The following is a 225,655-nucleotide window of genomic DNA, read 5'->3' as shown; positions in this document are numbered from 1 at the left end:
CAGGAGGCGCGTATTGCCGAACTCGTCGCGCAGGCGCTCCTCGGTGGGATCCACCACCAGGCCGTCGTGCAGATCGAAGACCAGCTCGCCCACTTCGGTGAAGCCCCACAGGCTGCTCGCGCCGACATGGCCCGCGTACAGCTCGTAGACCTTGTTGTGGTTGAGGAAGGTGACCTTGTAGAGCTTCTTTGCCATGGGCGGGGAGGAGGAAACCGATGCGATGGGGGGAAAGTGAGGCCGCCCCGCCGCCGCTTCAATAGCCCTGGCGCTTGCGCAGGCGCCGGGCGATCGCCGCGCGGACGAACAGCGCGAACACCACCCCGAACAGGAAGCCGGCGATGTGCGCCGACCACGCCACCGCGCCGAAGGCCGGACCGGTGTAGGCGAACACCACCTGCAGTAGCGCCCAGATGCCGATCAGCAACGAGGCCGGCGCCTTGACGAATTCCAGGAACAGCCCGAGCGGCAGCACCACGCCGAGCTTGGCGGTCGGGAACAGCGCCAGGTAGGCGCCGATCACCGCCGAGACCGCGCCGCTGGCGCCGATTACCACCCGATCCGGCGCGCCGATGGTGAGCACCGCGGCCAGATTGGCGACCGCGCCGCCCAACAGGAACAGGATCAGGAACCGCCACGGACCCATGGTCCGCTCGGCCGGCATCCCGAAGATCAGCAGGAACACCAGGTTGCCCAGCAGATGCGCCCAGTCCGCATGCAGGAACAAGGCGGTGAACAGACGGAGCACACTGCCGTCCTGGAGGTCGGCCAGCCATGCCGGCAACGAGGTCAGTCCGCCGGACAATGCGCCCCATTCCTGCAGCAGCAGCGCGCGATCCGGCTGCATAGCCGCCCACAGGAACGCCAGCCACAACAGGCCCAGCAGCGCGGGCGTGGCCCAGCGCAGCGAAGGCTTCCGGCGGGAGGGCAGGGAGACGAACATGCCGCCTCACTTTAACTCGCGGCGCCTGTCACCCGTGTCTTTTCCCTGTTCAGGAAAACCGCTTGGACCGTGCCAAGAGTTTGTTAGCTTTCGGTTAGAAGACATGGGTATACTGCATACGGCGTCGTATGTCGGGAGGGGCTTCCGGCGGACGAACCGGCGGGCATAACGCCGGTCGAACCAGCGGCGCATTGACCGTAAACCCACGTCCTCCGGAGAGAGACACCATGCATTCCGTCAACAGTTTTGCCCGTATTTCCGCGCTGGCCTTCGGCATTGCCGGCGTTCTGGCTTTCGGTCAGGCGCACGGCGCCGCGTTCCAGCTGAAGGAAAACAGCGCCAAGGGTCTCGGTCGCGCGTTCGCCGGCTCCGGCAGTGCTCCCGGCGACGCCTCGGTGATCGCGACCAACCCGGCCGCGATGCGCCACATGAAGGAAACCCAGTTCCAGGCCGACGTCAGCGCCATCAGCTTCTCGGCTGACTTCGAAGGCGGCGGCCGCCTCGCCGGTCCGACCGGCGCGGGCACCGGCATGCCGATCTCCGGCGGCAACGGCGGCGACGCCGGCACCATCGCGCCGGTTCCGGCCGCGTACTTCCACACCATGATTGGTGAAAAGGCCCACCTGGGCGCGTCGCTGACCGTGCCGTTCGGCTTCAAGACCGAATACGACCGCAACTGGGTCGGCCGCTACCACGGCGTCAAGACCGACCTGAAGACCGCCGACCTCGGCCTGGCGCTTTCCTATGACGTGAACCCGTATGTGTCCTTCGGCGCGTCGGTGTTCGTCGAGCGCCTGGAAGTGGACCTGAGCAACGCCGTCGATCTGGGCGCGGTGATGTTCTCGCAGGGTGGCGGCGCGCTCGGCTTCCTGCCGGGCAACGCCGACCTGTACAGCCAGCTCGAAGGCAGCAGCAATGACTGGGGCTTCACCGTCGGCGGCCTGTTCAGCGTCAATGACCAGACCCACATCGGCCTGAGCTACCGCTCCAAGGTCAAGCACGAGATCACCAACGGCAAGGCCACCTTCACCGCGACCAATGCGCGGGCCACCCAGGGCCAGGCGGTGCTGGCCGCGCGCGGCCTGTTCGTGAACACCGGTGGCCGCGCGACCATCGAACTGCCGGCCTCGGCGACCCTGAGCTTCACCCGCCAGGTCAACGACAAGCTGACCATCATGGCCGACGTGTCGCGCACCTTCTGGGCGCCCTCGTTCGACGCCGTCACGGTCGACTTCGCCTCCAACCAGCCGAACAACGTGCTGCCGTTCCACTACCGCGACACGACCTTCAGTGCGATCGGTGCGGACTATCGCCTGAGCGACACGCTGACCCTGCGCGGCGGCGTGGCTTACGACCAGACCCCGACCACCGCCGAGCATCGCGACGTGCGCGTGCCGGATACCAGCCGCAAGTGGCTGTCGCTCGGCCTGACCTGGGCCCCGTCGGAAAAGGCGGAGTACAGCTTCGGCTACACCCATCTGTTCACCAAGGACCCGACCGTCGATCAGGTCTCGGCGACCGGCAGCACCCTGTCCGGTTCCTACGACGTGGCGGGCGACGTGCTGGCGGCTTCGATCAACTACAAGTTCTGATCGAAACCCGGCATTGCCGACGCGACACCGGAAAACCCCGCTTCGGCGGGGTTTTTCTTTTCAACGGGGAGAAGTTGCCGTATTGCGTGCCAGCCGCCGGCCTAGAGCACCGGCGCGGGGTGCATCCGCAGTTCCACCCGGTTCCGGCCGTTGCGCTTGGCCGCATAGAGGGCTTCGTCCGCCAGTCGCACCAGATCGTTGAACCCGGTGTGGCGATAGCGGGTGTGGGCGATGCCCAGGCTGACGGTGACCCGGAAGGCGGGCGCCGGGAATTCCAGCGACATCACCTGCGTGCGGATGCGTTCGGCCAGCCGATGTGCCACTTCCGGCGAAGTCTCGCGCAGCACCAGCATGAATTCCTCCCCGCCCAGCCGCACGAACAGGTCGTTGCTGCGGATGCATCCGCGCACCACGTCGGAAAACCGCTGCAGGACCTGGTCGCCGGTTTCGTGGCCGTGGTGATCGTTGACCGCCTTGAAGTGATCCAGATCCAGCGCGATCACCGCGAGGCCGCCTTCCAGGGTGACGAAGCGGGCGCTGGAACGCAGTTCGCTGTCCAGGCCCCGGCGGTTCAATGCGCCCGTGAGCGGATCCAGCAGCGCGCTCTGGCGCAGCGCTTCGGCGGCGCGGAAGCTGGCCAGCATCAGCATGCAGAAATTGAGCATGAACCAGATCGACAGATCCGCGTTCACCCATGACGGATTCGGGCCGTAACGCCCGGTCAATGCATGCGCGAGATCGCGGCCATAGAGATACAGGAGTGCCACGCACGCGGCCATCATCAGCCGGGCGGGCACATGATCCGGACCGGCCCGCAACAGGCGCAGCTGCCAGATCACCACCGCCAGTGCGAACACCTCCACCGCGCTCATCGCGGCGCCTTGTGCGTCCTGGATATCCCCATGGCCGTAGAGCAGCCAGCCGCCCAGCGGCAACGCCAGCGCCAGCGGCATGAGCGCGCGTTCACCGGGGCGCAGCGCGCGCTGGTGCACGAACTGGATCACGGACCAGGCCAGGCCGACCAGGCCGGCGCAGGCCAGCAGCCCGCCCAGCCCGGCGATGGCATGGGCCAGACCCGGTGCGCCGGAACGCGAGGCCACCTGCGAGGTGCCGTCGAGCAGGGCCGCGCCCAGCGAGTAGACGAAATGGGCCACGCCCCAGGCGGTGATGCCGCGCACGCCGCGCGACACCCGCGACACGTAGAAGAAAAGTCCCAGCAGCACCGCCGCCAGTGCGCAGTCGCTAATCAGCAGGTGGTAGAAATCGGTGGTCATCAAGCCGGTCTTGCCTTTGGCGGTGCAACGTCCTGTTCCCCGTACCAACGCAGAACGCGGCCCATTCCGGCTATCGGCGGGAAGGCGGCGCGACGGAGCGCCACGGCCGCATTCAGGGTTGCATCTCGACCCGGTTGCGGCCCTTGCGCTTGGCCGCGTACAACGCATCGTCCGCGCGTCGCATCAGCTCCACGAACGGCTCTCCGTCGCTTCCACCGAAAGCGATGCCCAGGCTGATCGTCACCCGGAACGGGCGCCCCTCGGGAGGACTGAACTCCAGCCGCATCATCTGGTTGCGCAGGCGCTCGGCCAGGTGCCGCGTGGTTTCGCGGTCGGTCCCCGGCATGACCACCGCGAATTCCTCGCCGCCCATGCGTGCGAACAGTTGATCGCTGCGCAGGCCGCTGCGCACGGTTTCGCTGAAGCGCTGCAGGACCCGATCGCCGGTGTCGTGGCCATGGCGATCATTGATCGCCTTGAAGTGATCCAGATCGATGGCGATGACGCTGAGTCCGGGCTGGTCGCGATCCGGCCAACTGCTGAGTTCGCCGTGCAGGCCGCGCCGGTTCAGCGCACCGGTCAGTGGATCGAACATGGCGCTGAGCTTGAGCGATTCGGCGGCGCGGAAGCTGCACAGCATCAGCATGCAGAAATTGAGCATGAACCAGATCGACAGATCCGCGCTGACCCAGATCTCGTCGAAGCCGAAATGGCTGAGCGACCACCCGGGAACCACGCTGCCGTACAGCACCGCCAGCAATCCACATCCCAGCATCATCATGCGCGCCGGCAGCCGGTAGGGATCGTCGCGCAGGACATGCAAGTGCCAGATCATCCACACCAGGACCAGCAATTCCACGCAATTGAGGGCGACGCTCTGCGCCTCCCAGCCGCCACCCAGGCCCCAGACCAGCAGTGGCAGCGCGACCGCCGCGGGTACGGCCGCGATTTCCAGCCGATGCAGCGGACGCCGGCGGGCGAACTGCACGACTGCCCAGCCCAGCGCCGCCATCCCGCCGCACAGGACGGCCGAACCCAGGTGGGTGGACAGCGCTGCGCCGGTCGCCAGACCGGCGCCCGCGAAGGTGGCGGTGCCGGCGTCGAACAGGGTCGCTCCGACCGTGTAGACCAGATGCGCCACGCCCCACGTGAAGACGCCCTGGATGTTGCGCGACACCCGCGCCACGTACCAGAACAGGACGAACAGCACGACCGCCAGCAGGCAGTCGCTCAACAGCGTCAGCAAAACCGCCCAACTCATCCGACCGCCGGCCCCTGGATCCCCATGGGCATGTTATCGGCACTACGTCACAAAACAACAGGGCCGCGCGAGGCGGCCCTGTGGGAGGACGATGGCCTGGCGGCCTCAGCCGGAACTCAGTCGCCCAGGGTCAGCAGCGAGGCGTTGCCGCCGGCGGCCGTGGTATTGACGGTCACGGTCTTCTCCGTGGCGAAGCGCGGCAGGTAGTGCGGGCCACCGGCCTTGGGGCCGGTGCCGGACAGGCCCTGGCCGCCGAACGGTTGCACGCCGACGACGGCGCCGATCTGGTTGCGGTTGACGTAGACGTTGCCGACCTTCACCCGCGCGGCGATGCGATCGACCGTCTCGTCGATGCGCGAATGCACGCCCAGGGTCAGGCCGAAGCCGGTGGCGTTGATGGCGTCGATCACCTGGTCCAGCTGATCGGCCTTCCAGCGGACCACGTGCAGGGCGGGGCCGAAGATCTCGCGATGCAGTTGGTCCAGCGACTTCAGTTCCCAGGCGCGCGGGGCGAAGAAGGTGCCGTGGGCGGCATCCTCGCCCAGGTTGGCCTGCTTGATCAGGCGGGCCTCGGTGGCCATGCGGGCGGCGTGGTCTTCCAGGATCTTCAGCGCGTCGGCATCGATCACCGGGCCGACGTCGGTGGACAGCAGGCCGGGATCGCCAACCTTCAGCTCTTCCATCGCCCCGGCCAGCATGGTCATCACCTTGTCGGCGATGTCGTCCTGCACGAACAGCACGCGCGCGGCCGAGCAGCGCTGGCCGGCGGAGGTGAAGGCCGAACCGATGGCGTCCTTGACCAGTTGTTCCGGCAGCGCCGAGGAATCGGCGATGAAGGCATTCTGGCCGCCGGTCTCGGCGATCAGCACGCCGATGGCGGCATCGCGCGCGGCCAGCGAGCGGTTGATCGCGCGGGCGGTCTCGGTGGAACCGGTGAAAGCCACGCCGGCCACGCGTGGATCCTTGGTGAGCGCTGCGCCGACGGTGGCGCCGTCGCCGGGCAGGAACTGCAGCACGCCTTCCGGAATGCCGGCTTCGTGCAGCAGTTTCACCGCCGCGTGGCCGATCAGGTTGGTCTGTTCGGCAGGCTTGGCGATGACGCTGTTGCCGGCGGCCAGCGCGGCGCTGACCTGGCCCAGGAAGATGGCCAGCGGGAAGTTCCACGGGCTGATGCAGACGAACACACCGCGGCCATGCAGCTGCAGCTCGTTGGATTCGCCGGTCGGGCCGGGCAGGCGCTCGGCGGCGCCGAACTGCGCGCGCGCCTGGGCGCCGTAGTAGCGCAGGAAATCGACCGCTTCGCGCACTTCGGCGACGCTGTCGGGCAGGGTCTTGCCGGCTTCCTTGACGCACAGCGCGATGTACTCGGGCATGCGCTGTTCCAGCAGGTCGGCGGCATGCTCCAGGATTGCGGCGCGGCTGGCGGCCGGGGTGCGATCCCAGGCCGGCTGCGCGGCCACCGCGTTCTGCAGCGCCTTTTCCACGGCCGCGCTGTCGGCCGGCTGCCATTCGCCGACGGTCTGGCGGCGATCGGCCGGGTTGGTGACCGGCAACGCCGCGCCCGCGACCACTGCGCCCGGCACCAGCGGCGCGGCGCGCCACGGCTTGACCGCGGCATTGACGCGCTCGGCCAGCGCGCGCAGGTCGTTGTCGTTGGCGAGGTTGGCGCCCATGGAGTTGTTCCTGTCAGAAGTCGGGATGGGAGCTGCCTGGTTGCGGAAGAGATCGCGCGGCAGCGGGATGCGGGGATGCGGGATCGAGTCGAACGCGGACACGGTTTCGACCGGATCGCGAATCAGATCCTCGATGGCCACGTCCTCGTCGGTGATGCGGTTGACGAAGCTGGAATTGGCGCCGTTCTCCAGCAGGCGGCGGACCAGGTACGGCAGCAGATCCTCGTGCGAGCCGACCGGCGCGTAGACGCGGCAGGGCACGCCCAGGCGATCGGCGGGAATCACTTCGGCGTACAGATCGTCGCCCATGCCGTGCAGCTTCTGGTGCTCGTACGGGCGGCCCTGCGCGATCGAGCGGATCGCGGCGATGGTCTGCGCGTTGTGGGTGGCGAACATCGGGTACAGCGCGTCGCCGTGGTCGAACATGCGGCGCGCGTTGGCGAGGTAGGACACGTCGGTGTTCGGCTTGCGGGTGAACACCGGATAGCCCGGATGGCCGTCAATCTGCGCACGCTTGACCTCGGCATCCCAGTAGGCGCCCTTGACCAGCCGCACCGGCATGCGCCGGCCGACCCGGCGGGCCAGATCGGCGAGGAAGTCGATCACGTAGGGCGTGCGCTTCTGGTACGCCTGCACCGCCAGGCCGTAACCTTCCCAGCCGTCCAGCGACTTGTCGGAGAAGGTGGCCTCGATCAGGTCCAGCGACAGTTCCAGCCGGTCGGCTTCCTCGGCATCGATGGTGAAGCCGATGCCGTACGACTTGGCGAGCTGCGCCAGTTCCAGGATGCCCGGCGCCAGTTCCCGCATGACCCGCGCGCGCTTGGCGTGCTCGTAGCGTGGGTGCAGGGCCGAGAGCTTGATGGAGATGCTGGGAGCGGCGAAGACGTCGGGGAAGGGGCCCGTCTTGCCGATTGAATGGATGGCCTTCCGATAGGCCTCCAGATAGCGCGCGGCGTCCTTCGAGGTCAGCGCGCCCTCGCCCAGCATGTCGAACGAGTAGCGATAGTTCGCGTTGTCGCCCTTGCGCGAGCGGCCCAGCGCTTCCTCGATGGTCCGGCCCATCACGAACTGGTGGCCCATGATGCGCATGGCCTGGCGCACCGCCAGCCGGATGACCGGCTCGCCGACCCGGCCGACCAGGCGCTTGAAGGCGCCGGGCACGTCGTGGCGGGTCAGATCGTTGAGGTTGACCAGCCGGCCGGTCAGCATCAGGCCCCAGGTGGAAGCGTTCACCAGCACCGAATCGCTCTGGCCCAGGTGCTTTTCCCAGTCCGCGTCGCCCAGCTTGTCGCGGATCAGCTTGTCGGCGGTTTCCTGGTCCGGGATGCGCAGCAGCGCCTCGGCCACGCACATCAGCAGCACGCCTTCCTCGCTGCCCAGGTCGTACTGGCGCATGAAGGCCTCGATGGCGCCCTGATCCTGGGCGCGGGCGCGGACCCGCGCGACCAGATCGGCGGCCAGCGCCTGCGCGCGGGCCTGCTCGTCGGCCGGCAGGCGGGCCTGGGCCAGCAGTTCGCGCACGTGCTCGGCTTCGTCGCGCAGCCAGGCCGCGGTGATGGCGGCCCGCAGGGGCGACGGCGGGGCGGGGATTTCGGGGGAAACGATGCCGGCGGACGCCGGCGGCGGGGCCGCCTCGGTGCCGGACTGGGGCTGGGAGCTCATGAGCGTGATCGGAAGCGGGCGATGGAGCCCGATAGTGTAGTGAGCCCAGCCACCGTTCGCGAATGGATGGAACCGCGGGGCGCGGGTTTCCTCCCGTCCGGGGCCGCCGGAAAATGGCGTGCGCGGGGTCCGGCCGATTGACCGAGATCATTGCAACTTGCCGCAACAGGGGGGTGAGGCTAACATTTAGGGGTTTTCCGCGGCCTCGTTGCGCGGTTGGCAGCATGATCGAAGTGCTTCCGTCATTGCCGGGTATCCACGGCGCGCGGCTCCGGCTGCGACCGCCCCGGGCATTGACGGCCCGCCAGTTCGTGGCCTTGTTCGCCGCGCTGGCCGGGGCGATGTGGCTGGTGGCCCTGCTGGGCTGGCTGGCCGGCAACGCCTTCGCACCGGCCTTCGCCCTGCTGCACAGCGCATTCGTGGGCGCGGCGTTGCGTTGGCTATGGCGCAGCGGCGAGCGGGGTGAGGACATCACCATCGGTCCGGAGGTCGTGGAAGTCAGCCGCACCCCCGAGGCCGGACCGGTGTTCCGGGCGCATCCTTATTGGGTGCGGCTCCGTATCGAGGCGGATGGCGAAAGGATTTCGCTGGCTTCCAGTGGTCGCCGGGTCGAGGTGGGCAATTTCCTCGGTCCGGGCGAACGCCGGCAGCTGGCGGACAAGTTGCAGGATTTACTGGCGGCCGCGAGCGGTCGCAACCGATGACGCATTTGGGGTCTAGGCAATGACGCAAGTGAATGGGTATTGGAAGCGTTTGATGACGGCCTGCGCGCTGCTGGCTTCGCCGGCGCTGGCATGGGCACAGTCGGCGGACCCGAAGCCATGGCAGCTGAACATGGGCAAGGGCGTCACCGCCTCGTCCCAGCACGCCTACGACGCGCACATGGTGGCGCTGATCGTGTGCATCGTGATCGGCATCATCGTGTTCGGCGCGATGGCCTATGCGATGTTCAAGTTCCGCAAGTCCAAGGGTGCGGTGGCCGCGCAGTTCAGCCACAACACCACCGCGGAAATCATCTGGACCGTCATCCCGGTGCTGATCCTGGTGGTCATGGCCTGGCCGGCGACCGCCAAGCTGATCGCCATGTACGACACCCGCGACTCCGAGATGACCGTCAAGGTCACCGGCTACCAGTGGATGTGGAAGTACGAGTACCTGGGCGAGGACGTCTCCTTCACCAGCCGCCTGGACCGTGAGTCCGATCGCATCCGCCAGAGCGGCGAGAAGCCGGACCTGGCCAAGAACCCGCACTACCTGCTGGACGTGGACAACGAGCTTGTCCTGCCGGTCAACACCAAGATCCGCTTCGTGATCACCGCCGACGACGTCATCCACGCCTGGTGGGTGCCGGCGCTGGGCTGGAAGCAGGACGCGATCCCGGGCATCGTCAACGAGGCCTGGACCGACATCAAGGAACCGGGCGTGTACCGCGGCCAGTGCGCCGAGCTGTGCGGCAAGGACCACGGCTTCATGCCGATTGTCGTGCGCGCGGTGCCGAAGGAAGAATTCCAGAAGTGGCTGGCCGGGAAAAAGCCGGCCCCGGCGCCCGCTCCGGCGGTCCCGGCTGCTCCCGCCGCGCCGGCGGAAGCCGTGCCCGCCGATGGCCAGGCCGCTCCGGCCCCGGCCACCGACGCCGCCCCCACCAGCGAGCCGGCCGCGCCCCAGGCGCAGGCTTAATCGTCCGCTTCAGCTGCAAGAGATCACGAACATGGCCCACACCGCCGTCGATCACCACGACGATCACCACGGTCACCAGCAGAGCTTCATCGAGCGTTGGTTCTTTTCGACCAACCACAAGGACATCGGTACGCTCTACCTGATTTTCAGCTTCATCATGTTCATCATCGGCGCGGGCATGTCGGTGATCATCCGTGCCGAGCTGATGACCCCGGGCCTGCAGTTCGTCAAGCCCGAGTTCTTCAACCAGATGACCACCGTGCACGCGCTGGTCATGATCTTCGGCGGCGTGATGCCGGCTTTCGTCGGCCTCGCCAACTGGATGATCCCGCTGCAGATCGGCGCGCCGGACATGGCGCTGCCGCGCATGAACAACTGGTCCTTCTGGATCATGCCGTTCGCGTTCACCCTGCTGCTGCTGACCCTGTTCCTGCCGGGCGGCGCGCCGGCCGGTGGCTGGACCCTGTATCCGCCGCTGTCGCTGCAGGGCGGCGCCAACGTGGCCTTCAGCATCTTCGCCATCCACATGATGGGCGTGAGCTCGATCATGGGCGCGATCAACATCATCGCGACCGTGCTGAACATGCGCGCCCCGGGCATCGACCTGCTGAAGATGCCGATCTTCTGCTGGACCTGGCTGATCACCGCGTTCCTGCTGATCGCCGTGATGCCGGTGCTGGCCGGCGCGGTCACCATGCTGCTGACCGACAAGTTCTTCGGCACCAGCTTCTTCAACGCCGCCGGCGGCGGCGACCCGGTGATGTACCAGCACATCTTCTGGTTCTTCGGCCACCCCGAGGTCTACATCATGATCCTGCCGGCGTTTGGCGTGGTGTCGGAAATCATCCCGACCTTCAGCCGCAAGCCGCTGTTCGGCTACCAGGCCATGGTGTACGCGACCGCCTCGATCGCGTTCCTGTCGTTCATCGTGTGGGCGCACCACATGTTCACGGTGGGCATGCCGCTGGGCGGCGAAATCTACTTCATGTTCGCCACCATGCTGATCGCCATCCCGACCGGCGTGAAGGTGTTCAACTGGGTCAGCACGATGTGGAAGGGCTCGCTGAGCTTCGAAACCCCGATGCTGTGGGCGGTGGGCTTCGTCATCCTGTTCACCATCGGCGGCTTCTCCGGCCTGATGCTGGCCATCGTGCCGGCGGACTTCCAGTACCACGACACCTATTTCGTGGTCGCGCACTTCCACTACGTGCTGGTGACCGGCGCGCTGTTCTCCATCATCGCCGCCACCTACTACTGGTGGCCGAAGTGGACCGGCCGCATGTACAACGAGACCGCCGGCAAGTTCCACTTCTGGTGGACGGTGATCTTCGTCAACCTGCTGTTCTTCCCGCAGCACTTCCTGGGCCTGGCCGGCATGCCGCGCCGCATCCCGGACTACAACCCGGTGTTCGCGGACTGGAACCTGGTCAGCTCGATCGGCGCGTTCGGCATGTTCCTGACGCCCTTCATGATGGCCTTCATCCTGTGGAGCTCGCTGCGCAACGGTGCCAAGGCCGATGCGCGCGCCTGGGAAAACGCCCGTGGCCTGGAGTGGACCGTGCCGTCGCCGGCGCCGCACCACACCTTCAGCACCCCGCCGGTCATCAAGGATGGCGACCTGGCGCACGGCGACGTGACCCACTGAGCCGGGTGACGGGTGGCTGAGTCCATGAACGCTCCGATGCTCTCGCCGGAAGAAACCGCACGCCGCCGCAAGGCGGTGCTGCGCACGGCGTGGATCGTCGGCGGGCTGGCCTTCGCCATCTTCGTGCTGTTCATCCTACGCGCGGTACTCAGCGCATGAGTGGCAAGGCGTCCAATTCGGCGGGCCTGCTCAAGCTGGTGGGCGTGGCGCTGGGCGTGTTCGTGCTGACGTTCTCGCTGGTGCCGCTGTACCGGATCGCCTGCGAGAAGGTGTTCGGCGTGCGCCTGGAAAAGGGGCCCGGCCAGGCGCAGGTGGCCGAGGTCAAGGCCAAGCGCGTCGTCACCGTGCAGTTCGACGGCGGCGTGAACTCCAAGCTGCCGTGGGCGTTCCATCCCGAGCAACTGACCATGCAGGTGGTGCCGGGCGAGCTGTACGAGGCCAAGTACTTCGCGCGCAACGATGGCCAGCGGCCGATCGTGGGCAGCGCGGTGCCGTCGGTGGCCCCGGCGCGCGCCTCGGGCTACTTCACCAAGACCGAATGCTTCTGCTTCACCGCCCAGACCTTGCAGGCCGGTGAAGTGCGCGACATGCCGGTGCGTTTCATCGTCGATCCCAACCTGCCGGCCGACGTGAAGACCATCACCCTGTCGTATACCTTCTACAAGAACGATGCCATGACCGCGCAACTGGGCGCGGGCAATGCGTCCAATTCGCCGCACGCGGCACCCTGATCGAGCCTTAGGAACCGGAAGACACGCCATGGCACAAGCTCATTCGCCAGACGCCAACATCTACTTCGTGCCGCACAGCAGCAAGTGGCCGTTCGTGGGCTCCATCTCCATGTTCGTCACCATGGTCGGCGTGGCCAGCTGGCTCAACGACGCCGCATGGGGCAAGTGGACCTTCTTCGCCGGCGTGTTCCTGCTCTGCGCGACCCTGTTCATGTGGTTCGGCGACGTGATCCGCGAGTCGGTCAGCGGCAACTACAACAAGCAGGTGGACGTGTCCTTCCGCATGGGCATGGTCTGGTTCATCTTCTCCGAAGTGATGTTCTTCGGCGCCTTCTTCGGCGCGCTGTTCTATGCCCGCCAGTTCGCGCTGCCGTGGCTGGGCGGCGAAGGCGACGGCGTCATGACCAACGCGCTGCTGTGGGACGGCTTCTCCTCGGCCTGGCCGAGCGCCGGCCCGGGCCAGGTCGGTGGCCAGTTCCAGACCATCCCGGCCTGGGGCCTGCCGCTGCTCAACACCCTGATCCTGCTGACCTCGGGCGTGACGATCACCATCGCCCACCATGCGCTGAAGGCGGGCCACCGCAAGCAGCTGCTGGTGTTCCTGGGCCTGACGGTGCTGCTGGGCTGCACCTTCCTGTTCTTCCAGGCGGAGGAGTACATCCACGCCTACAAGGAGCTGAACCTTACCCTGGGTTCGGGCATCTACGGTTCGACCTTCTTCATGTTGACCGGCTTCCACGGCGCGCACGTGACGCTGGGAACGATCATGCTGGCAATCATCTGGCTGCGCTGCGCGCGCGGCCACTTCACCAAGGACGACCACTTCGGCTTCGAAGCCGTGGCCTGGTACTGGCACTTCGTCGACGTGGTGTGGCTGGGCCTGTTCCTGTTCGTGTACGTGCTGTAACGGGAATAGGGAATCGAGAATCGGGAGTCGAAACGGCAAAAGCCGCGTGCTCCAGGTTGGAGACCGATTCAAAAACAAAGGCGACGGCATTGCCGTCGCCTTTGTCGTTCGAGAGGGGCATGTGCCGGGATCACGCCATTCCCGATTCCCCATTCACCATTCCCGTCTTCAGGCTCCCACCCCATGCGGCTTGATCCATCCCATGTAGATCGCGAGGATGACCAGCAGGATGAGGGCCACGGACAGGCCGATGCGGCGGGTCAGGGCGTTGACGGTGCGTTTGCTCTGGCCCTTGTCCACAAGCAGGTAATACAGCCCGGCGCCGAGGTTCCAGATGATGAGGATCAGGAACGCGACGACCAGCAGGGTTTTCAACGAATCATTCATGGGTGCCTCGAAGGGCGTGCAGCGGGCATGAACACATTATTGCAGCCGATGGGAAATCGCGCGTGAGCCGCCGCCGGATGCCGCTGGCGGTCGGCTGGACGCTGGCGCTGGTCGTCATCGCGCTGTTCTGCGGCCTGGGGACCTGGCAGCTGGGACGGGCCAAGCAGAAGGAAGCCATGCTGGCCGCTTCGCACCGGATCCTGGCCGAGCGCAAGCCGGTTCCGCTGGCCCAGGCCGGCCAGCCCGGACGCGAGGCCGAATACGCCTGGACCGCCGGTCATGGCCGTTTCCTGCCGGGCCCCGCCGTGCTGCTGGACAACCAGAACCACGGCGGACGCGCCGGCATCCGCGCCTATCGGGTGTTCCAGGCGGAGGACGCGCCACCGGTGCTGGTGGAACTGGGCTGGTTGCCGTTGCCTGGCGACCGGACACTGCCCGCAATCGCCCTGCCTCAAGGCGAGCAGGCGCTGGGCGGCCTGCTTGCGCCGCCGCCCTCCGCCGGCCTGGTCAAGGCAGTGGGCACGCGCCAGCCGGACGGGAACCTGCTGGTGACCGCTCTGGACCTGCGCACCCTGGCGCGGGATCTGGCGTTGCCGACGCTGGCGCCACGCGTGTTCCGCCCCGATCCCGCGTTGCCGCTGGGCTACGCGCGCGATCTCGACATCCTGCCCAACACGCTGCCGCCCGAGCGCCACCTGGGCTATGCGGTGCAATGGTTCGGGCTGGCGCTGGCGGTGCTGATCACCGCGCTGGTGGTGAGTCGTCGTGGCCGCCGCCGACAGCAGGAGCGCTGAGCCGCCGTGCATGAGAAAATAGCCGGATGACTTCGATGCCCCCTGATGCCGGCCGCGCCCGCGGACGCTGGATGCTGGTCGCGCTGTTTGCCCTGTTCTTCGGCACCGTGTTCGGTGCCGGTGTCCTGCGCTTCGCCGGCTGGCAGCCCGCCGGCCACAAGAACAACGGCGAAATGCTGCAGCCGCCGTCCGACGCCCGCCAGATCGTGCCTCGCCTGGCCGATGGCCAGCCCTACGCCTGGCAGCCGGGTGAACGGATCTGGCGCATCGTGGTGGCGCCGCCAGCCGATTGCGCCGCCGACTGCCTGAAGCTGGCGCAGGACCTGGACAAGGTCTGGCGCCTGTTCGGGCACAACGCCGACAAGGTGGAGATTCTCTGGATCGGCCCGCTGCCGGCGGGAGCGCCGGTGACCGAAGCACGCCGCCAGTTGCAGGCTTCGCCGGAACTGCTGGCGGCATTGCCGCGCCTGCAGGATCCCAAGGGCGTGCCCGTCTATGTCATCGATCCCCATGGTTTCGTGATCCTGCGCTATCCGCCCGGCTTCGACGCCGGCGGCCTGTACAAGGACGTCGCGAAACTGCTGAAACTGATTTGAGGGTGCGCCCGAGATGAATGCCGTCGCCCGACCCGTGCTGTATCGCCATTTCCATCGCATCGCCTGGCTGGCCGTCGGCCTGGCGCTGTGCGTGATCATCTTCGGCGCCTTCGTGCGCCTGTCCAATGCCGGCCTGAGCTGCCCGGACTGGCCGACCTGCTATGGCCGCGCCAGCTGGCCGCAGAGCTCGCATGAAGTCGTGGATCACGCGGCCAGCGCGATCCGTCCGTTCGAAACGCACAAGGCCTGGCGCGAACAGGTCCACCGCCACATCGCCGCGACCCTGGGCATGCTGGTGCTGATCCTGTCACTGCTGGCCGCGCGCCGACGCCGCTTCGGCATCGCCACCATCCTGCTGGCCTCGGCCTTCGTCGCCACCGCGATCCCGCTGTACATGCATGGCGAACACGTCGCCGCATCGGTGCTGGCGATCATCGGCGAGGCGATCCTGCTGTTCGCCGCGCTGCGCTGGTCGAACCTGGATCTGGCGCGGGTCAGCGTGCTGACCCTGGCGGTGATCATCTTCCAGGCGCTGCTGGGCATGTGGACGGTGACCTGGCTGCTCAAGCCGATCGTGGTGATGGGACACCTGCTCGGTGGCCTGACCACGTTCGCACTGCTGCTGTGGATGGCCTGGCGCGCCACCGATCAGCCCATCAAGCTGGCCGATGCGGTGTCGCTGCGCCGCTGGGTGATCGGCGGGCTGGTGCTGCTGGGCATCCAGATCGCGCTGGGCGGCTGGGTGAGCGCCAACTACGCCGCGGTTGCCTGCGGCCTGGATTTCCCCAAGTGCGTGGGACGCTGGTGGCCGCCGGCCGACTTCAGCGAAGGCTTCGTCCTGTGGCGCGGCATCGGCGTGGATTATGAAGGCGGCGTACTCGATGGCGCATCGCGCATCGCCATCCAGATGACCCACCGGATCATGGCGGTCATCGTCGCGCTGTACGTGCTGGGCCTGGGCGCACGCCTGTTCCGCACGCCGGGCATGCGTGGCTGGGCCACCCTGCTGGTGCTGCTGATCATTGCCCAGTTCACCCTCGGCATCCTCAACGTCAAGCTGAACCTGCCGCTGCACGTCGCGGTCGCGCACAACGCCGGCGCGGTGCTGCTGCTGTTCACCCTGGTCTCGCTGATCGCGCGCCTGCGCAAGCCCGAATGAACATCGCATTGCGCCAGTACTGGGACCTGACCAAGCCGCGCGTGGTTGCGCTGATCGTGTTCACCGCGATCGTGGGCATGTTCCTGGCCATCGACGGCCTGCCGGATCTGGATCAGCTGCGCCGTGGCGCGCTGGGCTTCCTCGGCATCTGGCTGGCGGCGTCCAGCGCGGCGGCGATCAACCAGCTGCTCGACACCCGCATCGACGCCAAGATGGCACGCACGTCCTGGCGTCCGCTGGTGGTGGGGCAGGTCAAGCCGTGGCAGGCGCTGGTGTTCGCGCTGTGCCTGGCGGCACTGTCGATGGCGATCCTGGTGCTGTGGGTCAACGTCATCACCGCCATCCTGACCTTCGCCTCGCTGATCGGCTACGCGGTGATCTACACCGTGTTCCTGAAGCGGGCGACGCCGCAGAACATCGTCATCGGCGGTATCGCCGGCGCCGCGCCGCCGTTGCTGGGCTGGGCCACCATGACCGGCATGCGCGGCGAGTGGGACTGGGCGCATGCGCTGCTGCTGGTGCTGATCATCTTCGTGTGGACGCCGCCGCATTTCTGGGCGCTGGCCATCTTCCGCCGCGAGGACTACGCGCGCGCGCTGGTGCCGATGCTGCCGGTCACCCACGGCGTCACCTATACGCGCTGGCAGATCCTGTTCTACACGGTGCTGCTGGTGGAGGTGACCGTGTTGCCGGTGGTGTTCGGCATGAGCGGCCTGTTCTATCTGGGCGGCGCGCTGGTGCTGGGGCTGGTGTTCCTGTGGTACGCGTGGCGCCTGCTGGATCCGCCGGACGAGTTCTTCGCGATGCGGATGTTCAACTACTCCATCGTCTACCTGATGGCGCTGTTCGCCTTCCTGCTGGTGGACCACTGGCTGTAGTCGCGGTGCGCGTCCGCCGCAATGAAGAAAGGCCCGCGCGAGCGGGCCTTTCCGTTTTCCGGACGCGTGGCGGGTGCGTCACTCCAGCAGGTGGCGCTGCCAGAACAGCATCGAGGCGGCACTGAAGTAGTCGCTGTTGGATTTCTTCTGGAAGCCGTGGCCTTCGTCCGAGAATTCCAGGTACCAGACCGGCTGGCCATTGCCGCGTACCGCCTTCACGATCTGCTCGGCCTCGGTATAGGGCACGCGCGGGTCATTGCGCCCCTGTGCGACGAACAGCGGCGAGGTGATGCGGTTGGCGTGGTTGAGCGGGGAGATCTTCTCGAAATGCTCGGCCATCGCCGGATCACGTTCGTCGCCGTATTCGGCCCGGCGCAGATCGCGGCGGTAGCTTTCCGTGTTCTTCAGGAACGTGCCGAAGTGGGAAATGCCGACCACGTCGATGCCGGCGCGGATGCGGTCGCTGTAGTGCATCAGCGATGCCAGCACCATGTAGCCGCCATAGCTGCCGCCGTAAACGCCCACGCGCCTGGCATCCAGTTCCGGCTGCTGGCCAATCCAGTCCAGCAGCGCGCCGATGTCCTTGACCGAGTCCTCGCGCTTGAAACCGTTGTCCAGTTGCACGTAGGTCTTGCCGTAGCCGGTGGACCCACGCACGTTGGGCACCAGCACGGCGATGCCCATCTCGTTGACCAGGTACTGGATGATGGCATTGAAGGCCGGCAGCGATTGTCCTTCCGGGCCCCCGTGGATGTCGATCAGCACCGGATGGCGACCATTCTTCGCCGGCTTGGCCGGCTTGTAGTAGAACGCCGGGATGGTGCGCGGCTTGCCATCCACCTGATCGAAGGTGGGATAGCGCACCAGCGTGGGCGCGACGAAGCCGCCGGCATCCAGTCCGCCGACTTCGCTCCGCGTCCAGCGGGCCAGCTTCGCCGCCGCCAGATCGATCACGTAGACATCGCTGGGCGAGGTGGCGGTGTTGAGGGTCAACGCCAGTTTGCCGCCGTCGGGCGAGAAGCCCATGCGTCCGATGATGCCGATGGGCAGTTCCGGCAATGTGACCGGCTGGAACGACGGCCAGGCGAACACATGCAGGCGATCGATGCCGTCCTCGTTGCTCACGTAGGCGACATGGCGGCCGTCGTCGGAAACGTCCAGCTGATCCACGTCCCAGGGAATGTCCGCGCTGACCACCTTGAATTCGCCGGTGGCGGGATTGTGGTACCGCAGGGTGCTGAACTCCTGCGGCTTGCCTTCGAGGTTCTCGTCGGAGACGTAGAACACCCCGCGGCCATCGCCCGCGTAGCGGAATCCGCCGGACGCCGCCTTGCCACCCTCGATCGGGAAAAGGGTGAGCTTGCCGCTGGCCAGATCCACCTTGCCCGGATGCGTTTCATTGACCGATACATATTGGTTCACCAGCAGCGTCCTGCCATCCGGCGAGAAATCCATCGCACTCCATTGGCCGCCTTCGGTGACCACCGTGCGCGCCTTGCGGGTGGCGAGATCCATCACCCAGACGTCGGTGTCCTTGCCGTTGCGGGCGGTGCTGCTCCATGCAAGTTGTTTGCCGTCATGCGAGAACAGGGGCCCCTGGTTGCGTGCCTTGCCGTCGGTGAGCAGGGTGCTTTCGCGGGTCGCCAGGTCGAACCAGTGCAACTGCCAGAACTCGTTGCCGCCCACGTCCTTGCCGAACACGAAGCCATCGCGACCGGACTTCGCCGGCGCGGTGCCGACGCTGTTGATGGGCTCGCGGTAGAAGGTCAGCTGCTCGCGCATGCCCATCGGCTGGCAGACGCGATGGGCCTGGTTCGTCTCGGCGAAACGGGTGGTGATCAGCACGCAGCCTTCGCGGGTCCAGCCGGCGAAGCCGGCGCCGCGCGTGTTCTGGTAGCGGTTGAGGCGCTCGGTCAGTTCGGCGGGAATCGCCGGCACGTATTCGGTGGTGCGAGTGCCGATTTGTTCGCGTGCCTGCGCCTGGGAGGGCGTCGCGGTGGTCTGGGCCAGCGCCGGAAGCGCGAGCGCGGCCAGCAGCAACGGCAGGCATCTGCCGGGATGACGGGTCATGCGAAGGTTCTCCCCGGGATGTAAGAGCCCGAGGTTAACCACGTTCCGTCACCCCAGCCAGTGTCGGAGGTTGGCCACGGTGCGGGAACGACCGGAGCGCGTCCGGTCGTCCCGTGAATGCTTACGGTGCCTGCAGCTTCTGCTCGACCACCGGCGCGAGTGATTTCAGGCCAGCCTGGCGCCCCAGTTCCAGCGCCTTCTCGTTGCTGGCGCCTTCTTCCTGTTTGGCCATCAGCGCCAGCAAGGCACCGACCCGGTTGCCGGACGCGCAGTGCAACAGCACGTTGTCGCCACCTTCCTGCAGCAGTTTCTTCAGTGCCGCGGCGTTGGCGGCGGTGAGGTCGTCGGCGCCGGCGATGGGCAGGCGCTCGTAGCGCATGCCGTTCTGTTCGGCGGCCGCGGCTTCGTCGAAGCCGCGATCCTCGCCCGGAGCGCGCAGATCGATGACGGTGCGCACGCCCTGCCTGGAAAAATCGGCGAGCTGATCGGCGGTGGGCTGGCCACCGGTATGCAGGCCCGGGCGTGGCTGGGTGAAGTCGCCAGCCTGGGCCTGAAGCGCGAACAGCAGCAGGGCGCTTCCCAGCAGGTGACGGAACGATGCGGCGGTACGGCGGGATCCACGTTTCATGGGAATCTCCTCGTTCAGCGGGCCACGCGCGCCTGCAGCAGGGCGCGCAATTCGTATTTGTCGGCTTCGTCCAGGCCGATGTTGCGCTGTTTCACCTGAAGTTCGTCGATACGTTGCTGCAGCAATTGCCTTTCCATCTGGTGCGCGGCGTCCAGCAGCTCTGCCTGCCAGATGGTCTCGTCGCCGGGCAGCTCCTGCATCGCCAGCTTCTGCAGCGCGGGCAGTTCCTCGCGCTCGGCGAAATGTTCCAGCAACACGCCGGTGGTGATGTCCGGGCGCGCGTGCACGATGTCCAGCAGTTCCAGCAGCAGTTCGACGCCGGGCAGGCGCAGGCCGGCGAACGCATGCGGCGGTTGCAGCGCCAATGCCAGCGACGGCTTGTGCAGCAGGCAGACGATGGCGCTGCGCACCAGGCTGGGTTTGTTGCCGGAGGAACGATGCGCGGCGGCGCGCGGAACGGGTTTGGCGGGCGGTGGCGCGGACGCGGTGGCGGCGCCGACGCCGGTGATCTCGCCCAGCCGCTGCCGCATCAGATCGCCGAAAGCGCCGTCCGGAATCTGCGCGAGCAGCGGACGCGCGCGCTCGGCCAGGCGCGCCTTGCCGTCCAGGGTGGACAGGCGGATATCCTTGCCCAGTTCCTGGAAGAAGAATTCCGACAGCGGCATCGCCTGCTGCAGACGCGCGTCGAACGCGGCGGCGCCTTCCTGGCGCACGATGGTGTCCGGATCCTCGCCATCGGGCAGGAACAGGAAGAATGCCTGGCGGCCGTCCTTCATGCGCGGCAGCACGGATTCCAGCGCGCGCCACGCGGCGCGCTGGCCGGCGGCATCGCCATCGAAACAGAAGTACACGTCCGGGGCGTTGCGGAACAGCAGTTCGGCATGATCCGGCGTGGTCGCGGTGCCGAGCGTGGCGACCGCTTGCTTGACCCCGAACTGGAACAGCGAGACCACGTCCATGTAGCCCTCGACCACGATCAGCCGCGTGATCTTCTGGTTGGCCTGGCGGACCTGCCACAGGCCGTACAGTTCACGGCCCTTGTGGAACAGCGCGGTCTCCGGCGAATTGAGGTACTTGGGACCGTCGTCCTTCTGCAATACGCGGCCACCGAAGGCGATGACCCGCCCGCGGCGGTCGTAGATCGGGAACATCACCCGATCCCGGAACTTGTCGTAGGTGTGGCCGCGATCGTTCTTGGAGAACAGGCCGGCGCGGTCCAGCAGCTTCATCCGCCGCTCGTCGGTGCCGAGCGCGTCCTTCAGCGCGGAGAAGCCGTCCGGCGCGTAGCCGATGGCGAACTGCGCGCGGGTGGCCGCGTCCACGCCGCGTCCGTCCAGGTAGGCGCGCGCCTTGTCGCTGCCTTCCAGCTGGCGCTGGAAGAAGCGCGCGGCCGCTTCCAGCGCGCCGAACAGATCACGGGTGTCGTTGTCCTGGTTGCGCTGCTGGGTTTCGCGCGGCACTTCCATGCCGTTGCGCCGGGCCAGTTCCTCGACCGCGTCGAGGAACTCCAGGCGGTCGTAATTCATCAGGAACGACAGCGCGGTGCCGTGCGCGCCGCAGCCGAAGCAGTGGTAGAACTGCTTGGTCGGCGAGACCGTGAACGAGGGCGAGCGCTCGTCGTGGAACGGGCAGCAGGCCGAGTACTCCTTGCCCTGCCGCTTCAGCGGCACGCGCGTGCTGATCACCTCGACGATATCCGTCCGGGCGAGCAGTTCGTCGATGAAGGCGTCGGGGATGCGGGCCATGGACTGTGTAGTATTCCACGCCCGGCCGGTGACGTCAGGACGCCCGGTGGGCGCCTGCCTGCCGGCGCCGGGCCAGCCGTTCGTCGATCAGCGCGGTCAGCAGGGCGCCCACCAGGAACACCACCGTGGCGTAGTACATCCAGACCAGCAGGATGACCAGCGTGCCCATCGAGCCGTAGGCGCTGCCGGGCGCCGCCTGCGCGAGATACAGGCCAATCGCCCAGCGGCCGGCGATGAACAGCACCGAGGTGAGCGCGCCGCCGAGAAAGGCGCGTCGCCACGCCACCCGCCGATCCGGCAGGTAGTGGTAGAGCAGCGCGAAGGCGAACACGTACAGCGCAAGCGAGGCCAGGTCGCCGAGCGCGGGCAGCAGCGATGGCACGCGCGCGAACAGCACCTGCAGCAGGGTATTGAGCGTCATCGACACCAGCAGCAGGAAACCCAGCGCGAGCACCACGCCGAACGAGAAGATCCGCTTGCGCAGCCATGCCCACGGGCCTTCCAGGCGCTGGGCGTCGGTGCGGAAGATCAGGTTCAGCGCCTGCTGCAACTGGCCGAACACGGCGGTGGCGCCGATGAACAGCAGCACCGTGCTCCAGCCTCCGGCCAGCGAGCCGACACTGGGGCGGTTGCGCGCGTTGCGCAGGACGGTGGTGGCGATGTCGGCGGCGTCACGGCCGGCCAGATCGCCAATCTGCCGCAACAGCGCCTCCTGCGCGCTGGGATACAGCGCGGTGGTCAGCCACAGCAGCAGCACCAGCAACGGTGCCAGCGACAACAGCGCATAGAACGCCAACGATGCCGCCTGCGCCATCACGTCGATTTCGATGAATCGCCGCGCCAGCGCGACCGGCAGGCTGCCGTGGAACCGCTTCAGGAAGAGCAGCAGCTGATCGCGCAGGCCCCGCATCGGATTCGGCGTTCGTCCAGACACCGGGGCAGCATGACAGGCCAGTGTCGTCGCGCCGTGAGAGCCGAAGCGCCGTGCTCAATCCGCCGGGGTCGCCGCCAGCCGCTGCAGGGCCTCGCCGCTCACGCGTTGCACGGTCCATTCGTCCTGGCCGAGCGCACCGAGGCTGCGATAGAAGCGGATGGCCGGTTCGTTCCAGTCCAGCACCGACCATTCGAAGCGGCCGTAGCCGCGTTCCACCGCCCGCCGCGCGAGATCGATCATCAGGCGCTTGCCCACGCCGAGCCCACGGAACCGGGGCCGCACGAACAGATCTTCCAGGTACAGGCCGGGCAGGCCGACGAAGGTCGAGAAACTGGTGAAGAACAGGGCGAAGCCAGCCGGTTCGCCGTCGACTTCGGCGATCACGACCTCGGCGGCCGGGCGCGGGCCGAACAGGTGTTCGGCCAGCTGCGCTTCGGTGGCGACCGCTTCATGCGCCAGTCGTTCGTATTCGGCGAGTTCGCCGATGAACGCCAGGATGTGCGGGATGTCGTCGCGAACGGCCGCGCGCAGGGTGGGGGTCTGGGACATCGCGGTGTGGACTCGCTCGGCGGGGACGAGGGAACGAGGATACTGGGCGGCGGCACGCAGGGCGCCGCGTCCGGCATCCGCCTGGCGAAGCGGGCTCAGCCCGCGAACTTCTTCTTCACCAGCGCCGAGACCTGGCCCATGTCGGCCTGGCCGGCCAGGCGCGGCTTGAGCACGCCCATCAGCTTGCCCATGTCGGCCGGGCCGCTGGCGCCGGTTTCGGCGATGGCCGCGTCGATGGCGGCCAGGATCTCGGCCTCGCCCAGCTTGGCGGGCAGGTAGCGCTCGATGACGACGATTTCCGCGCGCTCGACCGCGGCCAGGTCCTCGCGGCCGGCGGCCTCGTACTGGTTCACCGAGTCCTTGCGCTGCTTGACCATCTTCTCCAGCACGGCGAGCACGGCGGCGTCATCCAGTTCGATGCGCTCGTCCACCTCGCGCTGCTTGATCGCGGCGTTGACCAGGCGGATGACGCCCAGGGTGTCCTTGTCGCCGCCCTTCATGGCGGCCTTCATGTCGTCGGTGAGCTGTTGCTTCAGGGGCATGGGAGTTCTCCGGTGCCTGCCGGGGGCAGGAAGTGGGATGGGGAATACGGGGGATCCAGAAACGCAAAAAGCCGGCCACGCTCGCGCGTGCCGGCTTCTGGCGAAACGCCGTCGCTCAGTACAGGCGCTGGCGCTTGGTGACGTCGCGCGAGGAGCGACGCAGCTGGCGCTTCACCGCGGCAGCGGCCTTGCGCTTGCGTTCCTGGGTCGGCTTCTCGTAGAACTCGCGCTTGCGGGTTTCAGCCAGCACGCCGGCCTTCTCGCAGGTGCGCTTGAAGCGACGGAGCGCAAACTCAAACGGCTCGTTTTCGCGGACTTTGACGCTGGGCATACGTAATCTCGTTGATGGAAACGACCCGGGCATACCGGGTGAGCCGCGCATTATAGCGGCGGCCCGCGGAAAAGTGCAACATAGCGCCCATGAAGGTCCTAGGCATCGAAACCAGCTGCGACGAGACCGGCGTGGCGGTCTACGACACCGGCCGGGCCGGGGCGGACGGCCTGCTGGCCCATGCGGTCTACAGCCAGATCGCCCTGCACGCGGAGTATGGCGGGGTGGTGCCCGAGCTGGCCAGCCGCGATCACGTCCGCAAGCTGCTGCCCCTGATCCGCCAGACCCTGGCCGAGGCCGGTCTGGACACCCGCGATCTGGATGGAGTCGCCTATACCGCGGGTCCCGGGCTGGTGGGTGCCCTGCTGGTGGGCGCCGGCGTGGCGCGGGCGCTGGCCTGGGCACTGGACCTGCCGGCGGTGGCGGTGCATCACATGGAAGGCCACCTGCTGGCCCCGTTGATCGAGCATGACCCGCCGGAACCGCCGTTCGTGGCCCTGCTGGTGTCCGGTGGACATACCCAACTGGTGGCGGTGGACGCCATCGGCCGCTACCGGCTGCTGGGCGAGACCCTGGACGACGCGGCCGGCGAGGCCTTCGACAAGACCGCCAAGCTGATGGGCCTGCCGTATCCCGGCGGTCCCCAACTGGCGCGGTTGGCCGAGGAGGGCACGCCCGGACGGTTCCGGTTCGCCCGCCCGATGACCGACCGGCCCGGCCTGGATTTCAGTTTCTCGGGCCTGAAGACGCAGGTGCTGCTGGCCTGGCGCGACAGCGATCAGCAGCCGCAGACCAAGGCCGACATCGCACGTGGTTTCGAGGATGCGGTGGTCGACACGCTGGCGATCAAGTGCGGGCGCGCGCTCGATGAGGCCGGTTGCGACACATTGATCGTCGCTGGCGGCGTGGGGGCCAACAAGCGCCTGCGCGCGCGCTTGCAGGAGATGGCCGCGCGGCGCGCGGGTGGGCGGGTGTGTTTCCCGCGACTGGATCTGTGCACCGACAATGGTGCCATGATCGCCTTCGCCGGCGCGCTGCGACTGGAAGCCGGCCAGCACGAGAGCGCGGAAGTGAAGGTGACGCCGCGCTGGGACATGGCGACACTGTCGCCGGTGGTGGCGATGGAACCGGCGGAGATAGCCCGGGAATAAGTGCGGCACAGGGAAGGTTCGGCCACGGGCGGGTACCATGCCGGTTCCGCATTCTCGATTTCCGCTGCACATGGACAAGGTTTTCATCGACGGCCTGCAGGCCGACGCGGTGATCGGCATCTACGACTGGGAGCGGCGCATCCGCCAGACCCTGCGCCTGGATCTCGAACTCGGGTTCGACAACCGCAAGCCCGCCGCCAGCGACGACGTCGCCGACACGCTCGACTACGACGCGATCAGCCGCCGCCTCACCGCCTTCATCCAGGCCTCCGAATTCGGCCTGGTCGAAACCCTGGCCGAACGCTGCGCCGCGCTGGTGATCGACGAATTCGGAGTGGCCTGGCTGCGCCTGCGCCTGACCAAGCCCGGCGCGGTGGCCAATGCCGCGGGCGTGGGCGTGATCATCGAGCGTGGTTCGGTGGGACCGGCATGAACCAGCGGCTGGAACAACTGCGCGCCTGGCTGGAACCCTATCCCTGGGCCTACACCACGCTGACCATCTGCGCGCTGGTGCTGGCCGCCTGGCTGGCCAACTGGGTGACCAAGCGCGTCCTGCTGCGCGGACTGCGGCGGATGATCAACTCGCTGCCTCTGGGCGAACCGCACGAGATCCGCCTGCGGGTGATTCCACGCCTGGCCAACGTCATCCCGGCCATCGTGCTCTCGGCCGGCGTGGTGGCGGTGCCGGATCTGCCGGAACACCTGGTCACGGTGGTCCGCAACGTCTGCACCGCCTTCATCATCCTGACCCTGGCGCTGGCCTTCTCCGGCGCGATGGATCTGGTCAACCAGATCTACCAGCGCCGTCCGGATGCCCACAACAAGCCGATCAAGGGCTACCTGCAGCTGCTGAAAATCGTGGTGTTCACGCTCGCGGCGGTACTGATGGTGGCGACGCTGATCGACCGCTCGCCGCTGATCCTGTTGTCGGGGCTGGGCGCGATGATGGCGGTGCTGATCCTGGTGTTCCAGGACACCATCCTGTCGCTCGTCGCCAGCCTGCAGATTAGTTCCAACGACATGGTGCGGGTGGGTGACTGGATCGAGATGCCGCAGCTCAACGCGGATGGCGAAGTGATCGATATCGCCCTGCACACGGTGAAGGTGCAGAACTGGGACAAGACCATCACCAACGTCCCGACCAAGAAGCTGATCAACGATTCATTCAAGAACTGGCGCGGCATGAGCGACGCCGGTGGACGCCGGATCAAGCGCGCGCTGTACCTGGACCAGCACAGCGTGCGCTTCCTCACCGACGAGGAACTCGGCCGCATGCACGGCTTCACCGTGCTGGATCGCTATCTCAACGAGAAAGGCCGGGAAATCTCCGCCTGGAACACCGATCTGGAACAGCGCGGCATCCATCCTGTGAACGCGCGACGGGTGACCAACCTCGGTACGTTCCGCGCCTACGTGGAGAACTACCTGCGCAACCATCCCGGCATCCACCAGGACATGACCCTGCTGGTGCGCCAGCAGCAGCCCGAGTCCACCGGCCTGCCGCTGGAAATCTACTGTTTTACCCGCGACATCCGCTGGGGCGTCTACGAGAACATCCAGTCGGACATCTTCGATCACCTGCTGGCGATCCTGCCGGAGTTCGGACTGCGGGTGTTCCAGGAATCCTCCGACGCGGGCATCACCGCCGCGTTGATGGCGACCGCCGCATTGAAGCAGGCGGACGAGCGGACCACGCCTTCGGCATGAGCGCGCATCGCTACCTGCTGATCCTGGGCAGCGGAACCGATGGCGAAGCGCAATTGGCGCGCGCGTGCGCGGCATTGGCCGGCGAGGGCAGGATCCTGGCGCTGTCGCCGGTGGTGAGCGGCGCCAGCGTGGTGGCCGGGGATCCGCACCGTTACGCCAACCAGGCGATGCTGCTGGAAACCCCGCTGGAGCGGGCCGCGTTCAACGCGAGGCTGAAGTCGCTGGAAATCGAGCTGGGACGGCATCCGGGCGATGCCGCGTGCGCCATCGATCTGGATCTGGCGCGCGAATACGCGGCAGATGGCGAGATGCGCTGGGAAAACCCGGCCAAGCTCGAACATCCCGTGTTCGTGGATCTTGCCGGGCAGGTCGCCCCGATCAGATGAACAGCGAGCGCCCGCCGTCGATGGCCAGCACCTGCCCGGTGATGTAGCCGTTGCCGCCCAGCAGCCAGCGCACCGCCGAGACGATGTCGTCCGGCGCCCCCTGGCGTTTGAGTGCGGTGCGTGCATGCACCAGCTCCAGGGTTTCCGCCTTGACCGGATTCTCCGACCACAGCACGTTGCCCGGCGCTACCGCGTTCACCCGCACTTCCGACCCGAGTTCGCGGGCCAGCGACTTGGTCATCATCACCAGCGCGGCCTTGGCCATGCAGTAGACCGTGTGTCCGCCCAGCGGGCGTTCGGCGTAGATGTCGGCGATGCTGACGATCGCGCCGCGACTGGCCTTCAGGTGCGGCGCCGCCGCCTGCGAGAGGAAGAACGGCGCGCGCGCGTTGGAGGCGAACAACTCGTCCCACTGTTGTGGCGTGGCCTGGCCGATCGGCGTGGCGTAGTAGGCCGAGGCGTTGTTGATCAGGGCGTCCAGCCGTCCGAAATGGCCGACCGCGCGAGCGATCAGTTCCGGCAGCCGATCGAACTCGGCCAGATCCGCGTGCAGGGTGAGCACGCTGCCGGGGCGCGCGGCCTCCAGTTCGCCCGCCAGCGCCTGCATCGCCTCGCCGGAATGCCGGTAGTGCAGGGCCAGATCGTAACCGTCGGCGTGTAGCCCGCGCGCGATGGCCGCGCCCACCCGCTTGGCGCTGCCGGTGATCAGGGCGACTTTGCGTTGCGTGTCCATGCGTGGGCTCCCGGGCGAATCGTCTGCCGGCATTGTGCCGCGTCCGCGCGTGGCGCGCGCGTACAATGCCGATCCGCACCACCCCAGGAACGATCATGCGCAGCGAATTGCCACCGCCCGACGCCGACGCGCTTGCCCACAGCGAGCGGTTGGCGGCCCTGCTGCGCGAGGAAATCCGCGCCAATGGCGGCTTCCTGCCGTTTTCGCGCTTCATGGAGCGTTGCCTGTACGCACCCGGCCTGGGCTACTACAGCGCCGGCAGCGCCAAGTTCGGCGGCGCCGGTGACTTCGTCACGGCGCCCGAGCTGGGGCCGCTGTTCGCCGCCTGCGTCGCCAGCGCGGTCGCGCCGGTGCTGCAGGCGCTGGGGCCGGACGCCGAGTTTCTCGAACTGGGCGGCGGCAGCGGCGCCTTCGCCGAGGTAATGCTCAAGCGCCTGCTGGAACTGGATGCGCTGCCGGCGCGTTACGCCATCCTGGAACCCAGCGCCGACCTGCGTGAACGCCAGCGCGAGCGCCTTTCACAACGTCTGATTCCGCCGGTGTTCGCGCTGGTCGAATGGCTGGATGGGCCGCCGGGCGAAGCCTGGAACGGCGTGCTGTTCGCCAACGAGGTGATCGACGCGTTGCCGACGCCGCGTTTCACCCTGCGCGATGGCGAGGTGTTCGAGGAATACGTGGCGCTGGGCGAAGACGAGCGCTTCATCCGCACCGACCGTCCCGCCGACGCGTTGCTGGCGGCCGCGGTCCGCCACGTCGAGCGCTATCTCGAACAGCCCTTTCCCGACGGCTACCGCTCCGAGTTGCTGCCGCAATTGCCTTACTGGATCCAGGCGGTGATGGGCGGACTGCGGACCGGCGCGATGCTGTTCGTCGACTACGGCTATCCGCGCCGCGAGTACTACCTGCCGGATCGCGACCAGGGTACCCTGCGCGCGTTCTACCGCCAGCACATGCACGCCGATCCCTATCTGTGGCCGGGCCTGCAGGACCTGACTGCGTCGGTGGACTTCACCGCGCTGGCCGAGGCCGGCACCCAGGCCGGCTTCGAACTGGCCGGTTACAGCGACCAGGCCGGTTTCCTGCTCGGCAACGGCCTGCCCGAGCGCCTGCAGGAGATCGAGGAAAGGGCCGATGACGTCGCCAAACTGCGTTTCCGCAACGAGGCGAAGAAATTGACCTTGCCCAGCGAGATGGGCGAGCGGTTCCAGGTGATGGGATTCGCGCGCGATGTCGAGTTCGGCCCGGCCTTCCTTGCCAACGACCTGACCTGGCGCCTGTGAAATGACCCTGCTCAAACCGTTCCGCCATCCCCGGCTGTGGCTGTGCCTGTGGCTGCTGGCCATCGCGACCGTGGTCGCGCTGTCGCTGGGGCCGCCGCCGCCGTTCCCGGACCTGCCCTCGGGCACCGACAAGCTGGAGCACGGCTTGGCCTATTTCCTGCTGGCGGCCGGCGCGGTGCAGTTGTTTCGCGGCCGCGGCAGCTGGATGCTGGGCGGACTCCTGCTGGTGATGGTAGGCATCGGCGTGGAATTCGCCCAGGGCGCCTACACCACCGATCGCATGCGCGATCCCTTCGACGCCATCGCCAACACCGTCGGCGTGCTGCTTGGCCTGTCCACCGCGTTGACACCGCTGCGGGACCTGTTGCTGCGGCTTGAGGGCAGGGTCCGCAAGCCGGCCTAGGCGGAAGTCCGGCACGGACAGGAAAACCCCCGTCCGCGTAGCGAACGGGGGCGGGGTGAGGGGCGGAGGGTTCCCTCACCAACGCATGGCGAGCCCGCCCGCCGTGTCAGCGCGGTACCAGTCGTACCTCGTCCAGTACCCACATCTCCGGGCGCGTGTCGCCGGTGAACACCAGGCACAGGTCCTGCTTGCCGCTCATTCCGGCCGGCAGTGCCGCATCCAGCGTCACGAAGCCATCGGCGCCGGGCCGGGCCGGCAGCGGCACCGTGGCGAACGGCTCGGCCTTGCAACTGCCGGCGCGGACCAGCAGTTCGCCATGCGCCGAATGCGCCGGCTCGAACTTGCGGTTGACCTCGTCGTGCGCCAGCTGGAAGTAGTACGGAATGCGCCCGGCGCGCACCTGCAGTTTCGCGATGCCGGCCAGATCCGCCTGCGGCCATTGCCAGCATGGATTGAAGATGGTGACGTTGAACATCGCGCGCGCGCCGTCGCGCGGGCCGTCATCCTCCAGCCGCAGCAGCAGGCGGCCGCCTTCCGGACAGGTGGTCAGCGCGTCACTGGTCCGGCGCAGCAGCCAGTCGCGATCCACCAACTGTCCGGTTGCATCGGCCAGCGGCTTGCCGTCGAAGAAGGCGGCGGCGCGTACCTGCGCGGGCGGCGTCACCACGAACGGTTGCGTGTAGCGCGCTGAGGTCGAGGCAGGCGTGCTGCCATCCACGGTGTAGCGGATCTCATAGCCCAGCGGATTGGCCAGCGTGACCTGCGCCTGGCCGGCCGCGCGCTGTTCCTGCGCGGTGACCACCACCTCGAACGGCGTCTGCGCGTAGGCGATGCCGAGTGACCGGTAGCGCTGCAACTGCGTGGGCAGACGCTTGAGGAAGTCGTCGTAGTCCTTGCGTGCCGCCGGCGTCCAGCCCACTTCGGCCAGGGCGGCCAGGCGCGGATACAGATGATGCTGCAGGCGCGCGTAGTAGCGGGTGTGTTCGGTCCACACGTTGGCCTGCAGGCCGAGGATGTGGTGGCGCAGCGCCGGCGCGAGCGCTTCCGGCACCGGCTCGAAACCGTAGACCTTGTCCAGCGGCACTTGGGTCGGTCGGCCTGGTGGCTCGTTCGGCGAGGTGGTCTGGTGGTAGTCCAGGTACAGGTGCGACTTGGGCGTCATCACCACGTCGTGGCCCTGGGTGGCGGCTTCCAGCCCGCCTTCGGTGCCGCGCCAGGACATCACCGTGGCTTCCGGCGGCAGGCCGCCTTCGAGGATTTCGTCCCAGCCGATCAGGCGGCGATCGTGGGCTTCCAGGAATTTCTCCAGCCGCTTGATGATGTGGCTCTGCATCTCGAACTCGTTCTTCAGGCCGAGTTCGCGGATGCGTGCCTGCGTGCGCGCCGAGTTCTCCCACTGGATCTTAACCGCCTCGTCCGCACCGACGTGCACGTAGCGCCCGGGGAACAGCGCGATCACCTCGGTCAGCACATCCTCCAGGAAAGTGATTGTGCTTTCCTCGGTATTGAACAGATAGCTGTGCACGCCCCACTGGTTGGAGACCGGTGGAGTGGATCCGAGTACGCCGAGCTCCGGATAGGCGGCGATGGCGGCCTGCGCGTGGCCGGGCACATCGATTTCCGGCAGCACGGTGATGTGGCGGTCCGCCGCGTACTTCACGATCTCGCGGATCTGGTCCTGGGTGTAGAAGCCGCAATAGGGTTTCGGCTGGCCATCCGCGCCGACCCCCGCGTCGCCTGCCGCGACCCGGCAGCCGCCGACCTCGGTCAGTTTCGGATACTTCTTTATCTCGATGCGCCAGCCCTGGTCGTCGGTCAGGTGCCAGTGGAAGGTGTTGAGCTTGTGCAGCGCCATGGTGTCGAGGATCTGCTTGATCTCGTCGAGCGACTGGAAATGCCGCGCGGAGTCGAGCATGAAGCCGCGCCAGGGGAAGCGGGGGGCGTCCTGGATGTCGACGGCAGGTATCGACTTGCCATCGCCCTGGCTGGCCAGCTGCCACAGGGTGACCGCGCCATAGAACAGACCACGTGCGTCTGCGGCCAGGATCGTCGCGCCGTCCTGGTTCACGGACAGGCGATAGCGTTCCGGAGAGTCGCCCGGCAAATCGGTGGTGATGGCGAAGCGGATGCCGCCGCTGGCGGCCGCGCCTGCCGGCATGAGTTCGGGCGCACGCAGGCCGCTCGCCGCCAGCATCGCCGCGAACTGCCGGGCCACGATACGGGCAGTGTCGTCCTGCGCGTGCAGCATCGTCCTGGCGCCAAGCGGATAGTTGCCCTCCCCGGCATCGACCCGCGCGGGCAGGGGGATCAGCGACAGACCCGGCGTGGCCGTCACCGGTCCCTGCGCCATGGCGGGCAATGCGACTGCGAGAAGACCCGCGAGCAGGCCGGCCCGGTGAATCATCTTGGTACTCATCGTCGATTCGTTCCTCGTCGGGAATGAATGTCCATTCCCCCAAAAAAATCGGGCTCAATCAGGATTGAGCCCGTGGAGAGACAAATAGCTGTCAAAGGCAGAAAGTGCAAATCATCAGAAGTCGTAGCGCATCGTCAGCAGGAAGCGCCTGCCGGTCTTGTAGGCGCCGTTGGTCAGCTTTTCCGTGCCGATGTAGCTATGGTAGGTTTCGTCCAGCAGATTCATGCCATTGATCTGCAGCGACAGCGACTCGTTGACCCGATAGCCCACCGAGGCGTCGAGCGAGGCGTATTCCTTGGTCCAGGTGTCCACGCCGCCGATCGCGCGGGTGAAGTACTTGTCACGCCAGCCGTAGGTCACGCGCGCCGACCAGTCGCCGCGTTCGAAGTACGGACTGATGTTGAACTGGTGCTCGGAGTTGAACGGCAGCGGGCGGCCGCCGTCGGCCTCGCCGTCGGAGAACGTGTAGTTGGCCAGGATGCCGAAACCGGCGCCGATATCCTGCTGATAGGCCAGGCCAACGCCCTTCACCTTGGCGTTGCCCGCGTTCTGCGGGCGCGCGACCAGGAAGGTGTCCATGCGGTCGAGGTTCTGGTTGTAGTGGACTTCCGGCTTGGTGACCTGAAGGACGTAGTCCTCGATGTCGCGGTAGAACACCGACGCCGCCAGAATCGCGTTCTCCGCGAAGTACCATTCGGCGGAGAGGTCGAGGTTGGTCGACTTGTATGGATCCAGATCCGGATTGCCGCCGCCGCCGGTCAGGCTCTGATCCGACAGCCAGATGTAGCTCGACAGATCGGTGTAGTTGGGACGGGCCATGGTCTTGGCCGCCGAGAAGCGCAGGACCATCTCGTCGTTGAGGTCGTAGATCAGGTTCAGGTTGGGCAGGACGTTGTTGAACTTGTTCTTGCGACTCACCGCGGTGTAGGCGCTGGCATATTGCTCCGGCGCCAGGTTGACGACGCAGTTCGCGTTGCCCGTATTGCACTCGAAGGCGCCCGAGGTCACTTCGGTACGGACATAGCGCACGCCGATGTTGCCGCGCAGGCGGTCGAAGCTGAAATCGGCCTGCACGTACGCGGCCTGGGTGTCCTCGTCGATGGACCAGGTATTGCGGGCGAACTCGTTGGAACTGAAGGGGGAGAGTTCGGGCATCGGTGAACCGGCGGGCAGCCAGGCGCCGCTCATCGCCCAGTCGTAGAGTGCCCAGCCATCGATGGTGAAGCGGTCCTTCAGCGCGCCATAGCCGCTGAAACCACTCAGGAAGTTGCCGGGAAGCTTGCGCGGGTTGAACATGGCCGCACTCGGCGAAAGCGCTGTATTGAGGCCGACACCACGTTGGATCTGGCTGGTGTGGTGATCGCGCTGCTTGTAGCCGAAACGCAGCAGGTAGATTGGCGAGTTGAGCTTGATGCCGAAATCCAGCTGACCATACTTTTCCTTGTCGACCGTCGGCTTCTCGACCACGTTGCCGCCCCAGCCCTGGATGGTGAACAGTTCAGGCGTATTGAACGGGTTGGCGCCGTGGAAGGTCACGCTGCCGGGGCGGCTTGGCGACCCGGAGATGTCCCAGCTGTAGTCCACGCGCGACAGGAATTCGCCGAATACCTGCTTTGGGCCGGCGTCGGCCTTGGTCGAACCGAGCTGGGTGCTGGCGAACCAGCGCTCGTCGTTCCAGGTGGCTTTCAGATCGTAGGTCTTGGACTTGGTGGTGGCGCGGCGGTTCTGGATGTCGAAAATCGCCAGGCCGTTGCGCATGGTGCCGCGGGTGATGACGCCGTTCTCGATGGTCAGGTCGGTCAGCTTGTCCAGGCTGTTGCCGGCATTGCCCTGGTTGAGGAACATCGGCTGCGCCATGTGATCGTAGCTGGCATCGATCTTGAAGGCGTTGAACTCGATGTCCAGCTGCTCGACCGGACGCGCCTGCACGCTCAATGTGTAGGTCTTGCGCTGGCGCTCCTGCTCGAAGAAATGCGCGGCGGTCGAGTTCGGGCCGATCGCATTGGGGTTCGCGTTGATGGTGTCGGCGCAGGTGCCGGTGCAGTTGCCGTTGGCGATCGAGGGCCGGTAGGCGCTGGCGCGGACGATGTTGTAGGACTCGATGCCATCGCGGCGGATGTTCTCGTCATCCTTCTGCACGGACACGATCACGCCGAAATTGTCGGCCTTGTTCTTCCAGCCGAACAGCAGCGAGGCCGAAGGATCGGTATGCTCGACGCGATCATTGCGGTTGAAGCCGACCTGGCCGGCGATCACGATGTCGCGATCGAGATCCAGCGGCTTGCGGGTGCTGACCATCACGGTGCCGCCGATCGAGCCTTCCTCCAGGCGCGCTTCCGGCGACTTGAACACCTCCACCTTGCCCACCAGCTGCGGTGCCAGCAGCGAGTAGTTGAAGGTGCGGGTCGGGAATTCGGACATGTTCCAGTCGCCGGACGCGACCGACTGGCCGTTGAGCAGGGTGCGGTTGAGCGCGGGATCCGTGCCGAGGATGCTGACCTTCTCGCCTTGGCCGAACGCGCGGTCGATCGCCACGCCGGGAATGATCGTCATCGCCTCGGCCACGTTGGTGGCGGGGAACTTGCCGACGTCCTCGGCGGTGATCACGTCGACAATGGCATCGGCGTTGCGCTTGGTTTCCAGCGACTTCTGCAGGCTGGCACGGATGCCGGTGACGACGACCTTGTCCAGTTCGACGGCTTCGCCGGTGTCGGCGGCGGCCTGCGCCGGGGCGGCATCCTGCGCGTGCGCGCTGATGCTCAGGCACATCACGATTGCGGCGGATAGTGCGGTCTTGCGGTGGCTCATGCTGTCTCTCCCATCATGATTTTTTGTGATCGGCCCGTCTTGCTGACGGGTCGTGCGGTTGCCTGACTCCCACGGCGGGCAACTCGCCGTTGTCTTACCGAGGTGCGATCCGGCCGGGCTGCCAACAGAGGGCGTCGGCGACGTCCCGTTGCCCCTGCACGGCCAGCGTCGCGGGAATGCGTTCAAACGGTTTGCGTTGCGGTGCTTCGCGGGCGGAGATCCGGCCACCCATGGCGATGGCCGGCCGGAAAAAGGCGTTGGTGGTACGCATCACGCCCGCGCGGACGGGGACGCAGGTCATCGCGGTGGCCGGGGACATGGACTGTTCCCGCAGTCGCGTTTCCGCCTTGGGCGCTGGATTGGTGATGGCAGCCACACGTCTCCCCACATGTCCCGCAGACGGGAGCCCCCTCAGGCTCCCTTCGAAGCCGAGTGTGGGAGAGCGCTGACAACGTTGTCAAGCAAATTGCAAAAAATTTTCACAAAATATGTGCTGCGCCGCACCAAGAAAATGGTTGATTTAACTGGGTTTTTGTTACTTCCTGCACTGATGTGTCCGGAAATGCCCCTATGAATCCCCGGAAATTGTCGTTTCTGCGCGCTTGCTTGTAAAAAATTATCTGGCACGAAATCCTCTGTGAGCCACTCGGAAGCAGCCGCCCCTTCCAAGTGGCGCGTATGAAGACAGGGCGTCCCAGGCGCGGTGCCGCCGGTGAATCGATGGCATCGGTCGGTATGTCCCGTCCCGCAGGTTGACCGGTGCGATTCGGCACGAGGTGCGGGCTGTTGAAACCGCGCCAGGTGCCGGCATGCAACAGGGAAGGTGGGGTACGTCTTTCAAGGTCGTCGGGTCCATCAACAGCGCATTCCTGCCGGCCCGGTGGAAGCGCCTTTGTCCACGCGAATCGCCAGCACGCTCGACATGCGCGGGATTGGTGCTTCGCGTACAGCGCGGCCGCGCGGCGGCTGCGCGGCTATCCGCCGACGAATACGCAGGGTGTATTCGCATCGGCTGGATGGGGCCACGGTGCCGCCGTCTTCAGTCCGCGCGGTCGTCATCGCCCGTCGGTGCGGACTGCCGCCATGCCCGGGGATTGGAGCGCGTGCCCCGCACATCGCAGGTCGCGTCTTGAGTGGTTCCGCAGGCGATCTCGAACCGGGTGTGTCAGGGCCAATCGAGGCCCGGCCGGCTTTCCGTCGCCCGTAGTCCGGAATGGCGAGCAAAAAAAAGGGCCTGGACGAATCCAGGCCCTGCAGAGGGAGCGCTCTGTCAGATTGTCGCGATCAGAACTTCAGGCGGACATTGAAGTAGTACTGGCGGCCATTGCTGTAGAACGAGGTCGGGATCGCCGCGCTCTGGTAGTACTTGATGGTCGGGTCGTTGAGGTTCAGCGCATCCAGCGAGAAGCTCAGGTGGTCGTTGAACTTGTAGCTCAGCGCCGCCGACAGGGTGCCGAAGTCATCCTGGTAGTACGGATTGGCGCCGGACAGGCCGATCAGGAACGAGGAACGGCGGGTGTAGCTGACGCGTGCGCCGAAGGTTTCGTTCTCGAAGTAGGCACCCACGTTGTAGGTATTCTTCGAGGTGCCCAGCAGGTTGTCGCTGCCGTCGGCCCAGGTGTGCGAGGTGCTGCCATTGGCGTAGGTGTAGTTGGCGACCACGCCGAAGTTGTCACCGATCGGCTGCTCGTAGGCCACTTCCACGCCGGTGACCTTGCCGTCGGAGTTGACCGGCACGGACACCAGGTATTCCTCGAGCTGGTTGGTCAGTTCGCTGAACAGCATCTGCTTTTCGGTGCCGAAGGCGACGTAGTCCTTCATGTTCATCGAGTAGGCGCCGACGGACAGCAGGCCGCGCGGCATGAAGTACCACTCGATGTTGGCATCGAAGTTGGTGGAGACCACCGGATCCAGGTTCGGATTGCCGCCGCCACCGGTGCGGTTCAGATCCGAGCCCCAGGACGAAGCACCCAGCGCGGAGAAGTCGGGCAGGGTCTGCGTCTGCGAGGCGGCGAAGCGGAACACCAGGTTCTCGCCCATGTCGAACTTGATGTTCGCGCTGGGCAGGACACGGCTGTGCTTGTTGTTGGTGAACTTGCGGATCCACTGGCCGAACAGGCTGGAGACATCGGCATTGGCCGCGTTGGCGACGGCCTGGTAGGAACTGATGTCCTGGTCGACGTTGACGTAGCGCAGGCCGATGTTGCCGCTCCAGTTGTCGCCGACGAAGTTGGCCTGGATATAGGCGGCGAGGTTCTTCTCCTCCACCTTCCACTCGGCGCCGTAGTTGTGGCGACCGGTCGGACCATCGTTGTTGTACAGCCACGTCGAGTTGTTGATGATCGCGTCCTTCAGCGCACCGGGCGTGAAGTACCACAGGTTGCGCGGGAAGCTGCCGCCGATGCTGCTGGCGAAGCCGCCCGGATACGGCGCGGTAGCGCCATTCTGCAATGCGTCCCAGATACCTGCCCCGGGGCTGGCGCCTTCCGGCGACAGCGCCTCGCGGGTGTGGTCGGCGTAACGCGCACCGAAGTCGAGCGAGGAGAGCACACCGCCATTGAAGTAATGGGTGAAGTCGGCGGTGAACCAGTCTTCATCATCCTTCGCGGTGACCTCCTGGTTACCCCAGGTGCCGCCCCACGTCGCGCTGGCGGGGCTCAGATCGCCGCCCACGTTCCAGTCCACCGGCGAGCCGGCGCCATGGCTGGTCCAGCTGGCGCCGCCGCCATTGGCCATGTTCAGTTCGGCGATGAACTGGCGCGGCGTGGAGCCTTCGCCGCTGGTGGTGCCGACCTGGAATTTGGAGCTCAGGTTGTCGTTGATCTGCCAGTCGATGTCGAAGGTGACGTATTCGCTCTTGGCCGACGCCTCGCGGTAGATCATGTCGTACACCGCGTAGTTCTGCCCGGCCTGGCCGGTGTAGGTGGCGTTGGTCAGCACGCCGTCCTTGACCACGTAGCCGGGATCCGGAGCCCACGCGCGGGCGAAATTGCCGCCCCACATCATGAAGTTGCGGTTGTAGTTGTTGGCGTCCATGTCCGAGCGGAAACCGCTCAGGCCCAAGGTCAGGTCGTCGTTGGGCTTGAACTGCAATTCGATCAGGCCGCCCTTGCGCTCGCGGGTCTGTTCGAACAGGGTCGAGCCGAGCAGGCCGGGCGCCCAGACGCCGACCAGATCCGGATTGCTGATGCCCGCCGGATCGGTGGCCGAGATCTGGAAGAAGCCGCCCGGGACTTCCTGCGCTTCGCGGCGCAGTTCGCGCTTCTGGCTGAATGCCTGAACCATCACGCCGAAGGTGCCGGCGTCGTTCTTGTAGTTGAACAGGCCGGAGATCTGCGGGTCGGTGGAATCGGCCTGTTCCGCGTTGACCACGCCCAGCGAGGCTTCGGCGGTGATCTTGTCGGCGAACTGCAGCGGCTTGCGGGTGATGATGTTGACCGAGCCGGTGGTGCCGCCGTCGGGCAGCTTGGCCTGCGAGGACTTGTGCACTTCCACCGAGCTGACCAGTTCGGAGGGCAGCAGGGTGTAGCTGACGCTGCGGCCGACGTTGTTGCCCTGGCTGAGCACGAACCAGTCGGCCGAGCCGACCGTGTGGCCGTTGATCAGGGTCTGGGTCAGGCTGGGGCTGGTGCCGCGCAGGCTGACGCGGTCGGCCTCGTCGAAGCCGCCTTCATCGGAGGAGGACGAACTGATGTTCACGCCCGGCAGGCGCTGCAGGGTGTCGGCCACGTTGTGGGCCGGCAGCTTGCCGACGTCTTCGGCCGTGACCACTTCCACGCGGGAATTGGCCTCGCGCTTGGTGTCCAGCGACTTTTCCATCGAGCCGCGGATGCCGGTGACGATCACGGTGTCTAGATCGGTGGCCTGCTGCTGCGCGGCCGGCTGGGCCTGTTGCTGGGTGGCCGCATCCTGCGCCTGGGCGTGCATGGAGACCGCGAGGCCCGTCGCGACGGCGACGGCGAGTAGCGATTTACGGTGATTCATGGTGTCTCTCCCATCATGATTTTTGGTTGTCGGCCGGGGCGTGATCCGGAGCCGTATTGCTGCCTTTGCTGCCAGGGAATCGGCTGACCGCTCCGACCCGTTTCTTTTTGCGGGCGCCTGTCCCGACGCCTTCGTTTCTTTTTTTGCTTCAGTTGCTTTCGGTTTGATCGAGGTACCAGCTGGCGGCGCCGATGACGCCCAGTTGCCCGTGCTCGACCAGCTTCACGGGAATGCGTTCGAGCGCCTCGCGCATCGTTCCCTTGTTGAGGAAACGCGGCACGAAGCTGCTCCGAAGAAGGAATTCGCGGATGTTCGGCAGGATGCCGCCGGCCAGGTACACACCACCCTGCACGCCGTACAGCAGCGCCATGTCGCCGACCACGCTGCCGAGCAGGCCGCAGAACACCTCCAGCGTTTCGCGGGCCAGCGCGTCTTCACCCGCGAGCGCGGCGGCGGTGATATCGCCGGGGCGGGAGTAGGCGGGTGTCACCCCGCCACGCACCGCGCACAGCGCGGTGTAGAGGTTCATCAGGCCAGGACCGGACAGCGCCTGCTCGATCGGCACGTGCGGACGCGTCTTCAGCATTTCCGTCAGCACCGCCATTTCCAGTGCGTTGCCGGCGGTGAGCGCGGCCTGGCCGGCTTCGGTCGCCAGCACCACCGAGCGCTTGCCCGACGGAATCCACACCGCAGCGCCCAGGCCGGTGCCCGGACCCAGGATCAGGATGGGACCGCGCGGCGGCGCGCCGACCGGGCCGGCGAGCTGCAGCACCTGGCTGGCATCGACCTGCGCGGCGGCGTGGGCGACCGCTTCGAAGTCGTTGACCAGACGGAAATCATCGAAGCCCAGGCGAGCACGGAGCTCGGCCAGCGAGAGGCGCCAGGGCAGGTTGTTGGTGATGACGGTGCCGTCTTCCAGCGCGTAGCCGGCGCTGGCGATCACGCCCCGGTTGACAGGCGGGGCGCCCAGTCCGGCCAGGAAGTCCTGCAGGATGTCGGCCAGCCCCGGGTAATCGGCGCAGGCGTACTTGCGGTACTCCAGCACGCTGATCGGGCTGGCGGGTTCGTTACCCCCGCGCACCAGTCCGACGCGGACGTGGGTGCCGCCGACATCCGCGGCAATGAAGGCGTCGCCCGCCCGGCTCATGGGATCCACCGGCAATGGATTGGCGATTGCGACCACACGTCTCCCCACATGTCCGCGAAGGGGCGAAAACGAACAGCCCCGATGGCGCCGGAGTGTGGGAGGGGTTTGACAACGTTGTCAACACTCTGTCATCAAATGCGGGCGGGGCGGGTGGTCATCGGATCAAATTTGCGCGTGATCCGATGCAGGCTCTCCTGTTCAGTTTCAAAACTGAAGAAATACATTCAGATTTAAGGGTTTGAGACGTCCTTCGGGCCGTGCCCGTTGTTGCGGCGCCACAAATCCGGAAACCCAAGCATGCTGTACGCGTGCAAGGAGAAACCGGTCGCGGGTGGCTTCGCGGACGATTCTGTGACAACGTTGTTTCCAGAGGGAGCCACGCAGCGGCAGGGCGTGGACGCCGGTCGCGGACCGGCCATCACAATCAGAGAGAGGGGAGTTCGCCAGACATGACTGCGGTACAAGGCTCGCGACAGTACACATCCATCGCCATCATCGGCCTGCTGTTTTTCATCTTCGGTTTCGTCACCTGGCTCAACGGGCCGCTGATCACGTTCGCCAAGCTGGCGTTCAATGTCAGCGAGACCTACGCCTTCCTGATTCCCAGCGCGTTCTACATTTCCTATTTCTGCCTGGCGTTGCCGTCCTCGGTGATCCTGCGCAGGACCGGCATGAAGAAGGGCATGGCGCTGGGGCTGTTCGTGATGGCGATTGGTGCGCTGGTGTTCGGCCAGTTCACCACCCATCGCTGGTATCCCGGCGCGCTCGGTGGCGTGTTCACCATCGGCGCCGGCCTGGCGATCCTGCAGACCGCGGCCAATCCCTACATCAGCATCCTTGGCCCGATCGAGGGCGCGGCGCAGCGCATCGCGGTGATGGGTATCTGCAACAAGATCGCCGGCATCCTCGCGCCGATCGCGCTGGCAGCCTTCGTGATGCACGGCATGGGCGACCTCGCCGCGCAGGTCGAAGCCGCCGCCCCGGAGGCGAAGGAACTCCTGCTCAACGAGTTCGCCGCGCGCGTCTACGGGCCCTACATGGTGATGGCTGGACTGCTGGTGTTGCTGGCGGTCGGCATCCTGTTCTCGCCGCTGCCGGAAGTGAATACGGCCGAAGCCAACGCCAACGAGGCCGGCACGGAGTCGAACCGTCGCAGCGTATTCCAGTTCCCGCACCTGCTGCTGGGCGTGATCTGCCTGTTCGTCTACGTCGGCGTGGAGGTGCTGGCCGGTGACGCCATCGGCATCTACGGCGAAGGTTTCGGCCTGCCGCTCGACAAGACCAAGGTGTTCACCTCCTACACCCTGGGCGCGATGCTGATCGGCTACCTGTTCGGCCTGGTCGCCATCCCACGCTTCATCTCGCAGGAACGCTACCTCAGCGTGTCGGCGGTGCTGGGCATCGTGTTCGCGATCGGCGCGCTCCTGACCCATGGCTATGTCTCGGTCGGCTTCGTCGCTGCGCTCGGCTTTGCCAACGCGATGATGTGGCCGGCGATCTTCCCGCTGGCGATCCAGGGCCTGGGCCGCTTCACCGAAACCGGTTCGGCGCTGCTGATCATGGGCATCGCCGGCGGTGCGGTGATTCCGCAGCTGTTCGCGGTGTTCAAGCAGACCCATGATTTCCAACTGGTGTTCACCGCGCTGGCGGTGCCCTGCTACCTGTACATCCTGTTCTTCGCCCTGCGCGGCCACAATGTCGGCCGCGTGAAGGCGGGTTGAGCGGCCATGGACCGCGTGGAGATTCCCCATGGCTGAGAACGGCATGCGCAGGCCCACCATCAAGGATGTCGCCGAGCGGGCCAAGGTTTCGCTGAAGACGGTCTCGCGGGTCATCAACAACGAGCCGTCGGTGATGCAGGGCACGCGCGCGCGCGTCCTGCATGCCATCGCCGAACTGGACTACGAGCCGGATCAGTCCGCGCGCAACCTGCGCAGCGGCACGCCGTTCGTGATCGGGCTGGTCTACGACAACCCCAACCCGTACCACATCATCGGCGTGCAGAATGGTGTGTTGGCGGCGTGCCGGGAAACCGGATTCGGCCTGCAGATCCATCCCTGCGATTCGACCTCGCCGCTGCTGGCCGAGGAACTGGCCGAGTTCGTGCAGCGATCGCGCCTGGCGGGACTGGTGCTGACCGCGCCAATGTCCGAGCGGATGGAACTGGTGAACGCGCTGGCCGCGCGCGGCGTCAAGATGGTGCGGATCATCGCCGCCACCGAGGATCCGCAGGATGGCCAGCCGTGCGTGTACGTGGATGATCACGACGCCGCCTATGAAATCACCGAGCACCTGATCCAGCTGGGCCACCAGCGCATCGGTTTCCTCTGGGGCGGGCTTGCGCACCGCTCCTCGATCGAGCGCTACAACGGCTACGAGAAGGCGCTGAAGGACTACGGCATCCCGCTGGACAAACACCTGGTGGTGCCCGGCGACTACACCTTCGATGACGGATTCCGTGGCGCACGCCGGCTGCTGGCGCTGCGCGAACCGCCGACCGCGATCTTCGGCTCCAACGACGAAATCGCCGCCGGCGTGCTGGCGGCGGCCAAGTCGGCGGGCATGAACGTGCCCTACGACCTGTCCATCGCCGGTTTCGAGGACAGCCCGTTCTCGCGCCAGTCCTGGCCGCCGCTGACCACCGCCAAGCAGGCCACCGAGGACATCGCCAAGCAGGCCGCGCGCCTGCTGATCGCCACGCTGCGGCAGGACGCCTACGACGACAACCCCACCCCCGTGCATAACCAGGGCTTCGTGCCGCAACTGGTGGTGCGCGGATCCACCGCGCCGGTCCGCCTGCGCGCCGAACGCCCCGACCCCACGACATGACCGACGTTTCCTCCCCACTTCCCGCGCCCGCCGACACCCTGATGTTCCGGGAGGCGCAGCAGACCGCCGACGTGATCGCCGCGCAGTATCAGCGCAACGAATCCCTCATCCGCCGGCTTGCCGCCGACTTGCGCGCCAACCCGCCGCCGTTCGTGGTGACCTGCGCGCGCGGCAGTTCCGATCACGCCGCGACCTACGCCAAGTATCTGTTCGAAACCCAGCTGGGTTTCGTCACCGCTTCCGCTTCGCCCTCGGTGGGTTCGGTGTATGAAGCGAAGCAGAAGCTGAAGGATGCGCTCTACATCGTCATCTCGCAGTCGGGCAAGAGTCCGGATCTGCTCCACAACGCGCGCGCGGCCGCCGAAGCGGGCGCGCGGGTGGTGGCGATCGTCAATGTCGAGGATTCGCCGCTGGCCGGCCTGGCCGACACGGTGATCCCGCTGCACGCCGGTCCCGAGCGCAGCGTCGCGGCAACCAAGAGCTACCTGAGTTCGCTGGCGGCGATCCTGCAGTTGGGTGCGTACTGGAAGGACGAGGCGACCCTGCGCGATGCGCTGCCGTTGCTGCCGGACGCGCTGCGCCAGGCCTGGGCGGCGGATTGGTCGCCGGTCACCGACGGCCTGGTCGATGCGCACAATCTGTTCGTGCTGGGTCGTGGCCTGGGCCTGGCCGCCGCGCAGGAAGCGGCGCTGAAGTTCAAGGAAACCTGCGGCCTGCACGCCGAAGCCTACAGTTCCGCCGAAGTGAAGCACGGTCCGATGGCACTGGTCGGCCCGGGTTTCCCGGTGCTGTGCTTCGCCCAGCCGGACGAAACCGGCACCGGCACGCTGGCGCTGGCGCGCGAGTTCCGTGGCCGTGGCGCGCAGGTGTGGGTCGCTTCCGAGGAAGCCGACCCAACCGCCGGTCCCGGCGAGTCGCTGCCGCTGGTGCATGCCCCGCATCCGGTCTGCTCGCCGCTGCTGACCATCCAGAGCTACTACCGCGCGATCAACGCGCTGGCGCTGCGCCGCGGCTACAACCCCGACGTGCCGCCGCACCTGAACAAGGTCACCGAAACCGTATGAGCACCGCGCTGGTCCAGGGGCGCGTGCTGACCGCGCAGGGTTTCGTCGAAGGCATGGCCGTCGTCATCGACGGGCGCGACATCGTTTCAATATTGCCGGAAGCGGATCTGCCCGCCGATTTGCCGCGCCACGATCTGCGCGGTGCATGGCTGGTGCCGGGCTTCATCGATGCCCAGGTCAACGGCGGCGGTGGCGTGCTGTTCAACAACACGCCGACGGTGGAGGCGATCCGCCGCATTGGCGAAGCGCACCGCCGGTTCGGTACCACCGGTTTCCTGCCGACCCTGATCAGCGATGATCTCGACGTGATGCGCGAAGCCGTCGCCGCGACTCGCCAGGCGATCGCCGAGGGCGTGCCCGGGGTGCTCGGCATCCACCTGGAAGGGCCGTACCTGGCTCCGGCGCGCAAGGGCACCCACGATGCGGGCAAGTTCCGCGTGCCGGACGCGGCGGAGATCGCACTCGCCTCGTCGCTGGACAACGGCGTCACCCTGATCACGCTCGCGCCCGAACGCCTGCCGACCGAAACCATCCATGCACTGGTGGCGCGCGGCGCGGTCGTCGCCGCCGGCCATACCGCCGGCAGCTACGAGGAAATCCGCGCCGGCCTGGCCGCGGGCATCCGCGGTTTCACCCATCTGTACAACGCGATGTCGCCGCTGCAGGGACGCGAGCCCGGCGCGGTCGGCGCCGCGCTGGAGGATCCGCACAGTTGGGTCGGCATCATCGCCGACGGCCACCACGTGCACCCGGGCAGCCTGCGGGTCGCGCTGGCGGCCAAGCCGCGCGGCAAGGTGTTCCTGGTGACTGACGCGATGCCGCCGGTGGGTTCCGACGATCCCAGCTACGAACTGTATGGCGAGACCATCACCGCCGTGGACGGCGTGGTCCGCAACGCGGCCGGGTCGCTCGCCGGTTCCGCGCTGGACATGGCGATGGCGGTGCGCAACGCGGTGAACCTGCTGGGACTGCCGCTGGCCGAAGCCGCGCGCATGGCCTCGACCTATCCGGCCGAGTTCCTCGGACTGTCCGCCACCCACGGCCGCATCGCCACTGGCTTCCGCGCGAACCTGGTCGCGCTGGACGGTCAGTTGCAGGTGGCGGCGACCTGGATTGACGGCCAGCACGCCGCGCACGCGGGCTGATATCGCGGTCGCCGACGGAGCGCATTGGAGATGAGCACGAAAGCGCCGCAGCGCTTCTCTTCGGTGGACGCGCTGCGTGGCCTCACCGTGGCGGCGATGCTGCTGGTCAATGATCCTGGCGACTGGGGGCATGTGTATGCGCCGCTGATGCACGCCGAGTGGCATGGCTGCACGCCGACCGATCTGATCTTCCCGTTCTTCCTGTTCATCGTCGGCGTGTCGATTTCGCTGGGTGTCTCGCCGCGGCTGGAAGCCGGCGGCGATCGCGGTGCCTTGCTGCGCGCGGTGCTCTGGCGCGGCGCGAAGATCGTCGCCATCGGCCTGCTGTTGCACCTGCTGGCATTCTGGTGGCTGGACAAACCGTGGTTCCGTCCCTGGGGCGTGCTGCAGCGGATCGGCCTGTGCTTCATCGCCGCCGGTGCGATGGCGCTGTACCTGCGTCCGCGCAGCCAGTGGCTGATGGCGGTCGTCCTGTTGCTGGGGTACTGGGCCTTGCTGGTGATCGGCGGCTCCTACGCGCCGCTGGACAATCTGACCAGCCGTGCCGACACCGCGTTGTTCGGACACCTGTTGTACCAGTTCGATCCGGCCACCGGTCGGGGGCACGATCCCGAAGGACTGCTCAGCACGTTGCCGGCCATCGCCACGACCCTGCTGGGCGTGCGCGCCGGCGACTGGCTGCGGCGACAACAGACCCGCAGCCTGCTGCCGGCCGCCGCACTGGCGCTGGCGGTTGGTGGACTGTGGTCGTTGTGGCTGCCGTTGAACAAGAACCTATGGACGTCCTCCTACGTGGTGTGGACGGCGGGCTGGGCGCTGCTGGCACTGTGGCTCGCGCACGTACTGATCGATCGGAAAGGACTGCGTCCCTGGGGCCGCAGCTTCGGTGTCAATGCGATCGCGGCCTATGCCGGCTCGGCGGTGATGGTCTATGCGTTCTCCGCGCTGGGCTGGATGCAGGCGATCTACCGGCACGGTTTCGCCGACTGGATGACCCCCCGGTTCGGCCCGTACCTGCCTTCGCTGGCCTTCGCCGTGGTGTTCGTGCTGGTCTGGTGGGCAATCGTATGGCTGATGGATCGCCGGCGCTGGTACCTGAAAGTCTGAAGCCACGACGCGGGTCGCGCACCGGATCACGACTTCCTTCGCCGGACCGGAGTAAAAGGAGCCATCCCCGACTGGAATCCGGCCATGAACCTGTCCGCCTGGAATGTCACCTGCCTGGCCCTGTCGCTGGTCGCCTGCGACGGCAATGCGGTCGCCGTGACGGGAAACGATGACGACCGGGGTGAACCCGCGTCGACACCGGTCGTGCTTGCGGGCCACGTGCCGTCCCAGCCGGTCGCGACTGCCGCCCAGGCTGCGCCGGCGGCACCACAGGTGACCGGCGGGACGCAGCCCGCATTGCGGATTCCCGATCCGCCCTTCGTCAGCACCGAAGTCGCGCGCTTCGACCAGCCGTGGGCGATGACCTTCCTGCCGGATGGGCGCCTGCTGGTGACCGAGAAGCCCGGCCGCCTGCGCCTGTTGAATCCCGCCACCGGGCAAAGTGGCGAGATCAGCGGGGTGCCCACCGTGGCCTATGGCGGCCAGGGGGGCTTCGGCGACGTGATCCTGCATCCGCGGTTCGCCGACAACGGGATGATCTACGTGAGCTTTGCCGAGCCCGGCACCAGTAGCACGCGCGGCGCGGCGGTGGCGCGGGCGCGGCTGGTGATCGATGCCGGCGCCAACACCGGACGGCTGGAAGGATTGCAGGTGATCTGGCGGCAGGTACCCAGGGTCACCGGCGATGCCCACTACAGTCACCGCATGCTGTTCGATGCGCAGGGCAAGCTGTGGATCAGTTCCGGCGAGCGCCAGAAGGCGTCGCCCGCGCAGGACATGCAGAGCAATCTCGGCAAGATCATCCGGCTCAATGACGATGGCAGCGTGCCGCCCGACAATCCCTTCGCCAACCAGGGTGGGGTAGCGGCGCAGGTCTGGTCACTGGGCCATCGCAATGTACTGGGACTGGCGTTCGACCCGGCGGGCAGGCTGTGGGCGCACGAGATGGGACCGGCCGGCGGCGACGAACTGAACCTGATCGAGCGCGGCTCCAACTATGGCTGGCCGATCGTTTCCAACGGTGACAATTACGACGGCAGCCCGATTCCGGATCATCCGACCCGACCCGAATTCAACGCGCCGGAGATTTCATGGACGCCGGTGATCGCGCCGGCCGGATTCATCATTTACCAGGCGGATCTGTTTCCGTACTTCCGTGGGCGTGGTTTCATCGGCGGTCTCGCGTCGCAGGCGTTGATCCAGGTTGAATTCGGTGATGCGCCGCGCGAAGTGAAACGCTATCCGATGGGACGCCGCATCCGCGAAGTGGAGCAAGGGCCCGACGGTGCGATCTGGTTGCTGGAAGACGGCGCGGATGCGCGCCTGCTGAAGCTCACGCCCAATCGCGGCTGACGTCCGCCGGTCCAACACCGGCGGACGCGCCGCAAGGCAAATCAGTCGACGACCACCAGACGCACGTCGATGTTGCCGCGGGTGGCGTTGGAGTATGGGCACACCTGGTGCGCCTGCTGCACCAGCGCCTCGGCCTCTTCGCGCGGCAGGCCCGGCAGGTGGATGCGCAGTTCGGCCTCGATGCCGAAGCCGCCGGGGATCTGGCCGATGCCGACGCTGCCGTCGATGCGGGTCTCGGCCGGCAGCTTGGCCTTGGCCTGACCGGCGACGAACTTCAGCGCGCCGAGGAAGCAGGCCGAGTAGCCGGCGGCGAACAGCTGTTCCGGATTGGTGCCGTCACCACCCGCGCCACCGAGCTCGCGCGGGGTGGTGAGCTTCACGTCCAGCACGTTGTCCGAGGACACGGCGCGGCCGTCGCGGCCGCCGGTGGCGGTGGCATGGGCGGTATAGAGGACTTTCTCGATCGACATGGGAATCTCCGTGGAGGAAAGTGGCGGCGGAGCCGGGCGCCACGACCGGTTATTTGCTAGCTATTTAATAGCGCGCTATTTATGTCGGGAAAAAAGCGGTTCACGTGTTCGCCCCCAGGTTGTCGCGCAGGGCTTCCAACTGGGACTTCAGCCCCATGACTTCGCGGGGATTGCAGCCGGATGCGCATAGCAGCGCCTCCGGAATGCCGCGAGCCTTCTGTTTCAACGCGCGGCCCCGCGCGGTCAGACTGATGATGACCTGGCGCTCGTCCTCGCGCGCGCGCTCCCGGATGATCAGACCACCAGCCTCCAGCCGCTTGAGCAGGGGAGTCAGGGTCGCCGAATCCAGGAACAGGCGCTCGCCGATCTGCGAGACGGTCAGCCCATCGCCCTCCCACAGCACCAGCATCACCAGGTACTGCGGATAGGTCAGCCCGAGCTTGCCCAGCAACTGCCGGTACACCTTGTTGAGCGCCAACTGCGCCGAATAGAGCGCGAAGCATAGCTGGTTGTCCAGCGCCAGTGGGTTGGCGGGGGATGCTTTGGCGGCGGCGGGCTTGTTCATGGCTCCGCAATTTACATAGCGCGCTATTTAATTGCAAGCATCTGGTGGAACACTGCGTCGCTCCTTCCGGAGGCTAGCCTTCCGGCAACCGGTAGTCGAAGCCGTAGAAATGGCGGCCTTCCTCGATGCGGATGGTCATCTGTCCGCTCAGCCCGGCCAACTCATCGGTGCCGGAGTCCGGCACCACCCGCACGCTCAGCTCCGGCTGGCCGCGATCCATGAAGGCGAAGTGCTGCAACACGAAGGAGCCCCGGCGCCCGTGCAGGCGGCCATCCACGCGCTCCATCGCGACATAGCCGGCCGAACCGCGCACCTCCGTCATCACCGCCAGCATCTCGCCCAGGCTGGTCGCCTCCAGATCGCCCCGGAAGGTCTTGCCGATGGTCTGCCGGCCCAATCGTGCGGCCTCGATGCCGGGCATGGCACCTTGCGGCGCCAGCTTCACTTCGAATTCGCCCTGCGCGTGTCGGGTCATGACGGTGTCCTCGGAGATGGCGTTGGAAAGGGTGGTGGCGGCGGGCTTTCCGGCGACCGCCGTGCCCAGTGTGGAGGCCATGATGGAGCCCTGGATGAAGTGTCGCCACATGGTCTGGTCCGCATGCCGTGCTCGCTGCCGGCACGCGTATTGCAGTACATTCCCGCGCCGGAGAATTGGACAAACGCGACAGCATGAAGGCCACCGGCATGTCCCCCGATCCGCTTGATCCCGGCAAGCCGCGCGGAGTGCTCCGGCAGCGGCTGGAGGCGGGGGCGTTCCAGCACCGGCGCCAACTGCCCGCAGCTGCCTTGAGCGACTGGATCGAGCACTTCTGGCAAGTGGACTGGCACCTGGAAGGCGTTTCGCCACAGCAGCAGGAAACCCTGCCGCATCCCAGCGTGCATCTGGTGATCGAGCCGGCCGAAGCCGGCATCCACGGTGTGCATACCGGTCGCTACACGCGCTGGCTGAGCGGGAACAGTTACGCCTTCGGCATCAAGTTCCGGCCCGGTGGATTCCAGCCCTTCCTGCGTGCGGATGTATCGACGCTCACCAATCGCAGTCTGCCGGTGGCGTCCATTCTGGGCGAGGCGGGCCATGCCTGGGTGGATGCGATCCGCGCAGCCGTGGACTTTCAAGCACGCGTGGCGCTGGCCGAGCAGTTCCTGGCCGAGCGTCGGCCAACGGCGGATCCGAAGGTGGCGCAGGCGGCCGCGTGCATCGCGCGTATTGCCGCGGACCCCGCAATCATCTCGGTCGAACAGCTCGTCGCGCAGGGCGAACCCGGCAAGCGCGCCCTGCAACGCCTGTTCAAGCACTACGTGGGCGTGGGGCCGAAATGGATCATCAACCGCTATCGCCTGCACGAGGCGGTCGCGCGCATCCAGGCTGGAGTAGCGGTGGACTGGGCGCAACTGGCGCTGGAACTCGGCTACTTCGACCAGGCCCATTTCATCCGCGATTTCCACACCCTGATCGGCATGACGCCGGGCGACTTCGCGCGACGCGAGGCCGTCGGCTAGCCCTGCGCGGGCATCACCCGCCGGGCCGCGCCGATCGCGGCGATGCGCGCACGCTTCAGGGCTTCCCCCACTTCCGGGCCGCTGAGCCCCGAAGCCGCCAGTTCGCGCGCGTTGATCGCCATCGCCGCCGCATGCAGCCGCACCAGTGCCGGTCCCTGTGGATAATCCGCGTCCTCGTTGCCGAGCCGGCCGCGCTTGTCGGCCTCGCAAACCAGCGCCAGCCTCGTGATGCGTTCGGGCCGGCGGAACGCATCGCAGCGCGACAGAAGTTCGAAGACGGTGGCGTCGCGCAGTTCGTCCAGGCGATGCACGTTGAGATGCTCGCGGCAGGCAATCACTGCCAGGTCGCGGTGTTCCAGCGGCACCTTCAGCCTTTCGCACAATGCCAGCACCGGCGCGACGCCGCGCTGTTCGTGCATGACGTGGCGCGGCAGCTCTTCCTCCGGCGTGAGCGCCTTGCCCAGGTCGTGGCAGAGCGCGGCGAAGCCGATCAGATCGTCACCCGGCGCCAGCCGCGCGGCCATGTCGCTGACCATCTGCTGGTGCACGCCGGTATCGACTTCGGGATGGTATTCGGCGCGCTGCGGTACGCCGTAGAGCGCGTCCACCTCGGGCAATACGCTGGCCAGCGCGCCGGCTTCGTGCAGGGTGCGCAGGAATGCGGAGGGACGCGCGCAGGCCAATGCGCGGCGCAGTTCCTGCCAGACCCGCTCCGGCACCAGCGTGTCGAGTTCGCCACTGGCCGACATCTCGCGCATCAGCGCCATCGTCTCCGCCGCGACCGCGAAACCCAGCGGCGCGAAGCGGGCCATGAAGCGGGCCGCGCGCAGCACCCGCAGCGGATCCTCGATGAAGGCCGGGCCGACATGCCGCAGCACGCGTGCCTCCAGATCCTTCGCGCCGCCATAGGGATCGACGATGCGGCCGTCCTCATCCTCGGCGATGGCATTGATGGTGAAATCGCGCCGCTGCAGGTCCTCTTCCAGGGTGACCGAGGGATCGGCATCGACCTCGAATCCCCGATATCCACGCCCGCGCTTGCGCTCGGTGCGCGCCAGCGCGTATTCCTCGCCGCTGTCCGGGTGCAGGAACACCGGGAAATCCTGGCCCACCTGCTTGTAGCCCAACGCCAACATCTGCACGGGCGTGGCGCCGACCACGACATGGTCGCGGTCGCCAGCCTCGATGCCCAGCAATCGATCACGTACCGCGCCGCCGACGAGATAGGTCTTCATGCGGGCATGATGCCGGATCGTGGCGAGGGGATCAGCTCTTCGGCATCCGCGCATCCGGGCAGGTGAACTCGCGGCGCTTGCCGTCGAGCTTGCCGAGCATGCGGTCGCTGATCGGCAGGGCATTACCGTTGAGGCGCCAGTCGTAGATCACGCTGAAGGCGAGGATGCGGGCGACGTACTCGCGGGTTTCCTTGTAGCTGATGGTCTCGATCCAGATGTCCGGATCGTAGCCGGGCCGCTGCGACTGCCAGCGTGCGGTCGGGGTGGGGCCGGCGTTGTAGGCGGCGATGGCGACATAGGGAACGCCGTACTTGTTTTCCATTTCGCGCAGGTAGGCGGTGCCCAGCGCGATGTTGGTGTCCGAATCGTACAGGCTGGCGGCACCGCCCCAGGGCAGGCCCAGGCGCCTGGCGGTGGCCGCGCCGGTGGCCGGCACCACCTGCATCAGGCCCATCGCGTTGGCGCCGGAGCGCGCACGCGGATTGAACACGCTTTCGGCGCGGATCTCGGCGGCCACCCAGGCGGGGTCCAGCGCGTGGCGGGCGGATTCGCGGCGGATGGTCTCGCCGTGGTGCAGCGGAAAGCGCAACTGGTACAGGCGCTGTTCGTCCGGACGCTTGCCCAGCGAGAACACCGCGCGGTCGAACCAGCCGTTGTCCTGCGCCACTTCCACTGCGATGCGGCGCTGGGTGTCGTCGAAGCGCGCCAGCGCGCTGTTCCATTCGGCAACCGCCCAGCCGGAGCGATCCAGCTTCCACAATTCCATCGCGCGGACGATGGCGGGATCGCGGGCGATGGCGTCCTTGGCCGCCTTGTCGTCGTCGGGTATCCACGGGCACAGCGCGTAGGGCTGCTTGAGCCGGTCGGCGGCGAGGAAGCCGTGGAAGGTCGGCGCGCGCGCGGCCTCGCGCAGCAAGGGTTGCGCGGCGGCGGCGTCACCGGTCTTCTCGGCCATCCGGGCCTCGAAATAGCGCCAGCGCGAATCCTCGCGCTGCTTGGCCGGCATCTTGCGCAACGCGACCAGCGCGGCGCGCCAGTCGCCACGCGCCATCGCCTCGCGCACGCGCCATTCGTGCAGGCGTTCGTCGTAGGCCGACTCGGGAACGGCGTTTAGGCGGCGCGCCGAATCGGGCTCGTAGGACGCCACCGTCCACAGGGCGATCTGGTAGAGCACGCGGCCGCGATCGGCTTCGGTCATGCCCAGCGCGCTGGCGTACTGCGGCAGTTGGGTCTCGGCGGCGCCGGGATCGCGGCTGGCCAGCCGCGCCAGGCCATAGCTGGCCATGCGCCGGCTGCGATCGGTCTTCGGCCAGTTCAAGGCGCGCGGGTGCACGGCGTCGATGAAGGCGGCGTAGTCGTTGGCCAGCACGGCTTCGTCTCCCGGCAGGCCGCGCGCGGCGGTGCGCATCACCGCGGTCTGGCTCTCGGCGGCGGCCGCGTCGATGCGCTCCCAGCGCAGCGCGGGTGGCAGGCCGCCCTTGTTGGCGAGGATCGCGAACACCGGATCGCAACCGTCCGGCAGCGACTTGGCCGCGCCGCGCCACAACGCCTGCGCGTCCTTGACCCACTGCGCGTCGGCACGGCCGGTGGCCTGGCGCGCATCCAGTTCGGCGCAGCGCAGGGTGGTGTTTTCGGTGGGCTTCCACGCGCCGAGGAAGGTCGGCCAGTCCTGCCGGCGGGCCAGCGACGCCAGCCACAGGGCGCGGAAGTTCTCCGCCACCGCCTGGCCTTCGTAGCGCTTGAGGAAAGCCTGCGCCTGCGAGGTCGGCAGCTTGTCGACGTCGCGGCGCAGCGCGGCCAGTTCGATCCAGCCATAGATCGGGTGCGAGGCGAGGCTTGCATACTGCGCGGCGTTGAACTGCCCACGCTCGGCGGCTTCCAGCGCCGCGCGCAGTTGTGGCCGTTGCGCATCCAGGTTCTGCGCGCGGACGGCGGCCAGGGGCAGGAGCGCGAGCGCCGCAGCGAGTACGATGAGTGGGGTGGGACGGGTCATGGCCGGAATATACCGGAGCCGGCTGAACGGTCGCGTGCGTATCGCGTGGAAGGAGATTGCGTTTGGATCATTTCTGGATATTCCCGTTGCTGGGCGTGGTGGCCGGCGTATTGGCCGGCCTGCTCGGCATCGGCGGCGGCCTGGTGCTGGTGGCCGCGCTGGTCTGGGTGCTGCCGTTGTTCGGCATCCCGAAGGAAGCGGCCATGCACGCGGCGCTGGCCAGCTCGCTGGCGAGCATCGTGCTGACCGCGACTTCGTCGGCGTACGCGCATCATCGGCGCGGCAGCGTGATGTGGCCGACGGTGGTCTGGATGGTGCCGGGATTGCTGCTGGGCGGCTGGCTCGGCAGCGGGCTGGCGGTGTATCTGGACGACAACGTGCTGCGCTGGGTAGTGGCGATCTACTGCCTGATCGCCGGCGCGCAGATGGCGTTCGGGAAAACACGCAACGGTGCCGGCAACGGGGACGCCGCGCCGCCGCGTGGCTGGCCGATGACCGCGATCGGCTCCGGCATCGGCGCGGTGTCGGCGGTGGTCGGCATCGGCGGCGGCAGCATGACCGTGCCGGTGCTGGTCTGGCATGGAATCGCACCGGTCCGCGCGGTGGGCACCTCGAGCGCCTGCGGCGTGGCGATCGCGATCGGCAGTGCGCTGGGCTATGCCTTGCACGCACCGCCCGGCGCCCTGCCGGAACACGCGGTGGGCTACGTCTACCTGCCGGCGGCGATCGGCGTGGCGGTGGCGTCGGTGCTGGCGGCGCCGTGGGGCACCCGGCTCGCGCACGCCATCGGTGGCACCGCGCTGAAGCGGGTGTTCGCGATCTTCATGGTGGTGATGGGGATCAGCATCCTGGTCGCGGGCTGACCGCGGCCGGGAATCCGTTGCTCAGCGCAGGGCTTCGGCGGGCACGTCGATGCTCATCGCCAGGGCAAGATGATCCGAGTTGGCGGCGGGCATTGCGCGCGCACCGTCGGCGACCAGCGCTTCGCTGATCAGGATGTGATCGATGGCGCGCTGCGGGCGCCAGCTGGGAAAGGTCGGAATCCGGTGCTGCGGCGGACGCAGCCGGGTGTTCCGGTACAGCACGTCCATTTCCGGCGTGTCGGGCATGCAGTTGAAGTCGCCCATCAGCACGGCGTGCGGATGATCCGACAGCAGTTCGGCGATGAACGACAACTGCGCGCGTCGCGAGTTGGCGCCCAGCGACAGGTGCGCGACGGCGACGGTGAGACCTTCGTCGCCATCGCCGAACCGCGCCACCAGCACGCCGCGGCCGCTGATGCGGCCGGGCAGCGCGTGGTCGCTGACTTCCACCGGTTCCAGCCGGCTCAACAGGCCGTTGGCGCTGGACGCCACCCGCCCGACGTTGCGGTTGGGCTGGTGGGTCCAGTAGTCGAAGCCCGCGCGCTCGGCCAGGTAATGGGTCTGGTTGGTGAATCCCGAGCGCAGGCTGCCCGGATCCGCCTCCTGCAGGCCGACGATGTCGTGTTCGCCGGCGAGCTGCGCGATGGCGTCCAGGCTGCCCCGCTTGTTGCCGGCCGGCAGCGCATGCGACCAGCTGCGGGTCACGTAGTCGCTGTAGCGGCGGGTGCTGGAGCCGGCCTGGATGTTGGCGCTGAGCACCCGCAACCGGCGCTTGCCGGGCATCGTCGTCATGGGGGGCGGGGAAACCTGGGGGGTGCGGCTTACTTGGCGGCGCGTTCCTGCGCGATCAAGTGATCGGTGATGCGCAGCATGTCCTCGAAGCTGCGGCCCTTCACCTTGTATTTGCCGTTGACGACCAGGCTGGGCGTGCTGTTGACGCCGGACTGGATCGCGAACTGCTTGGCGCGGTTGACCTTGGCATTGATGCCGAAGCTGTTCATCAGGCCCAGGAATTCCTTGGCGTTGACGCCATAACCGGCGTAGAACTCGGCGACCTTGGCCGGATCCGGCTTCCTGCCTTCGCCCGGCAGGCTGCGCTCGGCGTGGATCTTGGTGAACACCGTGTCATGGGTGCGCTCGACCAGGCCCTTGCTCTCGGCGGCGTAGAAGGCCTGCGCGTACGGCAGCCATTCCGGGCCGAAGGCGACCGGGACGTAGGTCAGGCGGACGTCGGCCGGCAGCGTCTTGCGCCACGGCATGACCTGGGTCTGGAAGCTGGCGCAGGCCGGGCAGACATAGCCGAACACTTCCACCACTTCGATCTTGCCGTTGAGCGGCGCGTAGGGCTGGCCGTTCGGAATCAGCTCGTAGTCGACACCGGCGACCGGGGCGGGACCGGACGGTGCGGTCGGCGCGGGTGCGTTTGCCGGTGCCGGGGCCTCGGTGGCGGCCGGTGCGGCACCCTCGGCGGGCGCGGCGGAGGAGTCCGCCGGCGCGGCGGCGTCGGTGCCCGGTGCCGGGGTTTCCGCCGCCGGCGCGGTGGCGGGAGCCGCCTCGGTGGCCGGCGTGGTCGCGCCGGGCGCGTTGGTCTGGCCACAGGCCGCCAACAGCGGCAGCAGGGCGAGCGTCATCAGGAGCGGACGAAGTTTCATGGCACTGACTCCAGCATGGGAAAGGTTCGGGGGCGGGCGCCGAGGCCCGCCAAGGGACCGCACATTCTGTGCCGCGGGCGAAGCGGTGTCACCCGCATTACGTTACTTGCGGGCGCCGCGCTCGCGTGCGACCAGCCAATCGGTGATGCGCAGCACGTCGTCGTAGGTGCTGCCACCGGTGACGCGGTACTTGCCGTTGACGACCAGCGTGGGCGTGCCGCGCACGCCGCTGGCAATGGCGAAAGCACGCGCCTTTTCCAGCCGCGCATCCACTTCCGGACCGCGCAGCAGTGTGTTGAAGCGGGCGCGGTCCACGCCGTAGCCGGCATAGAAGGTGACCAGCTCATCGGCCGAGGGATTGTTCATCGGCAGTGCGCCGTTTTCGTGCAGGGCGGCGAATACCGCCGCGTGGGTCTTGCCCAGCACGCCGCTCATTTCGGCGGCGTAGTAGGCGCGCGCATACGGTACCCAGGAAGAGGACAGCGCCGCCGGTACCTGCACCAGTTGCACCGCCGGGCCCTGTTGGCGCTTCCAGGCCTGCAGCTTGGGTTCGAAATGGGCGCAATGGATGCAGGCGTAGGAGAACACCTCCGCCACTTCGACCTTGCCCTTGACCGGCGCGAACGGCTTGCCGTCGGGAATGACCTCGTAGTCCACGCCTTCCTTCGGGGCCGGCGCGTCGGCGGCCAGCGCCAGCATCGGCAGCAGCGAGAACAGCGCCGACAACACGAGGCGCAGGGTCAGGCGGGTCTTCATGGGGTTTCCTCCACGGGCGCTGGAAAAAGAAACGCCGGCCATGGTGGGGCCGGCGCAATGAACAGGAGCTGTGAATCAGGACCGCGGCGAAGCGGCGAAGTTCACGACTTCTTGGCAGTCGCGGTCTTCGCGGCGGCTTCGTCGTCGGCACGGTCGTGCAGACCCTGCAGATAGCTGCCCAGCGCCTGGATTTCCTGCTCGGTCAGCGAGTGGACGACCTGCGCCATGGTGTTGAAGTGGGTCGGATCCTTCTCGGTGGTCGTGCCGGCCTGGTACTCCTGCAGGCGGCGGACCACGTAGGCCTGCTGCTGGCCGCCGACGTGCGGATAGGCCGGGCCCGGATTGCCGGCACCGGTGGGGCCGTGGCAGGCCATGCAGGCCGGAACGCCGCGGCTGGCGTCGCCGGTGCGGTAGAGCTTCTGGCCGATCTCGTAGAACTTCATGTCCTTGTAGACGCCGTCGGCGACGACCGAATCGTCGGCCAGGCCGGCACCGGCCTTCTGGGTGGCGAAGTAGGCACCGACGTCACGCATGTCCTGCGCGCTCAGGGTCTGGGCGAACGGCACCATCACCGCGGCCAGGCCGCCGGTGCGCTGGCCATCGGCGAACAGCGCCAGCTGGCGGGAGATGTAGCGTTCGCTCTGGCCGGCGATGCGCGGGTACTGCGGATCGGTCGGGTTGCCGTCGGCGCCATGGCAGGCGGCGCAGGCGGCGGCCTTGGTCTGGCCGGCCTTGGCGTCACCCCAGGTGGTCTTGGTCAGGTCGATATCCAGCGACGCGGTCTCCACCGGCGCATTGTCCGGCACCGGTACGACCGTGGTCTGTGCATAGGCAACCGCCCCAACGGCCGCAATGGCCAGTCCTGCAAGTCCCCAAACGCGAGCGTGGCGCATGCTAAAGCTCCGAAAAACCTCAAGAAGCGGTGCCCCATGGCAGCCGCGAAACCCCGGAATTATCCCTGCGGGGGGGCTCCGCGGTCAATTCTGGCCCGCCAGCGGGGCGAACCCTGCCGCCATCGGCGTCCGCGCATGCCATCCTAATGGCATGTCGAACCTGCTCAATTCCGCCCGATACCTGCTGTCGGCGCACAATTTCCGCCAGCTTCCGGCCGATGCCGGCCGTGAAGTGGCCTTCGCCGGCCGTTCCAATGCCGGCAAGTCCAGCGCGCTGAACGCGTTGACCCGCCACAACGCGCTGGCCCGGGTCTCCAAGACGCCCGGCCGGACCCAGCAACTGGTGTTTTTCGAAGTCCAGCCGGGCCGCCACCTGGTTGACCTGCCCGGCTACGGCTACGCCAAGGTGCCGCAGGAACTGCAGGCGCACTGGCAGGCCTTCATCCAGGACTACTTCCAGCGCCGCGAGGCGCTCAAGGGCCTGGTGGTGGTGATGGACATCCGCCACCCGCTCAAGGACTACGACCGGCAGATGCTGGGTTACGCGGTGCAGTGCGGGCTGCCGGCGCACGCGCTGCTGACCAAGGCAGACAAGCTCGGCCGCGGCCAGCAGTCGCAGACCCTGCAGGCGGTGAAGAAGGAACTGTTCTCCGCCTTCGGCGACAGCGTCGGCGTGCAGGTGTTCTCCTCCGAGTCCAAGCAGGGCGTGGACGAGGCGCGCCAGGTGGTCATGGACTGGCTGGAACTGGCCTAGCGCGCGCTGGCCCGGCAACCACCGGGCCTTCGCCGATCACGGTTCGCCGGGCAGCGGCGAGAACTCCGCCGGCACCCAGGCAAAGGCGTCGTCGTCACGACGGACATGGCCCAGTCCCGGGAATGGCAGGTGCGCGCCGGCCAGCCACCAGCCGCCATCGGCGGTCCGGGCCATGAGCGTGCGGCGGCTGGCGATCGCCTGGCCGCGATCCAGATCCGCCTCGAAGGAAGCGTCCGGGCGGGCGAACTGCACCGCGTGGTAGTGGACGATATCGCCCCAGACGAGCAATTGCTGGCCTGCGCCGGCCTTGAACAGGAACGAGGTGTGGCCGGGCGTGTGGCCGCGCGAATCCAGGCCGTCCACGCCATCGGGCAGCCGTTCGCCCTGCGCGAACAGCTGCAGCCGGCCGGCGGCGCGATAGGGCGCCACCGCATCGCGCGCCATCTTGAACAACGGGCGATACATGGCCGGCGTGCCGGCGCGGGTTTCGGTCGCCGGATCCAGCCAGTAGTCGGCGTCGGCGCGCGCCAGCCAGACCGTGGCGCTCGGGAACGCCTCGCGTCCCTGCGCATCGAGCAGTCCGCACAGGTGATCCGGATGCGCATGGGTGATCAGCACCTGATCGACCTGCTCCGGTGAATAGCCGGCATGGCGCAGGTTTTCCAGCACATGGCCCAGGCCCGGTCCGAAGCATTGCGCGGTGCCTGCATCCACCAGGGTCAGCACGTCGCCGCGCTGGACCAGATAGGCGTTGACCGCGGTCTGCAATCCCTGCGGGCCTTCGGGGACATGGCGCGAGGACAGCAGCGCCTGCTTGCCGGCCTCGTCGATGCCGGACAGTTCGCTGCGTGCCAGTGGCACCACGCCGTCGAACAGCGCGGTGACGTGCAGGTCGCCGATGACCTGGTGGTAGACGCCGGGTATCTGCCGGTTGGGCGCGGTCTGTGCGTCGGCGGGCAGGGCGAGGGTGGCCGACACGGCCAGTGAAGCCAGCGGGAAAAGGCGGGGATGCAACCGGATGGAAGCCATGGAGTGGGAGGAATCGAAGCGGCGGCGTCGCGGAGACGCCATCCTAGGCAGGCGCCCGCGAGCGCAACGCTCAATCCGTGGCGTCAAACGCTCAATGCGGTTCAGGCATTGCCGATGCGCGCGGGATCCAGGCCGTAGCGTTCGCCGAAGCGACGGCTGAAGCTGGCGACCGAACGATAGCCGACCCGCGCGGCCACCGTCTTCACCGGCCAGTCGGTGGTGTAGAGCAGATCCATCGCACAGGCCAGGCGCGCGGCGGCGATGATCTCGCGCAGCCCGGTACCTTCGCCGGCCAGCCGCCGGCGCAGGGTCGCGCCGCTCAGGCCGAGCGCGGTTTCGATGTGCTGCGATTGCCAGTCGCGGGCGGGTTCGGCGCGGATCAGATCGCGGATCCGCATCGCCAGGCTGGGTGGTGGCGGCACCAGCATCGCGGTGTGTCCGCGCCGGCACAGCGCCACGGTCAGCGCGGCCAGCGCCAGCCGTGCCTCGGTGTACTGGCCGGCCTGCAAAGACGCCAGCCAATGCTGCAGCTCCGGTGCGAAATCGGCGCTGTCCAGGCGCGCGAGATCGTCGCCCCGGCCGGTGATCGGTTCGGACCACAGCAGGCGCGCAGCGGCAAGCACTTCCTCGCACAGCGGAATCGTGACCGTCAGGTAGAGGCCGCTGTCCGGATCGGGGATATTGACCACGTCCATCCGGCAACGGCGCGCGATCAGGAACAGATCGCCAGGGGCGAATTCCAGTGCCTGCGCATGCGTGCGCACCTGCTTGCGACCGCGCAGCACGATCGCGATGCAGGGATGATCGATGTCCACCGCATGCGCGCCGTGCTCGTGGCGCGCGGTGATGCAGGCGTAGCCTTCCGCGCGGGCGCAGTCGACCAGCATGCCGAGACGCGCGAGCAGGGAGGGATCGGGTTCGACGACCGCGTTCATCGGCAAGGCGATGGATTACACGGCGACATTGAACAGCCGGCCCACCAGCGCCGCCGCCGCCATCGCCACCGCGCCCCAGAAGCCGACCCGCCATGCACCGCGCAGCACCGGCGCGCCGCCGATGCGCGCGGCGAGGCCGCCGGACACCAGCAGGCCAACGAGCGTGACGGCGGTGGTCACCGCCGCGACCCGATCCGCCGGTGCCAGCACCGACGCGGCGATCGGCACCGCGGCGCCCGCGGTGAAGGCGGCGGCCGAAGCCAGCGCCGCCTGCAATGGACGCGCGCGCAGTTCCTCGGTGATGCCCAGTTCGTCGCGCGCGTGCGCAGCCAGCGCATCATGCGCGGTCAGCTGTTCGGCAACCTGGCGGGCCAGCGCTGGCTCGAGTCCGCGCTGCACGTAGATCTGGGTGAGTTCTGCAAGCTCGAGGCCGGGCTCGGCATGCAATTCGCGTTTCTCGATGGCGAGATCCGCTGCTTCGGTGTCGGCTTGCGACTGAACCGACACATATTCGCCGGCCGCCATCGACATCGCGCCGGCGACCACGCCGGCGACGCCGGTCATCAGCACGGTTTCGGCTGCCGCGCCGCTGGCGGCGACGCCGACCACGATGCCGGCCACCGAGACGATGCCGTCGTTGGCGCCCAGGACCGCCGCGCGCAGCCAGCCGACCCGGTTGGTGCGGTGGAGTTCGGGATGGCGGCTGGTGGGGAGCGGACGATGGCGGGGCATGGCGGCAGGGTAGCCGCAGCGCCACGCGGGGTCGAGCCGGGGGCGGCCAGCACAGGCGCGGAACACTGCGATGTGGGCGATGGCGATGATGCCGGGACGGGCGGCACGCTATATTGCCGCCCTTGTGGCGCGTGCGCCGCAGCCCCACATCGTCGTTCCCTGCCGTGCGAGCCCGCCTTTGTCCAGCCCCAGCCACGTTGCCGATACGCTGATCACCGATCGCACGCAGCTCGTGCAGTACATCGCCGGCGGCGAGAAACCACGCGCGGACTGGCGCATCGGCACCGAACACGAGAAGTTCGGTTTCCGCCTGGACGATCTGCGTCCGCCGGAATTCGACGGCGAGCGCGGCATCGAGGCGCTGCTGAAGGGCCTGACCCGGTTCGGCTGGGACGCGGTCGAGGAAAAGGGCCGGGTGATCGCGCTGACCCGCGACGGCGCCTCGGTCACCCTGGAACCGGCCGGCCAGCTGGAGCTATCCGGCGCCGCGCTGGAAACCATCCACCAGACCTGCGTGGAAGTCGGCACCCACCTGAAGGAAGTCAAGGAAGTCGCCGACGAACTGCGGCTGGGTTTCCTCGGCATGGGCTTCCAGCCCAAGTGGCGGCGCGACGAAATGCCGTGGATGCCCAAAGGACGCTACAAGATCATGAAGTCGTACATGCCCAAGGTCGGTTCGCTCGGCCTGGACATGATGACCCGCACCTGCACCGTGCAGGTGAACCTTGACTACGCCAGCGAAGCGGACATGGTGAAGAAGTTCCGCGTGTCGCTGGCGTTGCAGCCGATCGCCACCGCGCTGTTCGCCGATTCGCCGTTCACCGAGGGCAAGCCGAACGGTTACCAGAGCTATCGCTCGCACATCTGGACCGACACCGATCCGGATCGCACCGGCATGCTCGACTTCGTGTTCGAGGACGGCTTCGGCTACGAACGCTACGTCGACTACCTGCTCGACGTGCCGATGTATTTCAGCTACCGCGACGGCATCTACCACGATGCCAGCGGGCAGAGCTTCCGCGACTTCCTCAAGGGCGAGCTGCCGGTGCTGCCGGGCGAGCTGCCGACGCTGCGCGACTGGTCGGATCACATGACCACCGCGTTCCCGGAAGTGCGGCTGAAGAAGTTCCTGGAAATGCGCGGCGCCGATGGCGGTCCATGGAACCGCCTGTGCGCGCTGCCGGCGTTCTGGGTGGGCCTGCTGTACGACGACGCGGCGCTGGATGCCGCCTGGGATCTGGTCAAGGACTTTACCCTGGCCGAGCGGCACGCCCTGCGCGACGGCGTGCCGCGTGACGCGCTGAAGCTGCCGTTCCGCGGTGGCACGGTGCGCGACGTCGCCGCCGAGGCGTTGAAGATCGCGGTCGCCGGCCTGCGTCGGCGCGCGCGCGTGAACAGCAAGGGCGTGGATGAAAGCGGCTTCCTCGACGCGCTGATCGAGATCGTGGAATCCAACGAGACGCCCGCCGAACGCAAGCTCAAGCTGTTCGCCGGCGAATGGAACGGCAGCGTCGATCCGGTGTTCCGCGAATTCGCCTACTGAGCCGTCGCCGCCGGCATCCTGGTTCGGCCAGCGGCACGCATGTTGGCGCGACTCAGCGAGCGGCGACCCGCTCGAAAACGATGTTCTCCGCGACCGGCCCTGACAGCAGGAAGCCGGTGACACGTCCGTCGCCATCCCGCTGGAAGGCCATTTTCTGCAGAAACCACGCCGAGCTGCGGAACTGATCGCGCTGGTAGGGTTGCAGCATCGCGTCCGGCCAGCGCGGATGCCGCACCCATAGTTTTCCGTCCCGGGCGACCAGTTCGTATTCCGTGTCCAGTTCATCGCTGCGGTAGCGGCCAGCGAATTCCTGCGCGCGCACGCCGGCGGGATCGAAGCCGGCCAGCGTCACCCGTGGCGCCGGGATCCTGCCGTACAGGCCGATGACATAGTCCAGCCGAACGGACGGACCGCGCGCGTCTTCGGGGAACTCGAGCGACTGGTGGAATTTCTCGCTCAACAGGAAGCGGCGCGCCGACAGCGCGGGCAGCTCCGCCGGCTCGCCGCCGTCGGGCGTCGACAGCAGCAGGTGCCGGCCATCGCTGCGCAGGCTGAAGATGTAGCCGGGAAACAGTTCGTAGTCGCCGGCATAGGCGGCTAGCTGGCGACGGCCTGGCCTGCCGGTCTCCGGTGCCGGTGCGCGCCAGGCGGGACGATGCGAGAGGTAACGCTCGGCGATGCCGTAGGCGAGGATCGAGGTGTCGATGTCGTTGGCGTTGGCCACCACCGCCACGCTGAAGCGTTCGCCGGGCACGCGCAGCAGGAAAGCGCGGTAGCCCGCGTCGCGGCCGCCGTGACTCCAGGTATCCAGGCCGTTCCAGGCATGGCGCTCCTGGCCGAGCGCATAGAAGTTGACGGTGCCATCCGACAGCACGCCCTGCTCCTGCATGCGCGCGAACAGCGCGGCGTCGCCGACGGCATGGGTCTCGAAATTCAGCGCCCAGCGGCTGAGATCGGCGGCGGTGGTCAGCAGCCCGGTGGAACCGGTGGTGGTGGTGCTCAGCACGTCGCGGACGTAGCCGCCCTTGGATGATTGCCAGGACGGCACCCGATGCGGCACCCGGTCGTCGATGTCGTCGCCGAAGCGGGTATGGCGCATGCCCAGCGGCTGGAAGATGCGCTCGTCGCAGAACGCCCGCAACGATTTGCCCGAGACCCGCCGCACCACTTCGCCCAGCAGCGCATAGCCGGTGTTGTTGTACTGATACCGGCGGCCGGGCGCGAAGTTGCCGCCGCGCTGGCGCAGCACCATCCGCAGGACCTGCTCGTCGGTGAGCAGATCCTCGTCGCGCCAGCCGGCCGCGGGCATCAGGGTGCCGAAGTCGCGCAGGCCGGCGGTGTGGTTGAGCAGTTGCCGCAGGGTCATCGGCGCCCAGCCGGCGGTTTCCGGCAGATGGCGCGGGAGTGGATCGTCGATGGACAGCTTGCCGTCCTGTTCCAGCAGCAGGATCGCGAAGGCGGTGAACTGCTTGGAGACCGAGGCGACGTGGAAGACCGAATCCGGGGTGACCGGCGTGCCCTGCTCCAGATCGGCGGCACCGGCCTCGGCGTGCTGGGCGATTGCGCCGTCCAGGGTGACCGAGACCGCCACGCCGGGCATGCCGGGACGATCCCAGGGAGCCAGCAGGGCGCGCACGGCGGCGGCCGGCGAGACCAGTTCCACCGAGGCGGACTGCGCGCGCGCGGCGGGCCAGGCCAGGGCCAGCGAGGCCAGTAGCGGCAGGAGGAAAAGACGACGCATCGCGTGCTCCTTGGACGAGGGGAGCCGCAGGATGTGGCGTCGCGGCACGGGCCATCGACCGATTTCGCGAAGTCGGACGCGGATTGGTTCCTACCCGTCCGCCCGGGACAGGGTATCGCGGCCGGGCCGCGCACCCGCGTCGTCCCGTCGGCGGTAGGCGCTCGGGGTGGTGCCCTGGTGGCGATGGAAGGCGGTGTTGAAAGAGGACTTGGTGTTGAAGCCTGAGCGGTGGGCGATTTCCAGCACGGTCAGATCGCCCAGGGCCGGGTCGCGCAGCAGCACGGACGCCTTCTGCACCCGGTAGCGGTTCACGAAGTCGAAGAAGTGCATGCCCAGCGCCTGGTTGAGGAGCTGCGACAGCTCGCGCTGGCCCCAGCCCAGCCGGCGGGACAGGCTGCGGATGGTCAGGGACGGATCGAGGAAGGGTTCGTGTTCGGCCATGAAGGCGTCGAGCCGGGCGAGCGCGGCCGGTTGGTGGGCGGGCGGCGCCTGCGCGCGATCCGGACACGCGGCATCGGTATCGACGGGCGGCGACGTGGCATCGGCGGGGGACGCCGTTTCCTTCGGAGACGCCGTGTCGGCTTCGGTGACGACGCCCAGGAACAGGTGCTGGCGGGTGAGCGCGGTCAGGGTCAGGGCCGCCGTGATGAGCGCGGCAAGCGCGGCCACCAGCGGGTCCAGCATCCGGTACAGCGCGACCTGCCCGCTCCACCAGGCCAGTGATTTCAGCAGGACGAAGGTGCTTGCGAGCAATGAGACCGACAGCAGCGTGACCAGCCATGCGAACGTGGCGCTGTCCGGATTGGAGCAATAGTCGCGGTAGGCGCGGCGGTAGGCCAGCAATACTCCCGCCATCAGCGCCATGTAGGCGTAGTACTGCAGGTGGAGCAGCGCGCTCTCGATGCGCCGGAACACCAGGAAGGCGGCATCACCCGTCGCGAGCGCCAGCACTCCGGCGTGCGCGGCCAATGCGATCAGGAGGGTGAGCGCACCCGCCAGCAGATGTCCCCGGGTCCGCCGGGCGGGGAAGCACAGGGCCACGACATAGGCGTGCAGCAGCGGCATCTGCAGGAACGCCAGCGGTGTCCGCCAGGGCAGGAGGGCCAGCAGCCGGTCGGGCAGCAGCGGGGATGCCCAGCCGACCACGTCCACCGCGGTCAGCAGCAGGAAACCGGCCAGATAGCGGTTGGCCCGCGCCAGCGACCCCGGGGTGAACCACAGGAATACGGCCATCAGCACGCACAGGCAGGTGGTCAACAGGCCAAGCGCGGGAAGGAACTGCGATTCCATCGGGACGTGGGAGCGGAGCGGGAACGGGCCTGCATAGACAAACACGGGAGGCATCGTCGATGGAAGCGGCGACCGTCATGTGCGGGCAATCCGGCGCGGCGCGGTTTCTCACTCGCGCCAGCGCAGCGCATCGGCGGCCGACTCGGCGGCGCGGTAGGCGGCCGAGTCGGCGCCGTGCGTCAGGAACGCGCGCAGCATGCCGGTGGCATGTCCCTGCCGATTCATCGCCTCGAACACATGGGTGTCGTCGGCGATGAAAAGAAGCCCATGCGGGTAATGCGCGGACAACGCGATTAACGCGCGATAGTCGGCGGTGTGGTCATGCCGGCCCGCGAGCACCAATACTTCGGTGTCGAGACGATGCAGGCGCGCGGAATCGAACCGGACCGGCGTGATGAGCCCTTGCTCCGCCAGGAGGCGCAGGGGACGTACCGCATCGCGGAAGGTTTCCTCGCCCGGGTGGATGCCGTCATCGCGCGGTCGCGCGCGGTCGATGAACGGGGCCTCGAATTCATACAGCCGGACGAGGATCGCCACGCCTTCCGGCGCGGCCATCATCCGCGCGACCTCGTCGACCTGGTAGGCCTTGCCGGCGGCCTCGATCATGGCGGTGTCATCGGCGGCCATCGCGCGGATCAGCCGGGCGCGCTCTTCATCGCGCCGCGCCAGCGGCACGAAGAAGTTCTGCCGTTGCAGGATCCGCAGCCATCGCGCGCGTTCGCCGGGCGCCCGCGCCAACGCCTGCCGCAGCAGCGTCTGCAGACCCGGATCGTATGCACCAATCTCGTCCCAGAAATGATCCGTGCGCAGGCCCAGTCCGGCAGCGATGTACGGATTGAGGGGAGTCTGGGTCCAGGCGCGTTCCACATGATCGCCGTGGACGGCCAGATACTGGTGGATCAGGAACGCGCCGCCGGAGCGGCCATACAGCAGCACCTTGCCGTGTTCGCCCAGCAGGTGCCGCCGTACCGCTTCGATGTCCTCCACCCATTGCGCGCTGTTGAAGACACGCCAGGCGGCGCGCCAGTCCGTGCGTCCGCCGGCGTCCTGGCTGGCGCGGACGAACGAGCGACCCGTGGCGCGTCCCAGGATCCCCACGACGTTGAAGCCGTCGCCGAACAGCGAGGCCTGCAGCGCCGGCATCGCGCCGGCGCGCACATAGAACTGCTGCGCGTCGGCGATGACGAACACGGTCGGCTTGGCGGCGTCGAACGCCGCGCCCAGCTCATAGCGCAGGGACGCGGAAGGTCCCGCGGGTGACCGGTGGTCCAGCGGCACCGTCACTTCGCCGCCGGAAGCATGGGCGGGTGGAACCTGCGCGCGGGGCGCGCCGAACGGTGCCGACGACAGGCAGGCGATGATCGCGAGGCAGGGAAGCACGCGGCGCAGGGTGCTTGAAAGGATGGTTCGACAACGCATGGGCGGGCCTTTCATCTGTTGCTGTCGGCAGAGACGACGCCTGGTGCTCCGTTCGGGAACGTCGACCCCTGATCATCAAGGATGCGATGGCGAGGGAAATCGTCGCGCGGAGGCGGGCTCGACCGGCGTGGAAGGTCCGGCGGACCAGGCAGGACGGAAGCACACGCTGGACCCGGGCCCTGGCTCCAGGATCGGATCGATTTGCAGCGGTATTCGCGGCGCGGTTCATGCACGCGTGCCGCGATTCGTGCGGTACGCTTGCCGGCATGTCGCTTGCCACTCTGCTGATGCGGTGTCTGCTGTGCGTGGCGCTGGTGCTCAACGGTGCCAGCGCGGCAGCGGCGTCCGTGCGGATGCTGGACATGGGGAGCGGCGCGCAAGCCGCATCCGGCGAGCGTGGCGATGCGCATGATCTCGACTGCGCGGGCCACGCTTCCGAACCGGAGGACAAGGGTTCACCATCCGGGCGGGACTGCTGCAAATCCGCCAGCTGCCCCTGCGCCTGCGTCCAGGGTTGCGCGACCGCGATGGACACGCCGACGGATACGCCGGTCATCATCGTGCACGCGGGCGTCGTGCCTACGCCGGTGCTGGAACATCCCGCGCCCGCGCTGCCGCATCTGATCCGGCCTCCCATCGGCTGATCGCCAGCGGATGCGCCGCGACCGCCGGAGCGAATACCGGCGCACGCGGTCCCTGTGCATGGCGCAATCCGCCGCGCACAGCGGCAGACAACATGCCTGAACCCGGAATGGCACCCGCGCGCTGACCACGCGGGCAGTCGTTTCCGACGCGGTGCATCCGCACGAACGCGCCTTCCCCTTCATTCCGCCCCGGCGGCGCCCGAGCGCCGTCGCGGCCACGCGTTTCGAATCCAGGAAAAAACCACATGAAGAAGAACCACACCATTTTGCTCTTTCTTGCCGTCATGCTCGGCACCGTCGTGGTGGCCGGCGCCGCCGTGGTGTACTCGGGCGGGTACAACGTTGCCGCCGATGCACCGCACACCCGCCCGGTCTACGCGTTGCTGGAAACCGCACGCAAGCGTTCGATCGCGGTCCGCGCCGCCGACCTCCAGCCACCGGCGGACCTGTCGGATCCCGCGCGCATCCGCCAGGGCGCAGGCAACTACGACGCGATGTGCACCGGCTGCCATCTGTCCCCTGGATCCGGACCGACCGAGCTGAGTCGTGGCCTGTATCCCGCGCCGCCGGATCTGACCCGTGCCGCGCCGCCGTCCGCCGAAGCGTTCTGGGTGATCAAGCACGGCATCAAGGCCAGCGGCATGCCTGCCTGGGGCACCAGCATGGGCGATGAGTACATCTGGAACATGGCCGCGTTCCTGCAGGAACTGCCAAAGCTGGACAGGGCGCAATACCAGGCACTGGTCGCCAGCAGCGGCGGTCATTCCCACGGCGGCGGTGAAACCGGTGGCCACGCGCATGCCGATGGCGAGGGCCATCACGACGATGCCTCCGGCGCGAAGGGAGGCATGGCGCATGGGGAAACCGGCGACGGGCACGCATCTTCCCACGCGGCCGAAGGCGATGCGGGAACAACCCATGTCCACGCCGATGGCAAGGCGCATACCCATGCAGCGCCGGACGCGGCCGGGAAGAAGGACACCCCGCCCGCCGACGATGGCCACGCCCACCAGCACTGAGGCGATGGTGCGCGATCGCGGCAACGAGGGCGTGGACGGCGCGTCGCCGGAAGCGGGATCCGGTGGCGCGCCGACGGGTGGCGATCCGTGTACCGGATCACCGGCGCCGGAACGTCACAGGGACAGACGTCCCGCATCGATGGCCGGAGAACGAGCAACGGTGAGCCCTTCCCTAGACGACTGGTTCATTGAGCAGGTCCTGCCGCTGGAAGGCTTGATCCAGGCCTTCCTGCGGCGGCACTGGCCCGACCCGGGCGAGGTCCAGGATCTGCGCCAGGAAGCCTACGCGCGCATCTACGAAGCGGCGCGGCGCGGGCTTCCCGCGCAGGTCAAGCCGTTCGTGATGACCACCGTGCGCAACCTGATGATCGATCGGATCCGCCGATCGCGCATCGTGTCGATCGAGGCCATGGCGGATGTCGAATCGGCGGGCCACCGGGTCGACGACATCACCCCGGAGCGCCACCTCGGCGCGCGTGACGAGCTGCGTCGGTTGCAACAGGGATTGGCGCGGCTGCCCGCGCGCTGCCGCCAGGTGGTGGAGCTGCGCAAGATTCACGGGTTCTCGCAGCGGGAGGTGGCTGCGCGCATGGGCATTGGCGAGGACGCGGTCGAAAGGCAGACCCTGCTGGGGATGCGGGCCCTGGCCGATTTCATGCTGGGCGGTGCCGGCCATGTGCGCCGGCCGGGAAAACGGGTGAAAAGGGAAGTGGGCAAACCATGAAGCCTTACGAGAACGTCGAACAGGAAGCGGCGCGCTGGGTATCGCGCGCGGAGGCGCCGGAATGGAGCGATGCCGACGAACGCGGGTTGCAGGCGTGGCTGATGCAGGACACCGCGCATCGGGTGGCCTGGCTGCGCCTGAAATCGGTCTGGAACAGGGCGGATCGGTTGGCCGCCCTGCGGCCCGGCGCCGCGATGGCGACGCGCCGATCCCGGCATCGGGGATGGGCCATTGCGGCGGGCGTCGTCGCGGCGGCCCTGCTCGCCAGCCTGCCCTGGATCGAATCCGATGCCGGGTACAGCACCGGGGTGGGCGGGCACGAATCGGTGGCGCTCGCCGATGGTTCGAAGCTGGAACTCAACACATCGACGCGCGTGCGCGCACAGGTGGAGGCGGGACGAAGGGAAGTCTGGCTGCTGCGGGGAGAAGCGTATTTCGACGTCAAGCCGGATCCGGCGCACCCGTTCGTTATCCATGCCGGCGATCATCGGATCGTGGTGCTGGGCACGCGGTTCTCGGTTCGCCGCGAACGCGAGCGTTTCGAGGTCGCGGTGCTGGAGGGACGGGTTCGGGTCGAACCGGTGAATCCCGTGCCCGGCAAGCCACCGGTCATCGTGGGGGGCGGCGACCTGCTCTACGGAAAGCCGGCCGGCATGGTGGTCGCCAGTCATGCCGCGGATCGGGTACGGCGCACGTTGAGTTGGCGTCACGGCACGCTGGAATTCGACCAGTCCACGCTGCAGGACGCGGCGGAGCAGTTCAATCGCTACAACCGCAAGCAACTCGTACTGGTCGACGACGCCACCGCGCGCATGCGCATCGGCGGCAGCTTCGACGCCAACGGCGTGGAGGCGTTCTCGCGCCTGCTCGCCCAGGCGTTCAACCTGAAAGTGGAAGAACGCGGCGACGAGATTCGCGTGTCGCAGCCGCATTGACCCGGCGACGGGTTCCGGAAATTCGCATACCGGAACCGCCGCGCGGGGTCGTCAGGGTAAGCACGGCCAATGTGCGCTGTAACCGGGGAGAGGGGAATGGCTCGTGCCAAACGAGTGAAGACGATGTTGTCGGTGTTCTGCGGGCTGGCGCTGGCGGTATCCGCCGCGGCCCAGACGCGTACGTTCGATATCGCGGAAGGAGAACTGAAGAACGCGCTGGAGACCTACGCCGCGCAATCGGGCGTGCGGCTGGTGTACCTGAGCGAGGATGTGCGCGGGCTGAGGACCGCGGGTGCGCGCGGCGAGATGTCGCACGACGCGGCGCTGGCGCGCCTGCTGGCTGGCACCGGACTGGTGGTCCGGCGCGATCACACCGGCGCGCTGGCCATCGTGCGCGAACGGTCGCGACCGGAACCGCCATCGCCCGTCGCGATGCCGGTCAACCATGGCGCCGCGACGGCTCCGGACCCGATCACGCCGGGACAGGACGAAACGGCAATCGCCACCGCGCCGCCGGCGGCCACCACCTTCGACACCGTGCAGGTGACCGGCAGCCACATCAAGCGCGCGCAGATGTCGGGACTCGGGCCGACCACCGTCATCGACGCCGAGACCATCCAGAGTTCCGGCGCGGTCTCGGTGGAAACCCTGTTGCAACGCCTGCCCGCATCCGCCGGCGCGGCGGGGTCCCAGTCCAACAACTTCTGGACCGGCAACGGCAATGGTGCCACCCAGATCAACCTGCGCGGACTGGGCGTGAACCGCACCCTGGTGCTGTTGAACGGACGTCGCGTGGTCAACGGCGGCACCGGCGCCAACAATTCAGTGGATCTGAATGTCGTCCCGCTGGCGCTGATCGAACGCATCGAGATTCTCAAGGACGGCGCCTCGGCGATCTACGGTGCCGACGCGGTCGCGGGCGTGGTCAACATCATCACCCGCAAGGATGTGGAAGGGGTGGAGTTTTCCAGCCGCTACGGCGAAACCTTCCGTGGTGACGGCGACATCACCTCGGTCAACCTGGCCTGGGGCACGCGGGGCGAGCGCGGCGCGATGGCAGGTGCCGTCACCTATGCCGAGAGCGGCACCATTCCGATGGTGTCACGGGCGCCTTGTCCCCTGGGCGTGGTGAACGGGCGGCTGGAATGCGTGGGCAATTCGTCCACCATCGGCGGCCGCGCGCGGCTGGCGGATGGACGCATCGTCAACTTCAATCAGGATCCCAACGGCGATCCACGTTCCTATGAAACCTACTCACCCGCCAGGCACAACTACAACTACAACCACACCCTCAACGCGGTCAGCCCGATCAAGCGCATCGGCCTGAGCGCCTTCGGCCACTATGATCTGACCAACGACACGCGCCTGTTCACCGAACTGATGTCGACCAACCGGCGCTCGCACCAGCGGGCTTCGCCCAACACCCTGGGCGTGTACCGGACCATCCGCATCGGTGCGGGCCATCCGACCAATCCGACCGGCCAGAACCTGACCCTGGAACGCAGGCGGCTGGAAGAAGCCGGTGCGCGCATCACCGCGCAGGAAATCGACACGTTCCGCGCGGTGGTCGGCCTGGATGGACGCTGGGGGGATGACTGGGACTGGTCGGTGGCGGTGAACTGGGGCCGCAACAGCGGTACCGACACGTCCACCAACATCGCCAATCTGGATCGGGTCGAAAACACGCTCAACACCAGCCTGTGCAGCAACGCGCCCGGCGCCGCCATTCCGTGCGGCAACTACCTGGGCTACGGCAACCTGTCGCCCGCGGTCCTGGACTACATCCTGTTTACCCAGCGCGGTTCCGGCGGCAACAGCCAGCAGAGTGTCAGCGGCACGGTGTCCGGAACGCTGTTCGATCTTCCGGCCGGCAGCGTCGCATTCGCGTCCGGCGTGGAGTGGCGTCGGGAAAAGGGCTGGCTGTATCCGGACCCGCTGGTGGTCAACGGCAGCGCCAACATCGTCCGCCAGGATCCCATCGAAGGTGATTACACCGCCAAGGAAGCGTTCGTCGAACTGGCGGTTCCGCTGTTGCAGGGCGTGCCGATGGTCGACTACCTGACCTTCAATCTTGCCGGTCGCTATTCCCGCTACGACCTGTTCGGCAGCGACACCAACTACAAGCTCGGGTTGGACTGGCAGATTGCCGAGGCACTGAAGGTCCGCCTGAACTACGCCACCGCCTTCCGCATCCCGAGTATCCCGGAACTGTTCGGCGGCATCGGCCAGGGCAGCCTGACCACGCTGGATCCATGCAGCAACTGGAGCGCATTGCCGGCCGATTCGGTGGTCCGCGCCAACTGCCAGCGCGCCGGGGTGCCGGCGAACTTCCAGCAGCTGGGCAACACCATCCTGACCACCACTGGCGGCAATCCGGCGCTGGAACCGGAGGACGCGCGCACCTTCACCGCCGGATTCGTCTGGACGCCGGGCTTCGTGCCCGGACTGACCCTGACCGCGGACTATTTCCGCATCCGCATCGAGAACGCGATCCGCAGCATCGAGGGTTCGGTGAAACTGCGCGCCTGCTACAACACGCCCAATCTGTCGCACCCGTTCTGCTCGGCCACCCACTTCACCCGCAACGCGGCCACCGGCGAGATCGACTATCTGTCCTCGCAGCAGGTCAACGCGGCCAGCGAGCAGGCCGAAGGCGTCGATCTCGGCGCGCTGTACCAGTTCGACTGGGCGGGCTGGGCGAGCACCGTCAGCCTGGATGCGTCGTACCTGGAACGCTATGACGTCGCGCCGTTTCCCGGCGCGGCGACCATCGAGTACGCCGGCCGGATCACCAGCGGGCTGGGCAGCTATACCCAGTGGCGCGGACTGGCGTCGTGGCGGATGGCGCGCGAGCGCTGGTCGGGAGTCTACAGCGTGCAGTACATCGGTTCGGCCGACGACATCGTGGCCAGGCCCGGCACGCTGGGATCGCGCGCCCCGGCCGTGCTGTACCACAACCTGCAGGTCGGCTACGGCGTGAAGGAGCGTTGGGATGTCTCTGCCGGGGTGGAGAACCTGTTCGATCGCAAGGCGCCCTTCATCCAGAACAACCCCAACGCCAACACCGACACCATGACCTACGACCTGCTCGGCCGCCGCTGGAACGTGCGCGTGAGCTATCGCTGGTAATCCCCTTCATTCAGGACCGGACATCATGATCAAACACGTTCTCCAGGCATGCCTGGCGCTGGCCATCGTCGGCGCGGGGCCCGTCCATTCCCACGATCTGTTCGTGGCCTTTCCCGATTCCCCGGTGAAACCCGGCGAAGCGGTGTCCGCGCACGTCAACAATGGAACCTTCGAGGAAAGCGCCGGCCCGGTGACACCATCGCGCCTGCGTGACGTCACCTTCCTGCAGGCCGGCCAGCGCAGCCATCCGGACGCGGCGCGGTGGAAGGCCGAAGGCAAGCAGAGCCGGCTGAGCCTGACACCGGCCACGGCCGGCACCGCGATGCTCGGTGTCTCCACCCAACCGACGGTGAGCGAACGCAGCGCGAGCGAGTTCGCCACCTATCTGAAACTGGAGGATCTGCCCGACACGCTGGCGAGCTACGACCCGGCCCGCTATCCGAAGGGCGTGCGCTATGCCTATGCCAAGCACGCCCGGGCAATCCTGCAGAGCGGCGAAGCGCGGACCGATGACTATGCGGACAGCCTGGACTATCCGCTGGAGATCCGGCTATCGCGGCATCCGGCCACGGTCGCGCCGGGCGAGCGCCTCGGCTTTGAAGTCCTGTACCGGGGAAAACCGGTTTCCGGGCTGCGGGTGCATGTCGGGCGTGGCACCGAAGCCGCGGGTGGTCCGGCGCCGCCGGCGCAGCTGCTGCGCACCGATGCGCAGGGACGCGGCGAGTTCGAAGTGACGAAGGCGGCGATCTGGTACATCCACACCAATCGGATGGAGCCCACTACCGAGGATGGGCTGGACTTCATTTCCGATCGCGCTTCGCTGACGTTCCACGTCGGCGCACACTGACACGGACGCGTAACGGCAACAGGCCGGGACGGCCGGTTTTTCTCTCTTTGTCATCTCTCTGTTGTAACCGCCGCGGAAGCTGGCTTCCGCGGCTTTTTTTTAACCCCGTCTTTCAGGCAGGCAACGCACGCCCCCGCAACAGCCGGTACGCCGCCGGAATGATCAGCATCGACAGCAACGGCGCGGTGATCATGCCGCCAAGCATCGGCGCGGCGATCCGCTGCATGACCTCGGATCCGGCGCCACCGCCGACGAACAGCGGGAACAGGCCGGCCAGGATCACCGCCACGGTCATCGCCTTGGGCCGCACGCGCTGCACGGCGCCTTCGCGGATGGCGGCTTCCAGGGTGGCGAGGGTGGCCGGTTCGCCGGCGGCCAGCCGCTGTTCCCAGGCCTGGCGCAGGTACAGCAGCATGATCACGCCGAACTCGGCGGCGACGCCGCCCAGCGCGATGAAGCCGATCATGGTTGCGACCGATACCGCATGGCCCAGCGCCCAGATCAGCCACAGGCCGCCGACCAGGGCCAGCGGCAGGCTGAGCAGGATGATCGCGACCTCGCCGAAGCGGCGGAACACCAGCCAGAGCAGCAGGCAGATGATCGCCAGCGCCGCCGGCACCACCCACTGCAGGCGCGCCACGGCGCGTTGCAGGTACTCGTACTGTCCCGACCAGGCGACGCCGTAGCCCGGCGGAAGCGACACGTCCGCCTTCACCGCTTTCTGCAGATCGACGACCACCGAGCCGAGGTCGCGTCCGGCCACATCGACATACACATAGCCGGCCAGGCGGCCGTTGTCGCTGCGGAGCATCGGCGGACCGGGATTGAGGTCGATGTCCGCGATCTGTTCCAGGGTGAGCTGGACGCCGCCGGCGGCGAGCAGCGGCAGGCGGCGGAGGGCCTCCAGCGAGTCACGCTGTTCGTGCGGGTAGCGCACCACGATCGGATAACGTTCGCGTCCTTCGATGGTCTCGCCGATGGGCTCACCACCGACCACGGTCGCGATCACCTGCTGGATCTGCGCCTGGGTCAGTCCGTAGCGCGCCGCGGCCTGCGGCCGGACCCGCACGTCGACGTAGCGGCCGCCGGCCACCCGTTCGGCGAGCGCCGAGCTGACGCCGGGTACGCCACGCGCGACCTGCTCGATGCGGGCGCCGAGGCGTTCGATCTCCGCGAGATCCGGACCGGTCACCTTGATGCCGATCGGGCTCTTGATCCCGGTGGCGAGCATGTCGATGCGGTTGCGGATGGGCGGCACCCATAGATTGGTCAAGCCGGGCACGCGCACCGCGGCGTCCAGTTCCCGGCGCAGGCGTTCCGGGGTCATTCCGGGTCGCCACTGGTCACGCGGTTTGAAGGTCACCGTGGTCTCGAACATCTCGATCGGCGCCGGATCGGTGGCGGTGTCCGCACGTCCCGCCTTGCCGAACACATGCGCGACTTCCGGCACCGTCTTGATCATGCGATCGGAAATCTGCAGCAACTGGCGCGCCTTGTCGGCGGACAGCCCCGGCAGCGCGGTCGGCATGTACAGCAGGCTGCCTTCGTCCAGCGGCGGCATGAACTCGCTGCCGATGCGCGCGTAGGGCACTGCGGTCAATGCGAGCAGCACGCCGCCGAGTACCAGGGTCATGCGCGGATGGCGCAGCACGCGGTCCAGCAGCGGGCGATAGCCGGCAATCAGCACCCGGTTGAGCGGATTGTCGTGCTCCGGCCGGATCCGGCCGCGGATGAGGTAGCCCATCAGCACCGGGATCAGCGTCACCGACAGCCCGGCCGCGGCGGCCATCGCATAGGTCTTGGTGTAGGCCAGCGGCGCGAACAGGCGTCCCTCCTGCGCCTGCAGCGCGAACACCGGCACGAAGGACAGGGTGATGACCAGCAGGCTGGCGAACAGCGCCGGCCCGACTTCGGAGGTGGATTCGGCCATCAGCCGCCAGCGCTCCTCGCCCGCCGGTTCGCGTCCGTGCGCCTCCCGCCAGCGTTCCAGGTGCTTGTGCGCGTTCTCGATCATCACCACCGCGGCGTCGACCATGGCGCCAATCGCGATCGCGATGCCGCCCAGCGACAACAGGTTGGCGGTGATGCCCTGCCAGTGCATGACGATGAACGCGGCCAGCACGCCCAGCGGCAGGGTGATCACCGCGACTAGCGCCGAGCGCAGGTGCCAGAGGAACAGCACGCAGACCAGCGCCACCACCAGGAATTCCTCGCCCAGCTTGCGGGTGAGGTTGTCGACCGCGTGACGGATCAGTTCGGAGCGATCGTAAACCGGGACGACCTCCACGCCCTTCGGCAGGCTCGCCTGCAACTGGGCCAGACGCGCCTTCACGTTCTCGATCGCCCCCAGGGCATCCTTGCCGCTGCGCAGAATGATGACGCCGCCGGCCACTTCGCCTTCGCCGTCCAGTTCGGCGATGCCACGACGGAAGGTGGGGCCACGGGTGACGGTGGCGACCTCGCCCAGCGTCACGGGAATACCGTCGGTGCCGGCGATGGGCACCTGCTCGAACGCATCGCGGTCGCGCAGGTAGCCTTCGCTGCGGACCATCAGGTCGGCTTCGCCCTGTTCGATGACCGAACCGCCGGTGGCACCGTTGGCCGCGTCCACCGCTTCAATCAGCTGGGCGACGGTGATGCCGCGCGCGGCCAGGGCCTGCGGGTCCGGGATGATCTGCCATGCCCGCACCGCGCCGCCGATGCTGGCGACTTCGGCCACATCGGGCACCGTCTTGAGTTCGTAGCGCAGGAACCAGTCCTGCAGCGCGCGCAATTGGCCGAGGTCGTGGCGGCCGCTGCGGTCGACCAGCGCGTACTGGTAGATCCAGCCCAGTCCGGTCGCATCCGGCCCCAGCGACGGGCTGACATCCGCCGGCAGGCGATCCCGGATCTGGCTGAGATATTCGAGCACCCGCGAGCGCGCCCAGTACGGATCAGTGTCGTCGTCGAACAGCAGGTAGACGAAGGAATCACCGAAGAACGAGAAACCGCGCACCGCCTTTACGCCCGGCACCGACAGCATGGTGGTCGCGAGCGGATAGGTGAGCTGGTCCTCGACGATGCGTGGCGTCTGCCCCGGCCATTGGGTGCGGAGGATGACCTGGGTGTCGGACAGATCCGGCAATGCATCCAGCGGCGTGTGGCGCACCGACCACACGCCGGCCACTGCCAACAGCGCGGCGGCCAGCAGGACCAGTCCGCGGTTGGCGATGCAGGCGCGGATGAGGCGCGCGATCATGGCTGCTTCTCCGTTGTGGCGGGGATGACGTCGCGGGCCGTGCAATCCGTGGCCGCGCCGATGGCGAATTTCGGCACCAGCTGCATGTCCATGAAGGGCGACTTGCCGGGCTTGTCGAAGTGCTGCCCGGGCATCATCGGGTCATACCAGTACTGCACCGGGCAGGTGCGCGCGGCGGGCGAGGCCCTGGTCCGTGCCGGGGCCTCCGGAGGCATCGCGCGTGGTGAGGGCTGGGGTTGCGCCGGCACGTCGCCGGCCGCGGGCATGGCATGTCCGGCGTGCGCGTCCACGGTGGTGACGTCCTCGCCGGGGGCGTGCGATGTGGATGTCGATGGAGCGGCGTCTTCCGCGCCCAGTCGTTGCAGCGCGCCGGACAGGCTGGCTTCCGAATCGATCAGGAACTGTCCCGAGACCACGACCCGTTCGCCGCCGCGCAGGCCGTCCAGGATCTGGACCCGCCCCCTTGCACTGCGACCGGTCCGCACCGCCACCGGTTCGAAACGGCCTTCGGTGGTCTGCACGATCACCCGGCTTTCGCGCCCGGTGGCGATCAGCGCCTCGACCGGCACCAACGGCAACGCGGGTCCGGAGGATGGTTGCAGCAGTACTTCGGCGAACATGCCCGGAACCAGTCGTCCTTCCGGATTGCGCAGCACGATGCGTGCCCGCCGGGTCCGGCTGTTCGCGTCCACCTGCGGCAACAGGGCTTCCACTTCGCCGGTGAAGCGCTGTTCCGGCAGCGCATCGACGCGGGCCTCGACCGGCGTGCCGGCGCGTAGCGATCCGGCGTCGGCCTGCGGAATGGATGCCTCCAGCCAGAGCGTCTCCAGACCGTTGACGCGGAACAGCGGCGTGCCCGGCAGGACGGTCTGGCCTTCCCGCACCAGCACTTCGCTGATCACGCCGTCGTGTGGCGCCACCAGGGTCGCGCCGCCCGCGCCGGCACCCCCCGGTACACCGAGATTGCGCAGGCGCTGGCGGGCGGCTGACTGGAGTTCGCGCGCGGCCGGCGAGTCGGCCTCGGCCAGCGCGCGCGCTTCGGCCACTGCGCTGCTCCAGCCGGGCGCGATCAACGTGGCCAGTGCCTGCCCGCGGTGCACGGGCGTGAATGGCGCCTTGGTCAACACGTGCGTGACCAGGCCCTCGGCGCGGGCGCTGACCACGGATTCGAGCCGGAGATCCCAGCCCAGCGTGCCGGGCACGCGCAGCCCGATGTCGAGTTGGCCCAGGCCGACTTGCTCGGTGCGGATGCCGACGCTCTGCCGCTGCGCGGCGTCGATGCGCACGCCGCTGGCGGCCTCGTCGGCATAGCGCGGCACCAGCGGCATGTCCATGAAGGGCGACTGGCCGGGTTTGTCGAAGCGTTGCTCCGGCACCATCGGGTCGTACCAGTACAGGACCGTGCGTTCGCTGACGGCAGGGGCGGGGGGCGATGACGGTGCCGATGCAGGCGGTGGCGAGCGGCGCGCCCACAGGTAGCCGCCAAGCGTGCCGATACCGAGCAAGGCGACGGACACGATGACCCCGAGCAGGCGGGAGGTGGAAGTGGTCATGGGGTGTTCTCCGGTTCCGGAAGCAGATAGGCCAGCGCCGCCCAGGCGCGGCCGAGTTCGCCTTGCAGGCGGGCCTGTTCGAGGTGTTGTTCGATTTCATCGCGGCGTGCGTCCAGCCATGGCTGCAGATCACCGCCGCCGGCATACCCGGCCAGCGCGGCGCGTGCGCGATCGCGGGCCAGCGGCAGCACGTCGTGCTGCTGGCGCTGGAGCTGGCGACGCAATCCCTGCCAGGTCGCCAGCGCGCGGCGCACGCTTTCGCGCTGCGCGCGACGCGCGTCTTCGCGTTCGGCGGCAACCGCGCCCAGTTCCGCACGACGCGCGGCGATGTCGCGGTCCTGGCGGTTGCGGGTGAACAGCGGCAGGCCGACCGAGATCTCCAACATCAGCATGTCGCTGCGCGGCATGCCGTCCGGCGCGCGATCACGGCGGCCGTAGGTCACGCCCAGGCTCCAGTCCGGACGTTTCCCGGCGAGCGCGGCGTCCAGCTGCGCCTCGGCGACGGCTTGCTGCGAGGTCCACGGCAGCAAGGCGGCATGACGCGCGATCGCGGCCATCGGATCGGCCTCGCCCGCGGGGAGTTCCATCAGTTCCGGCGCCGGACCCTGCGCCACGGGAAGCGCGTCCTGCGGCGGCAGCCAGCGCGACAGGCCGGCCTGCGCCGCCTGTACGGCGGCCTCGGCCGCATCGATGCGGCTTTCCAGCAGCAGCGCCGCCGATTTTGCCGCCAACGCGTCGGCCGCGGTTCCCGAACCACCGGCCAGGCGCGCACGCGCGGTGCGCGCCGCCGCGTCCGCTGGTTCGCGCAGCGCGGTCAAGGCCTCGCGACCCTGCTGCGCGGACCATAGTTCGATCCACGCCGTGGCCGCCGCTTGGCGCACGGTGTTGCGTTCGACCAGCGACATCGCCTGCGCCTGCGCCACACCGGCATCGGCCAGTGCCTGGCGGGCGCGGCGCTTGGCCCGCGCGGGAAACTCCTGCATCAGGCCGATTTCCTGCGTGGTCATTTCATCGGCGCGCAGGTCGAACGCATCCGGACCGGTGACCGGCCAGTTGGAAAGACCCACGGTCAGCCGGGGATCCGGCAGCGCGGCGGCGCGGCCGGCGTCTTCACGCGCGGCCTCCAGCCGCGCTTGGCGCGCCGTCAGCAGCGGCGCGTTCTGTTCCGCCAGGCGCAGTGCCTGGGTGAAGCTCAGCGGGATGGGAGTGGACGCGGCAGGGAAGCCGGCGAGCAGCAGGGCGCAGCCCAGGCTAATGAGGAACAGCCTGGCGGGAGGCATTCCGGCGGGAAGCGGGCGCAGCCAGCGACCACTCCCGCGCTGGAAGCGCGGTGGCGAAAGGGAATACATGGAACCTCCGGACAAACGACGGCGAGCACGCGGCATCGCATGCCGCGCGGGCGGGACGGTCGTGTCGGAGGTCTAAATCTGCAGGCTGCAGAAGCGCTGCGCGGGCGGTGGATCGGATTGGCAGACGGGGACGTCGCGGTAGTGCCGCGCAGGTGCCGGCGGCAGCCGGGCTTCACTCAGATCGAACAGGGAGGGCGGCAGCGCCAGCGGCGCGACCTGGGGCGACTTGAGGTCCGGCGCGGCGACATGATCGCGCTGGCAGTGCTGGTGACACAACGTCGGCGCATCGGGGTCGAGCGTGGTCATGCCTTCGCAGCCGGCCATCACGCGCGCAGGTTCGGCAGGCGCCTCCAGCGGACAAGCGTAGGCCATCAGCGCCAGTTGCTGCAGCAGCAGCGCGCAGACGCCCAGCCACGCCATGCGCGCCCGCATGCGCGGGCGGCGCAGGCGACGGAGAAGCGGCAGGGACCAGGACCGGAGCATGGCGAAGAGTTTAGTCCCCTGATGGCGCCGGTCGATGATCCGGATCAAGTTCGCGCGCGTGCGTTTCCCGCGGAGACCTGATGAAGCAAGGTCCAGGGTTGGGCGGCCCCACGGCTTCACTGACCGCATCGGCTCAGATACCATACCCCAGTATTGGATAGGAGGCGGCCATGCCCCATACCGAAGTCGAGAAGAAGCGGGTATTGACCCGGGTGCGGCGCATCCGCGGCCAGGCCGAGGCGCTGGAACGCGCGCTGGAGGCCGGTACCGACTGTGGGGCGGTGTTGCAGCAGATCGCCGCCATCCGCGGCGCGGTCAACGGGCTGATGTCGGAGGTGATGGAAGCCCACATCCGCGAGGAGTTCGGCCAGCCGGCCCAGTCCGACGCGCAGCGCCAGGCCCGGGTCCGCGAAATGGCCGGGCTGGTGCGCTCCTATCTGAAATGAATCCGTCGGACGATGGCCCGGAATCGTGGCCTCGTCCGAACCGTCATGCCGTCATCCCAGGAATACGCAGGAGAATCCCCATGAAAAGCCGTGCCGCCGTCGCCTTCGCTCCCGGCAAGCCACTGGAAATCGTCGAGATCGACGTCGCCCCGCCGCAGAAGGGCGAGGTACTGATCAAGATCACCCACACCGGTGTCTGCCACACCGACGCGTTCACCCTGTCCGGCGATGATCCGGAAGGGTTGTTCCCGGTGGTGCTCGGCCATGAAGGCGCCGGTATCGTGGTGGAAGTGGGTGAGGGCGTGACCAGCGTCAAGCCGGGCGACCACGTGATTCCGCTGTACACCGCCGAATGCGGCGAGTGCCTGTTCTGCAAGAGCGGCAAGACCAACCTGTGCGTATCGGTGCGTGCCACCCAGGGCAAGGGCGTGATGCCCGACGGCACCAGCCGCTTCAGCTACAACGGCGAACCGATTTACCACTACATGGGTTGCTCGACCTTCAGCGAGTACACCGTGGTGGCCGAGGTCTCGCTGGCGAAGATCAACCCGGAGGCCAACCCGGAACACGTCTGCCTGCTCGGCTGCGGCGTGACCACCGGGATCGGCGCCGTGCACAACACGGCCAAGGTGCAGCCCGGCGATTCGGTCGCGGTGTTCGGACTCGGCGGCATCGGCCTGGCCGTGATCCAGGGTGCCCGCCAGGCCAAGGCCGGGCGCATCATCGCGATCGACACCAACCCGTCCAAGTTCGATCTGGCACGCGAATTCGGCGCCACCGACTGCATCAATCCCAAGGACTTCGACAAGCCGATCCAGCAGGTGGTCGTCGAGATGACGGGCTGGGGCGTCGATCACAGCTTCGAGTGCATCGGCAACGTCAACGTGATGCGGGCCGCGCTGGAATGCGCACACCGCGGCTGGGGCCAGTCGGTGATCATCGGCGTGGCCGGCGCTGGCCAGGAAATCTCCACCCGCCCGTTCCAACTGGTCACCGGCCGCAAGTGGATGGGTACCGCCTTCGGTGGCGTGAAGGGCCGCAGCCAGTTGCCGGGCATGGTCGAGGACGCGATGAAGGGCGACATCGAACTGGCGCCGTTCGTCACCCACACCATGGCACTGGATGCCATCAATGACGCATTCGATCTGATGCACGAGGGCAAGTCGATTCGTTCGGTGGTCCATTACTGATTCCGGGAACGCGAACCATGCAACGCATCGAACAACACGCCTGTTTCGGCGGATCGCAGGAAGTCTGGAGCCACCGCTCGACGGTGCTGGACTGCGACATGCGCTTCGCCGTGTACCTGCCGCCGCAGGCGAAGACCCAGCGCCTGCCGGTGCTGTACTGGCTGTCCGGGCTGACCTGCACCGAGCAGAATTTCATCACCAAGGCCGGCGCGCAGCGCTACGCCGCCGAACACGGCGTGATCCTGGTGGCGCCGGACACCAGCCCGCGTGGCGACGACGTCGCCGACGCAGAAGGCTATGACCTGGGCAAGGGCGCGGGTTTCTACCTCAATGCCACGCAGTCACCGTGGTCATCCCACTACCGCATGTACGACTACGTCGTGGAAGAGCTGCCGGCGCTGATCGAGGCGCACTTTCCGGCGACCGGCGCGCGCGGGATCAGCGGGCACTCGATGGGCGGGCATGGCGCGCTGATCGTGGCGCTGAAGAACCCGGGCCGGTATCGCAGCGTGTCGGCGTTCTCGCCGATCGTCGCGCCGGCGCGCGCACCCTGGGGCGAGAAGGCGTTCACCGCCTATCTGGGCGAGGACCGCGAGGCCTGGAAAGGCTGGGATGCGAGCGAACTGGTCGGGCATGCCAGCGAACGCCTGCCGCTGCTGATCGATCAGGGCGAGGCGGACGAGTTCCTGGATGGCCAGCTGAAGCCGCAACTGCTGCGGGACGCCTGCGACCGGGCCGGGCACCCGCTGAGGCTGCGGATGCGGCCGGGCTACGATCACAGCTACTACTTCATCGCCAGCTTCATCGGCGAGCACATCGCCCACCACGCGGCGGCATTGCGGGCCTGAGGCCCGCCGGCGTCGGGCAGCGGCCGCCGTCAGGCGGCCGAGACGTCGCGCAGTTCCCAGGCGCTGCCGGACAGCAGACGCAGGCGGTGCTTCAGCACCTGGCCGGGAATGGAAGTGGTCGCCACCAGCACGATCCGCAGATCGTCCTGCTGGCCGGAAACGCGGGCGCCGGGATCGGTCAGTCCCAGTCCGGGGTCGACGTCATCGGGATCGTCCTGCTTCAGCCGCCAGCGCTGGAACAGGCCATCGCTCTGCAGCGCCGACTGCAATTGCGCCGCGAATTCGTCGGCGCCGTGGGCGGTGAAACTGAGTGCCGGATCGCCACCGCGGGCGCGGTCGGGGTCGGGCAGGCTGATGTAATAACGCACGGCCATACGAGCCTCTCGTCCTTGGGTGGCTAAGGTTAGCGATCCCGAGCGTTAGCTGTCCGTTATGACGGCGACGCAGGCTTAAGCCGGCTTGAACACGTGCGGTGCGGAGGCGAACCCCACCACCATCGCACCCTTGCCGACGTTGACCATGCCGGTCAGGCTCATGACGCTCTCGAACACCTCGACGTTGTGGTTGGCGCAGATGTCGCGCAGGCGCTGGTAGCCGGGCAGGGAACGCATCTCCGCCAGTTCGCCGCCATAGCCCAGGCACACGGTGGGTGTCATCAGGCCGTCCATCACCCGATGGCCGGTAAACCGGAACAGCTGCTCGACCGCGTTGTCGAATCCCTTGATCTTGGCGACCGGCTCGGTGTTGCCGGCATGCCCATGCAGCACCGGCTTGATGTCCAGCGCGCTGCCCAGCGCCGCGCTGAGCAGGCCGACGCTGCGATCACCCTTGGTCCGCGCCCGCGCCCGCAGGTAATACAGATCGCGGGGAATCATGTAGCCGTGGGTGTGATTGGCCAGTTCCTCCAGGCGCACCCGGATCTGTTGCACGCTGGCGCCGGCCGCGCGCATGCGCACGGCTTCTACCGCGGTGACGCCCTGCGCGGCGAACAGGTTCTGGGTGTCGATCACCCGCAGCGCGAACGGCGAGTTGAATCCCGCCGCCTGCCGCACCGGTTTGTAATCGTTGAGGATGGCGAAGCTCGCCTGCATCGCGTTGTCGTGGATCGGACTGCGCGTGCGGGTGATGGTCAGGCAGAACACGTGGTCGTAGTCCATCACCAGCTTGCCCAGGAACAGGTCCCGGATCTGGGCGACCGAGAACGGCGTGGTCTCGGCCTCGTGCCCGCGCTCGGCCACGTGCGCCTGGAGAAAGCTGAGCGTCGCTTCCTCGTCGCGGTGATCGGTCAGTACGGCGTCACCGATGCGTACGGTGATCGGCAGCAGGATGATGTTGTTGTCGCGCAGGAAATCCTGCGGTAAATCACAGGCGGAGTCGACGACGATTCCGATGCGCATCTTTGCCCCTCCCGGCAGGTGTCGCATTGTCAGCCATCGCACGCTAGCGCAAGCGGTCCGCCGCGTCGCGTCCCGGAAGTGGGATTGTGCGAGCGGTCACTATATGGCGGGTGTCGTCACACTAGAAACGAGATTACAGACAGGTCTCATCAGAGACTTATGACTAAATATTAGTGTGATTGTCATCACAAAATAACCGTCTTTCCCCTTGTGGCACGGGGGGCCCATGTCCACACTTCCGCCCGCAGGACAGGGAGTGGCATGAAACTGGGGTGGGTGTGGATTCTGCTGGGGACGGCGCTGACGCAGCCGGCGGTGGCGCAGGAAGGCGGCATCGCGCGCGTTGATCCCATCCTGCCCGTCGTCGCCACGCAACAGGCCGACCAGACCGCGGGCCTGTTTTCCGAACGCCGCTTCGAGCAAGCGCTGGTCGATGAAGCCAACCCGACCACGCCCGGCCCGCACGTGCTGGGCAACGGCGAGTGGCGGCTGCAACCGCAGGGCGGCATCGAATCGCCATTGCTGGTGGTGTACCACCCGTACAGCGCTCGGGTCACGGTCCTGACCGGGCCCGGTGTTGCGCCGGTCAGCCATCGCCTGTTCGACCCGGATCTGGATCCGCGCTATTCCCGCCATGCGCTGGTGTTTCCGCTGGCCGGCGACGCGCCGGTCTACGTGAAGGTGGAGGACGCGCGCTATCCGTTGCACGTCAAGGTGGAGTCGCGCGCCGAACATGCCGCGTCCGATCTCCAGCACACCCGCATGCTGATGATGGCGATGGGCGTGACGCTGGGCGTTTCGCTGACCGTGCTGTTGTTCTGGCTGGTGCTGCGCGAGCGGGTCTACCTGCTGTATGCCGGCGCGATGCTCGCGCAGATGCTGTACGTCCTGTGCTCCTATGGTGAGGCGTATGCCCTGCCGGGCCTGCGGGTGCTTTGGCGTTTCGGCGCACCGGGCATCTGGTACATCGCCACCCTGGCGACGATGCTGACCACCGCCCTGATGATCGAATACGCGGATCTGCGCCGGCACACACCGCGGCTGACCCGATGGATGCGCTGGACCGGCATCCGCCTGCCGGCGCTGGCGCTGCTGTTCCTGTTGCTGCCCTGGCCGGCGCGGAAGGACTGGTTTCCCGATCTCGGCAACGGCCTGTTCCTGCTGACCCATGCCCTCAGCATCCTCAGCCTGGCGCTGGCCGGGCGCAACGGCAGCCGCCATGCGGCTTACTTCCTGGCCGCGTGGGTGCCGCTGATGGTGTTCGGCATCTGGCGGGCGGTGCAGATCAGCCTGGGCATGCCGGTGCAGGACTGGCTGGACTACGGCTATCCCTTCGTCCTCGGCTACGCCTCGGTGGTGATGGCGCTGGGTCTGGCCGATCGCATGCTGACGTTCCGCCAGGAGCGCGATACCGCGAAGGAGCATGCCGAGCGCGACGCGCTGACCGGCGTGCTCAACCGTGGCGGCATCGAGTACCGGCTGGATTGGGCCATCCTGGAACGCCGCCGCGAACACATTCCGCTGTCGCTGCTGTTCATCGATCTGGATGTGTTCAAGCAGATCAATGATCGTCATGGACATGCTTTCGGCGATCACTGCCTGCGCGCGGTGACCCGGGTGATCAGCGAGGAATTCCAGTACGGCGACCAGCTGGGGCGGTTGGGTGGCGAGGAGTTCGTGCTGGTGCTGACCGGCGTGGATGGCCACGCGGCCGCGACGCTCGCCGAGCGCGTGCGCGCGAAGATCGCGCGCCACTGCCGGGTGGTGGACGGGATCGAGGTCGGCCTGACCGTCAGTGTCGGGGTGGCCGAGTGCACCGCCGAGGACACCGTCGCCAGCCTGATCAAGCGCGCCGACGAGGCGATGTATCGCGCCAAGCGCGCCGGCGGCAACCAGGTGGTGGCCGGAGACGACCCCGCCACCGGCGTTGCGGCAACCCCGCGTTGGGCAGCCGACAACGAGGGCTGATCGCGCTCGCCGGCCGCGCCTCGGTTCCTCAGTGCCAGAGGCCCAGGATCAATCCGTACAGGGTGAATTGCAGGGTGTGGTAGCCACCGTCGATCAGCCAGAGCTTCAGCGAGCGGCCGGCGAACAGGTAATTGATGCCGAAGCTGGCGGCGACCCAGCCCAGCCCGGTGATCGCGCCGGTGCAGACGGCGGCGCCCAGCGCGGGGCGCGGACCGAGGAACCAGGCGAACACGGCCGCCGCGATCAGGCTCAGCACGAACGCGCCACCGAAAATCCGCGCCGGATGGCCGTTGGAGGCGTTCGGATCCACTCCCGCTTCGCGACACCACGCCTGCTTGAACAACGGTCCGTACCAGAGGCCTCCGAGCAGGAAGGCCGATGCCGCGGCGGCCAGCACCGCCAGGAAATTGATGTGCTCCATATGCCGCTCCCCGAGGCCGGATGACGGGTCAGTGTAGGCGCGTCATGGGCCTCTGGACAGGCGCGCCGGGGTGGAAGACGCGCGCACCGCGCATGACCCGGCCGGCGGGCGCCGGCCGGGTTGTCTGCTCAGCGACTGTAGGCGCGCGGCAGGGCACCGCCGTCGCGCAGGTAGCGATCCCGCAGTTCGGTCTGGCGCGAACGCATCGGCATGGCCTTGCCGCCCAGCCAGATCTGCTCGGCGGTGTTGATCACATCCAGCGGATCGCCGCTCCAGAGCACCAGATCGGCCAGCTTGCCCGGCGCGATGCTGCCCAGCCGATCGTCCACGCCCAATGCCTGCGCCGGCACCCGGGTCAGTCCCGCCAGGCCCTGTTCCCACGGCAGGCCGTTGGCGACCGCGTTGCCGGCGTGCTGGCGGATTTTGCGCGCGTTGTGGGAGGCGTCGCCGGACTGGGTGAAGCCGACGCTGACACCGGCTGCGTCCAACCGTTTCGCGTTCTCCAGGGTCGCACCGATCTGATCGAAGTCCGACGGCAACGCCGCCAGGCCGTCGATGAATACCGGTACCCGCGCCTGCGCCAGTTCCGGTGCCAGCTTCCAGGCCTCGGCACCGCCACTGATCGCGATGCGGATGTTTTCCTTCTTCGCCCAACGCAGCAGCTGGCGCATGTCGGCGGCGCGATTGACGCCCACCACCAACCGGCCGTTGCCGGCCAGGTATTTCGCCAGCGTGGCGCGGCCGGCCGGCGTCAGCAGGGCATGCGGCGAATCGGCGGGGATGCGGCCGCGCGCTTCGGCGACCAGCTGGTCCAGCAGCATCCACTGCGCCGCGCGCGAGTTGCCGCTCAGGCCGGACGCACCGCCGCCCAGCCGGACGAACAGCGCGCGCGGTCCGATCGGATCGGCGCTGCCATCCAGCCGCATCACGCCGCCCTGGCCGGCGATGAAGGAGGCGCCGGTGCCCGCGCCCAGCAGGGTGAAGCCCAGGCCCTCCACGCGCGCCACTGGCACCAGGATCGAGGCCGGGTTATAGGCGAGGGTGACATCGAACTCGGGGCGCATCGGCTGCTGGTTGGCCAGCGAGACCGAACTGTCGTCGGTGGCCTGTTCGCCGGAAACTTCCTCCACGCCGATCTCGGTGATGCCGGCGAACAATGCCGGCGTCAGCGGCTTGCCCGCCGCATCCACCACCTCCACGCCCGCAGGCGCGGACAGGCCGGCGCCGACCGCCTGGATCACGCCGTTGCGGATCAGCACGTCGGCGTTCTTCAGCGTGCCCTGCGCGGCGGCGGTATGCACGGTGGCATTGCGAATCAATACGTCCTGCGCCATCACAGGCGAAGCGGCGACGGCCACGGCCAGCAGGCACAGGCGACCCAGCAGACGGCGGCTCATCGCGACACCTCCTGGCCGAGCAGGAAGTCCGAGACGGGCTGGCGACTCCGATCGTGGCGGTCGTACACGCGCGCGCCGTCGATGTAAACCTGTTCGGCCTGTGCGTAGACGCTGAAGGGATTCTGGTTCCAGATCACCACGTCGCCCATCTTGCCTGCCTCCAGAGTGCCGGTCTGCGCGGCCACGCCCAGCGCCTTGGCCGGGTTGGCGGTGAGCCAGCGGATCGCGTGCTCGGGCGTGATGTCGCCCATGCCGGCGCGGCGCGCGCTGGCGATCACCTTGGCCGCCTCCTGGTTGAGGCGCTGGATGCCCTCGTCCGAATCCGAATGCACGATCGCGCAGCTGTTGGCGGGACGATCGACCAGCGCGATGTTTTCCTGGATGCCGTCGAAGGCTTCCATCTTGAAGCCCCACCAGTCGGCCCACAGCGCGCCGCAGACGCCTTCGGCGGCCAGCCGGTCGGCCAGCTTGTAGGCCTCCACGCCGTGATGGAACGCGGCGACCTTGAAGCCGAACTCCTTGGCCAGGTCGAGCATGGTGGCCATCTCGTCGGCGCGGTAGCAGTGGATGTGCACCAGGATGTCGCCGTGGATGGCGCCGGCCAGGGTGTCCAGTTTCAGATCGCGCTTGCCGCCGCTGTCGCCGCTGCTGTCCTGGCCGTCGCCGGAGCCACGCTGCCACCAGCGCTTTTTCTTCGGTTCGGAATCCTTCGGCGCGTTCTTCTTCAGGTACTCGGCCGCATCGATGAAGGCGGCGCGGTAGCCGGCGACGTTGCCCATCCGGGTCATCGGCGGCACCCCCTTGCCGCCATACACGCGCTTGGGATTTTCGCCGCAGGCCATCTTCAGTCCCCACGGCGCGCCCGGGAACTTCATGCCCTGGTAGGTGGTGGCGGAGACGTTCTTCAGGGTCACGCCACGGCCGCCGACCAGGTTGGCCGAACCCGGCAGTACCTGCAGGGTGGTGACGCCGCCGGCCAGCGCGGTGTGGAAACCGGGATCCTGCGGCCATACCGAATGCTCGGCCCAGACGTTGGCGGTGACCGAACCGGTCATCTCGTTGCCGTCCTGGTGCGCGCGCGCGCCGGGACTCGGGTAGACGCCCAGGTGCGAATGCACGTCGATGATGCCCGGGGTGACCCACTTGCCGCGCGCGTCCACGCGGGTGGCGCCTTGCGGCGCCTGCAGCCCGCGCCCGACCGCGGCGATGCGGCCGTCCTGGACCAGCACGTCGGCGTCGTCCAGGCGTTCGCCGGTGCCGGTCAGCACGGTGGCGTGCTCGATCAGGACCGGGCCGGAGGCGATCGCGCGGTAGGTGCTGGGATACGGGTCCTGGATGAAACGCGAGGGCGGCGTTGCCGCCTGGGCCGTGGTGCAGAGCAAAGCCAGGCCGAGCCCGGCCATCAAGGTCAGTCGCATGGTGTTTTCCCCGGAAGGTGGCTGGACCCTAACCCGGCCCGCGCCGGCTTGCCAAGTGCGGGAGGCCGTGCGTGCGAGAATGACCTGATAACAACGAGAACGAGGATGCCCATGAAGGACAAGAACGAAATCGTCGACAACTGGCTGCCGCGCTACACCGGCGTGCCGCTGGACGAGTTCGGCGAACATATCCTGCTGACCAACTTCGGCGGCTACCTCAACACGTTCTCGCAGCTGACCGGCGCGCCCATCGTCGGCCTGGACCGGCCGATGGCCAGTGCCACCGCCGACGGCATCACCATGATCAACTTCGGCATGGGCAGCCCGAATGCGGCGACGATGATGGATCTGCTCTCCGCGATCATGCCCAAGGCGGTGCTGTTCCTGGGCAAGTGCGGCGGTCTGAAGAAGAAGAACCAGCTGGGTGATCTGGTGCTGCCGATCGCGGCCATCCGTGGCGAAGGCACCAGCAACGATTACCTGCCGCCGGAAGTCCCGGCGCTGCCCGCGTTCGCCCTCCAGCGCGCGGTGTCCACGATGATCCGCGATCTGGGCCACGACTACTGGACCGGCACCGTCTACACCACCAACCGCCGCGTGTGGGAACACGACGACGCGTTCAAGGAACGCCTGCGGGTGATGCGCTGCATGGCCATCGACATGGAAACCGCGACGGTGTTCGCCGCCGGCTTCGCCAATCGCATTCCGTGCGGCGCGCTGCTGCTGGTCTCGGACCAGCCGATGATTCCGGAAGGGGTGAAGACGGAGGCTTCGGACGCCAAGGTCAGCTCGGCATTCGTGCAGAACCACATCAACGTCGGCATCGAAGCGCTCAAGCTGATCCGCCGCAACGGCAAGTCGGTCCGGCACCTGAGATTCGACGAGTGAACCAGGCGACGGAACGGCTGGTGATCCGCGTCCGCCGCGCGGGCGCGGGCGATGAGCAGGCGCTGGCCGCGGTGGGCGCGGCCAGCTTCCTGGAAACTTTCGCCGGGGTGCTGGAGGGTGCGGACATCCTGCGTCATTGCCAGGACCAGCACTCGGCGGCGCTGTACGCGCGCTGGCTGGCGGACCCGGAGCTACGGATCTGGCTGGCCGAAGTCGAACCCGGTGCCGCGCCGGCGGGCTATCTGGTGCTGTCCCCGGCCAACCTGCCGGTGTCGGACCCGCAACCCGGCGATCGCGAGGTCAAGCGCATCTACCTGCTGCATCGCTTCCAGGGTCACGGCATCGGTGCGGCATTGATGCGCGCGGCCATCGACGAGGCGACCGCGCTGGGCGCGCCGCGCCTGCTGCTGGGCGTGTATGCGCACAACCACGCGGCCATCGCGTTCTATCGCAAGGCCGGCTATGTGCCGGTCGGCGAGCGCCGGTTCCAGGTCGGCGGACGCGAATACGACGACCAACTGCTGGCGCTCGCACTGCCGGGCTGAATCCCGCGGCACGTCCACGGAACGCTGCGTGCGGCGGCCGATGCGCCATTGCGCCGCCGCAGCGGTTAGCCTTGCCGGCGGACACGAATGGAGATTCCGAGATGAGTGACGCCCGCCGCGTGATCGAGTTCTGGCGCGATGCCGGCTACGAAAAATGGTTCGCCCGCGATGAAGCCTTCGACGATCGCTTCCACGACGAATTCCGCGAACTGCACTTCCGCGCCGCGCGCCGCGAACTGGAAGGTTGGACGGATGGGGCCGAAGGCGCGCTGGCGCTGGTCCTGCTGCTGGACCAGTTTCCACGCAATTGTTTTCGCGGCAGCGCGCATTCCTACGCGACCGACGGATTGGCGCGCCACTACGCGGCGCGCGCGGTCGATGCCGGTTTCGATGGAAGCGTGGAACCGGCACTGAGGATCTTCTTCTACATGCCGTTCGAACATTCCGAGGCGCTGGCCGATCAGCAGCGCTCCCTGGATCTGTTCAACGCCACCGGCGATGCCAACTACATCCGCTACGCGCAATTGCACTACGACATCATCGCCCGCTTCGGCCGCTTCCCGCACCGCAATCCGGCGCTGGGGCGCGACTCCACCGACGGGGAGCTCGCCTATCTGGCCGAGGGTGGTTTCAGCGGGTAAGGGGGGCCGGGTTCCGTGGACGACGGCGGCGTTGCTCCCGGCCTGCCCCCATCCGCTCCCGTATCAAGTACGGGGCAAGTTCTTCGGGCACCTTCCCCGCACGCGAGGGAAGGATGTCGCCCACTTGTCTGGTTACCGGGGATAGCCAGGACATTCCCCTCACCCGCCTGCGGGGAGGATGGGTGGGGGCCGCATCCGGAGCACGTCGTTCCGCCGTGCATGGGCAACGGCGAATGCCGCCACCCTCCCCGCATGTGGGGGAAGGAGAATCCGCGGGAAGTCCGGACCGGCTCAGGTCCCCAAGCGCGCGGCAAAAGAAACGGCGCCTTCCGGCGCCGTCTCTTCTTTCGGAAATGGATCGGTCAGTACTTGCTGATCGTGCCGTCGACCTCGTCGGCCCAGGCGTTGATGCCGCCGGTGACGTTGTAGACCCGGGTGAAGCCACGGGCGCGGAACTCCTCGGCAGCCTGCTGGCTGCGGCCGCCGCTGCGGCACAGGAATGCCAACGCGGTGTCCTTGGGCAGGTTTTCCAGATCCGCGCGGCCGTTGCCGTCGAAGGTCTTGAACGGAACGGAGACCGCCGCGACGGCGCGCTCGTCGGCGGGGCGTACATCCACCAGCAGCACTTCGCCGGCGCGGACCTTGGCATCGGCCTCCATCGGCGAGAGCGCCTGCACCGGCTTGGGCGCGTTCGGGTTGTCGATGGCCAGGCCCTTGCCGCGGATGTCGTCGACCCAGTCGATGGTGATGCCGTCGGCGCGGCGCGCGCTGCCGAGATCGAACTGCACGCGCACGCCGTTGGACTCGGCGGCGATGGCGTTGGCGTCGAACTGGGCCAACTGGAAGTTGGGCTGGAACTGGGCGTTGATCGCCAGCGCCAGCGCGGCGCCTGGGCCGGCATCGGCGACCGCGTTCTTCAGCATCTCCGCGGCGGCCGGGGTGATGGTGATCGCCGGCGGGGTGCGGTCCGGCGCGTCCAGGCCGAGCAGGCTGGCCAGTTCGCCGGAATTGGTCATCTGCTCGATGATGTCGCTGCCGCCGACCAGTTCGCCGTCGACATACAACTGCGGGATGGTCGGCCAGTCGCCGTAGGCCTTGATGCCTTCGCGAATTTCCTGGTCGGCCAGCACATTGACGTGCGCGTAGTCCACGCCCAGCGCGCCGAGCGCGCCGACCGCCTTGGCCGAAAAGCCGCATTGCGGCATGTTGGGCTGGCCCTTCATGAACAGCACCACGCGGTTGGACTGCAGGAGGGATTCGATACGGGCGCGCAGGGCGGGGTCGAGGGACATGGACGGCTACCGGAAGGCGGAAAGGGAATTTTACGCTCCATGGCATCATGGGGCATGACCCGCGCAAGAACACTGCATCGCGTCCCGCGCCGGCCCGGCTTGATATTGGGCCTGTTGGCGTTGTCGCAAGTGGCGGTGGTGGCGCTGTGGTGGCGCTGGGGATGGCGGATCGGCCTGCCGGCGATGCTGCTGACCCACCTGACCGTGGTCTGGGCGACCCTGTACCCCCGCGCGACCCTGCTGTGCCCGGCGCTGTCCCGCCTGCCGACGGCGCGGCGCGAGGTCTGGCTGACCATCGACGACGGGCCGTCCGCCGATACCGGTCCGATCCTGGATCTGCTGGAACGCCATGACGCGCGCGCCACGTTCTTCCTGGTCGGCGAACGCGCGGTGGCGCAGCCGGAGCGGGTGCGGGACATCCTCCGCCGCGGGCATGGCATCGGCAATCACAGCGCCAGCCATCCGGATACCCGCTTCTGGCGGCTCGGTCCGGCGGCGATGGAGGACGAGATCGGCCGCAACCAGTCGCTGCTGACGGTGGTATCCGGGCAGACGCCGCGCTGGTTCCGTTCGGTGGTGGGGATGACCAATCCCTTCGTCGGGTTGTCGCTCAAGCGCCACCGCCTGGCGCGTGTCGCCTGGAGCGCGCGCGGGTTCGACGGCGTGGATTGCGATCCGGACCAGGTGCTGGCGCGGTTGACGCGCGACATCGCGCCCGGCGCGATCGTGCTGCTGCATGAAGGCGCCGCGCACGGGCACAACGTCGAAATCCTCGCGCGCCTGCTGGAATGGCTGGCGCGGGAAGGCTATGCCACCGTGGTGCCATCCGAGCCTGCGGATTCCCCGTAGCGCCGGGCAAGCCCGGCTCTGCGCGACGGGATCAGGCGTGGGCGAGCAGGCGGTGCGCCACCGGCAGGGCTAGCCGGGTCCATTCCGCGTACATCGCTGCGGACGGATGCAGGCCATCGTCGGCGAGCATCGCGGTTTCGGTGCCGCGCGCGCGGCTGACCGCGGTGATATCGACGAAGGCGACGCCGCGTTGCGCGCAGGCCTGGCGGGCGGCTTCGTTGTAGGCATCCAGTTCGCGCGCGATGCGGGCGGTATCGCGGCCTTCCTTCACCGCAAACGGGGTCACGCCCCAGTCGGGAATCGACAGCACCAGCACCCGTTCCGGCCGGTTGCCGGCGAAACCGATCGCGCGCCACAGCAGCGCCGCGAACTGCACCCGGTACTCCTCGACGCCGCGACCGCGGTACTGGTTGTTGACGCCGATCAGCAGGCTCACGAAATCGTGCATGCCAAGCGGTTCCTGCGCGGTGATCGCCGCGTCCAGTTCGTCGGTGCTCCAGCCGGTGGTGGCGATGATGCGCGGATCCGCCAGCGGAATGCCTTCGTTGCGCAGCGCCTGCGCAAGCTGCACCGGCCAGCGCCCGTTTTCGGGTACCGACTCGCCGATGGTGTAGGAGTCGCCGAGCGCCAGGTAGCTCAACTCGGGCAGCAGGGCGGTGGTGTGTATCGTGGCCATGAGAGCGCTCTTCAGCGTGAACGGAGCCATTCAAGAAGATCGTTCAAGGCATCTTCCTGGACTTCCAGAAGTACCTCGGCGATGCGGGCTTCACCCACGGAAGCCGCGATCAGCGACAGCGCGGATGCCCGCGTATCCTGCTCCTTCCCGTCCCGAAGATATACAAGGGCGGAACGAGCGAGGCCTTCCAGCGCCGCCCAATAGGGCTGTGCGAATTGCTTTGGAACTTCGTGCCCCTTATTGGTGCGGGCAATCTCGATGCAGGCCGGGAGCCCGAAGAAACTGGGTGTGGCCCGTTCCGGGGCCTTGGCCAGAATCGCATCCATCGCCACTACCGCAGCGAAGGATGCGGAATAGACATCGCCTTGATGGCAAAGCGTGCTCCAGAGAGTAAACCAGGGTTCGCTCTCGGCTTCCGGCTCGGCTGGAAAGTCATCGAGTTGCTGGAGGAGCAGGGGAATTCCCGCTGCCCTCCCATAGGCATCGTGTAGCAGGTTCCAGTCGACTCCGGACATCACGCCATCAGGCCGCGGCGGGGCGGCGTCCCTTGAGCGGCACCACCTTGGTGGCGGCCTCGGCGCGGCGGTCAAGTGCACGGCCGATGCGGACGAAGACTTCGCGCATCACCGCCGCCTCGGGCAGGAAGGTGACGCGGAAGTGGTTGCGGTAGGGCACATTGAAGCTCGAACCGGGCACCACCAGCACGCCTTCGGTTTCCAGCAGGTCCAGGGCGAAGGCGTGATCGTCGAAGCCCTTGGCAGCATCGCCGACCACCGCCGGGAACGCGTACAGCGCCGCGTCCGGACGCACCAGTTCCAGGTGCTCGCTGGCGTCGCAGGCCTCGATGATCGCGCGGCGGGTCTCGTACAGGCGTCCGCCCGGCGAACAGAGTTCGGTGATGGTGTCCGGGCCGTTGACCGCGGCTTCCACCGCGTACTGGCCGGGCACGTTGGCGCACAGGCGCAGCGCGCTCAGCAGATCCATCGCCTGCAGGTACTCGCGTACCCGCTCGATGCTGCCGGACACCACTGCCCAGCCCACCCGCCAGCCGCAGGCGCGGTGCACCTTGCTCAGGCCGCTGAAGGTGATGCAGGGATGATCGCCGGCCAGCGGCGCGACCGGCTCGAAACGCGCGCCGTCGTACAGCACCTGGTCGTAGATTTCGTCGACCATCAGCAGCAGCTTGTGCTTGATCGCGATGGCGACGATCCGCTCGAGCAGTTCGCGCGGATAGATCGCGCCGGTCGGGTTGTTCGGGTTGATCAGCACGATCGCCTTGGTGCGCGAGGAGATCAGCTGTTCGATTTCACCGGGATCCGGCAGGAAGCCGTTTTCCGGCGTGCAGCGGTAATAGACCGGACGGCCGTCGTTGAGGATGGTGGCGGCCGACCACAACGGGTAGTCGGGCGACGGCACCAGTACTTCGTCGCCGGGATTGAGCAGCGCGCGCAGCGACACGTCGATCAGCTCGCTGACGCCGTTGCCCATGAACACGCGGTCCGCGCTGGCATGCGGGGTGCCGCGCCGGGTGTAGGCGGCGGCGACGGCTTCGCGCGCGGCCGGCAGGCCCTGCTGGTGGGTATAGGGGTCGGTGTGGTCGATGTCGCCCACGATCGACTTCTGCAGGTGCGCCGGGGCGCGGAAACCGAAGGCGCCGGGGTTGCCGATGTTCAGCTTGATCAGCTTGCGTCCCTGGGCCTCCAGCTCACGAGCTCGCCGAGCCAGCTCGCCACGGATTTCGTAACGGACTTCGGAGAGGCGCTCGCGCACGGGCAGCTGGAAGGGGGACGGGGCAGACATGGCAATGGTTTTGGAGAGTTGGACGGCCAGCTTAACGGAAATTTATGCAGCCGCGCGCCGCCCGGTTTAACAGGCGTCTAGAATCCCGCCATGCCCGCAAATCCCGCACACGCCCCCCTCGACCTCGCCTCCCTGCGCGCCATCGGCTGGCCCTGGCCCGGTACGCCGGAGGACCCGGCCTGGGCGGCCCTGCTGGCGGCCCACCCCGAGGCGCGACCGGCGAGGGTGACCGAACAGCATCGCTCGGGGTATGTCGTGGCCGACGGCCCGGACACCGCCATCAAGGCCGAATCCCTGCCCGAATGGCAGCGCCGGCCGGGCTTCCGCAAGGCGGGTTCCCCCGCCCATGAGCGCCCGGCGGTCGGCGACTGGGTGCTGCTGGAAGGCAAGCGCATCGTCGCCCTGCTGCCACGGCACACCGGCATCAAGCGCGGCGCGGCCGGCGAGCACTACCAGCAGCAGGTCATCGCCGCCAACGTGGATGCCGTCTTCATCGTTTCGGGCCTGGACGCGGACTTCAATCCGCGCCGGATCGAACGTTACCTGCTGCTGGTCGGCAGCGGCGGGGCGCAGCCGGTGGTGGTGCTGACCAAGGCCGACCGCCATGAACACGCGAGCGATGCCATCGAAGCGCTGGCCGACGTGACCGCGCAGGACGTGCCGGTGTTCGCGCTCAACGCCAAGGATCCCGACGGCGTGGCGGTGCTGGCGCCCTGGCTGCAGCCGGGCCATACGGTAGTGCTGGTCGGTTCCTCGGGCGCGGGCAAGTCCACCCTCACCAATACCCTGCTGGGCGACGACCGGATGAAGACCGGCGAGGTCCGCGAGAGCGATTCGCGCGGTCGCCACACCACCACCCATCGCGCGCTGATGCCGCTGCCCTCCGGCGCCTGCCTGATCGACACCCCCGGCATGCGCGAGCTCAAACCGACCGGCGAAGAGGATCTGGTCGAAGGCGGATTCGCCGACATCGAGGCGCTGGCCGAACAATGCCGCTTCCGCGACTGCTCGCACCAGCGCGAACCGGGCTGCGCCGTGCGCGCGGCGATCGAGCGTGGCGAGCTGGACGAGGAACGCTTCCTCAATTACCTGAAGCTCCGTGACGAGGTCGCCAGCGCGGCCGGCAAGCTGGCCACCCGCCTGGCGCAGAAGGCCGAAGCCCGCGTGCAGGTCAAGGCGCTCAACAAGCGCCTGGACGACAAATACGGACGCCACTGATGCGCCGTCATCTTCGCCACCCGCCCTGTGGGCATGCGAGACGGCTTGCCAGGCCGGCTGCCAGGATGTTGTACATGCGCGACCCCCTCCCTTGTGGGAGCGACGTGAGTCGCGAAAGCGGCCAGGCTGGGTGCCTTGGGGATTTCAGCGAAGAGCTCGCGACTCACGTCGCTCCCACAGGTTGCATTAGGCATGCGAGGCAGGCTGCCAGGATGTTGCAGATGCGCCACCCTCTCCCTTGTGGGAGCGACGTGAGTCGCGAAAGCGGCCAGGCTGGGTGCCTTGGGGATTTCAGCGAAGAGCTCGCGACTCACGTCGCTCCCACAGGTTGCATTAGGCATGCGAGGCAGGCTGCCAGGATGTTGCACATGCGCGACCCCCTCCCTTGTGGGAGCGACGTGAGTCGCGAAAGCGGCCAAGCTGGGTGCCTTGGGGATTTCAGCGAAGAGCTCGCGACTCACGTCGCTCCCACAGGTTGCATTAGGCATGCGAGGCAGGCTGCCAGGATGTTGCACATGCGCGACCCCCTCCCTTGTGGGAGCGACGTGAGTCGCGAAAGCGGCCAAGCTGGGTGCCTTGGGGATTTCAGCGAAGAGCTCGCGACTCACGTCGCTCCCACAGGTTGCATTAGGCATGCGAGGCAGGCTGCCAGGATGTTGCATATGCGCGACCCCCTCCCTTGTGGGAGCGACGTGAGTCGCGAAAGCGGCCAGGCTGGGTGCCTTGGGGATTTCAGCGAAGAGCTCGCGACTCACGTCGCTCCCACAGGTTGCATTAGGCATGCGAGGCAGGCTGCCAGGATGTTGCATATGCGCGACCCCCTCCCTTGTGGGAGCGACGTGAGTCGCGAAAGCGGCCAGGCTGGGTGCCTTGGGGATTTCAGCGAAGAGCTCGCGACTCACGTCGCTCCCACAGGTTGCATTAGGCATGCGAGGCAGGCTGCCAGGATGTTGCATATGCGCGACCCCCTCCCTTGTGGGAGCGACGTGAGTCGCGAAAGCGGCCAGGCTGGGTGCCTTGGGGATTTCAGCGAAGAGCTCGCGACTCACGTCGCTCCCACAGGTTGCATTAGGCATGCGAGGCAGGCTGCCAGGATGTTGCATATGCGCGACCCCCTCCCTTGTGGGAGCGACGTGAGTCGCGAAAGCGGCCAGGCTGGGTGCCTTGGGGATTTCAGCGAAGAGCTCGCGACTCACGTCGCTCCCACAGGTTGCATTAGGCATGCGAGGCAGGCTGCCAGGATGTTGCATATGCGCGACCCCCTCCCTTGTGGGAGCGACGTGAGTCGCGAAAGCGGCCAGGCTGGGTGCCTTGGGGATTTCAGCGAAGAGCTCGCGACTCACGTCGCTCCCACAGGTTGCATTAGGCATGCGAGGCAGGCTGCCAGGATGTTGCATATGCGCGACCCCCTCCCTTGTGGGAGCGACGTGAGTCGCGAAAGCGGCCAGGCTGGGTGCCTTGGGGATTTCAGCGAAGAGCTCGCGACTCACGTCGCTCCCACAGGTTGCATTAGGCATGCGAGGCAGGCTGCCAGGATGTTGCATATGCGCGATCCCCTCCCTTGTGGGAGCGACGTGAGTCGCGAAGGCGGCCAGGCTGGGCGCGTTCGGGGTTTCCGCCAAGAGCTCGCGACCGTCGTCGCTCCCACAGGGTGGGGCACGCGCGGAGCATCGGCATGGACACGATGAACCTGTCTCCCGACATCACCCATCACGCCGCGCTGGACGCGCGCCTGGTCAAGGCGGTGCGCGGCATCAAGCTGCTGAGCCTGGCGAGCTGGCCGGCCGCGTTGCAGGCGCCATTCCTGGAAGGAATGGAGCGCGGCAATCCGCGCCTGCCGAAAGTGGAGTATCCGAAGCTGGACTTCAGCGAGGCCCGCCGCGAACTGGAAGCGGTCGCGCAGGCCGCCGATCCGGCGCATCCGCTGGGTCGCTATCTGCGCGAATCGGTGGACAGCTGGTCGGTCGCCGCGCAGTTGCTGGAATGCCTGGGAACGCCAGCCGTGACCGCGCACTCGATCACCCTGTTCGGCACGCCCGAAGCGCCCCTGCCCGGCAACGGACCGACCACCCGCGACGCCGCCCGCCACTTCATCGCCATCGCCCAGGACATGGATCGCGAGCTGCTGGCGCCGGAAGAGCAGATCCCGGTGTCGGCGACCGCGCTGCAGCTCCAGTTGCAGGGCGACCTGGATGATTTCTTCGACGCCCGCGTGATCACGGTGGAGCTGGATCCGGATCTGATCGCCAAGGCGGCGGCCGGCGCCACCCGCATCCGCCTGCGTCACGGCGCGGCGTTCAGCGACTACGATCGCCGGCAACTGCTTCAGCACGAAGCGCTGGTGCATTCGCTGACCGCGCTCAACGGCCGCGAGCAACCGCTGTTTCCGAGCCTGGCGCTGTCGTCGCCGCGGATCACCGAGACCCAGGAAGGGCTGGCCACGTTCGCCGAGCAGATCACCGGCAGCATCGACATCGAGCGGATGAAACGGATCAGCCTGCGCATCGAGGCGATCGCGATGGCCCTGGCGGGTGCGGATTTCATCGAGGTGTACCGCTACTTCTGCGAGGCGGGCCAGCATCCGGCCGAGAGCTTCGCCTCGGCGCAACGCGTGTTCCGCGGCGTGCCCACCAGTGGCGGCGCGGCGTTCACCAAGGACACGGTCTATCTGCGCGGGCTGATCGCCGTGCACACCTTCTTCCGCCATTCGCTGCAACGGGATCGCCTGCAACTGTGCCGGCGCCTGTTCGCCGGCAAGATGACGCTGGGAGACGTGAGCCTGTTCGAACCGCTGTTCGACGGCGGCGTGCTGGCGCCGCCGCGCTGGCTGCCGACCTGGGTCAGCCGCGCCAACGGCCTGGCCGGCACGCTGGCGTTTTCGCTGTTCGCCAACCGCATCCGCATGGACCAGTTGACCGAAACGCCGATTTGACTCAGCGCACGGGGCGCTTGTAGGCCACGCAGTCGACCTCGACCTTGCAGTCCACGACCATCCGGTTCTCCACGCAGGCGCGCGCGGGCGGATGTTCGCCGAAGTAATGGCGGAACACCTGGTTGAAGGCGGCGAAGTCGCGCGCGTCGTCCAGCCAGACGCCGCAGCGGACCACGTGCTCGGGGCCATAACCGGCCTCGGCCAGGATTGCCAGCACGTTGCCGATGGCCACGTGCGATTGCTCGGTGACGGTGCCGCCGATCAGCTCGCCGTCGCGCATCGGCACCTGGCCGGACACGTACAGCCAGCCGTCGGCCTCGACCGCGCGCGAGAAGGGCATGTGCTGCCGGCCCTGGCCGACGCCGCCTTCGGCGCCATAGCGCTTGATGTCGTTCATGTGGATCCCTCGGATTCCGGAAAAATTCTTCAGGCGGGTGTCAGGAAGCGACCGCTGCGCGCGTGGGTGACCGCGCTGCCGTCGTAGGCCAGTTCGCCGTTGACCCAGACCGCGTCGATGCCTTCGGCGGCGCGCACCGGTTCCTGGTAGTCGGCGGTATCGCGCACGCGTGCCGGATCGAACAGCACCAGGTCCGCGTGCCAGCCCTCGCGCAGCAGGCCGCGCCCGGGCAGGGCGAAGCGGCTGCCGGGCAGGCCGGTCATCTTGTGCACGGCTTCATGCAGCGGGAACAGGCCCTCGTCGCGTGCGTAGTGGCCGAGCACGCGCGGGAACGTGCCCCACAGGCGCGGGTGCGGGCGCGGATCGCGCGGCAGGCCGTCGGAGCCGATCATGGTCAGCGGATGGCGCAGGAAACGGCGCACGTCCTCCTCGTCCATGCAGAAATACACCGCGCCGGCCGGCTGCAGGCGACCGGCGGCGTCGTGCAGCGACATCTGCCAGTCAGCGGCAATCGCGGCCAGCATCCGTCCGCCTTGGTCGGGATGCGGTTCGGACCAGGTGATCAGGATGTCGTAGGCGTCGGTGACCTGTTTCAGGTCCAGGGTGGAGGCGCTGGCCGCGTACGGGTAGCAGTCGCAGGCCACGTCATGCGCGGCGGCCGCGCCGTCCAGCCACGCCAGGACCTCGCGGCTGCGTCCCCAGTTGTCGATGCCGGCGCATTTCAGGTGCGACACACGCACCGGCGCGCCGCTGCGATGGCCGACCGCGCGCGCTTCGTCCAGTGCGGGCAGGATGCCCGCGAACTCGTCGCGCAGATGGGTGGCGTAGAGGCGATCGGCCGGCAGGTCACGGGCCAGCTCGAGGACCTCGCGTTCCGGCGCCGCGAATGCAGAGGCATACGCCAGCCCGGTGCTCAGGCCAAGCGCGCCCTCGGCGATCGCCGCGCGCAGTTGCTGCCGCATCGCCGCGATCTCTTCGTCGCTGGCGGCGCGATCCAGCCGATCCATGTGGTTCTGGCGCAGCGAGGTGTGCCCGACCAGCGCGGCGACGTTCAGTGCCGGACGTGCGTCCTCCACCGCGCGCCGGTAGTCGGCGAAGCGCGGGTAGCGGAACTCGCCCGGCTCGCCGAGCAGGTTCATCGGGTCGGGTACCGCGTCGGCCGCGTTCACCGGACTGGCGCTGATGCCGCAGTTGCCGACCACGATCGTGGTGACGCCCTGCGACAGCTTGCTGGTCATGGCCGGATCGCGGATGACTTCCAGATCGTCGTGGGTATGCACATCGATGAAGCCCGGGCTGACGGCCCGCCCGCGGGCGTCGACGACGCTCGCCGCGTCGCCGTCCAGGCGGCCCATCGCGGCGATGCGGCCGGCGCTGACGCCGATGTCGCCGCGCGTGCCGGCGGCACCGCTGCCATCCAGCAGCAGGGCATCGCGGATCAACAGGTCGTAACGCATCAATCCCCCAGCGGCAGGCGATTCTCGCCGCCGCGGTAGTTGTCCAGCGCGAACTTGATCCGGCGCAGCCGCTCGCGGCTGTCGTCGGCGATATGCAGCGCCAGGGTGGTGGCCAGCACGTCCACCGCCAGCATCATCGCGTAGCGCGAGGCGGATGGCTTGAACACGAAGTCGGTTTCGTCGATGACGATTGGAAGCAGCCAGTCGGCGCGCTCGGCCAGCGCGGTGTCGGCGCGGGTGATGGCGCCCACCTTCGCGCCGTAGCCGCGCGCGATGTCCACCGCCGACAGGATTTCCGGGGTGATGCCGCTGACCGACAGCGCCACGACCACGTCCTCCGGGGTCAGGGTCGCCGCCACCACCTTCAGCGAGATTGCGTCGCTGTAGGCGGCGATCGGGCGGCCGAAGCGGACCAGCCGGTTCTGCAGTTCCAGACCGAATACGGTCGAGCAGCCGCCCATGCCGAACACGTAAATCATCCGCGACGAGGCCAGCGCCTCGGCCAGCGACTGCACCACCTGTTCCTGCAGGCCGCCGACATTGCGGCGCAGGCAGCTCTCGATGTCCGCGCAGATCTGCGCGTACAGCGCCGAGCTGGGTGGGGTGTCCTGGTCGTCGAGGAAGCGCTTGCCGACCGCGCTGGCCTCGGCCAGCCGCGCGCGCAGTTCGCGCACGTTGTCGCAATCCAGCGCCTTGGCGAAGCGCGAGATCGCCGCCACGCTGACATTGGCCTGTTCGGCCAGCTCGGCGATGCCGGACTGCGCGGCGCCGTCGATGTCGGCCAGGATGGTGTCGGCAATCCGTCGCTCGACCGGGCTCAGCTCGTGCAGGCGCTGCTTGAGGTGGTAGACGATGTCGTACATGGCGGTCTCCGGCCGGTCGTCAGTGCAGTGCGGCGATGCCCAGCACCAGCAGCAGGGCGGTCACCGAAATGAGGGTTTCCAGCACGGTCCAGGTCTTGAAGGTCTGGGCCACGCTCATGTTGAAGTATTCCTTGACCAGCCAGAAGCCACCGTCGTTGACGTGCGACAGCACCAGCGAGCCGGCGCCGGTGGCCAGCACCAGCAGTTCCGGATGCGGGTAGCCGGCGGCCAGCGCGACCGGCGCGACGATGCCGGCGGCGGTGCTCATCGCCACCGTGGCCGAACCGGTCGCCACCCGCATCAGCGCGGCGACGGTCCAGCCCATCAGCAGCGGCGAGAGCTGGAACTCGTGCGACAGGCGGGTGATCTCCTGGGCCACGCCGGTCTTGACCAGGATGCCGTTGAGGCCGCCGCCGGCCCCGACCAGCAGGGTGATGGCGGCGGTGGGCGCCAGGCATTCCTGCGAGAACTTCAGGATCTGCTCGCGGTTGAAGCCGCGCATCAGGCCCAGGGTGACGAAGCTGAGCAGGGTCGCCAGCAGCAGTGCCACCACCGAGTGGCCGATGAAGCGCAGCACGTGGTTGGCGGCACTGCCGGGCGCAGCCAGTTCGTCCGCCCAGCCGCCCAGCAGCATCAGGCCGACCGGCAGCAGCAGGGTTGCCAGGGTGATGCCGAAACCAGGCAATTCTGCATCGGGGATTTCGCGCTGGCCCTGGTTGAGCAGGGCGGCTTCCATCGGGTTGTGCGCCGGCAGGGTGACCTGGCGGGAGACCAGCTTCGCGAAGAGAGGGCCCGCCAGTGCCGCCGTGGGCAATCCGACGACCAGCGCATAGAACAGCGTGCGGCCGACGTCGGCCTGGTACTCGTGCACCGCCAGCATCGCGGCCGGATGCGGCGGCACCAGGCCGTGCACCACCGACAGGCCGGCGACCATCGGCAGGCCGACCAGCAGCAGCGGCACGCCGGTGCGGCGGGCGACGTTGAGCACGATCGGAATCAGCAGCACGAACCCGACCTCGAAGAAGATCGGCAGGCCGATGCAGAACGCGATCAGCATCATCGCCCAGTGCACGTGGCGGGTGCCGAAGCGCCGGATCAGCGTGCGCGCGATGCGTTCGGCGCCGCCGGATTCGGCCATCATCTTGCCCAGCATGGTGCCGAGGGCGACGATCAGCGCGATGTGGCCCAGGGTCTTGCCCACGCCCTGTTCGTAGGCCGGCACGATGTCCGGTGCCGGCATGCCGGCCAGCAGCGCCAGCCCGAGCGAGACCACGGTGATCGAGATGAAGGGGTTGAGGCGGTAACGCGCGATCAATACCACCAGGGCGATGATCGACAGCGTGGCATACAACAGCAACAGGTTTCCCGGCGTCATGCGTTCCCTACCTGCGGATCAGAAGTGGGTATCGACGGCGCCGACGACGCGATGCGCGTCGTCCACCACCAGCAGGTGGCGCCACTTGTCGAAGGTCAGGCAGGGATGGGAGATATCGAAGCACAGCAGATCACCGACCTTGAGGTCGTCGCCAGCTTCGATCTGGAGGAACGCGTGTTGATCCATCATCGCGCCGACCTGCCAGTGCGCGGGCGCATCGGCGGGCACGGTATGGCCGGGGCGATGATGCAGCACCGGTTGCGGGAAGCCGGCATCGAACGCGGCGTCGCGCTTGCCCAGGCCGATGATCGCGCGGTCCGGTTCGGGACGCGACTGCACGCAGGCCCACAGCCGCAATGCCGGCAACAGACCGCGCCCCATGCGCTGCGCGACCGGATTGGCCGCATGGATGCGGCTGGCGGCGTCGCGATAGATGCCCACGTCGTGGGTCAGGTAGCAGCCGGGGCGCAACACGACCTCGGCGCGGGGATCCCTGGCCAGGACCGCAAATTCTTCGGCGACCACGTCGAACCAGGCCGAACCGGCGCCGGAAAGCAGCGCCGGCGACTCGCCGAAGCCGCCGGCGGCGTGGATTGCCTGCCATTGCGCCAGCGTGCGCCGCAGCAATGCGCGCACGCCGGCCTCGTCCTTGACCACGCCCTCATAGACTTCCACGCCGACCAGCGCGACCGCGTCCGGCCAGCGCGCGATCTCGTCCAGCACCGCGCGCGCCTGTGCTTCGTCGCGGACGCCGGTGCGCCCGCCCGCTGCGCCGACTTCCAGCAGCACGCGGATACGCTGGCCGCGTGCACCGAAGTGTCGGCCGAGCGCGGCGACGTTGTCGGCTGAATCCACCACGCAGGCAAACCAGAAGTCCGGGTCGCGCGCCTGGAGATCGGCGATCACATCGAAGTTGCCCTTGCCGACGAGCTGGTTGGCGAGCAGGACGCGCCGCACGCCGTGCGCGTGGGCCGCCACGGTCTGCGGCGCGGTCGCCAGGGTGATGCCCCACGCGCCGGCATCCAGTTGCATCCGGAACAGCGCCGGACTCATCGTGGTCTTGCCGTGCGGTGCGAGCCGGCAGCCGTAGGCTTCGGTGAACTCGCGCATCCAGGCCAGGTTGTGGCGCAGCGCGGATTCGCTCAGCACCGCCACCGGCAGGCTGACCTGTTCTTCCAGGATTGAGGGGCCCTGCGCGGCAAGCCGGGATGGCGTCCAGGCGTCACCGGCCGGCAGGCCCTTCCCGGCCAGCGGCACGTCGGAATGAAAGTAATTTTCTCGCACGAACCGCCTCCCCTGCGCACGGCCACGCGACATCGTGGCTGCCTATTGTGTAGCACAGGAAGAGTGGGATGAAAATTATTTTCTCGCGGTTCCGTGACCCGGAACCGGGCGCAGGGCCGACGGGCGCGTCAGAAATCGAACTGGACGCGTCCGGCCAGCACGCCGGTGCGATCCAGGGTTCTCGCGCTCACTTCATCACGGCGCCGGCTGTCGGTCCAGTCCAGCATTACCCGGAAATGCTTGGGTGCGTACCAGTTCACCCCGACCGTCCACGCATCGGCCGACAGGTCGCGGCGGTTGAGCGGCCATTGCCTGCCCTCGATGTGGTCGTAGCGCGCCACCAGTTCCCAGGCGCCGCCGCGCCGCTGCGGCTTGAGCTGGACGAACCGGCCCGCCTTGGCGTCGTAGGGGCGGGACTCGCCGGTGAGCAGCCAACTGCCCTGCAGGTAGCCGGCCTTGACCCGCCCGCGTTGCTGGCCGTCGTCGTAGCGGGCGCCGCCGTATTCGGCCTGCCACGACCAGGCACCGTGCACGCCCGCCGCTTCCAGCCCGTACTTGTCCACCGAGACATCGCGGCCGCTGCGGAAATCCACCAGCGACAACCGGCTGTTGTCGCCGAAGTAACCGGCCACGCGCGGCTGCACGCGCAGCGCGGGCGCGCCGTCGGCGCCGGGATGATCGTAGCGTTCGTGCGCCAGCGCCGCGCCGAAGTGCAGGACCCGCCCGGCCTCGCGCCACGGCGCATAGCCTGCGCGCGCACCGGCCGCGCGGCCCTTGGCCTGCCAGACGTCGATGCTCTCCAGGCTGTAGACGCTGCCGCTCCAGAACACGCCGTCGCGATGGCCGTTCACGCCCACGCCCAGCCGGTAGGACGGCGCCAGGGTCTGCGCCAGCCAACTGCGTTCGACCGCCAGGATGTGGTTGGAACTGCCACGGTCGTCCAGTGTGTAGAACTGCTTGAACTGGCCCAGGGTCACGGTGGTGCTGCCGAAGTTGCGGGCGATGTAGGCATCGCGCGCGACGGGCCGGTGACCGGCGAAATCCGCTTCCAGCTTGTAGTCGACCACGTAGAACCGGCCGGAAATCGCCAGCCATGCCGCACGCAGATCGTCACCGTCGCGCTCGGCGGTGCCGCGTGCGTCGTTGTCGAAGCGCGCGAAGTCGTAATGCAACCGGCCGGTCGGCTTGAGGGTCAGTGCGTCCTCGGCTTGGGCGGCGGGCACGGTCGCCAGCATGAGCGGGGCCAGCATGAACGGAACCGCCAGCGGCACGCGTCGATTGGAAAATGGCATCCGCTCTCCCTCGGAACCGGTTTGGAAGGGGCGAAGATAACAGCCCGACCACCGGCTCCAATAACGCATTGGTACTAGGGCACCGGCGCGCGGCGCGTGCCACACTGGCGGCCATGAGCCTGGCCCGGGTCCTTGTCGCCGATGATCATCCGCTGTTCCGCGCGGCGGTGCTGCATGCGCTGCGCGAGGAAATCGAAGTCGGCCAGACCCTGGAAGTGGCCAGCGTCTCGGCGCTGACCGAGGCGCTGGCCGTGCATCCGGACGTGGATCTGGTGCTGCTGGATCTGACCATGCCGGGCGCGCGCGGATTCTCGTCGCTGGTCTGGCTGCGCGGCGAGCGTCCGGATATTCCGGTCATCGTGATTTCCTCCAACGATCACCCGCGCGTGATTCGTCGCGCGCAGCAGTTCGGCGCCGCCGGTTTCATTCCCAAGTCCGCGCCGGCCGAGGCGATCCGCACCGCCGTGATCGCGGTGATGGGCGGCGACACCTGCTTCCCGCCACTGGCCGCGGAACGTTCCGAACGTGATGCCCAGCTGGCCGCGCGCCTGGCACGCCTGACCCCGCAGCAGTTCCGGGTCCTGCTGTGCGTGGCCGACGGCCTGCTCAACAAGCAGATTGCCTACGAGCTGGGCCTGGCCGAGAACACGGTGAAGGTGCACGTCACCGCGATCCTGAAGAAGCTCGAGTGCAACAGCCGCACCCAGGCGGCATTGCTGGTGAAGGCACTGGAGCCGGAAGGCGATCCGGATCCGGCATCGGACACTTCCGGCGGCGCATCCTAGCGCCCGGCGAAATCAGAAATCCCATTGCACGCGGCCGGCCAGGGCGCCGGTATGGTCCAGCAGCTGATCCCGCGTGCGGTCCTGGCGGCGGCTGTCGATCCAGTCCAGCATCACCCGCACGTTGCGCCGGGGATACCAATTGACGCCGATCGTCCAGGCATCGGCCGCCAATCGCTGCCGCGGGCCTTCGCCCGCGCCGCTGGCGGTAATGCGGTCGTGGCGCGCCACCAATTCCCATGCGCCACCCGGGCCCTGCGGTTGCACCTGGCCGAAATGGCCGCCGGCGACATCGTAGGGGCGGCGCTCGCCCGTCAGCATCCAGGTCGCCATGACGTAATGGGCGGCGATGCGATCACGCCGCAGACCGTCGCGGTAGCGGCCGCGCGCGTATTCGGTCTGCCAGGACCATGCGCCATGCACGCCGGCCGCTTCCAGCCCGCGCTTGTCCACTCGCACGTCCCGACCGTCGCGGTAATCGGCCAGGACCATTGCCGGACGGCGCGAGAAATGGCCGGCGGTCCTGAGCGGTATCCGCAGCGGCGCGGCACCGCCGACCCCGGGATGATCGTGGTGTTCGCGCATCACCGAGCCGGCCAGGTGCAGCAGGTCGCCGTCATCGCGTGGAAACACGCGGCCCGCGCGTCCGCTGAATCCGCGACCCTTGATTTCCGGAACGTCGAAGCGGCCCAGGCTGCCGGCGCTGGCGCCCCAGAACCAGCCGGCGTGATGTCCTTCCCAGCCGATGCCGACGCGGTGCGGCGAAGCCAGCGTCTGGGCCAGGTAGCTGGATTCCACGGCGGGCCGATGATTGAAGCTGACCCGCTCGTCGAGTGCGAAATAGTGGCCCATCTGGCCCACGGTGAGTACGCCGCGGACCGGCGAGCCGAGCTCGCGGCTGAGCCACACGTTGCGCAGGGCCCAGTGGGTGGGCGCGACGTCCACCTCGGCACGATAGCCGAACCCCTGCCACCGTCCGGTCACGCCCAGCCAGCCCAGGCGCAGCCCGTCGTGACCGCGCGAAGGCGGGCCGCGATCGTCGTTGTCGAAGCGGGCGAAGTCGTAGTAGATGCGACCCGTGGGCCGGATCACATCATCGGCGGCACGGGCCGCCGAGGCTGGCAGGATGATGGGCAGGAGGAATGGCAGTACGGATGCCGGAAGCCGGCGTCCCCGGATGAAGTGGCGCATCGAGAGCCCTCGCAGGAAACATGCGGGGCATGTCAGCGCATCGGGCGGACGGGAATCGCGCAGTGACCTGCAATGAAAGCAAGCCGGGGATGACGGGAAACCGATCGAGCAAAGTATGTCAACGCGAGCGCTGGTAGAGATGGGTCATCAGCGAGCGCAGCGCGGAAGTGCGCGCCTGCTTGGACAGGAATCCCCAGTTCCGCTCCCGCGCCAGCGTCCGCAGTGCTTCGTCCTGCTCGGCGGTGAACAGCAGCACGGCCGGTTCGCGTTGCCAGCGGCGCGCCAGTTGCTCGAACAACGCCGGGCCGGTGGTGTCGCCCAGCCGCACGTCCAGCAACAGCAGGTCCGGCGCGTCATCGACGCGTGCCGCCGCCCGGGCCTGCTCCACGCCGCCCGCCAGTTCCACCCAGCATCCCCAGCGTTCCAGCAGCAGGCGGGTCGCACGGGTCACCCGCGCGTCGTCGTCGATGCACCAGACCCGGCAACCGGCCAGCAGCGAATCGGTGGCCGCTTCTTCGGTCGTCGGTGCGTCATCCGGGCCGCGCAGATCTTCGCTGGCCAGGGCGGTGGCCGGGTCGCCGCGCGGCACGCTGACGGAAAACACGCTGCCGTGTTCCAGTCGTGAATGCAGGCCGATGCGATGGCCGAGCAGGCGCGCGATGCGATCGACGATCGCCAGGCCGAGCCCCGCGCCGCGCTCCTCGCCGCCGCCATCCAGGCGACGGAATTCCTCGAAGATCTCCCGCTGCCGCGCCTCCGGAATGCCGGGGCCGGTGTCGTGGATCTCGATGCGCACCTGATCCCCCTGGCGACGACAACCCAGCACGATTCGTCCACGCGGCGTGTAGCGGATCGCGTTGGACAGGAAGTTCTGCAGGATCCGGCGCAGCAGCGCCTCATCGCTGCGCACCACGGACGAGGTGGCGACCCGTTCCAGGCGCAGGCCGCGCGCTGCCGCGAGGATCCCGAATTCCCGCGCCAGCGCCGCCAGCAGCGGATCCAGGGCGAAGTCCCGCGCATGCGTTTCCAGCGCGCCGGATTCCAGCCGCGAGATATCCAGCAGGCTGTTGAGAATGCCGTCCTGCGCGGCCAGCGCGTTGTCGATATTGTCGGCGATGTCGCGCGTGCCGGGATCCGGCAGGCGGCCACGCAGCGCCGACAGGAACATGCGCGCCGCGTTCAGCGGCTGCAGCAGGTCGTGCACCGCCGCGGCGACGAAGCGGGTCTTGGAACGGTTGGCGTCCTCGGCCTCGCGCTTGGCGTCAGCCAGATCGCGGGTGCGCTCGTCGATGCGGCGGCTGAGCGTGTCGGCCAGCGAGCGCAGATCGCGGGCGGCGTTCTTGTAGGCGGTGATGTCGGCGTAGCTGGTGACGAAACCGCCATCGGGAAGCGGATTGCCGCGGATCTCGATGACGCTGCCATCGCCGCGCTCGCGTTCGTGCATGTGCGGCTTGCCCGAGCGCAGGTGGTTGAGCCTGCGCTCGATGGCTTCGTCGATGGGGCCGGGGCCGAGCAGGCCGCGATCGGCGTTGTAGCGGAACACGTCGGCGATCGGGCGGCCGACGTGGATGAAGCCGGGCGGAAACCGGAACAGCTCGATGTAGCGCCGGTTCCACGCCACCAGGTTGAGCCGGGCGTCGACCACGCAGACACCCTGCGGCAGATGCTGCAGGCTGGGGCTTTCGCCGTAGTCGGCGGCATGCGCGGCCTGCACCAGCCCATCCTGGGCGCTGCGTAGTTCCTGCGCGTGGTGCTTGACCAGGCGTTCGAGTTCCAACCGGCTGCGCTCGCGCAGTTGCGCCAGCCGGCGCCGCTGCCACAGCACGAAGCCCAGCAGCGCCAGTACCAGCAGGCCCGCCGCCACCGCCGCGGCCATCGTGCGCGCGGCGGCGACGCTGTCGTGGGTGGAGCGCAGCAGGTTCAGCGTCCAGCCTTGGCGCGGCAGTGACTGCGATACCCAGATCACGTCGCCCGCGTCGGGCAGCTGCGCGCGATGGACCTGCTGGCCGAGATCCGCCGTGATCCGGTATTCCAACGGCAGGCGCGGGATCTGTCCGTACTGGCGCGTGCGGGCGAGCCGTTCCCGGGTGGCGGGGGCCAGGGCGTGCAGCACGCGGTAGCGCCAGCCGGTCCGGCTGGAAAGGAAGATCACGCCATTGCTGTCGCTGACGAACACGATCTCCGGGGCTTCGGCCCAGGTTCGTTCCAGCGGCCGCAGCACCACCTTCACCACCACCACGCCGATCGCGCGCCCGGCATCGTCACGCACCGCCTCGGACAGGAAGTAGCCGGGCACCGCGGTGGTGACGCCCTCGGCATAGAACGTGCCGCTGCCCTCGCGCATGGCCTGCTGGAAGTAGGGGCGGAAGTGGTAGCGGTTGCCGACGTTGCTGGCGTCGGCCATGCGCCAGTTGCTGGCCGCCAGTGCCAGTCCATCCCGATCCAGCAGGGTGAGGGTGGACGTGGCTGCGGCGCCGTTGACGCGTTCGAGCTTGCGGCTGAGCCGCTCCGAATCCGCCGCATCGACGTTGCCGTGCGCCAGCGCCGCGCGGATGTCCGGGTCCAGCGCCAGCACCGCCGGCAGCACCCGGTGGCGTTCGATCAGCGATTGCAGCGCGTCGCCGTGCAGGCGCAACTGCTCGCGCGCCTGGGCGGCGTCGTCGAGCAGGCTGCGCCGCTCCAGCTGGCGCATCGCGACCAGGCTCAGCGCGGCGATGGCGATCGCCACGACGGCCAGCAGCAGGAACAGGCCGGCGCGACGGCGGGGCGTACGGAAGAAGGGCATGGCGGGATGGTCACGCAGACCGGCGCGATTCACCAGACCCGCGTCATGTCCGCGCGCGGCCGCCCGCTACGCCGGGCATGCATGCGAGGCCGGGAAAAGCCCGGCGAATCCGCGCGATGGCGCCGTCGGCGTCTCCGCCGCGCGACGCGTGAAGCGGCGACGCCTAATACCATTGGATTAGCTAGTACCAATGCGTTATCGGCACCGGGCATCCGCGGACGTACAACAGCCACCGAAGCGAAAACCTTCGTCGAGGTGTCCCATGCACGTTTCCACCGAATCCGCTCCGGCCGGCGCCGGCGCCCGCCTGCCGCTCCACCGCCAGTTGTACGCGCAGGTGCTGGTGGCGATCGCGCTGGGCGCGCTGCTGGGCCATTTCGAACCGGCCTTCGCCGAGCAGCTCAAGCCACTGGGCGATGCCTTCATCAAGCTGGTAAAGATGATCATCGCGCCGGTGATCTTCCTGACCATCGTCACCGGCGTCGCCGGCATGACCCAGCTGAGCAAGGTGGGGCGGGTGTTCGGCAAGGCGATGATCTACTTCCTGTTCTTCTCCACCCTGGCGCTGGTGGTGGGCATGGTGGTCGCGCACCTGGTCCAGCCCGGCGCGGGCATGAACATCGATCCGGCCCAGCTCGACGCCAAGGCGGTGCACGACTATGCCGAGAAGGCCCACGAGCTGACCCTGACCGGGTTCCTGCTCGACATCATTCCCGGCACCCTGGTCGGCGCGTTCGTCTCCGGCAACATCCTGCAGGTGCTGCTGATCGCGGCGCTGTTCGGCATCGCCCTGGCGATGACCGGCGATCGCGGCCGTCCGGTGCTGGATCTGCTGGAGGCCTTGACCGTGCCGGTGTTCAAGCTGGTGCACCTGCTGATGAAGGCCGCGCCGATCGGTGCGTTCGGCGCCATCGCCTTCACCATCGGCAAATACGGCATTGAATCGCTGACGAATCTGGCCTGGCTGGTCGGCACCTTCTATGTCAGCTCCCTGTTGTTCGTGCTGGTGGTGCTGGGCACGGTGGCGCGCCTGTGCGGGTTCTCGGTGCTGCGGCTGGCGCGCTACCTGAAGGCTGAACTGCTGCTGGTGCTGGGCACGTCCTCGTCCGAATCGGCACTGCCTTCGCTGATGGAGAAGATGGAGAAGGCCGGTTGCGAAAAATCGGTGGTCGGCCTGGTGGTGCCCACCGGCTACTCATTCAACCTGGACGGCACCAACATCTACATGACCCTGGCCGCGCTGTTCATCGCCCAGGCCACCAACACCGACCTGACCCTGGGCCAGCAGATCACGCTGCTGCTGGTGGCCATGCTCAGCTCCAAGGGCGCGGCCGGCGTGACCGGCGCCGGCTTCATCACCCTGGCGGCGACGCTGTCGGTGGTGCCGACGGTGCCGGTGGCGGGCATGGCGCTGATCCTGGGCGTGGACCGGTTCATGAGCGAGTGCCGCTCGCTGACCAACTTCATCGGCAATGCCGTGGCGACCGTGGTGGTCTCGCGCTGGGAAGGCGCGCTGGACCGGCAGAAGCTCGATCGGGCACTGGGCGGCGGCGCGGCGGACGGGGAAACCCTGCTGGAATCGCCGTTGCCCGCCCGCGCGGACTGAGACAGCTCACCCTCGCCGTTTCAGCGATCCATGGCGCCGGAAAGCCGGCAGACCCTCGCCGCAGGGGGTAGAATCGAGCCTCTTTCGCGCTATTGCCCAGACCGCCCGTAATGTCCAACGACGATTTCAAGCAGGCCGCCCTCGAATACCACCGTCTTTCGCCCCCCGGCAAGATCAAGGTCGCCCCGACCAAGCCGATGCTGACCCAGCGCGACCTGGCGCTGGCGTATTCGCCGGGCGTGGCCTATGCCTGTGAAGCCATCGTCGAGGATCCCAACGCCGCCAGCGAGATGACCGCGCGCGGCAACCTGGTCGCCGTGGTCTCCAACGGCACCGCGGTGCTGGGCCTGGGCAACATCGGCGCGCTTGCCGGCAAGCCGGTGATGGAAGGCAAGGGCGTGCTGTTCCAGAAGTTCGCCGGCATCGATGTGTTCGACATCGAAATCGACGAGACCGATCCGGACAAGCTGGTCGACATCATCGCCAGCCTGGAGCCGACCTTCGGCGGCATCAACCTGGAAGACATCAAGGCGCCGGAGTGCTTCATCGTCGAGCGCAAGCTGCGCGAGCGGATGAAGATTCCGGTCTTCCACGACGACCAGCACGGCACCGCGATCATCGTCGGCGCGGCGGTGGTCAACGCGCTGGAAGTGGTCGGCAAGAAGATAGAGGACGTCAAGCTGGCCACCAGCGGCGCCGGTGCCGCCGGCATCGCCTGCCTGGACATGCTGGTGGCGCTGGGCCTGAAGCCGGAGAACATCCTGGCGGTGGATCGCGACGGCGTGCTCTACACCGGCCGCCCGCACCTGGACCCGGACAAGGCGCGCTACGCCCGCGACACCGACAAGCGCACCCTGGCCGAAATCGTCGATGGCGCCGACCTCTTCCTGGGCCTGTCCGCCGCCAACGTGCTGAAGCCGGAAATGGTCGCGACCATGGCCGACAAGCCGATCATCCTGGCGCTGGCCAACCCCAATCCGGAAATCCTGCCCGAACTGGCCCGGCAGGTCCGCCCGGACTGCATCATCGCCACCGGCCGCTCGGACTATCCGAACCAGGTCAACAACGCGGTCTGCTTCCCCTACATCTTCCGCGGCGCGCTGGACGTGGGCGCCACCGGCATCAACGAGGCGATGAAGCTGGCATGCGTGCACGCCATCGCCGACCTGGCGCGGCGCGAAGCCTCGGACCTGGGCACCGCCTACGGTGACGACATTCCGTGCTTCGGTCCCGAATACCTGATCCCGCGCCCGTTCGATCCGCGCCTGCTGGTGGAACTGGCGCCGGCGGTGGCCAAGGCGGCGATGGATTCGGGCGTGGCGCTGCGGCCGATGGCCGACCTGCAGGCCTACCGCGAAAAGCTGGGCCAGTTCGTCTACCGCACCAGCCTGATGATGAAGCCGGTCTACGACCGCGCGCGCGCCGACCGCAAGCGCGTGGCCTACGCCGAGGGCGAGGAGGAGACGGTATTGCGCGCGGTGCAGACGGTCATCGACGAGGGCCTGGCCTTCCCGATCCTGATCGGCCGCCCGGACGTCATCGACGCGCGCATCGAACGCCTGGGCCTGCGCATGCGCGCGGGCGTGGATTTCGAACTGACCAACATCAACGACGATCCGCGCTTCAACGACTACTGGCAGTACTACCACGCGTTGACCGCGCGTCGCGGCGTCACCCCGGCCGCGGCCAAGAACCTGATGCGTTCGCGCCCGACCCTGATTGCCGCGGTGATGGTCGCGCGCGGCGAGGCCGACGCGATGGTCAGCGGCATCGTCGGCCGCTTCCACAAGAAGCTGGGCTACGTGCGCAGCGTGATTCCGCTGGATCCGGGCGTGCAGTCGACCTCGGCGATGACCGGCGTCATCAACAACCAGGGCGCGTACTTCTTCCTGGATACCCACGTGCAGGAAGATCCGACCGCGGAGCAGATCGCCGAGGCCACCCTGCAGGCGGCGTACCGGCTGAAGCTGTTCGGCATCGAACCGCGCATCGCGCTGTTGTCGCATTCCAACTTCGGCAGCCATGAAACCCGCGGTTCGACCAAGATGCGGCAGGTGCGCGAGCTGCTGCTCAAGCGCAAGCCCGATCTCAACGTCGACGGCGAAATGCAGGGCGATACCGCCTGGGACGAGGTGCTGCGCCAGCGCATCATGCCGGGCAGCACCCTGAGCGGACGCGCCAACCTGTTCGTCCTGCCCAACCTGGACGCGGCCAACATCACCTACAACATGGTGCGCGTGGTCACCGACGGCGTGGCCATCGGCCCGATCCTGATGGGCATCTCCAAGCCGGTCCACATCCTGACCACCAGCGCCACCCCGCGCCGGGTGGTCAACATGACCGCCATCGCCGCGGTGGACGCGCAGATCCGCGCGCAGCTGGAAGCGGAAAAGGCCAGCCTGGGTTGAGATGGCGCATGGCCATCCCGCGAGGGCGGGATGGCCGGGATGCGGGAACGCTTCGCCGTTGCTGCCACTGGCCCGGTGCAAAGAGATTATGTCAGCGCTGCTTTTACTTCCCCCTTTGCAAAAGGGGGATTGAGGGGGATTTGCTCTTGGCGCCGAAAGCAAATCCCCCGTCACCTGCTTCGCAGGTGCCCGCCCCCTTTTTCAAAGGGGGCCATTCCCAGCCGCAGGATTGCCTGGAAACCCGCTTTTACCTCCCCCTTTGAAAAAGGGGGATTGAGGGGGATTTGCTCTTGGCGCCGAAAGCAAATCCCCCGTCACCTGCTTCGCAGGTGCCCGCCCCCTTTTAAAAAGGGGGCTATCCCCAGCCGCAGGATTGCCTGGAAACCCGCTTCTGCCTCCCCCTTTGAAAAAGGGGGATTGAGGGGGATTTGCTTTTGGCGCCAAGAGCAAATCCCCCGTCACCTGCTTCGCAGGTGCCCGCCCCCTTTTAAAAAGGGGGCTATCCCCAGTCGCAGGATTGCCTGGAAACCCGCTTCTGCCTCCCCCTTTGCAAAAGGGGGATTGAGGGGGATTGATCCGCCATTCGGCGGTTGAGGAGCGCTCGCTCCTGGCGACCTCACGATCCGCCCAGGATATCCCGCTGCAACGCATCCAGATACGCGTCGGCTTCCTCGGTGCTGGCGAAGATGCTGTCCATCGGTACCGCCTGCACGATCTCGATGACCTTGCGGATCTGCTCCTGCGGATGCACCAGCAGCAGCTTGCCTTCATGTGGCGCCAGCGCCTTGCGTGCCTTCAGGATCGACCGCACCCCGGCGCTGCTGATGTATTCCAGGTGCGCCAGATCCAGCACCAGCGCCTGCGGCCGGCCGGCGAGCAGCGCTTCCAGCTGATCGTCCAGCGCCTCGTGGGTATGCGAGTCCAGTCGGCCCGCCAGCACGATGTACTGGTTGCCGTTGACGGGTGGATAGATGTCGATGTCCAGACTCATGCGCGGTGTCCCTGAGCGCCCCCGGTAGGCCGGACAGTGTGACAGGCGGCGTCAGTCGCTGTCATCGCCCTGCAGGACCTTGCGCTGCATCGCGTCCAGATAGGCGTCCGCCTCGGCGGTGGAGCCGAAGATATCGTTGAGCGGCACCGCCTTGACCACGTCGAACACCTTCTGGATCTGCGGCTGCGGATTGACCACCAGCACCTTGCCGCCATGCGCGGCCAGGGTCTTGCGGGCCTTGAAGATCGAGCGGATGCCGGCGCTGCTGATGTATTCCAGTTGCGACAGGTCCAGCACCAGCGAGTGCAACTGGGACGTCATCAATGGTGCCAGCGCCTCGTCGAGGTCTTCATAGGTATGGGTGTCCAGGCGGCCGGCCACGGTGACGCGCTGGCTGCCCTGCCCGGGCGGCAGCAGGGTGATTTCCAGGCTCATGGTTCGCTCTCCGGTTGGGGAATGCGCAGGCTGACGCGCAGGACATTGCAGGCGTCGATGCGCTGGTAGGTGATCCGGTGCGCCAGTTGCCGGATCAGGTAGACGCCGAGGCCACCGATGGCGCGATCGCGGATGTCGGCGTCGATGTCGGGTTCCGGCGCGCTGAGCGGATCGAACGGCGCGCCGGTGTCGCGGAACTCCAGGTGCAGCAGATCGCCTTCGATGTTGATGTCCACCGACAGTTCGTGCTGGGCGGTGCCGGCGACCGGTTCGCCGCCGTAGTCGATGGCGTTGCTGGCCAGTTCCTCGACGATCAGCCTTACGTCGTCACGGATGGCCCGGGCCATGCCGTGGCGGTTGAGCACGGCCTCCAGCGAGGCGTTGAGATCTTCCACCCGGGCGTATTCGCCCGGCACGATCAGGCGTATCAGCATGTGGCTGCCTCCTCCACGCGTGGTTGAATCCGGTGATCCTGGCGCAGGCGCATCGCCAGCACCGTGATGTCGTCCGACTGCGGCGCCGGATGGGCGAAACCATGCACCCGCGCGATCACGTCCTCGCATTGCATCCGCGCGCTCTCGTCCGGGCGCAGCCCGTCGATCAGGCGCTCCAGGCCGAACGCGCGCTGCGTCGGGTCAAACGCCTCGGTGACCCCATCGGTGTAGGCCAGCAGGGTAGCGCCGGCCGGCAGCCGGCCCCGCCACAGCGGAAACTCCTGGCTGACCTCGAAACCCAGCGGCGGGCCGGAGGCGACCGGCAGCGTTTCGCAGGCGCCGTCCGCATGCAACAGCAGCGGGGCGTCGTGGCCGGCGCTGGCCAGCACGCACTGGCCGCTGCGCGGATCCACGCAGCCGAACAGCACGGTGGCGAACATGCAGGTGTCGTTGCCTTCCACCAGTCGTTGCGAGGCTTCCGCCAGCACCGCAGACGGCGAGTCGCCGGCGCGCGCGGCGACTTCCAGCACGGTGACCGTGCGTGCCATGAACAGCGCCGCCGGCACGCCCTTGTCGGAGACATCGCCAATCGCGAACCACAGTCGGCCGTCGCCGCCTTCAATGAAACTGTAGAAATCGCCGCCGACCGCCTTGGCCGGTTCCAGCAGTGCGAAGACTTCCAGATGGCGGTCATCGCGATCGATGACGCGTCCGGGCGGCAGCATCGCCAGCTGGATGTCGCGCGCGATCGCCAGTTCGCTCTCCAGCTTCTGCCGGGCCGCGCCCATCTCCTCGATTTCCGCCAACTGCCGCTGGATGGAGGTGCGCGCGTGTTCCAGCGTGCGCGCCATCAGGCCGACCTCGTCCTGGCGGCGGGTATAGGGCACCGGGGTGTCGTAGTGGCCCTCGGCCAGGTACGCGGCCGAGGCGGTCAGTTGTTCGACCGGCTGGCTGATGCGGCCGGCCAGCCGCCGCACCAGCAGCATGCACAGCAGGGCCAGCACCGCGCCGCCGGCCAGCAGCCAGCCCAGCGCCTGATCCAGGCGCGCCATGATCAGCGCGTAGGACTGCGCCACCAGCAGGCTCCATCCGCTCTGGCCGATCGGCTCGACCACGGTGAATCGCTTCTCGCCGGTCCGCGCGTCGGTATGCATCAGCTGTAGCGGCTGGTGCAGGCGCACCGCGTCGGCGGCCGGTTGCAGATCCGGGCGCCCGGCACGGCGGATGTGCTGTTCCAGGGTGAGGTTGTCTTCCACCCCGACATCGGGATTCGCGGCCAGCGTGCCGGCCGGCGCGACCAGCGAGACCCGCCAGCCGGGCAGGTTGGCCAGGCTCTCGAAGCTGCCGGTGAGTTCGGACAGCGGGACGTCCAGGCTGACCATGCCGCGTGTGGTCACGCCACGGCCCTGCGGACGCAGCGGACGGTTGTAGGTCACCATCCAGACGTCGCCGGCGGTGCGGTTGAGATAGGGTTCGGACCACCAGCCGCCGGGCGCGGACACCGTGCGCCGGTACCAGCCCTGTGCGCGGTAGTCGTAGCCGTCGGCGATGAAATCGCGATCCCGGCCGTTGGCGCTGATGTAGCGCGCGAATCCGGCCTGTCCGGGCTGCTCCGGTTCGACCACCAGCAGGCCGCCGACGCTGCCGGGCGTGGCGCGCACCATCGCCCGCAGGGTGGTGGTGAGTTCGGCCGGGTCGAGATTGGAATTGGCCAGCAGATCGGACAATCCGCTGGTGGTGATGACGATCGCGCGCAGGGCGGTGTCCAGCCGGTCGGCGGCTTCCTGGGTGCTGGCGATGGTGTCGCGGCGGGCATCCTCGATGATCAGCCGGCGCGCGAACCAGGCGATGCCGACCGCCAGCAGCAGGAGCACGGCGACGTTGATCACGCCCGACCACAGCGCGATGCGGGTGCGCAGGCTCCGGCGCCAATGCACCACGCCGGTCCGCTCCGGCGACAAAGCCCCGTCCTGCCGACTTCCCTTCATGCGGCACCCCGAATCCCTGCGATGTGTCCCCCCGCACGGATGATACGTCGCCCGGGCACCCGGCGCGCAGCGCCAGAGGTCTCATTTTGGTGTGGTCAAACCGGCCGGGACAACGAAAAAATCACGAATCCATACGCCCGCGTAGCCAGATCGGGACAGGGGCGGTGCGCTACACTTCAAAGTCCTGAAAACGACAACGTCCGCGCGGCCCCGCGCGACAGATTGGGAGTGGTAATGAACTGGTTGAACGAGATGCTGCAGAGCGATCCGGATCCGTTGGAAACCCGCGAATGGATCGATTCGATGCAGGCGGTGATCGAGAAGAACGGCGCCCTGCGTGCACATCAGCTGCTGGAAGGCATGGTCGAAGTCACGCGCCGCGCGGGCGCCTACCTGCCGTTCTCGCCCACCACCGAGTACGTCAACACCATCGCGCCGCAGAACGAGGCCAAGTCGCCCGGCGACGCCGCGCTGGAATGGCGCATCCGCTCGATCATCCGCTGGAACGCGATGGCCACCGTGGTGCGCGCCAACCGCAAGCCCGGCGACCTTGGCGGCCACATCGCCAGCTTCGCTTCCGGCGCGACACTCTATGACGTGGGCTTCAACCACTTCTGGCGCGCGCCCAGCGACAAGCATCCGGGCGACCTGCTGTTCATCCAGGGCCACAGCTCGCCGGGCATCTACGCGCGCGCCTTCCTGGAAGGCCGCATCAACGAGGCGCAGCTGGACAACTTCCGCATGGAAGTCGACGGCCAGGGCATTTCCTCGTATCCGCATCCGTGGCTGATGCCGGACTTCTGGCAGACCCCGACCGTGTCGATGGGCCTGGGCCCGCTGGCGGCGATCTACCAGGCGCAGTTCATGAAATACCTGGAGCACCGCGGCCTGATCGAGAAGTCCGACCGCAAGGTGTGGTGCTTCATCGGCGACGGCGAGTCGGACGAGCCGGAGACCCTCGGCGCGATCGCACTGGCCGGCCGCGAAGGCCTGGACAACCTGATCTTCGTGGTCAACTGCAACCTGCAGCGCCTGGACGGCCCGGTGCGCGGCAACGGCAAGATCATCCAGGAGCTGGAAGGCGTGTTCCGCGGCGGCGGCTGGAACGTGATCAAGCTGCTGTGGGGCAGCTACTGGGATCCGCTCCTGGCGCGCGACACCGACGGCGTGCTGAAGAAGCTGATGATGGAAACCGTCGACGGCGAGTACCAGAACTGCAAGGCCTTCGGTGGCGCCTACACCCGCGCGAATTTCTTCGGCAAGTACCCGGAGACCGCGGCCATGGTCGCCAACCTCTCCGACGACGACATCTGGCGCCTGAACCGCGGCGGCCACGATCCGCACAAGGTCTATGCCGCGTTCCACGAGGCGGTGAACACCCAGGGCATGCCGACCGTGATCCTGGCCAAGACGGTCAAGGGCTACGGCATGGGTTCGGCCGGTGAATCGCTCAACCCGACCCACCAGACCAAGAAGCTGGACGACGACGCCATCCGCACCTTCCGGGATCGCTTCAATATCCCGATCACCGACAAGCAGCTGGAAGAAGCCTCGCAGATCCCGTTCTACCATCCGGGCGAGGATTCGCCGGAAGTGCAGTACCTGAAGGAACGCCGCGCCGCGCTGGGCGGTTACCTGCCGCAGCGCCGTCGCAAGGCCGCCGAGTCGTTCGAGGCGCCCAGGCTGGAGACCTACGAGCGCCTGCTCAAGTCGACCGGCGAGCGCGAGATCTCCACCACCATGGCGTTCGTGCAGGCGTTGAACATCACCCTGCGCGACAAGCAGATCGGCCCGCGCATCGTGCCGATCGTGGCCGACGAGGCGCGCACCTTCGGCATGGAGGGCATGTTCCGCCAGATCGGCATCTACGCGCCGTTCGGCCAGAAGTACAAGCCGGTCGACGCCGACCAGCTGATGTACTACCGCGAGGACCAGAGCGGCCAGGTGCTGCAGCAGGGCATCAGCGAGCCGGGCGCGATCGCGTCGTGGATGGCGGCCGGCACCAGCTACTCGGTCAGCAACGTGCCGATGCTGCCGTTCTACATCTACTACTCGATGTTCGGCTTCCAGCGCGTGGGCGACCTGGCCTGGCAGGCGGCGGACATGCGCACCCGTGGCTTCCTGCTCGGTGGCACCGCCGGCCGCACCACCCTGAATGGCGAGGGCCTGCAGCACGAGGACGGCCACAGCCACCTGCTGGCCGGCGCGATTCCGAATTGCCGCAGCTACGATCCCACCTTTGGCTATGAAGTCGCGGTGATCCTGCAGCACGGCGTGCAGCGGATGATGCAGGAGCAGATCGACGAGTACTACTACATCACCCTGATGAACGAGAACTACGCCCACCCGGACATGCCGGAAGGCGCGGCCGACGGCATCATCAAGGGCATGTACCTGCTGAAGGACGCGGGCAAGCCGAAGAAGGGCGAGCTGCGCGTGCAACTGCTCGGCAGCGGCACCATCCTGCGCGAGGCGATCGCGGCGGCGGAACTGCTGGACAAGGACTTCGGCGTCACCGCCGACATCTGGTCCTGCCCGAGCTTCAACGAGCTGCGCCGCGACGGTTTCGACGCCGAACGCTGGAACCGCCTGAATCCGGAAGCCAAGGCGCCGCGCAAGGCCTACGTGACCGAACAGCTGGAAGGTCGCCAGGGCCCGGCCATCGCCGCCACCGACTACGTGCGCGGCTATGCCGACCAGATCCGCGCCTTCGTGCCGACCCAGTACACCGTGCTGGGCACCGACGGCTTCGGCCGCAGCGACACCCGCGCCAACCTGCGTCGCTTCTTCGAGGTCGACCGCTACTACATCGCGCACGCCGCCATCGCGGCGCTGGCGAAGGAAGGCAAGATGACCGGCAAGGACGTCGCCCGCGCGATCAAGCAGTACAAGATCGACGTGGAGAAGGCCAACCCGACCGGCGTTTGATCAGACCATCGATAGCAAACAGAAAAAGGCGGCCACCGGGCCGCCTTTTTTCTTGTCGCGATTCGCCTGCGTTTTCGCGGGACGTGATCCCATGCATCGGCGTGGCGACCTGGACATTCGCCCGCGCCACAAGGCTGTCGCGCGGTGCCTGCCACCGAAAAACGAAAAACAAACATCGTGCGCAAACGAGCGCATGAATAGCAGGAAAACGCAGGCACGTGAAATACTGCGGGGGGACTTCAACGATGGGAACTTGCAGAGGCAACATCGGTCAACCGGCATCCTGTCCGCTCGTTGAAGCGGATGCCCATCGTCGCCCAGAAGGCTGCAGAACGCGTGAGATTCGCCTATCCCGATGAATCCGCCTCACGCGTCATCGCCGCGGCTACCGCCGCCGCCATCCTCCTGTTGATGGGCAAGCTGCTGCTGAAGGGCCCCATGTTGCCTACTGCGCGCGACGACGATTCGCTGCGGGTGGTCTACCTGGAACGGCCGCGTTGGTCACCCGCGCCTCCTTCCGCCGATGTTCGCCGATCGCCGGATGCCGCCGCGGCGCAAGCACCGGACACGACCGCGCCACCCCGCACGACCACGCCGGCGAACGCGGCGCGGCCGGAAGCCCGACGCACCGTGCCACCCGTTCCCACGGAGAACCGGGTGGTCGACCGCCTGTATGACCGCGAGACCGGTCGGGCCCGGTTGCCGCCGCAGGCGCGCATCGATCCGATGGCCAAGAACGAGCCTTCCGCCAATCCGCCGGGCCTGCCCAACGAACGCGAACTCAAGCGCGCCCGGGATCTGCTGTATCCGCCCAATCCCATCGAAACCGATCCCGACAGTCCGTTCGGTGGCACCTGGGCCAGCGATGGCACCCTCGGGCAGCAGGCCGCGCGCAAACTCGGCGACGGTCTGGCGGCCATCGGGAAGAAAATCTTCGGCGAAGAGCGACAGACGGTGCGCGCGCGCCCCCCGCCGGAGGTGGGATTCAAACCGCAGGCCTATGAGCAGGCTTCAGACCTGGGACGCGCGGAAACCGGCGATGCCTACAAGGCGGCGCCCATCCCGCATGAGAAGGTGCCGGGCCTGGCGGGCGAAGCCAGCCGCCGGATCCGCGCCACGATGGAAGGGTTGCAGAAGCGCGCTGACTCGTGCGACGCGGCGAAGGTGCGGAAGCTGCTGGCTACCGCGCGCACCCACCTGACCGAACTGGAGCAGGTCGAGTACGCGCTCGCCCACGGCGCCGATCCGATCATGGCCAAGCAGATGCTGCCGCGCCGCGGCGACGCGGCCTACGACCAGGCGCGGCGCGCGCTGTGGTATGCGGAGAACCAGTTGGGCGCGTGCCTGAAGTAGGGCAGTGCGTCGACGTTGCGTGGAAAATAGTGGTGTCCCGCGCGATCCGGTTGACGTCGGCGTTCCGTGCCATCGTTCCCGGCGATGACACCTCCCCGGGTAGGCAGGTGGCGATCAGGCGGAGGCATGCCCAGCGAGAAACCGGGTCATGTCGTCCAGTTCTTCCTCGAGTGCGCGGCGGAAAGCCGGATCTTTCGCCGGCGAGCGGCCGGTATAGCCGAAGCTCGGCTGCAGGCGGCCTTCCTTCGCGGTGACGTTGGCCCAGCCGACCACCTGATCGCGCCACAGCAGCGGCAGCGCGTAGTAGCCGAAACGGCGCTTGGCCGCCGGTGTATAGGCCTCGAACTTGTAGCTCCAGCCCCAGAGCTGCTCGAAGCGGCGGCGATCCCAGGCCACCGGATCGAATGGCGCCAGCAGGCGCACCCGCTCGTCCGCCTGGAAACGCCGCGAGCGCGGATTCTCATCGGCCGGCCAGTACCAGGTGGTGCCGTCGATGGTGCCGCTGGCCAGTTGCGCGCGTGCCTGTCGCAGCGCGATCTGGATCTGCGTGGCCAGATGCGGGGCGCCGTAGCCCAGCAGCCGCGCCAGGTAGGTCAGGCTGGCCGAAGGCAAGGGCGCGTACTTGCGCACGACCAGATCGAGCAGGGCGGCGGCGCGCTGGACGCGCGCCGTTTCGCTGTCTTCGGCGACCGGATGCTCGGCGGCGGTGTAGATGCGGGTACCGCTGTCGCGGCGCTGCACGCGCAGCATGCCGCGGTAGTGCATGCCATCGAGCAGATGGGTGCTGGCGTTGCTGGTGCCACCCCAGTAGTTGGTCACCCGGCCATGCGCGAACGCTTGATCGACCTCGCGCGGATGCACGGCGCCACGCTCCCGCACGAAGGCCAGCACATCGGCCGCCCGGCGCCGTGTCTGCGCGTCCCAGGGCCGCGATGACACGCGCGGGTGCATCAGCGCCAGGTGCTCGCGCGGCAGGAATCCGTAGTTGACCAGGCAATCCTCCTCGACCGGCAGCCGCGCGTAGCGACGCTCCAGATCGCCGGCGCGATAGTCCTTCACTCGATGGCGCAGGGTCAGATCCTGCGCCCGCGCGGGTGCGCGGATCGGATCGGCCTGCACGAAACCCAGGCGGCGGATGGCGGTCAGCAGCGTGGTCGGGGCGGGCAGCGTGCGCGCCACCGCATGGCGGCGCAGGTCGTCGAGGGTGGGCGCGGGAGGCATGGTGTGGATTAGAACACGGCGCCCGCCGTCTTCGTTCCTGGCTCGCCACACGCGCGCCATGCACCCGGTGATGACGCGTCGCATCAACGGCGTTTCGCCATCGCGCGGTGTTCTCGTCCGCTGCCCTGGTGGTCGTCTATCGGAAGGTGATGCAGTAGGCTTCGATCCACGACACGGCGGGCGTTGCACGACTCGCTTGCCTGGATCGTCCGATGTCACAGGAGAGCATGATGGTGCGTACCGGATTTCTGCTTGCGCTGTTGCTGGCCGCGACGCCGTCGCGGGCCGGCGAGCCGATCGCGACCGTTCGCGTCGCCTTCGATCGCGATGGCGTGACCGCCACCCGCGCACAGGGTCTGGCCGACATCGCCGCAGGGCGCGCGGTGACGGCGGACGATCCGGTGCGCATCGCCTCGATATCCAAGCTGGTCACCGCGATCGGGGTGATGCGGCTGGTCGAGTCGGGACAACTGGATCTGGATGCCGACGTATCGCGGTGGCTCGGGTGGCGGCTGCGCAACCCGGCCTTTCCCGATGACCCCATCACCCTGCGCCTGCTGCTCTCGCACCGTGCCGGCCTGACCGACGCGGCGGGGTATTACCAGGTGCCGCTGGGCGGCTTGCTGCAGGATGTGCTGGCCGATCCGCGCGCCTGGGATCCGGCACACGCGCCAGGCACGTTCTTCCGCTACGCAAACCTGGATTTTCCGCTGATTGCATCGGTGATGGAGAGGGCGAGCGGGGAGCGCTTCGACAGGTTGATGCAGCGCCTGGTGCTGGATCCCCTGGAGATCGCAGGCTGTTTCAACTGGGCCAGTTGCGACGATGCGACCGCCGCGCGCGCGGTGGTGCTGTATGACGGGGCAGGTGCGCCCGTACGCGATGACAACCGCGGGCAGCGTCCGGCATGCCCGGTGGTGCCGGCGGCGGATGGCGGCTGCGATCTGGCGCGCTGGCGGGCCGGCGACAACGGCGCGCTGTTCTCGCCGCAAGGTGGCCTGCGGATTTCGGCGAACGGGCTGGCGAAAATCGGCCGCCTGCTCCTGGGCGAAGGCGAGGTGGACGGGATTCGCCTGTTGCGTCCGGAATCGGTGCGGACCCTGGCGGAACCGCAGTGGCGTTATGCGCCGGGCAGCGGCCTGACGTCGGAGGAAGACGAGAGCGGGCAGGGCGGACGCGGCTTCTTCTGTCGCTACGGATTGGCGGTGCAGACGTTGGCGACGCCGCGCGAGGGTTGCCACGACGACCCGTTCGGCGATGGAGTGGCCCGTTTCGGCCATTCGGGTTCCGCCTATGGCCTGCTGTCCGGGCTCTGGGTGGATCCGGTGGCCGGCACGGGCGTGGCCTACTTCGTCACCGGCGTTCCCGAAGCGCGCGCCGGTGGACGTTCGGCGTTCTCGGCCATCGAGGAACGCCTCGCCACCCCGTAGCGCGGAGCTTGCTCCGCTACCCGGAGCATCCGGTCCGGCGCGAAACAGCAGCCGGGCAAGCCCGGCCCTACCATTGCGCGGTCAGTTCCTTGAAGGGACGCGCGAGCCGCACGCCGTTGGCGTCGAAATCGAGCACGCGGCGGCCATCGACGGTCACCTGCTTCGGCACGGAGCGGCCGGGCCAGCTGACCGTGATCGGCGTGTCGCCGCGCAGGCCATCGCCCAGCGAAATCCGCAACTGTCCGCCTTCGCGACGCGCACGCATCTTCAGCGTGCCATGGGCCGTGGGCAGGCCATCGACCGACAAGCCTTCGCCGGCCACCCATTCCGGCGGCGTGCCGGGCAACAGCGACAGGTGATCATCGGCCTCGTACATCAGCATGCCGAAAATCGAGCGCGCGTACTCCGAACCGATCCAGGTGTGCGGCATGTCGCCGAGATAAATCGCGTGGCGCAGATCCGAATAGACGACCTCCGCGATCACCTGCCATTCGGCCGGACGGCGATGACGCACCAGATCCCGCAGCAACTCGTTGGCTTCGGCCGGTTGTCCCAGGTGCACGTAGGTCAGCACGTTGCGCATCTCGTAGGGCGTGTAGGCGTACAGCGCGTCGGGCGTGCGCTTGCGCACGTCGGCCAGGTAGCGGGCGAAGGTACGCGCCAGCGCATCGGCAGGCATCAGATCCTGCTGGCCGGTCGGATCCAGGCCGATCGAGACGCTGGTGGGATCGCTGTCGCCCAGATCGGCGGAAGCCGGGACGTAGTCGATGCCTTTCCATTTCATCGTCGCGCGCATCGACGCCGACATCGAATCCCTCAGCGCGGCGTACTGTTCGCGCGCCCACGCAGCGGTTTCCCGGTCGCCCCATTGCTCGGCCAGCCAGGCGCCGTCGTGCCAGCCCTTCAGCGCCCAGTAGTCGTCCCAATAGCTGTGGGTCGGCACCGGGTAGCCTTCGTGGCTGATCGACGGCGCGATGATGCCGTGGAAGCGTTCCGGCGCCTCGCGGTCGGCCAGGTAGCCGGGCACCATCGTGCGCTCCCGCAGTTCCTGCAGGAAGCGCAGCGCGCGCTTCACTTCGTCCTGGTACTCGCGGACGCTGGCCGCGCCGCCGTCCAGCCGCGCGATTTCCGCGACCAGCCAGACGAACTGGCCCTGGCTGTCGTGCTCCAGATCCGAGCCGAAGCCGGTGTTCACCGAACCATCGTCATTGAGGATCGGCGAGACCAGTCCGTTCGGATGCACCGCATGGCCCGCATACCAGTGCAGGTAATCGCGGGCGGTCTTGCCCATGCCCATGCGCAGCAGGATCGCCGCGGTGGCGGCACCGTCGCGGATGAAGGAACGGTTGTAGTTGCGCGGCCCCGGCTGCATCGCATGGCCGCTCTGGTTGATCAGCATGTAGGCGGCCTGCGCGCGCAGCATGTCCACCAGCGAGGCATCCGGCAGGCTCAGGCCGATACGGCCCAGACGCGATTGCCACTGCTGCGCGAGGGTGTCGGCCAGCGCGTCGAAGGCCGCGCCGGGATCGCCACCGGCGGTCAGCGCCGCCCGGTCCAGCGCGGGCGCGTCGGGCCATTGCCGGGCCTGGGTGTCGAGGCGCGCGTTGCCCAGCGCGAACGCGATGACCACGTCGCGATGCTCGCCCGGCCGCAGCTCCACCGGATATTGCAGGATCGCCGCGGCCAGGCCGTCCGGATCCGCCACGCTGCGCTGCGCGGGCACATCGCCCTGCGCCGCGTGGCGGGTGATCTCGCCTTCCCCGTGCGCGCCGAATGCCGATACGCCCGCGGCCGAGGGCGGCGTCAGCGACTGGAACAGGCGTCGCCCGTTCACCCGTACCGCGCCGTCTTCCACCGCGATGGCATGCAAGGGAGACAAGCCGCCGTTCTGCCACGGCGGACTGATCTGCATCGGCCGCGTCAGCAGCGAGAGTTGTCCGTCCACCGGCTGGTCACCGGTGTTGCGCAGGCGATACCGGACCAGGGTGACCGGCGCGCCGTTCTGCTCGATCGCGATGGCTTCGCTGCGCAGCGACAGTCCCGGCTGCGGCGACCATTCCACCGCCGGCATCGGCATCCAGCCTTCGCGCAGGCTATGGCGCAGATCGGCGTTGAATGCCGCCGCGGCGCGGCCGCCGCGATCGCGCCAGACCGGTTGCACCAGCGGCGCACCCTTGAACGCTTCCAGGTTGCCGTATTCGTCGAACACCGATTTCTGCAGGCCGCCAGGAATGCCGACTGCAGTCCAGTACACCTGCTGCTGCTTCAGCGACGACGGGAACAATTCGCTATGGCGGCGTGTGGCGGCGATCTCGTAGCGCCGCATCGGCGTCATCAGCCGCTTGGGGCCGAGCAACTGCAGGCGATCCACGATCGCGCCATCGCCGCCTTCGGTCGTCAGCCGCAGCGCAGTGGCCTCGTGGACCTCCGGTGCGGCGAGAAAGGAAGATGCGCCTTCTACCTCCGGATCCTCGGCCAAGGGCGTCCAGCGCCCGTCCGCACCGCGCGCCTCCAGCCGCGCGCGGCCGGGCGGGGTTTTCCAGGTGACTTCCAGGCCTGCCAGCGCCAACGGGCGTGGCAGTTCGATTTCCAGCGGCTTGTGCTTGTCCAGCACGCGCGCCGCGCCGCCGATCCACAGGGTGTCGGTATCACCATCGCCCCTGAGGCCGCGCAGGCGCGGCGCGTGCGCGACCGGCTCGAACTCGCCCACGGACACGCCCCAATCGGCCGTGCGATCCGGTGCCACCAGCCGCAGATAGCGCGCCTGCACGCTCGGGAACATCACGTATTCGATGCCGCCCTTGCCGCCGGTCACCCGCACGGCGTCCCGCCACTGCCGGCCATCGCTGGAGTAGCGGATCAGGTAATGGGTGGCGAAGCCGCCTTCCCACCGGATGAGCACGCCGCCCACCGGTGTGGTGCGGCCCAGATCCACCTGGTACCAGTGGCCGGCCGAGAACGGCCCGCCCCAGTAGGTCTTGGGATTGCCGTCGATGCCCATGGCCGGGGCCATGGCCGGGTTGGTGGTGGAGGAACTGCTGGCCTTCCATTCGGCGCGCGGCGGCAGGGGCTGCTGGGCCTGCGCCAGCGGCAGCCCGAGCAGGGCGGTCAGGGCCAGTCCGTGGCGAAGGGTGAGGCGGGTGCGGCGGACAACGGTGGAACCGGACATCGCGAGCCCTCGAGCGTGGCGGGGAGGCCGCGGGATCCCGCGGATGCCCGGATACTAGTGATGTAAACGTTTACATGCGAGTTGCGGTGCGGCATCGCCGGTCGCCGGTGCCCTTGGCCGTTCCCCGCGGGCCGCCGCGTTGTTCCGATCGAAGCACCGGCCTGCGGGCGGTTCCTTCCAAGTCCGCACCGGGTGCGCCATCGCCACGACAGAGGCAGGTGCGCCATGAACGATTCGGACTTCATCCGCGCCATGCGGGCCACCCTGGGGCCGCTGGCGTTCCTTTCCCTGCAGCATCCCGCGCGCCATGCGGTTCCAACGGCACCGACCAATGAGGAACGCATGCGCGCCTATCGCGACACCCTGCCGATCCTGCCGGGCAACAACTACGGCTGGCGCTTCCGGCAGGCCCGATAGCGCGGGTGCTGCAGCTTGAAACGCCCGTTCGCGCGGCGATCGGGCGGAGGGGCGACCGCGGATCGGCGCGGTCGCCGGACGGCCTTGACCTCAAGCGGGCTTGAGGGTGCACAGTGGCGGTCCCCCACGATCCCGGCACGCCCATGATTCCGACCCTGCAGCATGCCTACCCCTACCTGCAACGGCTGGGTTATGCCGCCGCGCCGCCGCCCACGCTGGATACCCTGCGCGAATTGCAGCAGCGGCACACCGCCGAGTTTCCCTTCGAGACGCTTTCGACCCTGCTGCGCCTGCCGGTGCCGCTGGACCTGCCGTCGCTGGAACGCAAGCTGTTGTTCGAAGGCCGCGGTGGGTACTGTTTCGAACTCAACCGCATGTTCCTGGCCCTGCTGCAACAACTCGGCTTCGAGGCGCGCGGGCTGACCGGGCGGGTGCTGATGGACGGCACGGCCGACACCGTTCCCGCGCGCACGCACATGCTGGTGCTCGTCGAAATCGACGGCGAGTCCTGGATCACCGATGTCGGCTTCGGCGGCATGGTGCCCACCGCGCCGCTGCAACTGGAAAGCACCGAGGCGCAGTCCACCCCGCACGAGGTCTATCGGCTGGAGTCCGGCGAAGGCCTGTACACCCTGCGCGCGCGGGTGGCCGGGGAGTGGCGGCCGCTGTACGCATTCGACCTGCAGCGACAGGCCGACATCGATTTCGTGGTGGGCAACTGGTACGTGTCCACCCATCCGGATTCAACGTTCCGCGATCAATTGCGGGTGGCGCGTACCGGCCCGGGCTGGCGCAAGACCCTCAAGGGCGGCAGCTTCGCGATCCACCGGATGGGCGCGGCCAGCGAGCGCCACGCGCTGGCCGACGCGGACGCGGTGATCCAGGTGTTGCATCGGGAATTCGGCCTGCGCGTGCCCGCGCATCCCGATCTGCATTCCAAGATCGAACGGTTGCTGGCGCCGGCGGTGGCCGCGGCGTGAAGGCCGGCCGCCGGCACAGGCGCGGATGACCCGGCACGGGATAAGCTCGGCGCCATCCTTCTTTCCGGGCGGTGCCGATGCGCGCGTTCCACCTGTGCTGTGCCATGTTCGTTCTGTTGTCCTGCGCGTTGTCCTGCGCGGCACGCGCCGCCGAACCGGCGGCCATGCGGGAGTCCACCACGGCGACCGCCCCGGATCGCCGTATCGCCGTCACCATCGACGATCTGCCCTGGCAACGCCTGGGCGAAAAACCGGTGGTGGATTTGCCGCAATGGCACGCACGCTTGATGGCGCAACTGCGCCAGGCCGACGTGCCGGTGGTGGGCTTCGTCAACGAGGGCAAGCTGGAGGTGGAGGGCGTAGTGCAGCCCGAACGCCTGCGGATGCTGCGCGACTGGCGCGATGCCGGCCATGAACTGGGCAACCACACCTTCGGTCACGTGGATCTGCACGAAGTCGGCCTGCCCGCCTTCGAGCAAGACATCCTCGAGGGCGAACGCGTGCTGCGCCCGCTGCTGGCCGAACGGGGCAGGGCGCCGCGCTGGTTCCGCCATCCCTACCTCCGCGCGGGCCGCACCCCGGCCGATCGCGCCGCCTTGACGGATTTCCTGGCCACGCACGGTTACCGCATCGCCCCGGTCACGGTCGACAACGGCGAATGGGTCTGGGCGTTCGCCTACGCCAACGTGCTGGTGCAAACCGCCAGCACCGATCGCGATGCCACGCTCGAGCGCCTGCGCAAGGGCTACGTGCCCTACATGCTCAACAAGCTCGACTACTACGAAAAGCAATCGCAGGCCCTGCTGGGCTACGCGTTGCCGCAGATCTGGCTGATGCACGCCAACGAACTCAACGCGGTCGCGTTCGCCGGATTGATCGACGGCGCGCGTCGTCGCGGCTATACCTTCGTGACGCTGGAAGCAGCCCTGCGCGACCCTGCCTACCGGCGCGGCGAGGAAGGCTATGACGGGCGCTTTGGCCCGAGTTGGCTGCACCGCTGGGCGATGGCGGAAAAGAAACCGAGGACCTTCTACGCCGGCGAGCCCGAGGTGCCGAAGTGGGTGATGGATCTGGCGGGCGTCGACGGCGAATAGGCGCGTGTCCGGCCGGGTTCCGCGCGGAGCCACGGCCGCCCCTGTACGGCCGTGCTCCGATCAGGCTGGCCCCCTGTCATCCGGCTTCCGCCGGACATCACGCCCCCGTTCCCCAACGGATCGCGCCAGCCCTTGCTCCTCCCTGCGTCCCGCACCTCTCCATCCCCACGCCTGGAAATACGCAGGCTTCGTGCCATCGCGGGAAATTCCGCCTTTTCAAGGACATGCGGCAAGCGGCGGTCGGTACCAAAGGTGACGTCGGCGCCGTGCCGCGTCAGTTGTTGACCCGGCCCGACCGTGGACGGAAAGCGTGCCAACTGCGACGATGCGCCCCGGGAGGCGCATGCACGGGGCATGCGGGGGACTGCCAGGGATTCGGAATCGGAATGCGCAAGCGGACTTGGGGTGGGTTGTTGTTGTGCCTGGCGCCGATGGCGGCGTGGGCGCAGGGGAGCGATGCGGGCACCCCCGTGGATCTGGCGCCGTATCTGCGGCCGGATCAGTTCGAACGCATCAAGATCTCCCCCACCGGAGACTACTACGCGGTCACCGTGCCGCTCGAGGATCGCACCGTGCTGGCGATACTCCGGCGTTCGGATCGCACGGTCACCGCCAAGATCGGCGGCGATCGCGATTCGGTGGTGGACGATTTCTGGTGGGCCAACAACGAACGCGTGGTCGTATCGATGGCCGAAAGGCTGGGCTCGCGCGACCAGCCGTCGGTGATTGGCCAGTTGCATGCGGTGAATGCCGACGGCAGCGGCGCGCGCCTGCTGGCCAGTCCGTTCGGCACCGGTGAGATTGGAAGCCGCACGGACACGCCCGGCCCGCCGCGCGCGGTTTTCCTCACCGACACCCTGCCGGATGACGAGCGCAACGTGCTGGTTGCCGCGATGCCGCTGACGACCGATCCCTACATCTCGATCGACCGGCTCGACATCTACACGCGACGGCGAATCACCGTGGCGACCGCGCCGGTGCGGCGCGCGGATTTCACCACCGACCAGGCGGGCGTGGTCCGTTTCGCGCACGGCGCCGACGTGGACAACGCGAGCAGGCTCTACTACCGCGACGGCGACCGGGCCGAATGGCGCCTGATCAACGACGAGAACGACACCGGGCACCGCGAGTTCCCACTGGGTTTCTCGGCCGACGGCCGCACCGCCTATCTGCAGGTGGAACGGAAGAACGGACCGGATGCCATCGTTGGCTGGAACCCGACCGACGGGACGTACACCGAACTGTTGCGCGATCGTGTGGTGGATCCGTTCCGCACGCTGTACGACGTCGATGGCCGGACCCCGATTGGCGTGTCCTATGTGCATGAGGGCGTCCGCAATGCCTTCTTCGACGAGAAGGGCAAGACCGCGCGGTTCTACCGCGCGCTGGAACGCGCGTTCCCGGGGCATGGCGTCCACATGACCTCGATCACCGCGGATGGCCGGCTGGCGCTGCTGTTCGTGTGGAGCGATCGCAACCACGGCGATTACTTCCTGTTCGACACCGTCGAGAAAAAGGCGGACCGGGTGTTCTCCACCCGCGAATGGTTCGATCCCGCGGTCGTCCTGCCCACCCGCCTGGTGCAGATGAAGGCGCGGGACGGCTTGCCGCTGCATGGCTATCTCACCCTGCCGCGCAATGCCGAGGCGCAAGCGCCGATGGTGCTGCTTCCGCATGGCGGCCCGTTCGGCATCTTCGACGAATGGGGATTCGACAGCGAGGCGCAGATGCTCGCCGAGGCCGGTTATGCGGTCCTGCGGGTCAACTATCGCGGTTCCGGCAACTACGGACGCGCGCACGTGCAGGCCGGTGCGCGCGAATGGGGTGGGCGGATGCAGGATGATCTCACCGACGCCACCCGCTGGGCGATCGAGCAGCGCATCGCCGATCCCGCGCGCATCTGCATCTACGGTGCCAGCTATGGCGGCTACGCGGCGTTGATGGGCGCGGCCCGGGAACCGGATCTGTATCGCTGCGCGGCCGGGTACGTCGGCGTCTACGACCTGCGCCTGATGCATAGGCGCCAATCCAACCGCAGCCGCTCGGGCAAGACCTGGGCGGGCGATTGGATGGGACCGCCCGAAGGCCTGGCCGCGCGTTCCCCCACCACCCTGGCCGCGCGCATCAAGGCGCCGGTGTTCCTCGCCGCCGGCGGGCGCGACGAGCGCGCGCCGCTCGCGCATTCCGAGCGCATGGAAAAAGCGTTGAAGCAGGCCGGCGTGCCGGTGGAAACCCTGTACTACAAGACCGAAGGCCACGGTTTCTATACCGAAGAACATCGGCGTGAGTACTACACGCGCCTGCTGGCCTTCCTCTCGCGCCACCTGGGCGGCAGGACCGCGCGCTGAATCATCCGCGCCGGTCGCGACCCACCCAGCCGGCTGCCAGCACCAGCCACAGGCCGATCAACGCGATGACGGCCTTCTGGCTGGCGCCCCTGGGCAGATCGCGGACCAGCACGTGTGTCCACAGCGCGAGGAAACACAGCACCGCCAGCCAGAACGCGGGCGCGAAGCGGTGCCGGAAACCGGGGTCGGCGCGCCAGCGCCAGGCCTGCAACAGCATCGCCACGGTGACGCACAGGAACGCGGTCTGTGCCGCGAGCCCGTGCACCAGCCCCTGCAAGGTCAACGGGCGTCCGGGAAACGGCGTCTGCGCCAATGCCGTGATCGCCAGCGCGATGCCGGCGATCACGAACAGCAGCAACGGCGCCGCGCTGCGGGCCTGCGCCGCGCCGCTGCGATATGCCGACACGCCCAGTCCGATCAGTCCCGATGCCAGCAACAGATACGCCGCCTGCAGCAGCGGACCGTGCGGACCGACCAGATAGAAACTCAACGGCGTGCGTTGCCAGTCCAGATCCGGACGCAGGAATTGCAGCAGCGATGCCGTCGCCAGGAACACGAGGCAGGCCAGTTGCGTCGCGGTGGCGAGCCGGCGCGTCCAGGTGGGTGCGGCGACAGGAAGAGCGACGTCGTGGGCGGGATCGGAGAACATGGACTGCGATGGTAGCGATTCGGGCGGATCGAGGGCGGCGGCGCATGCAAGAATGTGATCATCGCCACGACGGCCGCGCCACGATGGTCGCCGCGCCGTTCGACAGGAGCCCGTACCGGCATGACGCGCAAAACCTGGTTGGGTCTGGTCATCGGCCTGACCGCCCTGGCCCTGGCGGCCACGTTCTTCTTCGATCCCTTCGCACCCACGGTGAAGCCGCGCGTCGGACCTGCACCGACGCCGCTGGGCTGGGCCGCGCAGCTGGAATTGATTGCCGGTGACGGTATCCGCGGTGATCGCGATGGCTCACCGGCCGCCGCGCGCTTCGCCGATCCCTACGGGATAGCGCTCGCGGGCGACGGTACCGTCTACGTGGCCGATGGCGGCGACAGCAACCGCATCCGCCGGATCGGCCGCGATGGGCAGGTGGCCACCCTGGCCGGATCGGTGGAAGGATTCCGCGATGGCGCGGGCACCGCGGCGGCTTTCCACACGCCGTCCGGACTGGCGCTGGATCGCGCCGGCAATCTGTATGTCGCCGACACCGGCAACCACGCCATCCGCCGGATCACGCCGCAGGGCATCGTCAGCACGCTGGCCGGCGATGGCACCGCCGGCCATCGCGACGGCGCGGCCGCGCAGGCGCGGTTCGACGGACCGACCGGCGTGACGGTGGATGCGCAGGGGCGGGTGTACGTCGCCGATACCTACAACGATCGCATCCGGCTCATCTCGCCCGACGGCCAGGTCACCACGTTGGCCGGTGGCGGGTATCCCGGCTTCGTCGACGGCATGGGAGCGGCGGCGCGTTTCGACACGCCCACCGCGCTGGCGATCGATCGGCAGGGCGTGTTGTGGGTGGCAGATCTGCGCAACAACGCAATCCGCCATGTCACCGCCGATGGCGTGGTCGGCACCGCCAGGACCTGGTGGCCGGACGGGTCCACCGGCATCGGCCGTCCGCTGGCGCTGGCGATCACCCGCGACGGCGTGCTGTACGTGGCGGAAATGAGCGGTGGCCGCATCCTCCAGATCGCCACCGACGGCCATGTCCGCGTGATCACCGGCCTGGCGCAGCAGGAGCGTCTCTCGCGCCCGGCCGGCCTGGCGCTGGATGCGCGCGGCCTGCTGTACGCCACCGACGCCACCGGCTACCGCGTGCACCGCGTCGTGCCGCGTACCGGCACGCCGCCGCCCCCGGTCGCCGGTCCCGCCCCGCACGCGCCGTTGCCGGACACGCAGGGACGCTGGCCGCTGCATCCGCAGGACGGCTGGCACGAAGTGGTCGGCACGCTGGGCGAGGTACGCGGCAACTTCAGCAAGGAGAATCGCGATCACCTGCACAGCGGGCTGGACATCCGCGGCGACATCGGCCAGCCGGTGCTGGCGATCGCCGACGGCAAGGTCAGCAGTCCCCATGCCGCGTGGGGATACGGCGGACAGGGCGAAGGAATGGGACTGGACATGCTGGCCTACATCCACATGCGGGTGGGCCGCACCGCGCGCGGTGAAGTGACGGACCCGCGTTTCCAGTTGCTGCTCGACGAAGCCGGCCAGCCCGAACGCATCCGGGTCCGGCGCGGCACGCGCTTCCACGCCGGCGACGTGCTGGGCACCATCAATCCGATGGCGCACGTGCACCTGAGCGTCGGCGCCAGCGGTTACGAGCGCAACGCGATCGCGCTGGGCTTCACCGGCTATGCCGATCACCAGCCGCCGCGCATCGACGGCATCCACCTGCTCGATACCCTGGGCCAGCCATTGACCGAAAAGGAGCGCGGCCGGCTGATCGTGCCGCGCGAACTGTCCGGTGTGCAGATCGTGGCCGAAGCCTGGGATCAGGTCGATCGCAACCTGCCGCGCCGCCGGCTGGGGCTGTACGCGCTGGGCTACCAGCTGCTGGACGCTGACGGCAGGCCACTGCCCGGCCACGAGGCGCCGCGAATGAACATCGAGTTCAACCGCATGCCGCCGGACCCGGATGCGGTGATGCTCGCCTACGCGCCGGACAGCGGCATCACCGTGCATGGCAGCGCCGTCACCCGCTTCCAGTACGTGGTGACCAACAAGATCCGCGATGGCGTGGTGCAGGCCGGATCCTGGCAACCCACGGAACTGCCCGTCGGCGAGTACCTGATCCGGATCACCGCGCTGGACTACAGCGGCAATGCCGCCACCGCCAATCGCGATCTGCGGATCGTGCTGCGTTAGGACCCACGCCTGCGCAGGACCGGCTCCTGCGCATAGAATGCCGACCATGCCCAAGACGCCCCGCACCAACATCGTCGCGCTCCCGGTTTCCACCGCCAGCGCCCACCGGCTCGGCTATATCGGCCGGGTGCCGACCGCCAAGGCCCGCGACGCCGATTCCTGGTTCACCCCGCCGGAATACCTGGACTCGGTGCGCGCGGTGATGGGCGGCATCGATCTGGATCCCTTCACCTCGGAAACCGCCAACGAGATCGTCGGCGCGCGCCGGATTCTCACCGTCGAGCGGTCCGCGTTTGACGAGGATTGGAATGTCGGCCGGCGCGGGCGGGTGTTCATGAATCCGCCCTACTCGGCGGGCCTGTGCGCGCGCGCGGTCAACCGTTTCGTCGATCAGCTGGAAGCCGGCCAGTTCGGCGAGGGCGTGGTGTTGGTCAACAACGCCACCGACACCCGCTGGTTCAACGTGCTGGTCGCGCGCTGTGCCCGCATCTGCTTCACCCACCACCGCATCAGTTTCTGGAACGCGGACCGCAAGCACATCTCCGGCAACACGCGCGGGCAGGCGTTCTTCTACTTCGGCCGCAACACGGACAAGTTCGCCCGCATCTTCAGCAAGCACGGCTTCGTGGTGCATCCGGTGGGCGAAAACGGGCCGGCCTGATTCCGTTTCCGGCGCACGTCCGGCGAAGACGGGCGTCGCTCAGGGACGCGCGGCCACGGCCGCCTTGTTTTCCCCGTCATCGCCCGAGATTTCCAGCAGGCGCAGCGGCTGGCCATCGTGGCGATATTCCAGCGCCGCCTGCACGGCGTCGATGGCGCGGACCTGCGCGCACAGGCCGTCCGCGCGCGCCTCGATGGCCTTCGTGCGCACTTCCAGCATCTGTTCCAGTTCCTGGTCCATCTTGTCCGCGCGTGCTTCCAGTTGCCCGGCGCGGCCGGTGAACACGCTCCACAGCGCGCTGCGCCCGATCATCGAGGCCATCGACTCGGCCGCGTTCTCGATGTTCTCCTCGAATTGCTCGTCGAAGACTTCCTGATCCCAGCGACCACGCCCCAGGGTGCGATCGACATGGGCGATCGCCTCGCTGCGGAAATCGTCCACCTTGCGCGCCTTGCGCTTGCTGCCGGTCATCGCCTCGACCACGCCGGACAGCGCATCGAAGGTCACCTCGACCGAATCGCGGGCCAGCCCGGCCACTTCCGGCATCAGCTGGTAGGCCTGGTACTCCAGCTGGCGCAGGCGCTGCGCATCGGCATCGCTGATCGTGCGCACCTTGCGGTCCACGCTCAGTTCGCCGTCGTGGAAGAACACCTCGCGCGGCGAACCCTCGTCGCGGTACAACCACACGCCGCCGGTATCGACCAGCACGTTGTACTGCGTGCTGATGCCGCATTGGCGGGAATCGACCTTGGGCCGCACCGGCTCCCCGGCGTGGGCCGCCAGCGGCAGCAGCGCGAGGACGAACAGGAACAGCGGCAACGGGCGCATGGCGGTATCCGGGTGGAACGATGGCGCAAGCTTCGCGGATGCGCGCCGGCGCGACCCGTGGGAAAAGTCATGGCGACCACCGTCACCCCCTGTTCCAGAAGAAGCGGAGACCGTTCCGATCCCGTTGTTCCCTGGACGCCCGCGAGGACGCCCGCGAGGACTTCCGTGGGCGTCCGCCGCGTGGTGGGAGCGCGTATGCTGGCGCGATGGAAACCTACATCGCCCTGCTGCGCGCCGTGAATGTCGGCGGGACCGGCAAGCTGCCGATGGCCGAGCTGCGCGCCATGTGCGAGGACGCCGGTTTCCGCGACGTGCGCACCTACATCGCCAGTGGCAACGTGGTGTTCCGCAGCGCCAAGCGCGCCACCGGGGTGAAGGCCGCGCTGGAGGAACGCCTGGCCGCCTACGCCGGCAAGCCGGTCGGGGTGGTGCTGCGCCAGCATGCGGAGCTCGTGCGCGCGCTGGAGGCGCAGCCGTTCACCACGGCGGCGCCCAACCGGGTGGTGGTGATCTTCCTGGACGAGCCGCCGCCGGCCGATACCCTGGCCACGCTGCGGCACCAACGGGACGAACAGGTGGCATTGGGCGAACGCGAGATCTACGTGCACTACGGCGACGGCATGGCCGATTCGCGCCTGGTCATCCCTGCCGCGCGTGCCGGCACCGCGCGCAACCTCAACACGGTCGCCAGGCTGATCGGGATGGCGGCGGAGTAGGGAGTCGTCGCCGGCCGGAACCGGATGGGCGGCGTGACCCGCGGATCAGTCGATCGGCTTGAGCAGTTCCCGGATGTCCACCGACAGCGCGTTCGCCAGCCGTTCCAGGCCGTCAATGGAGATGTTGGTGACGCAGCGCTCCAACTGTGACACGTAGGTGCGATGGAATTCGCCCAGTTCAGCCAGTTCTTCCTGGCTCAGATTGCGCGCCTTGCGCAGTTTCTTCAGGTTCGCGGAAATGCGTTCGCGCGCGGTGGTCGTGGAGCGCGGCGGGGGCGACGGCTTGGCCATGTCTCAGACTCACCCGCTACCGTTTGACAATCTACAGAGCATTCATCTACCGTGTTTGAATCTCGTTTTTCGTCGACGGGAGAGCCGCTGGACGGGCACGGGATCACATCGACCGAACGCACAAGGAGGTTGCCCGTGCATCCGTATTCAAGAAGTGAAACCGCTCACCAGGACGGCGTCGACGCGATGCCCGAGGAGAGCAGCGCGTCCAACGAAAACTCACTGTCGCAATTGCTGCACCTGTTGCAGGGGGCGCACGAACCGGTCCTGGCCGACGTCGGCATCACCCGCTTCCCCCCGGCGCGGCTGGAGGCCCTGCACGGCAACGCCTCCCGCGAGGCCGAGACCTGCCTGGACCGGGCGCAGCTCATGCTTCATCTGATGGAGGGTGCGCTGGAAGGCGAGCACCCGCCCGAGCCGGCGCTGCTGCAGCGGCTGGCCCAGCAGATTGGCCGGACCCTGGCCGATCATCGCCGCTGGCGTGATCTGGCCGACAACGCGGCCTATTACCGCGACCATCCCGGCGTGAAAGCGCGGATCAGCGCGCAGCTGTAACTGCGCGGCGGCGGGACTCAGCCCAGGCCGACCCGCTGCCGTTCCAGCCCCATGTCGTGCACCGGCCGCACTTCGATGCAGCCGAAACGTGACCACGGGAATTCGTGAGCGATGCGCACGGCCTCGTCCAGGCTCCCGGCTTCGATCAGGTTGAAGCCGGCCAGCACTTCCTTGGTCTCCGCGAACGGACCGTCGGTGATCGCCGGCTGGCCGTTGCGGACCCGCAGCGAGCGCGCGGTCCGTGCCGGTTCCAGCTGCTGGCTGGCGATCAGCGTGCCGGCCTGCTTCAGCTCGTCGGCGTGGCTCAGGCAGCCGCGCATCAGTTGGTCGTATTCGCCCGGGGGCAGGGTTTCCAGCAGGGCGTCATCGGTATAGACCAGCAACAGGTACTGCATGTCTTGCTCCAGTGAGGGGACGGGGGCCGCCGCCGGAGCGCGCATGATGCCGCATCCGGACGGGGCGGGCATCCTCCGGCCCAACCGTCGCAGCGGTCGAGACCGGCGCTGCCCGGAGTCGCCCACCGCGGAAAACTTTTTTTTTCGGGGGGCTGTCGATCCCCGCCCTTCACGCCCGTCGTACCCAGTAAGCAGCGATGCTCCGGCCTCCGGACGCCGCCCTTCCCATTTCCTCCGAACGAGTACGACATGAAAGTGATTGTGTTCGTGAAAGCCGATGCCGATTCCGAAGCCGGCGTGATGCCCACCCAGCAGCAGCTGGAAGAGATGGGTCGTTTCAACGAGGAACTCGTCAACGCCGGCGTCATGCTGGCCGGCGAAGGCCTGCGCCCGACCTCGCATGGCGCGCGCGTGCGCTTCGACGGCAAGCAGCGCACCGTCATCGACGGTCCGTTCGCCGAGACCAAGGAACTGGTCGCCGGCTTCTGGATCTGGCAGGTGCGTTCGCTGGAAGAAGCCATCGAGTGGCTCAAGCGCGCGCCCTTCGACGGCGGCGCCGAGGTCGAAATCCGCCCGATCTTCGAGCTCGAGGACTTCGGCGAAGCGCTCACGCCGGAACTGCGTGAACAGGAAGAACGCCTGGCCGCGCGCATCGCCGGCGAGAAGTGACGCGCAGCCGCTCGATCCACGCCCTCCCGCAACATCCCTGATAAGAAAAGGAATCCTCCCATGCGACTCAAGCACTATCTCAGTTTCGATGGCGACTGCCGCCAGGCCCTGACCTGGTATGCCGGATTGCTGGGCGGCCAGGTGGTCGCGATGCAGAGCTTCGGCGAAACCCCCGGTTGCGGCGATCTGCCCGCCGCGCTCAAGGAGCGGATCCTGCATGGTCGCGTCGATGTCGACGCGTTCAGCCTGATGGGGACCGACGCCACGCCCGACCACCCCTATCAGGGCGTCACCGGTGCCTACGTGGTGATCGATCTGGATGATCCGGAGCAGGCCGAATCGCTGTACGCCACGCTGTCCGAAGGCGCGCAGGTGGTCGAGATGCCGCTGCAACAGACGTTCTGGGCACGGCGCTACGGCAGCCTCGCCGATCGGCATGGCGTGCGCTGGATGATCAACTGCACCTGAGTCCCTCCACTTCCTTTCCGCAATCCATACGCCACACGACAAGGAAAATTCCGATGCCCACGCAAATCTTCGTCAATATCCCCGTTGCCGACATGGCCCGCTCGAAAGCGTTCTACGAGGGCCTTGGCTATCATTTCAACCCGCAGTTCACCAACGAGCAGGGCGCCTGCCTGGTGATCAGCGACACCATCTACGTGATGCTGCTGACCCGGGAATTCTTCCAGGGCTTCACCGACAAGGCCCTGAGCGATCCGGGCACGCATGCCCAGGCCATCCTGTGCCTGTCCGCGGACGATCGCGCCGGCGTGGACAAGCTGGCCGACGCGGCCATCGCGTCGGGTGGTCGCCAGCCGCGCGACCCGCAGGACCACGGCTTCATGTACCAGCGCTGCTTCGAGGATCCGGACGGCCATCTGTGGGAAGTCGTCTACATGGACATGGCCGCGATGCAGGAGCAGGGACAGGAAACGGAGCAGGCGTCATGAAACTGGTGGTGACCGCGTTCCTGAGCCTGGACGGCGTGGTGCAGGCGCCGGGCGGTCCGGACGAGGACCGTAGCGGCGGCTTCCGGCATGGTGGCTGGGCCGCGCCCTATTTCGACGAGGCGATGCTCACCCTGATCAACGGCGGCATGGCGAATCTCGACGCGCTGCTGCTGGGCCGGCGGACCTACGAGATATTCGCCGCCCATTGGCCGCATGTCGGCGATGAGGATCCGGTCGCCGCACGCTTCAACCGCATCCCCAAGTACGTCGCCACGCGCACGCTGGACACGCTGGCGTGGCAGGGCAGCGAGCGCCTGGAAGCCGACGTGGCGGCGGATATCCGCCGGCTGAAGCGCCAGCACGGCGCCGAACTGCAGGTGCATGGCAGCGGTGGACTGGTGCAGACGCTGCTGCGCGAGGATCTGATCGACGAATTGCAGCTGTGGTGGTTCCCGGTGGTGCTGGGCGAGGGCAAGCGGCTGTTCGCCGACGGCGCGGTGCCGGCATCGTTGCGGCTGCAATCGCACCAGGCCTTCGATACCGGCGTGATCCGCCAGTGCTATCGCATGGAAGGCCGGCCGGAGTACGGCTACTTCGGCCTGGAGCAACCCTCGACGGAAGAACTCGAGCGCCAGCGGAAGATCGCCGCCGGCGAGGACTGAGCGCGGAACATCCCGGACCGGTACATCCCAGGAGCACCTCATGTCGCGATTGCGTTTGCGTATTTCGATCTCGCTGGACGGTTATGTCGCCGGTCCGCGACAGAGCATGCAGGACCCGCTGGGCATCGGCGGCGAACGCCTGCATCACTGGGCAACCGCGCTGGCGTCGTGGCGCCGGGCGCACGGCATGCAAGGTGGTGACGTCAACGCCAGCACCACGGTCATGGAGGAATCGATGGCCGGCATCGGCGCCACGATCATGGGGCGCAACATGTTCGGCGGACACCCGGGGGGATGGAACGAGCGCACGCCCTGGAACGGCTGGTGGGGAGAAGAACCGCCCTTCCATCATCCGGTGTTCGTGCTGACCCGGCATCCGCGTGCGCCGCTCGTGCTGGGCGAAACGCGCTTCCATTTCGTCACCGAGGGCATCCATGTGGCACTCGAACAGGCGCGCCGCGCCGCCGAAGGCCGCGACGTCGCCCTGGCCGGTGGCGCGCAGGCGGCGCGCCAGTATCTGTCGGCGGGTCTGGTGGATGAAATGGAGCTCCATCTGGTGCCGGTGCTGCTGGGCGGCGGCGAACGCCTGTTCGAACAGGTGGGCGACGATCTGCACGGCCTGGCGCTGGTGCGCACGCTGGCCACGCCGGCGGTCGTGCACCTGAAGTTCGAACGCCCGGACGGCGCGCGCGGTCCGGTGCGCTGAGCGGAGGGCGGACGCGATGAAATATCTGTGCCTGGGCTACTTCGATCCGGAGCGGATGGATGCCTGTCCGCGCGAACAGGTCGAACAGGCGATGCGGCGATGCGAGCCGCATCTGGAAGAACTGTACGGTAGCGGGCAGGTCATCCTGGACGCCGGGCTGGATCGGGAAATCCACAGCCTGCGCCGGATCGGGGATGCGGTGCAGGTGGCCGAGGGACCATTCGCGGCAGGCGCGGCGCGGATTGGCAGCGCGTTTCTCATCGAGGCCGACGACATCGACCATGCCGTGCGCATCGCGATGCTGCACCCCACCACGCGGCTGGGCGAAGGCGAGGCCTGGGGATGGGGCATCGAGATCCGGCCGCTGCACTACTTCGAACTGGACGGCTGCTAGCGGACACGGTCGGCGCGGCCGACAGTGCGGCTTCCGGACGGCCGCGCCCAGGGAAGGCGAACCGCCCGCGGACCTGGACGAGGGGTGTGCCGATGAGGCGTCCGCCATTCAGCTTGCACGGTGCGCCGGGCGGTGGTCAGATCGCCGGCCATGGCTCCCCACGACCTGCACCGCACCCTCGACGCGCTCTGGCGGATGGAATCCCCGCGCCTGATCGCCCGCCTGACCCGCATGCTGGGCGACGTCGGCCTGGCCGAGGAAATGGCCCAGGACGTGCTGGTGTCCGCGCTGGAACGCTGGCCGGCGTCGGGCGTGCCCGACAATCCCGCCGCCTGGCTGATGACCGCGGCCAAGCACCGTGCCATCGACCGCCTGCGCCAGCACCAGCTGCACGCACGCAAGCACGACGAGCTGGCCTACGAACTGGACGGGCAGGACATGCCCGGCCCTGACGACAGCGATCGGTTGGAAGACGACATCGGCGACGATCTGCTGCGCCTGGTGTTCATCGCCTGTCACCCGGTGCTCTCCACCGAGGCGCGGGCGGCGCTGACCCTGCGCCTGCTGGGCGGCTTGTCCACCGACGAGATCGCGCGCGCATTCCTGCAATCGGAACCGACCATCGCCCAGCGCATCGTGCGCGCCAAACGCACGCTGGCGCAGAAGCAGGTGCCGTTCGAGGTGCCGCGCCGGAGCGAACTGGCCGAGCGCCTGGATTCGGTGCTGGAAGTCGTCTACCTGATTTTCAACGAAGGCTACTCCGCCACCGCCGGCGACGACTGGATGCGCCCGGCGCTGTGCGAGGAAGCCCTGCGCCAGGGCCGCGTGCTGGCCGGGCTGGTGCCGAACGAACCGGAAGTGCATGGCCTGCTGGCCCTGATGGAACTGCAGGCCTCGCGGGCCCGCGCGCGCACCGCGCCCGACGGCACCCCCATCCTGCTGCTGGAACAGGATCGCGCGCGCTGGGATCGCCTGCAGATCCAGCGCGGCCTGCAGGCGCTGGAGCGCTCGGTGAAACTGGGCGGCGCGCAACTGCCCTATACCCTCCAGGCCTCGATCGCGGCCTGCCACGCCCGCGCCGTGCGCGCCGATCAGACCGATTGGCCCCGCATCACCGCGTTCTACGCGCAACTGGCGGCGGTGATGCCGTCGCCGGTGGTGGAACTCAATCGCGCCGTCGCCCTGAGCCGCGCCGAGGGCGCCGCCGCGGCCTTGCCGCTGGTGGACGCACTGGGCGAGGAACCGCTGCTGCGCGAATACCCGCAACTACCCGCGGTCCGCGGTGATCTGCTCGAACAACTGGGTCGCCGCGGCGAAGCACGCGAAGCCTTCGAACGCGCCGCCGCCCTGACCCGCAACGCCCGCGAGCGCGACCTGATGCTGGCACGCGCGGCGGCCTGTGTGGATGCATGAAAAAACCTCTCCCGCGGACGGGAGAGGTCGAGAGCATTTCATACTTCTGGCAGCGGATCAGAACCGCTGCTGGTACTTCATGTAGATGAACCTGCCGATGTCGAAATCGCCGTAGTACGGGAAATCACTGCTGCGGGCATTCGAGTTGGAGAACAGCAATGGCCCGCGGTGATTGAACATGTTGTCCGCGCCCAGCGAAACCGTCGCTTCCCACGGCAGGTTCACGCGCGCCTGGATGTCGTGGAAGGTATTGGCCCCAACGCGACGGGCGGCACTCTTCTCGCCGTCGGCATAGCGGTCGGGGTCGGTGCACGGCCGGTTGGGAACGCAGCTTTCCCGCATGCCGGAGTAGTAGCGTGCGGTCCACGAAACGCCGAACTCGTTCTTCTGCCAATCGACGCCAAGGTTCGAGCGAAGGCGGAAGATGCCGGGGATGCCGACCGAACCGCTCATGATGTCGACTCCGTGGCGGTTCTGCTTCTGTTCGTCATACTTGCTGACGTAGGAAGACTGCCAGTCGATGCTGAATTGTCCTGCGGCAAACTCGGGAAGCCGGTACTTGACGCCCAGGTCGTAGCCTTCCGTCTCCATGCGGCCAAGATTGATGAGTCCGTACGTCATGCCGGTGATATGGCCGTCATTCGGATCACGCTGGACGGAGGAGCAGCGGGATGCGTTTCCGAGCACATAGCAATCCCGAAGAATGCGATCAACGCTGTCGGAGATGATCATGTCCTTGAGCGAGTAGTTATACCAGTCCAGCGAGATATCCAGGCCTTGTACCCAGATCGGACTCCAGACCACGCCCACGGTCTTGCTGCGGGAGGTCTCAGGGCGCAACTGCGCGTTAGGCATCCGGATGAACTGGTCCGGCGTCTGGCAGGGATAGCTGGTGCAGGGAATCAGTCCTTGTCCCAATTGGACATAGCCCACTGGAACCCCGGCGGCATTGCAGGCTGCGTTGCCATTCACGCTGTTGGTTGCTTTCGTGCCACAGGGATCGGTGTAGCGCTCGAAGCTGGTCGAGAATCCGCCATACAGATTGCTGATGGACGGCGCCCGGAAGCCTTCCGCATACGTGCCGCGAACCAGAAGTTCATCCAATGGACGCCACGTGAAGCCGTACTTGGCGTTGGTCGTGTCGCCAAAATTGCTGTAGTCGGAATAGCGTCCCGCGGCGTTGAACGTCAGCTCCTTGGCGCCGGGAAGGTCCGCGAGAAGCGGGACATTCAGTTCCAGATAAACCTCATCGAGCTTGTAGGAGCCTTCCGTGGTGGATCCGCCCAGACCCGTGCTCTCAACCGATTGGGAGAACGCATCCGGGGCAAAGCGTCCTTCTTCCTTTCGATGCTCCACGCCAATCGCCAAACCCACCTCGCCCGCCGACAGATCGAACAGTCCGCCCGCCAGGTTGGCGGTATAGCTGGTGGTGCGGGTCAGGCCGGTATCGGTGTAGTGAGGCAGCAGGAAACGTTGCAGATCCGCGTTGGACAGCGATCCTTGGCCATCCACACCGTGAGGAAGGAGGGGATTCCAGGGGCGGCAGGCGGTCAACGGAATGGGGCTGTTGGCGGTGCCGCATTGCGCGATGCCGTCGCCGTTGATGAAAGAGGGCCCGAGCGCCTGACGCGTCGCGATCAGGCTGGCATCGCCATGTCCGGTCTTGGTCAGCGTGTTGCGGTTCCAGAGCGCGCCGATGTCCCAGTTCCACTGGCGACCACCCATTTCGAAATTGCCATCGAGACTTCCCGCGAAGCGATATGTTTCCAGCTCGCTCCTGGTTGTGCGCGGGACTTCCCAGAGGCGGCGGCGGAAGGTGATGTCCTGGCCGGGCGTCGGGTTGAACGCGCTGTCGCGGCTGAGCGGTGTTCCGAAGGCAGCGGACTGGTAGGGATAGCCGGCGATCTGCTGATCGGTAGTCCGATGGTTGTACAGGGCATCCACGTTGAAGGTAACGCGATCATTGATGTCGTAGTACGCGCTGGCAAAGACCGAACGGCGTTCGATGCCCGTCTGGAGGAACATCTGCTGGTTGGCGTTCGCATTGTCGGCGGCGGTGTGCAAGCGATAGTCCGCACGATTCGTGGGGTCGCCGCCATCCCTCAGCGTCCACCATTTCGCCGCGGCCGCAGGCGAGCAGGGGTCACAGAACGATCCGTTCTGGCTGATGGGGCTCCAGCCATCGCCCTTGTAGTCCGGGCCCGCACTCCCCCATTTGCTGAACCATCGATCAGCTGCCGATACCGGCTTCTGCTGGTGGTACTCCACCGAGAGAGTGGTCCCACTGCGCTCGCCCTGGGTGCCAAGGCTGAAGGAATACTGGTTGGTGCGGCCGTCGCCAGCGCTCTCCTGACCCCAATACGCGTTCACTTCCAAGCCTTCTGACTGCTTGCGCGTGATGACATTGACGACACCCGCGATGGCGTCGGAACCGTAGATCGCGGAGGCACCGTCCTTGAGTACGTCGATGCGTTCGATCGCCGCCATCGGAATCTGACTCAGGTCCTGATAGCCCGACGTGGTGGCACCAAGCCGCTTTCCGTTGATAAGGACCAGCGTGCGCGTGTTTCCGAGATGACGGATGTCGATGTAGCTTCCGCCGACGGCTTCACCCGCAGAAAGCGCGTTGGCGCGCGATATTGAAGGGGAGCCTGCAGAAGTGAGGTTCTGCAACACGTCGACGACAGACGTGAAGCCCTGCTTCTCGATATCCTGGCGACTGAGGGTCAACACGGGTTGACGCGTTTCCATTTGCGCACCACGGATACGCGATCCCGTCACCTCGACCTTGTCCAGTGTCGAGACGGCATCGGACGATTGCGCGAAGGCGGCGGGGGACAGGGCCAGCAGCACGGACGCCTGCAGGACGCCGAGCCGCAGGGCCGACGTGGACTTCTTGTACTTCATTTCGAATGCTCTCCTGGGAACGCTAAAAAAGGCCAAAAAAAACGCCTTATTAACGTTACCGGCGGATGTGAGCGGAGGCGTTGCCAGCTTTACGCAGTCGCTTTGCCTGAATTGCCTTCCTGCTGATCGCCGTGACGGCGATAGTCGGTGGCGGAGATGCCGAAGTGCGCGCGGAAGGCGCGCGAGAAGCTGCAGTTGTTCTCGAATCCGGACGCCTGCGCGATCTCGCCGATGGGCGCACCCGTGCTGATCAGCAGATCCGCGGCATGGGCCAGCCGGATGCGCGATGCCGTCACCTGCGGCTGTTCCTCGTAGACGAAGGTGTAGGTGCGCGAAAAATAGCTGTGCGAAAAGTTGACCAGGCGCGCGAGCTCGCGCATGGGGATGCGCCGGTGATGATGTCCCTTCAGGTACAGGCGGGCGCGCTGCAACCGCACGAATACCTGGTGGCGGTGCCCGCGGGTCCTGCCGGGGCAGCGTTGCGCGAAGCGCTGGAGGTCGCGCTGGACTTCGGCCATGAACGCCAGCAGTGGCCGGGTATCGCCGTGGCTGCCGGCCCCCATCAGCGCACGTGGGCAGGCACGCCGCCACAAACGCAGGAAGACCACGCGTTCGCGGCGATTCAACCGTCCGCGACCCGGATATACCCGCGAATCATCCGCCGGCCGTCGCGAGGGCGATCCGACTGCCTCGAACGACATGCCCAGGCACAGCCCGGTCGAACTGGCCTGGACGGTGGGGCGCGATTCCCGGTCCAGGGCGATCCACTGGCCCGGCCTCAGCCGGAATCGTCCTTCGGCGGACTCTATCCAGGCTTCTCCCCGTATCTGTACCCACAACGAGAACCGGCGTGCCTGCAGGCCGAGATTGCCCTGGCGGGAAACGGCGAGACAGCGCGGCGGTGCATGGGGAGTGGCGGTTTCTCCGCAGCGCAGGGTCCGGCCACGATCGGCCCACAGCATCGTTGCTTCCATCTTGTTCATGCCTCCGGTCCGGCACGCCCGGAGCGCGCGGTGATTGCGTCCGGCGGACTCCGGACGGATCGGCAGATTGGCTGGCGTGGCCGGGACCCGGAATCGGAAAGCTCCGAGACCTTTGCCCTGACCGCAAAAAAAGCAAAGCGAGTGGGTGCGTTGGCTCAGCCGCCGGGAGAAACCGTGAAAAGTGCAGGACCGGAACGATGTCGCCACGGACCGTACGTAGCCGGCTGCGGATCGATCTTTGGGAACGGAAAGGCCGAGGTGGTCAGGGCGAAGGGGCTGGCGCGCCGGCATGATGTTCGCTTGGCGAGAGTGATGCTTCCAGGAACGCGACCCGCTCGCGTATCTCCTGCTCGCGTTGATCGACCACACGTGTATCCGCCGCGAAGACGTCGATTTCCGCAACCGGCGCCACCAGCGCCAGCGCTCCTTCCATGCGATGCAACAGCTCGCGTCGGGCGACCAGCGCCGAGGCTGGCAGGCGGTCCAGTCGCGCGAGATCCTCGCGGCACGCCACAACCAGGTCGGGAATCAGGTCGCCGTCGTCATGGTCCGGAAGCACGGCCTGTGGCGCGGGTTGCGGTCCGGGCACGGGCATGGAGGCGGGTGGTGGCCGCAGGTGGTGCGCCAGCTTGCCCGCCAGTTGATCCAGTCGCACCGGTTTGGCGAGGAAATCGTCCGCGCCGGCCTCCAGGCAACGCCTGACCTGCTCGGGCAGCGCGCTGGCCGAAAGCGCGATGACGGGCAGGTGGCGGCCGGGCGGCTCGGCGGCGCGGATCCTGCGCGTCAGCGCCAGCCCATCCAGGCCGGGCATGTGGCAATCGGTGATCAGCAGATCGACGCCGCCCGCCGCGAGGACGGCCAATGCGCGTTCGCCATCCTCCACCACGGTATGCGTGTAGCCGAGACGATCCAGCTGGCGCGCGATCAGCGCCCGGTTGACCGGATGATCCTCCGCGACCAGGACATGCCGGTTCGCGGGAGGCGCCGGCGGGAGCATGGGCAGCGTTTCACGCGCCGGCTGCTCCCCGAGTGCTTCCCGGCAAGCCTCGGCCACGGCGTGGTGCAGCAGCGGATCGCCCGGCAGCGCGATGCAGGCGCGACCCGGTCCTGCCGCGAGAGGCGCCTGCAGATCGACGCGCACGCAGGGCGTTTCCGGCGCGCAACCGGCGGGACCGATGGCACAGGCATCGACGATCGCCAGATCGAAACCGAGGGACGCCGGAAGCTCCGGGTCTTCGTCGCCCAGCACGTCGAAACCCAGCGCCGACAGCGAATGGAACAGCCCTTCGTTTCGCCACGGGTCGCGGCTGTGCAGCCAGACACGCTTGCCGGCGAATGCCGCCACCGGCCGCAGCGGCTCGCTGACCGGCAGGTTCAGTTCGAACACCGCCTCGGTACCGATGCCGGGTTCGCTGGCCAGGCGCAGTTCGCCGCCCATCAGGGAGGCGATGCGATGGCTGATCGCCAGGCCCAGCCCGGTGCCCCCGAACCGGCGCGCTTCGGATCCTTCCGCCTGCACGAAGGGGCGGAACAGCTGGGCAAGATCGTCTTTCCCGATGCCTATGCCGGTATCGGTGATGGTGAAGCGGATGCGCTGGCTTTCCTCGGTGTCCCCGACGACCGACAGCGTCAGCGCGACATGGCCATCGTCGGTGAACTTGATGGCGTTGCTGACCAGATTGCTGAGCACCTGCCGGATCCGCGTGGCGTCGCCCAGCAGCGCGCCGGCCACCCGGTTTTCCTGGACCACGTGCAGGCGGACGTGCTTCTCCCTGGCGCGCGCGGTGAACAGGCCGGCGACGCTGTCGACCAGCGCGCGCGGATCGAAAGGCTGGCGTGCGATCGCCAGCCGGCCGGCCTCGATCCGGGAATAGTCGAGAATGTCGTCGAGGATCTGCAGCATCGCCTTGGCGGAGTCGTCGGCCAGGCGCAGCATGTGCGCCTGATCGCGGTTCATCGTCGTGCGCGCCAGCAGTTCGATCAGGCCCAGCACACCTGCCATCGGTGTGCGGATCTCATGGCTCATCGAGGCCAGGAACGCGGCCTTGGCCGCCGCGGCCGATTCGGCGCGCGCCTTGGCGTCGTGCAGCGCCTGTTCCTGCGCGTGCGCCGCGTCGATGTCAATCCAGTATCCGCTCCATTCCAGGGTTCCGTCCGGCAGCCGGCGCGGCTGTCCCGCCTCGGTCCTCAACCAATGCCAGCGATCCCCGAACCTCAGCCGGAGATCCAGCGTGGGCAGGGCGCGCAGGGTTTTCGCGGTCTCACCCAAGGCGGCCTTGAGGTGTTCGCGATCATCGGGATGCAGGCGATCGTAGAGCAGGCGTTCGTCGGCGACCAGTTGTTCCGCGGAAAGGCCCAGCAGGTCCTGCACATTGCCGGCCGCATAGATGAAGCGCCGCTCGCCCCGTGGCGACAGGCGGAACTGGAAGACCGTCGCCGGAATGGCGTCGGTGATGTCGGACAAGCGCTGCTCGGAAGAGCGCGCGCGTGCCTGCGCGGCCCGGATCTCGCTGACATCCACAAGGGTCGCCAGCCGCCCGGCGGGTCCATCGGCGTCATAGAGGAATGCATGCGACCACAGGATCACGTCGCGTGGTGCCGCGCCGGCCTCCGCCGCCGGCAGCCGCAGCTCGCCGTGTTCCGAGGCTTCGCGTCCGGGCAGTGCGCGATCGGCCAGCCGCATGCCGGCCAGATCCGCGCCCGGATCCGGTCGCGCGTCGTCGAGCCGGCGCCCCAGCAGTGAATCCCGTCCGCATCGGAACATCGCCTCGTAGGCCTGGTTGACCGCCAGGTACCGTCCATGCGCGTCCCTGGCGAAGATGGGATAGGGAATGGTTTCCAGCAAGGCGCGCTGGAACGACAGCTGTGTTTCCAGGGCGCGCTCGGCGCACACCCGGGCGCGGGTCAGGCGGTGCAACCGGGCGTACGCCAGCATGACCGCGCCGATGATGACCAGGGCCATGGCGATGCCGCCCGCGACCCAGCCCCACGGCACCCCGTAGTGATAGGAACTGCTGAGCCAGCGCGCGCGGATGGCGCGTTTCTGCGCGGGCGCCATGTTGGCCAGTACGCGATCGAACAGCGGCAGCAGTGCCTGCAGATCGCCGCGTGCGCCGAACGCCAATTCCTGATCGAGTTCCGCCGGCCCCACCACCCGTAGATCCGCGGCATAGTGATCGCGTATCAGCGAATCGATCGCGGGCAGAGTGCCGATGTAGGCATCGGCCTGTCGTCCGGCCACCATCGCCAGGCCCGCCTCGTTGCTGGCAACCGGGCGGAACGTGGTCCGCGACAACTGGCTCTGCAGCCTGCCTATCAATCCGGCTTCGTCGCGGACCGCGACCACCCGCCCGTCGAGGTCGCGTGCGCCGGCGATGGCAGGACCGTGGGTGGAAGCCACGATCACTTCCGGGAAGTACTCGTATGGCCGGCTGAAGGCGACATCGTCATGGTGAAAATCGTCCGGCGTCCCGGCCGCGACCAGATCGATCTCGCCGGACTTGATCATCTGCTGCAGGTGATCCCAGTCGCGTGCCGGAATCGGCTGCAGGCGCAGGCCCAGCTGTTCGCCCAGGTGGGCCAGATAATCCGCGGCCAGTCCGTCGAACCGGCCTTCGCCGTCCATGAAGCTGTACGGATACCGATCCACTTCGAAACCCACCCGCAGCGTCGGCAGCGCGCGCAGGCGTTCCAGTTCCCCGGCGCTCAGCGAGGCGTTGGCCGCGGCGCCGTCTTCGGCGGAATCGCCAAAGCCCCAGCGATCGCGCAGCCGGGCCAGTTCCGCTTCGTCGATGCTGGCGGCGGCCTTGTCCAGCAACGAGGCCAGGGGAGCCGCATCGACCCGCACCGCGGGCGAGAACGCCAGGGCCGGCAGGCCCGCCGATCCGGTCAGGTTGAGATCATCGGCCCGGCGACCGGCCAGCAGCGCCCGGGTGCGGGCCGCGGTGACGCCGATGTAGGCGTCGGCTTCGCCACGGGCCAGGCTGTCCAGGCATTGCAGGCCGGTATCGCAGTACTGCAGCACCGCGTGCGGATAGGCGCCCTGCAGGCGCACGATGGTGTCCTGGAAGCGGCGCTCGATGAGAATCCGCGCCCGCTCCAGATCCCGTTGATCGCGCGTGCGCGTGTCATTGCGACGGGTGACCAGCACGGGAGCGGCGCTCAGGTAGGTCCGCAGCAGGCGGACGTGGCCCTCGTCGCCACGGGTATGGGGCAGCGCGAGCAGCAGATCGAAAGGCGGTGCCCGCCTGGCGGAGCGCGACGCGACGGCCTCCCAGTCGGTGAATGGATGGAAGGCGACCTGCAAGCCGGCGCGCGATGCAAGCAGGCGGACGTAGTCGATGCCCAATCCTTCCGGCTGGCCTCCCATCCAGGCTTCCAGCGGCATGTGATCGCCCGCGAATACGCCCACGCGCAACACCGGATGGGCGCGACGCCAGGCGATTTCCTCCTGGTCCAACGCCAGCGTCGTATGCGCGGCCGCATGGGCGACCACGATCAGTGACAGGCAGAGGGACCCCGCCAATGTCAGCATGCCGGACAGGCACGCACGCAGGCGGGAGGAAACACGGAAGGACATGACAGGCACGCGCAAAAGCGATGCGCGTCAGCCTAGGAGTGGTGCCCTGGCCTTCGAATCGGATTATTCCTAATGTCGCGCCGCCCGGGGGCGTGCTTCATCTCTCAGACAGCGTTTGCACGGCGATACGGTCGTCCGTCAGGAGAGCATGCCCTTCTCGCGCGCGTAGGCGTAGATGTCGAAGTCGTTCTTCAACCCCAGCTTGGCCATCGCCTCCTGCTTCTGCGTGCTGATGGTCTTGACGCTCCGGTTGAGCTGGCGGGCGATCTCGGTCACCGACTTGCCCGACGCGAACAGGCGGATGACCTCGGTCTCGCGCGGCGAAAGCGCAACCGCTTGCGCGGACTTGCCATTGCCGGCCTGGATCAGCAGGCGCTGGCTGGCCTTGCTGACATAGGTCTGCCCACGCATGACCGTCTGCACGGCCGTCGCCAGTTCGGTCATCGCGTCGGTCTTGTTGATCAGCCCGCGCACGCCGATATCCAGGATCGATTGCAGGACGGCCGGATTGGTGACCATGGTCAGCACGATCAGCGGCATCTCGGGCAGCCGGCGCTGCAGCAGTCCAATCAGGGACAGGCCGTCGGCTTCGTCCTCGTTGGGCATGCTGAAGTCGGTAATCACCAGGTCGCAGGGATGCTGGGCGAGGATCTCGATCAGCGAACCGCTGGAACCGGCAACCGCGACGATCTCGTGGCCCGAGCGTTCGAGCAGCTGACGGACAGCGGCAACGATGATCGGGTGATCGTCGGCGAGCACGATCTTCAATGTCATGTGCCGTGGTCTCCCGGAGTCTGGGCTGAAAGCAGTCACATTCTATATCGGAGCTTTGCCATTCCGCGAAACTATCGGATTCGCAAGCCGCCGCCATCAGATATTTTGTGACTACGTCTGCGGAACGTGCGCTTTACGGCGGAATTATCGCTGGAGCACTGGCGAATCCGTGCCACTCCGGAATTTTTCAGACGATTCCGATGTTCGCTGACCTGTGACGGGAAGAACACTGCAAAAACGGTGGATCCGCGGTTGCCGACGGATACGCAGACAAGGGGCCAAGACGATGTCTGCAGTGGGCACGAGTCCACCGCTTCCATGTCCCAGACGGTAGCCAGAACATGCTGACTGAAAATCAGGAAAGTCTCGACGCCACGATCAGCCGCCTGACGCAGATGCAGGATGCATCCTGTTCCCTGTCGGCGGTACCCGAACCCCAGTTGAGCGATGACGAGTGGGCTCACATCGTGGTCAATCTCGGAGGAAGGCTGGGCGCGCGCGCGCGCGGCCACAAATCCAGTGCCCGCAGTTTCGTCGAAGCGGTGCTGTGGATGGCGGGAAGCAACGACGCCTACTGGCGTTGCCTGCCCATCGAGTACGGCGCCAACCACAGCGTCTACGTGCGCTTCTCGCGCTGGGTCAAGGCGGGACAATGGGATCCGGTACTGGCCTGCCTGCCGGAAAGCGACGCCCGGCGACAGGGCCTGGCCCGGATGGTCGCGACCCATCGCGCGTCGTTGCAGCGCAAGCAGCGCTACGCCAACCACCAGGCCGCCTGAATCGACGGGTTGCGGGTGACCGGGGGAGCGCGTGTCCCACCCGGTCGCCATCCGGGGGCAGCGGTGGTTTGCCGTCGGGGGCGATACCGCCATCGGGAATCCGTCAAGCGGTCCCGGCCAGAACCGCGACGATGCGTGGCGGGCGCGTGCGCCCGCCGTGAACTCAATTCTGTTCGCGGAAGTAGGCGACCACTTCGCCCTTGACCTTCAACGTCATCGGATTGCCGCGGCGGTCCTTGGACTTGCCCACCGGCACCCGGATCCATCCTTCGCTGACGCAATATTCCTCGACGTTGTCGCGTTCGACGCCGTTGAAGCGGATGCCCACGCCGCGGTCGATCATCTCGGCATCGTGGAAGGGGCTGCGCGGGTCGGAGGCCAGGCGGTCGGGAGGCGTTTCGGTGCTCATGGTGGTGGTTTCATGTGTCGCGGAAGGCGCATAGGATAAACGTCCGGGGGCCGCCTCCCAAGTTCCTGCCGCGGCCCGCGTTCTCGATGGTCCAAGAGGGAGACGAGGCAGGATTCCCGTGGATATCCAGGACACTTCCCATGATCCGACCCGACGAAGACGACTTCGACGCCGATGATGTGTTCTCCCGATCCGGTGACGACGAGGACGAGGACATCGATCTGGGCGATCAGGAAGCCCTGATCTGGAACCTGCTGGTGCTGATCAATCCGGGTGACGAGGAGACCGCGCTGCGCCAGTTCGCGACCTGGCGCGAGCGCATGGCCGAGGCCGGCGGCGACGACGATGGCCGGCTGCTGTGGGCGCTGAAGGACGCGATCGACTGGTCGTCGGGTTTCTACGTCGACTGGAAGGACTGCGAGTCGCTGATCGACAGCGTGAACGAACTGGCCGCGCGCTGGAACATCGGCATCGACTGGGGTGGCGATCCCGGCGACGACGACTTCCTCGATGGCGTGGACGTGCCGGGCCTGATGGCGGTGGCCTATGACCGCCTGCGCGAACATGGCTACACGCTCTGGAACTGGAACACCGACGGCGATGCCTATGCGGGCTGGATTGCGCTCAGCCGGGACGACGAAGGCATGCAGCAGTTGTGCGCGGCCCTGGGCATCGAACTGCGTCCTGGCAGCGACGCGTTCTGACCAGCCGGCGACCGCCCTCAGCGCCGGGATTCGGTTTCATCTCCCAGCGCCACGCCAGCGCCCAGGCCCATGCCCGCGCCGGCACCGCCGGCTCCGGCTCCGGCGTTGCCCCCCTTGCCGCCGCCCTGGCGCGAGTCGTCGCGCGCGCCCTCGTTCCTGCCGGCCTTGCCACCGCCGCCGCCGGGACGCGCCGGGCCCTGGGGAGGAATGGGCAGGCCGGGCGGTATCGGGTCCAGATCAAGGGCGCGGCGGATGAAATCGCGCAGCGACATCACCAGCTCATCGGTGCGTATCGGCCGGCCTTCCACCATGTCGGTGGCGGCGCGGGCGGCCAGTCGCACCTGTTCGTCGGTGCCCAGCAGGACGATGTCGGACAGTGCCGCCTCGACCGCGTCGCGAATCCTCCGTGAACGATCCGAACCGGTGATGGCCTCGCCGTCTTCACCCTGGGCCTGCCGGATCCGAAGATCCCGCAGATGGGTCGGGTCCACGGCCAGATGGCCGGTGAAGGAACCTCCCAGGGTCTTGTAGGCGGCGATGAGCGTGCGCAGCCGTTCGTTGATCTGGCGATTCTCGCGTTCCCGCCGTTGCTGGATGGTCTGCATCACCAGCAGGCGGATACCGACGCCGATCAGGGTGATCACCGCCAGGCCGAGCAGCGTCGACAGCAATGTCTGCCACGAACTGAAGTCCAGACCTCGCATGCGATGACCTCCGGTATCCGCCGCGCTCACGGTGGGTGGAACGATAGCAGGCCGGATGCATGCCGCCCTCCTGACTGGATCAGCCGATGGCCAGCTTTCCTGCCGCCACCGCGATGAGACCGCCGGACACGCCTTCGATCCAGCGGCGGCGGCGTTCGTCGAGACCGTTGCGCCAGCCGCCGGATGCCATGGCCACGGCGAGCAGGGAATAGAACGCCGCGCACAGGCCGATGAAGGTGGCCGACAGCGCAATGGCCTGCGGCGCCGCCGGAGCGGCGCTCGAGATGAACTGCGGCAGGATCGCGAAGTAGATCATCATGCCTTTCGGATTGAGTGCGGCGGTCAGGAAACCACGGCGGAATTCCGCGCTGTGTGCGTCGCCGCGAACCTGCAGACCACCCGGCCGCGTCGCCGACCGCAGCAGGCGCCAGGCCAGCCAGGCCAGGTAGGCGACGCCCGCCCAGCGAAGCATCGCGAACAGCGGCGGCGACGCGGCGATCAGGGCCGCCAGCCCGAGTGCCGCGAGCATCGAATGCACCAGGTAGCCGGCGCAGACTCCGAACGTGGCGCGCAATCCGGCTCCGGCGCCCCCGCCCAGGGTCTGGGCGACGATGAACAGCATGTCCGGGCCGGGCGTGGCGATCAGTGGCAGCACGGTGGCCGAGAAGAGCAGGAGGGTGGGGGTGTCCATGGCCGATCATGCTAGGGGCACTGCCTTGCCACGGGGTTGCGAATATTCCAGAAATTCTGGCTAAATTGGCATTTGATGCCAATGAAATAATGAAACGGAGATTCCAATGCCTGCCAAGCTGGACGAGCTGGACCGCCGCATCCTGCGCGCGCTGCAGGCGGACGGGCGCATGCAGAACACCGAACTGGCGCAGGCGGTCGGCCTCTCGCCCTCGCCGTGCCTGCGCCGGGTGCGGTTGCTGGAGCAGGCCGGTGTCATCGAACGCTACGTGGCGGTGGTCAAACCCGCCTCCGTGGGTTACCCGCAGACCCTGTTCACGCGGGTGTGGCTGACCGCGCAGGACGCGGACACCATCGACCGTTTCATCGCCGCGATGGAACGCCTGCCGCAGGTGATGGAGTGCTACATCATGCTGGGCGAATGCGATGCCATGCTGCGGGTGGTGGTGGAGGATCTGGACGACTATCGCCGTTTCCAGACCCGCCATCTCACCCGCGCCAACGGCATCCAGAACGTCAAGACGGATCTGCCCAGCCAGGTCGTGAAGCGCAGCTATGCCCTGCCGATCTGATACCCGTGGCCGCACGGCTCCGCTTGGTCATCGTGCCATTTGCGGATGACCCGTCGCCGTTTGCCAGGCGCGCGAGATCGATGGCGTCCGCCATCGCCTGGTAGCCGGCATCGTTGGGATGCAGGTGGTCGCCGCTGTCGTACTCGGGCCGCAGGCGATCGGGCTGCGCGGGATCGCGCATCACCCGATCGAAATCCACTACCGTGTCGAACGCCCCCGACTCCCGGATCCAGGCATTGACGGCTTCGCGCTTGGCGATCGCCGCCGCGCTGGGCGGTGCGGGGAAAGTGGTGCCACCGCGCGGCAGCAGGGTCGCGCCCCAGACCTGGACGCCGTGCGCACGGGCCCGGGCGATGATCTGCCGCATGCCTTCGATGATCTGCGCGGCGCTGACCTTCTGGTCCGGCGCTTCGAGGCGGTCCGAGGCGGAAATGTCGTTGCCACCCTGCAACAACAACATCCAGCGCACGCCCGGCCTGTCCAGCACATCGCGTTGCAGGCGCGACAGCGAACTCGGCCCGCGATAGGGCGCAACGCCATCGTTGAGGATGCGGTTGCCGGCGATGCCGGCATTCACCACGGCGACGGAGGCCAGCATCGGCTCGCGTTGCAGCCGTTCCGCGAGCCGGTCGGGCCAGCGGGCGTCGGCGTTCTCGCTGGAACCCACGCCGTCGGTGATCGAGTCGCCCAGCACGACGAAGGCACGCGCGCCCGCCGGCGTGGCGACTTCCAGATCGGTCAGCAGGTAGCGGGTATCGTCGGGTTCGCCTTCCGGTTCGAATCGCGACTGCGAAGTGAGATCGCCCCGCGCTAGGTATACCGTCTGGTTGCCGACCTGATGGACGGTGGGCGCGGTCGCGCCTTGCGGCAGGTACAGGCTGATGGAAAGCCGCTCCAATGCCTTCACCGGCAGAGTCACGGCATCGCTCAGAACCGAGCCGCCCGGCGGAAGAGTGACCTGCGGCAAGCCCGTGAATGTCACCGCCCGGTCGGTGCCGGCCTGGATGGCGACACCGTCCGCATGCCGGGCCAGCCGGACCGGACCGATCGTGAGTGGCTGGCTGCCGAACAGGTTGGACAGGCGCACGCGGACCGCCGCTCCGCCCAGGCTGGTGCGAACCACCTGGCGTATCGTCACGGGCGACAGCGCCTCTCCCGCGCCCACCGGCGCCGCGGCCCAGCTGGCGACCCAGTGCTGGTCGTCATCGCGCAGGGGAACCTGCGCCTGGACGGGGACCCGTGATGCCAGCACGAGCAGCAGGCAGGCCAGGGGAACAACGAAGGATTTCGACACGAAAGGCATGCGGGATTCCCGGTTTGGATTGAAAGCGGCCGGTGCTGTCTGGCGACGACCGGCGCGCGGTACGATGCCGGTCCCGCCGCTCCGAAGTCCTGAAGGCGGGCCTGAAACGCGCTGAAAAGTTCTGAAACGGATGGAAGAACGCTTGCACACGACCGCGCGAACCACGCTGCGCCTGGGTGACTGGCAACTGGACACGCTGTCCGGCCTGGCCACGCGCGACGGCGCGCGCGTCCAACTGGAACCCCGTGCGCTGGCGCTGCTGTTGCGCCTGGCGGAACGGCCGGGCGAGGTGGTGAGCATCGACGCACTGCTGACCCGGGGCTGGCCCGACGTCATCGTCAGCCCGGATTCGGTGTACCAGGCCATGACCTCGCTGCGTCGCCAGCTGGGCGATGACCCGCGGCAGCCGCGCTACATCGCCACGGCGCCCCGGCTGGGCTACCGCCTGATCGCCGATGTTTCCTTGATCACGCCGGTCGATCCGGCCGCGCAATCATCCGGCGCGCAGGCTCCGCCATCCGGACCGGGCCGGGTCGCCATCGACGACAGGCCCGAAGGCAGCGGACGCGGGCCATCCCGCCTGTCCGCGCGCATCGGCCTGTGGCTGGTGGTGATGCTGCTGGCGGCATCCGCCGTGGCGGCTTACCAGCTGACCCGGCCCGCGGATGATGCGGAGGCGCCGCCGCCGCCATCGCCGCCCGCGCCCGCGCCGGGGCGATTGCAGGCATTGGCTGTTCTGCCCTTCCTGGACCTGACCGACGCGATGAACGAGGAACCGTTCGCGGACGGCATGACCGAGGAACTGATCGTCCGCCTGAGCAAGGTGCCCGGATTGAAAGTGTCGGCGCCGACCGCGTCGTTCCAGTTCAAGGACAAGCAGGTGCCGGTCCCCGAGATCGCGCGTTCACTCGGGGTGTCCTATTTGCTGGACGGCAGCGTGCGCAAATCGGAGCGAACCCTGCGCGTATCGGTGCGCCTGCTGCGCGCCGACGACGGGTTCGTGGTGTGGTCGGATACCTACGATCGCCCGCACGAGGACAAGCTGGCGATGCAGGACCAGATCGCCGGCGAGGTGACTTTGGCGCTGGAGCGGCTGTCAGCCCAGGCGACGGATCCACCCGCCGGCCGTTGAAGCGGCGGCAGCGCGTCTCAGTCGCCGCCGCGGCCCTGTTCCCTGGCGCGCGCGATCACCGCCTTGACCAGCGCGCGGTCCACATGACGCGAGATCGCGACCGCGCCGAGCCGGATGGCGTCCTCGCGCAGGTCCGCGGTCACGTCGTAGTGGGCGCCGCTGGTCTTGTTCTGGAACGCGCGACGCGGAATGCCCAGCCGCTGCGCCATCGCGTGCAGTTCCTCCAGCGTGTCCGCCATCAGGTGCGCCCAGCGCTGTCCGCGCCAGAGGTGCACCGCATCGTCCACGTACACGCTCATCGAGCGGTGGCCGGACGGCTCATGGCAAAGGCCTGCGGAGGATTCACTTGATCCGCACCATGCGATCGAGCAGGTGCTCCATGACCGCCTCCATGTCACCGCACTTGCCCATGTGCACCGGCGAGGTCTGGATGATCGCGCTGCGCTTGGCGGTCAACCAGTGGAAGCGCGCGCGCTTGGGCAGCAGGCCGATGGGACCGGCCTGGGCGCCGCCTTCGCAGATGCGCGGAATCGCGGCCAGGTGGCGTTGCAGGGAATCCAGATCGATGCGCGGGTCCAGGGCCAGCACGCGGGCCTCGTCCAGTTCGATGCGCGCCTGCAGGAAGCCGGTCTTCTCGCAGGACACGATCACGCCGACGTTGATGAATTCCTCGCGCTCCACCCGCGGCACCACCCGGATGACGGCGTAGTCATAGCTGTCAGACGCGCGCACGCTGGGCCTCCTGCGCGAACGCATGCGGCAGCGTCAGGCGCTGCTGCAGATAGTGGGTATAGGCCGCACGTTGCTGGTCGGGCGGTCCGAAGGCGTCGCCGCCCTGCAACCACGTGTCCGGTACCAGTGCGACGATGCCGGCCAGCCGTTCTGGGGACAGCCGCGCGCTGAGCCGCGCGTCGGCGGCTTCCAGATCGCTGGCCCAGGGCAGCAGGACGTGATCCCGGATCAGCGGGAACGGACGGCCGGCGCCACCGGTATCGCCGTCCCAGCCGTGGTGGAAATAGAGCGAGGCGCCGTGATCGATGAGGGTCAGCCGGCGATGCCAGATCAGCAGGTTGGGATTGCGCACGGTGCGATCCACGTTGCTGATGAAGGCATCGAACCAGACGATGTCCGATGCCAGCGCCGGGTCCGGCTGCTCGGCCACGGGATCGAAGTTGGCCGCGCCCGGCAGGTAATCCAGCGCCAGGTTGAGCCCGGCACTGGCCTTGATCAGGTCCTGGATCTCCGGATCGCCCTCGGTACGCGCCAGGTCCGCGTCCAGTTCGACCAGCACGATTTCCGGCACAGGCAATTGCAGGGCGCGGGCGATTTCGCCGGAAATCAGTTCCGCCACCAACGCGCGCGGACCCTGGCCGGCGCCGCGGAACTTGAGGACGTACATGCCGTCATCGTCCGCCTCGACGATGGCCGGCATCGAGCCGCCTTCACGCAGGGGCGTCACGTAGCGGGTCGCGGAAACGGTGCGCAGTGTCATCGCGCAAGGATAGCCTCCCGCGCGGACATGGCGAAGCCCGTCAGGGATGGCCCGCGCGCGCGGGCGGTGCGGATGCGGTCGGCAGGGCCGGTACCTGCGTGTCCGCATCGGCCAGCACCTTGCCCAGCGCCATGCCGCCGCCGTCCAGCGCCTCGGCCTCGGCCGCGCGGGTCATGATGACGATGCTGATGCGACGGTTGATCGGGTTCTGCGGATCCCGCTTGTCGAACAGTACGGAGGAGGACAAGCCGACCACGCGGGTCACCTTGTCCTCCTGCATGCCGGCTTCGACCAGCGCCCGCCGCGCCGCGTTGGCGCGGTCGGCGCTCAGTTCCCAGTTGGTGTAGCCGGCCCGGGCATACGCGGTGACGTCGGTGTGGCCGGTCAGGCTGATGTGGTTGGGCACGCGATTGATGAAGCCGGCCAGCTCATGGAGGATGTTGGTCGTGTACGGCTTGAGCGAGGAACTGCCCAGATCGAACATGGGCCGGTTCTGCTGATCGACGATCTGGATGCGCAGGCCCTCGGGGGTCAGATCGATCAGCAACTGATCCTTGAACGGCTCCAGCGCCTGGCTGCGGCTGATTGCTTCCTCCAGCGCCTGCATCAGTGCTTCCAGCCGCTGCTGGTCCTGCGCATGTTCGCGTGCCTGCTCCTGCGCGCTGGCCTCGCGCGCGGTGGGCGTGCGGCCGTCCGGATCCGGCTTGCTGAAGGGATCCTCGCCACTGCCGCGCGGGATGTCCATCGTGCCGCCCAGCTTGATCATCGACGTGCTGGCACCGCCGGGACCGTTGGGACCGGGCGCGGGCGAGAAGCTCTTGCCGCTGAGCGGGCTCGGATTGCGGAAGTACTCGGAGATCGCCGCGCGATCCTTGTTGGTGGTCGCACCGACCAGCCACATGACCAGGAAGAACGCCATCATCGCGGTGACGAAGTCCGCGTAGGCGACTTTCCAGGAGCCGCCGTGATGGCCGCCGCCTTGGACCTTGCGGACCCGGCGAACCACAATGACCGTGGATTTCTCGGCCATGGCGCGTGCCTACTTGGCGCCCTTGAGGTGGGTTTCGAATTCGGCGAACTGCGGACGCACCGCCGACGGCAGCGTCTTGCGCGCGAATTCCAATGCCACCTTGGGGTTGTAGCCGCGCAGGCAGGCCAGCAGGGCGGTCTTGACGCTTTCGTAGATGCGGCTGTCCTGCTCGGCGCGCGCTTCCAGCGCCGCGGCCAGCGGGCCGACGAAGCCATAGGCCAGCAGGATGCCCAGGAAGGTGCCGACCAGGGCGCCGGCCACGTGCGCGCCGACCTGTGCGATGTCGCCGCCGATCGAGCCCATGGTGATGACGATGCCCAGCACCGCGGCGACGATGCCGAAACCCGGCAGCGCGTCGGCGACCTTCGCCAGCGCGTGGGCCGGCGCCATCATCTCGTGATGGTGCTTCTCCAGCTCCAGTTCCAGCAGCGGTTCCAGCTCGTGCGGCTCGATGTTGCTGCCGACCATCAGGCGCAGGCAGTCGGTGATGAAATCCATCAGGTGGTGATCGGCCAGCACCTTGGGATACTTGTTGAACAGATCGCTGGAGCCCGGATTATCGACGTGCGATTCCAGCGAGATGAAGCCTTCGCGGCGCGCCTTGTTCAGCAGTTCGTACATCAGGGTGAGCACGTCCAGATAATCGGACGACCTGTACTTGACCCCCTTGAACACCGCGGGAATGCTGGCGAAGGTGGCCTTCACCACCTTCGGCGGATTGCTCATCAGGAACGCGCCCAGCGCCGCGCCGCCGATGATCACCAGTTCGAACGGCTGCCACAGGGCGGCGAGCTTGCCGTGCGAGGCGACGAAGCCGCCGAGCACGCTGGCGATGACGACCAGGATTCCTACGATGATCAACATGGATGGGGCACGACGTGGGGTACGAAGGGATGTCGGCTCCGGTCCCGGTTTCTTGAGTGGCCGCGGACGGCCGGCTCAGGTCGAGCGCGAGACGCCCAGGCGGCGCAGGATCAGGTAGACCGCCAGGCTGGACAGCAGCCCCAGCACCAGCGCGGCGGAGGCGCCCGCCCGGTGATCGGCGAAGGGCAGGCCATGCAGGTTCATGCCGAACACGCCCACGACCAGGCTGGGCGGCAGCAGCAGCGCGGTGATCATCGACAGCACGTAGAGGTGCGTGTTGGTGCGCTCGGCGAGTTTGGCGGCGACCTCGTCCTGAAGCAGGCGGGCGCGCTCCTGCAGGGTCGAGACGTCACCGTCCAGATCATCGAAGCGCTGGCCGAGACGCGACGCCACCGGCAGCAGTTCGTCCTCGTCCTCGTCCGGGGCATGCCGCTGTTCGAACTGCTTGAGTACCCGGCGCATGGCGGTCAGCGGCCGGTGCAGGCGCACGCTCTGGTGCCGCAGCGATGCCAGATCGCGCCGTTCGTCGCCGATGGCGTCGGCCAGCACGCGATCCTCGATGCGGTCCAGCGATTCGGAAAGATCATCGGTGGCGCGTTCCACCGCGTCGGCGAAATGCTCGGCGATGGCTTCCAGCACGCGGGCCGGATGGCTGCAGCGTTCGCCCGCGCAAAGCTGCCGCCGGACCGTCTCGACCGATCGCAACGGTTGCCGGCGGGCGGTGACCAGCAAGCCGTCGCCGATGGCGAAATGCAGCCAACCCAGGCCGTCGTGATGGCCGGGCGCGCGCGGCGCCTTGCCGCCGGCGCGCCGGTGTTCCCAGTCGACGAACACGCCGTAGGCGCCATCCTCCTGGCGTTGCAGGATCACGTGGGTATCGTGCGAGAGCAACGTCTCGCGGGCGTCTTCGGGCAGCGGCAGGCGGGCGATGGATTGCGCGCTGCGGGCATCGCTCTGGTTGAAATGAAGCCAGCGCCAGCCGTCCCCCGCGCCCGGTTCCATGGGGTCGCCAGCCTCCATCGGCGTGGCGCGCCCCTCGGCATCGAAGCGCACGGCCCACAGCAGGCCTGGGAACCCGTCAAACAGGACGTCGGCGTCGGAACGGACCAGCATGGCGATGCCGCCTTCACGGCAGACGACAGTTTCGTGACCGGCAGGTTACATGCGCCTTGTGCCGGTTTTGTGACAACGCCGCGACGCGGTCAGGACAGCGGCTGGCCCTCCGGCGCGCCGCGCTGCAGCCGGTCCGGCAACGGCTCGTCGTCGCCGGTGAAGTCCAGCGACACCGAGTTCAGGCAATGGCGTTCGTGGGTCGGCGGCGGGCCGTCCGGGAACACATGGCCGAGATGGCTGCCGCAACGGGTGCAGACGATTTCGGTCCGCACCATGCCGTAGCTGTCGTCGCGGATCCGGCCGATGTGGCGTTCGTCGAACGGTGCGAAGAAACTCGGCCAGCCGGTGCCGGAATCGAATTTCGCGCTGGAACGGAACAACGGCAGTCCGCAAAAGCGGCAGGTGTAGGTGCCTTCGCGCTTGTTGTCCAGGAACACGCCGCAGAACGGCGCTTCGGTGCCATGCTGGAGCAGGACCCGGCGTTCATCATCGCTGAGGCTGTCGGTGAGTTGCCGGCGCTGGGCATCGGTGGGAGGCGTGAGATCGAAAGCGCTCATGGAAGGCTCCGGGGTTCGTCCGCACTCCTATATGGTGGCGGCCAGGCGGACCGCAAGTGCGGGTGGGAAAGGCAGGATGCCCGCACCGGGGCGTTCGCGGCCGGCGGTGCGGAAATGAAGAAAGGCGGCCATGGGCCGCCTTTCGATTCCATCCGGTGCGTCCGGGCGACGCGCGATTCAGGCGTCGTCGCGACGGAACTCGCGATACAGCCAGTCGTCGAGCATGCGCTTTTCGTAGCGCAGCGGATCCGTGTCCATCACGTTGCCGCCGCTCATCATGAAGGCGCTGTCGACCAGCTTGCGTTCGCCCTGGGCCAGCACCTGGCCATTGGCGTCCTTCACTTCGAAGTTCAACGTTACCCGCGGCGGATAGATGTCCTTGATGATGCGGATGCGATCCATGTCGAAACCGCGGCCCGGCTCGTAGCTTCCCGCACGGCGGATGTCGGTGATGGTGATGTGCATCTGCTGGCCCGGCGCCAGGCGCTTGCCAGCCTGCTTCTGCAGATAGGTGGCCAGGTCCACCACCCAGTTGCCCTGCGCGGCTTCCCAACGGTTGCCGCTGTAGCGGATGTCGGTGAACTGGGCGGGATCGGTCCAATTGACGCTGACGGCGTTGGCGGTCGGCAGTTCGCGCGGGGTGTTCGGGTCGGTGACCGTCCTGGACTTGGCCAGCAGCGGTCCACTCAGCGCCAGTCCCAGCACCAGGGCGGACAGGAGGGATACGCGTTTCATGACCGGTCTCCGGAAGTATCAGGGGACTCAGATTCTGCGCCGGCCCCCCGGGGGCGGCAACGCGTCCGCGGGCTTTTCCGGCATGCCCGTCACCGGAAGTTCATGTCCTTGAACGGCCGCCGATCCGAACCGGGCTTCAGCTCGTGCGCAGCCGCTCCACGTCGCGCAGCGGTGGCGCGCCGAACATCCGGCTGTACTCCCGGCTGAACTGCGACGGGCTTTCGTAACCCACCCGATGCCCGGCGGTCGCCGCGTCGACCACTTCGGTAAGCAGCAGGCGGCGGGCTTCCTGCAATCGCAACTGCTTCTGGTACTGCAGCGGGCTCATCGCGGTCACCGCCTTGAAGTGGTGGTGCAGCGCCGAGGGGCTCATGTGCACCTGGCGGGCGATGTGATCGATGCGCAGCGGCTGGTGGAAATTCTGGCGCAGCCAGCCGATCGCCCGGGCCACCCGATGGCCCTGGCTCTCGGCCACACCGATGTGGCGCAGCATGCCGCCCTGTTCGCTGCGCAGGAGGCGGTAGTGAATCTCGCGCTGGATCAGCGGCGCCAGCAGCGGAATGTCGCGCGGGGTTTCCAGCAATCGCACCAGCCGCAGGGCGGCGTCCAGCAATTCCGGGTCGCACTGGCTGACCGCGATGCCGCGCGACGGCGGCGGCAGTGGCGCGGACACTTCCTCGGCCTGGGTCACCAGCGCGGCGATATCGGCGGGTGGAAGCTTCAACACGAAGCACAGGTAGGGTTGTTCCGGCGTGGCCTGGATGACCTGTCCGGTGATCGGCAGATCCACCGAGGCCAGCAGGTAGCGGGTGGCGTCGTAGTGGTAGACCTCTTCGCCCAGCAGGGTCCGCTTGCTGCCCTGCGCGATCAGGCAAAGCGCGGGTTCCTGCAGTCCGCCCATCGGCGCGCTGGGCGCGCTCAGCCGGGAAAAGCGCAGGTTGTCGATGGCGGTGGCATGGATGCCGTCTTCGCTGGCGAATCGTTCAATCGCCGCGGCGAGCGCGACGCGCCGTTCCTCGATCCGGGCGTCGGCGTGGGACGCCGGCGGCAGGCCGGAGGGGGAAGCGGGATTTGCAGAAACGGGGGAGGTTTCCATGACGACGGAGTCTACGCCCGGCCCGGCAGGGCCGATACGCCCGGACGGGACCAGCGGCAGGATCAGGCAAGAATGATGGAGGAACCGGATATCGGCGAGAGGAATGACGGCACCAGACTGCGCCTCCCGTCGGCGCATCCCGCGCCGGCTGTCACCCGAGGCCATCCCCCCATGTCCGGAATCGAAGGAAAAGTCATCGCCATCACCGGTGCCAGCAGCGGCATCGGCGAGGCCACCGCCCGTGAACTGGCGCGCCGTGGCGCCCGCGTGGTGCTCGGCGCGCGCCGCACTGAACGCCTGGAACAACTCGTCGCAGGGATCACCCGGGCGGGCGGTCAGGCTATTTACCGCAGGCTCGACGTCACCGATCTGGAAGACACGCGCGCGTTCATCGAACATGCCCGCGCCGAATTCGGCCGGGTCGACGTGATCGTCAACAATGCCGGGGTGATGCCGCTGTCGCCGCTGGAAGCGCTGAAGATCGAAGAATGGAACCGCATGATCGACGTCAACATCCGCGGCGTGCTGCACGGCATCGCCGCCGGCCTGCCGGTCATGAAGGCGCAGGGCGGTGGCCAGTTCGTCAACGTGTCGTCCATCGGTGGTCATGCGGTGTATCCGACCGCGGCGGTCTATTGCGCCACCAAGTACGCGGTGCTGGCGATCTCCGAAGGCTTGCGCCAGGAACACCAGGATCTGCGCGTCACGGTGATTTCGCCGGGCGTGACGACCAGCGAACTGGCCGACACCATCACCGATCCGGGCTCCAAGGCCGGCATGGATGAATTCCGCAAGATCGCGATTCCGGCCGAGGCCATCGCGCGGGCGATCGCCTATGCCGTCGAGCAGCCCGATGACGTGGACGTCAGCGAAGTGATCGTGCGCCCCACCGCCAGCGCCTACTGACGGGCTTGCGCCACCGGTTCCGCGGGATGGATGGCAACAAAGCTTTCCATCCCGCGGCTTGCCCGTCCCGGCGCGGAGGAGTGAAATGGCGAACCCTCCCCCGCATGAGTTTTCCGCCATGGAATATCGCTACCTGGGCGCATCCGGCTTCCGCGTGCCCGTCCTCAGCTTCGGCACCGGCACCTTCGGGGGCCAGGGCGCATTGTTCAGTTCGTGGGGCCAGACCGACGTCGCCGAGGCGCGCCGGCTGATCGACGTCTGCCTGGACGCGGGACTGAACATGTTCGACAGCGCCGACGTCTATTCCAAGGGCGCGGCCGAATCGATCCTCGGCGAGGCCATCAAGGGCAAGCCGCGCGATTCGCTGATTCTCTCCACCAAGGCGACCTTCCGTTTCGACGAAGGCGAGAACAGCGTCGGCTCCTCCCGCTACCACCTGATCAACGCCATCGATGCCGCACTCAAGCGCCTGGGCACCGACTACCTCGATTTGTTCCAGTTGCATGGTTTCGACGCGCGCACGCCGGTCGAGGAGGTGCTGTCCACGCTCGACGATCTGGTCCGGGCCGGCAAGATCCGCTATCTCGGCGTGTCCAACTTCTCCGGCTGGCACCTGATGAAGTCGCTGGCGGTGGCCGATCGCTACGGCTGGTCGCGCTATGTCGCCCACCAGGCGTACTACTCGCTAGTCGGCCGCGATTACGAGTGGGAACTGATGCCGCTGGCCGCCGACCAGGGCGTAGGCGCGGTGGTCTGGAGTCCGCTGGGTTGGGGCCGCCTGACCGGCAAGATCCGTCGCGGCCAGTCGCTGCCGGAAACCAGCCGCCTGCAATCGCAGACCAGTGTCGACTCCGGCCCGCCGGTGGATCAGGAACACCTGTTCCGCGTGATCGACGCGCTGGACGAAATCGCCGCCGAGACTGGCAAGACCCTCCCGCAGATCGCGCTGAACTGGTTGCTGCAGCGTCCGACCGTTTCCACCATCGTGGTAGGCGCGCGCAACGAAGAGCAACTGAAGCAGAACCTGGGCGCGGTCGGCTGGAACCTGAGCGCCGAGCAGGTCGCACGCCTGGATGCGGCCAGCGCCGTGACCAAGCCGTATCCGTACTGGCACCAGGCCGGCTTCAAGTACCGCAATCCGACGCCGGTCTGATCCGGCTTCTTCACCCTATCGTCGCCGGCGCGAGCTCGCGCCGGCGACCGTCGTTTTTCAGGAGAGATTCGCATGAGCCAGCCGATCAAGATCGATTTCGTGTCCGACGTGGTGTGTCCGTGGTGCGCCATCGGGCTGCAGTCGCTGGAACAGGCCATCGCCCGGGTGGGCGGCGATCTGCAGGTGGAACTGCGCTTCCAGCCGTTCGAGCTCAATCCGCAGATGCAGGCTGGCGGCGAAGACGTCGTCGAGCACCTCACTCGCAAGTACGGCATGAGCGCCGAGCAGGCGCGCAGCAACAGCGAGGCGATACGCCAGCGCGGCGCCTCGCTGGGTTTCACTTTCGACATGGATCGCCGTCGCCGCATCGTCAATACCTTCGACGCCCATCGTCTGCTGCACTGGGCGGAGCAGGAGCATCCGGACATGCAGCGTGCGCTCAAGCACGCGCTGCTGCGCGCGTATTTCAGCGAAGGCCAGGACGTGTCCTCTCCGGACGTGCTGGCGCCGCTGGCCGAATCGGTTGGTCTGGACGGCGCGCGTGCGAGGGCCATCTTGGCATCGGACGAATATGCCGAGGCGGTGCGGGCACGCGAGCGGCTCTACCAGGAACACGGCATCAACGCGGTGCCCTCGGTGGTGTTCAACGATCGCCACCTGATCCAGGGTGGCCAGCCGGTGGAAGTGTTCGAACAGGCGCTGCGGCAGCTATCCGGCATCGCCGGCTGAAGGGGGACGGCAAGCGCGAACCGGGCGCGGAAAGCGGGAGAGGGTCCACCTTCCGCACCCGGCAGGCGACCTCAACCGTGTCGCGACACCACCACGGCCTCGCGACCGGCCATGTCCATCACCACCGCGGTCGGAATGCCGTGGTGTTCGTACAGCGTGGCGGCCAGCAGCCGCGCGCTGTCGCGGGCATCGTTCAGGGTCTGGTAGCGGGAACGGCCATGCTCGCCCTCGTAGAGCTGCCAGCCTTCATTGGCGGCGGCGATGGTGAACAGAAGACGGGGCATAGGGACCTCGGGCAAGCCAGCAAACGCGCGTTCCTGCGCGATGCATAGCCTGCCCTGAGGCGAGTTGTTTCACATTCAGCGGATCCCGCGACGTCGTGTAGGAAAAAACCTACATTTCCTCGCCGCGACCCTGGCGGTCACTTGAGCATCGGCCCCAGCACCTGCCAGACATGGTCGCGGATCTTCGGCTGCGCCGACGCCACCGGATGCAGGTTGTCGGCCTGGAAATTGGCGCGGTCGCGGGCGACGGGCTCCAGCAGGAACGGCAGCAGCGGCAGCTTGTACTGATCCGCCAGGGCCTTGAAGTTGGCTTCGAAGCCGCGCGTGTAGTCGGGGCCGTAATTGGGCGGGATGCGCATGCCGATCAGCATGACCCGTGCGCCGGCTTTCCGCGCGGCCTGGATCATCCGGTCCAGGTTGGCGCGGGTCTGGGCCAGCGACAGGCCGCGCAGGCCGTCATTGGCGCCCAGCTCGATCACCACGATAGCCGGGCGATGGCGCTGTAGTTCGGCGGCGATGCGCGACGCGCCGCCGGCGGTGGTTTCGCCGCTGATGCTGGCGTTGACCACCCGCCATCCCGGCCGGGTGCGCTTGACCTGTTCGGCGGTGAGCGCGACCCAGCCCTGCGCGGCGGACAGGCCGTAGGCGGCGGAAAGCGAATCACCCATCACCAGGACGGTGCGCGGCGCGGCGGCGGCCGGCGCCTGCGCGGCCAGCGGCAGCGCCAGCAGCGACGCCAATAGCAGCAGGGCGGTACTCATGGCACATTGCAGGCGGGTCCGGACGGCCCCATACCGGATGTTCTTAAAGAACATTTAATCCATGCTCCCAATGATGGAGGGGCATCAGCATAGAGATGATCATGGCCGATTCCACCGCACCCCGTACTCCCGTGACAGACGCGCTTCAGGTAAGCGGCCTGGGCAAGCGCGTCGCGTTGCCCGGCGGCGATCTGACCATCCTGGACGATGTGGGTTTCCGCATTCCGCGCGGCGCCACGGTCGCGATCGTCGGCGCTTCGGGTTCGGGCAAGAGCACGCTGCTGTCGCTGCTGGCGGGCCTGGATACGCCCTCGGGCGGCACCGTGGTGCTGGAAGGCGAACCATTGTCGTCGCTGGACGAGGACGGGCGCGCGCGGGTGCGCGGCGAGAAGGTCGGCTTCGTGTTCCAGAGTTTCCAGTTGCTGCCTTCGCTGACCGCGCTGGAAAACGTAATGCTGCCGCTGGAGCTGCGCGGGGATGCCGAGGTAGAGGCGTCGGCGCGGCAGATTCTGGAGAAAGTAGGGCTAGGCCAGCGCCTGGGCCACTATCCGCGCCAGCTCTCCGGCGGCGAGCAGCAGCGCGTGGCGCTGGCGCGCGCCTTCGTCACCCGGCCATCGCTGCTGTTCGCCGACGAACCCACCGGCAACCTCGATACCCACACCGGGCAGGCGATCATCGAACTGCTGTTCGCACTGAATGCGGAAGCCGGCACCACGCTGGTGCTGGTCACCCATGACGAACATCTCGCCGCACGCTGCGGCCGCCTCCTCCGGCTGGACAGCGGTCGACTGATCGCGGACAACGCCGCATGAGAACGTTGAAGATGGCCTGGCGCCAGTTGCGCCGGGATCTGGCCGCGGGCGATATCCGCATCCTGTTCGCCGCGCTGGTGCTGGCGGTGGTGGCGGTGACCGCGGTGGGCTTCGTCACCGATCGCGCCGAACGGGCCTTGGCCATCGAGGCCAACCGGTTGCTGGGCGGCGATGCGGTGGTGCGTGGCGACGCGCCGATCAGCGAGGAACTGCGCAACGCCGCGCGCGGCGCGGGACTGCGGCTGACCGAGACGCTGGAATTCCAGAGCATGATCCGCGCCGGCGAGGATCTGAAGCTGGGCGAGCTGCGCGCGCTCGGCGAAGGTTTCCCGCTGCGCGGCAGTTTCCGCATCATCGATGCACAGGGCGAACACGATGCGCGCGGCATTCCCGCGCCCGGCACCTTGTGGATGACCCAGGCGGGCGCCGACACCCTCGGTGCCCGCGAAGGCGATTTGATTGGCATCGGCAATATCCAACTGCGATTGGCCGCCCGCGTGGTGCAGGAACCGGATGCCGCGCTCGACTATTTCAACGTCGCGCCGAGGGTGTTCCTCAACATCGGCGACGTACCGGCGACCGGCCTGGTGCAGGAAGGCAGCCGTATCCGCTATCGGCTTGTCGTCGCGGGCGATGCCGGCGGCGTCGAACGCTTCACCGCCGCCGCGCGTACCCAACTGGCGCGCGGGCAGCGGCTGGAAACCATCCAGGATGCGCGACCGGAGATCCGCTCCGCGCTCGACCGCGCCGGCCGTTTCCTCGGCCTTGCCGCGCTGGTGTCGGTGGTGCTGGCCGCGGTCGCGGTGGCGATGGCCGCGCGCCGCCACAGCGAGCGTCACCTGTCCGGCACCGCGGTGATGCGCTGCCTCGGCGCCAGCCAGCGCACGCTGGTCGGCGTGCACGTGGGCGAACTGCTGCTGCTGGGACTGATCGCCTGCACGGTCGGCGTGGCGATCGCGTTCGGCCTGCAATGGGCGATCGGCGACTGGCTGGAGCGCACGTTGGAGATATCGATACCGCCGGCGGGCCTGCTGCCGGCCTGGCAGGGCTACGGTGTCGGACTGATCGTGCTGCTGGCCTTCGGGGCGCCGCCGGTACTGGCGCTGCGGCGGGTGCCGGCGCTGCGGGTGCTGCGGCGGGATCTGGACCCGACCGAACCCAGCGCGTGGCTGGTGGCGTTGGCCGGTTTCGTCGGACTGGGCGCGCTGCTGTGGTGGAAGGCCGGCTCGGCCGCGCTGGGCACCGCGATGCTGCTGGGCATCCTCGCCACGTTGGCGGTCCTCGCCGTGCTGGCGTGGACGCTGATCCTGGTCGTGCGGCGGGTACGCGGGCGCCTGCGCGGCAGCCTGCGCTATGGCCTGGCCAATGTCAGCCGGCGCGCGGGCACCAGCATCGCCCAGATCTCCGCGCTCGGCCTGGGCCTGATGGCGCTGCTGCTGCTGACCTTCGTGCGCACCGACCTGCTGGATCGCTGGCAGATGGCGCTGGCGGCGGACGCGCCCAACCGTTTCATCATCAACGTGCAGCAGGACCAGATCGCGCCGGTGCAGGATTTCCTGCGCGCGCAGGGACTGGGCGAAACCGCGCTGTACCCCATGATCCGCGGCAGGCTGGTCGAGCTCAACGGCAAGCCCACCAGCGGCGATGACTATGCCGAAGCCGACGAGCGCACCCGCCGGCGTGCCGATCGTGAATTCAACCTGTCGGTGGCCGATCGCTTGCGCGATGACAACGTGGTGACGGCCGGCAGGTTCTGGACCGGCGTGCCGGCCTCGCCGGAACTGTCGGTGGAGGAGGACTTCGCCGAATCGCTGGGTTGGAAGATCGGCGATCGGGTCACCTTCGATATCGCCGGGCAAAGCTTCGAGGGACGCATCACCAGCCTTCGCAGCGTGGACTGGGAAAGCTTCCGGCCCAACTTCTTCGTGATCGCGTCGCCGCGTTCGCTGGATGGTTATTCGGCCAGCTATATCACCGCGGTCAGCGTGCCGCCGGCGCGGACGCGTTTTACTCGCGATCTGGTCACGGCATTCCCGAACCTGTCGGTGATCGACGTCGATGCGGTGCTCAAGCAGATCCGCAGCACCGCCGATCAGGTTTCGACGGTGGTGCAGGTGGTGTTCTGGTTCTCGCTGGCCGCGGGCGTGCTGGTGCTGCTGGCGGCGATCAGCGCCAGCCAGGATGAGCGTCTGCTGGAAGGCGGGGTGATGCGGGTGCTCGGCGGCAGCCGTCGCCAGCTGCGCCTGGCGCAGGCATCCGAGTTCGCCGCCATCGGCCTGCTGTCGGGACTGGTCGCGGCCATCGCGGCCTCGGTGCTGGCCGGCGTCATCGCCACCCAGGTATTCGAACTGCCCTGGCGCACCAACTGGCAACTGGCGGCGGTGGGTGGCGGCATCGGCCTGCTGGCCGCCTTGGCGGCCGGCATGTTCGCAACCCGGCGCGTACTCGACGCGCCGCCCTCGGTGACCCTGCGCGAACTGCAGAACTGATCCGGATGCGCGGCACTAGTGGACGGTGCCGCCGTCGTGATCAACGCCGGCGAGTTCCGGCGGCTTGATCGGTTGCGCGTCGAACCGGCGCGCATAAGCGCGCTCCTCGATGACCCGGGCGATCTCGTCGTCGGCCAGCTCCGGTGCGCCATAGACCGCGAAACCGATGCTGCCATCGTCGCGCTCGCCAACGTACTGGAGCCGGTAGCGCGGTTGGCCCGCACCGGTGTTTTCCGGGTAGTGGACCGGCGGACGCCCCTCGTCCATGTCCATTTCCTTGTTGTCGATGACACCGCCGACGAACATGGCTCGCATGGCCTTCACCTCGCTGTGCTGGGGGAACGCCAAGCATGGCAGGCGGAACGTTCGGCGCCGATCAAGCCGATGTTTGGAGAATGCGAAGAGCCCGCGAAGACGGGGCTGCGTGGAGGAACAAAAAAAGGGCGAGCTGGAGCTCACCCTTTGATGCAGACCACCTGGCGCAGGGTGTGGACCACCTCGACCAGATCGGTCTGCGCCGCCATCACCGCGTCGATGGACTTGTAGGCGGCCGGCGATTCGTCGATGACGCCCTCGTCCTTTCGGCACTCGACGTGCGCGGTCGCTTCGCGATGTTGCGCCAACGTGATCCGCTGGCGCGCGGCGGTACGGCTCATGACGCGGCCGGCACCATGGCTGCAACTGTGGAAACTGTCCGGGTTGCCCTTGCCACGCACGATGTAGCTGCGCGCACCCATGCTGCCCGGGATGATGCCCAGTTCGCCTTCGCGCGCGCTGACCGCGCCCTTACGGGTCACCAGCAGTTCCTGCCCGCCGTGCGTTTCCTTCTGCACGTAGTTGTGGTGGCAGTTCACCGCCAGCTTCTCCAACTGGAACTTCGGCAGGCGGTGGCGCATTTCCGCCAGCACCCGGGCCATCATCGCCTCGCGGTTGTGGCGCGCGTAGTCCTGCGCCCACGACACCGCTTCCACGTAGTCGTCGAACAGCGGCTCGCCTTGCATGAAGAAGGCCAGATCCTTGTCCGGCAGGTGGAAGCCGAGCACGCGGTGCGCCAGCGCCTCGCGGGCACGCTCGATGAAGTAGGTGCCGATGAGGTTGCCGGTACCACGCGAGCCGCTGTGCAGCATCACCCACACCGCGTCCGCCTCGTCGAGGCAGATTTCGATGAAGTGGTTGCCGCCGCCCAATGTGCCCAACTGGTTTTCGAGCTTGTCAGTACGGATCCTGCGGTGCTTCTGCTTGATCACGTCCAGACGCCCGGCCAATCCGGACTCCGCCACGCGGGTGGCAATGCTGTCCGGCAGGCGGTGGTGTTCGCCGCCGCGCCCGTTGCCGACCGGTACGCTGCGCTCGATGGAGTTGCGCAGCTGTGCCAGGCTGTCGGGAAGATCGCTGGCGCGCAGCGTGGTCCGCACCGCGGCCATGCCGCAGCCGATGTCCACGCCGACCCCCGCCGGGATGATCGCTCCGCGGGTCGGGATGACCGAACCCACGGTCGCGCCCTTGCCCAGATGCACATCCGGCATTACCGCCACCCACGGCCCGACAAACGGGATGGACGCGATGTTGCGCAACTGCGCATGCGCCTCGGCTTCCAGCGGCACGCCGCGGACCCAGCCCTTGATCGGCGTGGTGCTGCCCTCGGCATGCAGCAGTTCGAAGTTTGAAGTATTCATGATTTCTTCCTTGAAGAATTGAAACGCTCTTTCCGTGAAGGGGAAGGGACTAGCTCTTTCTCCATGCACGAAAAAGGAGCTAAGTTGAAAACCCCTTCCCCCGCAAGCGGAGGAGGGAGCGTGTTTGCGGCTCCTTTCCCGTGCGTGGAAGAGGAACCGCAAGGTGAAAGCCCCTTCCCCCGCATGCGGGGGAAGGTTGGGATGGGGGCGAACGAAGCGATGTGCTCCGACCTGCCAGGCCCTGCAACGTTCGATGCTTGCCTGGCGGACCGGGAAGGCACTGACTCCTGCACTGCCCCCACCCCAGCCCTCCCCCGCACGCGGGGGAGGGAGCGTGTTTGCGGCTCCTTTCCCGTGCGTGGAAAAAGGAACTGCAAGGTGAAAGCCCCTTCCCCCGCATGCGGGGGAGGGAGCGTGTTTGCGGCTCCTTTTCCGTGCGTGGAAAAGGAACCGCAAGGTGAAAGCCCCTTCCCCCGCATGCGGGGGAAGGTTGGGTTGGGGGCGAACGAAGCGATGCGCTCCGACCTGCCAGGTCTGGCAACGTTCGGTGCTTGCTTGGTGGACCGGGAGAGCACTGACTCCCGCACCGCCCCCACCCCAGCCCTCCCCCGCAAGCGGGGGAGGGAGCCGCACGTGCTACTGCTTCAAGCTGACCAGTTGCTTCATGACGCCTTCCAGGCCGCCGAACACGGTCAGCTTGTCGATCTTCTCCGTGATCTTCTCCAACGCCTCCAACTCCTTGAGGCGCATCAACACCGGGCTCTCCTCGATAAGCTTGGCCGTGTTGAGCAACGAACGGGTCGCGTTCGCCTCCTCGCGGCGGCGGATCACGTTGGCCTGGGCCGACTTCTCGGCCTGGACCACGCTGTTGAGGATGTCCTTCATCTCGCCCGGCAGGATCACGTCCTTGACGCCCACGCCGAGCACCTCGATACCCAGCCCGGCCACCTGGCCGCGCACGTGGGCAAAGATGTCGGCGTCCAGCGACGCCTTGTCGCCCAGCAGTTCGTCCAGCGTCTTGGCGGAAACCGCCTTGCGCAGGCCGTACTGCAGTTCGCGGTAGACGTGTTCGCCGATCTTGGCCACCTTGGTACGCGCGGCCACCACGTCGACGACGCGGGTGCTCGCGGCCAGGTTCACGCGCAGGGACACCTTGTCGCGGGTCAGCAGTTCCTGGCCCGAGACCTCGACCGCCTGCACGCGCAAGTCGACGATGTCCACGACCACGTTCTTCTGGAAATTCCAGAAGGCGTAGGCGCCCGGCGCCAGCGTCTTCGACAGCTTCCCGTCGATGAACACCAAGCCGGTGAACTCGGCCGGCACGTCGGCGACCGCGGCCACCTTCGACAATGCGCCGAGCTGGCGCAGACGACGGGCCACGACGACGTCGACTTCCGGTTGGCCGTCCAGCGCGACCTTGCGTACGTCCACCTGCACCAGACCCTTCCAGTACAGCTTGCGGCCGCCCGGCAGGATGACGTCTTCCAGCTTGCCGTTCTTCGACACCAGGCCGACTTCCTGCTCGCCGATGTCGGCCAGGGTGAAGTACGGCGCCAGCATGTCCATGCGCGCGATCAGCACGTCGGCATCGTTGCCGGCGTACTCCGGCCGCGCGATGGCGTGCACGGTGATGCCCAGTTCGCCGCGCAGGTCGAAGAACTTGTAGACGCCCGGCTCGAGCACACGCTCGAGCTGACGGTTGCGATACACCAGGCCGCGCTCGCCGTCACCGATCACGACCTTCTTGGTCCAGAACATGGCACATGTCTCCTTATGTGGTTGTTGGCTCTGGTGGTCCGTTCCCGGATGGTTGTTTCCGCACGGGGGAACGGTTGCCGTGCCGAAGTGTTGAAGGCACCGCGCGATGCGACGCCATCGAAAAAAAGGCGGAAACGCCCGTGGACGCAACCGGGGTGGGAATCCGGCGCTGCCGACGGAGATTCCATCACCGATGCGCGGCCGGCATCCTGCCGCCAGCATCGATGGGGAACGTCCGCCGCCAGGGCTCGGTTCCGGCACCGGCCCCGCTGCGTCGTGCGTCTCCACGCATTCCCTTGCATGGATCGGCGCGCCGCACCGGGCGTTTCCTGGAGGGACTTGCGTCCCGATGTCATGACGTGAAAGGCCATGTGTTGGAGCGGGAATCGAACCCGCGACTCTCGGTATCAAAGAACCGATGCTCTACCCAGCTGAGCTATCCAGTGGCGACGTACCGGAATCGAACCGGTGTAGTCGGCGTTGCCGCCGATGCCTGACCCCTCGGCCATCGTCGAGTGGAACACCTGTTCCCACGCCTCGGCATACGCCACGGCAACGCCGCGCGCACCGGACGGGACACAAACCCGTACCGCTGAGACGTGTTCGAAGATGTTCCGCATTGCCGGCTGTCGCCAACCGGCAATCCGTGCGGGCGCATGGCGCCCATTTCGTTGTTCCATCCGAACGCCGCTCGCGTCGGAGCATCACCACGCAGCGCACATGCGCCGGTTGCAGCCGCGCCCCTGCCTCGGGGCGCGCAGGCGCGCTACCCGGATGCTCCAGGGCGGAAACCAGGGGTTTCCCTGTTGGATGGAATCAAACCTGCTCGATGCATGCGCATCCTCCGCGAACGCCAGAAACAAAACGCCCCCGGGACTTGCGACCCGAGGGCGTTCGCGTGCCTCGGGAGATCGGGGTGGCCGATCTCCCAGGGAGTCAGCCGTGATTAGTGATCCAGGTACCGCGCGCCTTCGACGCCGCGCAACAGGACGCACGCGTCCGCGCCGTGGCAGGGCCACAGGGCAAACAGGTTCGTGTTGGCGGGAAGGCGGGTCATGGAAATCGGTTCGGTGAAAAAACAGCCACGAGGGCGAAGGCCGCGCACGATACGCCGGTTGTTTTGAAGATGCAACACTTTTTTAACTTCGATTTTCTTCCGGTCGACCTCAGGCGTGATCGACCACGCCTGAGGTCACGTCGGCGATGGCCTTGGGCGCGGGTAGAATCGCCGCGTTCGTTTCGACTTTTTGACGCCTACGTGTCCCACGCCCATTCCGATCCCGCGCTCGACGCGCTGCTGTTGCCCTTCCAGCAGGGCGATCTCCATTGGCCGGAGAGCCCCGTGTTGTTCCTACGCGCGCGCGACGGCTCGGCGTTGCGGCAGTTTCCGCTGGACACGCTGGTTTGCGAACAGAGTTTCAAGCCAGCCGCGGATGGTTTGACGCGTGCGGGTCTGGACGTGGTTGAGGAGGCCTCGTCCCGCGCGTCCACCGAAGGCTATGCCGCGGTGCTGGTGTTGCCGCCCCGCCAGCGCGAGGAAGCGCGGGCGCTGTTCGCGAAGGCGTTTTCGCTGGCCGCGCCGGGCGGCGTGATCGTGGCGAGCATGCCGAACGACGAAGGCGCCAAGGCGGGCGAGGGCGATCTCAAGCGCATCGCACCGCTGGCCGGGACGCTCAGCAAATACCACTGCCGGGTGTTCTGGACGCATGCGCCCGCGCGCGATGCAGCGTTGCTGGGCGAATGGCTGCGCCTGGATGCACCGCGTCCGATCCTGGGAGGGCGGTTCGTCAGTCGTCCCGGTGTGTTCGCCTGGGATCGCATCGATGCCGCTTCCACGCTGCTTGTGGAGCACTTGCCGACAGACCTGGCCGGACACGGTGCAGATCTTGGCGCGGGTTACGGCTATCTCTCGTCGGAGGTGCTGAGGCGCTGTCCGGGTGTCACTGCATTGGACTTGTACGAGGCCGAAGCGCGCGCGCTGGCGCTGGCGCGGGAGAACCTGCGGGACGCTTCCGCCGCGTTGTCGTTCCATTGGCACGATGTGACCGCGGGCGTGTCCGCACAATACGACTTCATCGTCATGAATCCGCCTTTCCATGCGCAGGGTCGGGGTGATCGTCCCGATATCGGCCGACGTTTCATCGAAGTGGCGGCGAGCGCGCTGAAGCCGCGTGGCCGGTTGTGGCTCGTCGCCAACCGCCACCTGCCGTACGAGTCGGCGCTGGGCACGGGTTTCGCACAGGTCCGCACGGTCGCCGAACGGGGAGGCTTCAAGGTGATCGAGGCGGTGAAGGCGGGCCGCGCATGAAGATCGTCAAGCACATCGCCAATCTCGGCTACGGCAGCCGCAAGCAGGTCGCGCTGATGTTCCGCGAAGGGCGGGTGACCGATGCGGCCGGCGAGGTGTTGTATACCGATGATCCGGTCGACCATGACAACATCCGCGTCGACGGGGAACCACTGGACCCCGCGCCGGGCCTGGCGCTGATGCTGCACAAGCCGATCGGATACACCTGCTCGACCAAGGACGCCGGCCGCCTCATCTACGACCTGCTGCCCCCGCGCTTCCGCCTGCGCTCGCCGGTGCTGTCCTCGGTGGGGCGGTTGGATCGCGAGACGTCGGGACTGCTGCTGATGACCGACGATGGCGCCCTGCTGCACCGGATCATCTCGCCGAAATCGAACCTCCCGAAGGTCTACGAGGCCACGCTGGCCCACGACCTGCGCGGCGATGAGGCGGCCCTGTTCGCCAGCGGCGAGCTGATGCTGGAATCCGAGACCACGCCGCTGGCCCCGGCCACGCTGGAAGTGATCGATCCGCGACACACCCGCCTGAGCCTGACCGAGGGTCGCTACCACCAGGTCCGCCGCATGTTCGCCGCCGTCGGCAACCACGTCGAAACCCTGCATCGCAGCCGCATCGGCGGACTCGCCCTGCACGACCTGCCGGCGGGACAGTGGCGCGCGCTGGACAGCGCGGATATCGCAACGCTTTTCGCGGACGCCAGGCAGGTTCCTGTGGGAGCGACGTAAGTCGCGAATCAGGATATCCCCACAGGCGATCGCGCTTCTTCCCGATGGTCTGGATGTGCGCTGATACGGATGCTGGACGTCCACGGAAGAAGGACGGCCATGGATGGCTATTCGAAACTGAGGCGGGGTCGGCTTTCACTGCCTGGACAGATCTATCTGGTGACGTTCACGACAGCGTCCAGGCATCCGCTGTTCCAGGATTCCGCAGCTGCCTGCTGTGTCTGTCGGGCAATCACGGACCCGCGTCTCTGGTATCAATCCCGGTTGCTTGCCTGGGTCCTGATGCCTGATCACTGGCATGGCCTGATTGAGGTAGGTGGCTTGGACCATCTTTCGATGGTAGTGCAGCGACTGAAGACCAACAGTGCACGCAGGCTTCGCATGGAGCATCCAATGGTTGCCCGCGTATGGGAGAAAGGGTTTCATGATCGCGCGCTACGCGGCCAGGCCATGCTGAAACCCGCTGCCCGTTACCTGGTCGGGAATCCGTTGCGGGCAGGCTTGGCCGAGCAGATCGGCGACTACCCTTACTGGAACAGCATCTGGCTGTAGCCGGCCTTGCGGTTGCCGTCATTGTGGGAGCGACGTGAGTCGCGAATCCCGAAACCATCCGCGCATCGCGACTCACGTCGCTCCCACAAGGTACTCGTACTCGCGGTCAATCCGCGAGCAGCTTGCGCCAGCCTTCGTGGCCCAGGTGATCCAGGGTCTGGATGTTGCGTTCGACGATCACGTCGGGATCGGGGAAGGCGGCGACCGCGCGCTCCACGCTGTCCTCGCGCAGCAGGTGCAGGGTGGGGTAGGGCGAGCGATTGGTGTAGTGGCTGATGTCGTCGGGTGCGGCACCGGCGAACTGGTAGTCGGGGTGGAAGCTGGCGACCTGCAGGATGCCTTGCAGGTCCAGCGCCTCGACCGCCGCGTCGGCGTTGTCGAGGAAGTCGTTGTAGTCCAGGAAGTCGGTCAGGACTTCCGGATGGATGATCAGGGTGGTGTCGATCTGCGCGGGATCGGTGTCGCGAAGCAGCACCAGTTCCTCGGCCAGTTGTTCCAGCAGGGCTTCCGGCGTGGTGGCGTCGCTCAGCACGAAACGGACCTGTTCCTTGACGTAGACCGCCTTGGCGAACGGGCACAGGTTCAGGCCGATGACCGCGCGCTCGATCCAGCGGCGGGTCATCGCAACGGCATCCGGCGCGGCGTCGCCGGCGCCAGGCAGCGCGGAATCAGTCACGGAAGTTCTCGAACTGCAACGGCAGCTCAAGTTCGGTCTTCTTGAGCAGGGCGATGACGTCCTGCAGATCGTCGCGCTTCTTGCCGGTGACCCGCAGCTTGTCGCCGTTGATCTGGGTCTCGACCTTGATCTTGGCTTCCTTGATGGTCGCGGCGATCTTCTTGGCCAGCTTCTGCTCGATGCCCTGCTTGACGGTGACCTTCTGCTTGGCCTGGGCCAGGTTGGTCTCGACGTCGCCGAATTCCAGGCAGCGGGTGTCGATGCTGCGGGCGATCAGGCGCGCGCGCAGGATGTCGGTCATCTGCTTGACCTGGAAATCGCTGGGCGCGGTCTGGGTGATGGTGTTCTCTTCCAGCAGGAACTTCGCGTCCACGCCCTTGAAGTCGAAGCGGTTGGAAAGCTCGCGGTTGGCCTGGTCGACCGCGTTGGTGAGTTCGTGCTGGTTGACTTCGGAAACGACGTCGAAGGAGGGCATGGCGGGCGGAAACATGGATTCGGGGGTGGGCCATTCTAATCCATGGGCGGGCGCGCTCCCGTGACGCCATAATGCGGCATGCGTCGACATCCCCATTCCGCCGCCATCGCCCTGATGCTGCTGGCCGTGCTCCTGTTCGCCCTGATGGATGCCGGGCTGAAGCTGCTGTCGGCGAAGTATCCGCCGCTGCAGGTGGCCGCGTTGCGCGGGTTGTCGTCGCTGCCGTTCGTGCTGGCATGGGCGCTGTTGACCGTCCCGCCCGGCAGCCTGCTGCGCATCCACTGGCCGCTGCATCTGCTGCGCGGTGCGCTCGGCGTGGCGATGATGGCCGGTTTCGTCTATGGCCTGCGCGGCATGCCGCTGTCCACGGCCTATGCCATCACGTTCGTCGCGCCGCTGCTGGTGACCGCAATGGCCGGGCCGCTGCTGAGGGAGCGGGTTGGCCTGGGGCGCTGGCTGGCGATCGCGGTCGGCCTGCTGGGCGTGCTGGTCATCCTGCGTCCCACCGGCGAAGGCATGATGACCGCCGGCGGGCTGGCCGTGCTGGTGGCGGCGATCTGCTACGCCGCCGGCGCGATCACCGTGCGCCTGTTGGCGCAGCGGGACAGCACCCAGTCGATGGTGGTCTGGTTCATGGCCCTGCTGTCGGTCGCGGCGCTCGCGCTGGCCTGGCCCGGATGGAAGCCACTGCAGGCGGCGGACGGGTGGATCATCGCCGGCATCGGAGTCGCCGGTTCGCTGGCGCAGGTCGCGCTGACCGAGGCGTTCCGGCGCGGCGAGGCCTCGCTGATCGCGCCGTTGGAATACACCGCGCTGATCTGGGGCGTGGTGCTCGATGTGGCGCTGTGGGGCGTATTGCCGGACGGCGTCACCTGGATCGGTGCGGGGATCATCGTTGCCAGCGGTTTCTATCTGCTGCGCCGCGAGCCCGCGCATGCCGAGGCGGAGCATCCCTGAGGTGCCGTGGCTGTTGCTCCTGCCGCTGGGGCTGATGCTGCTGCTCGCACTGTGGCTGATCCTGTTTCCCTGGTCGTTGTGGCAGCGCTACCACCGCGGCAAGGCAACCCGGCGCGTCTGGCCGTGGCAGGTGCGTTTGAATCTGGGGCTGTTGTGGGTGGGGCTTGTCGTGTTCCTGCTGCTCAGTGCCGTCTTCCAGATCTGGTGGCCGCACCAGTTGTCGCAGGCCGCGCTGGGGCTGGGGGCCGGCATCGGGTTGGGTGTGCTGGGCGTCGCCACGAGTCGTTTCGAATGGCGCGAGGCGGGCCTGTTCCATACGCCCAATCCCTGGTTGGTCCTGCTGCTCACCCTGCTGGTGGCCGGACGGATCCTGCTGGGGCTGTTCCAGATCTTCCAACAGGGCCTGGCATGGTCGCGGGATCAGATGATGGCCGGCGATCTGCATGCGGGCCTGACCGGACTGGCGGGCCTGCTGCTGGGTTATGCGCTCGCGAGCACCTGGGGACTGCATCGCCGCCTGCGACGCCTGCGTCGCTGAGCCGGATAAACGAAGGGCCCCGATGTCGGGGCCCTTCGCTGTTCCAGGTGCAATGCCGGTTGGTGACCGGGGTTGGCGCTTAGAAGCGCGCGCCGATGCCGATGCCGACGGTCCACGGATTCAGATCCGCCTTCTGGCCGATGCGCTCGCCGTTGCCGGTGATCTCGCTGTCGCCGTGCATGTAGCGGGCATCCGCACGGGCGAACCACGACGGGCTGATGTTGAAGTCGACGCCCACGGTGCCGATGGCGCCCTTGGTGTCTTCCAGGCCGAAGTGCTGGCCGGCGCCGTCGGTGATGTTGTAGCCGCCGCTGTAGTTGGCCTGGTAGTAACCCAGACCCACGAACGGACGGATCGGCGCATCGCTGTTGCGGAAGTGGTACTGGGCGCTCAGGGCGTAGGGCTGCGAATCGATGTTGCCCAGCTTGCCCTGGTCACCGCGTACGCGCTGCTCGAACTTGTCGGCGGCGCCCCACAGTTCAACGGCGATCGCCGGGGTGACGTACCAGCTGGCGCTCAGGGTGGCGGCGGAACCGCCGTCCAGATCCAGGCTGGAGTTGTCCACCGGCTTGGAATCGACCTTCTGCACGGCGTAGCCGCCGACAACGGCGAAGCGCTTGTGATCGGAGGACGCGGTGCTGTCCTGCGCGAAGACGGCCGGGGCGAACGCCAGCAGCGAAGCGGCGAGGGTGAGGGTGCGGAACTTGTTCATGGGGGATCTCCTTTTTCTCTTTTTCTGGCCCGATGCTTTTGGGGCGTGCGCACCGTAACGACCCGCGCATGAATGGAGACAAGTCCGCGAAATGAATTTTTTACAACAGCAGGCATATCCAGCGAACGTTCATTTTTCGTTTGTTCGCGAGCGGAAAAAACATTCAGGAACGAATGCACAGGACAAATGTGATCAAAAAAATCCGTTCGTTGGCGCGGCGCATACGGATTGGGTTAAGGTCGCTCGCGCGTGAACGACAAGGAGGACGCGTCATGCCCCGCAGCGAGGCCGCCACCGTCGAAGCCTATCTGGCCGGACTGCCGGAGGAACGGCGCGACGTGATCACGACCGTGCGCGACGCCATCAACCGGCATCTGCCACCGGGTTACGAGGAGCGGATGAACTGGGGAATGATCAGCTGGGAGATTCCGCTGTCCCGGTACCCGGAGACCTACAATCGCCAGCCGCTTTCCTTCGTGGCGCTGGCCGCGCAGAAAAACCACTACGCGCTGTACCTGATGTGCGTCCATGCCGATTCGCCGGTGGAAACCGAGTTGCGGCGCGCGTATGCGGAGGCCGGCAAGAAGCTGGACATGGGCAAGAGCTGCCTGCGGTTCAAGCGGCTGGAAGATCTGCTGTTGCCGGAAGTGGTCCGGATCGTGGCGGCCACGCCGGTCGAGGCCCATATCGCGCGCCACGAGGCCGGGCGCGTGCGAAACTGAGCCGCATGAGTCCGCGTCCGTCCAAATCTTCCCCGCGCCCGCGGGGCGCGTCCCGAGCCAAGGCCGCCCCCGCGCCGCCGGTGGCCGGCGACAACCCGACCATGGCGGATCTGGCGAAGGTCGCGGGGGTCTCCGCCATCACGGTGTCGCGCGCGCTGCGCGAGAGCCCGCTGGTGAATGCGGAAACCCGCGAGCGCATCCGCGAGATCGCGCGCCAGTACGGCTATTCCTTCAATGTCAGCGCACGCAACCTGCGCCTGCGCCGCAGCATGACCGTGGCGGTGGTGGTGGAAATGAAGCCGACCCTGGAGCGGCAGATGTCCGGGCCGTATCCGCTGGATTTGCTGGGCGGCATCACCCAGGAGCTGACCACCACCGGCTACAGCGTACTGTTGACCTCGCTGCAAGGCGGCGCGCTGCCCAACGTGCAGGCCGCCGATGGCGTGATCCTGCTTGGCCAGGGCGCCAACGAGGACGCCATGCACGAAGTGCAGCGCTGGGGCAGGCCAATGGTGGTGTGGGGCGCCGTCAGCCGGCACGAGTCGCAGGTGGTGGTCGGCAGCGACAACCGGCGCGGCGGCGCGTTGGCGGCGGAACGGTTCATCGCGCTGGGCCGCAGTCGGCCGGTGTTCCTGGGCGATCCGGCACACGGCGAGTTCGCCGAACGTCTGGAAGGCTTCACCGGCACCCTGGGCAAGTACGGCATCGTGCCACTGACCCCCTCGGTCGCCAGTTTCACCGTCAACGCCGGTGCGGAGGCGGTGCATGCGCTGCTGGAAAAGCATCCGCAAATCGATGCGCTGTTCGCCGCCAGCGACCTGCTCGCCATCGGCGCCATCCGCGCGTTGATCGAGCGTGGCCGGCGCGTGCCCGAGGATGTTTCGGTCATCGGCTACGACGACACTCCGCTGGGCGCCACCTACGTCCCGCCGCTGAGCTCGGTGCACCAGAACTTTGTCGACGCTGGCGTCCTGCTGGCCCGCAAGATTCGCGGGCTGATTGACGGCGATCCGGCCAGCTCCGAGACCCTGCCCACCCATCTGGTGGTCCGCGCCACCTGAGCGCAAAAATCTGCTGCGGCGCAACGTATACGGGGGGAGTGCCATGGCATTCGCGCGCCCGTGCACGCATCGTTGGAAGCGGTGGTAAATCCCTGTCCTGAAAGGAAATTGTCATATGGTCCGGGGGGCCGAAAGGTGACCATGCACATGCCTTTTCTCGCTTTTGTTATCGATAACTTGACATCGATAACAACGAATCCCTAGCTTCCCTCCGCACGGCCCCTGGACGGCAGGGCGAATGGAGGAAGCGCACGTGGGCGAGTGGCAGGACAGGGCGCCGGTGGACACCGCCGGCATGGCCATGGCGGACGACCCCTGGCGTCTGCGCCAGACGGCGTTCGATCCGCGCCGCCGCGCCCGCGATGAAACCCTGTTCGCGCTGGCCAATGGCGGCCTGGGCGTGCGCGGTGGTTTCGAGGAACAGGACAGCGCCAGTGACGGCAGCTTCCTGGCCGCGGCATTCGAACAGAACGCCATCCACTACCACGAGCGCCTGGCCGGCTTCGCCCGCAGCACCGACACCCGCGTGCCGGTCGCCGAAGGCAAGCGCATCCGGATCCTGCTGGGCGAGGAAGCGGTCGACCTCGCGCAGGCCGAATGGCTGGCGTTCGAACGCGAACTGGATCTGCGCCAGGGACAATTGCGCCGTCGCCTGCGCATCCGCACCGCGGGCGGGCACACGCTGGACATCCATGCCGAGCGGGTGGTGCCATTTTCCGAGCATGCACTGCTGGCGATCCGTTTCCGGGTGCGCTCGATCGACTACCGCGGACCGATCGTGCTGGTGTCCTCGATCGAAAGTGGCCGGCAGGCGGTTGCCCAGGGTGACGATCCGCGCATCGGCGCCGGCGGCGGCGAAGGGCTGCTGGCGATTGGCGGCGGCAGCGCGGGCGGGATGGCCTGGATAGCGCAACGCGCGCCGCATCGCGGATTCGAACTCAGCTGCGGACAGCATCATCGCGCCGGCGCGGGCCTGCTCGCGCAGCCGCCGCAGGCGACGGCCGGTCGGGTCGAACAGCGCTTCGACGGCCAACTGGTCCCCGGTGGCGAGATCGGCGTGGAGAAGTTCGTCGCCTACGTCCACGACGGCGACATGGCGCAGCGTGCGAACGAACTGGCGCAGCAGCTCGAACGCGCGGTCGAGACCGGATTCGATGGCTTCGCCGCGCCGCAGGCGGCCACGCTGGCCGGCTTCTGGCAGCGGGCGGGCCTGTCGGTGAACGGCGACGCCGGCGCCGAGCAGGCGCTGCGCTTCAACCTGTTCCACCTGCTGCAGTCGGCGGGCCGCAACGGCGTCGACGGCACCGCCGCCAAGGGTCTGACCGGCGAGGGTTACGAAGGCCACTGCTTCTGGGACACCGAGGCGTTCGTGCTGCCGGTGATGGCGTTCACCGCGCCGGACGTGGCGCGGGCGATGCTGCGCTACCGGTTCCGCACCCTGGACGCGGCGCGCGCGCATGCCCGCGAGATGAACCACCCGACGGGCGCGCTGTATCCCTGGCGCACCATCGATGGTGGCGAATGCTCGGCGCACTACCCCAGCGGTTCGGCCGCGTACCACATCAACGCGGCGGTGGCCTACGGCATCGGCCTGTACCTGGATGCCAGCGACGATGTGGACTTCCTCGCCGAAGCGGGTGCGGAAATGCTGTTCGAGACCGCGCGGATCTGGCCGCAGGTCGGGCATTTCAATCCACGCCAGGGCGGTGCCTTCTGCATCCATGAAGTGACCGGGCCGGATGAGTACACCACCCTGGTCAACAACAACTTCTACACCAACCGCATGGCCCAGCAGCACCTGCGCCGCGCGGTGGTCGCATGGCATCGCCTGCGCCAGGAACGACCGGAAGTGCTGGCGGAACTCGCCGCCCGGCTTGCGCTGGAAGCAATCGAAGTCGAGTCGTGGGCCCGCGCCGCCGACGCGATGTACCTGCCCTATGACGAGGCGCAGGGCGTCTACGCGCAGGACGACGAGTTCCTCGACAAGCCGCGCTGGCCGTTCCCGCCGGCGAGCGGCGAACACCGCCCGCTGTTGCTGGACTACCACCCGCTCACCCTGTACCGCCACCAGATCTGCAAGCAGGCCGACGTGGTGATGGGACTGGTGCTGGCCGGGTATGGCCTGGATCCGCGCCGCAAGCGCAGGAGCTTCGATTATTACGAAGCGGTCACCACCCATGACTCGACCCTGTCGGCGCCGGTGTTCGGCATCCTCGCCAACGAAGTCGGCCACGCGGACAAGGCGTGGCGCTACTTCGACGCCAGCCTGCGCGTGGATCTGGACGATCTGCATCGCAACACCGATCACGGCGTGCACATGGCGGCGCTGGCGGGCAGTTGGCTGGGCCTGACTGAAGGCTTCGCCGGACTGCGGGTGGAGGATGGCCGGCTGTCGTTCGCGCCGACCCTGCCGCAAGCGTGGCAGGGCTACGGCTTCAACCTGCGTTGGCGCGGCTGCGTGCTGCGCGTGGACGTGGCCGCAGACGGCGTGCGCTACCGCCTGGAAGAGGGCAATGAGCTGGCCATCGCCCACGCGGGCGAGCCGTTGGTACTGTCGCCGGGCACCGCCGAGTTGCAGCCGCTGGCACGTCCGCTGGAGGCGGTGCGGGCGACCTTCCCGCGCCAGGCGCGCGCGCTGATCTTCGATCTGGATGGCGTGCTCACCGATACCGCGCACACCCACTACGAAGCCTGGCAGCGGCTGGCCGACGAAATCGGGGTGCCGTTCGACCGCCAGGTCAACGAGCGCCTGAAGGGCGTGGATCGGATGGCCTCGCTGGCGATCATCCTGGAACGCGCATCGCGAACCTACAGCGGCGAAGAGCAACGCGTGCTGGCCGACCGCAAGAACGGCTACTACGTGCAGGCCATCCAGCAATTCGGTCCACAGGACCTGTTCGACGGCGTGATCCGGGTGCTGGACGAAGCGCGCGCGGCGGGGCTGAAGATCGGACTGGCCTCGGCCAGCCGCAACGCGCCACTGCTGCTGGACAAGCTGGGCATCGCGGATCGCTTCGACTACATCGCCGACTCCGGACGCATCCGTCGCGCCAAGCCGGATCCGGAAATTTTCCTGGACGTGGCCGCCGCGCTCGGGGTCCCGCCAGCCCAGTGCATCGGCGTGGAGGACGCGGTGGCCGGCATCGAGGCCATCCACGCCGCCGGCATGGCCGCCATCGGCATCGGCAGCGCGGACAGCCTGCCGCAGGCCGACGCGGTATTGCCGGACATCGCCGCGTTCCGTGTGAGGGACTTCGTTTCTTCGTGACCGCACGCGGCCGTCAGAAGCCGCGGTGGATTATCTCAACCTGTTGAAAAAGTGGAGGGAACACATGCAACAGACCAACCTGATCCGCTACGCCCTGTCCGTAGCGATCGCCGCCGCACTGGCACCATCCGCGGTGCTGGCGCAGGACACCGCACCCGCGCAGCAACCCCAACCCCAACCGCAACAACCTGCCGAGCAGCAATCGAGCCAGGCGACCACCCTGGACACGGTGGTGGTCTCCGGTACCGCCACCGCCGGCGGCGTGCGCAAGCTGGAAGCCAGCTTCAACATCGTCACCGCCAACGCGGAGCAGATCAAACAGGCCAACCCCAAGAGCACCGCCGACCTGCTGAAGATCTCGCCCGGCATGTGGCCCGAGTCCACCGGCGGCCAGACCGGCGCCAACATCGAGATCGCCGGTTTCCCCGGCGGCGGTGACGCGCCCTACTTCTCCACCCTGCTGATGGGTTCGCCGCTATACGGCATGCCGACCCTGTCGTTCTTCGAAACCACCTCGATGTTCCGCCTGGACGACACCATCGAGTCGGTGGAAATCCTGCAGGGCGGTCCGTCGGTGGTATTCGCCGACGGCCAGATGGGCGCCAGCGCCAACTTCTTCCTCAAGACCGGCACCGAGGAACCTTCCGGCAGCGTCGGCCTGACCTACGGCAACGAAGGCCTGTGGCGGCTGGACGGCTTCTACGGCTTCAAGGTGGCCGAAGGCTGGTATGGCAGCATCGGCGGTTTCTGGCGTGAGTCCGACGGCGTGCGCGATCCGCAATTCAAGGCGGACAAGGGCGGCCAGTTGACCGCCACCCTGTCGCACGACTTCGATGCCGGCCGACTGACCCTGTATACCCGTTACCTCAACGACAAGAACCAGTTCATCACCCCGATTCCGCTGATCCAGCGCGGCACCGACAACTTCAGCGCCTATCCCGGCTTCGACCCGCTGAAGGACACCTACTACAGCAAGTACATGCAGCACGTATGGCTGCCGACCTATCCGGGTGGCGGCAAGAACGCGGATCTGGCCGACGGGCGTGGCGCCAAGCTGTTCATGTTCGGCGGCAACTTCGACTATTCCTTCGACAACGGCTGGGCGATCAGCGATCGCTTCCTGTTCAACGAAGGCGACATGGACACCAACGCGCTGTTTTCGGGCAACAACCCGGTCTCGCTGCAGGACATGCTGTTCACCGACGGAACGCCGGGCGGTTTCGAGTTGCCGGCCGGATCGGTGGCGACCGCGAACTACATCAACGGCGGCGCGGTGCCGCTCACCCAGAGCGTGATCCAGCAGGGCTGGTGGCACATCCACAAGCACCTGAAGAGCTTCAGCAACGACTTCCGCCTGAGCAAGGAGCTGTTCGAGGGCAATACCCTGACGGTGGGCCTGTACGTCAACCACTACACCATGGACGACAAGTGGTCGCTGGGCAACCAGATGCTGATGGCCAACGAGCCAAACGCGCGCCCGATCGTGGTGAGCTACGTGGATGGCGGCCAGACGTTCTACCGCACCAATCCGCAGGGCTTCGCCGACTTCAGCGGCTTCCACATCGCCCAGAACGGCAAGGCCACCAACATGGCGCTGTACCTGTCCGATTCCTGGCGGGTCGGCAAGTGGCTGTTCGATCTGTCCGGCCGCCTCGAGAACCAGGATGCCAAGAGCAATGTCTGCAACCGCAGTCCGGTGAATCCGGGCACCGGCGGCCTGGACGGTGACCCGAACACCATCTACGACAACAACGTGGAGCTGTGCAACGGCACCTACGCCCGCAACCGCTACGAGAAGACCCATCCGTCGTGGACGGCGGGTGCCAACTACTCGTTCACCAACAACATGTCCATGTATGGCCGCGTCAACACCGGCGGCCATTTCCTGGACTTCGACAACGGCATCCGCGGCACCACCAACGACAACTACCCGCCGATGCAGAAAATCCGCAACTATGAAATCGGCTTCAAGTACCAGTCGCCGCTGTTGTATGCGGACATCAGCGCCTATCGCCGGGTATTCAGCGGCCTGCAATACCAGCCCACCGATGGCCTGGGCACGCCGGTGGGAAGCCCGCGCATCTACGGGTCTGAATCGCACGGCATCAACTTCATCGGTGCGCTGACCCCGATCGAGAACCTGCGTCTGCAACTGGTGGCCAACTATCTGGATGGCGAGTACACCGATTACGACGCGTGCCTGCCGTATACCGACATCAACGGCAATGACAACTGCGCGCCGATCGAAGGCCAGCAGCTGCAGCGCCAGCCGAAGTTCCGTGCCATGTTCACCCCGAGCTACCGCTTCGAGATGGGCTGGGGCGACATCACCCCGTACGTGACCTACACGTATGTGGGCGATCACACCCAGGACCAGTCGGGTCTGCAGGAGCTGGGCTCGTATCACACGCTGGACTTCGGCATCACCTCCAACGTGGGCGAGAACTGGCAGTTCAACCTGCGCGGTACCAACATGACCAACGAGCTGGGGCTGACCGAGAGCAATTCGCGCATCTTCGGTTCGGCGACCACCGCCGGCGGCGTGTTGCTGGCGCGTCCGCTGGAGGGCCGAGAGGTCAACTTCCAGGCCAAGTACAGCTGGTGAGCCACGCCGGGGACGCCGCCTGAAACCTCCTCTCCCGGGAGGCGTCCCCGGACCTTTCCTCGACCTCGTCGGGAGATGGTTCGCCATCTCCCGGCGGGGCGGATTCCCTTGTCGCCCCGGCGATGACACAGTGCAGTGGCCGCCCTTGTCAGGCGTGGCCCGGAGCAAGCAATGAATCGAACCCGCATGGTCCTCGGGTTGATCCTGACCTACATGATCTTCGCGATGCTGCTGAACTCGGTGGGCGCGGTGATCCTGCAGGTCATCCAGGGATTCGGGGTGAGCAAGGCGTCGGCGAGCACGCTGGAGGCGTTCAAGGACCTGCCGATCGCCATCGCCTCGTTCCTGGTCGCCTCGACCCTGCCGCGGCTGGGCTACCGGCGGGCGATGATGCTTGGCCTGGGACTGGTGGCGCTGGCCTGCGCCGGCATGCCGCTGTTGCAGTCGTTCTGGGCCACCAAGCTGCTGTACGTGACGGTCGGTGTGTCGTTCGCGCTGGTGAAGGTGTCGGTCTACTCCAGCATCGGCCTGCTGACTGACAGCGAGCGCGCGCACGCGGGGCTGACCAGCACGGTGGAAGGGTGGTTCATGGTCGGCATCCTCGGCAGTGCGTGGCTGTTCGCCGCCTTCATCAATCCCGACACGCCGGGCGATCCGGTGTGGCTCAACGTCTACTGGGTGATCGCCGGCCTGTGCGTGGCGGTGATCCTGCTGCTGGCCGGTTCGTCGATGGACGAATCGCAGGCGCGCGACGGGCATGCGGTCGGCGAATCCTTCGCCGACATGTTCCGCCTGCTGGCGCGCCCGCTGGTGATCGTGTTCCTGATCTCGGCCTTCCTGTACGTGCTGATGGAACAGGCCATCAACACCTGGTTGCCGACCTTCAACCGCGAGATCCTGCACTTGCCCACGGCCCTCAGCGTGCAGGCGGCCGGCATCTTCGCCGGCTCGCTGGCACTGGGCCGCCTCGGCGGTGGGGTGCTGCTGCGGCGATTGCCGTGGTTCTGGTTGCTGGCGACCTGCGTGCTGGCGATGGCGGCGCTGGTACTGCTGGCGCTGCCGCTGGCGGCCAACGTGCAGCCGCGTACCGATGCGAGCTGGTGGGACGCGCCGCTGGCCGCCTACGTATTCCCGCTGATCGGCCTGTTCATGGCGCCGATCTATCCGACCATCAATTCGGTGGTGCTGAGCGCGCTGCCGAAGGCGCGGCACGCGGCGATGACCGGATTGATCGTGGTGTTCTCCGCGTTGGGCGGCACCACCGGATCCTTCATCACCGGGCAGCTGTTCGCCCATTTCGACGGCTCGCGCGCGTTCTACCTGCTGTTGCTGCCGATGGCGGTGCTGTTGCTGTCGCTGACCCTGCTCAACCGCGCCGCGCACGCGCCTGCCGGCACGCCGGTGGTATCGGCGGGAGGACCTTGAACCGATGTACTTCGCTGCTTCCCGCAAGATGCCCTTCTTCCTGAAAAATACCTGCGCCAAGCTGCTTCTCGCCGGCCTGCTGGCGCTGCCGGCCATGGGCCAGGCGCTGGCCTACGACCGCGCACCGGTCGATGCGCCGCTGCAGTTCCGCATCACCGAAGGACGGATCGAGAACGCCTTCCACCAGGAGGGCGACATCGCCGCGCACCTGCTGCTCAGTTCCGGCCACCGGCCGCGCGTGCTGGTGGCGTTTCCGGCGGGCAACAGCGGCGTGGGTGTCTGGTTCGAGGACGCGACCACGCCGGTGCGGTGGACACTGGGGCAGGTCAAGGGCGAGCGCCACCGCGACAATGGACACGCCTGGAACGGCATCGTGGCCGAGGCCAGCGTCGATGCGCCCCGGCTGGTGGTGAGGGACGCGGTACTCGGCAGCGTGCGCGTGCTGCGTGACTACCAACTGGGCCAGGCCTACCCGGCGGAGACCGCCGCGCAGCCGGAAGTCTCCGCCGATGCGGTCCGCTGGAAGCGCGATCGCCTGGATGGCGCGCCGGGCTACGCCATCGCGCTGGAGGCGGGGAATGGCCGCTTCGCGCGCGAGGACGGGAAAATCGTGTTGCGCGCGAACCGCGACGGCGAACCGCTGCGGCTGCGCATCCATGCCTCGACCGGGGAAACCCCGCTGGTTCCTTTCTCAGCCGCCGGCCTGCTCAACGAACACGCGGCGGCGGACCTGCGCAGCCGCCAGGCATTGCAGTTCCTGAGTTATCACGAGAAGTTCCTGGCCGGATCGTGGCGCTTCGACACCTATTTCGGCCGCGATACCCTGATGTCGGTGCGCCTGCTGATGCCGGTGCTGCAACCGGAAGCGGTGGAGGCCGGCCTCGGCGCGGTGCTGGCGCGCCTGGCGCCCGATGGCGAAGTCGCCCACGAGGAGGACATCGGCGAGTTCGCGGTGCTGCGTCATCGCAAGGAACACGGCAAGCCGTCCGCCGCGCCGATCTACGACTACACCATGATCGATGACGACTACATGCTGCCGCCGGTGGCGGCGGCATGGCTGCTGGAGGATGCGCGCGGCCGGGCGCGTGCCCGCGATTTCCTCGCCCGCCGGGGCGAACAGGGGCGCAACGGCGAGGCGCTGGTGCGCAACCTGTTGTTCGTGGCGGGGCAGAGCGGCGCGTTCGCGGAGGAACCCGTGTATCGCAACCTGATCGCGCTCAAGCCGGACAAGCCGGTAGGGCAGTGGCGCGACAGCAACGAAGGCCTTGGGCGTGGCCGCTATCCCTACGACGTCAACGCGGTGTGGATGCCGGCGGCATTGCGCGCGATGGGCGGATTCCTCGACAGCGGCCTGCTGGACGGCTACACCAGCGTGGAACAGCGCACGCAGCTGCGCGCCGCCGCGGGACGCGCCGATACCTGGGAACGACGCGCGGCGGAACTGTTCACGGTGCGGTTGCCGCATGCGCGCGCGGCCGAACAGATCCGTGCCTACGCCACCGAGGCCGGCGTGCCGGATCGCGCGGCGCTCGATGCGCTGGGCGACGGCGAACTGGCGTTCGCGGCGCTCGCGCTGGATGCGCAGGGCAGGCCGGTGCCGGTGCTGCATTCGGACGAAGGCTTCCGCCTGCTGTTCGGCCGACCCGATGCGCAGTCCCTGGCGCGCGATGTCGACAACCTGATGCGTCCTTTCCCGGCCGGCCTGATGACCGACGTGGGCCTGCTGGTCGCCAATCCCGCCTACGCCGATCGCGAGGTCTGGCCACGCCTGGGCAGCGCCGCCTACCACGGCACGGTGGTATGGGCGTGGCAGCAGGCGGTGCTGGCCGCGGGCCTGCAACGGCAGTTGGCGCGCGACGATCTGCCGGTCGGGGTGCGCGCGGCGCTGGGCGACGCGCAGGTCCGGCTGTGGCGGGCGATCCGTGCCGCCGACGCGGTGCGCACCTCCGAGCTGTGGTCGTGGTCGTACCGCGATGGCCGCTACCAGGTCGAACCGTTCGGCGCGCAGGGCGCGCATGAGGACGAATCCAACGCCGCCCAGCTGTGGAGCACGGTGTTCCTGGCCTTGCCGCCGCCGAATGCGGCGAAAGCGGCTGATTCCGGAAAGGAAAAATGATGAAGAAGAACCAGCCTTTCACCGTGTACCCGCGCAGCGCGATATTTCATTTCGCGCTGGGCCTTTCGGCGCTGTCGGCGCCGTTGGCGGCGGTCGCGCAGGACAAGCCGGCGACACCGGAAACGGTGGCGATGCCGGCCACGTCCCTGCCCTACAGCCGGTTCGCCAGTGCCGAGGCACGCGCGCAGTTCGAGCGGATGCTGGCCGAAACCCGCGAAGGCAAGGGGCCGAATCCGGCCGACGTCGCCGATCAGCGGCGCTTCTACCAGCGCTACAACGACGATCGCCTGGCCGAAGCCGAGCGCCGTTATCCGGCCAAGGTGGAAGCCACCCGCATCGGTGGCGTGCCGGTGCACGTGGTGGATCCGCAGGCCGGCGCACAGGGCGACAACGCGCAGCGGGTGCTGATCAACCTGCACGGTGGCGCCTTCATGTGGGGCTCGGGCAGCGGCGCACTGGTGGAAGCGGTACCGATTGCCGCGGTGGCCGGCATCCGGGTGGTGACGGTGGATTACCGGCTGGCGCCCGAGCATCCCTATCCGGCCGCGGTGGACGACGTGGAAGCCGTCTACCGCGAGCTGCTCAAGCAGTACCGCGCGGAGAACATCGGCATCTACGGCTGTTCGGCCGGCGGCATGCTGACCGCGCAGGCCACCGCGCGGATCCTGATGCGGGATCTGCCGCGCCCCGGCGCGATCGGCAACTTCTGCGGCACCGGCCTGCTGTTCGCCGGGGATTCGGCGACCCTGGGACAACTGGCGGTCGGCGTGCCGCCACTGCAATCGGACGGTGGCGCGAGCCTGCCGTACCTGCGCACCGCGCAGGCGGACGACCCGGTCGCCTATCCCGGCCAGTCGCCGGAACTGCTCGCGAAGTTTCCGCCCACCCTGTTCCTGGCCGGCGGGCGCGACTTCGCGGTCAGCGCGGTGAGCACGATGCAGCGCCGGCTGCTGGGCGCGGGCGTGGACGCGGAACTGGTGCTGTTCGATGGCCTGTGGCATGCCTTCTTCGTGTATCCGGATCTGCCGGAGTCGCAGGAAGCCTATGGCCTGATCGCGCGCTTCTTCGATCGCCGCCTGGGCCGCCAGCCGCGCTGAGGACGATCGTTCCAGCGGCGCCACGCAGCGTCGTGCGCCTGAACACATCGCCTGCCGTATCGTGTCCGCCTTCGAATCCGGGAAGATGGACATGAAAGCAATCGGAATGGGCCTGGCGGTGTTCATCGGCATGCTGTTGCCGTTGCAGGCGTTGATCAATGCATCGCTGGGACGGCAGACCTTCGGCCCGCTGTTCGCCGCGCTGATGTCATTCGCGGTCGGCACCGGCGTGCTGGCGCTATGGTGGCTGGCCACGCGGCCCACCTTCGACCCGGCGGCGCTGGCGCGGGTGCCATGGTGGGCGTGGACCGGCGGCGCCATCGGTGCGGTCTACGTCGCCGCCGCGACCCTGCTGATTCCGCGCATGGGCGCCGCGCCGCTGATCTGCCTGGTGGTGTTCGGACAACTGGCGGGTTCGCTGCTGCTGGACCATTTCGGCGTGCTGCATGCGCGCCAGCCCATCGACGGCACCCGCGTGATCGGTGCGCTGCTGGTCGTCGCCGGCGCGCTGCTGGTGGTGCGGCCCTGGCAGACGCCGGCCGGATGAGCGCGACGCTCCTGCGCGGCCTGCCGCCGCAGGCGGGTCCGGACTGCCGGGTACTGGTGCTGGGCTCGATGCCGGGCGCGGCGTCGCTGGCGGCGGCGCGCTACTACGCCCATCCGCGCAACCGGTTCTGGCCACTGATGGGCGCGCTCTGCGGGTTCGATCCCGCGCTCGACTACCCCCGTCGGCTGGCCGCGCTGCACGCCGCCGGGGTCGGTTTGTGGGACGTGATTGGAACCTGCGAGCGCCGTGGCAGCCTGGACGCGGATATCGTCCGCGGCAGCGAGGTCGCCAACCCGCTGGCGGACTGGCTGGCGGCGCGGCCTTCCGTACGTGCGGTGGCATTCAATGGTGGCAAGGCGGCGCAGGCGTTCCAGCGCCATGTTGCTCCGACCCTGCCGGCGGCGTTGGCCGCGCGGCTCGTGTTGCACGCGCTGCCATCCACCAGCCCGGCCAACGCGGCCTTCGGCGTGGAACGCCTGGCCAAATCCTGGGGAATCCTGAAGCCCTGTCTGGGCGTCCCCGTCCCGGACGCTCCCGTTCCAGGGCGGCCCTGACGAAGGTCATGCTCCCGTCCGGCAGGTGCGGGGGACAGGGGGCGCTGGCATCCTGTCGGCAACCGAACTTCCGGAGGCCGCCCATGATCCGTTCCGCCCCGCGCCTTTCCCTGCTGTGCCTGGCCGCGCTGTCCGGGCTGGCCATGTCCGCACAGGCCAAGGAGATTCGCTGCGACATCGAAAGCGACTACGACATGACGGTCAACGAGCGCAGCGTGATCTTCACCCGCGAAAGCGGCGCGCCCAAGGCGATCGTGATGCGCCAGGGGCGCCTGTTCGTCGATGACCGCTGGGTCCAGATCAACGACGACGATCGCCAGCGCCTGATCGACTTCGAACGCGGCGCGCGCACCGCCATGCCGCTGGCGCACGAAATCGGCCGCGACGCCGCCGACATCGCCTTCACTGCGCTGGGCGAAGTCGCCGCCAGCATCAGCAATCATCCGGATCGCACCCGCAAGTCGCTGGACAAGGCGCGCAAGGCCATCGACCAGGGCATCGCCCGTTCGATCAGCGCCAACCGCTTCAACAGCCAGGATCTGGACAAGGGCATCGAACGCGCGGTCGGCGAGGTCATGCCCAGCGTGATCGGCGACATCGTCGGCGGCGCGCTCACCGCCGCGCTGACCGGCGACGCCGATCGCCTGGAGCGCATGGACGGACTGGACAAGGAAGTGGAAGCGCGGGTGGCGCCACGCGCCAAGGCGCTGGAAGTGCGCGCGGAGAAACTGTGCTCGCAGATGCGCGACATGGAGCGCATCGACAATGCGCTGGCGTATCGTCTCCCCGGCGGGCAGGCGCTGAACCTGCTGGAAGAAAAGCCCGACCAAAGGCATACCACCGGCGACTGAGCAAGGCGTGCGTGCCGTCGCGCGAGCCGCGACGGCCGATTCCAGCGGTCCCGGCCCGAAAATAATTGCCCTCAGAGGTTGGCGCACCGGGCGGGGATGGCCACAATAGGGGTTCCCCTATTGGCAAGTGATCGCTGGAGTTCCCCCATGGCCGAAATCAAGGAAGCGCGTGTTCCCGACATCGGTGGCTACAGTGACGTTCCCGTCATTGAAGTGCTGGTCGCCGTTGGCGATACCGTCGCCAAGGATCAAGGCCTGGTCACCCTGGAGTCCGACAAGGCGACGATGGAAGTCCCGTCGGCTTTCGCCGGCGTGGTCAAGGAATTGAAGGTCAAGCTGGGCGACGAACTGGCCGAAGGCTCGGTGGTCGCCCTGATCGAGGTGGCCGAAGGCGCCGCCGCTCCCGCCGCGCCGAAGGCCGAACCGGCCAAGGCCGAGCCGGTCAAGACCGCCGAGACCGGCGCCAGGGTCGAGCCGGTCGCGGTCGCCCCGACCCCGGACAAGCTCACCCAGCGCGAGATCGCGCAGGAAGCCGCCGCGCCGACCGCGCCCGCTGCGCCGCGCGCGCTGGAAGACAAGCCCGGCATCGATCCGGAAGCCGTGCCGCCGCGCACCCCGCCGGTGGAGTTCAATGCCGATCGCGTGCTGCCGTCCAAGGTGGCCTATGCCAGCCCGACGGTGCGCCTGTTCGCCCGTGAGCTCGGCGTCGACCTGGATCAGGTCAAGGGGAGCGAGCGCGGCGGCCGCATAAGCAAGGAAGACGTGCAGCGCTACGTGAAGGCGGCCCTGTCCGGCGGCGTGCCGGCCGCGACCGGTGCCGCGCCTGTCGCCAACGCGGGTGGCGGCCTGAACCTGTTGCCGTGGCCGAAGGTGGACTTCAGCAAGTTCGGTGAAGTCGAGGTCCAGCCGCTGTCGCGCATCAAGAAGATTTCCGGCGCCAACCTGGCGCGCAACTGGGCGATGATTCCGCACGTCACCCAGCACGATCACGCCGATATCACCGAGCTGGAAGCGCTGCGGGTGGCGCTGAACAAGGAAAATGAGAAGGCCGGCATCAAGCTGACCATGCTCGCGTTCCTGATGAAGGCCAGCGTCGCCGCGCTGAAGAAGTACCCCGAGTTCAACGCCTCGCTGGATGCCAGCGGCGAGAATCTAACCCTCAAGAAGTACTTCCACATCGGCTTCGCCGCCGATACGCCGAACGGCCTGGTCGTGCCGGTCATCCGCGACGTCGACAAGAAGGGCGTCAACGAACTGGCCGTCGAAACCGGCGAACTGGCGAAGAAGGCCCGCGACGGCAAACTCGGCCCGGCCGACATGTCCGGCGGCTGCTTCTCGATTTCCTCGCTGGGCGGCATCGGCGGCACCGCGTTCACCCCGATCGTCAACGCGCCGGAAGTGGCCATCCTCGGCGTGTCCAAGTCATCCATCCAGCCGGTGTGGGACGGCAAGCAGTTCGCGCCGCGCCTGCTGCTGCCGCTTTCGCTGAGCTACGACCACCGCGTCATCGACGGTGCCTCCGCCGCGCGTTTCACCGCGTACCTGGCGCAACTGATGGGCGACCTGCGTCGCGTGCTGCTGTAAGCGGGGGCTGGAACCATGGCAAACACGACTGTTGAAGTAAAAGTCCCCGACATCGGCGGTTACGACGATGTGCCGGTCATCGAGATCCTGGTCGCCGTCGGCGACACGGTGAAGAAGGATCAGGGCCTGGTCACCCTGGAATCGGACAAGGCCACGATGGAAGTGCCGTCCTCGGCCGCCGGCGTAATCAAGGAATTGAAGGTCAAGCTGGGCGACTCCCTGTCCGAAGGCAGCGTGGTGGCCGTGCTGGAGGTCGAGGGTGCCGCCGCGGCGCTTTCCGCGCCCGCCGCCGCTCCCGCCGCGCCGGCCAAGGCGGCCGCGCCCGCTGCTCCGGTCGCCGCCGCGCCGGCGCCGGCTGCGCCATCCGCGCCTGCGGCATCGGCGGGCGGCACCCTGGAAGCCAAGGTGCCGGACATCGGCGGCTACAACGACGTGCCGGTCATCGAAATCCTGGTCGCCGTGGGTGACACGGTGAAGAAGGACCAGGGCCTGGTCACCCTGGAGTCGGACAAGGCGACGATGGAAGTGCCGTCGCCGGCCGCCGGCGTGATCAAGGAACTGAAGGTCAAGCTGGGCGACACCCTGTCCGAAGGCAGCGTGGTGGCCGTGCTGGAAAGCGGCGCGGCCGCGCCCGCCGCTGCCGCGCCGGCCAGCAAGCCGCCGGTCACGCCTTCGCACCGCGCGCCGGCCGAACCCGCCGCGCCGAAACCGGCGCTGGGCACCGGCAAGCCCGCCGACATCGAATGCCGGATGGTGGTGATCGGTTCCGGTCCCGGTGGCTACACCGCCGCGTTCCGCGCCGCCGACGTCGGCCTCGACACCGTGCTGGTGGAGCGTTACGACTCGCTGGGCGGCGTCTGCCTCAACGTCGGCTGCATCCCGTCCAAGGCGCTGTTGCACGCCGCCGCGCTGATCGACGAGACCGCGCATTCGGCTGATATCGGCATCGAGTTCGCCAAGCCGAAGATCGACCTCGACAAGCTGCGCGACTTCAAGCAGAACCGCGTGGTCGGCCAGTTCACCAAGGGCCTGGCCGGCATGGCCAAGCAGCGCAAGGTGCGCACGGTGCAGGGCGTGGCGAAGTTCGTCTCGCCGCACGAACTGGAAATCACCGGCAGCGACGGCAAGACCCAGCTGCTGCGTTTCGAGAACTGCATCATCGCCGCCGGTTCGCAGGCGGTGAAGCTGCCCAACTTCCCGTGGGACGATCCGCGGGTGATGGACTCCACCGACGCGCTGGCGCTGCAGGAAGTGCCGAAGAAGCTGCTGGTGGTCGGCGGCGGCATCATCGGCCTGGAAATGGCGACGGTGTACCGCGCGCTGGGCAGCGAAGTGACCGTGGTCGAGTTCATGGACCAGCTGATGCCGGGCGCCGACAAGGACCTGGTCAAGCCGCTGGCCGATCGCCTGAAGAAGCAGGGCGTGGCCGTGCACCTGAAGACCAAGGCGGCCAAGGTCGAAGCCTCCAAGAAGGGCATCACCGTGTCGTTCGAGAGCGCCACCGAAGGCCAGAAGCCGGAGCTGGAATCCGGCACCTGGGATCGCGTGCTGGTCGCGGTGGGCCGTTCGCCCAACGGCGGCAAGCTGGACGCCGACAAGGCCGGCGTGACCGTCACCGATCGCGGCTTCATCCCGGTGGACCCGCAGATGCGCACCAACGTGCCGCACATCTTCGCCATCGGCGATCTGGTCGGCCAGCCCATGCTCGCGCACAAGGCCACCCATGAGGGCAAGCTGGCCGCGGAAGTGGCCGCGGGCGAGAAGAAGGAATGGGTGGCGCGGGTGATTCCGTCGGTGGCCTACACCGACCCGGAAATCGCCTGGGTCGGCGTCACCGAGACCGAGGCCAAGGCCAAGGGACTGAAGATCGGCGTGGGCAAGTTCCCGTGGGTGGCGTCGGCGCGCGCGGTCGGCATCGGCCGCGGTGAGGGTTCCACCAAGCTGATCTTCGACGAGGAAACCCACCGCATCATCGGCGGCGGCATCGTCGGCGTGCATGCCGGCGATCTGATCAGCGAGATCGCGCTGGCGATCGAAATGGGCGCGGAAGCCGGCGACATCGGCAGCACCATCCATCCGCACCCGACCCTCAGCGAGACGGTGGCGATGGCGGCCGAAGTCTACGAAGGCACCATCACCGACCTGTACATTCCGAAGAAGAAGTAAACCTTCACCGGAATGCAGGCACAGGAACCGCCCCACGTGGGCGGTTTCCTTTTCCGGACGGGCCGCGCATGTGACGGGGCTAGAATCACCGACGACAGACATGCACGGACGGGATGATTCGATGACGTATCGCTGGATGGCCGCGGCCGTATTGTTGGTGCCGGTGCTGATGCTGCCTGCCAGGGCGGACGATGACCCGCAGGAAGCCGCCGCCTACGCGAAATGCCCGGGCGCGGCGGCGTTCGCCCGCCTGCACCCCAAGCCGTCCCCGCCGGATATCGCCGACGCCGCCGCACGCCTGCCGGAACTGCGGATTGAACTGCTGCGGATGCAGGAACGCGACCAGGACGTCCGCAATGGCGACTGGTCGCAGGAGACTATCCGGCGGATGATGCAGGTCGACGCCGAGCACCTGCCACGGATCAAGCAGATTGTCGCCGAACACGGATTCCCCACGGCCGAACTGGTCGGGCGCGATGGCGTCGATGCGGCCTGGCTGCTGGTGCAGCACGCCGACGCCGATCCGGCGTTCCAGGAACAGATGCTGTCGTCGATCACGCCACGTGTGCAAAGCGGGGAAATCTCCCGTCACCAGTTCATCCTGCTGACCGATCGTGTGCTGGCGGGGCAGGGCAAGCCGCAGCGCTATGGCAGCCAGCTATTGGCGCAAGACGGACGCTGGGTGCCCAAGCCGATCGAGGCGCCGGAGTCGGAAGTCGATCAGCGGCGTGCGGCGATGGGCGACATGCCGCTGGCCGACTACATCTGCATGGCGACCCAGATGTTCCCGCCACCCGCGACGGTGCCGGCGCCGGCGCAGCCCTGAGCGAACCCGGTTCGCGCACCCACCTGTCCATGGGGGAAGGGAGCCGGCACTGGGCTCGATGCCCGCCTGTCGTCAGGCGGGAACCGCCGCGCTCGCGCGCTCCGCGCGACGCTGTTCGATCCGCTTCCAGACCTTCTCGTGGAAATGGAACACGACCGTGTTGCAGGCCGGTTCGACGAGGGCCAGCGCACCGCCGACCAGCCAGCTGCCGGTGAATGCCCAACCCAGCAGGAAGGCGACCGAGAAGTGCAGGGCGGCGAAGGTGAATGTCTTGGTCATTGGACGACCCGGGGCTCAAATGAGATTGATTCTCATTATGAGGACGGGTGGGCCAAAGTCCAATGAGTCCTTTCAGTCTTTTCGATAGACATTCTCTATAAATTCAGAACGCCAGGGTTACGCCGGCTATCGGACCCTTGAAGCGCTGATCCAGTCCCAGCAGCCCGTCGCTGCCCGTGCGTTCGACGTCCAGCTTGAACCAGTCATAGCCCGCGAACAGTCCGAAATGCGGTGTGAAGCGATATTCAACCAGCGCGTTGGCGCGGGTGATGCTGCCGTCGTAGTCGCCGAAATCGCCCCAGCCCGCGTCCAGATATTGGCCCTGCAGGTTGAACAGCCACTTTTCGTTGGGCGTGGCGGTCAGGCGCAGGCCGACCACCGGCGCGTAGCCGTCGTCACTACTGCGGGTTTCGTAGCTGTTCTCACCGGCTTCCGCATACAGGCGGCCTTCCAGCTTGGCCCATTCGGCACCGATCTGCAGGCCGAGGTTGAAGGTCGGCGTATCGACCACGGCGTAGTCGTACATCAGGCTGGCCAGTTGGAACTTGGCCTTGCCCTTGGCGAAGCTCCCGGCGGGGATGGTGACGTCGTCGTACGACAGATCCTCTCCCAGCGTCGCCCGGCGGTCCTTGTCGTACTCGAAGTAGTCGAAGATCAGCCGGTGCCGCTGGCCCATCCGGAACACGCCGTCGATGCGCGGGACCAATTCCTTGCCGCCGAAGTCGAAGTCCTGGGAAAACCGGAGGTCCTGGCCCTGGAAGTTGGTTCGTCCACTGAGCACGCCGTCGGCGTCCACGTCCATGGCGCCCAGCCGGAGGGTGAAACGATCCGGTTCCTGCGCATAGGCGGCCGGGATGGCGGCGGCGCCGAAAACCAGCATCAAGGGGAGGGAAACCCGGAATCTCATGCCTGTCTCTCCTGGAACAATGAACAGGCTTTCCACCCTCTGCGTCATGCCGTGGACATGAAGTGAAACCGTGGTTCTCGTGGCGTGAAAACGCCAGTCCCGGAAAGAGCGAAGCCCCGGGCCAGGAGCCGCGGGGCTTCTATAAGGTCTGCTCGGAGCATCGGACGAGGAAGTTGGTTCGCAGACCTTGCAAGCAGGACTGACCAAGGGAATTCGTCAAAGTTCCGCAAAAAATGCGATAAAAATATGAACAGGGAAGCGAGGCGGCCGCCGTTCCATCCGGGCTGGAAACGGTTACCGGCAGATTTCCTTCACGGAAGCCACCCATGACCGCCCGTGGACGCAACTTTACGACCTTCGGCGGTTGTCCCGGAAAATAGCCCCCTGCTATACTTTTGCGGCTCGGCGAGGCGCTATCAGGCCTTGTTCCCCGCCACGAAACCCCGTAGGACCTACTGTGCTGAACTCCGTCGCTGCGGGCCGGCGGCTGGTATTGCGCGCAACGGCTTTCCAGCTGGGTGCCGTGCTGCTGGTCGCGATGGCCTTCCTGCTCTGGGGAAAATCCCAGGCGCTGGCGGCCGCGGTCGGGGGACTGGCGATGGTGGCGGGGGGATGGTTCGCCGCCCGGCTGGCCTTCGGCGCCGGGGTGACCGGTGCGGGGACCGCGATGGTGCGGTTGCTGGCCGGGATGGTTATCAAGTGGATCACGGTTGTTGTGGTGCTGCTGCTGGGAATCGGGGTGTGGAAACTTCCGCCTCTGGCCCTGCTGGCCGGCACGCTGACCGGGATGGCGGCACAGGCGCTGGCGATGGCCAGGCTCCGATAAAGAATTCTTATTAGCAGGATCTAGGACACATGGCGGGCGAGGAAACACTGACACCCACCGGTTACATCCAGCACCACCTCCACAACCTGACGTTCCAGGTTCAGGAGGGCGGGTTCTGGGCCATCCATCTGGACACCATCATCACCTCGGTGCTGATGGGTCTGCTGATGGTGTTCATGTTCTGGCTGGCCACCCGCAAGGCGACCTCGGGCGTCCCGGGCAAGTGGCAGGCCTTCGTCGAAATCATGCTCGAGTTCGTCGACAAGCAGGCGCGCGACACCTATCACGGCACCAGCAAGCTGGTGACCCCGATCGCGATCACCCTGTTCTTCTGGATCCTGCTGATGAACCTGCTGAAGATGATTCCGGCAGACTTCATCGCCAAGCCGCTCGAGCTGATGGGCGTCCACTACTGGAAGCCGGTCCCGACCGCCGACGTCAACGCGACCCTCGGCATGTCGATCAGCGTGTTCTTCCTGATGCTGTTCTTCGCGCTGCGCTCCAAGGGCCCGATCGGGTTCACCAAGGAGTTCCTGACCGCGCCGTTCGGCAAGTGGATGATGCCGTTCAACCTCATCCTCAACATCGTCGAATGGCTGAGCAAGCCGATCTCGCTGGCCATGCGACTGTTCGGCAACATGTTCGGCGGCGAGATCGTGTTCCTGCTGATCTGGGTGCTGGGCGGCGCCGGCATCGTCGGCGCGCTCGCGGGCGGCGCCTTCGGCCTCGGCTGGATGCTGTTCCACCTGCTGGTCATTCCGCTGCAGGCCTTCATCTTCATGATGCTGTCGATCGTGTACCTGAGCCTGTCGGAAGACAGTCACTGATTTCGCTTCACCCTTTGCACCTTAAACATTCCACCCTTTAGCAATTTAGTTCCGGAGAAAACCATGGAAACCGTTCTGACCACCCTCGCTCAAGTTCAGGCCTCCACCGTCCTCGCCATCGGCATCATGATCGGCCTGGCCGCTCTGGGCGCGGGTCTGGGCCTGGCCATCATGGCCGGCAAGTTCCTGGAATCGGCTGCGCGCCAGCCGGAACTGATCCCGGTCCTGCAGGTCCGCATGTTCATCACCGCCGGCCTGATCGACGCCGCGTTCATCATCAGCGTCGCCGTGGGCCTGCTGTTCGCCTTCGCCAACCCGCTGGCCACCGCGTTCACCGAGCAGCTGGCCAAGCTGGCTGGCGGCTGATCAGCGGTTTCTGAAGTGCGGGCGACGGCCATCCGGACGCCCGCAACGCAGATAGAAGGGCCGGGAGGCCGCGTGTTTCCCGCCCATCACCACTGGCAGAGCTAAACCCATGAACATCGGTCTGACCCTATTTGCCCAGGCGCTGGCGTTTGCCGGTTTGATCTGGATCATCGCGACCAAGATCTGGCCGCCGCTGCTGAACGCGATCGAAGAGCGTCAAAAGAAGATCGCCGAAGGCCTGGCTGCCGCTGATCGCAGCCAGCGCGAACTCGCGGTGGCCGAAGAGAAGGTCAACGAGGCCCTGAAGGAAGCCCGCGTCAAGGCGAACGAAATCATCGATCAGGCGCACGCCCGTGCCAACCAGATCGTCGATGCCGCCAAGAACGAGGCAATCGCCGAAGCCAACCGCCAGAAGGCGCTGGCCGAAGCCGAGATCGAGGCCGCCGCGACCCGCGCCCGCGAGGAACTGCGCAAGCAGGTCTCCACGCTGGCCGTGACCGGTGCCGAGAAGCTGCTGCGCCGCGAAATCGATGCCAACGCCCACAAGGCGCTGCTCGATGAACTGGCCGCGGAAATCTGACGGGATCGCTGAACGATGAGCCAGGCCCTAACCGTCGCCCGTCCCTACGCCCGTGCCGCCTTCGCGGCCGCGCGTGACGAAAGCGCCCTCGTCGCGTGGTCCGGCGCGCTCGGCTTTGCCGCGCGCGTCGCCGCCGATCCGCAGGTCGCCGCGCTGCTGCCCAACCCGGAACTGCCGCAGGCCCAGGCGGTCGCGCTGCTGGCTCCGGAAGGCGCCAGCGAGTCGTTCACCCGCTTCCTGTCGCTGCTGGCCGAAGCCCGTCGCCTGCCGCAACTGCCGGAAGTCGCCGCGCTGTTCGAGGAACTGCGCGCCGAGGCCGAGCACATCGTCCGCGCCAAGGTCACCTCGGCGGTGGCATTGCCGGCCGGCGAGCTGGATGCGATCAAGGTCGCCCTGAAGAAGCGCCTGGGTCGCGACGTCGTGGTGGAAACCGCCATCGACGAATCGCTGATCGGCGGCGCGGTGATCGATGCGGGCGAAGTGGTCATCGACGGCTCGCTCAAGGGCAAGCTGTCGCGCCTGCAGACCGCGCTCACGCACTGACAAGAAACGTAGGGTGGGCCTCGGCCCACCGAACATGATGGTGGGCCGAGGCCCACCCTACAGGAAACCAAAATGGCTACCACGCTCAACCCCTCTGAAATCAGCGATCTGATCAAGAACCGCATCGAGAAGGTCAAGCTGGCCGCGGAATCGCGCAACGAAGGCACCGTCACCAGCGTGTCCGACGGCATCGTGCGCATCTTCGGCCTGGCGGACGTGATGCAGGGCGAAATGATCGAACTGCCGAACAACACCTTCGCGCTGGCGCTGAACCTGGAGCGCGACTCCGTGGGCGCCGTGGTGCTGGGTGACTACGAACACCTGCGCGAAGGCGACGTCGCCAAGACCACCGGCCGCATCCTGGAAGTGCCGGTCGGCCGCGAACTGCTCGGCCGCGTGGTCAACGCGCTGGGCGAGCCGATCGACGGCAAGGGCCCGATCGACGCCAAGCTGACCGCGCCGGTGGAGCGCGTCGCCCCGGGCGTGATCTGGCGCAAGTCGGTCGACCAGCCGGTGCAGACCGGTTACAAGTCGGTCGACGCGATGATCCCGATCGGCCGCGGCCAGCGCGAGCTGATCATCGGCGACCGCCAGACCGGCAAGACCGCGATGGCCATCGACGCCATCATCAACCAGAAGGGCACCGGCATTAAGTGCGTGTACGTGGCGATCGGCCAGAAGGCCTCGTCCGTCGCCAACGTCGTGCGCAAGCTGGAAGAGAACGGCGCGCTGGAGCACACCATCGTCGTCGCCGCCACCGCCTCCGAGTCGGCCGCGATGCAGTACATCAGCGCCTACTCCGGCTGCACAATGGGCGAGTACTTCCTGGATCGCGGCGAAGACGCCCTGATCGTGTACGACGATCTGTCCAAGCAGGCCGTGGCCTACCGCCAGATCTCGCTGCTGCTGAAGCGCCCGCCGGGCCGCGAAGCCTACCCGGGTGACGTGTTCTACCTGCACAGCCGCCTGCTGGAGCGCGCCGCGCGCGTGTCCGAGGAGTACGTCGAGAAGTTCACCAACGGCGAAGTGAAGGGCAAGACCGGTTCGCTGACCGCGCTGCCGATCATCGAGACCCAGGCCGGCGACGTGTCCGCGTTCGTGCCGACCAACGTCATCTCGATCACCGACGGCCAGATCTTCCTGGAAACCGACCTGTTCAACGCCGGTATCCGTCCCGCCGTCAACGCCGGTATCTCGGTGTCGCGCGTCGGTGGCGCCGCCCAGACCAAGATCATCAAGAAGCTGTCCGGCGGCATCCGCATCTCGCTGGCGCAGTACCGCGAGCTGGCGGCGTTCGCCCAGTTCGCCTCGGACCTGGACGAAGCCACCCGCAAGCAGCTGGAGCGCGGCCAGCGCGTCACCGAGCTGATGAAGCAGAAGCAGTACGCGCCGATGTCGATCGCGCTGCAGGCGCTGTCGATCTACGCCGTCAACGAGGGTTACATCGACGACGTGCCGGTCAACAAGATCCTGGCGTTCGAAGAGGCGCTGCACGCGCACTTCACCAACACCCAGGGCGAACTGGTCGACACCATCAACAAGACCGGCAACTGGAACGACGATATCGAAGGCGCCTTCAAGAAGGGCATCTCCGAGTTCAAGCAGACCGGGACCTGGTAACAGCCGGGATTAGGGAATCGGGATTAGGGAATCGCAAGAGCGCAGAAGCGGACGGCCTGGCCGATTCCCGATTCTCCATTCCCGATTCCCGCGAGCAGAGCGAGCAGAGATGGCAGGCGGACGCGAAATCAAAACCAAGATCAAGAGCGTGCAGAACACCCGCAAGGTGACGCGTGCGCTCGAGATGGTCTCGGCTTCCAAGATCAGGAAGGCGCAGGACCGCATGAAGACCTCGCGCCCGTATGCGCGTGCGATGAAGCAGGTCATCGGCCACCTGGCCCAGGCCAACACCGATTACCAGCATCCCTTCATGGTCGAGCGGCCTGAAGTGAAGCGGGTCGGCTACATCGTCATCTCGTCGGATCGCGGTCTGGCCGGTGGCCTCAACAACAACCTGTTCCGCAAGATGCTGGGCGAAGTGCGCGGCTGGCAGGACAAGGGTGCCGAAGTCGACGTGGTCACCATCGGCCAGAAGGCCTCGGTGTTCTTCCGCCGGATCAAGGTCAACCTGGTCGGCAGCGTGTCCCACCTCGGCGACAGCCCCAAGCTGGACCAGCTGATCGGCGTCATCAAGGTCATGCTGGATGCCTACACCGAAGGCAAGCTGGATCGCGTGTTCGTGGTGTACAACGGCTTCGTCAACACCATGACGCAGCGCGCCTCGTTCGACCAGCTGCTGCCGTTGCCGGCGGCGGAGACGCAGGTGGCCCACCACGATTGGGACTACATCTACGAACCCGATGCGGCGACCGTGCTGGACCACGTGATCACCCGCTACATCGAGGCGCTGGTGTACCAGTCGGTGCTGGAGAACCTGGCATCCGAGCACGCCGCGCGCATGGTGGCCATGAAGGCCGCCAGCGACAACGCGACCAAGCTGATCGGCACCCTGAACCTGGTCTACAACAAGGCCCGCCAGGCGGCGATCACCCAGGAAATCTCGGAAATCGTCGGCGGCGCGGCGGCGGTGTAAGTAGGAACGGAGATTCGGGATTAGGGATTGGGGATTCGGAAGAGCAGCGTTGCGCGCCTTTCAGGAATCCGGAATCACGAAGCCCAAATCCCGAATCACTGAAGCGACCGGCTTGGCCGGTCGAACGAATTAAATAATCGGAGCAACGAAAATGAGTCAGGGCAAGATCGTTCAGATCATCGGTGCGGTGGTTGACGTCGAATTCCCGCGCAATGAAGTGCCGAAGGTGTACGACGCGCTGAAGGTCGACAACACCGCCATCACGCTGGAAGTGCAGCAGCAGCTCGGCGACGGCGTCGTGCGCACCATCGCCCTCGGCTCGACCGATGGCCTGAAGCGCAACCTGGTCGCCGTCAACACCGGCCGCGCCATCTCGGTGCCGGTAGGCAACGGCACCCTGGGCCGCATCATGGACGTGCTCGGCACGCCCATCGACGAAGCCGGTCCGGTGCAGGCCAGCGACCACTGGGAAATCCACCGTGCGGCCCCGTCGTACGAAGACCAGTCCTCGGCAAACGACCTGCTGGAAACCGGCATCAAGGTCATCGACCTGATGTGCCCGTTCGCCAAGGGCGGCAAGGTCGGCCTGTTCGGCGGCGCCGGCGTCGGCAAGACCGTCAACATGATGGAACTGATCAACAACATCGCCAAGGCGCACAGCGGCCTGTCCGTGTTCGCCGGCGTGGGCGAGCGTACCCGCGAGGGCAACGACTTCTACCACGAAATGAAGGACTCCAACGTCCTCGACAAGGTGGCGATGGTGTACGGCCAGATGAACGAGCCGCCGGGCAACCGCCTGCGCGTCGCCCTGACCGGCCTGACCATGGCCGAGTACTTCCGCGACGAGAAGGACGCTTCGGGCAAGGGCAAGGACGTGCTGCTGTTCGTCGACAACATCTACCGCTACACCCTGGCGGGCACCGAAGTGTCGGCGCTGCTGGGCCGCATGCCGTCGGCGGTGGGTTACCAGCCGACCCTGGCCGAGGAAATGGGCGTCCTGCAGGAACGCATCACCTCGACCAAGACCGGTTCGATCACCTCGATCCAGGCCGTGTACGTGCCCGCGGACGACCTGACCGACCCGTCGCCGGCGACCACCTTCGCCCACTTGGACGCCACCGTCGTGCTGTCGCGCAACATCGCCTCGCTGGGTATCTACCCGGCCGTGGACCCGCTGGATTCCACCAGCCGCCAGCTCGACCCGAACGTGATCGGCCACGAGCACTACGACACCGCCCGTCGTGTCCAGGCCACCTTGCAGAAGTACAAGGAACTGAAGGACATCATCGCGATCCTGGGCATGGACGAACTGTCCGAAGAGGACAAGCAGGCCGTGTCGCGCGCCCGCAAGATCGAGCGCTTCTTCAGCCAGCCGTTCCACGTGGCCGAAGTGTTCACCGGCTCGCCGGGCAAGTACGTCGCGCTGAAGGACACCATTCGCGGCTTCAAGGCGATTGTCGACGGCGAGTACGACCACCTGCCGGAGCAGGCGTTCTACATGGTCGGCAGCATCGAGGAAGCGGTCGAGAAGGCCAAGAAGATGGGCGCGTAAGCGCTCTTCTTCCGGGAATCGAGAATAGGGAATCGAGAATCGTAGAGGCGTGATGCGTGGAATGAGAAAGAGGAAGGAGAGCCTATCGGCTTGTCCATTCCCGATTCCCCATTCCCCATTCCCGCCTCGCGACAGCGAGGAATCATGAGCACCATCCGTTGCGACATCGTCAGCGCCGAGCAGGAAATCTTCCACGGTGAAGCCACCCTGGTCGTGGCCACCGGCGAGCTCGGCGAACTGGGCATCGCGCCCAAGCACGCGCCGCTGATCACCCGCCTGAAGCCGGGCAAGGTGGTGGTGACCCTGCCGAGCGGCGAGCACCTGGACTTCGCCATCTCCGGCGGCATCCTGGAAGTGCAGCCGCAGGTCGTCACCGTACTGGCCGACACCGCGATCCGCGCGCAGGACATCGACGAAGCCTCGGTCCGCAAGGTCAAGGAAGAAGCCGAACGCGTCCTGGCCAACAAGGATCCGAAGATGAGCGCCGAGGAAGCCCAGGCCCAGCTGGCCATGAGCATCGCCCAGCTCAGCGCGCTGGAGCGTTTGCGCAAGAACCTGAAGCACTGAACGACGCGATCCCGTTCCGCGTCATGGAAACGCCGGCCCTGGGCCGGCGTTTTTCTTTTCCGCGGCCGCGCAGGCAGGGCTGGTGCCGGCCGCAGGCCGCGGACCATCCATCGCGATGCGGGAGGAGCCCGCCTCGTCAGCGATAGACGACATGACGCCAGAGAAAGAAGGCGACCACCGCGAGTCCTCCTTCCACCAGAGGTTTGGCCAGCCAGGCCTGCTGCAGGCCCAGCCCGGCGGCGATGGCGGCGACCAGCCATGTGCTGACCAGTGTCAGCGTCAGCCAGACCACGATGAAGCGGAGCAGGCGGCGCCACCCCAGCTTCGGCCGGCCTGATTGCGCGAAGGTCCAGCGTCCGTTGAGCCAGAAGCCGAGCAGCGCTCCGCTGACGCGACCGGCCAGATTGGCCGGTGCCGCCGCCACGCCCAGCGCGGTCAGGGCCACGAACAGCAGCCAGTCCAGCAGCAACTGGAGGACGCCGGCGACGACGTAGCGGGGGGCTTGCTGCAACAGGCTCAAGAGATACCGGCTGAAATCGGGGGCCACCCATGCTACCCGTCATGGTGGCTTAGAATCGACCTTCAAGGACTGTCTCTACAGGAACACCAATGACTCACCCCCTGCACGTCATCATCCTCGCCGCCGGTGAAGGCAAGCGCATGAAGTCGGCGCTGCCGAAGGTGCTGCAGCCGATTGCCGGGCGGCCGATGCTCGCCCATGTCATCGAGGCGGCGCGGGCGCTGGCGCCGGCCGGCATCCACGTGGTGTATGGGCATGGCGGCGATCAGGTGCAGGCGGCGCTCGCCGATCAGCCGGATCTGCAATGGGCGCACCAGGCCCAGCAATTGGGTACCGGCCACGCGGTGGCCCAGGCCATGCCGCAGGTGCCGGACGCCGCCAGCGTGCTGGTGCTGTACGGCGACGTGCCGCTGACCCGCGCCGAGACCCTGCAGCGCCTGTTGGCCGCGCCCGGCCGGGTCGCCGTGCTGGTGGCCGAACCGGAGGATCCGAGCGGTTACGGGCGCATCGTGCGCGATGCGGAGGGCCGGGTCGCCGCCATCGTCGAGCACAAGGACGCCAGCGACGAACAGCGGCGCATCCGCACCATCAACACCGGCATCATCGCCGCCGAATCGACTGCGCTGCGGCGCTGGCTGTCGGCGTTGTCCAACCACAACGCACAGGGCGAGTATTACCTCACCGACATCTTCGCCTCGGCCGCGGGCGAGTTCAGCCCGGCCGAGATGGTGCTGGTGGCCGATCCGATCGAGGCCGAGGGCGCCAACGATCCCTGGCAGCTTTCGCAACTGGAACGTGCCTACCAGCTGCGCGCCGCGCGCGCGCTGTGCACGCAGGGCGCGCGCATGCTGGATCCGTCGCGCTTCGATCAGCGCGGCACCGTGAAGGTGGGGCGCGATGTCGAAATCGACGCGGACGTGATCCTGGAAGGTGAGGTCGAACTGGGGGATGGCGTGCGTATCGGTGCGTTCACCCGTCTGAAGGACGTCAGGCTGGGCGCCGGTACCGTGGTGCGTGCGCATTGCGATCTGGAAGGCGTGGTCTGTGGCGACAAGGCACAGATTGGTCCCTACGCGCGCCTGCGCCCGGGTACCGAGCTGGCCGACGGCGTGCACATCGGCAACTTTGTCGAGACCAAGAAGATCACCCTGGGCGTGGGCAGCAAGGCCAATCACCTGACCTATCTCGGCGACGCCGTCATCGGCGCCGGCGTCAACATCGGCGCGGGCACCATCACCTGCAACTACGACGGCGTCAACAAGTCCACCACCACCATCGAGGACGGCGTGTTCGTCGGCTCCAATTCTTCGCTGGTGGCGCCGGTGACGCTGGCCCGCAACGCGACCATCGGCGCGGGATCGGTGATCACCAAGAACGCACCGGCCGATCAGCTCACCGTGGCCCGTGGCCGCCAGGCCAGTATCGAGGGCTGGCAGCGCCCCAAGAAAAAATCCTGAGGGGCGCCGGGCTTGCCCGGCTTGGGGGAAAGGAAGCGGCATGATTTCCGCGCAGCGGAGCAAGCTCCGCTCTACGAGACCGCAATCTGTCATGTGGGAGCGACGTGAGTCGCGAGCTTTTGCCACATGCATTCGTGTCACGCAGCATGCCGGGTGTTCCGCGTATCGCGAGTTACGTCGCTCCCACAGGAAGGGAGGGTGCGCGCGATGCTTCAGGCGACCGGATTGTCTGGCAGCTGGATCGCCACGCACAGGCCACCGCCATCGCGGTTGTGCAGGGACAGACGGCCACCATGGGCCTCGACGATTTCGCGGGTCAGTGCCAGGCCCAGGCCGGTGCCATTGCGCTTGGTGGAATAGAACGGCACCAGCGCGTTTTGCAGCACGGCATCGTTCATGCCGCTGCCGCGATCCATCACTTCCAGCCGAATCCAATCCGGCAGGCGGGTGACCTTCAGTGCGACGCCGTCCACGCTGGAGCCGGATTCGTGGGCATTCTTCAGCAGGTTGAGCAAGGCCTGTTCCAACTGGGCGGGATCGATGCGGCTGCTCAGGTCGTCCGCGGGCATTTCCAACTGGAAGGTGATCTGCCGGCGCAGGCCTTCCAGCCACGTGTTCCAATGAACCGTCTGCAATTGCGGCTGTGGCAGCTTGGCAAAGCGCGCGTAGCCGCGGATGAAGCCTTCCAGATGGCGGGCACGATCCTCGATGGTCGCGAAGATCTCCTCCAGCCGGTCGTGGCGGCCGCGTCGGATCAGCTCGCTGCCCGAGTGGGCCAGCGAGGCGATGGGCGCCAGCGAATTGTTGAGTTCGTGGCTGATCACGCGGATGACCTTCTTCCAGGTCATCACTTCCTGCCGGCGCAGTTCGCTGGTCAGCAGGCGCAGCAGCAGCAGTTCGTGGCGACGGCCATTGAGGCGGAAGTAGCGGCGCGCCAGATGGTAGACCTGTTCCTCTTCCTCGCTGTCGGCCTGGGCCACCGCGAACAGGCTGTCGCCGCCACGCGACAACGCCTCGCGCATTTCCACCGGCGCGCTTTCCAGCAGCAGATCGAAATTCTGCCCCTCCAGCTTCCAGCCGCCATGCAACAGCTTGCGGGCGGCGACGTTGGCGAACACCACCCGACGCACGCCATCGCCGCCGGTGGCCAGCAGCAGCATCGCCACCGGCGTGTTCTGCACCATCGTGTCCAGCAGCAGTTCGCGCTGCACCAGGCTCTGGCGCTGTTCGCGCAGCACATCGCCCAGTTCGCTGTGCGAGGCTACCAGCGCGCCGAGTTCGTCCGGGCTGTCCCAGTGGATGCCGAAGTTGTACTCACCGTCGCGATAGCTGTTCACGCTGCCGGACAGGGCGCGGAACAGCGAGTTCATCGGCGCCAGCGCACGCTGTACCGCCAGCATTACCAGCGGCAGCACGATCAGGGCCGACAACAGGAACGCCAGCCGATCATCGTCCAGCCAGCGGTGCAACAGCAGCGGCAGCCCGATCGCCACCGCCATCGAAGGCAGCAGCCACAGCAGCAGGCGGCCGGCGAGCGAGCGACGGGTCATTCGCGCGGGATGCCGTAGCGGTCCATGCGCCGGTACAGCGCCTGCCGGCTCAGGCCGAGCTCGGCGGCGGCCTGCGCGATCACGCCGCCGGCACGCGACAGCGCACCCTCCAGCGCGGCCTTGTCCGGTTCATCCGTCGGCACGCTGCGCACCAGGGTCGGGCGGGGCAGGTTGAGATCGGCCGCTTCGATGCGCGTGCCCTGGGCGAGCAGCCCGGCGCGTTGCATCACGTTGCGCAGTTCGCGCACGTTGCCGGGCCAACCATGTCGCACCAGCGCCGCGCGGGCCGATTCGCCGATCGGCTTGTCGGCCGGGCGGAAGTGTTCGGCCAGCGGCAGGATGTCGCCGGGCCGTTCGGCCAGCGGCGGCAGGTTCAGTTCGATCGCGTTGAGCCGGTAGTACAAATCCTCGCGGAACGTGCCTTCGCGAATCATCGCCGGCAGATCGGCGTTGGTCGCGCTGATCACCCGCACTGTCACCCGCCGTTCGCGATTGGAACCCAGGCGCTCGAAGCGGCCGGTCTCCAGCACCCGCAACAGCTTCATCTGCCCGGCCAGCGGCAGGTTGCCGATTTCATCGAGGAACAGGGTGCCGCCATCGGCGGCCTCGAACTTGCCTTCGCGCGCCTTGTTGGCGCCGGTGTAGGCACCGGCCTCGGCACCGAACAGCTCGGCTTCGATCAATTCGGAAGGCAGCGCGCCGCAGTTGAGGGTCACGAACGGGCCCGCCTTCACGCTGGAATTGGCCTGGATGATCTCGGCGATCTTCTCCTTGCCGCTGCCGTTGGGTCCGGTGATCAGCACCGGCAGATCCGAACGCGCCACCTGGCAGGCCAGTGCGATCATGCGTTCGCTCGCCGGATCCTCGAACACCAGTCCGCGCAGATCGTAGCGGGCGGCGAGTTGTCCGCGGCTCTGGCGCTCGCGGCTGCGCCGGCGATCCAGTTCGCTGCGCGCTTCGGACAGTTCAATCAGGTTGTTGACCGTCGCCAGCAGCTTGCGGTCATCCCAGGGCTTGGCGATGTAGTCCACCGCGCCGGCGCGGATCAGGTTCACCGCCGCTTCCAGGTGGGTCCAGGCGGTCAGCAGGATCACCGGCAGATCCGGGTGTTGCGCGCGGATTTCGGCGAACAGGGCTTCGCCTTCCGCACCGGAAGTGGTGTCGGCGGAAAAGTTCATGTCCTGTATGACCAGATCCACCGGTTCCTGTTTCAGCGCGGCCAGGCCGGCCTCCGGCGATTCGGCGTGCAGGGTGGTGATGTCGTGCAGGGAAAACAGGACTTCCAGCGCGGTGCTGACGGCGCGGTTGTCGTCGATGACGAGGATGATGGGCATGCCTATAGCCTAACCCAGGGCTTGCGCGTCACGCGCTCCGGCGCGACGTCGGCGGCGCGGCGCGCGGGCCAGGTCGCGGCGAGTTGCGCCACCGCCACGATCACCAGTGCCGCACCGGCCAGCCACAGTGGCGAGGCCGGCTCCAGCGTCCACGGCGCGGGCAGACGAGGGAACAGGCCGCGCGCGGCGATGGCGCCCAGGCCGATACCCGCCAGGGTGATCAGGAAATGCTCCCAGCGCACGGCCAGCCGGATCTGCCGCGCGGTCGCGCCGACCGCGCGATGCAGGCTGATCCGCAGGGTGCTCTGCTGCACCCACAACTGTCCGGCCACGCCCAGGCTCAGCAGTGTCAGCAGCCACCAGCCGCCCACGCAAGCGAGGGTGGTCCACAGCCAGCGACGTTCGTCGTGCAGGGTATCCAGACGCATTTCGTCCATCCGCAACGGAGCGCCAATCGGACGTTCGGGATAGCGCGCGGCCAGGAAGGCATGGAGCCGCCGCGCCACCGGCTCGCGTTGTCCCGGCGCGGTGCGGATCAACAGATGGGCCCAGGAGGCGTCGCCCGGACGCAGCGGCAGGAAGATCGCGGCACCCGGCGAGGCATGCCCGCGGCTGCCCAGCGGCAGCGGCATCCGTTCGACGACACCGACGACATGCACGGGGCGCGGAAACCCTTTGACCGGTTGGCCCAGCGCCGACTGGCCCGGATACAGATCCTCGGCCAGTGCCTGCGTGATCACCGCCGGCAATGGCGCGTCATGCCGGGCGTGGGGGGCCATCACTTCCTCTTCCGCGGCAAGCAGGCCGCGGCCCTCGTTCGCGCGCAAGCCCAGCGCAGGCATCAGGCCTGCGCCGCCCATGTAGACGCTGGCAATGCGGTCGCGACCGATGGGGGGGCGATCGCCTACCGCGCTGTTCCATGACGTACGCGCATACGGCACCTGGTTGCTGGCGACCACGGCCCGGACGCCGGGCAGGGCGCGCAGCGACCGCGTCAGGGCCGGTACGTCGATGCCATCGCCAGCCCGTCCCATCGGAGGCACGACCAGCAGGGCGGTTTCATCGATTCCGCTGGGCGCCGCCAGCGCCCGCCGCCAATTCACCTGCGCCTGCCAGGCCAGATACAGCAGCAAGAATCCTACCGCCACTTCCAGCACCAGCAACGATGTCAGGCCGGGATGCCGGCACAGCGGCAGGCGTGGAAGCCGCGGGAGTCGTGGAAGTCGATAGGGGAAACGGACATCCATGCTTCACCCGGAGGGAAGAAACGCACCCCGCCGGGGCGGGGTGCGTGTGCGGAACGGAGTCAGGCGCTGCGGGTCGCCACCGCCGGCGGCACCGACGCCGCGCGCATGGCCGGGCCGAGCACCGAGATCTGGCCCAGCAGCCACAACAGCACCGCGCCCACCGGCAGGTAGTACAGCGGCAACCGCGCCAGTTCGTACTTGCCCATCAGCACCTGGTTGATGCCGTAGGCCAGCGCCATGCCGATGACGATGCCCAGCGAGGCCAGCAGGAAGTTCTCGGTCTGGAAATAGTGCAGGATCTGCCGGCGGGTCGCGCCCAGCGCACGGCGCACGCCGATCTGCTTGGAACGCTGCTGCACCCAGAAGCTGGCCAGGCCGACGATGCCCAGCGCGGTCACGATCAGCAGCGCCACGCACACCGCCACCAGCAGCCAGGCCATCGAGCGGTCCTGCCGGTAGAAGTCGTTCCGCATCTCCTCGATGGTGTCCTGCTCCAGGATGATCCGATTGGGGCTGTTCTTCTGCAGCACGTCCACCGCAGCCTTCAGCACCTCGGCGCGGCGCTCGGGATCGGTGCGGATCAGGAAGTGGCCGCCCATGTTGAAGGGCACCCGGATCGGAAACATCATCGAGTACTCGTACGCGGTCGGTCCGCCCTGTTCGCTTGGCCGCACCAGGTGTTCGACGATACCGATGATCTTGATGGGTTCATCGCCCCAGCTGTAGAACGTCTTGCCCAGTGCGCTGCCATCCGGATAGAGCGCGTTGGCCATGCTGCGAGTGATGATCGCCGACGGGATGGTGCCGGGGGTGTCGGGCTTGTTCAACGTTTCCCATTCGAGGAATTCATCGCTGTTGAACTTGCGCCCGGCCACCAGGTTCAGGCCGAGGGTATCGAGGAACTGATCGTCCGCCATGTAGACGGTGGCGTTCAGATTCTGATGGGTCTGCTGCTGGTTCAGGCGGACGCCGCTGTTCCAGGAACTGTTGTTGAATGCCACCTGGTTGGTCACCGAAGCGGCCTTCACCCCGGGGAGGGCGCGCAGTGCCGCCAGGTCGGCCTTGGTGAGTGCTTCGGCATTGTCGTCGCGGCCGATGCCGGCCAGCTGGACGCGCACGATTTCCTTCTCGGCCAGGCCGCTGACGCGGTCCATGCGCTCCAGTCGTCCGTTGATCAGGAACAGGGCGTTGCAGATGATCGCGCAGCTCAGCGCGACCTCGATGACGATCAGTGCGGCGGCGGTCTTGTGCCGGCGCAGCGCGGTGAAGATGGGGCGGATATCCATGAGGTGTGCTCCGGGAGAGTTGCCGTTCCGGCCGAGGCGTGCGGGAGAGAGAGCTACCGCGCGTCCATCGGCCGGAGCGGCGACTGGATCATTGGGTTTTGAGCTGGATGGCCGGGGTCACCTGGCAGGCGCGCCAGGCGGGCAGCAGGCCCGCCAGCACGCTGGCCAGGATCGCCAGGCCGAACGTGGTCAGCAGCATCACCGGGTCCAGGTACGCCAGTTCGGCGTAGCTGGCCGGCTGCTGGCGCACCGCCCACAGGCCCAGCAGGGCAAGTCCCAGTCCGAGCACGCCGCCGGCCAGGCCGATGGTGCCGGCCTCCACCAGCGCCTGGGTGAAAATCGCACCCTTGGAGGCGCCCAGGGCGCGACGCACGCCGATTTCGCTGGAGCGGCGCATGAACTTGGCCAGCAGCAGGCCCACCGTGTTGATCAGGCAGACCAGCAGGAAGCCGAACGCCAGCCAGGTCTGCAGGCGCACGTCACTGGGCACGACCTTCTTGTAGTCCAGCCACTCCATCACGTTGCGCAGGCGCACGTTGGTCGGCCGCTCGAAACGGCCGGCGCGGCGCTGCTGGTCGGAGTAGTTCACCAGGTACTGGCGGTAGGCTTCCACCTTTTCCGGCGTATCCAACTGCACCCAGTACTGCATCCACGTGCACGGCGCATTGACACCGGTCTCGTCGCCCTGGCTGTCGCCCCAGCAGTTCATCGAACCGTTGCGGCCGAACTTCATGTTCACCGCGGTGGAGAACGGCAGGAACACCTGCTCCACCTCGCCGTAGCGATCGCTGTTCAGATCATAGAAGCGCGGGGTGGGGCGCCAGTCCTCCAGCACGCCGATCACGCGGAACTCGTTCTGGTCGATGCGGATCGACTTGCCCACGCTGTTGCCGCCGTCGAACAGCTTGTCGTTGAGTTTCTGGGAGATCACCGCCACGCGCGCCTGGGTATCGTCCTCGCGTGCGCTCCAGGGCGTTCCCTGCGCGAACGGTGCGTCGAACATCGGGAAGAAATCGGCCGAGGTGTAGCGCGCGTCCACCACGAACGGGGACAGGCCCTGTTTCTCCGGCTCGATGCTGACGCCGCCGCCGGTCATCAGCGCCTGGCGATCGCCCTTCTTCTCGCGCAGCAGCGCCTCGGCGTCGAAACGCGTCACCTGTTCCTCCGGCTCTTCGCCAGCGGTGTAGCCGTCCATGCTTTGCGGGTCCATCTGCGGGTAGAACAGGGTGTGGCTGCGGCCCGGCATCGGATCGCCGGACAGGATGTAGAACACGGTCAGGGTGGTCATGCTGGCGCCGATGCCCAGCGCGATGGCCAGCACCATCAGCGCGGTCAGCACCTTGTTGCGCCTGAAGCTGCGCAGGGCAAGCTGGAAGTAGTAACCGAACATGGTCAGTTCCTCAGGCCTGGGCGGGAGCGAGATTGACGTCCAGGCCCACCGTGGAAATCAGGCGCGGCTCGGTGGTCAGGTCGGTGGCGGCGCCGTCGACGATGTGCACGTTGCGCTGCGCGCGCGCGGCCAGTTCCGGATCGTGGGTCACCATGATGATGGTGGTGCCCTGGCTGTTGATCTCCTCCAGCAGTTCCATCACCCCGCGGGCCATCTGCGAGTCCAGGTTGCCGGTCGGTTCGTCCGCCAGCAGCAGCTTGGGCGTGCCGGCCAGGGCGCGTGCGATGGCCGCGCGCTGCTGCTGGCCGCCGGACAGTTCGGACGGGTAGTGCTTCATGCGCGAGCCCAAGCCGACCCGGGTCAGCGCGTCCTCGATGCGCTGCTTGCGCTCGGAGGCGCTCATGCCGCGGTAGCGCAGGGGCACGTCGACGTTGTCGAACAGGTTCAGATCCGGAATCAGGTTGAAGCTCTGGAAGATGAAGCCGATCTTCTGGTTGCGCAGCTTGCTGCGCGCGTCATCCGACAGTCCGCTCACGTCCTGGCCGTCCAGGGTGTACTGGCCACCGGTGAAGGTTTCCAGCAGACCGGCGATGTTGAGGAAGGTGGTCTTGCCCGAGCCCGACGGCCCGGTCACCGCGACGAACTCGCCCTCGCGGACATGCAGGTCGAGGGAGCGCAGCGCGTGCGTCTCCACCTGGGAAGTGCGGTAGACCTTGGAAACCGAACGCATCTCGAGCATGGCGAAGTCCTTCTGGTGTGTGCGTAGCATGGAAGTCTGGGAATACGGGAAATACGGAATGGCGGGTACGAAAACGGGAAGGCGGTGAGTCGAAAAATCAGTTGATCGAGACCCGCTCGGCATCGCCGAACTGGTCGCTGCCGGACACCACGATCCTGTCGCCCGGCTGCACGCCGCTGATGATCTCAACCGCGCTCAGGCTGCTCACGCCGATCTGCACCGGGCGACGCACGGCCGAGTTGCCGTCCATCACGTAGGCGTAGCGGCCGCCGGACTGTTCGACGAACGGACCGCGCTCGACCATCAGCACGTTGCGGCGGGTGTCCATCAGGATGCGCGCGCTCAGGCGCTGGCTCTGGCGCAGGCCCGGCGGCTGCTTGTCGCTGAAGCGGATGCGCGCGTTGACCTCGCCGTTCACCACTTCCGGCGACACCGCCGAAATCTCGCCCGGATACGGCTGGCCGTTGCTGGTCAGCTGGGCCGGCATGCCGATCGCCAGATCGCGGGCGAAGCTCTCCGGCACCTTGATCTCCACTTCGAACTTGGACAGATCCACCACGCTCATCACCGGCGCGTTGATCGCCACGTTGGAGCGCTGCACCGCCTGCACCTGGCCGACCTGGCCATCGAACGGCGAACGCAGGGTCAGCGCGTCGACCTGGCGCTGCACCTCGGCGACGATGGAGCGCTGGCGTTCGGCCATCAGCTGCTTGTTGCGCGCATCCAGGCTGGCGCCCTGGCCCTGCAGGTTCACGTCCTTGCGCGCGTGATCCATCGCGATCTCGGTCTTGCGCAGATCGTCCTTGGCCTTGGCCACGTCGATCTGCGGTACCGCGCCGCCGTTGAAGCCGCGCTCGTAGCGTTCCAGATCGCGCTGGGCGGCCTGGCGATCGATGTCGGCCTGGTCCAGCGCCTTCTGCGCGTTGGCGCGGGTCACCGCCGCGTCCAGGGTGGCGCGGCTGGCCTCGGCCTCCAGGCCGGCCAGGGCCGCCTGTTCCTGCGCCAGCTTGCTGCGCAGTTCCGGGCTGTCGATTTCGGCCAGCACCTGGCCCTTGGTCACCTTGTCGCCGGCTACCACCTTCAGGGTCACCACGCCGCCGGCGATGGCGTACAGGGTGGGACTGTTGGAGGCGATGAGGCGGCCGTCGGCGGAGATGTCGCGCACCAGGTCGCCGCGCTTGACCTCGGCGATGCGCACCCGCGCGCCGTCGAAGGAGCGACTGCCGCCCACCCAGCCGCGCACGGCGAAGCCGATGACCAGCAGCAGGGCCAGGCCGCCGGCGGCCGGCAGCAGCCAGCGCTTCCAGGGCGCGGCGGCGGTGGCGGTGGGGCCGGCACTCAGGGGGCGATCTTGCGCGGAGGTGTCCCGAATCATCGATGGCATGCGTTTATTGGGAAGACGCCCCGTCAAAGCAGGATGCGTGCCAATCGCAACCGTTTGATTTTCAAGGGGGAGAAGGGCGTTGGAACGGTGTCCGGGTGTCCGCGGACACCGGCGCGGACACTGTCCGTTGTGTCCACCCCCGTTACAATCGGGACTCGTTTTGACTCAGGTGGACAAGACTCTATGTGCGGGATTGTGGGAGCGATCGCCGATCGCGACGTGGTACCGGTACTCATCGAGGGACTGAAGCGGCTGGAATACCGCGGCTACGACTCCGCCGGCATCGCCGTGGTCGAACAGAAGGATGTGCGCCGCGTGCGCCGCACCGGCCGGGTGTCGGAGATGGAGAACGCCGCCGCCGCCGAGGGCTTCAACGCCAGCCTGGGCATCGGCCATACCCGCTGGGCCACCCACGGCGGGGTCACCGAGGCCAACGCCCATCCGCACATCAGCCACGGCGTGGCGCTGGTGCACAACGGCATCATCGAGAACCACGAGGAACAGCGCGAGAAGCTGCGCGCGCTGGGCTACGAATTCGAATCGCAGACCGATACCGAAGTCATCGCCCACCTGATGCACCACCACCTCAAGGGGGGCGATGACCTGCTCACCGCGCTGCAGCGCACGGTCAAGGAGCTGACCGGTGCCTACGCGCTGGCCGTGGTCAGCCGCAAGGAACCCGAGCGCATGGTCTGCGCGCGCATGGGCTGTCCGCTGCTGATCGGCCTGGGCGAAGGCGAGAACTTCATCGCCTCGGACGTGTCGGCCATCATCCAGGCCACCCGCCGGGTGATCTTCCTGGAAGAAGGCGACACCGCCGAGGTCACCCGCCAGGCCGTGCGCGTGTTCGACGGCAACGACCAGCCGGTCGAGCGCGACGTGCATGTCTCCGACGTGTCGCTGGCCTCGCTGGAAC

201 protein-coding genes, 2 tRNA genes and 1 pseudogene (2 of these 204 cut by a window edge) are annotated in these 225,655 nt (G+C 67.5%); 102 read left to right on the top strand and 102 right to left on the bottom strand.

Features of this window, described 5'->3' with window-relative positions; translation table 11 throughout:
* Together FG323_RS10705 and FG323_RS10700 are read right to left on the bottom strand one after the other, a co-directional pair.
* Window positions 1–195, bottom strand: the 5' portion of a protein-coding gene (locus FG323_RS10705) for a DUF1820 family protein (RefSeq protein WP_141454518.1). Its footprint begins 126 nt before the window's first position; the window shows 195 of its 321 coding nt (coding positions 1–195); it begins with the start codon at window positions 193–195; its stop codon lies off the left edge, out of view.
* Between the two features lie 58 nt (window positions 196–253).
* Window positions 254–940: a rhomboid family intramembrane serine protease gene (locus FG323_RS10700; RefSeq protein ID WP_141454517.1), complete on the bottom strand. Its 687-nt coding sequence runs from the start codon at window positions 938–940 to the stop codon at window positions 254–256.
* A gap of 227 nt (window positions 941–1,167) precedes the next feature.
* Here FG323_RS10700 and FG323_RS10695 point away from each other — a divergent pair, with 227 nt between their 5' ends.
* Window positions 1,168–2,532 (top strand): outer membrane protein transport protein, encoded by a 1,365-nt coding sequence (locus FG323_RS10695; protein WP_141454516.1) that lies wholly within the window; start codon window positions 1,168–1,170, stop codon window positions 2,530–2,532.
* 101 nt (window positions 2,533–2,633) lie between these two features.
* Here the strand turns inward: FG323_RS10695 and FG323_RS10690 are convergent, their stop codons facing one another.
* The 3 genes from FG323_RS10690 to putA all read right to left on the bottom strand — a co-directional run bounded on the left by FG323_RS10690 (window position 2,634) and on the right by putA (window position 8,402).
* On the bottom strand, window positions 2,634–3,806 hold the full coding sequence (locus FG323_RS10690; RefSeq protein ID WP_181444168.1) for a GGDEF domain-containing protein: 1,173 nt from the start codon (window positions 3,804–3,806) through the stop codon (window positions 2,634–2,636).
* Between the two features lie 112 nt (window positions 3,807–3,918).
* On the bottom strand, window positions 3,919–5,067 hold the full coding sequence (locus FG323_RS10685) for a GGDEF domain-containing protein (protein WP_141454514.1): 1,149 nt from the start codon (window positions 5,065–5,067) through the stop codon (window positions 3,919–3,921).
* A gap of 116 nt (window positions 5,068–5,183) precedes the next feature.
* A complete protein-coding gene (gene putA / locus FG323_RS10680) occupies window positions 5,184–8,402 on the bottom strand; it encodes a bifunctional proline dehydrogenase/L-glutamate gamma-semialdehyde dehydrogenase PutA (RefSeq protein WP_141454513.1) in 3,219 nt (1,072 codons plus the stop codon).
* A gap of 224 nt (window positions 8,403–8,626) precedes the next feature.
* Here putA and FG323_RS10675 point away from each other — a divergent pair, with 224 nt between their 5' ends.
* Genes FG323_RS10675 through FG323_RS10655 form a run of 6 tightly spaced genes read left to right on the top strand, consistent with a single transcriptional unit; the run spans window position 8,627 to window position 13,362 of the window.
* Window positions 8,627–9,106 carry a DUF2244 domain-containing protein gene (locus FG323_RS10675; RefSeq protein WP_141454512.1) on the top strand — a complete coding sequence of 160 codons (480 nt, stop codon included), beginning with the start codon at window positions 8,627–8,629 and terminating at the stop codon, window positions 9,104–9,106.
* 52 nt (window positions 9,107–9,158) lie between these two features.
* Window positions 9,159–10,079: a cytochrome c oxidase subunit II gene (gene coxB / locus FG323_RS10670; protein WP_249889361.1), complete on the top strand. Its 921-nt coding sequence runs from the start codon at window positions 9,159–9,161 to the stop codon at window positions 10,077–10,079.
* A gap of 31 nt (window positions 10,080–10,110) precedes the next feature.
* Entirely contained in the window at window positions 10,111–11,724 is a 1,614-nt protein-coding gene (ctaD, locus tag FG323_RS10665) for a cytochrome c oxidase subunit I (protein WP_141454510.1), read from the top strand.
* 24 nt (window positions 11,725–11,748) lie between these two features.
* Window positions 11,749–11,883: a hypothetical protein gene (locus tag FG323_RS19860; protein WP_255431422.1), complete on the top strand. Its 135-nt coding sequence runs from the start codon at window positions 11,749–11,751 to the stop codon at window positions 11,881–11,883.
* Window positions 11,880–12,455, top strand: coding sequence for a cytochrome c oxidase assembly protein (locus FG323_RS10660; RefSeq protein WP_141454509.1), 576 nt, complete (start codon window positions 11,880–11,882; stop codon window positions 12,453–12,455). Before FG323_RS19860 ends, FG323_RS10660 begins: the two co-directional genes overlap by 4 nt.
* Window positions 12,456–12,483: 28 nt before the next feature.
* Window positions 12,484–13,362, top strand: a complete 879-nt coding sequence (locus FG323_RS10655) for a cytochrome c oxidase subunit 3 (protein WP_141454508.1) — start codon at window positions 12,484–12,486, stop codon at window positions 13,360–13,362.
* Between the two features lie 168 nt (window positions 13,363–13,530).
* Here the strand turns inward: FG323_RS10655 and FG323_RS10650 are convergent, their stop codons facing one another.
* Window positions 13,531–13,749, bottom strand: coding sequence for a twin transmembrane helix small protein (locus FG323_RS10650; RefSeq protein ID WP_141454507.1), 219 nt, complete (start codon window positions 13,747–13,749; stop codon window positions 13,531–13,533).
* 77 nt (window positions 13,750–13,826) lie between these two features.
* On the opposite strand from FG323_RS10650, the gene FG323_RS10645 reads away from it, so the two are divergent.
* Genes FG323_RS10645 through cyoE form a run of 4 tightly spaced genes read left to right on the top strand, consistent with a single transcriptional unit; the run spans window position 13,827 to window position 17,176 of the window.
* Entirely contained in the window at window positions 13,827–14,543 is a 717-nt protein-coding gene (locus FG323_RS10645) for an SURF1 family protein (protein ID WP_141454637.1), read from the top strand.
* Between the two features lie 26 nt (window positions 14,544–14,569).
* Window positions 14,570–15,139: a hypothetical protein gene (locus FG323_RS10640; RefSeq protein ID WP_141454506.1), complete on the top strand. Its 570-nt coding sequence runs from the start codon at window positions 14,570–14,572 to the stop codon at window positions 15,137–15,139.
* 13 nt (window positions 15,140–15,152) lie between these two features.
* Window positions 15,153–16,298, top strand: a complete 1,146-nt coding sequence (locus FG323_RS10635) for a COX15/CtaA family protein (protein WP_141454505.1) — start codon at window positions 15,153–15,155, stop codon at window positions 16,296–16,298.
* Window positions 16,295–17,176 (top strand): heme o synthase, encoded by an 882-nt coding sequence (cyoE, locus tag FG323_RS10630; RefSeq protein ID WP_141454504.1) that lies wholly within the window; start codon window positions 16,295–16,297, stop codon window positions 17,174–17,176. Before FG323_RS10635 ends, cyoE begins: the two co-directional genes overlap by 4 nt.
* Window positions 17,177–17,254: 78 nt before the next feature.
* Here cyoE and FG323_RS10625 read toward each other — a convergent pair whose 3' ends face one another.
* From FG323_RS10625 to rpsU, 7 genes are all read right to left on the bottom strand, one after another.
* Complete coding sequence (locus tag FG323_RS10625; protein ID WP_141454503.1) at window positions 17,255–19,246, bottom strand: alpha/beta fold hydrolase; 1,992 nt, start codon at window positions 19,244–19,246, stop codon at window positions 17,255–17,257.
* A 121-nt stretch (window positions 19,247–19,367) separates the two neighbouring features.
* Window positions 19,368–19,874: a sulfur transferase domain-containing protein gene (locus FG323_RS10620; RefSeq protein WP_141454502.1), complete on the bottom strand. Its 507-nt coding sequence runs from the start codon at window positions 19,872–19,874 to the stop codon at window positions 19,368–19,370.
* A 14-nt stretch (window positions 19,875–19,888) separates the two neighbouring features.
* The gene (gene dnaG, locus FG323_RS10615; RefSeq protein WP_141454501.1) at window positions 19,889–21,619 is read right to left on the bottom strand and encodes a DNA primase; all 1,731 of its coding nucleotides are present in this window, start codon (window positions 21,617–21,619) and stop codon (window positions 19,889–19,891) included.
* Between the two features lie 34 nt (window positions 21,620–21,653).
* Window positions 21,654–22,529, bottom strand: coding sequence for a YihY/virulence factor BrkB family protein (locus tag FG323_RS10610; protein ID WP_141454500.1), 876 nt, complete (start codon window positions 22,527–22,529; stop codon window positions 21,654–21,656).
* 78 nt (window positions 22,530–22,607) lie between these two features.
* Entirely contained in the window at window positions 22,608–23,102 is a 495-nt protein-coding gene (locus tag FG323_RS10605; RefSeq protein WP_141454499.1) for a GNAT family N-acetyltransferase, read from the bottom strand.
* A gap of 95 nt (window positions 23,103–23,197) precedes the next feature.
* Window positions 23,198–23,644 (bottom strand): GatB/YqeY domain-containing protein, encoded by a 447-nt coding sequence (locus tag FG323_RS10600; RefSeq protein ID WP_141454498.1) that lies wholly within the window; start codon window positions 23,642–23,644, stop codon window positions 23,198–23,200.
* A gap of 115 nt (window positions 23,645–23,759) precedes the next feature.
* Window positions 23,760–23,975 (bottom strand): 30S ribosomal protein S21, encoded by a 216-nt coding sequence (rpsU, locus tag FG323_RS10595; RefSeq protein WP_002808376.1) that lies wholly within the window; start codon window positions 23,973–23,975, stop codon window positions 23,760–23,762.
* Between the two features lie 89 nt (window positions 23,976–24,064).
* On the opposite strand from rpsU, the gene tsaD reads away from it, so the two are divergent.
* From tsaD to FG323_RS10575, 4 genes are all read left to right on the top strand, one after another.
* The gene (gene tsaD / locus FG323_RS10590) at window positions 24,065–25,126 is read left to right on the top strand and encodes a tRNA (adenosine(37)-N6)-threonylcarbamoyltransferase complex transferase subunit TsaD (protein WP_141454497.1); all 1,062 of its coding nucleotides are present in this window, start codon (window positions 24,065–24,067) and stop codon (window positions 25,124–25,126) included.
* A gap of 70 nt (window positions 25,127–25,196) precedes the next feature.
* On the top strand, window positions 25,197–25,559 hold the full coding sequence (gene folB / locus FG323_RS10585) for a dihydroneopterin aldolase (RefSeq protein WP_141454496.1): 363 nt from the start codon (window positions 25,197–25,199) through the stop codon (window positions 25,557–25,559).
* Window positions 25,556–26,833 carry a mechanosensitive ion channel domain-containing protein gene (locus tag FG323_RS10580; protein ID WP_141454495.1) on the top strand — a complete coding sequence of 426 codons (1,278 nt, stop codon included), beginning with the start codon at window positions 25,556–25,558 and terminating at the stop codon, window positions 26,831–26,833. Before folB ends, FG323_RS10580 begins: the two co-directional genes overlap by 4 nt.
* Window positions 26,830–27,219: a 2-amino-4-hydroxy-6-hydroxymethyldihydropteridine diphosphokinase gene (locus FG323_RS10575; RefSeq protein WP_141454494.1), complete on the top strand. Its 390-nt coding sequence runs from the start codon at window positions 26,830–26,832 to the stop codon at window positions 27,217–27,219. Before FG323_RS10580 ends, FG323_RS10575 begins: the two co-directional genes overlap by 4 nt.
* On the opposite strand, the gene FG323_RS10570 is transcribed toward FG323_RS10575, so the two are convergent.
* Entirely contained in the window at window positions 27,212–27,952 is a 741-nt protein-coding gene (locus FG323_RS10570; RefSeq protein WP_141454493.1) for a pteridine reductase, read from the bottom strand. The genes FG323_RS10575 and FG323_RS10570 overlap by 8 nt on opposite strands.
* Window positions 27,953–28,047: 95 nt before the next feature.
* Between FG323_RS10570 and FG323_RS10565 the strand changes: the two genes are divergently transcribed.
* A complete protein-coding gene (locus FG323_RS10565; protein ID WP_141454492.1) occupies window positions 28,048–29,232 on the top strand; it encodes an SAM-dependent methyltransferase in 1,185 nt (394 codons plus the stop codon).
* Between the two features lies 1 nt (window position 29,233).
* Entirely contained in the window at window positions 29,234–29,635 is a 402-nt protein-coding gene (locus FG323_RS10560) for a VanZ family protein (protein ID WP_141454491.1), read from the top strand.
* Window positions 29,636–29,741: 106 nt separating this feature from the next.
* On the opposite strand, the gene FG323_RS10555 is transcribed toward FG323_RS10560, so the two are convergent.
* From FG323_RS10555 to FG323_RS10535, 5 genes are all read right to left on the bottom strand, one after another.
* On the bottom strand, window positions 29,742–32,051 hold the full coding sequence (locus FG323_RS10555) for a family 20 glycosylhydrolase (protein ID WP_141454490.1): 2,310 nt from the start codon (window positions 32,049–32,051) through the stop codon (window positions 29,742–29,744).
* A 114-nt stretch (window positions 32,052–32,165) separates the two neighbouring features.
* Window positions 32,166–34,859 carry a TonB-dependent receptor gene (locus FG323_RS10550; protein ID WP_141454489.1) on the bottom strand — a complete coding sequence of 898 codons (2,694 nt, stop codon included), beginning with the start codon at window positions 34,857–34,859 and terminating at the stop codon, window positions 32,166–32,168.
* Between the two features lie 94 nt (window positions 34,860–34,953).
* Window positions 34,954–35,178, bottom strand: coding sequence for a hypothetical protein (locus FG323_RS10545; protein ID WP_141454488.1), 225 nt, complete (start codon window positions 35,176–35,178; stop codon window positions 34,954–34,956).
* Window positions 35,179–36,143: 965 nt separating this feature from the next.
* On the bottom strand, window positions 36,144–38,843 hold the full coding sequence (locus FG323_RS10540) for a TonB-dependent receptor (RefSeq protein ID WP_141454487.1): 2,700 nt from the start codon (window positions 38,841–38,843) through the stop codon (window positions 36,144–36,146).
* Between the two features lie 148 nt (window positions 38,844–38,991).
* The gene (locus FG323_RS10535) at window positions 38,992–39,990 is read right to left on the bottom strand and encodes a glucokinase family protein (protein ID WP_141454486.1); all 999 of its coding nucleotides are present in this window, start codon (window positions 39,988–39,990) and stop codon (window positions 38,992–38,994) included.
* 449 nt (window positions 39,991–40,439) lie between these two features.
* On the opposite strand from FG323_RS10535, the gene FG323_RS10530 reads away from it, so the two are divergent.
* From FG323_RS10530 to FG323_RS10505, 6 genes are all read left to right on the top strand, one after another.
* Window positions 40,440–41,711, top strand: a complete 1,272-nt coding sequence (locus tag FG323_RS10530) for a sugar MFS transporter (RefSeq protein WP_141454485.1) — start codon at window positions 40,440–40,442, stop codon at window positions 41,709–41,711.
* Between the two features lie 43 nt (window positions 41,712–41,754).
* Window positions 41,755–42,819 (top strand): LacI family DNA-binding transcriptional regulator, encoded by a 1,065-nt coding sequence (locus tag FG323_RS10525; RefSeq protein WP_141454635.1) that lies wholly within the window; start codon window positions 41,755–41,757, stop codon window positions 42,817–42,819.
* Entirely contained in the window at window positions 42,816–43,883 is a 1,068-nt protein-coding gene (locus FG323_RS10520) for an SIS domain-containing protein (RefSeq protein WP_141454484.1), read from the top strand. Before FG323_RS10525 ends, FG323_RS10520 begins: the two co-directional genes overlap by 4 nt.
* Window positions 43,880–45,028 carry an N-acetylglucosamine-6-phosphate deacetylase gene (gene nagA / locus FG323_RS10515; RefSeq protein WP_141454483.1) on the top strand — a complete coding sequence of 383 codons (1,149 nt, stop codon included), beginning with the start codon at window positions 43,880–43,882 and terminating at the stop codon, window positions 45,026–45,028. The genes FG323_RS10520 and nagA overlap by 4 nt, the downstream gene beginning before the upstream one ends.
* 30 nt (window positions 45,029–45,058) lie before the next feature.
* On the top strand, window positions 45,059–46,135 hold the full coding sequence (locus FG323_RS10510) for a heparan-alpha-glucosaminide N-acetyltransferase domain-containing protein (RefSeq protein WP_141454482.1): 1,077 nt from the start codon (window positions 45,059–45,061) through the stop codon (window positions 46,133–46,135).
* Window positions 46,136–46,219: 84 nt separating this feature from the next.
* Window positions 46,220–47,488: a PQQ-dependent sugar dehydrogenase gene (locus FG323_RS10505; protein ID WP_141454481.1), complete on the top strand. Its 1,269-nt coding sequence runs from the start codon at window positions 46,220–46,222 to the stop codon at window positions 47,486–47,488.
* 41 nt (window positions 47,489–47,529) lie between these two features.
* On the opposite strand, the gene FG323_RS10500 is transcribed toward FG323_RS10505, so the two are convergent.
* From FG323_RS10500 to FG323_RS10490, 3 genes are all read right to left on the bottom strand, one after another.
* Complete coding sequence (locus FG323_RS10500) at window positions 47,530–47,958, bottom strand: organic hydroperoxide resistance protein (RefSeq protein WP_141454480.1); 429 nt, start codon at window positions 47,956–47,958, stop codon at window positions 47,530–47,532.
* 100 nt (window positions 47,959–48,058) lie between these two features.
* Window positions 48,059–48,523 carry a MarR family transcriptional regulator gene (locus FG323_RS10495; protein WP_141454479.1) on the bottom strand — a complete coding sequence of 155 codons (465 nt, stop codon included), beginning with the start codon at window positions 48,521–48,523 and terminating at the stop codon, window positions 48,059–48,061.
* 73 nt (window positions 48,524–48,596) lie between these two features.
* Window positions 48,597–49,109, bottom strand: coding sequence for a DUF3224 domain-containing protein (locus FG323_RS10490; RefSeq protein WP_343192860.1), 513 nt, complete (start codon window positions 49,107–49,109; stop codon window positions 48,597–48,599).
* A 98-nt stretch (window positions 49,110–49,207) separates the two neighbouring features.
* Here FG323_RS10490 and FG323_RS10485 point away from each other — a divergent pair, with 98 nt between their 5' ends.
* Window positions 49,208–50,023 (top strand): helix-turn-helix domain-containing protein, encoded by an 816-nt coding sequence (locus FG323_RS10485; RefSeq protein ID WP_181444167.1) that lies wholly within the window; start codon window positions 49,208–49,210, stop codon window positions 50,021–50,023.
* On the opposite strand, the gene FG323_RS10480 is transcribed toward FG323_RS10485, so the two are convergent.
* Window positions 50,020–51,258 carry a multifunctional CCA addition/repair protein gene (locus FG323_RS10480; protein WP_141454477.1) on the bottom strand — a complete coding sequence of 413 codons (1,239 nt, stop codon included), beginning with the start codon at window positions 51,256–51,258 and terminating at the stop codon, window positions 50,020–50,022. The genes FG323_RS10485 and FG323_RS10480 overlap by 4 nt on opposite strands.
* Before the next feature lie 31 nt (window positions 51,259–51,289).
* Entirely contained in the window at window positions 51,290–53,251 is a 1,962-nt protein-coding gene (locus FG323_RS10475; protein ID WP_141454476.1) for a transglycosylase SLT domain-containing protein, read from the bottom strand.
* A gap of 62 nt (window positions 53,252–53,313) precedes the next feature.
* On the opposite strand from FG323_RS10475, the gene FG323_RS10470 reads away from it, so the two are divergent.
* Complete coding sequence (locus FG323_RS10470) at window positions 53,314–54,114, top strand: sulfite exporter TauE/SafE family protein (RefSeq protein ID WP_249889385.1); 801 nt, start codon at window positions 53,314–53,316, stop codon at window positions 54,112–54,114.
* A gap of 21 nt (window positions 54,115–54,135) precedes the next feature.
* Here the strand turns inward: FG323_RS10470 and FG323_RS10465 are convergent, their stop codons facing one another.
* The 4 genes from FG323_RS10465 to FG323_RS10450 all read right to left on the bottom strand — a co-directional run bounded on the left by FG323_RS10465 (window position 54,136) and on the right by FG323_RS10450 (window position 57,415).
* Complete coding sequence (locus FG323_RS10465; RefSeq protein ID WP_141454629.1) at window positions 54,136–54,897, bottom strand: endonuclease/exonuclease/phosphatase family protein; 762 nt, start codon at window positions 54,895–54,897, stop codon at window positions 54,136–54,138.
* Between the two features lie 38 nt (window positions 54,898–54,935).
* The gene (locus FG323_RS10460; protein WP_141454475.1) at window positions 54,936–55,766 is read right to left on the bottom strand and encodes a thiol:disulfide interchange protein DsbA/DsbL; all 831 of its coding nucleotides are present in this window, start codon (window positions 55,764–55,766) and stop codon (window positions 54,936–54,938) included.
* Window positions 55,767–55,868: 102 nt separating this feature from the next.
* Complete coding sequence (locus FG323_RS10455; protein WP_141454474.1) at window positions 55,869–56,522, bottom strand: thiol:disulfide interchange protein DsbA/DsbL; 654 nt, start codon at window positions 56,520–56,522, stop codon at window positions 55,869–55,871.
* 101 nt (window positions 56,523–56,623) lie between these two features.
* Window positions 56,624–57,415, bottom strand: coding sequence for a c-type cytochrome (locus FG323_RS10450; protein ID WP_141454473.1), 792 nt, complete (start codon window positions 57,413–57,415; stop codon window positions 56,624–56,626).
* A 151-nt stretch (window positions 57,416–57,566) separates the two neighbouring features.
* Here FG323_RS10450 and yihA point away from each other — a divergent pair, with 151 nt between their 5' ends.
* On the top strand, window positions 57,567–58,169 hold the full coding sequence (gene yihA, locus FG323_RS10445; protein WP_141454472.1) for a ribosome biogenesis GTP-binding protein YihA/YsxC: 603 nt from the start codon (window positions 57,567–57,569) through the stop codon (window positions 58,167–58,169).
* A 36-nt stretch (window positions 58,170–58,205) separates the two neighbouring features.
* On the opposite strand, the gene FG323_RS10440 is transcribed toward yihA, so the two are convergent.
* The 3 genes from FG323_RS10440 to FG323_RS10430 all read right to left on the bottom strand — a co-directional run bounded on the left by FG323_RS10440 (window position 58,206) and on the right by FG323_RS10430 (window position 60,865).
* On the bottom strand, window positions 58,206–59,153 hold the full coding sequence (locus tag FG323_RS10440) for an MBL fold metallo-hydrolase (protein WP_255470152.1): 948 nt from the start codon (window positions 59,151–59,153) through the stop codon (window positions 58,206–58,208).
* Window positions 59,154–59,299: 146 nt separating this feature from the next.
* Window positions 59,300–60,133, bottom strand: coding sequence for a helix-turn-helix transcriptional regulator (locus FG323_RS10435; protein ID WP_141454470.1), 834 nt, complete (start codon window positions 60,131–60,133; stop codon window positions 59,300–59,302).
* Between the two features lie 15 nt (window positions 60,134–60,148).
* The gene (locus FG323_RS10430; protein ID WP_141454469.1) at window positions 60,149–60,865 is read right to left on the bottom strand and encodes a VIT family protein; all 717 of its coding nucleotides are present in this window, start codon (window positions 60,863–60,865) and stop codon (window positions 60,149–60,151) included.
* A 178-nt stretch (window positions 60,866–61,043) separates the two neighbouring features.
* Between FG323_RS10430 and FG323_RS10425 the strand changes: the two genes are divergently transcribed.
* Window positions 61,044–62,408, top strand: a complete 1,365-nt coding sequence (locus FG323_RS10425) for a glutamate--cysteine ligase (RefSeq protein ID WP_141454468.1) — start codon at window positions 61,044–61,046, stop codon at window positions 62,406–62,408.
* A gap of 52 nt (window positions 62,409–62,460) precedes the next feature.
* Here the strand turns inward: FG323_RS10425 and FG323_RS10420 are convergent, their stop codons facing one another.
* The 3 genes from FG323_RS10420 to FG323_RS10410 form a co-directional block, all read right to left on the bottom strand.
* Window positions 62,461–64,149: a serine hydrolase domain-containing protein gene (locus FG323_RS10420; protein ID WP_141454467.1), complete on the bottom strand. Its 1,689-nt coding sequence runs from the start codon at window positions 64,147–64,149 to the stop codon at window positions 62,461–62,463.
* Between the two features lie 90 nt (window positions 64,150–64,239).
* Window positions 64,240–65,439, bottom strand: a complete 1,200-nt coding sequence (locus FG323_RS10415) for a helix-turn-helix transcriptional regulator (RefSeq protein WP_141454466.1) — start codon at window positions 65,437–65,439, stop codon at window positions 64,240–64,242.
* A 108-nt stretch (window positions 65,440–65,547) separates the two neighbouring features.
* Window positions 65,548–66,858, bottom strand: coding sequence for a hypothetical protein (locus FG323_RS10410; protein WP_181444166.1), 1,311 nt, complete (start codon window positions 66,856–66,858; stop codon window positions 65,548–65,550).
* Window positions 66,859–67,124: 266 nt separating this feature from the next.
* Between FG323_RS10410 and FG323_RS19685 the strand changes: the two genes are divergently transcribed.
* From FG323_RS19685 to FG323_RS10380, 6 genes are all read left to right on the top strand, one after another.
* Window positions 67,125–67,502: a CopL family metal-binding regulatory protein gene (locus FG323_RS19685; RefSeq protein ID WP_181444165.1), complete on the top strand. Its 378-nt coding sequence runs from the start codon at window positions 67,125–67,127 to the stop codon at window positions 67,500–67,502.
* Window positions 67,503–67,747: 245 nt separating this feature from the next.
* On the top strand, window positions 67,748–68,521 hold the full coding sequence (locus tag FG323_RS10400) for a cytochrome c (RefSeq protein WP_141454463.1): 774 nt from the start codon (window positions 67,748–67,750) through the stop codon (window positions 68,519–68,521).
* On the top strand, window positions 68,499–69,245 hold the full coding sequence (locus tag FG323_RS10395; protein ID WP_220094151.1) for a sigma-70 family RNA polymerase sigma factor: 747 nt from the start codon (window positions 68,499–68,501) through the stop codon (window positions 69,243–69,245). Before FG323_RS10400 ends, FG323_RS10395 begins: the two co-directional genes overlap by 23 nt.
* Entirely contained in the window at window positions 69,242–70,180 is a 939-nt protein-coding gene (locus tag FG323_RS10390) for a FecR domain-containing protein (RefSeq protein ID WP_141454462.1), read from the top strand. Before FG323_RS10395 ends, FG323_RS10390 begins: the two co-directional genes overlap by 4 nt.
* A 96-nt stretch (window positions 70,181–70,276) precedes the next feature.
* Window positions 70,277–73,309, top strand: coding sequence for a TonB-dependent receptor (locus FG323_RS10385; RefSeq protein ID WP_220094150.1), 3,033 nt, complete (start codon window positions 70,277–70,279; stop codon window positions 73,307–73,309).
* Between the two features lie 25 nt (window positions 73,310–73,334).
* On the top strand, window positions 73,335–74,156 hold the full coding sequence (locus FG323_RS10380; RefSeq protein ID WP_141454461.1) for a DUF4198 domain-containing protein: 822 nt from the start codon (window positions 73,335–73,337) through the stop codon (window positions 74,154–74,156).
* Between the two features lie 112 nt (window positions 74,157–74,268).
* Here FG323_RS10380 and FG323_RS10375 read toward each other — a convergent pair whose 3' ends face one another.
* The 4 genes from FG323_RS10375 to FG323_RS10360 all read right to left on the bottom strand — a co-directional run bounded on the left by FG323_RS10375 (window position 74,269) and on the right by FG323_RS10360 (window position 80,779).
* The gene (locus FG323_RS10375; protein ID WP_141454460.1) at window positions 74,269–77,394 is read right to left on the bottom strand and encodes a CusA/CzcA family heavy metal efflux RND transporter; all 3,126 of its coding nucleotides are present in this window, start codon (window positions 77,392–77,394) and stop codon (window positions 74,269–74,271) included.
* Window positions 77,391–78,947, bottom strand: a complete 1,557-nt coding sequence (locus FG323_RS10370) for an efflux RND transporter periplasmic adaptor subunit (RefSeq protein ID WP_141454459.1) — start codon at window positions 78,945–78,947, stop codon at window positions 77,391–77,393. Before FG323_RS10370 ends, FG323_RS10375 begins: the two co-directional genes overlap by 4 nt.
* Window positions 78,944–80,296 (bottom strand): TolC family protein, encoded by a 1,353-nt coding sequence (locus FG323_RS10365; RefSeq protein WP_249889398.1) that lies wholly within the window; start codon window positions 80,294–80,296, stop codon window positions 78,944–78,946. The genes FG323_RS10370 and FG323_RS10365 overlap by 4 nt, the downstream gene beginning before the upstream one ends.
* A gap of 72 nt (window positions 80,297–80,368) precedes the next feature.
* Complete coding sequence (locus FG323_RS10360) at window positions 80,369–80,779, bottom strand: hypothetical protein (RefSeq protein WP_141454458.1); 411 nt, start codon at window positions 80,777–80,779, stop codon at window positions 80,369–80,371.
* A 170-nt stretch (window positions 80,780–80,949) separates the two neighbouring features.
* On the opposite strand from FG323_RS10360, the gene FG323_RS10355 reads away from it, so the two are divergent.
* From FG323_RS10355 to fghA, 3 genes are all read left to right on the top strand, one after another.
* Window positions 80,950–81,225 carry a metal/formaldehyde-sensitive transcriptional repressor gene (locus FG323_RS10355; protein ID WP_141454457.1) on the top strand — a complete coding sequence of 92 codons (276 nt, stop codon included), beginning with the start codon at window positions 80,950–80,952 and terminating at the stop codon, window positions 81,223–81,225.
* 80 nt (window positions 81,226–81,305) lie between these two features.
* Complete coding sequence (locus FG323_RS10350; protein ID WP_141454456.1) at window positions 81,306–82,415, top strand: S-(hydroxymethyl)glutathione dehydrogenase/class III alcohol dehydrogenase; 1,110 nt, start codon at window positions 81,306–81,308, stop codon at window positions 82,413–82,415.
* Between the two features lie 17 nt (window positions 82,416–82,432).
* Entirely contained in the window at window positions 82,433–83,263 is an 831-nt protein-coding gene (gene fghA / locus FG323_RS10345; RefSeq protein WP_141454455.1) for an S-formylglutathione hydrolase, read from the top strand.
* 29 nt (window positions 83,264–83,292) lie between these two features.
* Here the strand turns inward: fghA and FG323_RS10340 are convergent, their stop codons facing one another.
* Together FG323_RS10340 and FG323_RS10335 are read right to left on the bottom strand one after the other, a co-directional pair.
* The gene (locus FG323_RS10340) at window positions 83,293–83,637 is read right to left on the bottom strand and encodes a hypothetical protein (RefSeq protein ID WP_141454454.1); all 345 of its coding nucleotides are present in this window, start codon (window positions 83,635–83,637) and stop codon (window positions 83,293–83,295) included.
* A gap of 75 nt (window positions 83,638–83,712) precedes the next feature.
* Window positions 83,713–84,660, bottom strand: coding sequence for a DegV family protein (locus tag FG323_RS10335; RefSeq protein ID WP_141454453.1), 948 nt, complete (start codon window positions 84,658–84,660; stop codon window positions 83,713–83,715).
* Between the two features lie 261 nt (window positions 84,661–84,921).
* Here FG323_RS10335 and FG323_RS10330 point away from each other — a divergent pair, with 261 nt between their 5' ends.
* On the top strand, window positions 84,922–86,628 hold the full coding sequence (locus FG323_RS10330; RefSeq protein WP_141454452.1) for a diguanylate cyclase: 1,707 nt from the start codon (window positions 84,922–84,924) through the stop codon (window positions 86,626–86,628).
* A gap of 28 nt (window positions 86,629–86,656) precedes the next feature.
* Here FG323_RS10330 and FG323_RS10325 read toward each other — a convergent pair whose 3' ends face one another.
* From FG323_RS10325 to FG323_RS10315, 3 genes are all read right to left on the bottom strand, one after another.
* Window positions 86,657–87,049, bottom strand: a complete 393-nt coding sequence (locus FG323_RS10325) for a DUF1761 domain-containing protein (RefSeq protein WP_141454451.1) — start codon at window positions 87,047–87,049, stop codon at window positions 86,657–86,659.
* Between the two features lie 128 nt (window positions 87,050–87,177).
* Window positions 87,178–88,383, bottom strand: a complete 1,206-nt coding sequence (locus FG323_RS10320; RefSeq protein ID WP_255470151.1) for an amidohydrolase family protein — start codon at window positions 88,381–88,383, stop codon at window positions 87,178–87,180.
* Window positions 88,384–88,442: 59 nt separating this feature from the next.
* On the bottom strand, window positions 88,443–89,864 hold the full coding sequence (locus FG323_RS10315) for an amidohydrolase (protein WP_141454447.1): 1,422 nt from the start codon (window positions 89,862–89,864) through the stop codon (window positions 88,443–88,445).
* Window positions 89,865–89,975: 111 nt separating this feature from the next.
* Here FG323_RS10315 and FG323_RS10310 point away from each other — a divergent pair, with 111 nt between their 5' ends.
* The 3 genes from FG323_RS10310 (at window position 89,976) to FG323_RS10300 (ending at window position 91,938) form a co-directional block, all read left to right on the top strand.
* Entirely contained in the window at window positions 89,976–90,752 is a 777-nt protein-coding gene (locus tag FG323_RS10310; protein WP_141454445.1) for an AMP nucleosidase, read from the top strand.
* Window positions 90,749–91,297, top strand: coding sequence for a GNAT family N-acetyltransferase (locus FG323_RS10305; RefSeq protein ID WP_255470134.1), 549 nt, complete (start codon window positions 90,749–90,751; stop codon window positions 91,295–91,297). Before FG323_RS10310 ends, FG323_RS10305 begins: the two co-directional genes overlap by 4 nt.
* 101 nt (window positions 91,298–91,398) lie before the next feature.
* Window positions 91,399–91,938 (top strand): DUF924 family protein, encoded by a 540-nt coding sequence (locus FG323_RS10300; protein WP_141454443.1) that lies wholly within the window; start codon window positions 91,399–91,401, stop codon window positions 91,936–91,938.
* A gap of 362 nt (window positions 91,939–92,300) precedes the next feature.
* Here FG323_RS10300 and grxD read toward each other — a convergent pair whose 3' ends face one another.
* Entirely contained in the window at window positions 92,301–93,230 is a 930-nt protein-coding gene (gene grxD / locus FG323_RS10295) for a Grx4 family monothiol glutaredoxin (protein WP_141454441.1), read from the bottom strand.
* A 39-nt stretch (window positions 93,231–93,269) separates the two neighbouring features.
* Between grxD and FG323_RS10290 the strand changes: the two genes are divergently transcribed.
* A complete protein-coding gene (locus tag FG323_RS10290; RefSeq protein WP_181444164.1) occupies window positions 93,270–94,079 on the top strand; it encodes a polysaccharide deacetylase family protein in 810 nt (269 codons plus the stop codon).
* 31 nt (window positions 94,080–94,110) lie between these two features.
* Here the strand turns inward: FG323_RS10290 and FG323_RS10285 are convergent, their stop codons facing one another.
* Genes FG323_RS10285 through FG323_RS10275 form a run of 3 tightly spaced genes read right to left on the bottom strand, consistent with a single transcriptional unit; the run spans window position 94,111 to window position 96,555 of the window.
* Window positions 94,111–94,755, bottom strand: coding sequence for an SGNH/GDSL hydrolase family protein (locus tag FG323_RS10285; protein WP_141454439.1), 645 nt, complete (start codon window positions 94,753–94,755; stop codon window positions 94,111–94,113).
* A gap of 11 nt (window positions 94,756–94,766) precedes the next feature.
* The gene (locus FG323_RS10280; RefSeq protein WP_141454437.1) at window positions 94,767–95,270 is read right to left on the bottom strand and encodes a hypothetical protein; all 504 of its coding nucleotides are present in this window, start codon (window positions 95,268–95,270) and stop codon (window positions 94,767–94,769) included.
* A 7-nt stretch (window positions 95,271–95,277) separates the two neighbouring features.
* Window positions 95,278–96,555: an aminotransferase class I/II-fold pyridoxal phosphate-dependent enzyme gene (locus FG323_RS10275; RefSeq protein ID WP_141454435.1), complete on the bottom strand. Its 1,278-nt coding sequence runs from the start codon at window positions 96,553–96,555 to the stop codon at window positions 95,278–95,280.
* A 90-nt stretch (window positions 96,556–96,645) separates the two neighbouring features.
* On the opposite strand from FG323_RS10275, the gene rsgA reads away from it, so the two are divergent.
* Together rsgA and FG323_RS10265 are read left to right on the top strand one after the other, a co-directional pair.
* On the top strand, window positions 96,646–97,773 hold the full coding sequence (gene rsgA, locus FG323_RS10270; protein WP_141454433.1) for a ribosome small subunit-dependent GTPase A: 1,128 nt from the start codon (window positions 96,646–96,648) through the stop codon (window positions 97,771–97,773).
* A gap of 1,675 nt (window positions 97,774–99,448) precedes the next feature.
* On the top strand, window positions 99,449–100,705 hold the full coding sequence (locus FG323_RS10265; RefSeq protein ID WP_141454432.1) for a flavohemoglobin expression-modulating QEGLA motif protein: 1,257 nt from the start codon (window positions 99,449–99,451) through the stop codon (window positions 100,703–100,705).
* A 1-nt stretch (window position 100,706) separates the two neighbouring features.
* On the opposite strand, the gene FG323_RS10260 is transcribed toward FG323_RS10265, so the two are convergent.
* The 6 genes from FG323_RS10260 to FG323_RS10235 all read right to left on the bottom strand — a co-directional run bounded on the left by FG323_RS10260 (window position 100,707) and on the right by FG323_RS10235 (window position 107,373).
* Entirely contained in the window at window positions 100,707–101,102 is a 396-nt protein-coding gene (locus FG323_RS10260) for a RidA family protein (RefSeq protein WP_141454430.1), read from the bottom strand.
* Window positions 101,103–101,131: 29 nt separating this feature from the next.
* Entirely contained in the window at window positions 101,132–102,559 is a 1,428-nt protein-coding gene (locus FG323_RS10255) for a D-aminoacylase (protein ID WP_141454428.1), read from the bottom strand.
* Complete coding sequence (locus FG323_RS10250) at window positions 102,559–103,422, bottom strand: MurR/RpiR family transcriptional regulator (RefSeq protein ID WP_141454426.1); 864 nt, start codon at window positions 103,420–103,422, stop codon at window positions 102,559–102,561. The genes FG323_RS10255 and FG323_RS10250 overlap by 1 nt, the downstream gene beginning before the upstream one ends.
* 19 nt (window positions 103,423–103,441) lie before the next feature.
* The gene (locus FG323_RS10245) at window positions 103,442–104,797 is read right to left on the bottom strand and encodes a gluconate:H+ symporter (RefSeq protein ID WP_141454424.1); all 1,356 of its coding nucleotides are present in this window, start codon (window positions 104,795–104,797) and stop codon (window positions 103,442–103,444) included.
* 18 nt (window positions 104,798–104,815) lie between these two features.
* Complete coding sequence (locus FG323_RS10240) at window positions 104,816–106,081, bottom strand: amino acid deaminase (protein ID WP_220094149.1); 1,266 nt, start codon at window positions 106,079–106,081, stop codon at window positions 104,816–104,818.
* A gap of 128 nt (window positions 106,082–106,209) precedes the next feature.
* Complete coding sequence (locus FG323_RS10235) at window positions 106,210–107,373, bottom strand: porin (protein ID WP_181444163.1); 1,164 nt, start codon at window positions 107,371–107,373, stop codon at window positions 106,210–106,212.
* A gap of 113 nt (window positions 107,374–107,486) precedes the next feature.
* On the opposite strand from FG323_RS10235, the gene FG323_RS10230 reads away from it, so the two are divergent.
* Window positions 107,487–108,158 (top strand): response regulator transcription factor, encoded by a 672-nt coding sequence (locus FG323_RS10230; protein WP_141454419.1) that lies wholly within the window; start codon window positions 107,487–107,489, stop codon window positions 108,156–108,158.
* 12 nt (window positions 108,159–108,170) lie between these two features.
* Here the strand turns inward: FG323_RS10230 and FG323_RS10225 are convergent, their stop codons facing one another.
* Both FG323_RS10225 and FG323_RS10220 read right to left on the bottom strand, forming a co-directional pair.
* Window positions 108,171–109,346 carry a porin gene (locus FG323_RS10225; protein ID WP_141454417.1) on the bottom strand — a complete coding sequence of 392 codons (1,176 nt, stop codon included), beginning with the start codon at window positions 109,344–109,346 and terminating at the stop codon, window positions 108,171–108,173.
* 118 nt (window positions 109,347–109,464) lie between these two features.
* A complete protein-coding gene (locus FG323_RS10220; RefSeq protein ID WP_141454416.1) occupies window positions 109,465–112,131 on the bottom strand; it encodes a PAS-domain containing protein in 2,667 nt (888 codons plus the stop codon).
* 262 nt (window positions 112,132–112,393) lie between these two features.
* Between FG323_RS10220 and FG323_RS10215 the strand changes: the two genes are divergently transcribed.
* The gene (locus FG323_RS10215; RefSeq protein ID WP_141454414.1) at window positions 112,394–113,737 is read left to right on the top strand and encodes a dicarboxylate/amino acid:cation symporter; all 1,344 of its coding nucleotides are present in this window, start codon (window positions 112,394–112,396) and stop codon (window positions 113,735–113,737) included.
* A gap of 110 nt (window positions 113,738–113,847) precedes the next feature.
* Window positions 113,848–116,145, top strand: coding sequence for an NADP-dependent malic enzyme (locus FG323_RS10210; protein WP_141454412.1), 2,298 nt, complete (start codon window positions 113,848–113,850; stop codon window positions 116,143–116,145).
* A 616-nt stretch (window positions 116,146–116,761) separates the two neighbouring features.
* Here the strand turns inward: FG323_RS10210 and FG323_RS10205 are convergent.
* From FG323_RS10205 to FG323_RS10190, 4 genes are read right to left on the bottom strand one after another with little or no spacing between them, the layout of a single operon-like run.
* Entirely contained in the window at window positions 116,762–117,136 is a 375-nt protein-coding gene (locus FG323_RS10205) for an STAS domain-containing protein (protein ID WP_141454410.1), read from the bottom strand.
* Window positions 117,137–117,187: 51 nt separating this feature from the next.
* On the bottom strand, window positions 117,188–117,571 hold the full coding sequence (locus FG323_RS10200; protein WP_141454408.1) for an STAS domain-containing protein: 384 nt from the start codon (window positions 117,569–117,571) through the stop codon (window positions 117,188–117,190).
* Window positions 117,568–118,005, bottom strand: a complete 438-nt coding sequence (locus tag FG323_RS10195) for an ATP-binding protein (RefSeq protein WP_181444162.1) — start codon at window positions 118,003–118,005, stop codon at window positions 117,568–117,570. The genes FG323_RS10200 and FG323_RS10195 overlap by 4 nt, the downstream gene beginning before the upstream one ends.
* The gene (locus FG323_RS10190) at window positions 117,999–119,993 is read right to left on the bottom strand and encodes a SpoIIE family protein phosphatase (RefSeq protein ID WP_141454405.1); all 1,995 of its coding nucleotides are present in this window, start codon (window positions 119,991–119,993) and stop codon (window positions 117,999–118,001) included. The genes FG323_RS10195 and FG323_RS10190 overlap by 7 nt, the downstream gene beginning before the upstream one ends.
* A 234-nt stretch (window positions 119,994–120,227) precedes the next feature.
* Between FG323_RS10190 and aceE the strand changes: the two genes are divergently transcribed.
* A complete protein-coding gene (gene aceE, locus FG323_RS10185) occupies window positions 120,228–122,921 on the top strand; it encodes a pyruvate dehydrogenase (acetyl-transferring), homodimeric type (protein WP_141454404.1) in 2,694 nt (897 codons plus the stop codon).
* Window positions 122,922–123,257: 336 nt separating this feature from the next.
* Entirely contained in the window at window positions 123,258–124,274 is a 1,017-nt protein-coding gene (locus FG323_RS10180) for a hypothetical protein (RefSeq protein ID WP_141454402.1), read from the top strand.
* 114 nt (window positions 124,275–124,388) lie between these two features.
* Here the strand turns inward: FG323_RS10180 and FG323_RS10175 are convergent, their stop codons facing one another.
* Window positions 124,389–125,495 carry a crosslink repair DNA glycosylase YcaQ family protein gene (locus tag FG323_RS10175; RefSeq protein WP_141454401.1) on the bottom strand — a complete coding sequence of 369 codons (1,107 nt, stop codon included), beginning with the start codon at window positions 125,493–125,495 and terminating at the stop codon, window positions 124,389–124,391.
* Between the two features lie 212 nt (window positions 125,496–125,707).
* Here FG323_RS10175 and FG323_RS10170 point away from each other — a divergent pair, with 212 nt between their 5' ends.
* Window positions 125,708–126,925, top strand: coding sequence for a serine hydrolase domain-containing protein (locus FG323_RS10170; RefSeq protein WP_249889421.1), 1,218 nt, complete (start codon window positions 125,708–125,710; stop codon window positions 126,923–126,925).
* A gap of 67 nt (window positions 126,926–126,992) precedes the next feature.
* Here FG323_RS10170 and FG323_RS10165 read toward each other — a convergent pair whose 3' ends face one another.
* Complete coding sequence (locus FG323_RS10165) at window positions 126,993–130,094, bottom strand: discoidin domain-containing protein (protein WP_141454399.1); 3,102 nt, start codon at window positions 130,092–130,094, stop codon at window positions 126,993–126,995.
* A 225-nt stretch (window positions 130,095–130,319) separates the two neighbouring features.
* Between FG323_RS10165 and FG323_RS10160 the strand changes: the two genes are divergently transcribed.
* The 4 genes from FG323_RS10160 to FG323_RS10145 all read left to right on the top strand — a co-directional run bounded on the left by FG323_RS10160 (window position 130,320) and on the right by FG323_RS10145 (window position 134,933).
* Window positions 130,320–130,511 carry a hypothetical protein gene (locus FG323_RS10160; protein WP_141454398.1) on the top strand — a complete coding sequence of 64 codons (192 nt, stop codon included), beginning with the start codon at window positions 130,320–130,322 and terminating at the stop codon, window positions 130,509–130,511.
* A 143-nt stretch (window positions 130,512–130,654) separates the two neighbouring features.
* Window positions 130,655–131,491 carry an arylamine N-acetyltransferase gene (locus FG323_RS10155; protein WP_141454396.1) on the top strand — a complete coding sequence of 279 codons (837 nt, stop codon included), beginning with the start codon at window positions 130,655–130,657 and terminating at the stop codon, window positions 131,489–131,491.
* A 164-nt stretch (window positions 131,492–131,655) separates the two neighbouring features.
* Window positions 131,656–132,585 (top strand): polysaccharide deacetylase family protein, encoded by a 930-nt coding sequence (locus tag FG323_RS10150; protein ID WP_255470150.1) that lies wholly within the window; start codon window positions 131,656–131,658, stop codon window positions 132,583–132,585.
* A gap of 431 nt (window positions 132,586–133,016) precedes the next feature.
* Window positions 133,017–134,933: a S9 family peptidase gene (locus tag FG323_RS10145; protein WP_141454617.1), complete on the top strand. Its 1,917-nt coding sequence runs from the start codon at window positions 133,017–133,019 to the stop codon at window positions 134,931–134,933.
* A 1-nt stretch (window position 134,934) separates the two neighbouring features.
* Here FG323_RS10145 and FG323_RS10140 read toward each other — a convergent pair whose 3' ends face one another.
* A complete protein-coding gene (locus FG323_RS10140; protein WP_141454393.1) occupies window positions 134,935–135,582 on the bottom strand; it encodes a DUF998 domain-containing protein in 648 nt (215 codons plus the stop codon).
* Window positions 135,583–135,702: 120 nt separating this feature from the next.
* Here FG323_RS10140 and FG323_RS10135 point away from each other — a divergent pair, with 120 nt between their 5' ends.
* Window positions 135,703–137,793: a gluconolaconase gene (locus FG323_RS10135; RefSeq protein ID WP_141454391.1), complete on the top strand. Its 2,091-nt coding sequence runs from the start codon at window positions 135,703–135,705 to the stop codon at window positions 137,791–137,793.
* Window positions 137,794–137,839: 46 nt separating this feature from the next.
* A complete protein-coding gene (locus FG323_RS10130; protein ID WP_181444161.1) occupies window positions 137,840–138,454 on the top strand; it encodes a DNA N-6-adenine-methyltransferase in 615 nt (204 codons plus the stop codon).
* Between the two features lie 39 nt (window positions 138,455–138,493).
* Here FG323_RS10130 and FG323_RS10125 read toward each other — a convergent pair whose 3' ends face one another.
* Entirely contained in the window at window positions 138,494–139,282 is a 789-nt protein-coding gene (locus tag FG323_RS10125) for a DUF2884 family protein (RefSeq protein ID WP_141454388.1), read from the bottom strand.
* Between the two features lie 206 nt (window positions 139,283–139,488).
* Between FG323_RS10125 and FG323_RS10120 the strand changes: the two genes are divergently transcribed.
* Window positions 139,489–139,998, top strand: coding sequence for a DUF1697 domain-containing protein (locus FG323_RS10120; RefSeq protein WP_141454387.1), 510 nt, complete (start codon window positions 139,489–139,491; stop codon window positions 139,996–139,998).
* 45 nt (window positions 139,999–140,043) lie between these two features.
* Here FG323_RS10120 and FG323_RS10115 read toward each other — a convergent pair whose 3' ends face one another.
* On the bottom strand, window positions 140,044–140,289 hold the full coding sequence (locus FG323_RS10115; RefSeq protein ID WP_141454385.1) for a helix-turn-helix transcriptional regulator: 246 nt from the start codon (window positions 140,287–140,289) through the stop codon (window positions 140,044–140,046).
* A 135-nt stretch (window positions 140,290–140,424) separates the two neighbouring features.
* Between FG323_RS10115 and FG323_RS10110 the strand changes: the two genes are divergently transcribed.
* Complete coding sequence (locus FG323_RS10110) at window positions 140,425–140,844, top strand: hypothetical protein (RefSeq protein WP_141454384.1); 420 nt, start codon at window positions 140,425–140,427, stop codon at window positions 140,842–140,844.
* A gap of 17 nt (window positions 140,845–140,861) precedes the next feature.
* Here the strand turns inward: FG323_RS10110 and FG323_RS10105 are convergent, their stop codons facing one another.
* The gene (locus FG323_RS10105) at window positions 140,862–141,239 is read right to left on the bottom strand and encodes a YciI family protein (protein WP_141454383.1); all 378 of its coding nucleotides are present in this window, start codon (window positions 141,237–141,239) and stop codon (window positions 140,862–140,864) included.
* Window positions 141,240–141,488: 249 nt separating this feature from the next.
* On the opposite strand from FG323_RS10105, the gene FG323_RS10100 reads away from it, so the two are divergent.
* The 7 genes from FG323_RS10100 to FG323_RS10070 all read left to right on the top strand — a co-directional run bounded on the left by FG323_RS10100 (window position 141,489) and on the right by FG323_RS10070 (window position 146,036).
* Window positions 141,489–141,908, top strand: a complete 420-nt coding sequence (locus FG323_RS10100; RefSeq protein ID WP_141454382.1) for a YciI family protein — start codon at window positions 141,489–141,491, stop codon at window positions 141,906–141,908.
* 60 nt (window positions 141,909–141,968) lie between these two features.
* Window positions 141,969–142,376 (top strand): VOC family protein, encoded by a 408-nt coding sequence (locus FG323_RS10095; RefSeq protein WP_141454381.1) that lies wholly within the window; start codon window positions 141,969–141,971, stop codon window positions 142,374–142,376.
* Window positions 142,377–142,429: 53 nt separating this feature from the next.
* Window positions 142,430–142,861: a VOC family protein gene (locus FG323_RS10090; protein ID WP_141454380.1), complete on the top strand. Its 432-nt coding sequence runs from the start codon at window positions 142,430–142,432 to the stop codon at window positions 142,859–142,861.
* A complete protein-coding gene (locus tag FG323_RS10085) occupies window positions 142,858–143,523 on the top strand; it encodes a dihydrofolate reductase family protein (protein ID WP_141454379.1) in 666 nt (221 codons plus the stop codon). Before FG323_RS10090 ends, FG323_RS10085 begins: the two co-directional genes overlap by 4 nt.
* A 40-nt stretch (window positions 143,524–143,563) precedes the next feature.
* A complete protein-coding gene (locus tag FG323_RS10080) occupies window positions 143,564–144,229 on the top strand; it encodes a dihydrofolate reductase family protein (protein ID WP_141454378.1) in 666 nt (221 codons plus the stop codon).
* A gap of 16 nt (window positions 144,230–144,245) precedes the next feature.
* Window positions 144,246–144,623: a YciI family protein gene (locus FG323_RS10075; RefSeq protein ID WP_141454377.1), complete on the top strand. Its 378-nt coding sequence runs from the start codon at window positions 144,246–144,248 to the stop codon at window positions 144,621–144,623.
* Window positions 144,624–144,773: 150 nt separating this feature from the next.
* Window positions 144,774–146,036, top strand: coding sequence for an RNA polymerase sigma factor (locus tag FG323_RS10070; protein ID WP_141454376.1), 1,263 nt, complete (start codon window positions 144,774–144,776; stop codon window positions 146,034–146,036).
* Window positions 146,037–146,093: 57 nt separating this feature from the next.
* Here the strand turns inward: FG323_RS10070 and FG323_RS10065 are convergent, their stop codons facing one another.
* The 4 genes from FG323_RS10065 to FG323_RS10050 all read right to left on the bottom strand — a co-directional run bounded on the left by FG323_RS10065 (window position 146,094) and on the right by FG323_RS10050 (window position 155,279).
* Complete coding sequence (locus FG323_RS10065; RefSeq protein ID WP_141454375.1) at window positions 146,094–148,943, bottom strand: TonB-dependent receptor; 2,850 nt, start codon at window positions 148,941–148,943, stop codon at window positions 146,094–146,096.
* Window positions 148,944–149,032: 89 nt separating this feature from the next.
* Window positions 149,033–149,926: an AraC family transcriptional regulator gene (locus FG323_RS10060; protein WP_181444160.1), complete on the bottom strand. Its 894-nt coding sequence runs from the start codon at window positions 149,924–149,926 to the stop codon at window positions 149,033–149,035.
* Between the two features lie 262 nt (window positions 149,927–150,188).
* On the bottom strand, window positions 150,189–154,505 hold the full coding sequence (locus FG323_RS10055; protein ID WP_141454373.1) for a transporter substrate-binding domain-containing protein: 4,317 nt from the start codon (window positions 154,503–154,505) through the stop codon (window positions 150,189–150,191).
* Window positions 154,506–154,643: 138 nt separating this feature from the next.
* Window positions 154,644–155,279 (bottom strand): response regulator transcription factor, encoded by a 636-nt coding sequence (locus FG323_RS10050; protein ID WP_141454372.1) that lies wholly within the window; start codon window positions 155,277–155,279, stop codon window positions 154,644–154,646.
* Window positions 155,280–155,620: 341 nt separating this feature from the next.
* Here FG323_RS10050 and FG323_RS10045 point away from each other — a divergent pair, with 341 nt between their 5' ends.
* A complete protein-coding gene (locus FG323_RS10045) occupies window positions 155,621–156,058 on the top strand; it encodes a transposase (protein ID WP_141454371.1) in 438 nt (145 codons plus the stop codon).
* A gap of 163 nt (window positions 156,059–156,221) precedes the next feature.
* On the opposite strand, the gene FG323_RS10040 is transcribed toward FG323_RS10045, so the two are convergent.
* Window positions 156,222–156,467: a DUF3297 family protein gene (locus FG323_RS10040; protein ID WP_141454370.1), complete on the bottom strand. Its 246-nt coding sequence runs from the start codon at window positions 156,465–156,467 to the stop codon at window positions 156,222–156,224.
* Between the two features lie 140 nt (window positions 156,468–156,607).
* Here FG323_RS10040 and FG323_RS10035 point away from each other — a divergent pair, with 140 nt between their 5' ends.
* Window positions 156,608–157,171, top strand: coding sequence for a hypothetical protein (locus tag FG323_RS10035; RefSeq protein WP_141454369.1), 564 nt, complete (start codon window positions 156,608–156,610; stop codon window positions 157,169–157,171).
* A gap of 17 nt (window positions 157,172–157,188) precedes the next feature.
* On the opposite strand, the gene FG323_RS10030 is transcribed toward FG323_RS10035, so the two are convergent.
* Together FG323_RS10030 and FG323_RS10025 are read right to left on the bottom strand one after the other, a co-directional pair.
* Window positions 157,189–157,875 carry a hypothetical protein gene (locus tag FG323_RS10030; RefSeq protein ID WP_141454368.1) on the bottom strand — a complete coding sequence of 229 codons (687 nt, stop codon included), beginning with the start codon at window positions 157,873–157,875 and terminating at the stop codon, window positions 157,189–157,191.
* A 79-nt stretch (window positions 157,876–157,954) separates the two neighbouring features.
* Entirely contained in the window at window positions 157,955–158,566 is a 612-nt protein-coding gene (locus FG323_RS10025; RefSeq protein ID WP_141454367.1) for a LysE family translocator, read from the bottom strand.
* A 106-nt stretch (window positions 158,567–158,672) separates the two neighbouring features.
* Here FG323_RS10025 and FG323_RS10020 point away from each other — a divergent pair, with 106 nt between their 5' ends.
* Window positions 158,673–159,137: an Lrp/AsnC family transcriptional regulator gene (locus FG323_RS10020; protein WP_141454366.1), complete on the top strand. Its 465-nt coding sequence runs from the start codon at window positions 158,673–158,675 to the stop codon at window positions 159,135–159,137.
* On the opposite strand, the gene FG323_RS10015 is transcribed toward FG323_RS10020, so the two are convergent.
* The gene (locus tag FG323_RS10015) at window positions 159,082–160,440 is read right to left on the bottom strand and encodes an SGNH/GDSL hydrolase family protein (RefSeq protein ID WP_141454365.1); all 1,359 of its coding nucleotides are present in this window, start codon (window positions 160,438–160,440) and stop codon (window positions 159,082–159,084) included. The two genes, FG323_RS10020 and FG323_RS10015, sit on opposite strands and share 56 nt — an antisense overlap.
* Before the next feature lie 142 nt (window positions 160,441–160,582).
* Here FG323_RS10015 and FG323_RS10010 point away from each other — a divergent pair, with 142 nt between their 5' ends.
* Complete coding sequence (locus tag FG323_RS10010; RefSeq protein ID WP_141454364.1) at window positions 160,583–161,572, top strand: winged helix-turn-helix domain-containing protein; 990 nt, start codon at window positions 160,583–160,585, stop codon at window positions 161,570–161,572.
* A 17-nt stretch (window positions 161,573–161,589) separates the two neighbouring features.
* Here the strand turns inward: FG323_RS10010 and FG323_RS10005 are convergent, their stop codons facing one another.
* The 9 genes and pseudogenes from FG323_RS10005 to FG323_RS09965 form a co-directional block, all read right to left on the bottom strand.
* Window positions 161,590–161,871 (bottom strand): DUF4031 domain-containing protein, encoded by a 282-nt coding sequence (locus tag FG323_RS10005; protein WP_141454363.1) that lies wholly within the window; start codon window positions 161,869–161,871, stop codon window positions 161,590–161,592.
* A 43-nt stretch (window positions 161,872–161,914) separates the two neighbouring features.
* Entirely contained in the window at window positions 161,915–162,328 is a 414-nt protein-coding gene (locus FG323_RS10000) for a DUF3037 domain-containing protein (RefSeq protein WP_220094148.1), read from the bottom strand.
* Window positions 162,291–163,058 carry a HipA family kinase gene (locus FG323_RS09995; RefSeq protein ID WP_181444177.1) on the bottom strand — a complete coding sequence of 256 codons (768 nt, stop codon included), beginning with the start codon at window positions 163,056–163,058 and terminating at the stop codon, window positions 162,291–162,293. The genes FG323_RS10000 and FG323_RS09995 overlap by 38 nt, the downstream gene beginning before the upstream one ends.
* Before the next feature lie 73 nt (window positions 163,059–163,131).
* Window positions 163,132–164,094, bottom strand: a pseudogene (gene motB / locus FG323_RS09990) (flagellar motor protein MotB); the annotation flags it as partial.
* Window positions 164,095–164,103: 9 nt separating this feature from the next.
* Entirely contained in the window at window positions 164,104–164,958 is an 855-nt protein-coding gene (gene motA, locus FG323_RS09985; RefSeq protein WP_141454359.1) for a flagellar motor stator protein MotA, read from the bottom strand.
* A 75-nt stretch (window positions 164,959–165,033) separates the two neighbouring features.
* Window positions 165,034–166,071: a CorA family divalent cation transporter gene (locus FG323_RS09980; RefSeq protein WP_141454358.1), complete on the bottom strand. Its 1,038-nt coding sequence runs from the start codon at window positions 166,069–166,071 to the stop codon at window positions 165,034–165,036.
* An 89-nt stretch (window positions 166,072–166,160) separates the two neighbouring features.
* The gene (msrB, locus tag FG323_RS09975; protein WP_141454357.1) at window positions 166,161–166,628 is read right to left on the bottom strand and encodes a peptide-methionine (R)-S-oxide reductase MsrB; all 468 of its coding nucleotides are present in this window, start codon (window positions 166,626–166,628) and stop codon (window positions 166,161–166,163) included.
* Window positions 166,629–166,805: 177 nt separating this feature from the next.
* Window positions 166,806–167,363, bottom strand: a complete 558-nt coding sequence (locus FG323_RS09970) for a DUF3016 domain-containing protein (RefSeq protein WP_141454356.1) — start codon at window positions 167,361–167,363, stop codon at window positions 166,806–166,808.
* A 136-nt stretch (window positions 167,364–167,499) separates the two neighbouring features.
* Entirely contained in the window at window positions 167,500–168,459 is a 960-nt protein-coding gene (locus FG323_RS09965; RefSeq protein WP_141454355.1) for an AraC family transcriptional regulator, read from the bottom strand.
* A gap of 171 nt (window positions 168,460–168,630) precedes the next feature.
* Between FG323_RS09965 and FG323_RS09960 the strand changes: the two genes are divergently transcribed.
* The 3 genes from FG323_RS09960 (at window position 168,631) to FG323_RS09950 (ending at window position 171,247) form a co-directional block, all read left to right on the top strand.
* Window positions 168,631–169,365 carry an SDR family oxidoreductase gene (locus FG323_RS09960; RefSeq protein WP_141454354.1) on the top strand — a complete coding sequence of 245 codons (735 nt, stop codon included), beginning with the start codon at window positions 168,631–168,633 and terminating at the stop codon, window positions 169,363–169,365.
* Between the two features lie 118 nt (window positions 169,366–169,483).
* Window positions 169,484–170,518 carry an aldo/keto reductase gene (locus FG323_RS09955; RefSeq protein ID WP_141454353.1) on the top strand — a complete coding sequence of 345 codons (1,035 nt, stop codon included), beginning with the start codon at window positions 169,484–169,486 and terminating at the stop codon, window positions 170,516–170,518.
* Between the two features lie 72 nt (window positions 170,519–170,590).
* Window positions 170,591–171,247, top strand: coding sequence for a DsbA family oxidoreductase (locus FG323_RS09950; protein WP_141454352.1), 657 nt, complete (start codon window positions 170,591–170,593; stop codon window positions 171,245–171,247).
* Window positions 171,248–171,318: 71 nt separating this feature from the next.
* Here the strand turns inward: FG323_RS09950 and FG323_RS09945 are convergent, their stop codons facing one another.
* Window positions 171,319–171,531 (bottom strand): hypothetical protein, encoded by a 213-nt coding sequence (locus FG323_RS09945; RefSeq protein WP_141454351.1) that lies wholly within the window; start codon window positions 171,529–171,531, stop codon window positions 171,319–171,321.
* A gap of 137 nt (window positions 171,532–171,668) precedes the next feature.
* On the bottom strand, window positions 171,669–172,292 hold the full coding sequence (locus FG323_RS09940; protein ID WP_141454350.1) for an arylesterase: 624 nt from the start codon (window positions 172,290–172,292) through the stop codon (window positions 171,669–171,671).
* Window positions 172,293–172,387: 95 nt separating this feature from the next.
* Between FG323_RS09940 and FG323_RS09935 the strand changes: the two genes are divergently transcribed.
* A complete protein-coding gene (locus tag FG323_RS09935; RefSeq protein ID WP_220094147.1) occupies window positions 172,388–173,104 on the top strand; it encodes an ABC transporter ATP-binding protein in 717 nt (238 codons plus the stop codon).
* Window positions 173,101–175,593, top strand: a complete 2,493-nt coding sequence (locus FG323_RS09930) for an FtsX-like permease family protein (protein ID WP_141454348.1) — start codon at window positions 173,101–173,103, stop codon at window positions 175,591–175,593. Before FG323_RS09935 ends, FG323_RS09930 begins: the two co-directional genes overlap by 4 nt.
* Window positions 175,594–175,608: 15 nt before the next feature.
* Here the strand turns inward: FG323_RS09930 and FG323_RS09925 are convergent, their stop codons facing one another.
* The 5 genes from FG323_RS09925 to FG323_RS19680 all read right to left on the bottom strand — a co-directional run bounded on the left by FG323_RS09925 (window position 175,609) and on the right by FG323_RS19680 (window position 179,541).
* Window positions 175,609–175,908, bottom strand: a complete 300-nt coding sequence (locus tag FG323_RS09925) for a hypothetical protein (protein ID WP_141454347.1) — start codon at window positions 175,906–175,908, stop codon at window positions 175,609–175,611.
* Between the two features lie 140 nt (window positions 175,909–176,048).
* Window positions 176,049–177,269, bottom strand: a complete 1,221-nt coding sequence (locus FG323_RS09920) for an RtcB family protein (RefSeq protein WP_141454346.1) — start codon at window positions 177,267–177,269, stop codon at window positions 176,049–176,051.
* Window positions 177,270–177,905: 636 nt separating this feature from the next.
* Window positions 177,906–179,027, bottom strand: a complete 1,122-nt coding sequence (locus FG323_RS09915; RefSeq protein WP_141454345.1) for a slipin family protein — start codon at window positions 179,025–179,027, stop codon at window positions 177,906–177,908.
* Between the two features lie 375 nt (window positions 179,028–179,402).
* Window positions 179,403–179,469 (bottom strand) — tRNA-Gln (locus FG323_RS09910).
* A gap of 2 nt (window positions 179,470–179,471) precedes the next feature.
* Window positions 179,472–179,541, bottom strand: a tRNA-Cys gene (locus tag FG323_RS19680).
* Window positions 179,542–180,285: 744 nt separating this feature from the next.
* On the opposite strand from FG323_RS19680, the gene FG323_RS09905 reads away from it, so the two are divergent.
* The 3 genes from FG323_RS09905 (at window position 180,286) to FG323_RS09895 (ending at window position 182,612) form a co-directional block, all read left to right on the top strand.
* Entirely contained in the window at window positions 180,286–181,335 is a 1,050-nt protein-coding gene (locus FG323_RS09905; RefSeq protein ID WP_255470149.1) for a class I SAM-dependent methyltransferase, read from the top strand.
* A complete protein-coding gene (locus FG323_RS09900) occupies window positions 181,332–182,060 on the top strand; it encodes a pseudouridine synthase (RefSeq protein ID WP_141454344.1) in 729 nt (242 codons plus the stop codon). Before FG323_RS09905 ends, FG323_RS09900 begins: the two co-directional genes overlap by 4 nt.
* A gap of 99 nt (window positions 182,061–182,159) precedes the next feature.
* Window positions 182,160–182,612, top strand: coding sequence for a transposase (locus FG323_RS09895; RefSeq protein WP_141454343.1), 453 nt, complete (start codon window positions 182,160–182,162; stop codon window positions 182,610–182,612).
* A 106-nt stretch (window positions 182,613–182,718) separates the two neighbouring features.
* Here the strand turns inward: FG323_RS09895 and FG323_RS09890 are convergent, their stop codons facing one another.
* Window positions 182,719–183,234 carry a DUF1415 domain-containing protein gene (locus FG323_RS09890; RefSeq protein WP_141454614.1) on the bottom strand — a complete coding sequence of 172 codons (516 nt, stop codon included), beginning with the start codon at window positions 183,232–183,234 and terminating at the stop codon, window positions 182,719–182,721.
* Between the two features lie 46 nt (window positions 183,235–183,280).
* Window positions 183,281–183,763 carry a YajQ family cyclic di-GMP-binding protein gene (locus FG323_RS09885; RefSeq protein WP_141454342.1) on the bottom strand — a complete coding sequence of 161 codons (483 nt, stop codon included), beginning with the start codon at window positions 183,761–183,763 and terminating at the stop codon, window positions 183,281–183,283.
* A 78-nt stretch (window positions 183,764–183,841) separates the two neighbouring features.
* Between FG323_RS09885 and FG323_RS09880 the strand changes: the two genes are divergently transcribed.
* Both FG323_RS09880 and FG323_RS09875 read left to right on the top strand, forming a co-directional pair.
* Window positions 183,842–184,720 (top strand): DMT family transporter, encoded by an 879-nt coding sequence (locus FG323_RS09880; RefSeq protein WP_181444159.1) that lies wholly within the window; start codon window positions 183,842–183,844, stop codon window positions 184,718–184,720.
* A 1-nt stretch (window position 184,721) separates the two neighbouring features.
* Window positions 184,722–185,258 carry a DUF1453 domain-containing protein gene (locus FG323_RS09875; protein WP_141454341.1) on the top strand — a complete coding sequence of 179 codons (537 nt, stop codon included), beginning with the start codon at window positions 184,722–184,724 and terminating at the stop codon, window positions 185,256–185,258.
* A gap of 79 nt (window positions 185,259–185,337) precedes the next feature.
* Here FG323_RS09875 and FG323_RS09870 read toward each other — a convergent pair whose 3' ends face one another.
* Entirely contained in the window at window positions 185,338–185,970 is a 633-nt protein-coding gene (locus tag FG323_RS09870) for an OmpW family outer membrane protein (RefSeq protein WP_141454340.1), read from the bottom strand.
* A gap of 272 nt (window positions 185,971–186,242) precedes the next feature.
* Here FG323_RS09870 and FG323_RS09865 point away from each other — a divergent pair, with 272 nt between their 5' ends.
* From FG323_RS09865 to FG323_RS09805, 13 genes are all read left to right on the top strand, one after another.
* Window positions 186,243–186,692 carry a DUF1801 domain-containing protein gene (locus FG323_RS09865; protein ID WP_141454339.1) on the top strand — a complete coding sequence of 150 codons (450 nt, stop codon included), beginning with the start codon at window positions 186,243–186,245 and terminating at the stop codon, window positions 186,690–186,692.
* Between the two features lie 5 nt (window positions 186,693–186,697).
* Window positions 186,698–187,753, top strand: a complete 1,056-nt coding sequence (locus FG323_RS09860; protein WP_249889463.1) for a LacI family DNA-binding transcriptional regulator — start codon at window positions 186,698–186,700, stop codon at window positions 187,751–187,753.
* A 253-nt stretch (window positions 187,754–188,006) separates the two neighbouring features.
* Window positions 188,007–191,021 carry a beta-phosphoglucomutase gene (gene pgmB / locus FG323_RS09855; RefSeq protein ID WP_255470127.1) on the top strand — a complete coding sequence of 1,005 codons (3,015 nt, stop codon included), beginning with the start codon at window positions 188,007–188,009 and terminating at the stop codon, window positions 191,019–191,021.
* A gap of 64 nt (window positions 191,022–191,085) precedes the next feature.
* Window positions 191,086–193,626, top strand: coding sequence for a TonB-dependent receptor (locus FG323_RS09850; protein ID WP_141454337.1), 2,541 nt, complete (start codon window positions 191,086–191,088; stop codon window positions 193,624–193,626).
* 171 nt (window positions 193,627–193,797) lie between these two features.
* Window positions 193,798–195,051, top strand: a complete 1,254-nt coding sequence (locus tag FG323_RS09845) for an MFS transporter (RefSeq protein ID WP_249889466.1) — start codon at window positions 193,798–193,800, stop codon at window positions 195,049–195,051.
* A gap of 4 nt (window positions 195,052–195,055) precedes the next feature.
* Window positions 195,056–197,167: a hypothetical protein gene (locus FG323_RS09840; RefSeq protein ID WP_220094146.1), complete on the top strand. Its 2,112-nt coding sequence runs from the start codon at window positions 195,056–195,058 to the stop codon at window positions 197,165–197,167.
* Complete coding sequence (locus FG323_RS09835; RefSeq protein WP_220094145.1) at window positions 197,167–198,264, top strand: alpha/beta hydrolase; 1,098 nt, start codon at window positions 197,167–197,169, stop codon at window positions 198,262–198,264. The genes FG323_RS09840 and FG323_RS09835 overlap by 1 nt, the downstream gene beginning before the upstream one ends.
* 91 nt (window positions 198,265–198,355) lie before the next feature.
* Window positions 198,356–198,811 carry a DMT family transporter gene (locus FG323_RS09830; RefSeq protein ID WP_181444158.1) on the top strand — a complete coding sequence of 152 codons (456 nt, stop codon included), beginning with the start codon at window positions 198,356–198,358 and terminating at the stop codon, window positions 198,809–198,811.
* The gene (locus FG323_RS09825) at window positions 198,808–199,365 is read left to right on the top strand and encodes a DNA-deoxyinosine glycosylase (RefSeq protein WP_141454335.1); all 558 of its coding nucleotides are present in this window, start codon (window positions 198,808–198,810) and stop codon (window positions 199,363–199,365) included. The genes FG323_RS09830 and FG323_RS09825 overlap by 4 nt, the downstream gene beginning before the upstream one ends.
* An 83-nt stretch (window positions 199,366–199,448) precedes the next feature.
* On the top strand, window positions 199,449–200,216 hold the full coding sequence (locus FG323_RS09820; protein ID WP_181444157.1) for a DUF2884 family protein: 768 nt from the start codon (window positions 199,449–199,451) through the stop codon (window positions 200,214–200,216).
* 147 nt (window positions 200,217–200,363) lie between these two features.
* The gene (locus FG323_RS09815) at window positions 200,364–201,800 is read left to right on the top strand and encodes a dihydrolipoyllysine-residue acetyltransferase (protein ID WP_141454333.1); all 1,437 of its coding nucleotides are present in this window, start codon (window positions 200,364–200,366) and stop codon (window positions 201,798–201,800) included.
* A 15-nt stretch (window positions 201,801–201,815) separates the two neighbouring features.
* Window positions 201,816–203,966 (top strand): dihydrolipoyl dehydrogenase, encoded by a 2,151-nt coding sequence (lpdA, locus tag FG323_RS09810; protein WP_141454332.1) that lies wholly within the window; start codon window positions 201,816–201,818, stop codon window positions 203,964–203,966.
* A gap of 121 nt (window positions 203,967–204,087) precedes the next feature.
* Complete coding sequence (locus FG323_RS09805) at window positions 204,088–204,792, top strand: DUF6624 domain-containing protein (protein WP_141454331.1); 705 nt, start codon at window positions 204,088–204,090, stop codon at window positions 204,790–204,792.
* 72 nt (window positions 204,793–204,864) lie between these two features.
* Here the strand turns inward: FG323_RS09805 and FG323_RS09800 are convergent, their stop codons facing one another.
* Both FG323_RS09800 and FG323_RS09795 read right to left on the bottom strand, forming a co-directional pair.
* Complete coding sequence (locus FG323_RS09800; RefSeq protein ID WP_141454330.1) at window positions 204,865–205,071, bottom strand: DUF2061 domain-containing protein; 207 nt, start codon at window positions 205,069–205,071, stop codon at window positions 204,865–204,867.
* 103 nt (window positions 205,072–205,174) lie between these two features.
* Window positions 205,175–205,978 carry a hypothetical protein gene (locus tag FG323_RS09795; protein ID WP_141454329.1) on the bottom strand — a complete coding sequence of 268 codons (804 nt, stop codon included), beginning with the start codon at window positions 205,976–205,978 and terminating at the stop codon, window positions 205,175–205,177.
* A gap of 457 nt (window positions 205,979–206,435) precedes the next feature.
* Here FG323_RS09795 and FG323_RS09790 point away from each other — a divergent pair, with 457 nt between their 5' ends.
* The 9 genes from FG323_RS09790 to FG323_RS09750 all read left to right on the top strand — a co-directional run bounded on the left by FG323_RS09790 (window position 206,436) and on the right by FG323_RS09750 (window position 213,832).
* Window positions 206,436–206,804, top strand: a complete 369-nt coding sequence (locus FG323_RS09790) for an ATP synthase subunit I (RefSeq protein ID WP_141454328.1) — start codon at window positions 206,436–206,438, stop codon at window positions 206,802–206,804.
* 29 nt (window positions 206,805–206,833) lie between these two features.
* Window positions 206,834–207,631 (top strand): F0F1 ATP synthase subunit A, encoded by a 798-nt coding sequence (gene atpB / locus FG323_RS09785; protein WP_141454327.1) that lies wholly within the window; start codon window positions 206,834–206,836, stop codon window positions 207,629–207,631.
* Between the two features lie 63 nt (window positions 207,632–207,694).
* Window positions 207,695–207,997 (top strand): F0F1 ATP synthase subunit C, encoded by a 303-nt coding sequence (gene atpE, locus FG323_RS09780; protein WP_141454326.1) that lies wholly within the window; start codon window positions 207,695–207,697, stop codon window positions 207,995–207,997.
* Between the two features lie 109 nt (window positions 207,998–208,106).
* On the top strand, window positions 208,107–208,577 hold the full coding sequence (locus tag FG323_RS09775; protein ID WP_141454325.1) for a F0F1 ATP synthase subunit B: 471 nt from the start codon (window positions 208,107–208,109) through the stop codon (window positions 208,575–208,577).
* A 15-nt stretch (window positions 208,578–208,592) separates the two neighbouring features.
* Entirely contained in the window at window positions 208,593–209,120 is a 528-nt protein-coding gene (locus FG323_RS09770) for a F0F1 ATP synthase subunit delta (protein ID WP_141454324.1), read from the top strand.
* A 72-nt stretch (window positions 209,121–209,192) separates the two neighbouring features.
* Window positions 209,193–210,740, top strand: coding sequence for a F0F1 ATP synthase subunit alpha (atpA, locus tag FG323_RS09765; protein WP_141454323.1), 1,548 nt, complete (start codon window positions 209,193–209,195; stop codon window positions 210,738–210,740).
* A gap of 109 nt (window positions 210,741–210,849) precedes the next feature.
* Window positions 210,850–211,713, top strand: a complete 864-nt coding sequence (gene atpG, locus FG323_RS09760) for a F0F1 ATP synthase subunit gamma (protein ID WP_141454322.1) — start codon at window positions 210,850–210,852, stop codon at window positions 211,711–211,713.
* Window positions 211,714–211,864: 151 nt separating this feature from the next.
* Window positions 211,865–213,265 (top strand): F0F1 ATP synthase subunit beta, encoded by a 1,401-nt coding sequence (atpD, locus tag FG323_RS09755; protein ID WP_141454321.1) that lies wholly within the window; start codon window positions 211,865–211,867, stop codon window positions 213,263–213,265.
* A 144-nt stretch (window positions 213,266–213,409) separates the two neighbouring features.
* On the top strand, window positions 213,410–213,832 hold the full coding sequence (locus FG323_RS09750; RefSeq protein ID WP_141454320.1) for a F0F1 ATP synthase subunit epsilon: 423 nt from the start codon (window positions 213,410–213,412) through the stop codon (window positions 213,830–213,832).
* Window positions 213,833–213,968: 136 nt separating this feature from the next.
* On the opposite strand, the gene FG323_RS09745 is transcribed toward FG323_RS09750, so the two are convergent.
* The gene (locus tag FG323_RS09745) at window positions 213,969–214,352 is read right to left on the bottom strand and encodes a GtrA family protein (protein WP_141454319.1); all 384 of its coding nucleotides are present in this window, start codon (window positions 214,350–214,352) and stop codon (window positions 213,969–213,971) included.
* A gap of 89 nt (window positions 214,353–214,441) precedes the next feature.
* On the opposite strand from FG323_RS09745, the gene glmU reads away from it, so the two are divergent.
* Window positions 214,442–215,809 carry a bifunctional UDP-N-acetylglucosamine diphosphorylase/glucosamine-1-phosphate N-acetyltransferase GlmU gene (gene glmU, locus FG323_RS09740; protein WP_141454318.1) on the top strand — a complete coding sequence of 456 codons (1,368 nt, stop codon included), beginning with the start codon at window positions 214,442–214,444 and terminating at the stop codon, window positions 215,807–215,809.
* A 212-nt stretch (window positions 215,810–216,021) separates the two neighbouring features.
* On the opposite strand, the gene FG323_RS09735 is transcribed toward glmU, so the two are convergent.
* From FG323_RS09735 to FG323_RS09705, 7 genes are all read right to left on the bottom strand, one after another.
* Window positions 216,022–217,359: a HAMP domain-containing sensor histidine kinase gene (locus FG323_RS09735; RefSeq protein ID WP_141454317.1), complete on the bottom strand. Its 1,338-nt coding sequence runs from the start codon at window positions 217,357–217,359 to the stop codon at window positions 216,022–216,024.
* Window positions 217,356–218,693 carry a sigma-54 dependent transcriptional regulator gene (locus FG323_RS09730; protein ID WP_141454316.1) on the bottom strand — a complete coding sequence of 446 codons (1,338 nt, stop codon included), beginning with the start codon at window positions 218,691–218,693 and terminating at the stop codon, window positions 217,356–217,358. The genes FG323_RS09735 and FG323_RS09730 overlap by 4 nt, the downstream gene beginning before the upstream one ends.
* A gap of 2 nt (window positions 218,694–218,695) precedes the next feature.
* Entirely contained in the window at window positions 218,696–219,940 is a 1,245-nt protein-coding gene (locus tag FG323_RS09725; protein ID WP_141454315.1) for an FtsX-like permease family protein, read from the bottom strand.
* A gap of 59 nt (window positions 219,941–219,999) precedes the next feature.
* Entirely contained in the window at window positions 220,000–221,226 is a 1,227-nt protein-coding gene (locus tag FG323_RS09720) for an FtsX-like permease family protein (protein WP_141454314.1), read from the bottom strand.
* Between the two features lie 88 nt (window positions 221,227–221,314).
* Window positions 221,315–222,616: an ABC transporter permease gene (locus FG323_RS09715; protein ID WP_141454313.1), complete on the bottom strand. Its 1,302-nt coding sequence runs from the start codon at window positions 222,614–222,616 to the stop codon at window positions 221,315–221,317.
* 10 nt (window positions 222,617–222,626) lie between these two features.
* On the bottom strand, window positions 222,627–223,355 hold the full coding sequence (locus tag FG323_RS09710; RefSeq protein WP_225562498.1) for an ABC transporter ATP-binding protein: 729 nt from the start codon (window positions 223,353–223,355) through the stop codon (window positions 222,627–222,629).
* Between the two features lie 97 nt (window positions 223,356–223,452).
* The gene (locus tag FG323_RS09705; protein WP_141454607.1) at window positions 223,453–224,730 is read right to left on the bottom strand and encodes an efflux RND transporter periplasmic adaptor subunit; all 1,278 of its coding nucleotides are present in this window, start codon (window positions 224,728–224,730) and stop codon (window positions 223,453–223,455) included.
* Between the two features lie 192 nt (window positions 224,731–224,922).
* Here FG323_RS09705 and glmS point away from each other — a divergent pair, with 192 nt between their 5' ends.
* Window positions 224,923–225,655, top strand: the beginning of a protein-coding gene (gene glmS, locus FG323_RS09700; protein WP_141454312.1) for a glutamine--fructose-6-phosphate transaminase (isomerizing). The gene runs 1,094 nt beyond the window's last position; the window shows 733 of its 1,827 coding nt (coding positions 1–733); the start codon lies at window positions 224,923–224,925; its stop codon lies off the right edge, out of view.

The sequence above is a fragment of the Pseudoxanthomonas sp. z9 genome (genome assembly GCF_006542425.1).
In the GTDB taxonomy this organism is placed as follows: Bacteria; Pseudomonadota; Gammaproteobacteria; order Xanthomonadales; family Xanthomonadaceae; genus Pseudoxanthomonas_A.
The sequence above is the reverse complement of the archived record's forward strand: the minus strand, read 5'-3'. Positions and strand labels throughout refer to the sequence as shown.

Excerpts from the sequence above, each read along its gene's own strand:
- FG323_RS09840 (WP_220094146.1), top strand. The coding sequence starts at position 195,056 with ATGTACTTCGCTGCTTCCCGCAAGATGCCCTTCTTCCTGAAAAATACC.
- FG323_RS09865 (WP_141454339.1), top strand. The coding sequence starts at position 186,243 with ATGCCCCGCAGCGAGGCCGCCACCGTCGAAGCCTATCTGGCCGGACTG.
- FG323_RS09900 (WP_141454344.1), top strand. The coding sequence starts at position 181,332 with ATGAAGATCGTCAAGCACATCGCCAATCTCGGCTACGGCAGCCGCAAG.
- FG323_RS10300 (WP_141454443.1), top strand. The coding sequence starts at position 91,399 with ATGAGTGACGCCCGCCGCGTGATCGAGTTCTGGCGCGATGCCGGCTAC.
- FG323_RS10430 (WP_141454469.1), bottom strand. The coding sequence starts at position 60,865 with ATGCCCCGCCATCGTCCGCTCCCCACCAGCCGCCATCCCGAACTCCAC.
- FG323_RS09770 (WP_141454324.1), top strand. The coding sequence starts at position 208,593 with ATGAGCCAGGCCCTAACCGTCGCCCGTCCCTACGCCCGTGCCGCCTTC.
- rsgA (WP_141454433.1), top strand. The coding sequence starts at position 96,646 with ATGCCCGCAAATCCCGCACACGCCCCCCTCGACCTCGCCTCCCTGCGC.
- FG323_RS10350 (WP_141454456.1), top strand. The coding sequence starts at position 81,306 with ATGAAAAGCCGTGCCGCCGTCGCCTTCGCTCCCGGCAAGCCACTGGAA.
- FG323_RS09710 (WP_225562498.1), bottom strand. The coding sequence starts at position 223,355 with ATGCTCGAGATGCGTTCGGTTTCCAAGGTCTACCGCACTTCCCAGGTG.
- lpdA (WP_141454332.1), top strand. The coding sequence starts at position 201,816 with ATGGCAAACACGACTGTTGAAGTAAAAGTCCCCGACATCGGCGGTTAC.
- atpG (WP_141454322.1), top strand. The coding sequence starts at position 210,850 with ATGGCAGGCGGACGCGAAATCAAAACCAAGATCAAGAGCGTGCAGAAC.
- yihA (WP_141454472.1), top strand. The coding sequence starts at position 57,567 with ATGTCGAACCTGCTCAATTCCGCCCGATACCTGCTGTCGGCGCACAAT.
- FG323_RS10040 (WP_141454370.1), bottom strand. The coding sequence starts at position 156,467 with ATGAGCACCGAAACGCCTCCCGACCGCCTGGCCTCCGACCCGCGCAGC.
- FG323_RS10000 (WP_220094148.1), bottom strand. The coding sequence starts at position 162,328 with ATGCGTTCGCGCAGGAGGCCCAGCGTGCGCGCGTCTGACAGCTATGAC.
- ctaD (WP_141454510.1), top strand. The coding sequence starts at position 10,111 with ATGGCCCACACCGCCGTCGATCACCACGACGATCACCACGGTCACCAG.
- FG323_RS10525 (WP_141454635.1), top strand. The coding sequence starts at position 41,755 with ATGCGCAGGCCCACCATCAAGGATGTCGCCGAGCGGGCCAAGGTTTCG.
- FG323_RS10540 (WP_141454487.1), bottom strand. The coding sequence starts at position 38,843 with ATGAATCACCGTAAATCGCTACTCGCCGTCGCCGTCGCGACGGGCCTC.
- FG323_RS10415 (WP_141454466.1), bottom strand. The coding sequence starts at position 65,439 with ATGGAATCGCAGTTCCTTCCCGCGCTTGGCCTGTTGACCACCTGCCTG.
- FG323_RS10625 (WP_141454503.1), bottom strand. The coding sequence starts at position 19,246 with ATGACCCGTCATCCCGGCAGATGCCTGCCGTTGCTGCTGGCCGCGCTC.
- FG323_RS10495 (WP_141454479.1), bottom strand. The coding sequence starts at position 48,523 with ATGAACAAGCCCGCCGCCGCCAAAGCATCCCCCGCCAACCCACTGGCG.
- FG323_RS10055 (WP_141454373.1), bottom strand. The coding sequence starts at position 154,505 with ATGTCCTTCCGTGTTTCCTCCCGCCTGCGTGCGTGCCTGTCCGGCATG.
- FG323_RS10545 (WP_141454488.1), bottom strand. The coding sequence starts at position 35,178 with ATGTCCCCGGCCACCGCGATGACCTGCGTCCCCGTCCGCGCGGGCGTG.
- FG323_RS10570 (WP_141454493.1), bottom strand. The coding sequence starts at position 27,952 with ATGGACACGCAACGCAAAGTCGCCCTGATCACCGGCAGCGCCAAGCGG.
- FG323_RS10480 (WP_141454477.1), bottom strand. The coding sequence starts at position 51,258 with ATGAAGACCTATCTCGTCGGCGGCGCGGTACGTGATCGATTGCTGGGC.
- FG323_RS09945 (WP_141454351.1), bottom strand. The coding sequence starts at position 171,531 with ATGCCCCGTCTTCTGTTCACCATCGCCGCCGCCAATGAAGGCTGGCAG.
- FG323_RS10660 (WP_141454509.1), top strand. The coding sequence starts at position 11,880 with ATGAGTGGCAAGGCGTCCAATTCGGCGGGCCTGCTCAAGCTGGTGGGC.
- FG323_RS09935 (WP_220094147.1), top strand. The coding sequence starts at position 172,388 with ATGATCATGGCCGATTCCACCGCACCCCGTACTCCCGTGACAGACGCG.
- FG323_RS10565 (WP_141454492.1), top strand. The coding sequence starts at position 28,048 with ATGCGCAGCGAATTGCCACCGCCCGACGCCGACGCGCTTGCCCACAGC.
- FG323_RS09815 (WP_141454333.1), top strand. The coding sequence starts at position 200,364 with ATGGCCGAAATCAAGGAAGCGCGTGTTCCCGACATCGGTGGCTACAGT.
- FG323_RS09735 (WP_141454317.1), bottom strand. The coding sequence starts at position 217,359 with ATGACCCGTCGCTCGCTCGCCGGCCGCCTGCTGCTGTGGCTGCTGCCT.
- FG323_RS10190 (WP_141454405.1), bottom strand. The coding sequence starts at position 119,993 with ATGAAGGGAAGTCGGCAGGACGGGGCTTTGTCGCCGGAGCGGACCGGC.
- atpB (WP_141454327.1), top strand. The coding sequence starts at position 206,834 with ATGGCGGGCGAGGAAACACTGACACCCACCGGTTACATCCAGCACCAC.
- FG323_RS10400 (WP_141454463.1), top strand. The coding sequence starts at position 67,748 with ATGAAGAAGAACCACACCATTTTGCTCTTTCTTGCCGTCATGCTCGGC.
- FG323_RS10145 (WP_141454617.1), top strand. The coding sequence starts at position 133,017 with ATGGCGGCGTGGGCGCAGGGGAGCGATGCGGGCACCCCCGTGGATCTG.
- FG323_RS10005 (WP_141454363.1), bottom strand. The coding sequence starts at position 161,871 with ATGAGCGTGTACGTGGACGATGCGGTGCACCTCTGGCGCGGACAGCGC.
- FG323_RS09830 (WP_181444158.1), top strand. The coding sequence starts at position 198,356 with ATGAAAGCAATCGGAATGGGCCTGGCGGTGTTCATCGGCATGCTGTTG.
- FG323_RS10335 (WP_141454453.1), bottom strand. The coding sequence starts at position 84,660 with ATGCGCATCGGAATCGTCGTCGACTCCGCCTGTGATTTACCGCAGGAT.
- FG323_RS09860 (WP_249889463.1), top strand. The coding sequence starts at position 186,698 with ATGAGTCCGCGTCCGTCCAAATCTTCCCCGCGCCCGCGGGGCGCGTCC.
- FG323_RS10170 (WP_249889421.1), top strand. The coding sequence starts at position 125,708 with ATGTCACAGGAGAGCATGATGGTGCGTACCGGATTTCTGCTTGCGCTG.
- FG323_RS10550 (WP_141454489.1), bottom strand. The coding sequence starts at position 34,859 with ATGAGCCACCGCAAGACCGCACTATCCGCCGCAATCGTGATGTGCCTG.
- FG323_RS10375 (WP_141454460.1), bottom strand. The coding sequence starts at position 77,394 with ATGATCGCGCGCCTCATCCGCGCCTGCATCGCCAACCGCGGACTGGTC.
- FG323_RS19685 (WP_181444165.1), top strand. The coding sequence starts at position 67,125 with ATGTCGCTTGCCACTCTGCTGATGCGGTGTCTGCTGTGCGTGGCGCTG.
- FG323_RS10060 (WP_181444160.1), bottom strand. The coding sequence starts at position 149,926 with ATGAACAAGATGGAAGCAACGATGCTGTGGGCCGATCGTGGCCGGACC.
- FG323_RS09915 (WP_141454345.1), bottom strand. The coding sequence starts at position 179,027 with ATGTTCTGGACCAAGAAGGTCGTGATCGGTGACGGCGAGCGCGGCCTG.
- aceE (WP_141454404.1), top strand. The coding sequence starts at position 120,228 with ATGAACTGGTTGAACGAGATGCTGCAGAGCGATCCGGATCCGTTGGAA.
- FG323_RS09930 (WP_141454348.1), top strand. The coding sequence starts at position 173,101 with ATGAGAACGTTGAAGATGGCCTGGCGCCAGTTGCGCCGGGATCTGGCC.
- FG323_RS09705 (WP_141454607.1), bottom strand. The coding sequence starts at position 224,730 with ATGATTCGGGACACCTCCGCGCAAGATCGCCCCCTGAGTGCCGGCCCC.
- FG323_RS10695 (WP_141454516.1), top strand. The coding sequence starts at position 1,168 with ATGCATTCCGTCAACAGTTTTGCCCGTATTTCCGCGCTGGCCTTCGGC.
- motA (WP_141454359.1), bottom strand. The coding sequence starts at position 164,958 with ATGTTGATCATCGTAGGAATCCTGGTCGTCATCGCCAGCGTGCTCGGC.
- FG323_RS10035 (WP_141454369.1), top strand. The coding sequence starts at position 156,608 with ATGATCCGACCCGACGAAGACGACTTCGACGCCGATGATGTGTTCTCC.
- FG323_RS10025 (WP_141454367.1), bottom strand. The coding sequence starts at position 158,566 with ATGGACACCCCCACCCTCCTGCTCTTCTCGGCCACCGTGCTGCCACTG.
- FG323_RS10575 (WP_141454494.1), top strand. The coding sequence starts at position 26,830 with ATGAGCGCGCATCGCTACCTGCTGATCCTGGGCAGCGGAACCGATGGC.
- FG323_RS09870 (WP_141454340.1), bottom strand. The coding sequence starts at position 185,970 with ATGAACAAGTTCCGCACCCTCACCCTCGCCGCTTCGCTGCTGGCGTTC.
- FG323_RS09890 (WP_141454614.1), bottom strand. The coding sequence starts at position 183,234 with ATGACCCGCCGCTGGATCGAGCGCGCGGTCATCGGCCTGAACCTGTGC.
- FG323_RS10245 (WP_141454424.1), bottom strand. The coding sequence starts at position 104,797 with ATGACGCCGGGAAACCTGTTGCTGTTGTATGCCACGCTGTCGATCATC.
- FG323_RS10210 (WP_141454412.1), top strand. The coding sequence starts at position 113,848 with ATGTCCAACGACGATTTCAAGCAGGCCGCCCTCGAATACCACCGTCTT.
- atpD (WP_141454321.1), top strand. The coding sequence starts at position 211,865 with ATGAGTCAGGGCAAGATCGTTCAGATCATCGGTGCGGTGGTTGACGTC.
- FG323_RS10370 (WP_141454459.1), bottom strand. The coding sequence starts at position 78,947 with ATGACCACTTCCACCTCCCGCCTGCTCGGGGTCATCGTGTCCGTCGCC.
- rpsU (WP_002808376.1), bottom strand. The coding sequence starts at position 23,975 with ATGCCCAGCGTCAAAGTCCGCGAAAACGAGCCGTTTGAGTTTGCGCTC.
- FG323_RS10075 (WP_141454377.1), top strand. The coding sequence starts at position 144,246 with ATGAAATATCTGTGCCTGGGCTACTTCGATCCGGAGCGGATGGATGCC.
- FG323_RS10645 (WP_141454637.1), top strand. The coding sequence starts at position 13,827 with ATGCCGCTGGCGGTCGGCTGGACGCTGGCGCTGGTCGTCATCGCGCTG.
- FG323_RS10215 (WP_141454414.1), top strand. The coding sequence starts at position 112,394 with ATGCACGTTTCCACCGAATCCGCTCCGGCCGGCGCCGGCGCCCGCCTG.
- FG323_RS09730 (WP_141454316.1), bottom strand. The coding sequence starts at position 218,693 with ATGCCCATCATCCTCGTCATCGACGACAACCGCGCCGTCAGCACCGCG.
- FG323_RS10275 (WP_141454435.1), bottom strand. The coding sequence starts at position 96,555 with ATGTCTGCCCCGTCCCCCTTCCAGCTGCCCGTGCGCGAGCGCCTCTCC.
- FG323_RS10020 (WP_141454366.1), top strand. The coding sequence starts at position 158,673 with ATGCCTGCCAAGCTGGACGAGCTGGACCGCCGCATCCTGCGCGCGCTG.
- FG323_RS09800 (WP_141454330.1), bottom strand. The coding sequence starts at position 205,071 with ATGACCAAGACATTCACCTTCGCCGCCCTGCACTTCTCGGTCGCCTTC.
- FG323_RS10435 (WP_141454470.1), bottom strand. The coding sequence starts at position 60,133 with ATGAACGCGGTCGTCGAACCCGATCCCTCCCTGCTCGCGCGTCTCGGC.
- FG323_RS09850 (WP_141454337.1), top strand. The coding sequence starts at position 191,086 with ATGCAACAGACCAACCTGATCCGCTACGCCCTGTCCGTAGCGATCGCC.
- FG323_RS10640 (WP_141454506.1), top strand. The coding sequence starts at position 14,570 with ATGACTTCGATGCCCCCTGATGCCGGCCGCGCCCGCGGACGCTGGATG.
- atpE (WP_141454326.1), top strand. The coding sequence starts at position 207,695 with ATGGAAACCGTTCTGACCACCCTCGCTCAAGTTCAGGCCTCCACCGTC.
- FG323_RS10390 (WP_141454462.1), top strand. The coding sequence starts at position 69,242 with ATGAAGCCTTACGAGAACGTCGAACAGGAAGCGGCGCGCTGGGTATCG.
- FG323_RS10140 (WP_141454393.1), bottom strand. The coding sequence starts at position 135,582 with ATGTTCTCCGATCCCGCCCACGACGTCGCTCTTCCTGTCGCCGCACCC.
- FG323_RS10095 (WP_141454381.1), top strand. The coding sequence starts at position 141,969 with ATGCGACTCAAGCACTATCTCAGTTTCGATGGCGACTGCCGCCAGGCC.
- FG323_RS09820 (WP_181444157.1), top strand. The coding sequence starts at position 199,449 with ATGATCCGTTCCGCCCCGCGCCTTTCCCTGCTGTGCCTGGCCGCGCTG.
- cyoE (WP_141454504.1), top strand. The coding sequence starts at position 16,295 with ATGAACATCGCATTGCGCCAGTACTGGGACCTGACCAAGCCGCGCGTG.
- FG323_RS10090 (WP_141454380.1), top strand. The coding sequence starts at position 142,430 with ATGCCCACGCAAATCTTCGTCAATATCCCCGTTGCCGACATGGCCCGC.
- FG323_RS19860 (WP_255431422.1), top strand. The coding sequence starts at position 11,749 with ATGAACGCTCCGATGCTCTCGCCGGAAGAAACCGCACGCCGCCGCAAG.
- FG323_RS10265 (WP_141454432.1), top strand. The coding sequence starts at position 99,449 with ATGGACACGATGAACCTGTCTCCCGACATCACCCATCACGCCGCGCTG.
- FG323_RS09955 (WP_141454353.1), top strand. The coding sequence starts at position 169,484 with ATGGAATATCGCTACCTGGGCGCATCCGGCTTCCGCGTGCCCGTCCTC.
- FG323_RS10510 (WP_141454482.1), top strand. The coding sequence starts at position 45,059 with ATGAGCACGAAAGCGCCGCAGCGCTTCTCTTCGGTGGACGCGCTGCGT.
- FG323_RS10505 (WP_141454481.1), top strand. The coding sequence starts at position 46,220 with ATGAACCTGTCCGCCTGGAATGTCACCTGCCTGGCCCTGTCGCTGGTC.
- FG323_RS10455 (WP_141454474.1), bottom strand. The coding sequence starts at position 56,522 with ATGAAGACCCGCCTGACCCTGCGCCTCGTGTTGTCGGCGCTGTTCTCG.
- FG323_RS10620 (WP_141454502.1), bottom strand. The coding sequence starts at position 19,874 with ATGAAACGTGGATCCCGCCGTACCGCCGCATCGTTCCGTCACCTGCTG.
- folB (WP_141454496.1), top strand. The coding sequence starts at position 25,197 with ATGGACAAGGTTTTCATCGACGGCCTGCAGGCCGACGCGGTGATCGGC.
- FG323_RS09720 (WP_141454314.1), bottom strand. The coding sequence starts at position 221,226 with ATGGATATCCGCCCCATCTTCACCGCGCTGCGCCGGCACAAGACCGCC.
- FG323_RS10260 (WP_141454430.1), bottom strand. The coding sequence starts at position 101,102 with ATGAACGACATCAAGCGCTATGGCGCCGAAGGCGGCGTCGGCCAGGGC.
- FG323_RS10155 (WP_141454396.1), top strand. The coding sequence starts at position 130,655 with ATGATTCCGACCCTGCAGCATGCCTACCCCTACCTGCAACGGCTGGGT.
- tsaD (WP_141454497.1), top strand. The coding sequence starts at position 24,065 with ATGAAGGTCCTAGGCATCGAAACCAGCTGCGACGAGACCGGCGTGGCG.
- FG323_RS10580 (WP_141454495.1), top strand. The coding sequence starts at position 25,556 with ATGAACCAGCGGCTGGAACAACTGCGCGCCTGGCTGGAACCCTATCCC.
- FG323_RS10080 (WP_141454378.1), top strand. The coding sequence starts at position 143,564 with ATGTCGCGATTGCGTTTGCGTATTTCGATCTCGCTGGACGGTTATGTC.
- FG323_RS10310 (WP_141454445.1), top strand. The coding sequence starts at position 89,976 with ATGAAGGACAAGAACGAAATCGTCGACAACTGGCTGCCGCGCTACACC.
- FG323_RS10340 (WP_141454454.1), bottom strand. The coding sequence starts at position 83,637 with ATGGCCGTGCGTTATTACATCAGCCTGCCCGACCCCGACCGCGCCCGC.
- FG323_RS10150 (WP_255470150.1), top strand. The coding sequence starts at position 131,656 with ATGCGGGAGTCCACCACGGCGACCGCCCCGGATCGCCGTATCGCCGTC.
- FG323_RS10085 (WP_141454379.1), top strand. The coding sequence starts at position 142,858 with ATGAAACTGGTGGTGACCGCGTTCCTGAGCCTGGACGGCGTGGTGCAG.
- atpA (WP_141454323.1), top strand. The coding sequence starts at position 209,193 with ATGGCTACCACGCTCAACCCCTCTGAAATCAGCGATCTGATCAAGAAC.
- FG323_RS10120 (WP_141454387.1), top strand. The coding sequence starts at position 139,489 with ATGGAAACCTACATCGCCCTGCTGCGCGCCGTGAATGTCGGCGGGACC.
- FG323_RS10235 (WP_181444163.1), bottom strand. The coding sequence starts at position 107,373 with ATGCCATTTTCCAATCGACGCGTGCCGCTGGCGGTTCCGTTCATGCTG.
- FG323_RS10050 (WP_141454372.1), bottom strand. The coding sequence starts at position 155,279 with ATGACATTGAAGATCGTGCTCGCCGACGATCACCCGATCATCGTTGCC.
- FG323_RS10605 (WP_141454499.1), bottom strand. The coding sequence starts at position 23,102 with ATGTCCCAGACCCCCACCCTGCGCGCGGCCGTTCGCGACGACATCCCG.
- grxD (WP_141454441.1), bottom strand. The coding sequence starts at position 93,230 with ATGTCCCTCGACCCCGCCCTGCGCGCCCGTATCGAATCCCTCCTGCAG.
- FG323_RS09825 (WP_141454335.1), top strand. The coding sequence starts at position 198,808 with ATGAGCGCGACGCTCCTGCGCGGCCTGCCGCCGCAGGCGGGTCCGGAC.
- FG323_RS10395 (WP_220094151.1), top strand. The coding sequence starts at position 68,499 with ATGGCCACGCCCACCAGCACTGAGGCGATGGTGCGCGATCGCGGCAAC.
- FG323_RS10465 (WP_141454629.1), bottom strand. The coding sequence starts at position 54,897 with ATGCCCGGCAAGCGCCGGTTGCGGGTGCTCAGCGCCAACATCCAGGCC.
- FG323_RS10130 (WP_181444161.1), top strand. The coding sequence starts at position 137,840 with ATGCCCAAGACGCCCCGCACCAACATCGTCGCGCTCCCGGTTTCCACC.
- FG323_RS10690 (WP_181444168.1), bottom strand. The coding sequence starts at position 3,806 with ATGACCACCGATTTCTACCACCTGCTGATTAGCGACTGCGCACTGGCG.
- FG323_RS10385 (WP_220094150.1), top strand. The coding sequence starts at position 70,277 with ATGGCTCGTGCCAAACGAGTGAAGACGATGTTGTCGGTGTTCTGCGGG.
- FG323_RS10485 (WP_181444167.1), top strand. The coding sequence starts at position 49,208 with ATGTCCCCCGATCCGCTTGATCCCGGCAAGCCGCGCGGAGTGCTCCGG.
- FG323_RS10685 (WP_141454514.1), bottom strand. The coding sequence starts at position 5,067 with ATGAGTTGGGCGGTTTTGCTGACGCTGTTGAGCGACTGCCTGCTGGCG.
- FG323_RS10030 (WP_141454368.1), bottom strand. The coding sequence starts at position 157,875 with ATGCGAGGTCTGGACTTCAGTTCGTGGCAGACATTGCTGTCGACGCTG.
- FG323_RS09965 (WP_141454355.1), bottom strand. The coding sequence starts at position 168,459 with ATGGAAACCTCCCCCGTTTCTGCAAATCCCGCTTCCCCCTCCGGCCTG.
- msrB (WP_141454357.1), bottom strand. The coding sequence starts at position 166,628 with ATGAGCGCTTTCGATCTCACGCCTCCCACCGATGCCCAGCGCCGGCAA.
- nagA (WP_141454483.1), top strand. The coding sequence starts at position 43,880 with ATGAGCACCGCGCTGGTCCAGGGGCGCGTGCTGACCGCGCAGGGTTTC.
- FG323_RS09885 (WP_141454342.1), bottom strand. The coding sequence starts at position 183,763 with ATGCCCTCCTTCGACGTCGTTTCCGAAGTCAACCAGCACGAACTCACC.
- FG323_RS09835 (WP_220094145.1), top strand. The coding sequence starts at position 197,167 with ATGAAGAAGAACCAGCCTTTCACCGTGTACCCGCGCAGCGCGATATTT.
- FG323_RS10135 (WP_141454391.1), top strand. The coding sequence starts at position 135,703 with ATGACGCGCAAAACCTGGTTGGGTCTGGTCATCGGCCTGACCGCCCTG.
- FG323_RS10070 (WP_141454376.1), top strand. The coding sequence starts at position 144,774 with ATGGCTCCCCACGACCTGCACCGCACCCTCGACGCGCTCTGGCGGATG.
- FG323_RS10230 (WP_141454419.1), top strand. The coding sequence starts at position 107,487 with ATGAGCCTGGCCCGGGTCCTTGTCGCCGATGATCATCCGCTGTTCCGC.
- FG323_RS10380 (WP_141454461.1), top strand. The coding sequence starts at position 73,335 with ATGATCAAACACGTTCTCCAGGCATGCCTGGCGCTGGCCATCGTCGGC.
- FG323_RS10655 (WP_141454508.1), top strand. The coding sequence starts at position 12,484 with ATGGCACAAGCTCATTCGCCAGACGCCAACATCTACTTCGTGCCGCAC.
- FG323_RS10520 (WP_141454484.1), top strand. The coding sequence starts at position 42,816 with ATGACCGACGTTTCCTCCCCACTTCCCGCGCCCGCCGACACCCTGATG.
- FG323_RS10410 (WP_181444166.1), bottom strand. The coding sequence starts at position 66,858 with ATGCGTTGTCGAACCATCCTTTCAAGCACCCTGCGCCGCGTGCTTCCC.
- FG323_RS10255 (WP_141454428.1), bottom strand. The coding sequence starts at position 102,559 with ATGCGTTACGACCTGTTGATCCGCGATGCCCTGCTGCTGGATGGCAGC.
- FG323_RS10560 (WP_141454491.1), top strand. The coding sequence starts at position 29,234 with ATGACCCTGCTCAAACCGTTCCGCCATCCCCGGCTGTGGCTGTGCCTG.
- FG323_RS10200 (WP_141454408.1), bottom strand. The coding sequence starts at position 117,571 with ATGAGCCTGGAAATCACCCTGCTGCCGCCCGGGCAGGGCAGCCAGCGC.
- FG323_RS10125 (WP_141454388.1), bottom strand. The coding sequence starts at position 139,282 with ATGCGCCCGTTGCCGCTGTTCCTGTTCGTCCTCGCGCTGCTGCCGCTG.
- FG323_RS10315 (WP_141454447.1), bottom strand. The coding sequence starts at position 89,864 with ATGCGACTGACCTTGATGGCCGGGCTCGGCCTGGCTTTGCTCTGCACC.
- FG323_RS10460 (WP_141454475.1), bottom strand. The coding sequence starts at position 55,766 with ATGAAACTTCGTCCGCTCCTGATGACGCTCGCCCTGCTGCCGCTGTTG.
- FG323_RS10700 (WP_141454517.1), bottom strand. The coding sequence starts at position 940 with ATGTTCGTCTCCCTGCCCTCCCGCCGGAAGCCTTCGCTGCGCTGGGCC.
- FG323_RS09980 (WP_141454358.1), bottom strand. The coding sequence starts at position 166,071 with ATGCTGGTCCGTTCCGACGCCGACGTCCTGTTTGACGGGTTCCCAGGC.
- FG323_RS10045 (WP_141454371.1), top strand. The coding sequence starts at position 155,621 with ATGCTGACTGAAAATCAGGAAAGTCTCGACGCCACGATCAGCCGCCTG.
- FG323_RS10650 (WP_141454507.1), bottom strand. The coding sequence starts at position 13,749 with ATGAATGATTCGTTGAAAACCCTGCTGGTCGTCGCGTTCCTGATCCTC.
- FG323_RS10490 (WP_343192860.1), bottom strand. The coding sequence starts at position 49,109 with ATGTGGCGACACTTCATCCAGGGCTCCATCATGGCCTCCACACTGGGC.
- FG323_RS10115 (WP_141454385.1), bottom strand. The coding sequence starts at position 140,289 with ATGGCCAAGCCGTCGCCCCCGCCGCGCTCCACGACCACCGCGCGCGAA.
- FG323_RS10220 (WP_141454416.1), bottom strand. The coding sequence starts at position 112,131 with ATGCCCTTCTTCCGTACGCCCCGCCGTCGCGCCGGCCTGTTCCTGCTG.
- FG323_RS10555 (WP_141454490.1), bottom strand. The coding sequence starts at position 32,051 with ATGAGTACCAAGATGATTCACCGGGCCGGCCTGCTCGCGGGTCTTCTC.
- FG323_RS09750 (WP_141454320.1), top strand. The coding sequence starts at position 213,410 with ATGAGCACCATCCGTTGCGACATCGTCAGCGCCGAGCAGGAAATCTTC.
- FG323_RS10355 (WP_141454457.1), top strand. The coding sequence starts at position 80,950 with ATGCCCCATACCGAAGTCGAGAAGAAGCGGGTATTGACCCGGGTGCGG.
- FG323_RS10205 (WP_141454410.1), bottom strand. The coding sequence starts at position 117,136 with ATGAGTCTGGACATCGACATCTATCCACCCGTCAACGGCAACCAGTAC.
- FG323_RS09950 (WP_141454352.1), top strand. The coding sequence starts at position 170,591 with ATGAGCCAGCCGATCAAGATCGATTTCGTGTCCGACGTGGTGTGTCCG.
- FG323_RS10015 (WP_141454365.1), bottom strand. The coding sequence starts at position 160,440 with ATGCCTTTCGTGTCGAAATCCTTCGTTGTTCCCCTGGCCTGCCTGCTG.
- FG323_RS09845 (WP_249889466.1), top strand. The coding sequence starts at position 193,798 with ATGAATCGAACCCGCATGGTCCTCGGGTTGATCCTGACCTACATGATC.
- FG323_RS09880 (WP_181444159.1), top strand. The coding sequence starts at position 183,842 with ATGCGTCGACATCCCCATTCCGCCGCCATCGCCCTGATGCTGCTGGCC.
- FG323_RS10065 (WP_141454375.1), bottom strand. The coding sequence starts at position 148,943 with ATGAAGTACAAGAAGTCCACGTCGGCCCTGCGGCTCGGCGTCCTGCAG.
- FG323_RS10610 (WP_141454500.1), bottom strand. The coding sequence starts at position 22,529 with ATGCGGGGCCTGCGCGATCAGCTGCTGCTCTTCCTGAAGCGGTTCCAC.
- FG323_RS10195 (WP_181444162.1), bottom strand. The coding sequence starts at position 118,005 with ATGCTGATACGCCTGATCGTGCCGGGCGAATACGCCCGGGTGGAAGAT.
- FG323_RS10320 (WP_255470151.1), bottom strand. The coding sequence starts at position 88,383 with ATGGCGCAGGACGTATTGATTCGCAATGCCACCGTGCATACCGCCGCC.
- FG323_RS10530 (WP_141454485.1), top strand. The coding sequence starts at position 40,440 with ATGACTGCGGTACAAGGCTCGCGACAGTACACATCCATCGCCATCATC.
- FG323_RS09725 (WP_141454315.1), bottom strand. The coding sequence starts at position 219,940 with ATGGATGTCCGTTTCCCCTATCGACTTCCACGACTCCCGCGGCTTCCA.
- FG323_RS09940 (WP_141454350.1), bottom strand. The coding sequence starts at position 172,292 with ATGAGTACCGCCCTGCTGCTATTGGCGTCGCTGCTGGCGCTGCCGCTG.
- FG323_RS10360 (WP_141454458.1), bottom strand. The coding sequence starts at position 80,779 with ATGCTCCGGTCCTGGTCCCTGCCGCTTCTCCGTCGCCTGCGCCGCCCG.
- FG323_RS10250 (WP_141454426.1), bottom strand. The coding sequence starts at position 103,422 with ATGTACGACATCGTCTACCACCTCAAGCAGCGCCTGCACGAGCTGAGC.
- FG323_RS10280 (WP_141454437.1), bottom strand. The coding sequence starts at position 95,270 with ATGTCCGGAGTCGACTGGAACCTGCTACACGATGCCTATGGGAGGGCA.
- FG323_RS09895 (WP_141454343.1), top strand. The coding sequence starts at position 182,160 with ATGGATGGCTATTCGAAACTGAGGCGGGGTCGGCTTTCACTGCCTGGA.
- FG323_RS10285 (WP_141454439.1), bottom strand. The coding sequence starts at position 94,755 with ATGGCCACGATACACACCACCGCCCTGCTGCCCGAGTTGAGCTACCTG.
- fghA (WP_141454455.1), top strand. The coding sequence starts at position 82,433 with ATGCAACGCATCGAACAACACGCCTGTTTCGGCGGATCGCAGGAAGTC.
- FG323_RS10225 (WP_141454417.1), bottom strand. The coding sequence starts at position 109,346 with ATGCGCCACTTCATCCGGGGACGCCGGCTTCCGGCATCCGTACTGCCA.
- FG323_RS09715 (WP_141454313.1), bottom strand. The coding sequence starts at position 222,616 with ATGTTCGGTTACTACTTCCAGCTTGCCCTGCGCAGCTTCAGGCGCAAC.
- FG323_RS09805 (WP_141454331.1), top strand. The coding sequence starts at position 204,088 with ATGACGTATCGCTGGATGGCCGCGGCCGTATTGTTGGTGCCGGTGCTG.
- FG323_RS10160 (WP_141454398.1), top strand. The coding sequence starts at position 130,320 with ATGAACGATTCGGACTTCATCCGCGCCATGCGGGCCACCCTGGGGCCG.
- FG323_RS10100 (WP_141454382.1), top strand. The coding sequence starts at position 141,489 with ATGAAAGTGATTGTGTTCGTGAAAGCCGATGCCGATTCCGAAGCCGGC.
- putA (WP_141454513.1), bottom strand. The coding sequence starts at position 8,402 with ATGAGCTCCCAGCCCCAGTCCGGCACCGAGGCGGCCCCGCCGCCGGCG.
- coxB (WP_249889361.1), top strand. The coding sequence starts at position 9,159 with ATGACGGCCTGCGCGCTGCTGGCTTCGCCGGCGCTGGCATGGGCACAG.
- FG323_RS10600 (WP_141454498.1), bottom strand. The coding sequence starts at position 23,644 with ATGCCCCTGAAGCAACAGCTCACCGACGACATGAAGGCCGCCATGAAG.
- FG323_RS09925 (WP_141454347.1), bottom strand. The coding sequence starts at position 175,908 with ATGCGAGCCATGTTCGTCGGCGGTGTCATCGACAACAAGGAAATGGAC.
- FG323_RS10325 (WP_141454451.1), bottom strand. The coding sequence starts at position 87,049 with ATGGAGCACATCAATTTCCTGGCGGTGCTGGCCGCCGCGGCATCGGCC.
- FG323_RS10175 (WP_141454401.1), bottom strand. The coding sequence starts at position 125,495 with ATGCCTCCCGCGCCCACCCTCGACGACCTGCGCCGCCATGCGGTGGCG.
- glmU (WP_141454318.1), top strand. The coding sequence starts at position 214,442 with ATGACTCACCCCCTGCACGTCATCATCCTCGCCGCCGGTGAAGGCAAG.
- dnaG (WP_141454501.1), bottom strand. The coding sequence starts at position 21,619 with ATGGCCCGCATCCCCGACGCCTTCATCGACGAACTGCTCGCCCGGACG.
- FG323_RS10365 (WP_249889398.1), bottom strand. The coding sequence starts at position 80,296 with ATGTATTCCCTTTCGCCACCGCGCTTCCAGCGCGGGAGTGGTCGCTGG.
- FG323_RS09775 (WP_141454325.1), top strand. The coding sequence starts at position 208,107 with ATGAACATCGGTCTGACCCTATTTGCCCAGGCGCTGGCGTTTGCCGGT.
- FG323_RS10675 (WP_141454512.1), top strand. The coding sequence starts at position 8,627 with ATGATCGAAGTGCTTCCGTCATTGCCGGGTATCCACGGCGCGCGGCTC.
- FG323_RS10500 (WP_141454480.1), bottom strand. The coding sequence starts at position 47,958 with ATGTCGATCGAGAAAGTCCTCTATACCGCCCATGCCACCGCCACCGGC.
- FG323_RS10450 (WP_141454473.1), bottom strand. The coding sequence starts at position 57,415 with ATGCGCCACGCTCGCGTTTGGGGACTTGCAGGACTGGCCATTGCGGCC.
- FG323_RS10330 (WP_141454452.1), top strand. The coding sequence starts at position 84,922 with ATGAAACTGGGGTGGGTGTGGATTCTGCTGGGGACGGCGCTGACGCAG.
- FG323_RS10635 (WP_141454505.1), top strand. The coding sequence starts at position 15,153 with ATGAATGCCGTCGCCCGACCCGTGCTGTATCGCCATTTCCATCGCATC.
- FG323_RS10290 (WP_181444164.1), top strand. The coding sequence starts at position 93,270 with ATGGCATCATGGGGCATGACCCGCGCAAGAACACTGCATCGCGTCCCG.
- FG323_RS10420 (WP_141454467.1), bottom strand. The coding sequence starts at position 64,149 with ATGCGTCGTCTTTTCCTCCTGCCGCTACTGGCCTCGCTGGCCCTGGCC.
- FG323_RS10535 (WP_141454486.1), bottom strand. The coding sequence starts at position 39,990 with ATGAGCCGGGCGGGCGACGCCTTCATTGCCGCGGATGTCGGCGGCACC.
- FG323_RS09795 (WP_141454329.1), bottom strand. The coding sequence starts at position 205,978 with ATGAGATTCCGGGTTTCCCTCCCCTTGATGCTGGTTTTCGGCGCCGCC.
- FG323_RS10105 (WP_141454383.1), bottom strand. The coding sequence starts at position 141,239 with ATGCAGTACCTGTTGCTGGTCTATACCGATGACGCCCTGCTGGAAACC.
- FG323_RS09960 (WP_141454354.1), top strand. The coding sequence starts at position 168,631 with ATGTCCGGAATCGAAGGAAAAGTCATCGCCATCACCGGTGCCAGCAGC.
- FG323_RS10475 (WP_141454476.1), bottom strand. The coding sequence starts at position 53,251 with ATGACCCGTCCCACCCCACTCATCGTACTCGCTGCGGCGCTCGCGCTC.
- FG323_RS10165 (WP_141454399.1), bottom strand. The coding sequence starts at position 130,094 with ATGTCCGGTTCCACCGTTGTCCGCCGCACCCGCCTCACCCTTCGCCAC.
- FG323_RS09920 (WP_141454346.1), bottom strand. The coding sequence starts at position 177,269 with ATGAATACTTCAAACTTCGAACTGCTGCATGCCGAGGGCAGCACCACG.
- FG323_RS09970 (WP_141454356.1), bottom strand. The coding sequence starts at position 167,363 with ATGAAACGCGTATCCCTCCTGTCCGCCCTGGTGCTGGGACTGGCGCTG.